The sequence below is a fragment of the Flavobacterium sp. CFS9 genome (assembly GCF_041154745.1).
Classification (GTDB): domain Bacteria; phylum Bacteroidota; class Bacteroidia; order Flavobacteriales; family Flavobacteriaceae; genus Flavobacterium.
The window spans coordinates 4669390-4900075 of the sequence record NZ_AP031573.1 but is presented as its reverse complement, the minus strand read 5'-3'; the positions used below and the strand labels follow the sequence as shown (position 1 = coordinate 4900075).

At 34.8% G+C, this 230686-nt stretch carries 132 protein-coding genes, 2 tRNA genes and 3 rRNA genes (1 of these 137 cut by a window edge); 84 read left to right on the top strand and 53 right to left on the bottom strand.

The window, feature by feature from the left end:
* Nucleotides 1–34 precede the first annotated feature (34 nt).
* The 7 genes from ACAM30_RS20350 (at nt 35) to ACAM30_RS20320 (ending at nt 5134) form a co-directional block, all read left to right on the top strand.
* On the top strand, nt 35–343 hold the full coding sequence (locus ACAM30_RS20350; protein WP_369616341.1) for a hypothetical protein: 309 nt from the start codon (nt 35–37) through the stop codon (nt 341–343).
* Nucleotides 344–354: 11 nt separating this feature from the next.
* Nucleotides 355–903 carry a hypothetical protein gene (locus ACAM30_RS20345; protein ID WP_369616340.1) on the top strand — a complete coding sequence of 183 codons (549 nt, stop codon included), beginning with the start codon at nt 355–357 and terminating at the stop codon, nt 901–903.
* Between the two features lie 12 nt (nt 904–915).
* Nucleotides 916–1617, top strand: a complete 702-nt coding sequence (locus ACAM30_RS20340; protein WP_369616339.1) for a M949_RS01915 family surface polysaccharide biosynthesis protein — start codon at nt 916–918, stop codon at nt 1615–1617.
* A gap of 56 nt (nt 1618–1673) precedes the next feature.
* Nucleotides 1674–2816: a hypothetical protein gene (locus ACAM30_RS20335; RefSeq protein ID WP_369616338.1), complete on the top strand. Its 1143-nt coding sequence runs from the start codon at nt 1674–1676 to the stop codon at nt 2814–2816.
* A gap of 119 nt (nt 2817–2935) precedes the next feature.
* Nucleotides 2936–3397: a hypothetical protein gene (locus ACAM30_RS20330; RefSeq protein WP_369616337.1), complete on the top strand. Its 462-nt coding sequence runs from the start codon at nt 2936–2938 to the stop codon at nt 3395–3397.
* Between the two features lie 231 nt (nt 3398–3628).
* A complete protein-coding gene (locus tag ACAM30_RS20325; RefSeq protein WP_369616336.1) occupies nt 3629–4591 on the top strand; it encodes a hypothetical protein in 963 nt (320 codons plus the stop codon).
* A gap of 330 nt (nt 4592–4921) precedes the next feature.
* Complete coding sequence (locus tag ACAM30_RS20320; protein WP_369616335.1) at nt 4922–5134, top strand: hypothetical protein; 213 nt, start codon at nt 4922–4924, stop codon at nt 5132–5134.
* Between the two features lie 94 nt (nt 5135–5228).
* Here ACAM30_RS20320 and ACAM30_RS20315 read toward each other — a convergent pair whose 3' ends face one another.
* Complete coding sequence (locus tag ACAM30_RS20315; RefSeq protein WP_369616334.1) at nt 5229–5402, bottom strand: hypothetical protein; 174 nt, start codon at nt 5400–5402, stop codon at nt 5229–5231.
* A 64-nt stretch (nt 5403–5466) separates the two neighbouring features.
* Here ACAM30_RS20315 and ACAM30_RS20310 point away from each other — a divergent pair, with 64 nt between their 5' ends.
* The 6 genes from ACAM30_RS20310 to ACAM30_RS20285 all read left to right on the top strand — a co-directional run bounded on the left by ACAM30_RS20310 (nt 5467) and on the right by ACAM30_RS20285 (nt 10707).
* The gene (locus ACAM30_RS20310; RefSeq protein ID WP_369616333.1) at nt 5467–6465 is read left to right on the top strand and encodes a hypothetical protein; all 999 of its coding nucleotides are present in this window, start codon (nt 5467–5469) and stop codon (nt 6463–6465) included.
* Between the two features lie 5 nt (nt 6466–6470).
* Nucleotides 6471–6920 carry a hypothetical protein gene (locus ACAM30_RS20305; RefSeq protein ID WP_369616332.1) on the top strand — a complete coding sequence of 150 codons (450 nt, stop codon included), beginning with the start codon at nt 6471–6473 and terminating at the stop codon, nt 6918–6920.
* 68 nt (nt 6921–6988) lie between these two features.
* On the top strand, nt 6989–8020 hold the full coding sequence (locus ACAM30_RS20300; RefSeq protein WP_369616331.1) for an oxidoreductase: 1032 nt from the start codon (nt 6989–6991) through the stop codon (nt 8018–8020).
* 132 nt (nt 8021–8152) lie between these two features.
* Nucleotides 8153–9082, top strand: coding sequence for a hypothetical protein (locus ACAM30_RS20295; RefSeq protein WP_369616330.1), 930 nt, complete (start codon nt 8153–8155; stop codon nt 9080–9082).
* A gap of 55 nt (nt 9083–9137) precedes the next feature.
* Entirely contained in the window at nt 9138–9899 is a 762-nt protein-coding gene (locus ACAM30_RS20290) for a hypothetical protein (RefSeq protein WP_369616329.1), read from the top strand.
* A gap of 58 nt (nt 9900–9957) precedes the next feature.
* A complete protein-coding gene (locus ACAM30_RS20285; RefSeq protein WP_369616328.1) occupies nt 9958–10707 on the top strand; it encodes a hypothetical protein in 750 nt (249 codons plus the stop codon).
* Between the two features lie 420 nt (nt 10708–11127).
* Here the strand turns inward: ACAM30_RS20285 and ACAM30_RS20280 are convergent, their stop codons facing one another.
* A complete protein-coding gene (locus tag ACAM30_RS20280; protein WP_369616327.1) occupies nt 11128–11487 on the bottom strand; it encodes a winged helix-turn-helix transcriptional regulator in 360 nt (119 codons plus the stop codon).
* A 123-nt stretch (nt 11488–11610) separates the two neighbouring features.
* Here ACAM30_RS20280 and ACAM30_RS20275 point away from each other — a divergent pair, with 123 nt between their 5' ends.
* Genes ACAM30_RS20275 through ACAM30_RS20260 form a run of 4 tightly spaced genes read left to right on the top strand, consistent with a single transcriptional unit; the run spans nt 11611 to nt 16347 of the window.
* Nucleotides 11611–12453, top strand: coding sequence for a DsbA family protein (locus tag ACAM30_RS20275; RefSeq protein ID WP_369616326.1), 843 nt, complete (start codon nt 11611–11613; stop codon nt 12451–12453).
* A gap of 44 nt (nt 12454–12497) precedes the next feature.
* The gene (locus ACAM30_RS20270) at nt 12498–13445 is read left to right on the top strand and encodes a VOC family protein (RefSeq protein WP_369616325.1); all 948 of its coding nucleotides are present in this window, start codon (nt 12498–12500) and stop codon (nt 13443–13445) included.
* On the top strand, nt 13438–15309 hold the full coding sequence (locus tag ACAM30_RS20265) for an FAD-binding protein (protein ID WP_369616324.1): 1872 nt from the start codon (nt 13438–13440) through the stop codon (nt 15307–15309). Before ACAM30_RS20270 ends, ACAM30_RS20265 begins: the two co-directional genes overlap by 8 nt.
* A gap of 18 nt (nt 15310–15327) precedes the next feature.
* Entirely contained in the window at nt 15328–16347 is a 1020-nt protein-coding gene (locus ACAM30_RS20260) for a histidinol-phosphate transaminase (protein WP_369616323.1), read from the top strand.
* A 238-nt stretch (nt 16348–16585) separates the two neighbouring features.
* Here the strand turns inward: ACAM30_RS20260 and ACAM30_RS20255 are convergent, their stop codons facing one another.
* A complete protein-coding gene (locus tag ACAM30_RS20255; RefSeq protein WP_369616322.1) occupies nt 16586–18481 on the bottom strand; it encodes an FAD-dependent oxidoreductase in 1896 nt (631 codons plus the stop codon).
* Between the two features lie 977 nt (nt 18482–19458).
* On the opposite strand from ACAM30_RS20255, the gene ACAM30_RS20250 reads away from it, so the two are divergent.
* The 10 genes from ACAM30_RS20250 (at nt 19459) to ACAM30_RS20205 (ending at nt 91941) form a co-directional block, all read left to right on the top strand.
* Entirely contained in the window at nt 19459–20085 is a 627-nt protein-coding gene (locus ACAM30_RS20250) for a 4'-phosphopantetheinyl transferase superfamily protein (RefSeq protein ID WP_369616321.1), read from the top strand.
* Between the two features lie 7 nt (nt 20086–20092).
* Nucleotides 20093–20830: a thioesterase II family protein gene (locus ACAM30_RS20245; protein WP_369616320.1), complete on the top strand. Its 738-nt coding sequence runs from the start codon at nt 20093–20095 to the stop codon at nt 20828–20830.
* A 561-nt stretch (nt 20831–21391) separates the two neighbouring features.
* A complete protein-coding gene (locus ACAM30_RS20240; protein ID WP_369616319.1) occupies nt 21392–22990 on the top strand; it encodes an MBL fold metallo-hydrolase in 1599 nt (532 codons plus the stop codon).
* Nucleotides 22991–23021: 31 nt separating this feature from the next.
* The gene (locus tag ACAM30_RS20235) at nt 23022–24797 is read left to right on the top strand and encodes a cyclic peptide export ABC transporter (RefSeq protein ID WP_369616318.1); all 1776 of its coding nucleotides are present in this window, start codon (nt 23022–23024) and stop codon (nt 24795–24797) included.
* Nucleotides 24798–24873: 76 nt separating this feature from the next.
* The gene (locus ACAM30_RS20230; RefSeq protein WP_369616317.1) at nt 24874–26268 is read left to right on the top strand and encodes an aspartate aminotransferase family protein; all 1395 of its coding nucleotides are present in this window, start codon (nt 24874–24876) and stop codon (nt 26266–26268) included.
* Between the two features lie 19 nt (nt 26269–26287).
* Nucleotides 26288–41422, top strand: a complete 15135-nt coding sequence (locus tag ACAM30_RS20225) for an amino acid adenylation domain-containing protein (protein ID WP_369616316.1) — start codon at nt 26288–26290, stop codon at nt 41420–41422.
* 13 nt (nt 41423–41435) lie between these two features.
* Nucleotides 41436–54302, top strand: a complete 12867-nt coding sequence (locus ACAM30_RS20220; protein ID WP_369616315.1) for an amino acid adenylation domain-containing protein — start codon at nt 41436–41438, stop codon at nt 54300–54302.
* Complete coding sequence (locus tag ACAM30_RS20215) at nt 54302–70351, top strand: non-ribosomal peptide synthase/polyketide synthase (protein ID WP_369616314.1); 16050 nt, start codon at nt 54302–54304, stop codon at nt 70349–70351. The genes ACAM30_RS20220 and ACAM30_RS20215 overlap by 1 nt, the downstream gene beginning before the upstream one ends.
* Before the next feature lie 9 nt (nt 70352–70360).
* Nucleotides 70361–90163, top strand: a complete 19803-nt coding sequence (locus tag ACAM30_RS20210; RefSeq protein WP_369616313.1) for a non-ribosomal peptide synthase/polyketide synthase — start codon at nt 70361–70363, stop codon at nt 90161–90163.
* A 791-nt stretch (nt 90164–90954) separates the two neighbouring features.
* Nucleotides 90955–91941, top strand: a complete 987-nt coding sequence (locus ACAM30_RS20205) for a phosphotransferase (RefSeq protein WP_369616312.1) — start codon at nt 90955–90957, stop codon at nt 91939–91941.
* Nucleotides 91942–92691: 750 nt separating this feature from the next.
* On the opposite strand, the gene ACAM30_RS20200 is transcribed toward ACAM30_RS20205, so the two are convergent.
* On the bottom strand, nt 92692–93657 hold the full coding sequence (locus ACAM30_RS20200; protein WP_369616311.1) for an alpha/beta fold hydrolase: 966 nt from the start codon (nt 93655–93657) through the stop codon (nt 92692–92694).
* An 824-nt stretch (nt 93658–94481) separates the two neighbouring features.
* Here ACAM30_RS20200 and ACAM30_RS20195 point away from each other — a divergent pair.
* From ACAM30_RS20195 to ACAM30_RS20185, 3 genes are all read left to right on the top strand, one after another.
* Complete coding sequence (locus ACAM30_RS20195; protein WP_369616310.1) at nt 94482–97310, top strand: response regulator; 2829 nt, start codon at nt 94482–94484, stop codon at nt 97308–97310.
* 425 nt (nt 97311–97735) lie between these two features.
* Entirely contained in the window at nt 97736–98125 is a 390-nt protein-coding gene (locus ACAM30_RS20190) for a hypothetical protein (RefSeq protein WP_369616309.1), read from the top strand.
* 21 nt (nt 98126–98146) lie between these two features.
* Nucleotides 98147–99250: a hypothetical protein gene (locus ACAM30_RS20185; RefSeq protein WP_369616308.1), complete on the top strand. Its 1104-nt coding sequence runs from the start codon at nt 98147–98149 to the stop codon at nt 99248–99250.
* Nucleotides 99251–99531: 281 nt separating this feature from the next.
* On the opposite strand, the gene ACAM30_RS20180 is transcribed toward ACAM30_RS20185, so the two are convergent.
* From ACAM30_RS20180 to ACAM30_RS20155, 6 genes are all read right to left on the bottom strand, one after another.
* Nucleotides 99532–100032: a hypothetical protein gene (locus ACAM30_RS20180; protein WP_369616307.1), complete on the bottom strand. Its 501-nt coding sequence runs from the start codon at nt 100030–100032 to the stop codon at nt 99532–99534.
* 11 nt (nt 100033–100043) lie between these two features.
* Nucleotides 100044–100763, bottom strand: a complete 720-nt coding sequence (locus tag ACAM30_RS20175; protein ID WP_369616306.1) for a DUF3667 domain-containing protein — start codon at nt 100761–100763, stop codon at nt 100044–100046.
* A gap of 111 nt (nt 100764–100874) precedes the next feature.
* Nucleotides 100875–101165, bottom strand: a complete 291-nt coding sequence (locus ACAM30_RS20170) for a transposase (protein ID WP_369616305.1) — start codon at nt 101163–101165, stop codon at nt 100875–100877.
* A 204-nt stretch (nt 101166–101369) separates the two neighbouring features.
* Nucleotides 101370–102683 (bottom strand): hypothetical protein, encoded by a 1314-nt coding sequence (locus ACAM30_RS20165; RefSeq protein WP_369616304.1) that lies wholly within the window; start codon nt 102681–102683, stop codon nt 101370–101372.
* A gap of 124 nt (nt 102684–102807) precedes the next feature.
* A complete protein-coding gene (locus ACAM30_RS20160; protein WP_369616303.1) occupies nt 102808–103704 on the bottom strand; it encodes a response regulator transcription factor in 897 nt (298 codons plus the stop codon).
* A 127-nt stretch (nt 103705–103831) separates the two neighbouring features.
* Complete coding sequence (locus ACAM30_RS20155; RefSeq protein WP_369616302.1) at nt 103832–105559, bottom strand: FG-GAP-like repeat-containing protein; 1728 nt, start codon at nt 105557–105559, stop codon at nt 103832–103834.
* A 195-nt stretch (nt 105560–105754) separates the two neighbouring features.
* Between ACAM30_RS20155 and ACAM30_RS20150 the strand changes: the two genes are divergently transcribed.
* Together ACAM30_RS20150 and ACAM30_RS20145 are read left to right on the top strand one after the other, a co-directional pair.
* Nucleotides 105755–106777: a sensor histidine kinase gene (locus ACAM30_RS20150; protein ID WP_369616301.1), complete on the top strand. Its 1023-nt coding sequence runs from the start codon at nt 105755–105757 to the stop codon at nt 106775–106777.
* Nucleotides 106774–107508: a LytR/AlgR family response regulator transcription factor gene (locus ACAM30_RS20145; protein WP_369616300.1), complete on the top strand. Its 735-nt coding sequence runs from the start codon at nt 106774–106776 to the stop codon at nt 107506–107508. Before ACAM30_RS20150 ends, ACAM30_RS20145 begins: the two co-directional genes overlap by 4 nt.
* Before the next feature lie 45 nt (nt 107509–107553).
* Here the strand turns inward: ACAM30_RS20145 and ACAM30_RS20140 are convergent, their stop codons facing one another.
* Entirely contained in the window at nt 107554–108249 is a 696-nt protein-coding gene (locus tag ACAM30_RS20140) for a LytR/AlgR family response regulator transcription factor (RefSeq protein ID WP_369616299.1), read from the bottom strand.
* A complete protein-coding gene (locus tag ACAM30_RS20135) occupies nt 108246–109052 on the bottom strand; it encodes a sensor histidine kinase (protein WP_369616298.1) in 807 nt (268 codons plus the stop codon). The genes ACAM30_RS20140 and ACAM30_RS20135 overlap by 4 nt, the downstream gene beginning before the upstream one ends.
* A gap of 304 nt (nt 109053–109356) precedes the next feature.
* Here ACAM30_RS20135 and ACAM30_RS20130 point away from each other — a divergent pair, with 304 nt between their 5' ends.
* Genes ACAM30_RS20130 through ACAM30_RS20115 form a run of 4 tightly spaced genes read left to right on the top strand, consistent with a single transcriptional unit; the run spans nt 109357 to nt 112178 of the window.
* On the top strand, nt 109357–109845 hold the full coding sequence (locus tag ACAM30_RS20130) for an RNA polymerase sigma factor (RefSeq protein WP_369616297.1): 489 nt from the start codon (nt 109357–109359) through the stop codon (nt 109843–109845).
* 4 nt (nt 109846–109849) lie between these two features.
* On the top strand, nt 109850–110470 hold the full coding sequence (locus ACAM30_RS20125; RefSeq protein ID WP_369616296.1) for a hypothetical protein: 621 nt from the start codon (nt 109850–109852) through the stop codon (nt 110468–110470).
* Between the two features lie 55 nt (nt 110471–110525).
* Nucleotides 110526–111698: a metallophosphoesterase gene (locus ACAM30_RS20120; protein WP_369616295.1), complete on the top strand. Its 1173-nt coding sequence runs from the start codon at nt 110526–110528 to the stop codon at nt 111696–111698.
* A 33-nt stretch (nt 111699–111731) separates the two neighbouring features.
* On the top strand, nt 111732–112178 hold the full coding sequence (locus ACAM30_RS20115; protein WP_369616294.1) for a DUF1572 family protein: 447 nt from the start codon (nt 111732–111734) through the stop codon (nt 112176–112178).
* 379 nt (nt 112179–112557) lie between these two features.
* Here the strand turns inward: ACAM30_RS20115 and map are convergent, their stop codons facing one another.
* Nucleotides 112558–113322, bottom strand: coding sequence for a type I methionyl aminopeptidase (gene map / locus ACAM30_RS20110; RefSeq protein ID WP_369616293.1), 765 nt, complete (start codon nt 113320–113322; stop codon nt 112558–112560).
* Nucleotides 113323–114038: 716 nt separating this feature from the next.
* Between map and ACAM30_RS20105 the strand changes: the two genes are divergently transcribed.
* Complete coding sequence (locus ACAM30_RS20105) at nt 114039–115823, top strand: T9SS type A sorting domain-containing protein (protein ID WP_369616292.1); 1785 nt, start codon at nt 114039–114041, stop codon at nt 115821–115823.
* Between the two features lie 51 nt (nt 115824–115874).
* Nucleotides 115875–117368: a hypothetical protein gene (locus tag ACAM30_RS20100; protein WP_369616291.1), complete on the top strand. Its 1494-nt coding sequence runs from the start codon at nt 115875–115877 to the stop codon at nt 117366–117368.
* A gap of 361 nt (nt 117369–117729) precedes the next feature.
* Here the strand turns inward: ACAM30_RS20100 and ACAM30_RS20095 are convergent, their stop codons facing one another.
* Both ACAM30_RS20095 and ACAM30_RS20090 read right to left on the bottom strand, forming a co-directional pair.
* Nucleotides 117730–118128, bottom strand: coding sequence for a hypothetical protein (locus ACAM30_RS20095; RefSeq protein WP_369616290.1), 399 nt, complete (start codon nt 118126–118128; stop codon nt 117730–117732).
* Between the two features lie 394 nt (nt 118129–118522).
* Nucleotides 118523–119515, bottom strand: a complete 993-nt coding sequence (locus ACAM30_RS20090) for a fumarylacetoacetate hydrolase family protein (protein WP_369616289.1) — start codon at nt 119513–119515, stop codon at nt 118523–118525.
* Between the two features lie 507 nt (nt 119516–120022).
* Here ACAM30_RS20090 and ACAM30_RS20085 point away from each other — a divergent pair.
* Both ACAM30_RS20085 and ACAM30_RS20080 read left to right on the top strand, forming a co-directional pair.
* Nucleotides 120023–121120 (top strand): IS3 family transposase, encoded by a 1098-nt coding sequence (locus ACAM30_RS20085; protein ID WP_369616288.1) that lies wholly within the window; start codon nt 120023–120025, stop codon nt 121118–121120.
* 24 nt (nt 121121–121144) lie between these two features.
* Nucleotides 121145–122320 carry an IS3 family transposase gene (locus tag ACAM30_RS20080; protein WP_369618669.1) on the top strand — a complete coding sequence of 392 codons (1176 nt, stop codon included), beginning with the start codon at nt 121145–121147 and terminating at the stop codon, nt 122318–122320.
* A gap of 874 nt (nt 122321–123194) precedes the next feature.
* On the opposite strand, the gene ACAM30_RS20075 is transcribed toward ACAM30_RS20080, so the two are convergent.
* The gene (locus tag ACAM30_RS20075) at nt 123195–123881 is read right to left on the bottom strand and encodes a hypothetical protein (RefSeq protein WP_369616287.1); all 687 of its coding nucleotides are present in this window, start codon (nt 123879–123881) and stop codon (nt 123195–123197) included.
* A gap of 312 nt (nt 123882–124193) precedes the next feature.
* On the opposite strand from ACAM30_RS20075, the gene ACAM30_RS20070 reads away from it, so the two are divergent.
* From ACAM30_RS20070 to ACAM30_RS20050, 5 genes are read left to right on the top strand one after another with little or no spacing between them, the layout of a single operon-like run.
* On the top strand, nt 124194–125858 hold the full coding sequence (locus tag ACAM30_RS20070) for a T9SS type A sorting domain-containing protein (protein ID WP_369616286.1): 1665 nt from the start codon (nt 124194–124196) through the stop codon (nt 125856–125858).
* 56 nt (nt 125859–125914) lie between these two features.
* Nucleotides 125915–131095: a DUF5977 domain-containing protein gene (locus tag ACAM30_RS20065; protein ID WP_369616285.1), complete on the top strand. Its 5181-nt coding sequence runs from the start codon at nt 125915–125917 to the stop codon at nt 131093–131095.
* Between the two features lie 48 nt (nt 131096–131143).
* Nucleotides 131144–134746: a DUF6443 domain-containing protein gene (locus ACAM30_RS20060; RefSeq protein ID WP_369616284.1), complete on the top strand. Its 3603-nt coding sequence runs from the start codon at nt 131144–131146 to the stop codon at nt 134744–134746.
* The gene (locus tag ACAM30_RS20055; protein WP_369616283.1) at nt 134743–135228 is read left to right on the top strand and encodes a hypothetical protein; all 486 of its coding nucleotides are present in this window, start codon (nt 134743–134745) and stop codon (nt 135226–135228) included. The genes ACAM30_RS20060 and ACAM30_RS20055 overlap by 4 nt, the downstream gene beginning before the upstream one ends.
* Nucleotides 135229–135256: 28 nt before the next feature.
* The gene (locus ACAM30_RS20050; RefSeq protein WP_369616282.1) at nt 135257–135631 is read left to right on the top strand and encodes a hypothetical protein; all 375 of its coding nucleotides are present in this window, start codon (nt 135257–135259) and stop codon (nt 135629–135631) included.
* Nucleotides 135632–135874: 243 nt separating this feature from the next.
* Here the strand turns inward: ACAM30_RS20050 and ACAM30_RS20045 are convergent, their stop codons facing one another.
* Nucleotides 135875–136399, bottom strand: a complete 525-nt coding sequence (locus tag ACAM30_RS20045; RefSeq protein WP_369616281.1) for a hypothetical protein — start codon at nt 136397–136399, stop codon at nt 135875–135877.
* 80 nt (nt 136400–136479) lie between these two features.
* On the opposite strand from ACAM30_RS20045, the gene ACAM30_RS20040 reads away from it, so the two are divergent.
* The 4 genes from ACAM30_RS20040 to ACAM30_RS20025 all read left to right on the top strand — a co-directional run bounded on the left by ACAM30_RS20040 (nt 136480) and on the right by ACAM30_RS20025 (nt 139166).
* Nucleotides 136480–137067: a hypothetical protein gene (locus ACAM30_RS20040; protein ID WP_369616280.1), complete on the top strand. Its 588-nt coding sequence runs from the start codon at nt 136480–136482 to the stop codon at nt 137065–137067.
* 284 nt (nt 137068–137351) lie between these two features.
* Entirely contained in the window at nt 137352–137807 is a 456-nt protein-coding gene (locus ACAM30_RS20035) for a hypothetical protein (RefSeq protein ID WP_369616279.1), read from the top strand.
* A gap of 225 nt (nt 137808–138032) precedes the next feature.
* The gene (locus ACAM30_RS20030) at nt 138033–138605 is read left to right on the top strand and encodes a hypothetical protein (protein WP_369616278.1); all 573 of its coding nucleotides are present in this window, start codon (nt 138033–138035) and stop codon (nt 138603–138605) included.
* A gap of 219 nt (nt 138606–138824) precedes the next feature.
* Complete coding sequence (locus ACAM30_RS20025; RefSeq protein ID WP_369616277.1) at nt 138825–139166, top strand: hypothetical protein; 342 nt, start codon at nt 138825–138827, stop codon at nt 139164–139166.
* 161 nt (nt 139167–139327) lie between these two features.
* Here the strand turns inward: ACAM30_RS20025 and ACAM30_RS20020 are convergent, their stop codons facing one another.
* The 3 genes from ACAM30_RS20020 to ACAM30_RS20010 are packed head-to-tail and all read right to left on the bottom strand — an operon-like array spanning nt 139328 to nt 142543.
* A complete protein-coding gene (locus tag ACAM30_RS20020) occupies nt 139328–140416 on the bottom strand; it encodes a hypothetical protein (protein WP_369616276.1) in 1089 nt (362 codons plus the stop codon).
* Nucleotides 140417–140426: 10 nt separating this feature from the next.
* Nucleotides 140427–140873, bottom strand: coding sequence for a hypothetical protein (locus ACAM30_RS20015; RefSeq protein ID WP_369616275.1), 447 nt, complete (start codon nt 140871–140873; stop codon nt 140427–140429).
* 8 nt (nt 140874–140881) lie between these two features.
* On the bottom strand, nt 140882–142543 hold the full coding sequence (locus ACAM30_RS20010) for a hypothetical protein (protein WP_369616274.1): 1662 nt from the start codon (nt 142541–142543) through the stop codon (nt 140882–140884).
* Nucleotides 142544–143476: 933 nt separating this feature from the next.
* On the opposite strand from ACAM30_RS20010, the gene ACAM30_RS20005 reads away from it, so the two are divergent.
* A complete protein-coding gene (locus tag ACAM30_RS20005; protein ID WP_369616273.1) occupies nt 143477–143944 on the top strand; it encodes a hypothetical protein in 468 nt (155 codons plus the stop codon).
* 152 nt (nt 143945–144096) lie between these two features.
* A complete protein-coding gene (locus ACAM30_RS20000; protein ID WP_369616272.1) occupies nt 144097–144342 on the top strand; it encodes a hypothetical protein in 246 nt (81 codons plus the stop codon).
* 107 nt (nt 144343–144449) lie between these two features.
* Here ACAM30_RS20000 and ACAM30_RS19995 read toward each other — a convergent pair whose 3' ends face one another.
* Genes ACAM30_RS19995 through ACAM30_RS19980 form a run of 4 tightly spaced genes read right to left on the bottom strand, consistent with a single transcriptional unit; the run spans nt 144450 to nt 146957 of the window.
* Nucleotides 144450–145754 carry a PcfJ domain-containing protein gene (locus ACAM30_RS19995; RefSeq protein ID WP_369616271.1) on the bottom strand — a complete coding sequence of 435 codons (1305 nt, stop codon included), beginning with the start codon at nt 145752–145754 and terminating at the stop codon, nt 144450–144452.
* Nucleotides 145751–146143, bottom strand: coding sequence for a PcfK-like family protein (locus tag ACAM30_RS19990; RefSeq protein ID WP_369616270.1), 393 nt, complete (start codon nt 146141–146143; stop codon nt 145751–145753). The genes ACAM30_RS19995 and ACAM30_RS19990 overlap by 4 nt, the downstream gene beginning before the upstream one ends.
* A 26-nt stretch (nt 146144–146169) precedes the next feature.
* Nucleotides 146170–146529, bottom strand: a complete 360-nt coding sequence (locus ACAM30_RS19985) for a hypothetical protein (protein WP_369616269.1) — start codon at nt 146527–146529, stop codon at nt 146170–146172.
* A 44-nt stretch (nt 146530–146573) separates the two neighbouring features.
* On the bottom strand, nt 146574–146957 hold the full coding sequence (locus ACAM30_RS19980) for a single-stranded DNA-binding protein (protein WP_369616268.1): 384 nt from the start codon (nt 146955–146957) through the stop codon (nt 146574–146576).
* Nucleotides 146958–147288: 331 nt separating this feature from the next.
* On the opposite strand from ACAM30_RS19980, the gene xseA reads away from it, so the two are divergent.
* The gene (xseA, locus tag ACAM30_RS19975; protein ID WP_369616267.1) at nt 147289–148725 is read left to right on the top strand and encodes an exodeoxyribonuclease VII large subunit; all 1437 of its coding nucleotides are present in this window, start codon (nt 147289–147291) and stop codon (nt 148723–148725) included.
* On the top strand, nt 148700–148909 hold the full coding sequence (xseB, locus tag ACAM30_RS19970) for an exodeoxyribonuclease VII small subunit (RefSeq protein WP_369616266.1): 210 nt from the start codon (nt 148700–148702) through the stop codon (nt 148907–148909). The genes xseA and xseB overlap by 26 nt, the downstream gene beginning before the upstream one ends.
* Before the next feature lie 560 nt (nt 148910–149469).
* Here the strand turns inward: xseB and ACAM30_RS19965 are convergent.
* Complete coding sequence (locus ACAM30_RS19965; RefSeq protein WP_369616265.1) at nt 149470–151308, bottom strand: hypothetical protein; 1839 nt, start codon at nt 151306–151308, stop codon at nt 149470–149472.
* A 376-nt stretch (nt 151309–151684) separates the two neighbouring features.
* On the opposite strand from ACAM30_RS19965, the gene ACAM30_RS19960 reads away from it, so the two are divergent.
* A complete protein-coding gene (locus tag ACAM30_RS19960; protein WP_369616264.1) occupies nt 151685–152479 on the top strand; it encodes a hypothetical protein in 795 nt (264 codons plus the stop codon).
* Nucleotides 152472–155597: a DEAD/DEAH box helicase gene (locus ACAM30_RS19955; protein ID WP_369616263.1), complete on the top strand. Its 3126-nt coding sequence runs from the start codon at nt 152472–152474 to the stop codon at nt 155595–155597. The genes ACAM30_RS19960 and ACAM30_RS19955 overlap by 8 nt, the downstream gene beginning before the upstream one ends.
* Nucleotides 155598–155713: 116 nt before the next feature.
* On the opposite strand, the gene ACAM30_RS19950 is transcribed toward ACAM30_RS19955, so the two are convergent.
* From ACAM30_RS19950 to ACAM30_RS19930, 5 genes are all read right to left on the bottom strand, one after another.
* Complete coding sequence (locus ACAM30_RS19950; RefSeq protein WP_369616262.1) at nt 155714–156415, bottom strand: hypothetical protein; 702 nt, start codon at nt 156413–156415, stop codon at nt 155714–155716.
* 154 nt (nt 156416–156569) lie between these two features.
* Nucleotides 156570–158072 carry a hypothetical protein gene (locus ACAM30_RS19945; protein ID WP_369616261.1) on the bottom strand — a complete coding sequence of 501 codons (1503 nt, stop codon included), beginning with the start codon at nt 158070–158072 and terminating at the stop codon, nt 156570–156572.
* A 4-nt stretch (nt 158073–158076) separates the two neighbouring features.
* Nucleotides 158077–159177, bottom strand: coding sequence for a YaaC family protein (locus ACAM30_RS19940; protein ID WP_369616260.1), 1101 nt, complete (start codon nt 159175–159177; stop codon nt 158077–158079).
* A 335-nt stretch (nt 159178–159512) separates the two neighbouring features.
* Nucleotides 159513–164069 carry an AAA family ATPase gene (locus tag ACAM30_RS19935; RefSeq protein WP_369616259.1) on the bottom strand — a complete coding sequence of 1519 codons (4557 nt, stop codon included), beginning with the start codon at nt 164067–164069 and terminating at the stop codon, nt 159513–159515.
* Between the two features lie 537 nt (nt 164070–164606).
* Nucleotides 164607–166454, bottom strand: a complete 1848-nt coding sequence (locus ACAM30_RS19930) for a tetratricopeptide repeat protein (protein WP_369616258.1) — start codon at nt 166452–166454, stop codon at nt 164607–164609.
* Nucleotides 166455–166733: 279 nt separating this feature from the next.
* On the opposite strand from ACAM30_RS19930, the gene ACAM30_RS19925 reads away from it, so the two are divergent.
* Nucleotides 166734–167168 carry a DUF1810 domain-containing protein gene (locus ACAM30_RS19925; protein ID WP_369616257.1) on the top strand — a complete coding sequence of 145 codons (435 nt, stop codon included), beginning with the start codon at nt 166734–166736 and terminating at the stop codon, nt 167166–167168.
* A 51-nt stretch (nt 167169–167219) separates the two neighbouring features.
* On the opposite strand, the gene ACAM30_RS19920 is transcribed toward ACAM30_RS19925, so the two are convergent.
* Complete coding sequence (locus ACAM30_RS19920; protein WP_369616256.1) at nt 167220–168071, bottom strand: TraM recognition domain-containing protein; 852 nt, start codon at nt 168069–168071, stop codon at nt 167220–167222.
* A 70-nt stretch (nt 168072–168141) separates the two neighbouring features.
* On the opposite strand from ACAM30_RS19920, the gene ACAM30_RS19915 reads away from it, so the two are divergent.
* The 3 genes from ACAM30_RS19915 (at nt 168142) to ACAM30_RS19905 (ending at nt 169369) form a co-directional block, all read left to right on the top strand.
* Entirely contained in the window at nt 168142–168522 is a 381-nt protein-coding gene (locus tag ACAM30_RS19915) for a hypothetical protein (protein ID WP_369616255.1), read from the top strand.
* A 191-nt stretch (nt 168523–168713) separates the two neighbouring features.
* On the top strand, nt 168714–169001 hold the full coding sequence (locus tag ACAM30_RS19910) for a hypothetical protein (protein WP_369616254.1): 288 nt from the start codon (nt 168714–168716) through the stop codon (nt 168999–169001).
* Nucleotides 169002–169036: 35 nt separating this feature from the next.
* Nucleotides 169037–169369 (top strand): helix-turn-helix domain-containing protein, encoded by a 333-nt coding sequence (locus tag ACAM30_RS19905; RefSeq protein ID WP_369616253.1) that lies wholly within the window; start codon nt 169037–169039, stop codon nt 169367–169369.
* Between the two features lie 46 nt (nt 169370–169415).
* On the opposite strand, the gene ACAM30_RS19900 is transcribed toward ACAM30_RS19905, so the two are convergent.
* The 3 genes from ACAM30_RS19900 to mnmE form a co-directional block, all read right to left on the bottom strand.
* Nucleotides 169416–170564: a tyrosine-type recombinase/integrase gene (locus ACAM30_RS19900; protein WP_369616252.1), complete on the bottom strand. Its 1149-nt coding sequence runs from the start codon at nt 170562–170564 to the stop codon at nt 169416–169418.
* Nucleotides 170551–171123 carry a helix-turn-helix domain-containing protein gene (locus ACAM30_RS19895; protein ID WP_369616251.1) on the bottom strand — a complete coding sequence of 191 codons (573 nt, stop codon included), beginning with the start codon at nt 171121–171123 and terminating at the stop codon, nt 170551–170553. Before ACAM30_RS19895 ends, ACAM30_RS19900 begins: the two co-directional genes overlap by 14 nt.
* 232 nt (nt 171124–171355) lie before the next feature.
* Complete coding sequence (gene mnmE / locus ACAM30_RS19890) at nt 171356–172756, bottom strand: tRNA uridine-5-carboxymethylaminomethyl(34) synthesis GTPase MnmE (protein ID WP_369616250.1); 1401 nt, start codon at nt 172754–172756, stop codon at nt 171356–171358.
* A gap of 181 nt (nt 172757–172937) precedes the next feature.
* On the opposite strand from mnmE, the gene ACAM30_RS19885 reads away from it, so the two are divergent.
* Both ACAM30_RS19885 and ACAM30_RS19880 read left to right on the top strand, forming a co-directional pair.
* On the top strand, nt 172938–173771 hold the full coding sequence (locus ACAM30_RS19885; RefSeq protein WP_369616249.1) for a universal stress protein: 834 nt from the start codon (nt 172938–172940) through the stop codon (nt 173769–173771).
* Nucleotides 173772–173839: 68 nt separating this feature from the next.
* Entirely contained in the window at nt 173840–175612 is a 1773-nt protein-coding gene (locus ACAM30_RS19880; RefSeq protein ID WP_369616248.1) for a DNA mismatch repair protein, read from the top strand.
* A 253-nt stretch (nt 175613–175865) separates the two neighbouring features.
* Here the strand turns inward: ACAM30_RS19880 and ACAM30_RS19875 are convergent, their stop codons facing one another.
* The 6 genes from ACAM30_RS19875 to ACAM30_RS19850 form a co-directional block, all read right to left on the bottom strand.
* A complete protein-coding gene (locus tag ACAM30_RS19875) occupies nt 175866–176495 on the bottom strand; it encodes a DsbA family protein (protein WP_369616247.1) in 630 nt (209 codons plus the stop codon).
* Between the two features lie 218 nt (nt 176496–176713).
* A complete protein-coding gene (dnaN, locus tag ACAM30_RS19870) occupies nt 176714–177832 on the bottom strand; it encodes a DNA polymerase III subunit beta (protein ID WP_026109975.1) in 1119 nt (372 codons plus the stop codon).
* A 107-nt stretch (nt 177833–177939) separates the two neighbouring features.
* On the bottom strand, nt 177940–179625 hold the full coding sequence (gldG, locus tag ACAM30_RS19865; RefSeq protein WP_369616246.1) for a gliding motility-associated ABC transporter substrate-binding protein GldG: 1686 nt from the start codon (nt 179623–179625) through the stop codon (nt 177940–177942).
* Nucleotides 179625–180353 carry a gliding motility-associated ABC transporter permease subunit GldF gene (gldF, locus tag ACAM30_RS19860; RefSeq protein ID WP_369616245.1) on the bottom strand — a complete coding sequence of 243 codons (729 nt, stop codon included), beginning with the start codon at nt 180351–180353 and terminating at the stop codon, nt 179625–179627. The genes gldG and gldF overlap by 1 nt, the downstream gene beginning before the upstream one ends.
* 102 nt (nt 180354–180455) lie before the next feature.
* Nucleotides 180456–180752, bottom strand: a complete 297-nt coding sequence (locus tag ACAM30_RS19855) for a putative quinol monooxygenase (RefSeq protein WP_369616244.1) — start codon at nt 180750–180752, stop codon at nt 180456–180458.
* Between the two features lie 163 nt (nt 180753–180915).
* Nucleotides 180916–181743: an S-adenosyl-l-methionine hydroxide adenosyltransferase family protein gene (locus tag ACAM30_RS19850; protein WP_369616243.1), complete on the bottom strand. Its 828-nt coding sequence runs from the start codon at nt 181741–181743 to the stop codon at nt 180916–180918.
* Between the two features lie 240 nt (nt 181744–181983).
* Here ACAM30_RS19850 and ACAM30_RS19845 point away from each other — a divergent pair, with 240 nt between their 5' ends.
* The 7 genes from ACAM30_RS19845 to ACAM30_RS19815 all read left to right on the top strand — a co-directional run bounded on the left by ACAM30_RS19845 (nt 181984) and on the right by ACAM30_RS19815 (nt 189162).
* The gene (locus tag ACAM30_RS19845) at nt 181984–182934 is read left to right on the top strand and encodes a PhoH family protein (protein ID WP_017496394.1); all 951 of its coding nucleotides are present in this window, start codon (nt 181984–181986) and stop codon (nt 182932–182934) included.
* A 142-nt stretch (nt 182935–183076) separates the two neighbouring features.
* Nucleotides 183077–183562: a hypothetical protein gene (locus tag ACAM30_RS19840; protein WP_369616242.1), complete on the top strand. Its 486-nt coding sequence runs from the start codon at nt 183077–183079 to the stop codon at nt 183560–183562.
* A complete protein-coding gene (locus ACAM30_RS19835) occupies nt 183559–183921 on the top strand; it encodes a DUF1801 domain-containing protein (protein ID WP_369616241.1) in 363 nt (120 codons plus the stop codon). The genes ACAM30_RS19840 and ACAM30_RS19835 overlap by 4 nt, the downstream gene beginning before the upstream one ends.
* Nucleotides 183922–184059: 138 nt before the next feature.
* A complete protein-coding gene (locus ACAM30_RS19830; protein WP_369616240.1) occupies nt 184060–184890 on the top strand; it encodes a Cof-type HAD-IIB family hydrolase in 831 nt (276 codons plus the stop codon).
* A 184-nt stretch (nt 184891–185074) separates the two neighbouring features.
* The gene (locus ACAM30_RS19825) at nt 185075–187420 is read left to right on the top strand and encodes a prolyl oligopeptidase family serine peptidase (RefSeq protein ID WP_369616239.1); all 2346 of its coding nucleotides are present in this window, start codon (nt 185075–185077) and stop codon (nt 187418–187420) included.
* A 206-nt stretch (nt 187421–187626) separates the two neighbouring features.
* Nucleotides 187627–188082, top strand: coding sequence for a GNAT family N-acetyltransferase (locus ACAM30_RS19820; protein ID WP_369616238.1), 456 nt, complete (start codon nt 187627–187629; stop codon nt 188080–188082).
* Nucleotides 188083–188208: 126 nt separating this feature from the next.
* Nucleotides 188209–189162: a phosphoribosylaminoimidazolesuccinocarboxamide synthase gene (locus ACAM30_RS19815; protein WP_369616237.1), complete on the top strand. Its 954-nt coding sequence runs from the start codon at nt 188209–188211 to the stop codon at nt 189160–189162.
* Between the two features lie 84 nt (nt 189163–189246).
* Here the strand turns inward: ACAM30_RS19815 and ACAM30_RS19810 are convergent, their stop codons facing one another.
* Nucleotides 189247–189786 (bottom strand): SRPBCC family protein, encoded by a 540-nt coding sequence (locus ACAM30_RS19810; protein WP_202703485.1) that lies wholly within the window; start codon nt 189784–189786, stop codon nt 189247–189249.
* 355 nt (nt 189787–190141) lie between these two features.
* Here ACAM30_RS19810 and ACAM30_RS19805 point away from each other — a divergent pair, with 355 nt between their 5' ends.
* Complete coding sequence (locus tag ACAM30_RS19805; protein WP_369616236.1) at nt 190142–190522, top strand: ankyrin repeat domain-containing protein; 381 nt, start codon at nt 190142–190144, stop codon at nt 190520–190522.
* 665 nt (nt 190523–191187) lie between these two features.
* On the opposite strand, the gene ACAM30_RS19800 is transcribed toward ACAM30_RS19805, so the two are convergent.
* The 7 genes from ACAM30_RS19800 to ACAM30_RS19770 all read right to left on the bottom strand — a co-directional run bounded on the left by ACAM30_RS19800 (nt 191188) and on the right by ACAM30_RS19770 (nt 201359).
* Nucleotides 191188–194286, bottom strand: a complete 3099-nt coding sequence (locus ACAM30_RS19800) for an efflux RND transporter permease subunit (protein ID WP_369616235.1) — start codon at nt 194284–194286, stop codon at nt 191188–191190.
* 76 nt (nt 194287–194362) lie between these two features.
* Complete coding sequence (locus tag ACAM30_RS19795) at nt 194363–195628, bottom strand: carbohydrate porin (protein ID WP_369616234.1); 1266 nt, start codon at nt 195626–195628, stop codon at nt 194363–194365.
* Nucleotides 195629–195632: 4 nt separating this feature from the next.
* Nucleotides 195633–196718, bottom strand: a complete 1086-nt coding sequence (locus ACAM30_RS19790) for an efflux RND transporter periplasmic adaptor subunit (protein ID WP_070905698.1) — start codon at nt 196716–196718, stop codon at nt 195633–195635.
* 11 nt (nt 196719–196729) lie between these two features.
* Nucleotides 196730–197974, bottom strand: a complete 1245-nt coding sequence (locus ACAM30_RS19785) for a TolC family protein (RefSeq protein ID WP_369616233.1) — start codon at nt 197972–197974, stop codon at nt 196730–196732.
* Nucleotides 197975–198058: 84 nt separating this feature from the next.
* On the bottom strand, nt 198059–199420 hold the full coding sequence (locus tag ACAM30_RS19780; protein WP_369616232.1) for an ATP-binding protein: 1362 nt from the start codon (nt 199418–199420) through the stop codon (nt 198059–198061).
* A complete protein-coding gene (locus ACAM30_RS19775) occupies nt 199417–200097 on the bottom strand; it encodes a response regulator transcription factor (RefSeq protein WP_369616231.1) in 681 nt (226 codons plus the stop codon). Before ACAM30_RS19775 ends, ACAM30_RS19780 begins: the two co-directional genes overlap by 4 nt.
* Before the next feature lie 173 nt (nt 200098–200270).
* Complete coding sequence (locus ACAM30_RS19770) at nt 200271–201359, bottom strand: M42 family metallopeptidase (protein WP_369616230.1); 1089 nt, start codon at nt 201357–201359, stop codon at nt 200271–200273.
* Between the two features lie 81 nt (nt 201360–201440).
* Between ACAM30_RS19770 and ACAM30_RS19765 the strand changes: the two genes are divergently transcribed.
* From ACAM30_RS19765 to ACAM30_RS19725, 9 genes are all read left to right on the top strand, one after another.
* Complete coding sequence (locus ACAM30_RS19765) at nt 201441–202124, top strand: DUF4294 domain-containing protein (protein ID WP_369616229.1); 684 nt, start codon at nt 201441–201443, stop codon at nt 202122–202124.
* A 307-nt stretch (nt 202125–202431) separates the two neighbouring features.
* A complete protein-coding gene (locus tag ACAM30_RS19760; protein ID WP_369616228.1) occupies nt 202432–209331 on the top strand; it encodes a S8 family serine peptidase in 6900 nt (2299 codons plus the stop codon).
* Nucleotides 209332–210181: 850 nt separating this feature from the next.
* Nucleotides 210182–211695, top strand: a 16S ribosomal RNA gene (locus tag ACAM30_RS19755).
* Between the two features lie 128 nt (nt 211696–211823).
* Nucleotides 211824–211897: transfer RNA gene (locus tag ACAM30_RS19750), tRNA-Ile, on the top strand.
* A gap of 142 nt (nt 211898–212039) precedes the next feature.
* Nucleotides 212040–212113: transfer RNA gene (locus ACAM30_RS19745), tRNA-Ala, on the top strand.
* A gap of 187 nt (nt 212114–212300) precedes the next feature.
* Nucleotides 212301–215182: ribosomal RNA gene (locus ACAM30_RS19740) — 23S ribosomal RNA — on the top strand.
* Nucleotides 215183–215357: 175 nt separating this feature from the next.
* A 5S ribosomal RNA gene (gene rrf / locus ACAM30_RS19735) occupies nt 215358–215467 on the top strand.
* The 16S, 23S and 5S rRNA genes sit together here with 2 tRNA genes alongside, the layout of an rRNA operon.
* A 476-nt stretch (nt 215468–215943) precedes the next feature.
* The gene (locus ACAM30_RS19730; RefSeq protein ID WP_369616227.1) at nt 215944–216396 is read left to right on the top strand and encodes a DUF1569 domain-containing protein; all 453 of its coding nucleotides are present in this window, start codon (nt 215944–215946) and stop codon (nt 216394–216396) included.
* A gap of 15 nt (nt 216397–216411) precedes the next feature.
* Nucleotides 216412–216846, top strand: a complete 435-nt coding sequence (locus ACAM30_RS19725) for a nuclear transport factor 2 family protein (RefSeq protein ID WP_369616226.1) — start codon at nt 216412–216414, stop codon at nt 216844–216846.
* A 7-nt stretch (nt 216847–216853) separates the two neighbouring features.
* Here ACAM30_RS19725 and nth read toward each other — a convergent pair whose 3' ends face one another.
* Together nth and ACAM30_RS19715 are read right to left on the bottom strand one after the other, a co-directional pair.
* Complete coding sequence (gene nth, locus ACAM30_RS19720; protein WP_369616225.1) at nt 216854–217498, bottom strand: endonuclease III; 645 nt, start codon at nt 217496–217498, stop codon at nt 216854–216856.
* 48 nt (nt 217499–217546) lie between these two features.
* Nucleotides 217547–218413 (bottom strand): alpha/beta hydrolase, encoded by an 867-nt coding sequence (locus tag ACAM30_RS19715; RefSeq protein ID WP_369616224.1) that lies wholly within the window; start codon nt 218411–218413, stop codon nt 217547–217549.
* A 139-nt stretch (nt 218414–218552) separates the two neighbouring features.
* On the opposite strand from ACAM30_RS19715, the gene ACAM30_RS19710 reads away from it, so the two are divergent.
* From ACAM30_RS19710 to ACAM30_RS19685, 6 genes are all read left to right on the top strand, one after another.
* Nucleotides 218553–219980 carry a glycogen synthase gene (locus ACAM30_RS19710; RefSeq protein ID WP_369616223.1) on the top strand — a complete coding sequence of 476 codons (1428 nt, stop codon included), beginning with the start codon at nt 218553–218555 and terminating at the stop codon, nt 219978–219980.
* Nucleotides 219970–221250, top strand: coding sequence for a glucose-1-phosphate adenylyltransferase (locus ACAM30_RS19705; protein ID WP_369616222.1), 1281 nt, complete (start codon nt 219970–219972; stop codon nt 221248–221250). Before ACAM30_RS19710 ends, ACAM30_RS19705 begins: the two co-directional genes overlap by 11 nt.
* Before the next feature lie 36 nt (nt 221251–221286).
* Nucleotides 221287–223191 (top strand): 1,4-alpha-glucan branching protein GlgB, encoded by a 1905-nt coding sequence (glgB, locus tag ACAM30_RS19700; RefSeq protein ID WP_369616221.1) that lies wholly within the window; start codon nt 221287–221289, stop codon nt 223189–223191.
* A gap of 433 nt (nt 223192–223624) precedes the next feature.
* Complete coding sequence (locus ACAM30_RS19695; RefSeq protein WP_369616220.1) at nt 223625–226024, top strand: glycoside hydrolase family 31 protein; 2400 nt, start codon at nt 223625–223627, stop codon at nt 226022–226024.
* 86 nt (nt 226025–226110) lie between these two features.
* Complete coding sequence (locus ACAM30_RS19690; protein ID WP_369616219.1) at nt 226111–226923, top strand: M48 family metallopeptidase; 813 nt, start codon at nt 226111–226113, stop codon at nt 226921–226923.
* A gap of 145 nt (nt 226924–227068) precedes the next feature.
* Nucleotides 227069–228388, top strand: coding sequence for an MFS transporter (locus ACAM30_RS19685; RefSeq protein WP_369616218.1), 1320 nt, complete (start codon nt 227069–227071; stop codon nt 228386–228388).
* Between the two features lie 397 nt (nt 228389–228785).
* Here the strand turns inward: ACAM30_RS19685 and ACAM30_RS19680 are convergent, their stop codons facing one another.
* The 3 genes in view from ACAM30_RS19680 to ACAM30_RS19670 are tightly spaced (at most 21 nt apart) and all read right to left on the bottom strand, a layout consistent with a single transcriptional unit that may run on beyond the window.
* Nucleotides 228786–229517, bottom strand: coding sequence for a head GIN domain-containing protein (locus ACAM30_RS19680; protein WP_369616217.1), 732 nt, complete (start codon nt 229515–229517; stop codon nt 228786–228788).
* Between the two features lie 21 nt (nt 229518–229538).
* Entirely contained in the window at nt 229539–230603 is a 1065-nt protein-coding gene (locus tag ACAM30_RS19675) for a hypothetical protein (RefSeq protein WP_369616216.1), read from the bottom strand.
* Nucleotides 230587–230686, bottom strand: the 3' portion of a protein-coding gene (locus ACAM30_RS19670) for an anti-sigma factor (protein ID WP_369616215.1). It continues 440 nt past the right edge of the window; only the last 100 of its 540 coding nucleotides appear in the window; its start codon lies beyond the right edge, outside the window — the gene reads right to left on this strand; it ends in the stop codon at nt 230587–230589. Before ACAM30_RS19670 ends, ACAM30_RS19675 begins: the two co-directional genes overlap by 17 nt.

Below are 230686 nucleotides of genomic sequence, written 5' to 3'. Positions count from 1 at the left end.
TTATGAAAAATCCGTAATTAACTAACAGATAGAGATGAAAACACACAAATTCATATTAATCAGAATTGCGACACTATTGGTGGCTCTCCTAATAATTTACAACGGAGCTTATTATACTTTACCAGAATACATACAAGAAGATAGCTTTAGTTTTATTGCTGAAATTGATAGGATTTTTGAATTAAGCTTGATTTTTTTAGTTCTATTTTTACTATTTCTTCTAATAGAAATTTACCTGTTCAACAAACGAAAGCAGGCTAATTTGCGTAGTGCAGCAATGATTTTTAGTCTATTTGTATTTATTTTGGTCATTACTTTATTTTATGCTAACGGAATTTTTTAATCCAATTGAAAATGAAAAAGCTAATTCCAATTTTAATCCTTGTTTTTGTCTTGCAATCCTGCGAGAATAAAACGAAAAAACAGGAAGGTACTGAAATACAAAAATCAGAACCGCAAAATACTGCCAAAATCAATGCAGATACGGTTCGAAATGTTGTGCAACCAGCAAAAAATAACGATTTGTTATTTGATATTGTGGGAAATTATACTTTTAAAGATGAGGCTACAGATTGTAAAATCATCCTTTCGCTTTTTTATGAAAACGAAATTTTAAAATACCAAATGAAAACCAATACAAGAGAACTTTCGGGTAATGCGAAAATCGACTTAAACGAAAAAAAGGACGGTTATTATATCACGTTTAAAAATATAGAATGGAGTGAATATTCAGGTGTAACAGATACAGAAGGAGAAACTTCTGATGAAGATCTGCCATTACCTCAAGATATACAAGGTGTTTTGTATAAAAATGAAATAACGATCCAGAACTCTGGAAATGCAATGAATTACTATGTAAAACTAGGCGAATGTGATGTGAAATATATTCAATTAATTAAATAACTTCGATAGTAAATGAAAAAACGAATTTTAATTTTGATATTATTGAGTGCAATTTTAATCAGTTGCAAACAAGAAACAAAACAGCTTAAAATAGGATCTGAAAACGAAAAAGCAATTGAGCCGAAAAACGAAGATTTACAGATAATGGATATTGATTCTTCACAATTTCCAAAATCATTAAAATATGAAGGATTCATAAAAGATGCCGTTCGATGGAAAGATAAATTGGGTGATAATATTGTAATTACCACAGAAACAGGAAATAGCAGAAATGAAAAATTTCAGCATGAATTTGACGAAAGTGGCGATGCCGAATTATTTGGGTACCATTTTTTAGTAAAAAACAATCAGGTAATTCAAACTTGGAAAGTATATGATTACATCGCTGATTGTCCGGTTGATATTGTGGCATCGTTTGTTAAAAATACCTTTAAAATTACGGATTTAAACCATAACGGAATTGCCGAAGTTTGGTTAATGTACAAAATTGTATGCCATGGCGATGTGAGTCCTTGCGAAATGAAAATTATCATGTATGAAGGAAAACAAAAATTTGCCATGCGCGGAGAAAGTAAGGTTCAGGTAGGAATTGACGATAACGGAGAAAAAACATTTGAAGGTGGCAATTATAAATTTGATTCCGCATTTGAAAAAAGCCCAAAAGTTTTTAGAAACTACGCATTAAACTTATGGAATAGAGGTATAATTAATTGATTTTGAATATTTTGATTAGCACTGATATTGATTTTTTTAACCTTTTTGCCTATTTTATGAAAAAACTTTTACTACTTGCCATTTTACCCTTTATGATTTCTTGTAATGGACAAAAGAAAATTGATTTGCTAAAATTAAATCTAAACGAACCAATAAAAAATGTGGTAGATTTTAATGATAATTTACTTATTGGCGTTGAAACTGTAGAATATCCGTTTTGTCTATTAATTGACGTAAAAAAATCAGAAAAATATAGTTTTGAAGGAATTGATCTGGACGGACAGAAAATCATCTTTCAAATTAACGCCGAGAAACTCAAAACAGACAGTATTTCAAGATTTGGCGGTGCTCATATTGATTTAAAACCAGTGAAAAATGAAAATGAATTAACGAACACTTTACAAAATTTTAATGCCGAAAATAAAATTTACGGACTTAGAATAGAAATGAAAAATCCGGGTTTAAAATCGCAAATTTTAAAGAAAATAGAGTTAAAATATGGCAGAGGCACAAAAAATCCAAATACAGATAATGGTTTATATTGGAACCTGAAAAAGGAAAACAAATATATTTTTTTCGCACCCGATTATGACAGACTCATTATTTTAAACAGTACCAATTTATCTAAAACTTGTTATTGGGACACTTTTAACGGACTTCTTGATTTTGGAGGTTGCGAGAACGAAAAATACACCCAAGAATTGATGAAGAGCACAACAAAACCCGAAAATACTAAAAATAAGCCCATCATAAAAATCGATAAAAACTGGAATGTAAATAATCTAATTATTGGAAAATCAACCGAATACGATTTTGTAGAATCTCAAACCAACAAAAATTTTGAACGAATGGTAGAAATTGATGGAAGTACCGGAAATATAAATGAAATGATGTATAAAAATGAATATCACGATTTCTATTTTTATTTGTCCGCAAGTAAAAAGAATCCTGAAAACAGGAAAGAAAACCAAATTATAGGGTATGCCATAAACGACTTTAGAAAAGTTGAAATTTCATTTGAAAACGGATTGAAAACAGGTATGAAATTCGAAGATGTTGTCAAATTATTCGACAAAAATTCAATAATTGATTATGAAGGTTTAAAATTCGCAAACTATATTGAAATAAAAAATGGGCCTTACAAAACAACGTTGAATTTTGACAAAAAAATGTTGTTTTCGGGAATGTTTGTAAAATAAAAACTTGAGATAAACCTTTGGTTGTTGTACTTTTTTAACTCAAAAAATAAAAGAAAATTATTCTGATGTCAGGAAAAGCATCAAAATGTTTGCGCAAACTTTAAACTTAACGTTTCAAAATGAAATATACCGTTCTTTTATTGAGTCTTATTTTTTGGCTATTTCCTTTCAAAGATTTCGAGATACAATGGGTCGAAAATCTGGATGGCGATTTTTCTTTTTCGCGAAAACACAGTTTAAAAAGTGAGGCTTGGTGTTACGAATACGCTGGCGCTACCGAAATAACAGCAAAACGATTGCATAAAGACACGATTGAGTGTTATACTATGACAAATGCGGCAACACATTGTTCGTTACGTTTTTATATTGTCAATAACGTCATCAGAAATCCAAGAATTGAATTGAATAGTATTGCTGACGGAAAACACCTCTATCAGTGTAATGAAGGCAATATAATAATAGACAAAAAAGCGATGCAAAAAGACATCTTAAAAGCCCGGTTTGACATGAAGTTTGACCATCCCGAAAATCCCGAAAAAGTAATGTTCTGGAAAGGAAAAATTTATGCTAAAATAAAATAATCGCGAAAATAATCATGTAAGTTACTATTCGGCCAAGCAGTTTTATTTCGCTGGACTTGGAGAGAACAGAATCAATGGAAAGAATGTGTATAACATCACAAACGAGTACAAAGGGGAGTACAAGAATTCAATTTATCCATTTAGGAGTTTGGTCTTGACTACAGTGAGTATGAGAATTTTACAGTCTAAAGACTTAACAGAAAAAAACTATTAAAAATGAACATAATGTTTATGAAAAACATTTTACTTTTTATGCTTTTAGCATCTGTAGTGAGATGTAATGCTCAGGAAAATCCAACTTCACTGGGGATTTCAGAAGTGCATTCCCCTTCAAAAAAAGAAAAACTTTCGACAATTGCATATGAAGTTTTCAGAACCAATAAGTTTTTAAATTTTAAGGGCAAAGATACTCTTATCGAAAAAATTGATGGTGTGGTTTACAAAAAAACGGATCTAAATAATTTTTTCTCCTATAGAAAAGATTGGGAAAAAAATCAGAAAGAAGATACGACTTCATACACAAAGAAAGAGCGTGCAAAATATGTGTATAAAGACAATACCATGATTGAAACCAATTTAGAATTTGGAAATTATGAGGTTAGGAAAGAAATAAAAACAGTTTATAACCCAAAATGTTTTGTGTTACTGTATGAAAAAAAATATTTTGTGGGTGAAAATTATAACCGTACTGAAAGCATTATTAACGAATATGATAACCAAAACAGAGTTGTCAAAATCATAAAACGAACAGAATACAGCAAGAAAGAGAATAATGAAGAATTAGTAATTAGGGTGAAATACGAAGACGGAATTGTAACTATTTCGAGCGAAAATGGAACGATTGTGTGCGAATTAATTAAAGATGAAAATTCGGTTGGTTTTATTTCTAAATTAAGTGCAAATGGTACCGCTGATTATTTTCGTTATGCAATGGCACAACAGGAAATTGAAACGGCAAAAGAATACTGTACGGAAAAAATGATAAAGAAAATCGAAAGAGATTTGGTTTTATATCAAAACATTGTTAATATAAAAGCTCTGGGGGGCAGTAGTAGTTTTGGAGAAAAAGTTACTATTAATGAAGATTGGGAAATTACTTTTAAAGACAAAGATGCAGAAAAATACAGTGCTGTTTTTACTTTGGTAAAACAAAAAAACGGCTGGAAAATTGATGATTTTCAGATTAACAGATAACAATGAAAAAAAGATTCTTCGTTCGGTTGGTTTACAGCTTTCCTTGTTAGGTTGTAAAAGTACCACTTACGAAAATGTTTCAAAAGAGAACTGAAGCTATTTTTTTGAAAAATTAAAAAGCAGTTACAGATGAAAAAACTAACCCAAAAGTTAATGTTTAGTGCAATAGTGATGATAGCATTTTTATCATTAGTCAGTTTTAAAAGTATAAATCAAACTGAAAATATATTTACAGATAATAGTGATCCTGAAATCACGGGTGTTTATGTTTTAACATCCTGCGAAAATTCGTGATTTAAGATAAAAATTGAGAAGAAAGCGGGAACATATATGTTTTTAATTTTTGACAAGAATAAAATAATTGCAAAAGGTAAACTTAAAAAGCAAAAAAGCGATAATGTTCTCTATCTTTCTTTTGGAAAAATGGGAGGACTGTACGGCGAAAATAAAATCCAAATCCAGAATTATGGAAACTCGATGAATGAATATGAACATTTTACACAATGCGACGAAAAATATTTATCGTTTATAAAATCAGAATAATGAAATTTTTATCTCTAAACGCAAATTAATCAATGAAAAGCAATCCCTTTATTACTGTTTTTCTACTGTTTTGTATAGAAATACTACTGTACATTTATATAGGATACACCAATTTGATAGTGCTATCGTCTGAATATGCAGGTTTGCTGATGCCCATAGTTTTCTTTACTGTACCTGTAATTTCACTTTTGCTTTTGCTTTTTGTGAAAGAGATGGCGTATAAAAAAGAGTTCCGGTATTTTTCGATATTTCTTTTCGTTGTTTCCATTATCCTATTTGTGGTATTATCTTTTTTAATGGCTTTAGGAGGAGCATATCAACACTAAAAGAGTATGAAAAAAACAAAATTAGATTATATCAACATTGTCTTAGCTGTAATTTTAGGAGTATTAATTATTCTCAATTTTGTCGTAAGATTTAGAAATAGGGAATATGATAAGTTGTTTTGGAAAGCTGAAATTCATGGTGCTGCAGAAGATTCTACATCAGAAAATTCAAATACCATCAAAATTATTGAAGCTGTTTTTTCAAATAATTTTAACGATTCTGAAAGCAGTATTGATTATGATTCAAAAGAACTAACAAGCGCTAAAAGCGAAAACTCTGTTGATTTTAAGATCTGGGAAAAAGAGCTTCTGCCTGATTCTTTAAACCTGAAGTACTTCTCTATCGATGAGCGTAAATTTTATCGGCTTATTACTCCGCTTCCTTATCAAAAAATGAAGGATTGGGTTAAAGAAAAGATGAATATTCCTGTCTTAATTTTAGAAATTCATCCAAAAGGTAAAATTCATCTGAAAATAATTAAAAATGAAGAAGAAAATGCCGAAGCCCAACTTGTGGAAACATTTAAAGCCAAAGAAACGACAGGAAATTTAGATATGCTGGTTTATGAAAAATCTTTAGGAGGGAAGTATAATAATTATGAAAGTATTGAGAGTATTTCCGATTTTTCAGACTTACTTCAAAATCAATACAAATGGTTTTTGAAGATTGAAATGGAAGAAAAAGAGGTGCTGACAAGTGTTTACGCCTATTCTTTTAAAGATGAAAAAATAGAAATCTCAACCGATAATGATACAGCCACATTTCGAAATATTCCAAGAACATTTTACATTTATTGGAAGGATAAAAATAAAAAAGAATATAATATTCAATATGAATTGTGTCCTATTGAAATTTTAAGCGCTTTCCGAGAACTAAATAAAAGGGATGTTTTAGAAGCGACTACTTTGACATTCAAACTCCATAAAAATGCCTATTCTCAATGCAAAATTTCTAAAAAAGCTATTGTCATTCCTTTAAAAGATTTATATCCTGAGAAACCATAAAATTAATGAAACAAATATCCCAAAATAAGATAATCCAGGTTTTAAAGAAAACGTTATTTATTGCGTTGGTAATTTTTGCAAGTACTTTTATAGAGATTTACTGGTCTATGGGTAAATTTTCTGAAAGAATGTCCAGCGGATGTCTGGATTGCTCTTTTATTGAAGATGTTTATGTAGTATCTCTACTAACAAGTGCTTTCTTAACAGTAGTGTTTCTGCTGCTTTCACTCATCAAAAAGATATATTTAAAAAGGACAATCGAGCTAACACTATTATCTTCGATCTGGGTTTTCTGGAATTACGGTATTTTTGTTGATCGCGAATCGTCATGGAGTACTTATACTTTTAAAGAAGAGTTTATCTATACTTTTTCTCTTTCTATCTTGCCTGTTTTAGTTTTATCTATTGCCGCAATATTCTCGATTAATTATATTTCAAGAATAGGTAAAACATGACAATCGAAGCATATCTCTAAACAGAACTTTTTATAAATTCCAGCTTAAAAAACAAAAAATAATTAAAAATGAAAATAATACACCTTCTGTCTGCAAGCTTAGTGCTTTTAATTTTTGCCTGTAATAGAAAAGAGGATGCTAAAAGTGTCCAATCGGGTTTAGCTGAAAATAATCAGGTTGAAAGCGATGCCATACAAAAAGAAGAAGAGGAAACTCCTAAAAAAGAAAGTATCAATTTGTTTACTTTAACGCCAAAAGACAGTAGTGATGTTGCTTTTGTTTCTCTTTCGGATATTTATCCTGTAAATGATGAAAAAGACACACTTGTTTTACCTAATATAGAAAAACTGGGAAAATATGATGCTCAGTATTTTATCTTTGATAAAAATTACAGAAGAAGATTTTTATCTAAAACTCATATATCCGAAACCGATTCTGTTTTTGTATTCGATTATGCGAAGAACAAAATGGCTTCTTTTGCTGTAAAAAAGCTAAAAACCGCTGCCATGTTAAATGCATACTCTTCGGGAGAAGATTGGCCTTATCGCAACTTCGATTTCATGATCGGATTTGAAATTAACAAGAAATATTTAAACGGATTTAGTGAATATTTTAGAGATGTATTAGTATATGTGGGTAAAGAAAATCCATTTTCGAAAGAAGGTTTAAAGCCTATCGTCTGGCAAAAAATTCAAGGCAAAGAATATCCGTCAAGACCAATGAAAAATGAAGATCGTGCTTTGTTAAAGAACAGGCTGGTTGGTTCTTCTTACTCGTTTAAAACAACGGATTATCACTATTTTTTACAAGAATATTTAGACGATAATAAAGCAATTTATGCCAGGCGTCTTTTGGTTACCGATTCTAAAACTAAAGATGTCATAATTGAAAAGCTTTACTCTCAAAGCGAAGGTACTTCTCCCGCTCCTTTGAATTACGAACCAGGGTACGATGGAATTAATCAATGGACAGGAAAGCTCTTTAAAAATAAACCATTTGTTGTTTTTGGTTTTGAATATATTTCTTTCGGATGTCCGTCAATTTCAGTTATTGACCAATCAAATGAGGAGATTTTTCTTCAATGTGACAATCGTCATTAACAATGTTATCGAGATGTCCGATAGAATGGAGCAGGTGATTATAGAAACCTTTATTATTTATTCGAAATAAAAAAGCAAAATTGAAATTACAAACGGAGTTTCGCAGATAAAAACATAGTATAAAGAAACCGTATGAATTTAAATGAAAAAACAATTACTAAGCTAGTAGGTATTTTTATACTATTATTTGGCTTAACAATAGTCTTTTTCTATTTCAAAAGCGGATATAGATCATTTGGTTTATACGTAATTCCTATTGTTTTTATTATCGTTTCATTATCATTTATTTTTAAAGAAAACATTTTGAAATGGGGTGATAGCGAAAAAATGATAAAATCAGGGAGATGGATGATGAAACATTCACGTTTAGTTTTTTTTATTTTTCCACTTTTAATGTTTTCAATAGTAGGACTGATAGTGCTGTTTTTAATCGTTACACTAAAATGGAATGTCGATTTATTTGGCTGGATAACAGTTTCTTTATTTGCTTTTTCACCATTAATTTTAATTTATGGTTTGTTGTTTGGATTCTCAATTTCTGAAAAACAACAAAGAGAAATAGAAAATAGGCAGGATAAACTGTTTTCTGATGATAAAGGAATTACTATAAAAACGCCACTATTTGACAAGGATTGTTTTATAAGTTGGCAATCTGTTGATGCTATTATCTATTATAATTACACTGTGAACAGTGATTTTACAGAACATTATGAAGGTTATAAGCTGTATTTGAATGCAGTTCCTATTTATATAAAACACGAAAAACAATGGTGGTTAAATAAACTATTTCCAAAAGATTCTCAAAGTAAAATAATTGATGTTAACAAGGAAACAAAATACTTTTTAGAAATACCCCAAATGGTAGAGAAGTATTTAAACACCAAAGCGGATATTAATTTTAGAGACCCTATGAAAGACAGATTAATTTCAAGTCAAACTTATATAAGCAAGGATAAAATGGTAACTATTGAAAAATGGAAACCAAGGAATGAAGTAGAGGAACAAATAGTTTTTGATCGATTCAATAGAAGTGTGGACGAGATTAAGAAAAATTACAGCTAAGCAGGGTTATTAGCTTCAGCTGTACTAATAAACAAAGTCAAAGAAAAAAAAGAATATGAAGAAATCAATACTTTCAATTTTGATATTTATAATCATCGTAACAAAAACTTATGCAGGCTGGTACGAATGTTTTAGCTACAAAGGTAAAATTGATAAATATCCTATTTCTCTTTCCTTCCAAATAAAGGAAGGCTATTTTGGAGCAAAAAACAAAAAACACTTGAATCTCATTGGAGTTTATAAATATGACAAACGTAACACCCCAATCAGACTTGAAGGTGTAATTGATTTTAAAAAGAATAAAATTTTATTGTATGAAATCAGTAATGAAAAATACACCGCTAGATTTGAATTTGAATTTTCTAAAGAGAAATGCGTTGGCGTTTGGACAAATCTTTCGACAAATCAGCATTTGTCATTAGAATTAATCAATACTTCTGTTTTAATTGATCAAACAGAAGAAAATGAATTTAATGATATTGAAATTTTGCAGGCGGGCTCCCTAACAGAATTCTATTTTATTGGTATATATTCCAAAAAGAAGAATAGCGATCAGACACAAATGGACAAATTGAAAATAATCAATAAAAATGACAATACTGTTTTTCAAACAATTGATTTTTCAAAAATAAAAACAGTAACAGGTAACATAAGAACTATTATTTTCGATAACGTTGAAGTAACTGGTAATAAGAAAAAAGAGTTGATTGTCTGGAACGATATAGGAAGAATGGGCGGTTATTTAACCATTAAATTTAATGTAAAAACCAATAAATTTAAATTAGATTCGAAGCCAATAATAGATGGGCCCAATTAATAAAGGTAGTAGTAAAACGGATTGACTTTAAGATTTTTAAACCTTCGATTTACGTAATATGACAAAAAAAATCACAATTATAGTATTATTGATTTTTATGCCTTTTGCAATGCTCTTTGTAATTAACAAAGTATCAATAATGTATTATAAAATACGCTATGATACGACGTACAAAAATTACCAAGAAGGCATTGTTGCTAAAAATTATGTTGTATTTCCGGTCTCAAAAGTTATTCCACAAGATTTAGTATCCGAAAATATAAATTTTGATACCATAAACTATAAATTCATTCTTCCATTGAAACATCAATATTATGATGAACAAAAAGGGGAAGCTATAATAAGCAATTGCACTTATGTATTTGATAAGAGTGGAGTTTTAGTTTCAAAAACGGAATCTGCAGAAGAAAAGGAACAACAAAAAGAATTTGAACATTGTATAAAATTAGAAGAAAATCTTCTCTACGATAATAAAATGGCCGATGTTCTATATTTTTCAAAAGAGAGATATTGTTACAGTTGGAATCCTTTTAGAGGATATGGTAGTCCCACCGGTACGGGCAGAAATATGACTTGGGAAGGAACTGCGTATATTGATTTGAAAATGAAAACAGAAATCTTAAAACTCAAAATAGAGGAAGTATTTGCTCAAAATTTTTTTTCGAATACCTATGGAAAATGGGATTATGAATTGAATACGAGTGTTTACCAACTGCCTGTGGAATTTCAAAAAATAGCAGACGTTGCTTTTTTTGTAAGACACAAAAGTTATGGCCCAAATGAGTTATATGTTATTAAAGCAAGATAAAAATTTAACAAATTTGATCTAAGCAAAATAAATATTTTAACTCGTTTACTTGTAGTTGTCTTGTGTTATTTTGTCATATTACTTCCTTATACAGAAATTAACAACCCAATATTTACTGGGATTTCAGACTTCGAGGCACAAGTTTAAAGCTAACTTTTAACAAATTATCGCAAACCAAAAACAAACAAAATTTCATTCAATTTTAATTGAAAAATGGCAGTTTACAGTAATATATTTTCTAAGAACACATGAGACCAATGGTTGAAACTTCAGGCTGCTTATTTTAAATTGAGATTTACATTGAGTTACAAGGATGTTGAAGAAATAATAAAAACGCGTGGAATACAAAATGCATCAGGTTTTAAAAGTTTTTAGTCTGCGAGACGAACATTAGGTGGAATTGAAATTATACTAAAGGGCTTAGTTATTTTTCTTAAATATATATTCTCGATGTTTTAGACCCCATTCAGTAATTTTATGAATTAAGGGCTCCATTTTTTCTCCATATGGAGTGATTTCGTATTCTACAGTTATAGGCTTAGTGTTCATTACTGTTCTTGTAATAAGTTTGTTTATTTCTAATTCTTCCAAATCTTTAGATAGTTTTTTAGCCCCAATGCCATTCGTTGTCTTCTTTAACTCCATGAATCGCATTTTGCCATGTATAAGCAGAGTGGCAATGATTTGGATCTTCCATTTTCCAGATAATACTTCCATAGTATCTGAAATGGCTCTTATTTCTCGATTACACTCTTGTGTTAGAATAATTTCTTTTTTCATTTTAGTAGGTTAATGTAGTTAGTTTCTTCTAATAAACCAGTTTCCTGTAGGAAACACATGCCAAAAATATACTATTTGTGTTTAACTTTGTGTAATCACATATAAAAATAAAATTAAAAAACAATGAAAGCGAGATTTTTTTTCTGGATTGTAGCCGGGTTTTGTGCTATGATTCTTAGTTGTTCGCTAATCAAAAATTACACTTCAAAAGCTATGGAAAATACTACTAATACTAAAAAAACAGATTACGATAACGGTTTTGCGTGTGATTTGAATACCGGAATGTGTACAATATCTTCCAATTCCAAAGACGAGATCGAATCTTCATTATCAGGTGTTAAAAGTGGGAAATTGATTTATGTGGGAGACCCAATATGTTCCACTTGTTTGGCATTTTCATCAGAAATTAAGGAGTTGAAAAAAGAGTTTGATGGAGTATTAGACTTTCAATTGGTATTAGGAGGGCTTAGACCTTATGGGACAGAGCCAATTACTAACATGAAAGATTATTTACTACCGCATTTTGATAACCTGGCTAAAGTGACCGGGCTCCCTATCAATAATAAGGTACTATATGATAATTCATTTATCCTTGATACAGAACCTCCTTCCAGAGCTGTAGTCGTAATGAGAGAGCTTGCTCCTGAAGTAGAAAATGAATTTTATGAGAGAGTGCAAAAAGCCTTTTATTTAGATAATAGTAATACAAATTATGTTGAAGCTTACTTAGATTTTGTAGAGGAATTTGGAATTAAAAAGGAAGTATTTAAAGAAAAATTTGAATCTAATGAAATAAAAGAGTTAGTGAAATCAGATTTTCAATTTGCTCGCAAAATGGGGGTTAGATCATTTCCTACGGTGTTGCTGGAGTCAAATGGTCAAATTTCAGTTATTTCCCAAGGGTTTTCAAAAAGTAAGATCATGATCGATAAAGTTAGGAGTCAGTTATATTCGAAACAAGAGTAAACTATTATAGAGAAGATTAAGATTAAATTCAAAACATACAACTAATGAATAAACAAAAATTAGATTTTCCAATTAAATGTTTTAATATAGATCATTATACTTTGATTGTACCTAATGCCAAAGTTGTTTCTGACTTTCATCAAAATGTGTTAGGGTACAAGTTAATAAACACAATTTTAGTTAATGCAGGTTCAGCTTCAGAAGGTAAACATGATATGCTGAACTATGTTCTTGGGTGGCCAAATAATGAAAAAGGAGTAATGGTGGTAACTGAAGGTTTAACTAAGGAGTCTATTTTTCATAAGTTCTATGAGAAGTTTGGACAAGGTATACACCATGTAGCTTTTGAAGTAGATGATATTGAAGATATTTTTGAGCTATTAGTAACTAAAGGAATAGAAATGACTTCAGATAAGATATTAAGAGATCCGTTATCAGGATTGAGACAATTTTTTATTTCAAATAAGTATACAGGTGTCTTCATTGAGTTGATAGAAAGAAAAAGTGAAACGGAGGATAAAACTTCTGAGAAACAAGGTTTCTTTACACATGATAATATGTCAGGATTAGCAAATACTATGAAGTCATATTTAGATGATCCTAACTTAAAAAACGATGATGATATTAAGTCTTTAGATAAAACAAATTATTTTGAAGTTAGTGAGTGTATTGAAGTGGATAGAATTGATAATATTCAAATTAACGTTGCCGAAGTTCAAAGTGCAAAAAACTTTTTAAACAGTGTTTTAGGGTTTAATATAGAAGGTGAAAAAATGATTAATCCTCATGAAAAGGATAAGTTTTTGAGATTAAGTGAAATTCAGGACTCTCAAAACGGAGTTATTCCGGTAGAATTAGCATTAAAAACATTCAATTTTGAGAAAAGCAAAAATATTCTTGAATCTTTGAATTTAGATTTTACAGTTCAGGGAGGAAGCATAAAGTTAGAGAAAGAATATGCCGGTTATCCGTTAACCTTGTTACATGACTAAAATTTTTAGCGTAGAAGTTTTAATTGAAAAAGTAAAATTAATAGAATTTTTAAAAAAGCCTATTAATCTTAAATATTGGACGATACATACCAATTTGGTTGTAATTGAAGATGTGTGCTATGAAATTACTAGCTCTACCGGAGAAAAAACAAAAATAAGTGTAACCAATAAGAATCATTATTTAGATGATTTTCTAGATTTTACATGGATTTTAGAAGGGGAAATTAAAAAACAATTTCGGTTTTTAATAAGAAATGGAATCAATGGTAAAGTGAGTGTGGAGGTATTTATTCCTTCCACTGCTTTAAGTAAAAAGTTATTAGCTCTTCAAAGTTTATTAAACGTTGAGTTTAAAATATTGGAACAATTTCTAAATGATGGAAAATACGAACTGACGGAATCTGAGAAAAAGATAATGAAAGAATACGTAATAAATAGGTTAATGACAGAGCAAGTGTTACCTAAATTCGAAGGAAAATTCAGTAACGAAGAAGATGTCTTAGAAAAGCTGAAAACAGATTTTGGACAAATGATTACTGTAAATTCTGTTGGGTGTTTGAACCCTAAATCAACAGAAGACGTACAAAAGATAATAAATTATTGTAATAAAAACGAAATTCCAGTTAACACAAGAGGGATGTCTCATTCGGCAAGTGGTCAGTGTCTAATAGATCTGGGTATAGTTATTAATATCAAGACCATGAATAAGATTCTTTCAATAGATTTTGATGGAAAAACGGGTTCTGTTGTTGTAGAAGGGGGTATTACCTGGGAAAAACTTGTAAGAGAAACGTTAAAACTAAATGCAACCCCACCCACGCTTACAGATTGGCAAAAATTGACTGTAGGAGGAACCATTTCAACTGGAGGATTGGGCTTTATGAGTCATAATTCTGGAATCCAGGCAGATAATGTTCTTGAGTTAGAAGTTGTTTCTGGCGATGGTGAAATTAGAATATGTTCGCGTACTGAGAATAGTGATCTTTTTAACCTTGTAAGGTCTGGATTGGGACAGTTTGGAGTAATTACAAAGGTTAAAATGAAATTAAATCATGCTCCAAAAATAATGCACGTTACAAAATTACTTATTGATAATGTTAAGGAGTTTCATGATTTAAGTACTCAACTGCTAAAAGAACCTGATTTTGAATGCATACATGCTTTTTTAATTCCCAATACAAGGGTGGAATTTGAAAAGAAAATGGGGCAAACCGTTGTTACAGAAAATCGCGGGTACTTTGCTGAAAAATGCAAAAACGAAGAGGAGTTTAGCTTTTTTGTAGAATTGGTACAGTATGAATATGAAGATCAATGTTTTTTAGAAAAGGAAATCCCTTTGAATGGTTTAAAACATAGTTATCAGGAAGATTTTTTTAGTTACGTAACAAAAGAACCACCCTTAATAATTACCGAAAAGGAGAAAGGGAAAACAGCTCATCCGGAGTTAGCTGCTTTTATACCGTTTTCACAGTTTTCTGGTTTTATGAATGAATTTCAATTGATGCATAAAGCTGCAGATATGAGTGATGGTCCTGTACTTTTTATTCCAATGAAATCGTCAAGCATTCAAACTCCTTTATTTGTAAAGCCTGAGGAGGATTTTTACTTTATTGGAATATTAAGAAATGCTTATCCAAATACAAAAGAGCGTGTAGAATATTTAAGTGAATTAAACAATGAATTGTATCAAATTGCTTTAAAATATGGAGGAAACAGATATCCTTGCGACAGTATTAATAAACCTGGAAACCCAGAAGAATGGGCGATACATTTTGGAAATCAATGGCCTGATATGACAGCCGGTAAAATAAAGTTCGACCCTAAAAATACCTTTCGCTCCATGTTAAATATATTTCATAAATAAAATAATTCAATTTAGATTATGATTTCTTTAGATAAAAACGAGTTCCCGTCTGATCTCCCAAAAAGTATCAAGGAAGAGGTAATTAGTAAGCTAATAATTTCTGACTGGAACAGATATCCAGTTGCTGAGCCACAAGAATTAATAGCTTTAATTGCTCAATTAAATAGTGTTCCTGCTGATTCATTGATTCTTGGGAATGGGTCTTCGGGCTTAATTATGAGATTCTTAGGGGAGCTTTCAAAGCACTATAATAGAATTGTTACACCAGATCCAAGTTTCGAACTATTTGATATTTGTCCAAAATTATTCGATCTAAATCATATAACTTGGGGTTTTAATAATGAATTGGATTACGATTATGTGGGGTTTCCCAGAGGTAAGAATTCAATTTATGTGTTTTGTACACCAAACAATCCAACAGGAACTTTAATTGATCCAATATTTGTAGAAACTGAAGTAGCTAACGATCCATCCAGTGTTTTTTTAATCGATGAGGCATACGCAGAATTTGCGAATGATTCATACGCACATTTGATTCAAAAATATAACAATGTCATTGTTTTGAAAACATTCTCGAAAGCTTTAGGAGCTGCAGCAATTAGATTAGGGTATGCTATTTGTTCAGATACGATCAAGAAACAATTGAAAAAAAATGATCTTCCTTATAAGTTCTCACCGTTTACTATTATTTCCGCCAAAGTGTTAATCAATAATTTTGAGAAAGTTATTCAACCTAGAATTGAAAGAATTATTGAAGCTCGTGAAGAAATGTTTCATACTTTAAATGAAATGCTTTTAGACAAGGATGTTAAGGTTTCTAAATCTCATGGAAATTTTATTCCGATTCGGTTTTACAATGAGAGCTTAAAGAATGAATTTACACAGCGATGTATTGATTCAGAGATAATAATTGGTAAAGTTAGAAATTATCCTGATTTTTTTCGAATAACAATCGGATCAAAAGAAGAGAATAATAAAATCATTCGAATTATAGAAGGTTTAGTTGCAAAGCCTATCTGTATAGGCGACGGAGTATAGTAGTTGATTAGAAAAGTAATTAAATTCTATTGAAATGGAAAGAGTAAGGGGGCTGTCGCATCTGCTAATAACTTTTATCTTTAGAATTTTAAATCCATCAAAAAATGAATATTAAAGGTTATTGTTCGTCAAAATCCATAATTCTGCAAGCAATATATTTTAAATTAATATTTACAGTATAAAAAAAAGCGACGCAGAATACCTTCCACGTCGTTTCATTCATTTCCATATAATTGATTTAGATACCTTCGACCATCAAACGAGTGTCCGGTAAATTTTTCAATGGCTGTATTTTAACCTCTGGTTTTGCCATTCTCGAAATTGCATTTAATGCGGCTGCAATAGCGCCTTCTTGCCAACCAGGAAGGGAGGAAATTTGATCACCAACAATAAAAAAGTTAGCATCGCTCGCATTTTTTGTTTTCGGATCTATAATCCCGGACCCCTGTGCAATAGCGTTAAATTGTTTCGTTGAGTAGTTCGCATCTCCAACGGCTTGCCAATAGGCCCAGCCTCCCTTAATATTTGGCATATTTTGCCAAGCTATAGCAACGCCTTCTCCTAAGCCTTCGGCAAATTTCTTACCGAACTTACTGGCATCATTTCGTGCTTTGGTAAGTCGCTCATCAACGGATAATTTTCCCCAATCGTATGCTACTTTATCAAAATTATAAGCGCCTGTGAGCACACCTTTTTCGTCTTGATATGCCGTAGATGGATACCAAATTTGTTGAATTTCATTGTCTGTCCAAGAGATTCCTCCAAAAATTGGTACAACTCCTACTTCGGATTTTTCAACTCCCATTGTTTTGGGATTTATTGGGCTTCCTTGCCATAAATATCGATTTGCTTGCCAGCCCACTTTGGAGGTACAGGCTAAAAAACGCGGAACGTATCCGTCTTTTCGCGGTTTATAACCTGGAGCTTGTGTTGGTTCAAATTGTGCCACAAAAACGGCTTCTAATGCATCTTTGAATTCAGGTTCAAGTCCCGATTTTAGGAGATCAGCATCTAGAATGTTTTTCAAAAAAGGCATCGCAAGGTTGCAAACACAATAATCAGCTTCGTAATAGATCGGTTCTTCTGTTCCAACTTGTCCAACCGAAATGATGTACTTTTCTTTAGTTGAGTCCCACTTTATTTTTTTTACAGGACTATTCAAAAGAATATTTCCCCCCAAAGCTGCGACTTGTTGAGCAAAAGCGTGTTGCACCTGATCCATTCCTCCAACAGGTTGAAATAAAGTAGGTTGCCAAAGAAAATCTATAGGTTGATAGAATTTCGTGCCTTCCCAAAATTTTGATTCAAGCAATTTATCAAAACTTAAAACATCGGCTACAATTCCAGCCGCAACACCAGGTAAAACTTCATATCCGGCGCGTGTTTTTCCATCCTCGAAGCCAGGTGATCCAGCCGTTGCGCTATAGGTTCCATCTACATCAAGCTCTCCGAAACTGATCATCAAACTTTGTAATTCTTCAACGCGTGCTTTAAGATTATTTTCACTAATTCCCACTTTTGAATTGCGAAGTAATTCTTCCGCATTTTGGTATACCATCTGCGCCAACCAACCTCTTGTATTATGATCCAAACGACGGTAAACCATTGGCTTACCTCCGAAACTTTCGTTCTTTTGAACCAAATTAGATTCAGAGTTCATCACATATATTTCAACGTCTACCGAAAAACGTTTTAAGTAAGAAAGGAGTCGTTTGTGACTGCTTGGAATACGACCAGGACCTGCATTAAGGTAAGGTTCTGAGTCTCCCACCGGGCGTTTAAACCGAACAACTTGTGGTTCTCCAGGTTTCGAATCGAACAAATCACTGTTGGCATCTTCGATGAGTGTATCCCCTGTGCGTAAGCTCATGCAGCGTCCTCCCGTTTTATGAGATGCTTCCAGAACGGTTACTTTTGCACCTGACTCTTGAGCGAGTAGTTCATACGCGGTGGTAAGTCCTCCAACACCAGACCCGATGATTATAACTTCCTTTCCTTCTAGTTGATTTGGACTAAGTTTAATCGCTTGATTGGTAATCGTGTTTTGCATTTTTGTTGCTTTAGCCAATGCGGCAAATGCAATTGATCTCGGATTGTTTTTTAAAAATTCCTGACGACTTTTGTACTGTCCCATTTCGTATAAATTTTATGTTAAAAAATAAAAAATTTGATTTATGGTAATTGTATTTTCTTTGGAATAATCTCGAAAACGCTTTCTGACTCAAGATTTTAATTTTCCGAAATGAAATTAATGATTGAAAATAAAAAAAATGAAAAAGATGTCGTTAATGAAGATTTTTCTGTCGTGAATGGATGTTTTTTTTGTTGTGAATAAAATTGATTTATTCCGCTAAAATAAATTGCTTAAGGTTATCGTATGAATACCGCTTTATAAAGAAGATTAAAATATAAGTAAAGCTTACAATTTAAAAGTTAAAGGTATTTAGTGTTATTTATTCCAGGCTGTGGATAATAAAAAAAAACGAGTTAAAATATTGATTATAAATATTTTAACTCGTTTGTTTGTTGTTGTTTTGCGTTATTTTGTCTCTCTATTTCCCAATACAGAAATTAACAACCCCATATTTACTGAGGTTTCAGGCTCCGAGGTACAAATTTGAAGTAAATTTTTAATAAACTATCTCAAAGCAAAACAAACAAAACTTCATTCAATTTTAATTGAAAAATAGCACTTTGCTAATTTGCAGTAATATATTTTCTAAGAACACATTAGACCAGTGGTTAGGACAAATCTATAAAATTTTACGATATGATCTTAGTTTTTATTTGTAAAGTACAGAGAAACAAAAGAATAAGGTTTAAGTGTGTTTATTATTAATCCTTAATGTAGAATTTTATGTAGGTAGAACAGAATTGGAACTTAAGCCCGCATTACTCTTGACTGTTGGTTGTTATAGATTTTTGTTTTTTAACGAAATTTATTTGATTAATAAAATTTTGTTATTAGGTTAATTACTGCTAAACTTGTAGAATCTTTATTATGAATCCAAAAAGTGAATAACAAAGTATAAAGTTAGTTGATTTATATTTTTTACGAAAATGATTTACATATATTATTCCTATATTTCTGAGAATAATCATAAAAAATTAATGCAAGAGTCTTTGCTAAAATTACCAATTGATTTTCAAAAAAAAGTAAAGAGCTATCGCAGATGGCAGGATGCTCAATTGTCATTATTAGGAAGGATATTACTTTATAAAGGGACTGATAATTTTGATAAAAAATATAGAGAAATCAATATAAAATATACCGAATATAATAAACCTTATTTTGGGGAAGAAAGAGGAGAAGTTTTTTTTAATATTTCTCATTCTGGAAAAATTGTTGTTTGTGCTGTGACTAATCTGTGTGAAATTGGAATAGATATTGAGTTAAAACGCGATATTCAGTTGGAAGATTTTCAACCTCAGATGACAGATGGGGAATGGATGAAAATTACCGGATCTTTTAATAAGATGGATTCATTTTATAATTATTGGACACAAAAAGAAGCTGTAATCAAAGGTTGTGGAAAAGGTTTAACCGTACCACTAAGATCTTTTGAAGTATTGAAAAATACAGCAATTGTTGATAATGAAAATTTTTTTCTAAAACAAATTTGGTTAGACGATCAATACAAATGCCATATAGCAACTAATAAATTAGTTAATGAATCAAGTATAAAGATTTCAGAATTTGATTCTTCAAAATTATCCCACAAATTAATTCAGATTTAAAAAATTAATGACAACGAATAATAAAATAATAGCTCTTCCATTTGCAGGAGGTAATAAATATAGCTTTAATAATATTGAAAAGTATATACCAAAAAAGATAGATTGGATTACCTTGGAGCTTCCAGGAAGAGGTAGTCGTTTTAAAGAGAAATTGTTTGACAACGTTGACCAGATGGTAAATGATCTATTTAATCAAATAATGCCACATATACAAGAAGGAAATTATATCATATATGGTCATAGTATGGGGACATTATTAGGATATGAATTGGCAAAGAAAATTACTGAAAAAAGAATGCATAAACCCATGGCTCTTTTTTTTACAGGACGCGGGGCGCCAGGATTTAGCCGCTTTAATAACAAAAAATCTATATTACCCAGTTCTCTTTTTTGGGAAGAAGTAGGTAAAATTGGAGGACTGCCAAAAGAAATTTTAGAATGTAATGAACTTTTGGATCTTTACTATCCAATTATGAAATCGGATTTTAAAGCTATAGAGGACTATAGCTATTTCCCGATGGAGATACCTTTTACTTTTCCTATTCATATTTTAATGGGTAAGGATGAAATAGGTTTTGGTGATGAAAAAACCCCTCTTACCGGTATGAAGGACTGGCAAAATGAGACTAGCAATAATTGTACATTTGAACTTTTAGAAGGAGATCATTTTTTTATTTTTAAACACGCTGAATCAATCGCAAAAAGGATATCTCAAATTGCTATTAACTCTGTTGTTATTTTTTAGATTTTATTTTAAGGTTTTGTTCGTGATAATCTGAAATGCTATTTTCTAATTTGCACTTACTAAATATATTATTGCGCAATAAATTAGCTGTAAAACATTCTTAGATACTTCATTGTGATGGAATTCTCTATCTCAACGTTTTGCCTTTTTGAAATAAAATAAGTTTAAAATTATTTTTAGTGCGATATGTAAGTTGCTATTTGTTAAAGCTTGTTTTTTTGTTATCATTTGTAATGCAGTAATATAAAAGTTAAAATAGCAGCATAAATTAAGTTGTAGTTTAACAGAATTTAAAAAAAACGTAAAGTTTTTTGAGAATCTTTTGTAATTACGGTTTCCCGTAAGGTTTAGTATCAAGAATACTATAAATTCGTGGCCTCTTGATTTTATTGGATGAATAATGTTATGTAGTTATCACTAATATTTGGAAGTTTAGGTATGTTAATCAACTTAAATCCATAAGATGAAAGAGGAATTTAATTTTTAGTTACAAACAGCTCTAAATTATCGCTCAAAAATATATAATGCCTTTGAAGGTAAATTAAGTACAAAACAATATTTATGAATACAGATCTAGTTTATTTAAAACCGAATTTAGTAATCGAACCACTTTTTGATAACTGGTATGCATGGAGTCATTTAATATCTCCGGCAACAGCAGCAATGAATATTGTGGGTAGACATTTGAAAATAATGGGATCCTATATTCAGGCTCCTACTGCCCATGCCGCTGCTGTGAAAAACCCAAAAATGTTAGGTGGACCTTTTATAGATTATGAAGGAAAACGAGTAGACGAAATAGAGCAGTTACGCAACAATACTTTAAAAAGTCAAAAAGATCTCATTGCTTTTAGTGAAGGGATTAAAGAGCTAGATTTAATGCTTAAAACAAAAGCAAAAGGATACTCTCTTGAACCACTATATGCAGAGGTTCCTGAGATATTAAAGGGCTATGTAGAATTGATTTATGATCTTAACAACCAGCCTTCATTTCGATTTTTTGAGACATTATTATATAATAGTGAATTTTACAAAGAAACTTCACAGAGTATTTTGTTATGGTTAACTGATAATGACGAAAGACCCTTTGTACTCAGTACGCCACGTTTAGAAGATAAGGATAAAATACATTTGAATATACCTTTTAATCATAGTGGGCTAGATGAGCTCAGTAAAATGAGAAGAATTCCAGGATCACTAAGTGAAATTAAAAAGAAATTGGATATACCTTCTGATATGGAGGCAGTTTTTGAATCTTTTTTTACAATTGAAGTTCCTAAGCCTTATGAAAAATATATGGGAGACAAAGTAAGAATGCGTTATTTTGGTCATGCCTGTATATTAGTAGAAACTAAGGATATTAGTATTCTTATAGATCCTATTATTAGTTATTATGGTTATCCTCAGGAAGTGGAGCGATTTTCAGATATGGATCTACCTGATACTATTGATTATGTCTTAATTACACATAATCATCAAGATCATATTTTATTCGAAACACTTATTCCTTTAAGACATAAAATAAAAAATATAGTTGTACCAAGATCTTCTAATGGTAGTTTGCAGGATCCTAGTTTGAAGTTGATGTTTAATTCGATTGGATTTAATAATGTAGTAGAAATTGATGAAATGGATACTATTAAATTTAACGATTGTTCTATTACAGGAATTCCATTTATAGGAGAGCATTCAGATTTAAATATTCAGGCTAAAATATGTCACCATGTGCGTGTTGGAGATTTTAAAATGCTTTTCGTTGCTGATTCCTGCAATGTAGAATCAAAAATCTACCAGAGAGTGCAATCTTTACTTGGAGATGTTGATGTTATCTTTTTAGGGATGGAATGTGACGGAGCGCCACTTTCATGGCTTTATGGTCCATTGCTAACAGAACCATTGGCAAGAGATAAGGATTCTTCCCGTAGATTGGCGGGCTCTAATTTTGAAAGAGGCAGGGGCTTAGTAGAAGCATTTAATCCAAAAGAAGTCTATGTGTATGCAATGGGGCAGGAGCCCTGGCTAGAATTTATCAGTAGTATAAAATATACAGCCGAATCTCATCCTATTGTTCAGTCTGACCTATTGATAAAGGATTGTCAGGCTAACAATATAATTGCTGAACGTTTGTTTGGAGAAAAAGAGATTATGTACTCAAAGTAGGTTGAATTTTTATTCCTTTTGATAATTGAAAATGCGTCAAAAGATATGGACAAGCAGATATTGTCGAGAGATTTTTCAAGGTATTTCAGATTTTTTTCAGGAAATAAAAATTACAATTACAACTAAATTAGCTAGAAAATTGGGAAAAGCAACATTGCTTAATTTATTAAGATTAAAACTAAAAGTAGCATTACCACTACTTGGATTTTTGGCTGTAATTAATGGTTTATGGAGTAGCAGTTTGTTAATGCTGGTAAGTCATAAAATATCTGGAACTCCATTACCCTTTTATAATGAGTTTGATTGGTTAATTTATTTAATTTTTGTTTTAGTCTCTTTTGTGCTTACCTACTATTTTAATGGCTACATGATAAAAGCGAGCCTAATCTTTGGTAAAGAAATGACTCTGCAAATAATTGATAAACTTCGACTATCAAATTATGAATCTTATTTGCAGATTGGTGAGGAAAGAGTAAGAACGATAATGGAAGATGTACGTACTTTAGAATCACTTCCCGGAGTTTTTATCACTTTTTTTAATTCTTTAGTAATGATAATTGCCGGAATGGGATACATGTTTTGGCTTTATCCTAAAGGAGCCTTAACGATAGTTTCCCTTATTATTATACTGGTTTTTATCTATGTATATCGAAATGGAATTATTGAAAAGGATATGGATGCCAAGAGAGATCTTGATGATGTATTTATGAGATTTTATAACGACTTTTTACATGGGTTCAATAAAGTTAAAATGAGTACTAAGAGAAGTGATTCTATATTTATTGGCCACATTACAGAGAACCGTGATAAAGCAATAAAGCTGAGTACCAAGGCAGGATTATCGTCTTTTGGCAATGAATTATTAGGAGGTTATTTTTTTTACTTTTTGATTGGTGCAATACTTTTTGTCTTACCTGTTGTTTTTAGTATTGATAAAACAGTCATTTCTGGTTTTATGATTACTCTTTTATTCTTAATGGGACCAATTGGTATTTTGATAAACCTTATGAAGAGTGTCATAGGGTATAATGTTGCATTTGCCAGAATTAATGAGTTTAACGATACTCTTACAGATAATTTGAATCATTCAGATGCCCTTCCGTTAACAGCTTCAAATGAAGAGTGGCCAGTTTTAGAAACTCTTTCAATCAATGAGATAACCTATCAGCATGTTGATGAAACAGGAAGTGTTACGTTTGAACTTAAACCAATCAACCTGAAATTTGGGAAAGGGGAAATTATTTTTATCTCCGGAAGCAATGGTAGTGGAAAAAGTACTTTTATTAATTTACTATCAGGATTATATATTCCGAAATCTGGAAACATTTTCCTTAATGATTTAATAATTACAGATGATAACAGAGCGCAATATAGAGATATGATATCATGTATTTTTTCCAATAATTATCTCTTTACGGAGAATTATGATAATTTCAATCTTCTTCCATCTAACAAGCATTTAGCGGAGCTTTTGAAAAAAATGAAACTGGATAAAGTTATTAGACAGGATGAAAATAACAGAATATTTCAAAATTTGTCCAGTGGCCAGCAGAAGCGCCTCGCATTGATATATACACTTTTAGAAAACAAAGATATTTTCATTTTTGATGAATGGGCTGCGGAGCAAGATCCGGAATTTCGAAAGTATTTTTATGAAAATATAATTCCTGATTTAAAAAATAAAGGAAAAACTGTAATTGCAATTACCCATGATGACGCGTATTACCAATACTGTGATCGATTAATAAAATTCAATTACGGTGGAATGCTAGTGCAAGAACAAATGGGTTTAGAAGTTGGTAGCTGATTTTCAGAGACCTCTTTAATTAAAGAGTTTAATTCTTCTAGATCTGTATTAATAAAATAAGTAAGAATAATTTACTATGGAGTTACTTAAAAAGTATCATTTATCTGAATGTGCAAAAATTGTTTCAGCTTCAATACCTGGTGAAAAATCGAAAGTATTGTTGAAGCTGCAAAGTGAAATTGAAGGAAGTGTTGTTTCATATCCTAAAAGTATGCCAATTGCAATAAAAAGAGCGAAAGGAAGTATTATTGAAGACGTGGACGGGAATCAGTTTATTGACTTTTTTGGAGGATGCGGAGTTCTGAATGTGGGACATGGTAACGAATATGTGCTAGATTATGTTAAAGAGCAACAAACAGAATTGATTCATGCATTAGATTTTCCAACTGAAAATAAGCTTGATTTAATTCAGCTAATATTAAAAAACTTGCCAACTGAGATTCAGGAGGAATACAAGGTGAGTTTTGGAGGACCTACGGGATCAGATGCTATAGAAGCAGCAATAAAACTGGCAAAAATTAAGACAGGACGTGATGGAATTATAGCTTTCACAGGAGGGTATCACGGAATGAGTTCCGGGGCTTTGGCAGTAACTTCAGATACATTTTTTCGTAATAAATTGACATCCCTAATTCCAAATGTAAGTTTTGCACCCTATAGTTATTGCTATCGTTGTCCTTTCAGTAAAAATAGTGATAGTTGTGAGTTCGAATGTGTAAGTCATTTCGAATGGATATTAAATACGGCACATTCAGGAATTGTAAAACCTGCTGCTATAATACTGGAACCTCTGCAAGGTGAAGGAGGTAATATCGCACCTAAAGAGGGGTACCTTGAACGTATAGTCGAAATAGCTCATAAACATGATGTTATTGTAATTTTTGATGAAGTTCAAAGTGGTTTTTTCAGAACAGGAAAGTTTTTAGAGTTTATGAATACAAAAGCGGTACCTGATATTGTAACATTTTCTAAAGGCTTTGGAGGAATAGGTTTTCCTATTTCCGGATTAATCTATAGAAAAAGTATAGAAGCCTGGAAGCCTGCGGATCATATAGGAACCTTTAGATCTAATCAGGTGAGTATCGCGGCAGCAAGAGGAGCTTTTGATTTTATTGATGAATATGAGATTGAAAAGTATACAGAGTCAATAGGATGCTATTTAATGGAAAAATTGAAGGAATTAGAAGCCGAAAATCCATTTATAGGAGATGTAAGAGGAAAGGGAATGATGTTGGGGGTAGAGTTTGTAAAAGATAAGATTACTAAGGAACCTTTTCCGGAATATCTTAAAGAGCTTAGAGAGGAATGCTTTCAGCGTGGGCTATTGTTTGAAGTAGGTGGTCATTATAAAAATGTAATGAGATTGATCCCTCCTTTAATCACAACTTCCAAAATTGTTGATGAAGCAATTGAAATTATGAAAGAGGCCATCAAAGTTAGAATGGAAAAATACTTGGAATCAGTTCTGTAAAAAATAAAACCACATAATAATGCCACTAATAAAATCGACTAATCTAGAAGAAGTAACTTCGAAAGAAACCTTAGTTAAAGTTTTAATTAATCATATTAATCAAGCTCCCAATAAGGTTATTTATAGATTTTTAGAAAATGGGGAAGAAGAAAGTGATCGCAGAACTTTTCAGGATTTATATGATAATGCAAAACGTATTGCGTCTCATATTTTAGAATATGCAAATCCCGGAGATCGTGTTTTACTTTTATATCCGTCAGGATTAGATTTTATAGATGCCTTTGTAGGCTGTTTAATGGCAGGAGTGATTGCAGTTCCAGCTTTTCCACCACAAGGGAAACGAAGAGTGGGGAGATTGGAAAATATTGCTGTAGATTGTAAAGCTACTCTCATTTTGACTATAGAGAGTATATACGTTAAAACAATTAGTTGGTTTGATAATGAAATTTTTGCAGATGTAAAATGGTTGCAAACGAACCTCTTAACTCATAGTTTGGACAAAGAGTTTCCTGTTGTATTACCAAGAGATACAGCTTTTCTTCAATATACTTCGGGATCAACAGGTGATCCAAAAGGAGTTATGGTCACACATTCTAATATTGTCCATAATAATAAATTGATGGAAAATTGTTTTCATCAAAATTTTAACTCAGTAGGAGTTAGCTGGTTACCTATTTATCATGATATGGGACTTGTAGGGAATATTCTTCAGGCTTTATATGTAGGCTTTGAAATGAATATTATGCCTCCAACTGCCTTTATACAAAAACCTCTTCGATGGTTAAAAATTATTTCAGATTATAAAGCGACTTTTAGTGGAGGACCTAATTTTTCATATGATTTGTGTGTTAATCAAATTAAGGAAGAGGATTTAAAAGGACTCGATTTAAGCAGTTGGTCAGTTGCCTATAATGGATCAGAACCAATTAGACCAGAAACCATAAATAATTTTACTACTAGTTTTAGTTTAGTTGGATTTAGCAGCACGCAGTTAATTCCATGCTATGGAATGGCGGAAACGACTCTTATCGTTAGTTGTTCTAATTTTAATTCAGTACCTAAAGTCTTATTATTAGATAAAGAAAATTTTCATTTAGGAAAAGTAAAACTTTTAAATAAAGAAAATAAAAATTCGAATACCATTGAATTTATAGGTAATGGACCAGTTTTAGAAGAATTGGCAATTAAGATTGTCAATCCCGATACTAAGATCTTATGTGAGGAAAATGAAATAGGTGAAATTTGGATTAGTGGGGAAAGCGTTGCAAAAGGTTATTGGCAAAGGGAAGAATTGACTAAAGATTTTTTTCAGGCACGAATTCAGAATTCGGATGTAAACTTTAGTGCAGACGAAACAGAGTATTTGCGAACAGGCGATATGGGGTTTTTAATGAATGAGCAACTTTTTATAACGGGTCGTTTAAAGGAGATGATGATCATTAATGGAGTAAATCATTTTCCACAAGATATAGAACGTGTTGTACAACAATCTCATATTGATTTGCAAGACAATGCAGGTGCAGCATTTTGTATAGAGGCAAATGGGAAAGATCAATTAGTTGTTGTTCAGGAAATTAAAAGAACGTCAATGAGGGGCTATGATTTTGATTTCATTGCTAAGCGCATAGTTGATAGTGTATTTGAGCAACATGAATTAGCTATATATGGAATTGTATTGGTTGAACCGGGAAAAGTTGAAAAAACGTCAAGTGGGAAAATTAAACGATTAGCCACAAAAAAATTATATGAGTCTGCTACTATTGATGGAGTAATGGATCAATGGGTTCGAGGACAAAGCATTAATAATGAACAGTTACAAGAGAACGAAATAGTAAAAGCACCAACGTTATCTAATGATGTAGAAACGTTTTTACGAGAAGCTGTAGCAACCGAATTAAACGTAGACATATTAGAAATTAATGCTCATACTTCGTTTTCAGAATTAGGTGTAGGTTCTTTAAACATCATAAGACTGATTGGGATAATACATAAAGAATACGGAGTAGAACCTCCAATTCGCAAGATGTTTGAAGATTTGACGAATATAGATGCAATTAGAAAATACATTACTCAGGAAAAGGGACAAACGGAAGCCATATCTGACAATCTGGTAGAGATTAATGAGCCATTTCATACGAATATTTCTTCTGGTTTGCCGACAAGTTCAAATGAAAAGATTCATACTGGCGCGGATTCTACAACCGATAGTACCGACTTTATTACAATCAGAGATCTGTTAGTGGAACAGAATCGTATTCTTGAACAACAAAATCAAATCATTTTGGAGTTTTTAAAGATTTTTAAAACTTCAGAGAATACCAATAAACAGGGAACAGGTGTAAGCGTCGCTGAGATTTCTGAAACTACAAACCTATTTGATAGTATAAAAAAAAAAATAATAACTAAAGAAGAAATCAGTCAGACGGGATCATTTGACGGTAAAGATTTTTTTTTAGAAAAATTACCAAAAAAACAGGAAGAACAGCAAGAATCAAATATTTCTAAGGTCAATTTGACTTTGACACAACAGAAGTTTAATCTTCTTCATCAAATTGACCCGGAAAGATCTTTAGCATATAATCAATCTTTCAGCTTACAGATGAAAGGTAAAATAGATGCGTCATTGCTGAAAATAGCAGTATATAATTTCGTAGATACACATAATATTTTAAGAACTCGGGTATCAGAAGACGGAGTACACTTAATTTTCGATTCCTCTATTACTTTACCAATAGAAGAAATAGATTTTTCAAAAGATGGATTAGATCAACAGGAAAAGGCATATAAAGCTTTAGTTGATGTAAACATGCATACTGCATTCTCATTTACAAAAGGGCCTCTTGTGCGACTACAGTTAGTAAGATTTTCTTCAGAAGAGACTGTTTTAGTTGTGACGATGCACCACATAATAGCAGATGGATGGTCCTGTGCTTTATTTATTAAAGGAATTACAAATAACTACAATTCGTTATTTCAGGGAAAGAAACTGGACTTATTACAGTCCGTTGGTTTTAATGAGTATACAAAATGGTTAGAAAATAAATTGAGTAGTGATGCCTGGAAGGTTCATGAAGAGTATTTTATAAATAAGTTTTCTAAAAAATCTTTTAATATAATACTTCCGTTTGATAACAGTGTATCTCAATACGGGAATGCAGGTAAGTCCGTTTCTTTACGTATTCCTGCGGAAGATATTCTTAGATACAAAAAATGGAGCAGCCAGCAAAATTTAACACTTTTTATGACATTTTTGTCGGCATTCGAACTCTTGTTATGCAAAATAACGGAGAAAAATGAGCTTATTATTGGTATTCCCACAGGTGGCAGAACAATGCCGGATATACAGGAGGCAATTGGAGATTTCTCTCATTTTATGCCTTTTTTAATATCCCATAATTCTAAGGATTCTTTAACAGAATATGTAAAGGATCTAAAAAATAGAATATATGAAACCTATGAGCATCAGGAATATCCTTATGCTAGTTTTATGGAATTGCTCCAAAAAGAGACTGATATAAAATATGATAACTGGGTAAATGTTGTTTTCAATTTTAATGTTAGTGTTTCTAATATTGATATGGAAAGTGTAGACTTACAGGTAGTGCATAATAAGCCAGTTTACAGTGATTTTGATTTAATGTTTAATGCCATTGAGGAATCGGGAGATTTAGTTCTTTCTCTGGATTACAGAGAATCTTTCTTAAGCAGTAAATTGGCAAAAGATATTTTAGACTGTTATCAATTTATTTTAAATCAAATCATTGAAAGCAATGGAGGCAGTATAGGAAATATACAATTGTTATCTGAAGATGAAGAAGAGCAACAACTAAAGCATTTTAATAATACAGAAGTATTATTTCCAAAAGATAAAACGATAGTTGATTTGTTTGAAGAACAAGTATTGCGAATGCCGGAAAGCATTGCAGTTGTTTTTGGAAAAAAAGAATTGACATATAAAGCGTTAGATGAAAAATCAAATCAGATAGCCCATTATTTGATAGGTAAAGGACTAAGTCCGGAAGATTTGGTAGGTATTTGTGTCAATCGTTCTTTTGATATGATTATAGCGGTGTTTGGGGTCTTAAAGGCAGGCGGAACTTACGTTCCTATAGATGCCGAGTATCCTGAAGAGCGCATTCATTATATAATTGAAGACAGTAACACCACTTTTTTCATAACAGATCATGCTCATGAATTTTTAGCTGCCGAAAACAAGAAAATACAAATTATTACAACAGATGATAATTGGAACTCAATAGGTAAACAACCGTTAAGCAAGGTTGATACTATTATCAATGGTGATCAGTCTGTTTATGTTATTTATACATCAGGTTCTACAGGCAGACCTAAAGGAGTTGTCATTAACCATACGAGTTTATTGAATATGGCTTTGTGTTGGGAGTCATCTTATCATTTGGATAGTGATACTTGCTTATTGCAAATGGCAAGTTTTTCTTTTGATGTGTTTTCCGGCGATTTATGCCGAAGTTTATTATTTGGAGGCAGAATGGTACTTTGTCCTTCAGATGCCAGGTTGGATCCGGCTAGACTTTATGATCTTATTTTAGAAAAGGGTATTACTATATTAGAAGGTACGCCAGGTTTAGTGATTCCATTGATGGATTATATCTACGAGCAAAGTTTAGATTATGCTTGGATGAAGCTCTTAATTTTGGGATCTGATGTATGTAATATTAATGACTTTAAAAGAGTATACAGCAGGTTTGGTCACGCTATGCGAATCATTAATAGTTATGGTACTACTGAAACAACTATTGATAGCTCTTATTTTGAAACTGATAATGTTGAGATTCTTGATGGTTTAGTGAATGTCCCTGTTGGTAAGCCTTTATGGAATAATAGTTTTTATATACTCAACACTTCTGAGTCATTAGTACCTATAGGAGTAATTGGTGAATTGTGTATTGGCGGAGCGGGAGTAGCCCGTGGCTATTTAAACAAGGAAGAATTAACCCGTGAAAAATTTGTAGCGAATCCTTTTAAAACAGGAGAGCGAATGTACAAAACGGGTGATTTAGCGCGTTGGTTACCTGATGGTAATTTGGAATTTATAGGCAGGAAAGACGATCAGGTTAAGATTCGTGGATATCGTATAGAATTAGGTGAGATTGAGAACGCATTATCATTGCTTCCCGAAGTTACACAATGTTGCGTATTGGCCAGGGAAGATGTAAATGGTGCAAAACGCTTAATAGGTTATGTAGTTTTAGAAGGAGCATTAGACAAAGAGCAATTACAAAACCAATTAAAACAAAGCCTGCCAGAATATATGATTCCTATGATCTGGATTGCATTAGATGCAATGCCATTAACCAGTAATGGAAAACTAGATAAAAAGGGATTGCCAGATCCGGATAGCTCAGAGTTATCAAGTAAAGAATATGCCGAACCAACTACAGATTTAGAATTACAACTAGTTAATTTATGGCAAGAGTTATTAGGTGTTGAAAGAGTTGGTATTCATGATGATTTCTTTGAACTGGGAGGTCATAGTTTATTAGCAACACGCTTAGTTTCTATAATTCGTAAAGAGTTGACAATAGAAGTTTCTATTCGGGAAATATTTATCCATACTACGGTTTCTAAGTTGGGAACTTTTGTGTCTGCTCAATCCGAAGGTGTAATCTTACCTACAATTACGGTACAGGATCGTCCAGCCCGTATTCCTTTATCCTTTAGTCAGGAGCGATTATGGTTTTTGGATAAGTTACAAAGCAGTACAGATTATCACATACCTGTAGTTCTTCATTTAGAGGGACCTTTAGATATATCCATATTAGAAAAAACTTTACAGCAAATTGTTTATCGTCATGAGGTATTACGAAGCGTACTTCTTTCAGAGCATGGAATTGGTTATCAGGAAATTATCAGTGCAGAAAACTGGTCATTGGATAGAGAAATTGTATCAGATGAAGTATTATTACAAAGTAATATAGCAGACTACCTGAAGAAACCTTTTGATTTATCTAAGGATTACATGCTAAGATGTTGCTTATATGATTGTGGGAACGAAAAACATGTACTGGCCAGTGTATTCCATCATATTGCCAGTGATGGTTGGTCCGGTGGGGTCTTAGTCAATGAGTTTATGAAGTTGTATAATATACTTCAATTAGATCGAACAGCAAGTCTTCCAAAATTGAGTTTGCAGTATGCAGACTATGCCATTTGGCAACGAAAATATGTAGTAGATACTGCTTTAGAAGAGCAATTATCTTATTGGGAAGAGAAGCTGCAAGACGTTAGCACTTTAGCATTGCCAATGGATTATGCACGCCCTTCAGTACATAGCACAATTGGAGCTTCTATATCTTCTGTATTAGATAAAACGTTAACAGCATCCTTAGATTTCTTATGCCGATCAGAAGGTGTTACGCTGTTTATGTTTTTATTATCAGCCTTCAAAGTTTTATTGTCTCGTTATAGTGGGCAGTCTGATATTTGTGTGGGAACACCAATTGCAAATCGTACGCAATTGGAGTTAGAAGACATGATTGGCTTTTTTGTAAACACTATTGCTCTTCGCAGTGATTTAAGTGGAAACCCAAGTTTTAGTAATTTATTAGCAAGGGTAAAACAGACAACCTTAGAGGGATATGACCATCAATTAGCTCCTTTTGAAAAGGTAGTAGATCGTGTGGTTACTACTCGTGACATGTCTATGAATCCTTTGTTTCAAGTACTTTTTGTGTTACAGAATACGCCTGATGCATCTCGAGAATTGAGTTTAGAGAATATTAAGATTTCAAATTATAAGTTTGATAACATTACCTCTCAATTTGATTTGATGTTAAATGTATTTGAGGATAATAATGGTATTTCATTGGACATGTCATATTGCACCGCTTTATTTGATAAGGCTACAATCGAGAGTATGCTGCTGCATTATCAGGAATTATTGCAAAGTATTGTAAGCAATATCAAACAACCGATAAGTACTCTGTCGATGCTTAGCCAGGCAGAAGAGCATCAATTATTGAATGTTTTCAATAACACTGAAGCTGCCTATCCATCAGATAAAACAATTGTTGATTTATTTACCGAGCAGGTTAAACAAACACCAACGGCTATTGCAGTTGTTTATGAAGATGCAAAACTAACCTACAAAGAATTAGACGAGCGCTCCAATCAGTTGGCACACTATTTACGCGAGCAGGGTGTAAAACCCGATACTCTTGTAGGGATCTGTCTGGAGCGCAGTTTAGAAATGCTAATTGGTATTTTGGGAATCTTAAAATCAGGAGGCGCTTATGTTCCTATTGATCCGGAGTATCCAACAGATCGTATCGCTTATATGCTTAAAGATGCTGGTATTGATTTGGTTTTAAGCAGTCAAACCAGTTGTAATGTTATAAACAGAGGTGAGGATATATCCGTTCTGTGTCTGGATAAAGATTGGGATCTTATCTCAGGTTATCCAACAGTAGAGCTTAGTACTGTGCTGACGGCCTCTAATTTAGCATATGTGATATATACCTCAGGAAGCACCGGTACACCTAAGGGAGTTTTGATAACGCATAAAAATGTAGTTCGATTATTTAAAAACGAATCCCCGTTATATGATTTTGGGTCCGGTGATGTCTGGACTTTGTTTCATTCCTTTTGTTTTGATTTCTCAGTATGGGAAATGTATGGCGCCTTATTGCATGGAGGCCGTTTAGTGGTTGTTCCTAAGGCCCTAACAAAAGATGCTGTTTCTTTTAAGGAATTATTAATAAAAGAAGGTGTAACAGTTTTAAACCAGACACCAGGTTCATTTTACGTACTTCAGGAAGAATTTTTATCCAAAAGCTCATCACATTCTCTGCGTTATGTAATTTTTGGAGGAGAGGCTCTGAATTCTACTTATTTGGAAAGATGGAAGCGTTCTTATGCAGATTGTAAACTAATCAACATGTATGGCATCACAGAAACAACTGTACATGTCACTTACAAAGAGATTACAGAGACAGATACACAGAGTCTGATCAGTAATATAGGTACTGCAATTCCAACATTAGGATGTTACATAGTGGATGCTCATTTAAATTTGGTTCCCATAGGAGTAGAAGGAGAATTGTGTATCTCGGGAGCAGGAGTAGCACGAGGTTATTTAAATAGAGAAGACTTAACCAATGAGAAGTTTATAGCGAATCCGTTTAGTGCGGATAAAACTTCCAGATTATACCGATCGGGTGATTTAGCACGCTGGCTTCCGGATGGTAACATAGAATATATCGGCAGAAAAGACGATCAGGTTAAAATTCGCGGCTATCGAATAGAATTAGGCGAGATCGAAAACGCCTTGTCTTCTTTAGCGGGTGTAAATCAATGTTGTGTTCTGGCTAAAGAAGATACAGCAGGTAATAAACGTCTGGTTGGTTATGTAGTTTTAGAAGGAGCATTGAACAAAGAGCAATTACAAAACCAATTAAAATTAAGTCTGCCACAATACATGGTTCCCCAATTATGGGTGGCATTAGATACAATGCCATTAACCGGTAACGGAAAGCTGGATAAAAAAGCATTACCGGATCCGGATGGTTCAGGGCTATCGAGTAAAGAATATGTAGCGCCCCGCAACGAAACAGAAACCCAATTAGCTGAAATCTGGCAAAATCTGTTAGGAGTAGAACGAGTAGGAATTCATGATAATTTCTTCGAACTCGGAGGTCATAGTTTACTGGTAGTTCAATTGATATCCCGTCTGCAGACGTTAGATTTTAATATCGCAGTTAAAGATATTTTTGCAGGCCCAACTATAGCTTCTATTGGTGATAAGCTATCTTCGATATCGTTTGTTTACACTGTTCCTGCTAATGGAATTTTAGCAACAAGTGATTGTATCACACCATTGATGGTTCCTTTACTTGATTTTGAGCAAAACGATTTAGATAAGATAGTGGCAATGGTTCCAGGTGGTTTTTCAAATATTGAAGACATCTATCCTTTATCTCCATTACAAGAAGGGATTTATTTTCACCATCTTATGAGCAATGCTGTTCAGGGAGATCCTTATATTCTTTCGGGTTTACTTTCATTTTCTGATTCAAAAAAGCGTACAGACTTTATTGAAGCCTTACAGTTTGTGGTGAATCGCCATGATATTTTGCGTACCTGTTTTTTAAGTGCTGATTTACCTGATGTTGTTCAGGTAGTATTGCGAGAAGCTGTTTTATCAGTAGAGTTATTAGAGAGTTCAAACTTGGATAATTCCAAAGCTATTTTACCACAGTTGAAAGTATTGGCAACTTCAGGCACTCATTGGATGGATACCTCTAAGGCTCCATTACTGGAATTGAAAGTAACAGATGATCCTGAGAACGAATCATATTATCTGGTAGTCTATTATCACCATTTAATAATGGACCATGTTGGTTTAGAGAAAATCATGGAAGAGGTAATGGTACACCTGTCAGGAGAAGGGGAAAATCTTTCAGTTCCTTTTTTATATCGGGATTTTATTGGGCATACTTTGCATGCACAATCAGTCAGCGATGGAGAGTCTTATTTTAGGTCATTATTGGGAGCAATTAATGAACCTACCTATCCATTTAATTTATCAAATGCCTTAGGAGATGGTACAAAAATTGAAGAGGCCACAGTTACCCTTTCTAAAGATTTAAGTACAGCATTGCGGACTACTTGTGTCCATTTAAGTATTAGTCCTGCTGTATTGTTTCATGCGGCTTTCGGATTGGTAATAGCAAGATGCAGTAATAAGCAGTATGCGGTGTTTGGCTCCTTATTTTCTGGACGTTTGCAAGGCTCTTTAGGTGCGGCAGATTCTTTAGGTTTGTTTATCAATACACTACCAGTTGCTTTGGAATTAAAAGGCAGTGTTATGGAGTATTTAGAGGAAGTTAAGTTAAGATTAGGAGAATTGTTATCTTATGAGCAAACTCCTTTACCTTACATTCAGGATTGGAGTGGTATTTCCAATCAAATGGCTCTTTTCAGTGCTTTATTAAATTACCGTCATTCTTCAGCAGTAGAAGAGGGTAATATGAAAAATTTGGGGATAACGCTAATTGATGATTATGAACGAACGAACTATCCTTTTAACTTTATTGTAGATGATTTTGGTATTGATTTTGGATTAACAGCACTTGTGGATGTGAACATTGGAGCAGGTCGTATACTTCAATTCATGGAACAATCATTAATTCAACTTATAGATGGCTTAACTTTTGAAAAAGAAGTAAGCATAAATACGTTGAATATCCTGTCTAATAAAGAAAAACACCAACTATTAGATGTTTTTAATGACACTGATGCTGTATATCCAGTAGATAAGACCATAATAGATTTATTTGTCGAACAGGTTAAACAAACACCAAATGCTATCGCAATTCTTTATAAGGACGTGGAACTAACTTATAAAGAATTAGATAAACACTCCAATCAATTGGCTCATTATTTATTATCAAATAATAGTATTATTGCAGATAGTCTAATAGGAGTAGTTTTAGAGCGCAGTGAATGGTTAATTATTTCATTTCTTGCGATATTGAAAACAGGTGCAGCTTATGTACCAATAGATTCCAATTTTCCGGAAGAAAGAAAAGAATACATAAAGAAAGATAGTAACTGTTCTATTGTTATAGATGATTTAGTACTGGAAACATTCAAAAAGAATTGCTCCGATTACTCTGGTGACTTACCTGAAATAAATATCAGCTCTGATAATTTGGCATACATTATTTACACTTCGGGTAGTACGGGTAAACCAAAAGGGGTAATGATTGAACATCGAAATATTGTCAATACAATACTATCTCAGATTTCTGCTTTTTCAATTACCAATAAGGATAGCTGTCTGCAATTTGCGAGTATTTCGTTTGATGCTTCTATTTGGGAGATAGGTATTTCTCTTTTGAGTGGCAGTCGCTTATGCATTATAAAAGAAGAAGCAAAATCAGATGTTACCTTTTTTAGAAACTTTATAGCAAATAATGCTATTACTTTTGCAACCTTGCCACCGGCTTTTTTACAATTATTAGCTGTTGACGATATAAAAAGTATTAAAACTCTGGTTACTGCAGGAGAGTCAATACCTTTAGAAGTAGCGAAGAGATTTTCTGAGCATTACAACTACATTAACGCTTACGGACCTACAGAAGCAAGTATTTGTTCTACGACTTTCCAGGGAGGTATAAAAAATAGGGTATCCATTGGGAAACCTATTGATAATACTCAGGTGTATGTGATGAATGAGGAACACAATCTTTTACCTGTTGGAGTAGTAGGTGAATTATGTGTGGGAGGAGCAGGAGTAGCACGAGGTTATTTAAATCTGGAACAATTAACCAAAGAAAAATTTATAAACAATCCTTTTATTGAAGGAGAGCGAATTTATAAAACAGGAGATTTGGCACGCTGGTTACCAGATGGCAACCTTGAATTTATAGGCAGAAAAGATGATCAGGTTAAAATTCGGGGCTATCGTATTGAATTAGGAGAGATTGAAAATGTATTATCATCATTATCAGGAGTTGCCCAGTGTTGCGTTTTAGCCAAAGAAGATCCAAATAACTCCAAACGTTTAGTTGGTTATGTGGTACCTGAGGGTGATTTTGATAAAGAAATAGTACAAAACCAATTAAAGCTAAGTTTACCTGAGTATATGGTTCCACAATTGTGGGTGACTTTAGAAGTAATGCCATTAACCACTAATGGTAAGCTGGATAAAAAAGCATTGCCAGATCCGGAAAACTCAGAGTTGTCAACCAGTAAATATATTGCTCCTCGAAACGAAATAGAGAATCAATTAGTAACGATTTGGCAGGGATTATTGGGTATAGAAAACATAGGGATTCATGATAATTTCTTTGAGCTTGGAGGGCATAGTTTATTAGCTACTCGTTTGGTTTCCATGATTCGAAAAAAGTTATGTATAGAAGTTACTATCAAGGAAATATTTGAACATACCACAATCACCGAATTAGCAGCTCATGTATCCGTCCAGTCAGAAGGAGTTTTATTGCCAAATATTATTGTAGAGGATCGTCCTGTTCGCATTCCTTTATCCTTTAGTCAGGAACGATTATGGTTTTTGGATCAGTTGCAAGGCAGTACAGAATATCACATCCCTATTGTTCTTCGTTTAGAAGGCGTATTAGAAGTATCGGTACTGAAGCAAACCTTGCAGGAGATTGTTTCCCGTCATGAGGTTTTACGCAGTATGCTTCTTTCAGAAGAAGGAATTGGTTATCAGGAAATTATCAGCGCTAAAAACTGGTCATTGGATCAATTGGAAATAAAAAACAGATCAATGTCCGAAAGCAGTCTTCGGGATTATCTGATGCGTCCTTTTGATTTATCGAAAGATTACAAGCTACGAGCATGTTTGTATGATCTTGGAGACAATCAATATGTCTTAGCAATTGTATTTCATCATATTGCCAGTGATGGCTGGTCAGGAGGAATCCTGACCAATGAGTTTATGGAATTGTACAATGCTCTGCAATTTGGTAAGACGGCCGCTTTACCAGAGCTTAGTTTACAGTACACAGATTATGCGATCTGGCAGCGCAAGTATTTAGAAGGAATTATTTTAGAGAACCAGTTGTTGTATTGGGAGGAGAAATTGAAAGGTGTTGGTACTTTATCGTTACCAACAGATCATATACGTCCTTCTGTGCAGAGTAGTGTGGGAGCGAGTGTTTCTTTTGTACTGGATAATGAACTAAGCGCTTCATTGGAGTCAGTATGCAAAGAAGAGGGAGTAACTTTGTTCATGTTGTTTTTGTCCATTTTTAAGGTTTTGTTGTTCCGATATACAGGACAGGAGGATGTTTGTGTAGGAACCCCTATAGCTAACCGTACACAATCGGAGTTAGAGGGCATGATAGGTTTTTTTGTCAATACGCTGGCACTTCGAAGTGATTTGAGCGGTGATCCTAGCTTCAGAGAGCTATTGACAATGGTCAAGCAGACTACTTTGGAGGGATACGACCATCAGTTAGTTCCTTTTGAGAAAGTAGTCGATCGTGTAGTTACTACCCGGGATATGAGCATGACCCCTTTGTTCCAAGTGATGTTTATAGTACAGAACGCATCAGTAACGAATAAAAAATTAGATTTAGAGGGGGTTGTGGTATCAGATTATGAGTTTGATATGGTTACTACACAGTTTGATTTGACATTGAATGTATCAGAAGGAGAGGAAGGAATTTCACTGAACATAAATTACAGTACTGCCTTGTTTGAAAAGACAACAATCGATCGAATGCTGTTGCATTATCAAGAGTTGTTAAAAAGCGTCGTAGCCGATACTTCCAAGTCTTTGGGCAATCTGTCAATGCTTACCAAAGAAGAAAAACATCAATTATTGGATGTTTTTAATAAAACTGATGTCGCATATCCAAAAGATAAGACTGTAATTGATTTATTCACTGAACAGGTTAAACGAACACCAGCTGCTATTGCAGTTGTTTATAATGGTGAGGAACTAAGTTATAAAGAATTAGACCAACGTTCGAATCAGTTGGGACATTATTTGCAAGAAAAAGGAGTTAAACGAGATGCTCTTGTTGGTATTTGTTTGGAACGTAGTTTAGAGATGTTTATTAGTATTCTGGGAATCTTAAAATCGGGAGGTGCTTATGTTCCAATCGATCCGGATTTCCCAAGAGATCGTATAAATTACATGCTTACAGATGCTGGTATTGATTTGGTGTTAAGCAGTGAGTTAAGCCGTACAGTTATAGATAAACGTGAAGGTTTATCAGTTTTATCTTTAGACAGTGATTGGGATCTTATCTCGAACTGCTCAAAAAGTGAATTGAGTTCTCTGTTATCGCCTTCTAATTTGGCATATGTTATTTACACTTCGGGAAGTACAGGTGTTCCTAAAGGAGTTCCTGTTGTTCATACCAGTTTAGTTAATTTCTTGTTGAGTATGATTAATGGTTTAAGAATGAGTGATTTAAATTCGTTTCTATCAGTGACAACATACACTTTTGATATTTTTTATTTAGAATTTTTCACTCCTTTATTATTAGGAGCTAAAGTTATCATGTTAGATAGCATTTCCATAAAAGATGCAGATAAACTTCAATCTTTTATAGCGGATTACCGCCCTGATTTTATGCAGGCGACACCATCAACCTGGCAAATGCTTATTGATAATAACTGGGACAATAAAGAAGGAGTTACAATTTTAACCGGAGGAGAAGCAATTAAGGAATCTTTAAAGGATAGCCTTACTACTATAAGCAATTTTGTTTGGAATCTATATGGTCCAACAGAGGCTACTATTTGGGTTACAGCGCAAAGATTAAATCGTTTTCAAAAAGTAAATATAGGAAGAGCGATTGATAATGTTAAGATATACATAGTAGATAATTATAATAAGATAGTGCCATTAGGAGTAATTGGAGAATTGTGTATAGGAGGCGTTCAGGTAGCAAGAGGGTATTTAAACCGAGAAGAATTAACAAATGAGAAGTTTATATCGAATTTGTATAAAGAGGGAGAACGAGTTTATAGAACAGGCGATTTGGCACGTTGGTTACCTGATGGTAATATTGAGCTTGTAGGAAGAAAAGACGACCAGGTTAAGATTAGAGGTTATCGTATAGAATTGGGCGAGATTGAAAACGTCTTGTCTTCTTTACCAGGAGTAGCACAATGTTGTGTATTGGCTAGGGAAGATTCAGGTGGTAGCAAGCGTCTAGTTGGTTATGTTATTCCTGAGGGAGATTTCGATAAAGAAGTATTACAAGAACAATTAAAGATAAGTTTGCCGGAATATATGGTTCCCCAATTGTGGGTGACTTTAGAGGCAATGCCATTAACCAGTAATGGAAAGCTGGATAAAAAGTCATTACCAAATCTGGATGAGTCAGAATTATCAAGTAAAGAATATGTAGCACCACGCAACGAAACGGAAGCGCAGTTAGCAGAAATCTGGCAAGAATTATTAGGGATTGATAAGGTAGGAATTCATGATAACTTTTTTGAATTGGGAGGGCATAGTTTATTGGCAACCCGCTTAGTGTCTATGATTCGTAGAGAACTGTTAATAGAAGTATCTATTCGAAACATTTTCAGATTTAATACTGTAGAAGAGTTGGCATCATATATCATCTATAAACTAGTCAACTCTACTGATACTAAAAATGATTATAGTATAAACATTGAATTATAATTTAATAATGCACATGGAATTTTCAAGTTTTTTTGAAAGATTAAATAAAGAAGGAATAAAATTAGTATTAAACGGTGATTTATTAAGTGTTAAATCTAATACCAACATAGATCCGGCCATACTTTTGGAGATCAAAACTAATAAGGAATTAATTATTCAATATCTAAAAAAGTATCAGGATGAAAATACAACAGAAGAATTATTAAAAAAGATTACTCCTTACAATAGGAATACTTTTACTAAAATTCCACTATCGTTTAGTCAGGAGCGTTTATGGTTTTTGGATCAGTTTGGCGGTAGTGCAGAATATAACATGCCCATTGTGCTGCATTTAGATGGAAGAGTAAGTATTTCAATTTTAGAAGAAGCATTACAGACCATTGTTTCGCGTCATGAGGTCTTACGCAGTATGCTTTTATCAGAAGAAGGCATTGCTTATCAGCAAATCATCAGTGCAGAAGGCTGGTCACTAGATACAGAGATTATATCGGATGAATTATTAAAAAATCAGATTGCCCACTATATCAACCAACCTTTTGATTTATCAAAAGATTACAAACTGCGAGCGTGTTTGTACACTTTAGGGAATCAGAAATATGTGTTGGTATGCGTGTTTCATCATATTGCCAGTGATGGCTGGTCAGAGGGAATTTTGGTGAATGAGTTTACACAATTATATAGTGCATTACAATCCAACAGCACACCTAATCTACCAACACTTCATTTACAATATGCTGATTATGCGATTTGGCAGCGCAACTATTTAGAAGGAGCAGTTTTAGAGGATCAGTTGTCGTACTGGGAATCCAAACTAAGTGGCGTAAGTACTTTGTCCTTACCAACAGATTATCCCCGTCCTTCGGTTCCGAGCAATGCGGGAGCAGCTGTCTCTTTAGTCTTAGATCAGAAGCTGAGCGCATCATTAAACACGATCTGTAAAGAGGAGGGAGTAACCTTGTTTATGCTTTTATTATCCGCTTTTAAGATCTTGTTGTCGCGTTACAGTGGTCAGGAAGATATTTGTGTTGGAACACCAATTGCAAATCGAACGCAAGCGGAATTAGAAGGAATGATTGGCTTTTTTGTCAACACCTTGGCGCTTCGCAGTGATTTGAGCGGCGATCCGAGTTTTAAGGATGTGTTGTCAAGAGTAAAACAAACCACTTTAGAAGGTTACGACCATCAGTTAACCCCATTTGAGAAGGTGGTAGATCGTGTGGTTACAAGCCGTGATAGGAGCATGAGTCCGCTGTTTCAGGTGATGTTTGTATTACAAAATGAGGGAGATAATCAAGTCCAAAAAGAGAACAAATTAAATAATATTATTATTTCTGAATATGAGTTTGATACGGTTAGTTCTAAGTTTGATTTGACATTTAGTGCATCAGAAAATAACAATGGTATTTCATTAGCGGTAAATTATTGCACAGCTTTATTTGATAAGGCTACAATCGAGAGTATGCTGCTGCATTATCAGGAATTATTGCAAAGTATTGTAAGCAGTACCAAACAACCAATCAGTACTCTGTCCATGCTTAGCCAGGCAGAAGAGCATCAATTATTGAATGTTTTCAATAACACTGAAGCTGCCTATCCATCAGATAAGACAATAGTTGATTTATTTACCGAGCAGGTTAAGCAAACACCAACGGCTATTGCAGTTGTTTATGAAGATGCAAAACTAACCTACAAAGAATTAGACGAGCGCTCCAATCAGTTGGCACACTATTTACGCGAGCAGGGTGTAAAACCCGATACTCTTGTAGGGATCTGTCTGGAGCGCAGTTTAGAAATGCTAATTGGTATTCTTGGGATCTTAAAATCAGGAGGCGCTTATGTTCCTATTGATCCGGAGTATCCAACAGATCGTATCGCTTATATGCTTAAAGATGCTGGTATTGATTTGGTTTTAAGCAGTCAAACCAGTTGTAATGTTATAAACAGAGGTGAGGATATATCCGTTCTGTGTCTGGATAAAGATTGGGAACTTATCTCAGGTTATCCAACAGTAGAGCTTAGGACTGTATTGACGGCCTCTAATTTAGCATATGTGATATATACCTCAGGAAGTACCGGTACACCTAAGGGAGTGATGAATGAACATAGTGGTATTGTGAATCGTCTATTATGGACACAATCCCATTATCAGCTTAAGAGTGATGATGCAATTCTACAGAAAACCTCTTTTAGTTTTGATGTGTCGGTATGGGAATTTTTATGGGCTATTAGCTGTGGAGCACGATTGGTTTTTGCCAAACCCGAAGGACACAAAGATGTTGAATATTTAAAGCATATTATAGAAAAGGAAAACATCACAACGATTCATTTTGTTCCTTCGATGTTGAGAGTTTTCTTAGAAGATATTAATTTAGGAGACTGTAAATCGTTAAAACAGGTTCTGTGTAGTGGAGAGGCTTTACAAGTAGATCAGGTACTCTTATTTAAAGAAAAATTCAGGAATGTTCGATTAGATAACTTATATGGTCCTACAGAAGCTGCAATTGATGTGAGTTCATGGGAAGTACCTCTGGAAGATGTTTTATCTCAGGTTTTAATTGGAAAACCGGTAGCCAATACCAGTTTATATGTTTTAGATCATCAAAATCAATTAGTACCAATAGGTGTAATTGGTGAATTGTGTATTGGAGGAGCTCAGGTAGCCAGAGGATATTTGAACAAGGAAGAATTAACAAAGGAAAAATTTATAGCAAATCCATTCAAAGAGGGAGAGCGAATTTATAAGACAGGTGATTTAGCGCGTTGGCTTCCGGATGGAAACATAGAATACATCGGCAGAAAAGACGATCAGGTTAAAATCCGCGGCTATCGAATAGAATTAGGCGAGATCGAAAACGCCTTGTCTTCTTTAGCGGGCGTAAACCAATGTTGTGTTTTGGCCAAAGAAGATACAGCAGGCAATAAACGTCTGGTAGGTTATGTAGTTTTAGAAGGAGCATTAGACAAAGAGCGACTACAAAACCAATTAAAGTTGAGCTTACCGGAATACATGGTTCCTCAATTGTGGGTGACTTTAGAAAAAATGCCGCTCACCAGTAACGGAAAGCTGGATAAAAAAGCATTGCCGGATCCGGATGGTTCAGACTTATCGAGTACCGAATACGTCGCTCCGCGTAATGAGACAGAAGAGCAGTTGGCAGCAATCTGGCAAAACCTGTTAGGTGTAGAACAAATAGGAATTTATGATAACTTTTTCGAGCTCGGAGGTCACAGTTTACTGGCTACACGTTTAGTTTCAATGATCCGTAAGGCTTTGATGATAGAAGTATCCATCCGCGAAGTATTTGAACATGCCACAATCTCAGACTTAGGAACCCATATAGCGGCACAGTCTGAAGTGGTTTTATTACCAGGTATTGTTGCAGAAGAACGTCCGGCTCGTATTCCTTTATCGTTTAGTCAGGAACGATTATGGTTTTTGGATCAACTTCAAGGCAGTACCGAATACCATATCCCTATAGTTTTGAGTTTAGAAGGGGCCTTGGATATATCGCTGCTGGAGCAAACTCTGCATGGTATTGTTTCGCGCCATGAAGTCTTACGCAGCATGCTTTTATCAGAAGAAGGTATCGGTTATCAGCAAATCATCAGTGCAGAAGGCTGGTCACTGGATACGGATACGGTATCGGATGAATTAGTATTAAAAAATCATATCGCCCACTATGCCCATAAACCTTTTGATTTATCTAAAGACTATAAACTGCGCGCGTGTTTATACACCTTAGAGAATCAGAAATATGTTTTGGCCTGTGTTTTCCATCATATCGCCAGTGATGCCTGGTCGGGGGAAATCTTGGTTCATGAATTTATGGAACTATACAGTTCCCTTGAATCCAACAGCACCCCTAATCTACCAACACTTCATTTACAATATGCCGATTATGCCATTTGGCAGCGTAAACATTTAGAAGGAGCAGTTCTGGAGAATCAGTTATCGTACTGGGAATCCAAACTAAAAGGAGTAAGCACTTTATCCTTACCAACAGATTATGCCCGTGCTTTGGTTCCAAGCAATGCAGGAGCAGCTGTTTCTTTAGAGATAGACCAAAAGCTGAGTGCATCATTAAACACGATCTGTAAAGAAGAAGGCGTAACGATGTTTATGCTATTATTATCGGCTTTTAAAGTTTTATTATCGCGTTACAGCGGTCAGGAAGACATTTGCGTAGGAACGTCAATCGCCAATAGAACTCAATCGGATTTAGAGGGCATGATCGGCTTTTTTGTCAACACTCTGGCCCTTCGCAGTGATTTAAGCGGCAATCCGAGTTTTAAGGACCTATTGTCAAGAGTAAAACAGACCACTTTAGAGAGCTACGACCATCAGTTAGCCCCATTTGAGAAAGTAGTAGATCGGGTAATTACAACCCGTGATAGAAACATGAGTCCATTGTTTCAGGTATTGTTTTCTTTACAGAATAATCAGGAAAGCAACCCTGTTGCTCTAAAAGGTCTCAGCTTATCCTCTTATGATACCCAAGTGGTAAATTCTCAGTTTGACTTATTGTTCAATATATCAGAAAACCAGGGAGGTATCTCATTGAACATGGTATACAGCACCGCTTTATTTGAAAAAACAACAATAGAGCGAATGCTATTGCATTATCAGGAACTGTTACAAAATATTGCAAAGAATATTACAGAGCCTGTAAAAAACCTGTCTCTGCTTACCCCGGCAGAAGAGCATCAACTACTCAATGTATTCAATCACACAACTGCAGCATATCCATTAGATAAAACAATAGTTGATTTATTTGCAGAGCAGGTAAAGAAAACCCCGGCTGCTATTGCAGTTGTTTGTGGAGACGAAACATTAAGCTATCAGGAATTAGATGCAAAATCCAATGACCTGGCGCTATACTTACGAAATCACTACCATGTCACCTCCAATGATATTGTAGGTCTCATGTTAGATCGCAGTATCTGGTCTATTATTTCAATAATTGGAACACTAAAAGCGGGTGCTTGTTACCTTCCGATCGATAAAGAATATCCAGAGAATCGCAAATCTTTTCTAGTCAAAGATGCTAATGTAAAATTACTGATTATAGAATCGGAAAGCTTATTTGATGTAATAGAATATGCAGTTCCTATTTTTTCTATCGACGTAGAATTTGATAGCGTATTAAGCCAGGCTTCATCATTCCCGGCTTTAAAAACCAACACCATCCAATTATCAGATTTGGTTTATGTCATTTATACCTCAGGAAGTACAGGAAATCCAAAAGGAGTAATGATCGAGCATAACAGTTTGGTGAACTACTTATCGTACAGTATCTCACGTTATGGAGACGGGGATAACGCTCAGAGTTTCCCCCTATTTAGCTCCTTATCCTTTGATTTAACCCAGACCAGTATCTATTTGACACTTTTAACAGGAGGACAACTGCACATCTACAAAGATAATGATGTTAGCTCCGTATTGAAGGCCATTGTTTCAAATGATGCTATTACCTCTATAAAATTAACCCCGTCACATTTGTCCTTTTTCAGAGACTTAGGTCATTCTCCATTAAAAAGATTCATCATCGGTGGCGAACAATTAACCCATTCCGATCTGTCTCATTTAGGAGAATTAGATCCATCGGTTAAACTGTTTAACGAATATGGACCTACTGAATCCACTATTGGCTGTAGTGTATTAGAGGTTACTCACTATGAATCCTTAGATCGCATCCATATAGGCCGTCCAGTGGGAAACACCCATATCTATATAGTAAACGAGGCTTTAGGATTATTACCAATAGGAGTAACAGGAGAATTGTGTGTAGGAGGTATTCAGGTAGCGCGAGGATATTTAAATAGAGAAGAACTAACCAATGAGAAATTTATCGACAGCCCCTTTTTAGAAGGCGAACGAATGTATAAGACAGGGGATTTAGCACGCTGGCTTCCGGATGGTAACATAGAATATATCGGCAGAAAAGACGATCAGGTTAAAATTCGCGGTTATCGAATAGAATTAGGGGAGATTGAAAACGCCTTGTCTTCTTTAGCGGGTGTAAATCAATGTTGTGTTCTGGCTAAAGAAGATACAGCAGGCAACAAACGTCTGGTAGGTTATGTAGTTTTAGAAGGAGCATTAGACAAAGAGCAATTACAAAACCAATTAAAATTAAGTTTGCCTGAATACATGATTCCTCAATTATGGGTGGCATTAGATACAATGCCATTAACCGGTAACGGAAAACTGGATAAAAAAGCATTACCAGATCCGGATGGTTCAGGACTATCGAGTAAAGAATATGTAGCTCCTCGTAATGATACAGAAACACAGCTAGCCGGGATCTGGCAAAACCTGTTAGGGGTAGAACGAGTAGGAATTCATGATGATTTCTTTGAACTTGGAGGTCACAGTTTGCTCGCTACGCGTTTAGTTTCGATGATCCGTAAAGAACTCTCTAAAGAGATTGAAATTGCGGATGTTTTTGCCTATACCACGATTTCAGACTTAGAAACTCATTTATCATCTCAGTCAGAAGGTATTTTACTTCCGGTTATTACAGGGGGAGAGCGTCCGGAGCGTATTCCCTTATCGTTTAGTCAGGAACGACTATGGTTTTTGGATCAGCTTCAGGGCAGTACTGAATACCACATTCCGATAGTTCTGAGTTTAGAAGGCGCTTTAGAGATATCGCTGTTGGAACAAACCCTGCATGGTATTGTTTCGCGTCATGAGGTCTTACGCAGTATGCTTTTATCAGAAGAAGGCATCGCTTATCAGCAAATCATCAGTGCGGAAGGCTGGTCACTGAATACGGAGGTGGTGTCGGATGAATTAGTATTAAAAAATCAGATCGCCCACTATATCAACCAACCTTTTGATTTATCAAAAGATTATAAACTGCGAGCGTGTTTATACACTTTAGGGAATCAGAAATATGTGTTGGTATGCGTGTTTCATCATATCGCCAGTGATGGCTGGTCGGAGGGAATTTTGGTGAATGAGTTTACACAATTATATAGTGCATTACAATCCAACAGCATACCTAATCTACCAACACTTCATTTACAATATGCCGATTATGCGATTTGGCAGCGCAACTATTTAGAAGGAGCAGTTTTAGAGGATCAGTTGTCGTATTGGGAATCCAAACTAAGTGGCGTAAGTACTTTGTCCTTACCAACAGATTATCCCCGTCCTTCGGTTCCGAGCAATGCGGGAGCAGCTGTCTCTTTAGCTTTAGACCAGAAGCTGAGCGCATCATTAAACACGATCTGTAAAGAAGAGGGAGTAACCTTGTTTATGCTTTTATTATCCGCTTTTAAGATCTTGTTGTCGCGCTACAGTGGTCAGGAAGACATTTGTGTTGGAACACCAATTGCAAATCGAACGCAAGCGGAATTAGAAGGAATGATTGGCTTTTTTGTCAACACCTTGGCGCTTCGCAGTGATTTGAGCGGCGATCCGAGTTTTAAGGATGTGTTGTCAAGAGTAAAACAAACCACTTTAGAAGGTTACGACCATCAGTTAACCCCATTTGAGAAGGTGGTAGATCGTGTGGTTACAAGCCGTGATAGGAGTATGAGTCCGTTGTTTCAGGTGATGTTTGTATTACAAAATGAGGGAGATAATCAAGTCCAAAAAGAGAACAAATTAAATAATATTATTATTTCTGAATATGAGTTTGATACGGTTAGTTCTAAGTTTGATTTGACATTTAGTGCATCAGAAAATAACAATGGTATTTCATTAGTCTTAAACTATTGCACCGCTTTATTTGATAAGGCTACAATCGAGAGTATGCTGCTGCATTATCAGGAATTATTGCAAAGTATTGTAAGCAGTACCAAACAACCAATCAGTACTCTGTCGATGCTTAGCCAGGCAGAAGAGCATCAATTATTGAATGTTTTCAATAACACTGAAGCTGCCTATCCATCAGATAAAACAATTGTTGATTTATTTACCGAGCAGGTTAAACAAACACCAACGGCTATTGCAGTTGTTTATGAAGATGAAAAACTAACCTACAAAGAATTAGACGAGCGCTCCAATCAGTTGGCACACTATTTACGCGAGCAGGGTGTAAAACCCGATACTCTTGTAGGGATCTGTCTGGAGCGCAGTTTAGAAATGCTAATTGGTATTTTGGGAATCTTAAAATCAGGAGGCGCTTATGTTCCTATTGATCCGGAGTATCCAACAGATCGTATCGCTTATATGCTTAAAGATGCTGGTATTGATTTGGTTTTAAGCAGTCAAACCAGTTGTAATGTTATAAACAGAGGTGAGGATATATCCGTTCTGTGTCTGGATAAAGATTGGGATCTTATCTCAGGTTATCCAACAGTAGAGCTTAGTACTGTATTGACGGCCTCTAATTTAGCATATGTGATATATACCTCAGGAAGCACCGGTACACCTAAGGGAGTTTTGATAACGCATAAAAATGTAGTTCGATTATTTAAAAACGAATCCCCGTTATATGATTTTGGGTCCGGTGATGTCTGGACTTTGTTTCATTCCTTTTGTTTTGATTTCTCAGTATGGGAAATGTATGGCGCCTTATTGCATGGAGGCCGTTTAGTGGTTGTTCCTAAGGCCCTAACAAAAGATGCTGTTTCTTTTAAGGAATTATTAATAAAAGAAGGTGTAACAGTTTTAAACCAGACACCAGGTTCATTTTACGTACTTCAGGAAGAATTTTTATCCAAAAGCTCATCACATTCTCTGCGTTATGTAATTTTTGGAGGAGAGGCTCTGAATTCTACTTATTTGGAAAGATGGAAGCGTTCTTATGCAGATTGTAAACTAATCAACATGTATGGCATCACAGAAACAACTGTACATGTCACTTACAAAGAGATTACAGAGACAGATACACAGAGTCTGATCAGTAATATAGGTACTGCAATTCCAACATTAGGATGTTACATAGTGGATGCTCATTTAAATTTGGTTCCCATAGGAGTAGAAGGAGAATTGTGTATCTCGGGAGCAGGAGTAGCACGAGGTTATTTAAATAGAGAAGACTTAACCAATGAGAAGTTTATAGCGAATCCGTTTAGTGCGGATAAAACTTCCAGATTATACCGATCGGGTGATTTAGCACGCTGGCTTCCGGATGGTAACATAGAATATATCGGCAGAAAAGACGATCAGGTTAAAATTCGCGGCTATCGAATAGAATTAGGCGAGATCGAAAACGCCTTGTCTTCTTTAGCGGGTGTAAATCAATGTTGTGTTCTGGCTAAAGAAGATACAGCAGGTAATAAACGTCTGGTTGGTTATGTAGTTTTAGAAGGAGCATTGAACAAAGAGCAATTACAAAACCAATTAAAATTAAGTCTGCCACAATACATGGTTCCCCAATTATGGGTGGCATTAGATACAATGCCATTAACCGGTAACGGAAAGCTGGATAAAAAAGCATTACCGGATCCGGATGGTTCAGGACTATCGAGTAAAGAATATGTAGCGCCCCGCAACGAAACAGAGACCCAATTAGCTGAAATCTGGCAAAACCTGTTAGGGGTAGAACGAGCAGGAATTCATGATGATTTCTTTGAACTCGGAGGTCACAGTTTGCTCGCTACGCGTTTAGTTTCGATGATTCGTAAGGATTTAAAAAGAGAAGTTTCTATCCGTGAAGTATTTGAACATACTACAATCTCAGACTTAGAAACTCATTTATCATCTCAGTCAGAAGGTATTTTACTTCCGGTTATTACAGGGGGAGAGCGTCCGGAGCGTATTCCCTTATCGTTTAGTCAGGAACGACTATGGTTTTTGGATCAGCTTCAGGGCAGTACTGAATACCATATTCCGATAGTTTTGAGTTTAGAAGGCGCTTTAGAGATGTCGCTGTTGGAACAAACCCTGCATGGTATTGTTTCGCGTCATGAGATCTTACGCAGCATGCTTTTATCAGAAGAAGGTATCGCTTATCAGCAAATCATCAGTGCAGAAGGCTGGTCACTGGATACAGAGATCATATCGGATGAATTCGTATTAAAAAATCAGATCGCCGACTATGCCCATAAACCTTTTGATTTATCGAAAGATTACAAACTGCGTGCGTGTTTATACACTTTAGGGAATCAGAAATATGTGTTGGTATGCGTGTTTCATCATATCGCCAGTGATGGCTGGTCAGAGGGAATTTTGGTGAATGAGTTTACACAATTATATAGTGCATTACAATCCAACAGCACACCTAATCTACCAACACTTCATTTACAATATGCTGATTATGCGATTTGGCAGCGCAACTATTTAGAAGGAGCAGTTTTAGAGGATCAGTTGTCGTACTGGGAATCCAAACTAAGTGGCGTAAGTACTTTGTCCTTACCAATAGATTATCCCCGTCCTTCGGTTCCGAGCAATGCGGGAGCAGCTGTCTCTTTAGTCTTAGATCAGAAGCTGAGCGCATCATTAAACACGATCTGTAAAGAGGAGGGAGTAACCTTGTTTATGCTTTTATTATCCGCTTTTAAGATCTTGTTGTCGCGTTACAGCGGTCAGGAAGATATTTGTGTTGGAACACCAATTGCAAATCGAACCCAAGCGGAATTAGAAGGAATGATTGGCTTTTTTGTCAACACCTTGGCGCTTCGCAGTGATTTGAGCGGCGATCCGAGTTTTAAGGATGTGTTGTCAAGAGTAAAACAAACCACTTTAGAAGGTTACGACCATCAGTTAACCCCATTTGAGAAGGTGGTAGATCGTGTGGTTACAAGCCGTGATAGGAGCATGAGTCCGCTGTTTCAGGTGATGTTTGTATTACAAAATGAGGGAGATAATCAAGTCCAAAAAGAGAACAAATTAAATAATATTATTATTTCTGAATATGAGTTTGATACGGTTAGTTCTAAGTTTGATTTGACATTTAGTGCATCAGAAAATAACAATGGTATTTCATTAGCGGTAAATTATTGCACAGCTTTATTTGATAAGGCTACAATCGAGAGTATGCTGCTGCATTATCAGGAATTATTGCAAAGTATTGTAAGCAGTACCAAACAACCAATCAGTACTCTGTCCATGCTTAGCCAGGCAGAAGAGCATCAATTATTGAATGTTTTCAATAACACTGAAGCTGCCTATCCATCAGATAAGACAATAGTTGATTTATTTACCGAGCAGGTTAAGCAAACACCAACGGCTATTGCAGTTGTTTATGAAGATGCAAAACTAACCTACAAAGAATTAGACGAGCGCTCCAATCAGTTGGCACACTATTTACGCGAGCAGGGTGTAAAACCCGATACTCTTGTAGGGATCTGTCTGGAGCGCAGTTTAGAAATGCTAATTGGTATTCTTGGGATCTTAAAATCAGGAGGCGCTTATGTTCCTATTGATCCGGAGTATCCAACAGATCGTATCGCTTATATGCTTAAAGATGCTGGTATTGATTTGGTTTTAAGCAGTCAAACCAGTTGTAATGTTATAAACAGAGGTGAGGATATATCCGTTCTGTGTCTGGATAAAGATTGGGATCTTATCTCAGGTTATCCAACAGTAGAGCTTAGTACTGTGCTGACGGCCTCTAATTTAGCATATGTGATATATACCTCAGGAAGTACCGGTACACCTAAGGGAGTGATGAATGAACATAGTGGTATTGTGAATCGTCTATTATGGACACAATCCCATTATCAGCTTAAGAGTGATGATGCAATTCTACAGAAAACCTCTTTTAGTTTTGATGTGTCGGTATGGGAATTTTTATGGGCTATTAGCTGTGGAGCACGATTGGTTTTTGCCAAACCCGAAGGACATAAAGATGTTGAATATTTAAAGCATATTATAGAAAAGGAAAACATCACAACGATTCATTTTGTTCCTTCGATGTTGAGAGTTTTCTTAGAAGATATTAATTTAGGAGACTGTAAATCGTTAAAACAGGTTCTGTGTAGTGGAGAGGCTTTACAAGTAGATCAGGTACTCTTATTTAAAGAAAAATTCAGGAATGTTCGATTAGATAACTTATATGGTCCTACAGAAGCTGCAATTGATGTGAGTTCATGGGAAGTACCTCTGGAAGATGTTTTATCTCAGGTTTTAATTGGAAAACCGGTAGCCAATACCAGTTTATATGTTTTAGATCATCAAAATCAATTAGTACCAATAGGTGTAATTGGCGAATTGTGTATTGGAGGAGCTCAGGTAGCCAGAGGATATTTGAACAAGGAAGAATTAACAAAGGAAAAATTTATAGCAAATCCATTCAAAGAGGGAGAGCGAATTTATAAGACAGGTGATTTAGCGCGTTGGCTTCCGGATGGAAACATAGAATACATCGGCAGAAAAGACGATCAGGTTAAAATCCGCGGCTATCGAATAGAATTAGGCGAGATCGAAAACGCCTTGTCTTCTTTAGTGGGCGTAAACCAATGTTGTGTTTTGGCCAAAGAAGATACAGCAGGCAATAAACGTCTGGTAGGTTATGTAGTTTTAGAAGGAGCATTAGACAAAGAGCGACTACAAAACCAATTAAAGTTGAGCTTACCGGAATACATGGTTCCTCAATTGTGGGTGACTTTAGAAAAAATGCCGCTCACCAGTAACGGAAAGCTGGATAAAAAAGTATTGCCGGATCCGGATGGTTCAGACTTATCGAGTACCGAATACGTCGCTCCGCGTAATGAGACAGAAGAGCAGTTGGCAGCAATCTGGCAAAACCTGTTAGGTGTAGAACAAATAGGGATTCATGATAACTTTTTTGAGCTCGGAGGTCATAGTTTACTGGCTACACGTTTAGTTTCGATGATCCGTAAGGAATTTGAGATTGAAATTACAATCAAAGATATATTTGAATTCACAAGAATAGAAGAATTAGGGACCTATTTGAGGCACAAAGAAATTAAAGAAAAAGAAAGCCAAGACATCACTTATAAAAAAATAATAACAATATAATGGACAAAATATTAAATCTTTTAAAAAGAGCTCAAGATGAGGGGGTGAGGTTAGAGTTAGAAGGCGGTAACTTGGTTTTGAAATCAGAAAACGAGAATATTAATGATACATTGTTATCAGATGTAAAAAATAATAAAGATCTTATTATTAAACATCTTGAAAAATTTGAAGTAAATAGAAATAACAATAAGGGATTAGGAAAGCATACTGTAAAGCCATTTGATAGAAGTCTTCTCAAACAAATTCCTTTATCTTATAGTCAGGAGCGTTTATGGTTTCTGGATCAATTGGGCGGTAACGGAGAATATAATATGCCTCTAGTGTTACGTTTAGGTGGAGTATTAAATATTTCAATTTTAGAAGAATCATTACAGACTATTGTTTCGCGTCATGAAGTATTACGCACGAATCTTTTATCAGAAGATGGGATTGGGTATCAGGAGGTTGTTGAGGCAGGGGATTGGTTTTTGGAACAAGAGGCAGTATCAGATGAAGAAATGCTGGAGAAGCACTTACATAAATATCTAAATACTCCATTTAATCTGTCAAATGATTATAAATTAAGAGCATGTTTATATATATTAGGAGATGAGAAATATGTTTTAGCTTGTGTTTTCCACCATATTGCAAGTGATGGCTGGTCGGGGGGAATTTTGGTTAATGAATTTGTGGAGCTGTACAGCGCTCTGAAATCGAACAGCACTCCTGATTTACCTGAGCTTCATTTACAATATGCTGATTATGCGATTTGGCAGCGTAATTATTTAGAAGGTGAGGTTTTAGATAATCAGTTATCGTACTGGGAAGCAAAACTAAGCAATGTAAGCACTTTGTCCTTACCGACGGATCATGTACGACCTTCTGTACAGAGCAGTGCAGGAGGAAGTATTTCCTTAGAATTGGATAAAAAAATAAGCACTTCACTAAGTTCTATATGCCAAGAAGAAGGTGTAACGCTGTTTATGTTATTGCTATCAGCTTTTAAGATTTTGTTATCGCGCTACAGCGGACAGGATGATATTTGCGTAGGAACACCAATAGCCAATAGAACCCAGTCTGATTTAGAAGGAATGATCGGTTTTTTTGTCAATACTTTGGCACTTCGCAGTGATTTAAGCGGAGATCCGAGTTTTAAGGATTTGTTGTCGAGAGTAAAACAGACCACTCTGGAGGGGTATGATCATCAGTTAACTCCATTTGAGAAGGTTGTTGATCGTGTGGTTACAAGCCGTGATATGAGCATGAGTCCATTGTTTCAGGTTATGTTTGTATTGCAAAATGAAGTTGATAGTCAGGGAGAAAAAGACAGGGGATTACATGATATTATTATTTCGGAATACGAGTTTGACACGGTAACTTCCAAGTTTGATTTAACCCTTGGTGTAGCAGAAAACAGCAATGGTATTTTACTAACAGTAAATTACTGTACGGCTTTATTTGACAAGATTACGATCGATCGAATGCTTTTGCATTACCAGGAGTTATTGAAGAATATTATTAGAGATATCAATAAACCAATAGGTAAATTATCAATATTACCTCAGGAAGAAGAACATCAATTACTGAATGTTTTTAATGCTACTTCTATTGATTATCCTAAGGACAAGACAATTGTAGATTTGTTTTCAGAACAGGTGTCTGAAAGACCAAAAGCGACAGCGGTTATTTTTAATAATCAGGAACTGACTTATGAGGATTTGGATGTGAAATCCAATCAGTTCGCAAGGTTTTTGATAAATAAAGGAGTAGGAAAAGAAGATCTGATAGGTATTTGTATTAATCGTTCTTTCGAGATGCTTATTGGTATTTTAGGGATATTGAAATCAGGAGGTGCTTATGTTCCAATCGATCCGGAGTACCCGGCAGACCGTATAGCTTATATGTTAGAGGATTCAGGTGTGAAATTTTTACTTAGTGATAGTAAGAGCTTAGTTGCATTTCCAGATAAAGCGAATTTAGATATTATTTTATTAGACCGCGACTGGGATGTAATAGCTCGTGAATCAACGGAATCAATCCACAGAATCTCAGCTGGGGAGAATTTGGCTTATATAATTTATACATCCGGAAGTACCGGACAGCCAAAAGGCGTAGAAATTAGTAATAGATCACTGGCATCCCGCTTACAGTTTTATAAACTATATTATGCCATGACGGCTGAGGATAAGGTTTTATTTTATCGTTCATTTAGCTTTGATGGTGCTATTGAAGAGTATCTGATGCCTTTTACAATTGGAGGCTGCTGTGTTATGGCGTCAGTAAATTTCAAAGATGATTTATTTCAGAACATTATTGACACTATCCAAAAATATGAGATAACAAAGGTGAATATGCCGCCTTTATTGTTACAAAATATATTGGATTACATATCGGATACTGATCTCAAGAAATTGCAAAGTTTGCGTCATGTGGTATCAGGCGGTGATAAAATAAATACCAAAGTAGTCAATACTTTTAACAGCAGACTTGGCAGCAGATATTTAATAGCACTGTACAATTCATATGGACCAACTGAGAATACGATTGATTCAACTATTTATCGATTTGCGAACGATGTAGAATATACTATCATACCTATTGGCGGGCCTGTAGGCAATTCTGAGGTTTATATTTTGGATGAAGCAGACTCTTTGGTTGCCATAGGTTTGTTAGGAGAAATTTGTGTATCCGGAGATGGTATTGCCCGAGGTTATTTAAATAAACCATTACAAACGATAGAGAAGTTTATCGAACATCCTTTTAAATCTGGCGAAAAGTTATATAAAACCGGAGATATAGGAAGATGGTTACCTGATGGAACAGTAGAGTTTATGGGAAGAAAAGATGATCAGGTTAAAATTAGTGGTCATCGTATAGAATTGGGCGAAATAGAATATGCACTACTAAAACTAGAGGAAGTTAGAAAAGCAGTAGTACTTGTAAAAGCAGATCAAAACTCAAATAAACGTTTAGTCGCTTTTTTAGAACTTACAGAAGAAATAAATACTGGGAATTTAAGAACACAATTGTCCAAAGTGCTTCCTAAGTTTATGATTCCGAATCAATTTATTCAACTCGAAGCAATACCTTTTACCAGTAATGGTAAGGTAGATAAAAATGCATTGCCTGACCCGGATGGTTCAGAACTATCGAGTAAAGAATATGTAGCGCCCCGCAACGAAACAGAGACCCAATTAGCTGAAATCTGGCAAAACCTGTTAGGGGTAGAACAAGTAGGAATTTATGACAACTTCTTTGAACTCGGAGGTCACAGTTTACTCGCTACGCGTTTAGTTTCGATGATTCGTAAGGATTTAAAAAGAGAAGTTTCTATCCGTGAAGTATTTGAACATACTACAATCTCAGAATTAGGAACTCATTTATCATCTCAGTCAGAAGGTGTTTTACTTCCGGTTATTACAGGGGGAGAGCGTCCGGAGCGTATTCCCTTATCGTTTAGTCAGGAACGACTATGGTTTTTGGATCAGCTTCAGGGCAGTACTGAATACCACATTCCGATAGTTCTGAGTTTAGAAGGCGCTTTAGAGATGTCGCTGTTGGAACAAACCCTGCATGGTATTGTTTCGCGTCATGAGATCTTACGCAGCATGCTTTTATCAGAAGAAGGTATCGCTTATCAGCAAATCATCAGTGCAGAAGGCTGGTCACTGGATACAGAGATCATATCGGATGAATTCGTATTAAAAAATCAGATCGCCGACTATGTCAACCAATCTTTTGATTTATCAAAAGACTATAAACTGCGAGCGTGTTTATACACTTTAGGGAATCAGAAATATGTGTTGGTATGCGTGTTTCATCATATTGCCAGTGATGGCTGGTCAGAGGGAATTTTGGTGAATGAGTTTACACAATTATATAGTGCATTACAATCCAACAGCACACCTAATCTACCAACACTTCATTTACAATATGCCGATTATGCGATTTGGCAGCGCAACTATTTAGAAGGAGCAGTTTTAGAGGATCAGTTGTCGTACTGGGAATCCAAACTAAGTGGCGTAAGTACTTTGTCCTTACCAACAGATTATCCCCGTCCTTCGGTTCCGAGCAATGCGGGAGCAGCTGTCTCTTTAGTCTTAGATCAGAAGCTGAGCGCATCATTAAACACGATCTGTAAAGAGGAGGGAGTAACCTTGTTTATGCTTTTATTATCCGCTTTTAAGATCTTGTTGTCGCGTTACAGTGGTCAGGAAGATATTTGTGTTGGAACACCAATTGCAAATCGAACGCAAGCGGAATTAGAAGGAATGATTGGCTTTTTTGTCAACACCTTGGCGCTTCGCAGTGATTTGAGCGGCGATCCGAGTTTTAAGGATGTGTTGTCAAGAGTAAAACAAACCACTTTAGAAGGTTACGACCATCAGTTAACCCCATTTGAGAAGGTGGTAGATCGTGTGGTTACAAGCCGTGATAGGAGCATGAGTCCGCTGTTTCAGGTGATGTTTGTATTACAAAATGAAGGAGATAATCAAGTCCCAAAAGAGAACGAATTAAATGATATCATTATTTCCGGATATGAGTTTGATACGGTTAGTTCTAAGTTTGATTTGACATTTAGTGCATCAGAAAATAACAATGGTATTTCATTAGTCTTAAACTATTGCACCGCTTTATTTGATAAGGCTACAATCGAGAGTATGCTGCTGCATTATCAGGAATTATTGCAAAGTATTGTAAGCAGTACCAAACAACCAATCAGTACTCTGTCGATGCTTAGCCAGGCAGAAGAGCATCAATTATTGAATGTTTTCAATAACACTGAAGCTGCCTATCCATCAGATAAAACAATTGTTGATTTATTTACCGAGCAGGTTAAACAAACACCAACGGCTATTGCAGTTGTTTATGAAGATGAAAAACTAACCTACAAAGAATTAGACGAGCGCTCCAATCAGTTGGCACACTATTTACGCGAGCAGGGTGTAAAACCCGATACTCTTGTAGGGATCTGTCTGGAGCGCAGTTTAGAAATGCTAATTGGTATTTTGGGAATCTTAAAATCAGGAGGCGCTTATGTTCCTATTGATCCGGAGTATCCAACAGATCGTATCGCTTATATGCTTAAAGATGCTGGTATTGATTTGGTTTTAAGCAGTCAAACCAGTTGTAATGTTATAAACAGAGGTGAGGATATATCCGTTCTGTGTCTGGATAAAGATTGGGATCTTATCTCAGGTTATCCAACAGTAGAGCTTAGTACTGTGCTGACGGCCTCTAATTTAGCATATGTGATATATACCTCAGGAAGCACCGGTACACCTAAGGGAGTTTTGATAACGCATAAAAATGTAGTTCGATTATTTAAAAACGAATCCCCGTTATATGATTTTGGGTCCGGTGATGTCTGGACTTTGTTTCATTCCTTTTGTTTTGATTTCTCAGTATGGGAAATGTATGGCGCCTTATTGCATGGAGGCCGTTTAGTGGTTGTTCCTAAGGCCCTAACAAAAGATGCTGTTTCTTTTAAGGAATTATTAATAAAAGAAGGTGTAACAGTTTTAAACCAGACACCAGGTTCATTTTACGTACTTCAGGAAGAATTTTTATCCAAAAGCTCATCACATTCTCTGCGTTATGTAATTTTTGGAGGAGAGGCTCTGAATTCTACTTATTTGGAAAGATGGAAGCGTTCTTATGCAGATTGTAAACTAATCAACATGTATGGCATCACAGAAACAACTGTACATGTCACTTACAAAGAGATTACAGAGACAGATACACAGAGTCTGATCAGTAATATAGGTACTGCAATTCCAACATTAGGATGTTACATAGTGGATGCTCATTTAAATTTGGTTCCCATAGGAGTAGAAGGAGAATTGTGTATCTCGGGAGCAGGAGTAGCACGAGGTTATTTAAATAGAGAAGACTTAACCAATGAGAAGTTTATAGCGAATCCGTTTAGTGCGGATAAAACTTCCAGATTATACCGATCGGGTGATTTAGCACGCTGGCTTCCGGATGGTAACATAGAATATATCGGCAGAAAAGACGATCAGGTTAAAATTCGCGGTTATCGAATAGAATTAGGGGAGATTGAAAACGCCTTGTCTTCTTTAGCGGGTGTAAATCAATGTTGTGTTCTGGCTAAAGAAGATACAGCAGGCAACAAACGTCTGGTAGGTTATGTAGTTTTAGAAGGAGCATTAGACAAAGAGCAATTACAAAACCAATTAAAATTAAGTTTGCCTGAATACATGATTCCTCAATTATGGGTGGCATTAGATACAATGCCATTAACCGGTAACGGAAAACTGGATAAAAAAGCATTACCAGATCCGGATGGTTCAGGACTATCGAGTAAAGAATATGTAGCTCCTCGTAATGATACAGAAACACAGCTAGCCGGGATCTGGCAAAACCTGTTAGGGGTAGAACGAGCAGGAATTCATGATGATTTCTTTGAACTTGGAGGTCACAGTTTGCTCGCTACGCGTTTAGTTTCGATGATCCGTAAAGAACTCTCTAAAGAGATTGAAATTGCGGATGTTTTTGCCTATACCACGATTTCAGACTTAGAAACTCATTTATCATCTCAGTCAGAAGGTATTTTACTTCCGGTTATTACAGGGGGAGAGCGTCCGGAGCGTATTCCCTTATCGTTTAGTCAGGAACGACTATGGTTTTTGGATCAGCTTCAGGGCAGTACTGAATACCATATTCCGATAGTTTTGAGTTTAGAAGGCGCTTTAGAGATGTCGCTGTTGGAACAAACCCTGCATGGTATTGTTTCGCGTCATGAGATCTTACGCAGCATGCTTTTATCAGAAGAAGGTATCGCTTATCAGCAAATCATCAGTGCAGAAGGCTGGTCACTGGATACAGAGATCATATCGGATGAATTCGTATTAAAAAATCAGATCGCCGACTATGCCCATAAACCTTTTGATTTATCAAAAGACTATAAACTGCGAGCGTGTTTATACACTTTAGGGAATCAGAAATATGTGTTGGTATGCGTGTTTCATCATATTGCCAGTGATGGCTGGTCAGAGGGAATTTTGGTGAATGAGTTTACACAATTATATAGTGCATTACAATCCAACAGCATACCTAATCTACCAACACTTCATTTACAATATGCCGATTATGCGATTTGGCAGCGCAACTATTTAGAAGGAGCAGTTTTAGAGGATCAGTTGTCGTACTGGGAATCCAAACTAAGTGGCGTAAGTACTTTGTCCTTACCAACAGATTATCCCCGTCCTTCGGTTCCGAGCAATGCGGGAGCAGCTGTCTCTTTAGCTTTAGACCAGAAGCTTAAAACTTCATTAAATGCTATCTGTAAAGAGGAGGGAGTAACCTTGTTTATGCTTTTATTATCCGCTTTTAAGATCTTGTTGTCGCGTTACAGCGGTCAGGAAGATATTTGTGTTGGAACACCAATTGCAAATCGAACCCAAGCGGAATTAGAAGGAATGATTGGCTTTTTTGTCAACACCTTGGCGCTTCGCAGTGATTTGAGCGGCGATCCGAGTTTTAAGGATGTGTTGTCAAGAGTAAAACAAACCACTTTAGAAGGTTACGACCATCAGTTAACCCCATTTGAGAAGGTGGTAGATCGTGTGGTTACAAGCCGTGATAGGAGCATGAGTCCGCTGTTTCAGGTGATGTTTGTATTACAAAATGAGGGAGATAATCAAGTCCAAAAAGAGAACAAATTAAATAATATTATTATTTCTGAATATGAGTTTGATACGGTTAGTTCTAAGTTTGATTTGACATTTAGTGCATCAGAAAATAACAATGGTATTTCATTAGCGGTAAATTATTGCACAGCTTTATTTGATAAGGCTACAATCGAGAGTATGCTGCTGCATTATCAGGAATTATTGCAAAGTATTGTAAGCAGTACCAAACAACCAATCAGTACTCTGTCCATGCTTAGCCAGGCAGAAGAGCATCAATTATTGAATGTTTTCAATAACACTGAAGCTGCCTATCCATCAGATAAGACAATAGTTGATTTATTTACCGAGCAGGTTAAGCAAACACCAACGGCTATTGCAGTTGTTTATGAAGATGCAAAACTAACCTACAAAGAATTAGACGAGCGCTCCAATCAGTTGGCACACTATTTACGCGAGCAGGGTGTAAAACCCGATACTCTTGTAGGGATCTGTCTGGAGCGCAGTTTAGAAATGCTAATTGGTATTCTTGGGATCTTAAAATCAGGAGGCGCTTATGTTCCTATTGATCCGGAGTATCCAACAGATCGTATCGCTTATATGCTTAAAGATGCTGGTATTGATTTGGTTTTAAGCAGTCAAACCAGTTGTAATGTTATAAACAGAGGTGAGGATATATCCGTTCTGTGTCTGGATAAAGATTGGGAACTTATCTCAGGTTATCCAACAGTAGAGCTTAGGACTGTATTGACGGCCTCTAATTTAGCATATGTGATATATACCTCAGGAAGTACCGGTACACCTAAGGGAGTGATGAATCAACATAGCGGTATTGTGAATCGTCTATTATGGGGACAATCCCATTATCAGCTTAAGAGTGATGATGCAATTCTACAGAAAACCTCTTTTAGTTTTGATGTGTCGGTATGGGAATTTTTATGGGCTATTAGCTGTGGAGCACGATTGGTTTTTGCCAAACCCGAAGGACACAAAGATGTTGAATATTTAAAGCATATTATAGAAAAGGAAAACATCACAACGATTCATTTTGTTCCTTCGATGTTGAGAGTTTTCTTAGAAGATATTAACTTAGGAGACTGTAAATCGTTAAAACAGGTTCTGTGTAGTGGAGAGGCTTTACAAGTAGATCAGGTACTCTTATTTAAAGAAAAATTCAGGAATGTTCGATTAGATAACTTATACGGTCCTACAGAAGCTGCAATTGAAGTGAGTTCATGGGAAGTACCTCTGAAAGATGTTTTATCTCAGGTTTTAATTGGAAAACCGGTAGCCAATACCAGCTTATATGTTTTAGATCATCAAAATCAATTAGTACCAATAGGCGTAATTGGCGAATTGTGTATAGGAGGAGTTCAGGTAGCCAGAGGATATTTGAACAAGGAAGAATTAACAAAGGAAAAATTTATAGCAAATCCATTCAAAGAGGGAGAGCGAATTTATAAGACAGGCGATTTAGCACGTTGGCTTCCGGATGGAAACATAGAATGCATTGGCAGAAAAGACGATCAGGTTAAAATTCGCGGCTATCGAATAGAATTAGGCGAGATCGAAAACGCCTTGTCTTCTTTAGTGGGCGTAAACCAATGTTGTGTTTTGGCCAAAGAAGATACAGCAGGCAACAAACGTCTGGTAGGTTATGTAGTTTTAGAAGGAGCATTAGACAAAGAGCGACTACAAAATCAATTAAAGTTGAGCTTACCGGAATACATGGTTCCTCAATTGTGGGTGGCATTAGATACAATGCCATTATCCGGTAGCGGAAAGCTGGATAAAAAGTCATTACCAAATCCTGATTTTTCAGGCTTATCCAGTAAAGAATTTGTCGCTCCGCGTAATGAGACAGAAATCCAATTAGCAGCAATCTGGCAAAACCTGTTAGGCGTAGAACAAATAGGGATTTATGATAACTTTTTCGAACTCGGAGGTCACAGTTTACTGGCTACACGTTTAGTTTCGATGATCCGTAAGGCTTTGATGATAGAAGTATCCATCCGCGAAGTATTTGAACATGCCACAATCTCAGACTTAGGAACCCATATAGCGGCACAGTCTGAAGTGGTTTTATTACCAGGTATTGTTGCAGAAGAACGTCCGGCTCGTATTCCTTTATCGTTTAGTCAGGAACGATTATGGTTTTTGGATCAACTTCAAGGCAGTACAGAATATCACGTACCTATTGTTCTTCGTTTAGAGGGCGCATTAGACGTATCGATACTGGAACAAACCTTGCATTGTATAGTTTCGCGCCATGAAGTCTTACGCAGTATGCTTTTATCAGAAGAAGGTATCGGTTATCAGCAAATCATCAGTGCAGAAGGCTGGTCTTTGGATCAGCTTGCAATATCTGATGTAACTTTACTAGAAAACAGTCTGGATCGTTATCTGGCCCAGCCCTTTAATTTATCGAAGGATTATAAGTTAAGAAGTTGCCTGTATGACTTGGGTAACGAGCAGTATGTCTTAGCATGTGTGTTGCATCATATTGCCAGTGACGGTTGGTCAGAGGGTATTTTGGTAAATGAGTTTATAGAACTGTACAATGCCATGACTCAAGGCAGGAATCCAAATTTACCTACGTTACCAATCCAGTATGCGGATTATGCTATTTGGCAGCGTAAATATATTTCAGGGGAAGTTTTGGAGACCCAGTTGAGTTATTGGGATGATCAATTGCAAGGAGTATTACCATTATTGCTACCTACAGACTATGTGCGACCATCGATTCAGAGTAGATCAGGAGCGAGTATGTCATTTCATATAAATCAAGAAGAAAAAGTTGCATTAGACTCAATTTGCAGATCGGAAGGGGTTACGATGTTTATGCTGTTATTATCGGCTTTCAAAGTGTTGTTATATAAATATAGCGGGCAAGAGGATATTTGCGTTGGTACGCCTATAGCCAATAGAACACAGGCTGAATTAGAAGGAGTAATAGGATTTTTTATTAATAATCTAACGATTCGCACTAGGATAGATTCCCAAAGTTCCTTTAAGGATTTATTAGTTCAGGTTAAAGAAACTACTTTAAGTGCTTATAATAACCAGAGTGCTCCATTTGAAAAAATTGTAGACAGGGTGATGACAACTCGGGATACGAGTATGAGCCCTTTGTTCCAGGTAAAATTTTTATTAGATAATACTCCAAGATCAACAGAAGCATTTTTAGATCAAATAACGATAGACAGCTATGAAAGAGATCATATAAGTTCTATATTGGATATTTCATTTAATGCTGTAGAGACAGAAAAAGAGATTTTATTCAATATTGAATATTGTACAGATTTGTTCAAAAGTGATACTATTCAATCTATGATCATTCATTTTGAAGAAATCATCAGTAGTATAATTAAAAATTTAAATGAACCAATAAATAAGCTTGAGATGTTATCTATTGAAGAAAAACATCAAATACTCTATGAATTTAATAACACCCAAGTTGCTTATCCAAAAGACAAGACTCTAGTTGATTTATTCGAAGAACAGGTTAAGAGAACCCCAAATAATATTGCTGTCGCGTTTGAAAATGAAGTATTAACTTATAAAGAACTAAATGAACAATCAGATTGTTTGGCGTATTATTTAAAGAATACAGGTCAGTTAGAATCAGAAGATATAGTAGGAGTAATGATAGATCGTAATATATGGTCAATTGTTTCTATGTTAGGTATTATGAAATCAGGGGCTTGTTATTTACCAATTGACAAAGATTATCCAGATACACGTAAGTCATTTATTATAGAAGATGCCAATGTAAAATTATTAATTATAGATTCAGAAAGCTTATTTGAAGTGATGGACTATAATACAAAGATATTTTCAATAGACATCGAGTTTGAAAAAATATCGAAAGAGGTTACAGAAGTAGATTCAAAAACTAGTAATGTTAAATCTTCAGATTTAGCTTATGTAATTTATACTTCCGGAAGTACAGGCAATCCAAAAGGAGTTATGATCGAGCATGGTAGTATTGTCAATACAATAGTATCACAAATAAAAACTTTTTCAGTAACCGAAGTTGATAGTTGTTTACAATTTGCAAGTCATTCTTTCGATGCTTCCATATCAGAGATTTTTATATCGTTATTATCAGGATCACAATTATATATAATAGAAGAAGGGAATAAACTTGATGTGAGTTATTTTGTCGATTATGTTGCAAAAAATCAAATATCCATAGCCACATTACCTCCTGCTTTTTTAACATTATTAGATTGTAATCAAATATCTGGCATAAAAACATTGATAACAGCAGGAGAACAAGCACCATTAAAACAGGCAAAGTTATTTGCAAAAACAGGAAAATACATCAATGCTTATGGCCCCACAGAAGCCAGTATTTGCGCCACTATCTTTAGTGGTGATATGGGTACAACGGTTCCTATAGGAACACCAATAGCCAACACCCAAATTTATATACTTGATGATAGTCAAAATACAGTTCCCATCGGAGTAATTGGAGAATTATGCATATCAGGAGCTGGTATAGCTCGTGGCTATTTGAATAGAGATGACTTAACGAGAGAGAAGTTTATAAGGAATCCTTTTATTGAAGGGGAACGACTATACAAAACAGGTGATCTGGCCCAATGGTTACCTGATGGAAATATAGAATATATTGGCAGAAAAGATGATCAGGTTAAAATACGCGGATATCGAATAGAGTTAGGCGAGATCGAAAATGTATTGTTTTCTTTAGCAGGAATTACACAGTGTTGTGTATTGGCCAGGGAAGGAGCAAATGATAGCAAGCGTCTGGTAGGTTATGTTGTATCTGAAGATGATTTTGATAAGCAATCGATACAAGAATCACTAAAATCGAAATTACCGGACTATATGGTACCTCAGTTGTGGGTAGTATTAGATAGTTTTCCATTAACCACTAATGGTAAAGTTGATAAAAAGGTATTACCTGATCCGGATAGCTCAGATTTATCCGGTAAAGAATATATAGCGCCACGTAATGAAACAGAAGCGCAATTAGCAGAAATCTGGCAGAATTTGTTAGACGTAGAACGAGTAGGAGTTTATGATAATTTCTTTGAGTTGGGCGGTCATAGTTTACTGGCCATTAGAATGATATCGATGATACGTAAAGTGTTTGAAGTTGAAATGTCAATCTATGAGGTTTTTGAATATCAAAGTATCTTTGAGATCTCAGTGCTCTTGTTGTCAAGAGATAAACAGCTTTTACTACCAACTATTGTTGCTCAAGAAAGAGGAGTTCGAATTCCCTTATCGTTTAGTCAGGAACGACTATGGTTTTTGGATCAGCTTCAGGGCAGTACCGAATACCATATCCCTATAGTTTTGAGCTTAGAAGGAGCCTTAGAGATGTCGCTGTTGGAACAAACCCTGCATGGTATTGTTTCGCGTCATGAGGTCTTACGCAGTATGCTTTTATCAGAAGAAGGCATCGCTTATCAGCAAATCATCAGTGCAGAAGGCTGGTCACTGGATACGGAGGTGGTGTCGGATGAATTCGTATTAAAAAATCAGATCGCCGACTATGCCCATAAACCTTTTGATTTATCGAAAGATTACAAACTGCGTGCGTGTTTATACACTTTAGGGAATCAGAAATATGTGTTGGTATGCGTGTTTCATCATATCGCCAGTGATGGCTGGTCAGAGGGAATTTTGGTGAATGAGTTTACACAATTATATAGTGCATTACAATCCAACAGCATACCTAATCTACCAACACTTCATTTACAATATGCCGATTATGCGATTTGGCAGCGCAACTATTTAGAAGGAGCAGTTTTAGAGGATCAGTTGTCGTATTGGGAATCCAAACTAAGTGGCGTAAGTACTTTGTCCTTACCAATAGATTATCCCCGTCCTTCGGTTCCGAGCAATGCGGGAGCAGCTGTCTCTTTAGTCTTAGATCAGAAGCTGAGCGCATCATTAAACACGATCTGTAAAGAGGAGGGAGTAACCTTGTTTATGCTTTTATTATCCGCTTTTAAGATCTTGTTGTCGCGTTACAGCGGTCAGGAAGATATTTGTGTTGGAACACCAATTGCAAATCGAACCCAAGCGGAATTAGAAGGAATGATTGGCTTTTTTGTCAACACCTTGGCGCTTCGCAGTGATTTGAGCGGCGATCCGAGTTTTAAGGATGTGTTGTCAAGAGTAAAACAAACCACTTTAGAAGGTTACGACCATCAGTTAACCCCATTTGAGAAGGTGGTAGATCGTGTGGTTACAAGCCGTGATAGGAGCATGAGTCCGCTGTTTCAGGTGATGTTTGTATTACAAAATGAGGGAGATAATCAAGTCCAAAAAGAGAACAAATTAAATAATATTATTATTTCTGAATATGAGTTTGATACGGTTAGTTCTAAGTTTGATTTGACATTTAGTGCATCAGAAAATAACAATGGTATTTCATTAGCGGTAAATTATTGCACAGCTTTATTTGATAAGGCTACAATCGAGAGTATGCTGCTGCATTATCAGGAATTATTGCAAAGTATTGTAAGCAGTACCAAACAACCAATCAGTACTCTGTCCATGCTTAGCCAGGCAGAAGAGCATCAATTATTGAATGTTTTCAATAACACTGAAGCTGCCTATCCATCAGATAAGACAATAGTTGATTTATTTACCGAGCAGGTTAAGCAAACACCAACGGCTATTGCAGTTGTTTATGAAGATGCAAAACTAACCTACAAAGAATTAGACGAGCGCTCCAATCAGTTGGCACACTATTTACGCGAGCAGGGTGTAAAACCCGATACTCTTGTAGGGATCTGTCTGGAGCGCAGTTTAGAAATGCTAATTGGTATTCTTGGGATCTTAAAATCAGGAGGCGCTTATGTTCCTATTGATCCGGAGTATCCAACAGATCGTATCGCTTATATGCTTAAAGATGCTGGTATTGATTTGGTTTTAAGCAGTCAAACCAGTTGTAATGTTATAAACAGAGGTGAGGATATATCCGTTCTGTGTCTGGATAAAGATTGGGATCTTATCTCAGGTTATCCAACAGTAGAGCTTAGTACTGTGCTGACGGCCTCTAATTTAGCATATGTGATATATACCTCAGGAAGTACCGGTACACCTAAGGGAGTGATGAATGAACATAGTGGTATTGTGAATCGTCTATTATGGACACAATCCCATTATCAGCTTAAGAGTGATGATGCAATTCTACAGAAAACCTCTTTTAGTTTTGATGTGTCGGTATGGGAATTTTTATGGGCTATTAGCTGTGGAGCACGATTGGTTTTTGCCAAACCCGAAGGACATAAAGATGTTGAATATTTAAAGCATATTATAGAAAAGGAAAACATCACAACGATTCATTTTGTTCCTTCGATGTTGAGAGTTTTCTTAGAAGATATTAATTTAGGAGACTGTAAATCGTTAAAACAGGTTCTGTGTAGTGGAGAGGCTTTACAAGTAGATCAGGTACTCTTATTTAAAGAAAAATTCAGGAATGTTCGATTAGATAACTTATATGGTCCTACAGAAGCTGCAATTGATGTGAGTTCATGGGAAGTACCTCTGGAAGATGTTTTATCTCAGGTTTTAATTGGAAAACCGGTAGCCAATACCAGTTTATATGTTTTAGATCATCAAAATCAATTAGTACCAATAGGTGTAATTGGCGAATTGTGTATTGGAGGAGCTCAGGTAGCCAGAGGATATTTGAACAAGGAAGAATTAACAAAGGAAAAATTTATAGCAAATCCATTCAAAGAGGGAGAGCGAATTTATAAGACAGGCGATTTAGCACGTTGGCTTCCGGATGGAAACATAGAATACATCGGCAGAAAAGACGATCAGGTTAAAATCCGCGGCTATCGAATAGAATTAGGCGAGATCGAAAACGCCTTGTCTTCTTTAGTGGGCGTAAACCAATGTTGTGTTTTGGCCAAAGAAGATACAGCAGGCAATAAACGTCTGGTAGGTTATGTAGTTTTAGAAGGAGCATTAGACAAAGAGCGACTACAAAACCAATTAAAGTTGAGCTTACCGGAATACATGGTTCCTCAATTGTGGGTGACTTTAGAAAAAATGCCGCTCACCAGTAACGGAAAGCTGGATAAAAAAGTATTGCCGGATCCGGATGGTTCAGACTTATCGAGTACCGAATACGTCGCTCCGCGTAATGAGACAGAAGAGCAGTTGGCAGCAATCTGGCAAAACCTGTTAGGTGTAGAACAAATAGGAATTTATGATAACTTTTTCGAGCTCGGAGGTCACAGTTTACTGGCTACACGTTTAGTTTCAATGATCCGTAAGGCTTTGATGATAGAAGTATCCATCCGCGAAGTATTTGAACATGCAACAATTGTAGAGTTGGCATCGCTTATTGAATTTTTTGAACAAGATTTTAATGAGGATCATGAAGACAGTGAAAACTACAATGTAACTATAGAAATATAATTTTAAAACATGAATATAGAAATTTTAAGTATTTTAAAAGAAGCTCATAACAAAAAAGTAAGAATAGAAGTAAACAAGGGAAACTTAACAGTAAAATCAGTGGCTTCTATTGATACCGATTTATTACAAAAAATAAAAGATAATAAAGTTCAAATAGTTAAATATATTGAGGAAGGTCAAATAAAAAGCAGAAAAAAAACGTTACCTAAAGTTACTCCTTACGATCGAGATTCCATCAAGCAGATTCCTTTATCGTTTAGCCAGGAACGTTTATGGTTTTTGGATCAGTTGCAAGGCAGTATCGAATATCATATTCCTACAGTTCTTTGTTTAGAGGGAGCATTAGATCTATCGATATTGAAACAAACCCTGCATGAGATTGTTTCGCGTCATGAAGTCTTACGCAGCATGCTTTTATCAGAAAACGGAATCGGTTATCAGGAAATTATCAGCACAGAGGGCTGGTCGCTTGATCAGTTGGAAATGAAGGATGCATCAATGCTTGAAAGCAGTCTGCAGGATTATCTGAATAAACCTTTTGATTTATCTAAAGATTACAAATTAAGATCATGTTTGTATGATCTGGGAAACAAGCAATATGTTTTAGCAATTGTTTTTCATCATATTGCAAGTGATGGCTGGTCACAGGGAATTTTGACAAATGAATTTATAGAATTATACAATGCTTTGCACTCGGGTCGCCCGGCAATTTTACCAGAGCTTAGTTTGCAATATGCCGATTATGCTATTTGGCAGCGCAAATATTTAGAAGGTGCTGTTTTAGAGGATCAGTTATCGTATTGGGAAAGAAAACTTAGCGATGTAAGTACATTATCCTTGCCAACAGATTATGTTCGTCCTTCGATACAGAGTAATGCAGGAGCCAGTGTTTCTTTAGAATTAACTAAAGAGTTGAGTGATTCATTAAATTTGATCTGTCAAAAAGAAGGGGTTACCTTGTTTATGTTCTTGTTAACAGCTTTTAAAGTATTGTTATCTCGATATAGTGGTCAAAAAGATATTTGTGTAGGAACGCCAATAGCCAATCGAACTCAGTCAGAGTTAGAAGGTATGATCGGCTTTTTTGTTAATACCTTAGCCCTTCGTAGTGATTTAAGTGGTGACCCAAGTTTCAGGGAGGTATTGGTAAAAGTGAGGCAGACAACTTTGGAAGGATACGATCATCAACTCACACCATTTGAAAAAGTAGTCGATCGGGTGATTACGACTCGGGATATGAGTATGACACCATTGTTTCAGGTATTATTTGCATTACAGAACGCATCTAATGCATCTGAAGAAGATGGAGAAGCTTTAGAAAGAGTTACGTTATCAAGATATGAGTTTGATACAATTACTTCTAAATTTGATTTAGCATTAAATGCTTCTGAAAGTGATAATTGTGTTTCATTCGATATGGTATATTGTACGGCTTTATTTGAGAAGTCTACAATAAATCGAATGCTACTGCATTATCAGGAATTATTGGTAAATATTGCAGATAATATCGCGCAACCAATAAGCAGTCTCTCTATGCTTACAACCAAGGAGGAGAATCAATTATTATATGAATTTAATAATACAAATGCCACATACCCCAAAGATAAAACACTAACAGATTTATTTGCTGAACAAGTTAAAAAATCTCAAGATGATATTGCAGTAGTTTATGAAGAGGAGAGAATAAGTTATAAAGAATTGGATAAACGCTCCAATCAGTTGGCTCATTATTTATTATCTAGTAATGACGCAAATAAGGGTAGTCAAATTGGAGTTGTTTTAGACCGTAGTGATTGGTTAATTGTTTCATTTTTAGCAATATTAAAAATTGGCGCAACTTATGTTCCGATAGATCCGAATCATCCTGAGGAAAGAAAAGAATACATAAAGAAAGACAGTAACTGTTCTATTGTTATAGATGATTTAGTACTGGAAACATTCAAAAAGAATTGCTCCGATTACTCTGATGACTTACCTGAAATAAATACCAGCCCTGATAATTTGGCATACATTATTTACACTTCGGGTAGTACGGGTAAACCAAAAGGGGTAATGATTGAACATCGAAATATTGTCAATACAATACTATCTCAGATTTCTGCTTTTTCAATTACCAATAAGGATAGCTGTCTGCAATTTGCAAGTATTTCGTTTGATGCTTCTATTTGGGAGATAGGTATTTCTCTTTTGAGTGGCAGTCGCTTAAGCATTATAAAAGAAGAAGCAAAATCAGATGTTACCTTTTTTAGAAACTTTATAGCAAATAATGCTATTACTTTTGCAACCTTGCCACCGGCTTTTTTACAATTATTAGCTGTTGACGATATAAAAAGTATTAAAACTCTGGTTACTGCAGGAGAGTCAATACCTTTAGAAGTAGCGAAGAGATTTTCTGAGCATTACAACTACATTAACGCTTACGGACCTACAGAAGCAAGTATTTGTTCTACAACTTTCCGGGGAGGTATAAAAAATAGGGTATCCATTGGGAAACCTATTGATAATACTCAGGTGTATGTGATGAATGAGGAACACAACCTTTTACCTGTTGGAGTAGTAGGTGAATTATGTGTGGGAGGAGCAGGAGTAGCACGAGGTTATTTAAATCTGGAACAATTAACCAAAGAAAAATTTATAAACAATCCTTTTATTGAAGGAGAGCGAATTTATAAAACAGGAGATTTGGCACGCTGGTTACCAGATGGCAACCTTGAATTTATAGGCAGAAAAGATGATCAGGTTAAAATTCGGGGCTATCGTATTGAATTAGGAGAGATTGAAAATGTATTATCATCATTATCAGGAGTTGCCCAGTGTTGCGTTTTAGCCAAAGAAGATCCAAATAACTCCAAACGTTTAGTTGGTTATGTGGTACCTGAGGGTGATTTTGATAAAGAAATAGTACAAAACCAATTAAAGCTAAGTTTACCTGAGTATATGGTTCCACAATTGTGGGTGACCTTAGAAGTAATGCCATTAACCACTAATGGTAAGCTGGATAAAAAAGCATTGCCAGACCCGGAAAACTCAGAGTTGTCAACCAGTAAATATATTGCTCCTCGAAACGAAACAGAGAATCAATTAGTAACGATTTGGCAGGGATTATTGGGTATAGAAAACATAGGGATTCATGATAATTTCTTTGAGCTTGGAGGGCATAGTTTATTAGCTGTTCAGTTAATATCCCGCTTGCAAGCGTTGGATTTTCATATAAAAGTAAAAGATATTTTTGCTGGTCCTACGATAGCGTCCATCAGCGATAAGTTATCTTCTATATCTTTAGTTTATAGTGTTCCTCCTAATGGAATTAAAATTACAAGTGACCGTATTATTCCATCAATGGTACCCTTATTAAGTGATTTTAGTCAGGATGATTTAGATAAATTAGTAACAATGGTTCCAGGTGGTGTTTCAAATATTGAAGACATCTATCCATTATCTCCCTTACAGGCAGGAATTCATTTTCATAATTTGATGAGCGATCCTAATCAGGGAGACCTCTACATTGTTCCAAGTTTGCTTTCCTTTTCTGATTCGGCAAAGAGAGCGGCTTTTATCAAGGCATTGCAATTTGTAGTGAACCGTCATGATGTTTTACGTACTTGCTTTTTGAGTGATGACCTGCCAAATGCTGTTCAGGTAGTATTGCGAGAAGCAAAATTAGTAGTAGATGATTTAGATTTAGATAAGTCCAAAGCTATTTTACCACAATTGGAACTACTTATCACTTCTGGTAGTCACTGGATGGACATCTCAAAAGCTCCATTATTAGAATTGAAATCGGCTGATGATCCAATTAATGAATGTTACTATTTAATAGTGTATCAACATCATTTGATAATGGATCATGTTGGTTTAGAGGTTATTACTCAGGAAATAATGTTGTATCTGTCAGGAGAAGGAACAAATCTTCCAACTCCGGTTTTATACCGTGATTTTATTGGCCACACATTATATGCACAAGCAATCAATGATGGTGAATCCTATTTTAAATCTTTATTTGAAGGAATAGAAGAACCAACGTATCCATTTAATTTATCCAATGTTTTAGGCGATGGTAGTCTGGAGCAGTCCATTAGTTTCCTTTCTCGTGATGTCAGTATATCATTGCGTAATACCTGTTTTAAACTTGGTATTAGTCCTGCAATATTATTTCATGCCGCTTTTGGTTTAGTTACAGCTAAATGCAGTAATAGAGAATATGCTGTCTTTGGTTCTTTATTTTCGGGGCGTTTGCAAGGCTCTTTGGGGGCCGCGGATTCTTTAGGTTTGTTTATCAACACCCTTCCGGTTATTTTGAAAATAAAAGGGACTGTTAAAGAATATTTAGAGGAAGTAAAGATAAAATTGGAAGAATTGTTATCCTATGAGCAAACTCCTTTATCCGAAATCCATCATTGGAGTAGTATCTCAAACGAGACAGCTTTATTTAGTGCTCTGTTAAATTACCGTCATTCTTCATCATCTTTATCAGAAGAAAATAATACTGGAGACATAGATTTAGGTATTACGGTTATTGGAAGCCATGAAAAAACAAATTATCCATTTAATTTAAGTGTAGATGATTTTGGTGTTGATTTTGGATTAAAAGTATTAGTCGATGAAAGTATAAGTGCTGATCGCATACTTGCTTATATGGAAGAAGCATTGAATCAGCTTATGGAAGCAGCTACAAATGAAAAAGTAGCTGTTGAAACTCTAAGTATATTAAGCAAAGAAGAAAAATATCAAGTATTAGATATTTTTAATACTACACAAGTAGCATATCCTTTAGACAAATCGCTAGTAAATTTGTTCGAAAAACAAGTTGAGCAGACTCCAGATGCCATAGCTATAGTTTATAAAGATAAAAAAATAAACTATAAGGAGTTAAGTGAAATTTCAAATCAATTAGCACATTACTTTTTAGGACATATTAAAAGCAATGAGGATAATTTTATTGGAGTAACTTTAGAGCGTAGTGACTGGTCAATTATATCGTTTTTAGCAATATTAAAAACGGGATCGGCTTATGTACCAATAGATGCTAATTATCCGGCAGAAAGAAAAGAATATATTGAAAAAGATAGTAACTGTTGTATTATCATAGATGAGTTATTCCTGGATTTGTTTAAAAAAGAAAGGTCTAATTATCCGAATCATTTACCTGAAATTGTTATAAAAGCAGATGATTTAGCTTATGTTATTTACACATCAGGGACAACAGGAAAGCCTAAAGGAGTAATGGTAGAGCATCGCTCGGTTATAAACTTATGCTTTAATATAATTAATACTTTTCAAACTAATAAGTTTACGGTATTTTCCCAACTAATTTCTTTATCATTTGATGCGTCAGTTTCTGAAATCTACCCATCGCTAATTTCAGGGAGCGTGTTGCATATAATTGATGATGAAATTAAAAAAGAGGGCACACTTGTCGATTATATTAAAATAAATGAAATAAACCATCTGACTATACCTTCAGATTTATTTGGACAATTAGCATGGGAAGAATTACCAGCTTTGAAAAGCGTTCATATTGGAGGTGGTGTTTCTTCTTACAATACGCTAAATGAATGGAGTGAGACAGGAACACTGGTTAATGGATACGGACCTACAGAGTGTACTGTATGTGCTACAATGCACAACTTTAAGGAAGGAGATTTGAATACTAATATTGGGAAGCCTCTGGATAATACGAAGATCTATATTCTTGATGCTTCAAATATTTTAGTACCAATAGGCGTAATTGGTGAATTGTGTATTGGAGGAGCTCAGGTAGCCAGAGGATATTTGAACAAGGAAGAATTAACAAAGGAAAAATTTATAGCAAATCCATTCAAAGAGGGAGAGCGAATTTATAAGACAGGTGATTTAGCGCGTTGGCTTCCGGATGGAAACATAGAATACATCGGCAGAAAAGACGATCAGGTTAAAATCCGCGGCTATCGAATAGAATTAGGCGAGATCGAAAACGCCTTGTCTTCTTTAGCGGGCGTAAACCAATGTTGTGTTTTGGCCAAAGAAGATACAGCAGGCAACAAACGTCTGGTAGGTTATGTAGTTTTAGAAGGAGCATTAGACAAAGAGCGACTACAAAACCAATTAAAGTTGAGCTTACCGGAATACATGGTTCCTCAATTGTGGGTGACTTTAGAAAAAATGCCGCTCACCAGTAACGGAAAGCTGGATAAAAAAGCATTGCCGGATCCGGATGGTTCAGACTTATCGAGTACCGAATACGTCGCTCCGCGTAATGAGACAGAAGAGCAGTTGGCAGCAATCTGGCAAAACCTGTTAGGTGTAGAACAAATAGGAATTTATGATAACTTTTTCGAGCTCGGAGGTCACAGTTTACTGGCTACACGTTTAGTTTCAATGATCCGTAAGGCTTTGATGATAGAAGTATCCATCCGCGAAGTATTTGAACATGCCACAATCTCAGACTTAGGAACCCATATAGCGGCACAGTCTGAAGTGGTTTTATTACCAGGTATTGTTGCAGAAGAACGTCCGGCTCGTATTCCTTTATCGTTTAGTCAGGAACGATTATGGTTTTTGGATCAACTTCAAGGCAGTACCGAATACCATATCCCTATAGTTTTGAGTTTAGAAGGGGCCTTGGATATATCGCTGCTGGAGCAAACTCTGCATGGTATTGTTTCGCGCCATGAAGTCTTACGCAGCATGCTTTTATCAGAAGAAGGTATCGGTTATCAGCAAATCATCAGTGCAGAAGGCTGGTCACTGGATACGGATACGGTATCGGATGAATTAGTATTAAAAAATCATATCGCCCACTATGCCCATAAACCTTTTGATTTATCTAAAGACTATAAACTGCGCGCGTGTTTATACACCTTAGAGAATCAGAAATATGTTTTGGCCTGTGTTTTCCATCATATCGCCAGTGATGCCTGGTCGGGGGAAATCTTGGTTCATGAATTTATGGAACTATACAGTTCCCTTGAATCCAACAGCACCCCTAATCTACCAACACTTTATTTACAATATGCCGATTATGCCATTTGGCAGCGTAAACATTTAGAAGGAGCAGTTCTGGAGAATCAGTTATCGTACTGGGAATCCAAACTAAAAGGAGTAAGCACTTTATCCTTACCAACAGATTATGCCCGTGCTTTGGTTCCAAGCAATGCAGGAGCAGCTGTTTCTTTAGAGATAGACCAAAAGCTGAGTGCATCATTAAACACGATCTGTAAAGAAGAAGGCGTAACGATGTTTATGCTATTATTATCGGCTTTTAAAGTTTTATTATCGCGTTACAGCGGTCAGGAAGACATTTGCGTAGGAACGTCAATCGCCAATAGAACTCAATCGGATTTAGAGGGCATGATCGGCTTTTTTGTCAACACTCTGGCCCTTCGCAGTGATTTAAGCGGCAATCCGAGTTTTAAGGACCTATTGTCAAGAGTAAAACAGACCACTTTAGAGAGCTACGACCATCAGTTAGCCCCATTTGAGAAAGTAGTAGATCGGGTAATTACAACCCGTGATAGAAACATGAGTCCATTGTTTCAGGTATTGTTTTCTTTACAGAATAATCAGGAAAGCAACCCTGTTGCTCTAAAAGGTCTCAGCTTATCCTCTTATGATACCCAAGTGGTAAATTCTCAGTTTGACTTATTGTTCAATATATCAGAAAACCAGGGAGGTATCTCATTGAACATGGTATACAGCACCGCTTTATTTGAAAAAACAACAATAGAGCGAATGCTATTGCATTATCAGGAACTGTTACAAAATATTGCAAAGAATATTACAGAGCCTGTAAAAAACCTGTCTCTGCTTACCCCGGCAGAAGAGCATCAACTACTCAATGTATTCAATCACACAACTGCAGCATATCCATTAGATAAAACAATAGTTGATTTATTTGCAGAGCAGGTAAAGAAAACCCCGGCTGCTATTGCAGTTGTTTGTGGAGACGAAACATTAAGCTATCAGGAATTAGATGCAAAATCCAATGACCTGGCGCTATACTTACGAAATCACTACCATGTCACCTCCAATGATATTGTAGGTCTCATGTTAGATCGCAGTATCTGGTCTATTATTTCAATAATTGGAACACTAAAAGCGGGTGCTTGTTACCTTCCGATCGATAAAGAATATCCAGAGAATCGCAAATCTTTTCTAGTCAAAGATGCTAATGTAAAATTACTGATTATAGAATCGGAAAGCTTATTTGATGTAATAGAATATGCAGTTCCTATTTTTTCTATCGACGTAGAATTTGATAGCGTATTAAGCCAGGCTTCATCATTCCCGGCTTTAAAAACCAACACCATCCAATTATCAGATTTGGTTTATGTCATTTATACCTCAGGAAGTACAGGAAATCCAAAAGGAGTAATGATCGAGCATAACAGTTTGGTGAACTACTTATCGTACAGTATCTCACGTTATGGAGACGGGGATAACGCTCAGAGTTTCCCCCTATTTAGCTCCTTATCCTTTGATTTAACCCAGACCAGTATCTATTTGACACTTTTAACAGGAGGACAACTGCACATCTACAAAGATAATGATGTTAGCTCCGTATTGAAGGCCATTGTTTCAAATGATGCTATTACCTCTATAAAATTAACCCCGTCACATTTGTCCTTTTTCAGAGACTTAGGTCATTCTCCATTAAAAAGATTCATCATCGGTGGCGAACAATTAACCCATTCCGATCTGTCTCATTTAGGAGAATTAGATCCATCGGTTAAACTGTTTAACGAATATGGACCTACTGAATCCACTATTGGCTGTAGTGTATTAGAGGTTACTCACTATGAATCCTTAGATCGCATCCATATAGGCCGTCCAGTGGGAAACACCCATATCTATATAGTAAACGAGGCTTTAGGATTATTACCAATAGGAGTAACAGGAGAATTGTGTGTAGGAGGTATTCAGGTAGCGCGAGGATATTTAAATAGAGAAGAACTAACCAATGAGAAATTTATCGACAGCCCCTTTTTAGAAGGCGAACGAATGTATAAGACAGGGGATTTAGCACGCTGGCTTCCGGATGGTAACATAGAATATATCGGCAGAAAAGACGATCAGGTTAAAATTCGCGGTTATCGAATAGAATTAGGGGAGATTGAAAACGCCTTGTCTTCTTTAGCGGGTGTAAATCAATGTTGTGTTCTGGCTAAAGAAGATACAGCAGGCAACAAACGTCTGGTAGGTTATGTAGTTTTAGAAGGAGCATTAGACAAAGAGCAATTACAAAACCAATTAAAATTAAGTTTGCCTGAATACATGATTCCTCAATTATGGGTGGCATTAGATACAATGCCATTAACCGGTAACGGAAAACTGGATAAAAAAGCATTACCAGATCCGGATGGTTCAGGACTATCGAGTAAAGAATATGTAGCTCCTCGTAATGATACAGAAACACAGCTAGCCGGGATCTGGCAAAACCTGTTAGGGGTAGAACGAGTAGGAATTCATGATGATTTCTTTGAACTTGGAGGTCACAGTTTGCTCGCTACGCGTTTAGTTTCGATGATCCGTAAAGAACTCTCTAAAGAGATTGAAATTGCGGATGTTTTTGCCTATACCACGATTTCAGACTTAGAAACTCATTTATCATCTCAGTCAGAAGGTATTTTACTTCCGGTTATTACAGGGGGAGAGCGTCCGGAGCGTATTCCCTTATCGTTTAGTCAGGAACGACTATGGTTTTTGGATCAGCTTCAGGGCAGTACTGAATACCACATTCCGATAGTTCTGAGTTTAGAAGGCGCTTTAGAGATATCGCTGTTGGAACAAACCCTGCATGGTATTGTTTCGCGTCATGAGGTCTTACGCAGTATGCTTTTATCAGAAGAAGGCATCGCTTATCAGCAAATCATCAGTGCGGAAGGCTGGTCACTGAATACGGAGGTGGTGTCGGATGAATTAGTATTAAAAAATCAGATCGCCCACTATATCAACCAACCTTTTGATTTATCAAAAGATTATAAACTGCGAGCGTGTTTATACACTTTAGGGAATCAGAAATATGTGTTGGTATGCGTGTTTCATCATATCGCCAGTGATGGCTGGTCGGAGGGAATTTTGGTGAATGAGTTTACACAATTATATAGTGCATTACAATCCAACAGCATACCTAATCTACCAACACTTCATTTACAATATGCCGATTATGCGATTTGGCAGCGCAACTATTTAGAAGGAGCAGTTTTAGAGGATCAGTTGTCGTATTGGGAATCCAAACTAAGTGGCGTAAGTACTTTGTCCTTACCAATAGATTATCCCCGTCCTTCGGTTCCGAGCAATGCGGGAGCAGCTGTCTCTTTAGTCTTAGATCAGAAGCTGAGCGCATCATTAAACACGATCTGTAAAGAGGAGGGAGTAACCTTGTTTATGCTTTTATTATCCGCTTTTAAGATCTTGTTGTCGCGTTACAGCGGTCAGGAAGATATTTGTGTTGGAACACCAATTGCAAATCGAACCCAAGCGGAATTAGAAGGAATGATTGGCTTTTTTGTCAACACCTTGGCGCTTCGCAGTGATTTGAGCGGCGATCCGAGTTTTAAGGATGTGTTGTCAAGAGTAAAACAAACCACTTTAGAAGGTTACGACCATCAGTTAACCCCATTTGAGAAGGTGGTAGATCGTGTGGTTACAAGCCGTGATAGGAGTATGAGTCCGTTGTTTCAGGTGATGTTTGATTTTCATAATGTGGAATCAAAATCAGGAGATATTGGAGAACAGGAAAAAGGCATACAAGGAGTTGCGCTTTCAGGTTATCCTTTTGATATTGCTACAGCTCAGTTTGATTTATCTTTCAGTGTATCCGAGAGCAGCACTGGTATTTCATTAGCCCTAAATTATGGTACAGCTTTATTTGATGATGCTACAATCAACCGTATGTTGCTGCATTATCAGGAATTATTACAAAGTATTACTGAAAATATCACTGAGCCAATCAGTACTCTGTCGATGCTTAGCCAGGCAGAAGAACATCAATTATTGAATGTTTTCAATAACACGGCTGTTGCATATCCTCTAGATAAGACTGCAGTAGATTTATTCGAAGAGCAGGTTAAACAAACACCCAATGCTGTTGCAGTTGTTTATGGAGATGAAGAGCTAACTTATAAAGAATTAGACCAACGTTCTAATCAGTTGGGGCATTATTTGCGTGAGCAGGGTGTAAAACCCGATGATCTGGTAGGAATCTGTCTGGAACGAGGATTTGAGATGCTGATAGGTATTCTTGGAATCTTAAAATCAGGTGGTGCTTATGTTCCAATTAAGCCAGATTATCCAACAACCCGTATCTCTTATATTGTTAAAGATATAGGATGTAGTTTGTTGCTTACTGATAGTTTTACAAAGAATATTTTGAACTCTTTAACATTAGATGTCACTACCATAGTATTAGGAGGTTCTACTGCTGTATATAATAACTATTCAGTTGATTCATTAGATTTATCTTATTCATCTAAATCTTTGAGTTATGTGATTTATACTTCAGGTAGTACTGGAGTTCCTAAAGGAGCAATGATTGATCATTGTGGTTTATTAAATCACCTTTTGGTAATGGTAGATGAGTTAGAAATGGACAATAATAGTGTTGTAGCTTTTACAGCACCATTCACCTTTGATATTTCGGTATGGCAATTATTAAGTGGTTTACTTTGTGGAGCTCGCATAGCTATTTATAGTGAACGCATGATCTTGGATATATCTGATTTTCAAGACGCTTTAGCAATATATCAAGTTACACATCTTCAATTAGTTCCTTCTTACTTGTTAAGTTTATTAGAGACAGGTTCAAGAAAAGGATTGGAAGATTTACATTATTTTTTAATTACCGGAGAGGCAGCTACTACATCACTATTACAGTTATGGTTTTCTGTGTACCCTTCTATTCCTGTAGTAAATGCTTATGGTCCGGCAGAGGCATCGGATGACGTAAGTCTTCATATCATGAAAGAAGCTCCAAAAAGTACTATTGTTCCTGTTGGGAAACCAGTAGCCAATATGTCTCTATATGTAGTAGATATTTTTGAGAATTTGTGCCCAATAGGTATAATAGGAGAATTATGGGTTAGCGGAGTAGGAGTAGGTCGTGGTTATCTGAATCAGCCTGAGCTTACATCTGAAAAATTCATAAGTAATCCATTTAAGGAAGGTGAACGAATTTATAAGACAGGTGATTTAGTACGTTGGTTACCCGATGGAAATATTGAGTTTATTGGCAGAAAGGACGATCAGGTTAAAATTCGCGGCTATCGAATAGAATTAGGTGAGATTGAAAACATCTTATCTTCTTTAGAAGGAGTTTCACAATGTTGTGTTCTGGCCAAAGAAGATACAACAGGCAATAAACGTTTGGTTGGTTATGTAGTTTTAGAAGGAAAATTGAACAAAGAGCAATTACAAAACCAATTAAAATTAAGTCTGCCACAATACATGGTTCCTCAATTATGGGTGGCATTAGATACAATGCCATTAACCGGTAACGGAAAACTGGATAAAAAAGCATTACCAGATCCGGATGGTTCAGAACTATCGAGTAAAGAATATGTAGCGCCCCGCAACGAAACAGAGACCCAATTAGCTGAAATCTGGCAAAACCTGTTAGGGGTAGAACAAGTAGGAATTTATGACAACTTCTTTGAACTCGGAGGTCACAGTTTACTCGCTACGCGTTTAGTTTCGATGATTCGTAAGGATTTAAAAAGAGAAGTTTCTATCCGTGAAGTATTTGAACATACTACAATCTCAGAATTAGGAACTCATTTATCATCTCAGTCAGAAGGTATTTTACTTCCGGTTATTACAGGGGGAGAGCGTCCGGAGCGTATTCCCTTATCGTTTAGTCAGGAACGACTATGGTTTTTGGATCAGCTTCAGGGCAGTACTGAATACCACATTCCGATAGTTCTGAGTTTAGAAGGCGCTTTAGAGATATCGCTGTTGGAACAAACCCTGCATGGTATTGTTTCGCGTCATGAGGTCTTACGCAGTATGCTTTTATCAGAAGAAGGCATCGCTTATCAGCAAATCATCAGTGCGGAAGGCTGGTCACTGAATACGGAGGTGGTGTCGGATGAATTAGTATTAAAAAATCAGATCGCCCACTATATCAACCAACCTTTTGATTTATCAAAAGATTATAAACTGCGAGCGTGTTTATACACTTTAGGGAATCAGAAATATGTGTTGGTATGCGTGTTTCATCATATCGCCAGTGATGGCTGGTCGGAGGGAATTTTGGTGAATGAGTTTACACAATTATATAGTGCATTACAATCCAACAGCATACCTAATCTACCAACACTTCATTTACAATATGCCGATTATGCGATTTGGCAGCGCAACTATTTAGAAGGAGCAGTTTTAGAGGATCAGTTGTCGTATTGGGAATCCAAACTAAGTGGCGTAAGTACTTTGTCCTTACCAATAGATTATCCCCGTCCTTCGGTTCCGAGCAATGCGGGAGCAGCTGTCTCTTTAGCTTTAGACCAGAAGCTGAGCGCATCATTAAACACGATCTGTAAAGAAGAGGGAGTAACCTTGTTTATGCTTTTATTATCCGCTTTTAAGATCTTGTTGTCGCGCTACAGTGGTCAGGAAGACATTTGTGTTGGAACACCAATTGCAAATCGAACGCAAGCAGAATTAGAGGGTATGATTGGTTTTTTTGTCAACACCTTGGCACTTCGCAGTGATTTGAGCGGCGATCCGAGTTTTAAGGATGTGTTGTCAAGAGTAAAACAAACCACTTTAGAAGGTTACGACCATCAGTTAACCCCATTTGAGAAGGTGGTAGATCGTGTGGTTACAAGCCGTGATAGGAGTATGAGTCCGTTGTTTCAGGTGATGTTTGTATTACAAAATGAGGGAGATAATCAAGTCCAAAAAGAGAACAAATTAAATAATATTATTATTTCTGAATATGAGTTTGATACGGTTAGTTCTAAGTTTGATTTGACATTTAGTGCATCAGAAAATAACAATGGTATTTCATTAGCGGTAAATTATTGCACAGCTTTATTTGATAAGGCTACAATCGAGAGTATGCTGCTGCATTATCAGGAATTATTGCAAAGTATTGTAAGCAGTATCAAACAACCAATCAGTACTCTGTCGATGCTTAGCCAGGCAGAAGAGCATCAATTATTGAATGTTTTCAATAACACTGAAGCTGCCTATCCATCAGATAAAACAATTGTTGATTTATTCGAAGAGCAGGTTAAGCAAACACCTAATGCTGTTGCAGTTGTTTATGAAGATGAAAAGCTAACCTACAAAGAATTAGATCAGCGCTCCAATCAGTTGGCACACTATTTATTATCGAATAATAACATTAGTCAGGATAGTTTAATTGGAGTAGTTTTAGATCGCAGTGATTGGTTAATTATTTCACTTCTAGCGATATTGAAAACGGGATCGGCTTATGTTCCCATCGATCCTAATTTTCCTGAAGAAAGAAAAATGTATATAAAGAATGACAGTAATTGCGCTATTGTTGTAGATAATTTGTTATTAGATACTTTCAAAGAAGTTATTGCTTCGTATTCTGTTGATTTACCTGAAATAATTACAACTCCTGCTGGCTTGGCATATGTTATTTATACTTCGGGTAGTACGGGTAAACCTAAGGGAGTTATGGTTGAGCATAGAAACTTGGTTCATTTATGTTTTTGGCATCAATCTGCATATTCTGTAACTGCTCAAAGTAGAGGTACTCTATTCTCAGGGGTTGGTTTTGATGCTAGTGTTTGGGAAATATATCCATATTTGCTTTCTGGAGCCAGTTTATATCCTATTTCAGAAAAATATCGTTACGATTTGGATAAGCTTTTTACTTTTTTAACCCAACATGCTATTACACATACTTACATACCTACATTAGTATGTGAGAGTTTTGTAGACAAAGAAATATCTTTACCTAATATTATTGTTTTAACAGGTGGAGATGTACTACACTTAAGTAAATCAAGTGATATTGCTATTTATAATAATTACGGACCAACAGAAACTACTGTAGTTGCTACTAATTATAAAGTATTAAATACTCCAATAACTAAGATTCCTATTGGTAAGCCTATTAATAATACTCAAGTTTATATTTTGGATAATCACGATCAGCTTTTACCTGTAGGAGTCATCGGAGAGTTATGTATTGGTGGAGCAGGGGTTACCAGAGGTTATTTAAATCAGGGAGATTTAACAAAGGAAAAATTTATAGCGAATCCGTTTAAAGAAGACGATCGAATTTATAAGACAGGTGATTTGGTACGTTGGTTGCCAGATGGTAATATAGAATTTATAGGCAGGAAAGACGATCAGGTTAAAATTCGTGGTTATCGCATCGAGCTTGGAGAGATTGAAAATGTACTGTCCTCTTTAACAGGCGTAAGTCAGTGTTGTGTTCTGGCCAAAGAAGATATAGCAGGCATTAAGCGTTTGATAGGTTATGTGGTATTGGAAGAGGCATTAGATAAAGAGAAATTACAAAAACAATTAAAGTTAAGTTTACCAGAATACATGGTTCCCCAATTATGGGTTGCTTTAGAAGAAATGCCGCTAACCAGTAATGGAAAGCTGGATAAAAAGTCATTACCGGATCCTGATGTTTCAGATTTATCCAGTACAGTATATGTAGCTCCACGCAATGAAACAGAATTACAGTTAGCTGAAATCTGGCAAAACCTGTTAGGCATAGAGCAAGTAGGAATTCATGACAACTTCTTCGAACTGGGTGGTCACAGTTTACTGGCCACACGTTTAGTTTCGATGATCCGTAAGGAATTGATAACAGAAGTTTCTATTCGTGAAATATTTGAATATGCCACAATCTCAGAACTAGGGATACATTTGTCATCTCAGTCAGATGTTGTTTTACTTCCCGGTATTACAGGTGGAGACCGTCCAGAATGTATTCCATTATCTTTTAGTCAGGAACGACTATGGTTTTTGGATCAGCTTCACGGCAGTACCGAATACCATATCCCTATCGTTCTTGGTTTAGAGGGAGCCCTAAATGTATCGATACTAAAACAAACCTTTCATGGGATTGTTTCGCGCCATGAGATCTTACGCAGTATGATTTTATCAGAAGAAGGTATCGGTTATCAGGAAATTATAAGTGCAGATCACTGGTCATTGGATGTGGAGATTGTATCGGATGAACTATCATTAAAAAATCATATAGCAGACTATGCCAATAAACCTTTTGATTTATCTAAAGACTATAAACTGCGAGCATGTTTGTATACCTTAGGCAATGAGAAGTATGTTCTGGTATGTGTGTTTCATCATATCGCCAGTGATGGTTGGTCAGAGGGGATTCTGGTCAATGACTTTATGGAATTATACAGTTCCTTTGAATCTGGTCGTGAAGCAATTTTACCTCAGCTTAGTTTACAATATGCCGATTATGCTATTTGGCAGCGCAAATATTTAGAGGGGACTGTTTTAGAGGATCAGTTATCATACTGGGAATCCAAACTAAAAGGAGTAAGCACTTTGTCATTGCCTACAGATTATACCCGTCCTTCTATGCAGAGCAATGCAGGGGCAGTTACTTTCTTAATGCTAAATCAGGATATAAGGACTTCATTAGAGCAACTATGTAAAGAAGAAGGCGTAACACTGTTTATGCTTTTACTATCCGCTTTTAAAGCTTTGTTGTCTCGTTACAGTGGTCAGGAAGACATTTGTGTAGGAACACCAATAGCCAATAGAACGCAATCGGATTTAGAGGGTATGATCGGTTTTTTTGTGAATACCTTGGCGCTTCGCAGTGACTTAAGTGGGAATCCGAGTTTTAAGGATGTAGTGGCAAGAGTAAAACAGACCACTCTTGAAGGGTATGATCATCAGTTAGCCCCTTTTGAGAAAGTTGTAGATCGTGTGGTTACGACCCGTGATAAGAGTATGAGTCCTTTGTTTCAAGTGATGTTTGATTTTAAAAAGATGGAATCAAAATCTGAAGAAGCTGTACAAGAAGAGTTAGGTATTCAGGGAGTTAAGTTATCAACTTACCCTTCTGAACTTACTACAGCTCAATTTGATTTAATATTTAATGCATCCGAAAACAGCGAGGGTATCTCATTAGGAGTAAATTACAACACTACTCTGTTTGATCAATCGACAATAGATCGAATGCTATCGCATTATCAGGAGTTGTTGATTAGTATTACAGAGAATATTACCCAGCCAATAAGTAATCTGTCGATGCTCACCAAAGAAGAATCATACCAATTATTAAGTATTTTCAACGATACTGATACAGCTTATCCAAAAGAGAAAACTATAGTAGATCTATTAGAAGAACAAACGAAGCGTACTCCGGATAATGTTGCATTAGTTTGTGGAAATAATACGATGACTTATAAAGAATTAGAGGAACGTTCCAATCAATTAGTTCATTATTTGAAATCGAATGGTGTGGTTAAAGATTCGCGAGTAGCCATATTGTTTGATAGGGGTTTTGATATGATCATTAGTATGCTTGGTATTCTCAAGTCAGAATGTACTTATGTTCCATTAGATGCCTCATTGCCATCTAATCGCTTATCCTATATAATTGAAGATTCAAACGTGAGCTTTCTTCTTTACAGTGAAGAATCGTTACTGTCTAAACTATCCGTTTCAGAATTTATTTTTCTTTTAGATGTTACAGAATCCTATACTTACGAATCTTCAGCTATTTCATGTAAAATAGCACCAGCTTCAACAGCTTATATAATGTATACATCAGGAACCACAGGAAATCCAAAAGGAGTGATGGTTGCACACGGTAATATTGTTAGTCTTTGTACAAGTTGTGATTATACTGCTTTAAATTCAGATACAGTTTGGCTGTCCACTGGATCTGTTGCTTTTGATGCGACAACTTTGGAATTTTGGGGTACTTTATTAAATGGAGGTCAGTTGGTATTAGCAGATACAAATTCTTTATTAGAGATCAAAAGTTTAAAAGACCTTATAATTAGACATAAAGTTACTACTATGTGGATGACCGCTTCCTGGTTTCATCAGGTAGTTGAAGAAGATGCATCTGTTTTTGCACCTCTTATTTCTTTATTGGTTGGAGGAGATGTAGTCTTATTTACCTATACCAATAAGTTAAAAGAACTATATCCGTCTCTTCAGATTATAAACGGGTATGGCCCTACAGAGAATACTACATTTTCAACAACTTATACTATTGAGGGAGCAAGAGTAAAGGCTCTTCCTATCGGAAAACCGATAAAAAACAGCCACGTATATGTTACGGATTCTGAATTAAACTTAGTACCCATAGGAGTTGTTGGAGAGTTATGCGTTGGAGGAAGTGGAGTTGCATTAGGTTATTTAAACCAGGAAGAATTAACCAGCGATAAATTTATAAATGATCCGTTTAAAGTAGGCGAAAGAATATATAAAACAGGAGATTTGGCACGCTGGTTGCCAGATGGTACTATTGAGTTTATCGGAAGAAAAGATGATCAGGTTAAGATTCGTGGCTATCGAATAGAATTAGGCGAAATTGAGAATGTATTGTCATCTTTAGCAGGAGTAACGCAGTGTTGTGTATTGGCTAAAGCTGATGCAAATGGCACTAAGAATTTAGTGGGTTATGTTGTATTGGAAGATGCATTAGACAAAGAGTCTTTACAGCAAGCGTTAAGACTAAATTTGCCTGAGTATATGATTCCTATGATCTGGGTCGTGTTAGATGTAATGCCATTAACCAGTAATGGGAAGCTGGATAAGAAATTATTACCAGATCCAGCTGGTTCAGAATTATTAAGTAAAGAATACGTAGCACCCCGTAATGAAACGGAAGAACAACTAGCTGTAATCTGGCAGGAGACTTTAGGAATTGATAAGGTAGGAATACAGGACAACTTCTTTGAATTGGGGGGACATAGTTTACTAGTTATAAAATTAGTAGCTCTTATTAATGAGGTATTCTCTACAGATTTCAGCATCAATACCGTTTTTGAGCATGCAACTATTGCTGAGTTTGTTGCTAACATCCATTCAGAGGATCATTTCAAAAATAGCGTTATGGTTCCTTTACAGGAAAAAGGAAGTCGAAAAGCTATATTTCTAACGCCGCCGGGGAGTGGAACAGTGAATTGTTTTATTGAACTGACAAAACTATTAGGAAAAGATCAGCCTGTTTATGCATTTCAATGTCCGGGATTATATGGAGAATCACCAATTTCAGAATCTATTGAAGAAATGGCTTCCGGATTTATTACAGAAATGCAAAAAAAGGATCCATATGGCCCTTATCGACTCGGAGGATATTCATTTGGAGCGACTGTCGCTTATGAAATGGCACTGCAATTGCGAAATAATGGATTTCATGTAGAAGAATTATTAATTTTCGATGGAAGAATTTTAAATGAAGATAATAGCGAAATCAATGAAGATGAATCATTTAGAGAATTTTTAAAAGAACAAACAGCAATATTTGGGGAAGATTTTGATTTTTCAATTTTAGCTCTTGAAGATAAATCGAAAGAAGAACAACTCGAATCTTTGAGTAAATTGTTAAGAGAGTCGGAATTTAAAATAAGTGATCAGGAGTTAAGAGGACGTCTGGAAGTTAGTTTTTACAATGAAAATTATTCATATTTAAATAAAGTAGAAGAAAAACTGGATGTAAAAATTATCTTGTTTAAATCAGCATATGTGGAAAAGTATGGAGAAATATTCTTTAATGATAATGATGACTATGGATGGAATGAATATACGAATAAAGAAATAATAGTACATTCAATATCTACCACCCATGGTGCACTTTTAAATAAAGAGAATGTTGAGCAAATTTGTATGCATCTAAAACAGTAATTTAGAATTTATATTAATGAAACAGCTGTAATACTTTTTGCAGCTGTTTTTTATTCTTATAATCAAGATTTAATTAATTTTCTTTTATTTAAAGCAATTACTAAGGACATCTTTTTTTTGATTTTTTTTCATGCTTTTTAATTTAATAGAAATGTTAGTCAGTATTTAGAATTGTAATAATGTCAATTTCATAACTGACACTTTGTTAGAAAATCTATAAACGTCAAATTTGAAAATGCTATATAAGAAAATGCAAATCATTAGATTTGCTAGTGTTGATGATGATTTTGCTAGAACAGACTAGAATTGGAATAGTAATTTTGATCTATCTGCTATGATTTTAGACAGGCTTAGTGAATTAGAAATGGTAGTCTTAATTTTTAAACTCATAATTAATGTGTCTATATGTGTCTCATTGTGTCATAGTTTTGCCCAAAAAAAAAAACAGTTAAAACGCTATTTTATAGTATTTTAACTGGGATTCTTTGTTTTGTTTTGTGAAGTCTACTTGCCATTGCAGAAATTTACTGTAGTTATTTATACAAAAAAAGGAGTGTATTCTACTTTTAAAGATGTAGATAATTATGATAAATCACTAGCAACTAATTTATTTTCAGATAAATAGAAAATGCTATAAATGCCTGCATATAATAACTATTACAACGGATCTTGGCAATGGGTCTAATGGAAAGTTGGTTTTGTATTGGGTATGATTTGGCAAATCCGAAAATAGAGCTTAATTTAGTTCCAAACCAGTTGTAGTATCCACAATTAAACCAGAACGAAACCGAATGACAACTTTCCCAGTAATTGCTTCTACATTATCAGAAAAGGATTTAGGTAACTTTATAATAGAAAAATACGATCTAAATAGCAATTTTGAATGTAAATTATTTAGAACAGGAGTAAATCACACTTATTTCATCTCAGATTCAAGTACAATATATGTTGTCAGAGTTTACTGCTATAATTGGCGAAGTATAAATGAAATTAAGGAAGAATTAGAGCTCCTAAAAACACTAAAAAATAACAATCTTTCTGTTTCATTTCCAATTTCTGATAAAAACGATGAATTAATTCAAGAAGTTAATGCTCCTGAAGGAATTCGTTATGTTGTGCTTTTTTCATTTGCAAATGGTGAAAAAAAACGATTTATGACAGATGAAAATTGCTTTACGATTGGTTCTGTTATTGCCAAAATTCATAATATAACAGCAAACAAAAAAATCGATAGAGTGAATTATGATTCTGAAATACTTTTAAAAAAATCATATAATTATTTAAAACCATTTTTCACTGAAGATTTGAATGAAATGAAATTCTTAAAAGAAATTGGTGAAAAAATATCAAAAACCTTTCAAGAAAGCAATTTGAAAGATAACCAAAAGGGAATTGTTCATCTTGATATTTGGTATGACAATTTCAGTATAAATGGAGAAAATGAAATAACAATATTCGACTTTGATAATTGTGGAAATGGATTACTTATTTTAGATCTTGGGTATTTCTGCAAACAATTATTTTTCATCGAACAAGACAAAAATCAATACGAATTAAAAGTTAAAAGTTTTATTGAAGGTTACAAGGAACTAAGAAAATTATCAGATAAAGAGATAAGCTTAATCCCAGAAACTGGCGCGTCAATTTTTATTTTTTATCTTGGTCTTCAAGCTCAAAGATTTGATTGGTCCAATATATTTCTAACAGAAAACTATCTTAAAATGTTTGTAGGAAGAATAAAAGACTGGTGTACTTATTATAAAATCGATAAGAATTAACTGTGGCTAGCAAACTTAATATGTAAAAGGAAGTTTTCAAAATTCTTCTTTTCTCAGAGCAGTTTTCCTCTGTCTTCCTGATAGAATCTGTTGCTTCCAATTATAGTAGCTGCTTGGGCTGGTAATATATCAGATTATGTGTTTTTACCTGTTTACTTTTTCAGCAGTCCGTATGGTGCCGTAATATCTATTGCTAAGTTCTACGGCCTTTTGTTTGAATTCTAACGTGTACTTTTGCCTTGGTTTTTGCATTTCCTTTGTTTTAAAACCAAAGGTCTTGTGTTTCTGTATCCATTTTATAGTATGAACTCCAAGTACAAGAAAAGTACAAATCTGAACCAAATAAAACGAAACAAAAACATACAAACCTTTCAATCGAATGACCGTATTTTGTTCATTTGTAGAACTGCATTTTTAAGAACACACATTAATCCAGAGGTTAGTATAAAGTTATAGAATATATTTGGAAGAAGAATAATTTTATTTATATTTTATTGAGAGTTGAGCAGGATTCGAACCTAGGCGTCTAAACTTCTGCTTATACTACATTTGTTGAATTTTTTAATTACTGTACCAAATTTTGCCATGAAACATGGAATAATCAATTTCTGAAAATATTATTTGGTTTAAATTAGTGATGTAATTTTATGTTGTACCAAAAATTTGGAATTCCTTTTGATTAATGAGAAAAATTAAGAACCGTAGTTTTTTTGTAGCAAAATAGGAGGCACCTCCCAAAAAAGATTAACTTTATTTTTGTAATGCCATATCCAGTTCTTTTTTAAAAATTTCCGGCTGATCTATCCAGACATTATGTCCAGCTGATTTAATCAATCTGAAATTAACTTTCTTATGGCTCTTTATCAACTCCTGATGTACTTCACCATTAAAATCCAGGAAGTCATGATCACCGAAAATGATGGTAGTCTTACCATTATCATTGAGCGATTTTCTGTAATCATATTTCCAGTTCACAGTCTCTGACATTACAGAAGCATCTTCTTTATAATAATGAAAACCGCCGCGCATAAGTTTATATCGATCGATTCTATATATATTAGAAGCGGCAAAAGCCATCCTGTTAAAATCTGTTCTTTCCATATCGCTGGTAAATTTACCCTTTAATTCTTTATATCTTTTATAGATTGGTAAAGCTTTGACCTCAGGTCTGGAGCTCAGAAATTTCACCTGTTCATTTTGTCGTTTTGAAAAAACACTAGCGATACTATCTGATTTAGCAAGAATAGCTCCCACCAAAACCAGGTTTGATACCTTCTCAGGATGCTGCTGTAGATACTCCATTGCAACCAATGTTCCCATGGAATGAGCCATAATTTTGGTTTTCTTATTCCCAAGCTGTGTGATTAGCAAATCTAAATCGTTCACATTTTTCTGGAAGGTAAGCTTCTCTTTTGGGCCAGGAGAAAGTAAGGAACCTCTTTGATCATAGAGTACAAAATGATATTTTTTTTCCAACCCATCAATTGCATCCAACATGTAATCATGATTAGCGCCAAAACCGCCATGAATCACAACGACAGTATCTTTTCCTGTCCCTAATTCGCGTACATAAATATCTTGGTTATAGATGTCAAGGCTGTCTGGAGTTCTTAAATACCATTCAGTATAATCTTTACTCTGGCTAAAGGCCTGATTGCAAAAAGTGACAAAGCAAAGAACTGCCAATCTTATTAAAGAGAATGCTTCTTGTTTCATAAAGTTATATTAAAAACCGTTTTTAAACTGATCAGTAGATGGGAAACCTCTGTTTTCCACATTCGGCATGCAAATATATTAAAATTGGTTTAAGGATAAAGATGGATTTTAAAGTAGCAGATAACAATGGCAAATTTGTGCGCAAAGAATATCATGAAAAAAATCTTGAGTATGACATTTTTTGTAAAATTCAATAATAGTACTTTTATTTAAGATCTTATTATTCGTAAATGTATTCTATAATTTATTTGGTATTAAAATCCTGCTTATAAACTTAACAATATAAAATTTAATTATATTGTGGGAAATTTTGTATTTTCAGAAGCTTTAATATACCTTAACCTATACCTCTTAGACTTTAGTTCTACTGAATTTTTTGTTAAAAAAAACATACCGTACCACGATTTTGGCATGATGGGAATTAGAAAGTAGAGCAAGATTATAAATAATTACTTCATCAACTTCTTGTGGCAAAATAGAAAGCAACTCCAACCGATAGGCACTAATTCTGGAGGTGGTGAAGCGATTTTAAAAGAACAAAAATGGCTCAAAAACATACCTATGAGATCCCAATTTTTTAAAATAAAGCCAATTTGAAGTTAAATTTATCTTTGAAATAATTGAACAAACATTTTTGTCAAGAGCCCAAATTAGTTTAAAGATATGTAGCTGTATACTAGACTATGTATTTAAATTATATCGTTTTTTCATTAATTTTAATCCTATTTTACTTAAATAAAATGTTATTTTTGACGGAAAACTATAATTGACTATACTCACAATCGATTAAATATAAAGTTCTTGAGGACTAAAAAGTAATAAAAATGATAAAGTCTGCATTTTTAAATAGAATTTATTTTGTCATATTATTTTCTGCAGTTTCAAACCAAATTCACGCACAATCAATAAATCTAAAAGAAGACCAAAAATACCCGTACAATTTAACTAATTTTGTATCAGTCTTTAAAGATTCAACAGCCAATCTAAGTTTAAGTGAAGTTCAAAAGCAGATTTTCACTAAGAACAAAAAGGAATATCTTAGTTTTCCTTTTTCTAATGCTGTTTATTGGATAGAATTTAAAATTAAGAACAATTCAACACAGAAACAAGAATTATTCTTGCAATGGACCAATCCATTAGTAGAACAGCTTGATTTTTATATATCTAATTCTTCTCAAAAAGAATATATCCATAAGATACAAAAAACTATTACTTCTGAGAGAGAGAAAATATTGATAGACGAATACCCCAAATTCGCAATTACATTAGAACCTAACCAATCCAAAAATGTTTTTATAAAAGTTAGCAGCAAACGCGGGCATTTTGCGATGATTCGGCTTTATTCACAACAGACTTATTATCGTTCTCGTATTGATAATTGTACTACTCAGGGCTTGTTAAATGGGTTAATCATTTTTAGACTTTTTTTAATTTTTACTCTTAGTTTCTTTGTAATTAGAGAGCTGGATTTTAGGTTGTATTCAGTAATTGTTGTTTTTAAAACTTTAGCTTATTGGGGTTATACTAATATAGCAGGTCCTTTGTGTACCAATAATCCGGAACTGGCGATAAAAATAAATTTTTTGTGTTACAGTAATTTTACCACTGGAGTTGCCATTTTCTTATTATATGTTGTCGATATCAAACAAATATCAAGTATGATGAAACGGTGTATTTTAATTTCAATTTTCGTTTCGCTATTTCTCAATATTATGACTTTTTTTGATTATCAATGGTATTGGCTCAAAGGTGGAATTTATAATGTCATTTTATCGTGTATTTTTTTTCTTGTTTTAATTATCTATTGTCTGTACAAAAAAATGCTGATTGATATTTATTATGCAATACCAATCATTTTAGGATTAATTGGTACCACTTTATTGTATTTTCCACTTACTGGATGGATAGACTATTTTCCTTTTTACGGCTTGTCATATGCTATTTTCATCAATGAGATTATTGTTTTTATATTTTTCTTAGGTAGAATTATTAAAAAGTCAGAACAGAAAAAAGTATTTTCGGAAAAACAATTACAACTAAAACAATTACAAAACAAACAGCTTAAAGAACTAAATGACTTAAAAACAAGATTTTTTACTAATATTTCTCATGAATTCCGCACACCACTTACCTTATTAATAAGTCCTGTTGATGATTTACAAAAAAAATACCCTAGTGAAAGTATTCTCAAAATTATGCAACGTAACTTGAGTAGATTGCAAAACCTGATCAATCAAATACTCGAAATCTCAAAACTCGAAGCAGGAGAGATGGGAATTCAAAGAGAAGAAGCAGATGTAGTTTTATTTTTGCAACAACTAATAGGATCTTTTGAATCGTTAGCACAAGATAAAAGTATTGTTTTTAATTTATCCATAAATAAAAGAACGGAGTTTGGTTATTTTGATTTGGATAAATTAGAAAAAGTAATTGTAAATGTACTATCAAATGCTTTTAAATTTACACCAATAAACGGAAGAATTTCAGTACAAATTTTGTTTGATACTTTTGGAATTCCATCAATAAGCAAACACAAAACCGAGCATAGTCTGGAGATAATCATAGAAGACTCAGGAATTGGAATAGCTCAGGAAAGATTACCCTATATCTTTAATAGATTTTATCAAATTGATGATTCGAGTCAGCGTTTACATGAAGGAACGGGCATTGGTCTGGCACTTGTAAAGGAACTGGTAGATGTATTAAAAGGGACTATAAAAGTAGAAAGCCAATTGAACATAGGTACGCGTTTTTCTCTAAACTTGCCCTACGAACATTTAGACGTATCAACGAATTATGTCCATAATTACAAAGTAAATGATAGTTTACTAAACTTTTTTGAAAAAAGTAAAGCAGATTTAGAAAGTCAAAATAGTAATAACGCGGAAATTATGCTCATAATAGAGGATAATCCGGATTTACGTTTTTATATAGCCTCTATTTTTGAAAATCAATATCAACTTATAATGGCAGCTGATGGGGAGGAAGGATTGATAAAAGCAATTGAATTTGTGCCGGACATTATAATTTCTGATTTGATGATGCCAAAATTAGACGGATTAGGTTTTTGTTATAAACTTAAAAATGATGAAAGAATTAGTCATATTCCTGTAATTGTACTTACGGCAAAAGCCACCATAGATGATAAATTAGCAGGATTAAAGCAGGGTGCCGACGACTATTTATCTAAGCCCTTTAACAAAGAAGAACTGGTTTTGCGAGTTGTGAACTTGATTCAGCAAAGACAAGTATTGAGAGAGAAATATACAACCAAAACTATTGCCAGTACAGCAGAAAAAGCGCTTGAAACAACTATAATAATAGAACCATCGCTAGATGATTTATTTATAGAAAAAGCTAAATTAATTATCGATAAATATCTAGACAAGAGTGAGTTTGATGTTGAGACTTTTGCCCAGGAAATGAAGTTGTCTGCAATACAACTTCGTCGAAAACTAAAAGCCATAACCAATCAAAACAGTACCGAGTTTGTGCGTAATTATCGTATAGAAAAAGCTTCTGAAATGCTCAGGAAAGGAGATAAAACGGTTTCACAAGTGGCGTACGAAGTGGGATTCGAAAGCTTGCCATATTTCTCGAAAGTATTTCAAAAAAAGTTTGGAAAAACAGCTTCGGAGTGGCGGTGGTTATAGTCCAGGCAATTGATAATTTGGGTCTTTGCAAGGAGATACAATGTAGCTAAAAGCGGCTAACAAGATATTGTGGTTTTTGTTTTCTGTAAATTAGAATGTTTAGTATTTTTTAAGGAAAAGTATTAAATTATAAAGAATCTAAAGTAATAAGTGTGTTACATAATAAAAACTAGTAATTAGTGCGAAAAGTTTTGGAGAAGATAAAAAGTCCAAAACGAGGAACGAAATAAGAATTATTAAAAAAAAATGCGGTTGTTTCAACATGAAACAACCGCATTTTTTGTCAAAATGAGGAATAGAAAGTACTTTTTGAGTAATAGTATTGATGGGATTTTATTTGAAGTTTGTAAAGGTATTTGTGATTAATGATCGATTGATTACAAATCTAATTAGACAATTTAATTAATAATTAAAACCACTGACAAATGAAAAAACATTCTATTACAATCGACAAAATTATATGTAATTCTGATTCAGAAATTGGTCATGATGAAGTCTACTTAAAATGCCAAAGTGATGGGGGACTTACTTTTAGACTGCCCAGGAATAGATCCGAATCAGAATCAATGAGTAATGGAGATACTTGGGTGCCAATGATCACGGGTGCTAATGGAATTAAAAAACCACTAAAACTGTATTTTTATTATGAGGTGCTTGTAACCTTGTGGGATAAGGATGAAACTAGATTACCAGGTAATGACACGTATTTGCAAAGTTATGATTTTCGGCCTGGATCTGGATCTGGTCGGGTTACATTAAGCAATCTTAATGGGCAAAAATACACTATTGAATATACTTATAACAAAAAAAATTAACAATCTAAAAAAAACTATCTAATGAAAGAACAATTAATAGCCGATTTGGCTCCCTATTTAGAAAATTACGACAGAATAAAAGAGCCCTTAACTCAAGTGTTTAGGCAAAATAATACATTGTCTACAACTGAAAAAGAGATATTTGAAGAAGCTTCCAGGGCTTGGGAAGCTTATCTTGTATCAACCGATGGTCAGGAGTTGAAGTTTTTAATTAGTGAATCTGACTTGCCGGGGATCCAACAAAAACTAAAGTCAATATTTGATAGTAAAGTGTTTGAGATACTTAAAATATTATTAGAAAAAACAGGGCTGGATGCAGGAAGTTTTTCTATTGGTCTTAATATCGAAGCAGAGTTTTTTTTGGGTTTTACAGTAACAATAGGTTTAGCACTAGGGGTAGGAATTAACAAAGGAGTATCTTCGTGCGAGTTTTTATCGGTTGGACTAACTGAAGGAATAGATGAAGGAGTTCTTGTGGGAGTACAATTCGGGCTTTGGTCTAATGCTCCTGCTGATTTAGGAGGTTTCTCCCTTGCCACAGAAGTTGATCTGGGACTTGGGGTAGAGATTGCTACAAAAGTAGTTTATGAAGCAAAAGGTTCTAGTAAGATATTAGGCGTTACAGCAGAAATAGGTGTTGGTGAAGAAGATGGAGTGAATGAACAAGAAATTTACACTTTTGTTTTTGGTACTCAGGATTTAGGAGGGTTCTTTAGAAAAACCTACCAAACAGAGAGAAGCAATTTACTTATTATAGAATCCATAAAATGTATTCATCCAAAAAATGATGGTACTGGAGATGAGAATGAGATTTTCTTCACATTCAGAGCTGATAATATCACTAATCCGTATTACTATCCAACATACGACTATATGTCTATGAAAGAAGGTTATACCTGGAATTGTGGAAGATCCATTTGGTTTGATGAAACTATAGAGATTTTCTTGTATGACGATGATGGTAATGGAGTGAGAGATAGTGATATAATAACCGAAGATCCTATTAGAATTAATGTTTTAGATTTTAAATCAACCCCTTCTAAAGTTTATAAGATTGATTATAAGGATGGTTTAGATAATATTGAATACGAAATTACTGCTACCTTAATTGCAAATCATAAATAATTGGTTTGACCTATTGTTTAATTAATGAATTCATAAAAAAATAGATTTGGCACTTTCTTATAAGATGTCAAATCTATTTTCAAAAACCAATAAGTTTTATAAAAAGACTATGAATTAGGGATACTGAACCATTGACTTATAAAACAGGAGATTATTCTAATTTTGCCGATTTTTTTATGTTGTATTGGGGTAATATCTCATTAACTTACACAGTTGGTGAGATACTACTTTTTTTCAATATCGTTGTTGAAAAGTTTAGTTTTATTATCTTCTGTAATTTATTAAATTTTTCGAAGTAATACATCGGGTGTTTCACCTTGAGGAACTATAAAAATTGCATTGTTATTTACACTGTCTCCTGGATCTAAATAATAACCAGCAATGACAGGAAGTACACCACTTACATATTTGCCTTCTTTATTATAGTACCAGTAGGTAGCGTTTAGATTATGTGCTTTTAATTTTAATTCCATTTTTTTGGAAGTTAATTTTGCTCCTGTTGCATTAATACAGTCTAATTCGACAAGATTAGTATTAGAGGCTACCTGAGGAGACGCATTTAATCTGATATTGAAGCTTTTTTCGGAATTATTGACAAGATTTGCGCTTACTTTATAGCGATCAAAATTTTTACCACCCACAGTCACGGATTCTTTGTTGGTGATATTAAATGTTACGGACAGCCCATTTAGGCTAACCGTTTCGCCGTCTTTAATTTTCTGGGCACTAACATTTGAAAAAGTTAAAGTAAGAAGGATAAGTAAGATTGTTATGTTTTTCATGTTCTTTGTTTTTAAGATGTTATAAGTAAAATAGAAGTGAGAATTATCAGTAAGCTTACTATCATGATCAGGTGGCTGCAAATAGAGCGCAGCAGAACCTGCCAAAAGTTTAGTTTGTAAAAAAATTGAAAATTGGTCCAATAAATTAAAAACAAATCAACAATATAGTAGATATAAATTAAGGTTTTTAAGGAAGCTTTATCATTAAAATACAGTAATATTGGAAAGGTAATAATATGAAGCATCAACCTTTGGGAAGCTTTAAATGTATTTAAAACCAAGTATTCAAAATAATTATACTTCTGACTTTTAAAACAGATATAAGTACCCAGAGTATATAAAGGTATAGTTGCAAGTGTATACCATGAATAATGATTAGCTATCCAATGATTTATGCTAGGAGTAAGTTCTTTAGTGCCTTCAGCCTCAGATATAAAAATATTTATGTTATAATGATGATAAAGAAGCCCGTATATTGTTGCTAGGAGAATTATCATAGAGACAGGTTTAAAGTGTTTTACTCTTCTGCCCTCAATAAATTCCCTGATGGTATGCCCGGGTCTTGTATATAATTCTTTTAGAGAATAAAAAACACCTTTGTCAAAATGAAACAAACCATGCTGTATATCATGCCAGATAAAGTGAAGGTTTATCTGATGAGTATCAGCTGGTTGTCCGCAATTATTGCAAAATTTGCCATTAAACGAGCTGCTACAATTTTTACAATTCATTATTATCAATCAATTTATCTTAACTTCTTTTAAAATGACTCACTCAAAACTAGAAAATATATTTTAAATTTAAAAGAGGATTTACAAACAAAAAGTAGAGAAAAAGTTAAGCTATATTTTATGATTAGTTAATTTATTAAACTTCTGTTTTGTTAGTTTTAGTAAATAGTTGAAGAGTATTTGTTTTGGATTTGTAATATTGTGATACAGATATGTAGCAAGAGCTTTACGGATTTCTAAACTTTCTATATATCCATCTGGAAGCCGGACTTTCCATCGTCTGATATTCACTGGACTTGTATTTACTTCTTCAGCTGCCCGTATGGTGCTGTAATATCTATTGCTGAGATTTACGGCCTTTTGTTTGAATTCTATTGTATACTTCTGTCTTGGTTTTTCCATTTCCTTTGTTTTAAAACTAAAGGTCTTGTGTTTCTGTGTCCATTTTATGGTATGAACTCCAGTTGAGAAAGAATCAGATGATTGAACTTGGGAGAACTATGTATAAATCATTCTGTAAATTGGGGAGCTAACTTTTAAATCGCTTAAATTCTTATATTTGATTCTGACAGATGCGACAGAACCTACAATTTAAAAGTTGAACGTTTATCTTTGATTTGGAGATTTGCTGTTTGCTTTTTTTTTTAATCTTTCCGGATAAAAAACAATTTGAATCAAATTATACTCCAATTGTTTAAAACTAAAATTTTGACCATTTACATCAAATTTTGAAAATGGATACCATCTTAAGTTGGTTCTCAAAATCAATGCTTCATCGGTTTTACCCGGAACAATGTCCCAACCAAATGTTAGACCGGGTTCTAACTTTCCTTTAAATTTGATAGTACTGGTAATGTCATCGGTTTTTAGCCTGTAACTTAGTTTATCATAAGCGAGGTTAATTCCAAAGTAGGGAGCAAAGCCAGTATAATCTGTTAGGAATTTATTTAGTTCCAAAGCTAAAGAAGTTTTTTTAATTGTTTGTTCGGTATCATATCCTTTGGTTTGAAATTCAGGATTTCTGAATGAAAGAGCTGTAAAAAAATTTGCTTTGTTAAATTGATATCCTACAGCAATATCAAAATAATTTTTAGAGACCAATCTGTCTTTTAGGTAGGGAAGATTCATCTGATTGTAATCGGATTTGCTAAGAGAAAAAGATAATGAAGGGCCAACACCAATAAAGAAATCACCATATTTTGTAGCATGGTCTGATAATTTTCCAAGAGTAGGATAACTATTCCATTTGTTAGCTTCTTCTTTAGAAGTCTCCTTTGATGAGTCAAAAGAATATAGTAAACCTAAAGAAGCACTTACAGCAGGGGTTTTAATTTTTACTTTTTGTAATTTGTCTAAAGGATATTCCCATTGATTATCAGTATTGTAATGTATTGCAAATCGTAACCCGAAGTTTTTATAGTTATATAAGAGACCGGTTTCGACGTTTAATAAAAAATCCTTAGCCAACTGAGGACTACTTTCATCAGAATTACTAACCTGTTTAAAGTCTAATCCTCCCCAGCTAATTCCTACGAATGGTCTTAATTTTCCCTCCTGTATTGCCCATGGATATACTCTTGCTCCGGTAACAACTGATTGTTCCAGTTTGTAGCTGTCTTTAGCTTTACTGTCTAGTAATAATTGATTGAGAGGAAAATTTACATAAAATTCAGCGTGATCCCAAAAGTGGAATCCTCCCCAGGTAAGATACTGATTGAAAGATGCGGAATGATCAAACGTTGTGATTGCATTGCCCTGAAATTTTTTCCCTTTAAAGGAAGCTATATAAGTACCTCCAACTTCAAAATAGGTTTTTGCGAAATTTAGTCGCTGTCTGGCGCTGTTTGTTGGAATAGAATCTTGTGCTAATACATTTGAAGTAGAGGATAGCAGTAAACTGAATAGGATTTTTTTTAACATACTTTTGCTTTTATCTTTGATTGTTCATGGCAAAAGTACAGGCCTAAGAACAGAGATGAAATCAGTAATGTGTATGAAAACGGAAGAGATTTTCAAAATCATACAAAAGTATTAGTGTTGATTATTAGTAGAATACAATTTTCATGAGTTCGTATTTGCTTTTTACATTACATTTTCGGTATATATTACCGGTATGTGTTTTGACAGTTGGTATGGAGATAAATAGCAGTTCAGAAATAGATTGATAACTATGTCCCTGGGATAATAACTTTGCTACTTCTGTTTCACGGTCACTGAGTCCATAAGCAATGAGATTGGATTGAAAATTTTCTGTATTAATTTTTAGAATAGATAATCGATTAATATCATCTGTTATTTTGTTAATTGCGATTAATGAAAATAAGAAAGGAAGTAAAAAACCTATTGGTGGATTATCACAATACTCACAAAATTGAAATTGTAAAACTAAGTATACAGGTACAATGACCAAAAATGCTATTACAAATAACCTGTCAGAGTCTGTTTTTTTTATTTTAATCTTAATTTTTGGTTCTGTTGTTCTAATGATAATCGCTGAAAAGACAATAGAAAGCATTAAATATCCCGAAGAAAACCATTGAGCATATTTAGTCATATTAAAGAAGGAAATAAGGTGAACGGTAAAAAATAGTATGATACCCAATCCTAAATAAATCTTTTTGAACATATTCTGAAGTTTGTGTTGACGCTCTTTTAAGGTGTTTAAGAGTGTAGCAGCACCAACAAAAATCATAGATGAGATTGTAAAAAGGTTTGAGAAAAAACTATGTCCCGAATTTTTTAGTATCGGAGTAAATGATATTGAAATGATGAGTATTAGTAAAGAGATAATAAGGACAAGTGTCTCTTGTGTTTCCAGATTACGTTTATAGCATATAAATGCAAATGTCAAAGAGACTACTAAGGTAGTATAGGCTATTATAAATAAAATAATTTCTAATTCAAGCATAGTGGGGTTGGAATAAATTAATGTTATTTTCAAAGATATTTAGAGAAAATATAGCTATTGAGGCATAAAAACTAAAAGCCTCAAAAAAAGGAGGCTTTTATTGGGAATTGAGTTATTGATTGACAATTTTATTTCTAAGAAGCGTGAATCTTCTGATGATTTAATTTTTTATGATTTTTCCCGAACTTATTACTTTTTTAGTTTCGAATAAGCGGTAAAAATAGGTTCCTGTAGGGAGACTGGAAATATTGATTGTATGATTTTTATTCTCTCCATCTATTTTAATTTCTTTTACAGTTTGCCCTTGAGTATTCGTAATGGTAAGATGATAAATACCGCTTTCAGATGATTCTATATGAAATATATCTTTTACAGGATTAGGATAGATTCTAAATTTTGTGTCATTTATTTCTTTAATAGACAAGGTTCCGGAACCTTCGGTTATAGTATGCGCTTTATTGATTTCGTATCCAATAAAATTTTCTATTAACCCTGATGGCCATTTTATTTCTATAGATTCTATTTCTGCGGCATTGCCAAGGCCAAAATGGGTCGTTAGTGAGTTTTGAGAAGCATATCCTGAGGCAGCTTCTACTTTACGGGTTTGTGTTACTGTATTCCCATTAATTACAGATGTGATTTTTACAATAGTTCCAATTGCTGACCTGTTTGAATCGGTTCCTATACATTTTATTTTTATCCAATTATTTCCTGTACCGGTGTTTTTATAAACATCGTTAACCTGACTTTCATTTTGATTATTAGCCAGGATAATATCCAGCCAGCCATCATTATTGTAATCTCCAAAAGCTGCGCCATAGGTCCAACCTATTTGAGTAGCTAATGCACTTGTGTGGTCCTGAGTAAAATTTCCATTTCCGTCATTTATAAAAACAGAATTGTTTAAATGTGTTTCCGAGTAAGAATTTCCAATAAACAAATCCAGATCACCATCATTGTCAATATCTCCAAAAGTTGATCCAAAAGAAATAACAGTTTCAAGAGCAATTGCAGAATTGGTCATTTCTGTAAAAACACCATTATTATTAATAAATAATTGATTACCCTGTTCCCAATTCGTTACCAGTAAATCAAAGTCACCATCGTTGTCAATATCCGCCCAAGAACTACCCAAAGAATCTTTAAGGTCTTGTACAATCGTAAGATCATTTATTTGTGTGAAGTTGTTCGGTCCGTCATTTCGGTAGAGCGTATTTTTATTATTCATCTCATTTGTAATAAACAAATCATTGTCTCCATCATTATCATAGTCAACCCAATCAACAGATCGTGAAGGTTTTGCTTCATTTGTGATAGTCAGATCGGTACGCTGCAAAAATGTATCGTTACCTTGATTTTCGAAATATAGATTTTGCAGAGATTGTGCACTATTGGTGATATAAAGATCAAGTAATTGATCGTTATTAGCGTCTATCCAGTTTGCTGTTTCAGAATAGGTCGGATTTGGTGCAACCTCAGGGTCAAAGAAGAAGGTACCGTTGCCATTATTTCTGTAAAAATAGTTTCGTTTTGCTATTCCTCCCGAACCCCATGTGACAACATAACCATCTAAATCACCATCATTATCTGTATCTGCGAAACTTGCACCAACGGCTCTAATATTATGTTCTACAATGTCGTCATCCGTTACAGTTGTAAAAGTGCCATCGGTATTATTGATGTATAACATATTTTTTTCTCCTGATGAAAGTCCGTTAGAAAAGAAAATGTCATCCCATCCGTCATTATTTACATCTATAAAATTAGCACTTCTTGAAGAAGACAAAGTTGTAGTAATGTCCGGAAAATGCATTCTTTCAAACGATTGAGCGTTTAAGATAAAAGAGGGAATAATTAGTACTGTAATAAAATGTAATGATGTTTTCATAATCGTGATTTAGGGATTTAATGATAAAATTCCGTAATAATTGATTACCATTTTTTTTATTGATATGAACCTTTGGAATTTTGATACAGTAACTACTTTTTTTGAGTATAAATTGACGTTGATGTTAGCTTCTTTAGATTGTTTTTTGAATCTGATTAAAGAAATATTGATTTTCTTTGTTTAAAATTATTGGATATGAAGCGCATTCATTTGATTTTGGTTTTATGGTTTTTACTTGCAGTTTCTACTTGGTTTCAAATGTTTGTTTTTGAATATTTCGGCAGATATGAATACAAATGGATTGATTATCTTGTAAGACCGCTTGCTAGCACCATTACAGGCGTTGGACTGTTTTTTTTAATCATTTTACCTATTTTTGATAGAACTTCACGATGGAATACACTCACTCGATTTTTAATATTGGGTATTCTCGGTATCTTTTATGCAATAGTTTTCATTTTAATTCTTCATCTTTTTCCAATTCTCTTTTATGAAAAATCTTCTGATTATAAAGAAAGCATCTTTGCTTTTTTTGTAGCTGATTTTCATAATGTTCTTAAAAATTATCTTTTTCAGATAGCAGTTTTATTTGTTTTTGAGTACATACTCAAAGAGACAAATTCGATAAAAAAACAAAAGAATCTTGAAATTGAACTGAATCAGACCAAATTACAATTGTTAAAAAGTCAATTGCAACCACATTTTTTGTTTAATGCATTAAATAGCGTAGTAGCGGAGATTGATACCAGACCAGATAAGGCTCAGGATATGCTTATTGATATTAGTGATATTCTAAGAATAACTCTTGAAAGTGATTTTATGGAACCGGTTACTTTAGAAGAAGAATTATACATTATTGAAAAGTATCTTTCTATAGAAAAGAACAGGTACGAAGATCAGTTGATCTATGAAATAAATGTTTCGGATGGGACAATGGGCTTAAAGGTTCCAAAATTGATTTTACAGGCTATTGTAGAGAATTCTATTAAACATGGGTTTAGGGGAATAGAGAAAAGCCTTACTGTAAGAATAGAGGCTTGTACTGAACAAAAGGTTGTTTATATAAAAAATAATGGTGCTAAACTAAATCAAAAGTCAACTTATAGAACCGGTTTGACTAATGTTATGGAGAGATTAAAGATATTTACAGGACAAGAGAATGCATTTAAAATTTACCAGGATGACCAATGGGTAGTTAATAAAATCAGCTTAAAATGAAATTTATAAATGTTTTAGCAATTGATGATGAAATGCCGGCATTAAGGAGGTTGGTAAGTATGGTTGAGAGTCATCCAAATCTTTCGTTAGCCGGAACAGCAAGAAGCTTTGCTGAAGCTAAGGAGAAGATTATGCAAATCAATGCAGATTTACTTTTGTTAGACATAGAATTAAAGGATGCAACAGCTTTTGACCTGCTGAGCAGTATAAAAGATGTTTTTAAAGGAGATATTATTTTTAGTACAGCGTTTGACAAGTATGCCTTAAAGGCTTTTGATTTCCATGCTATCGATTATTTGTTAAAGCCTTATTCGCAAGAACGTTTTAATACCGCTATTGAGCGAATTGTCAAAAAGGAACAAAGAACGGATTTGAGTCAATTTATTGAGTTATTAAAGAAATCTGAAAACAGTACAAGAACATTGATAGTTCCTGATGGAAACAAAAACTATTTTCTTGATAGTGATAAATTGTATTACATCGTTGCCGAGGGGTATTATGCTAATTTCATGTTGGAAAATGAAAAGAAAATGATTAGAATCTCTCTTAAAAAGCTTGAAGAATTATTGCCTGATAACTTCATCAGAATTAATAAATCAGTCATTATCAATAAAAAATTCATTGCGGAATTGATCGTTCACAAAGTAACTTCGAGAATCAAAATGCATGACAAGAATGAATTTCTTGTATCTGCAAAAACAGTAGAAAAGCTAAAATTAAAGTTCCAGTAGAATGAATTCAACTATTTTTAATTAGGTTTTACTCTGTAATAAAGATTATTTCAATAATTTATTGAGATTAATTTTGTAGGTTTTGCCAATCGGGATTTTATAAGCCGCTATAAATATGATATTTCCTTCGATACTCTTGATATGTTTGGGGACAACAGCAAAAGATTTATGAACCTGTATCAGACAATTTTGTAAATAATTCTCCAGAAATGTAGAAAATTTTTCACGAAGGGTAATAGTTTCGGTTGTTGTTACTATCTTAATATAATTTCCTGTAGCTTCGACATACAAAACATTTTCTGCTTCCAATTGAATATATTTTTTATTATTGAGAACAAAAAATCTATTTGAAACAGAAGTGTTTTCAGTAAGAAAAGATTTTTGAGAAGAACTACTACCAGATACTTTATTGATAGCTTTTAAAAAACGTTCAAAACTGAAAGGTTTTAGCAAATAATCTACAATATTATGTTCATACCCTTCCAGGGCAAACTCCTGATAAGCTGTAGTTATGATCACTTTTGGTGGATTTTGTAAGGTTTTTAGAAAATCAAAGCCCTTTAATACTGGCATATTCAAATCTAAAAATAGTAAATCAACTTCATTTTTATTCAGATATTCAAATGCTTCTAAAGCATCAAAACAATTTTTCATTAACTGCATTTCTGGCAGTAAATCGCAATAGCTTTTTATGATTTCATGAGCCATGTACTCATCATCCACAATTAAATATTTAATCATAGTTCTATTAAAATTAATTCGGCCTTATAGATATTTTTCGTTATTGAAAAAGTCAATTTATGACGATTTGGATAAGTTAATTCTAATCTTCTTTTGAGATTTTTTAAACCTATTCCTGGTCTATTCTGAGTCTTTTCGTAATTGTTTTCAATTTGAAAATTGATTTGATTTTTATAATGGGTTAGACTCATTTTTATAAAAGCATTTTCTCTAAGTTTTTCTACACCATGCTTAAAAGCATTTTCTAAAAGTGTAATTAGTAATAAAGGAATGATTTTTTGATTCCCCTCAATATCATTAATAAAAACAATATCGATAGGTTTATGATATCTCATTTTATGGAGCTCTATAAAGTTTTTCAAAAAGCTGATTTCGTCTGCTACTGCAACAGTTTCTTTTTCGCCTTCATAAATGCTGTAACGCATCATATCCGATAGTTTCAATATCATTTCTTGCGCTCTTTCAGGATCTTTTCTAGTCCAGCCATATAAATTGTTGAGCATATTAAAAAAGAAATGTGGATTGACCTGACTCTTCAGAAGCATTAATTCGGCTTTTAATTTTTCATTTTTCAGTCTGGCCGCAAAAATAAGTTGTTTAACCAGCCAAAATAAACCCAATCCCATTAAAAAAATATAATAACAAATTACAATAAAGACTAGCTTTTGAGGATAATTTCCCAAAAACAAGACTGATCTGTCTTTAGTAAAAATTACTTCATAAGTCATAATGATTACAGGTACCAGTGCTGCAATCAAAAGAGCAGTCACAATCCATCTTGTATTTCGTTTTAGAAAATTCATAATGCAATTATACAATTATATGCATTCTTCCGCAAAGCTCTTGACAAATGATGGTTAAGTGATTTTGAAATGGCAGTATTGAGTGATGAAATTACTTTGATTATTTCAAGACATCTTTAATATACAATTTGGAGACGTTTATCCCAATTTCTTTTAAATGAATACAGTTCCTTATATGTTTGTCATTACCGTATAAAGTAAAGGAATTGGTTGAGCAGCGTATGTTTTTAGAAAAATAATTTAAAAGTATATGTGATAATTAAGCGGCTCAGCCGAATAATATGGTAAATGTAAAATTTAATAGATGAACAAAGAGCAATTTATAGAAGTAATACGGGAACATAAAAACATTATCTATAAGATTTGTCATACTTATTGTTCAAATAAAGAAAACCATAAAGATCTGGAGCAGGATATCATATTACAATTATGGAAATCAATGGATAGGTATAATGGCAGTGTAAAAATGAGCACATGGCTATACAGGATTGCTTTAAATACGGCTATTTCTTTTTACAGGAAAGAAGGAAAACGCAAACACATTTCTGATCAGTCAATATTATTGATAAGTGATGATAGCTACGATACACGTTTAGAAGAACAGACAGCCTTACTCCATGAATTCATTGCAAAATTGAATAGTCTGGATAAAGCCCTGATGGTATTATATCTTGATGACACCCGATACAGGGACATTGCGGTAATTCTAGGTATTAGTGAAAGTAATATAGCAACCAAAATAAACCGAATAAAAAGTAAACTAAAAGATTTTTTTAACCAACAAAATTTATAAAACTATGGATATCACAAATTTAAAAGAAGTATGGAAACAGTATGATAACAAGCTAGCCAAAAGTATCAGGCTTAATGAAATCGTACTTAGAAAAGCGAATCTGAACGCTTCTAAAAAAGAAATGACTAAACCTCTTAAGTATGAGTTGTGGAGTGCAATCTTTTTTCTATCTATGATTTTCTTAGCCACTTATTGGATTATGAAATACAAAGATAACTTGCCATTGCTGTTTTGTAGTATTATGTTACTATCAGCTTTACTATATAATATGGTTTTATCTGTAAAGAAGCTGAGATTTTTTTATAGTATAGATTACTACAACGCCGATGTTATAAGCTTGCAAACAAAGGTCTTATCAGTCAAACGAAGCATTTTGAAATACAGAAAAACGGAGTTGATTCTTCTCCCGATTACTTTTATTACCTCTATGGTGCTTTTTACTAAACAATTACATCATATTGATTTTTGGACATATAAAAGTATACTAGTACCAGTTATGACAATTGGTCTTTTAATTTCATTTTTGGGGACATTTTTAGTCAATAGGTTTATATACGACAAAAAGATAATGAAGACAGAAAATCTTTTACAGGAACTGAGAAACTATCAATCGGAAGTATTATAGCTTAAATCTAAAGCAATATTTAATCAAACCAGAAAACCAAGCAATTTAAAAAAGTATGAAAAAAAGAATTTTGAGATACATAAAACATGTGGTTACCACTTTTATAATTGTAGCATTTATTGCTGTTTCCTTTGGACTTTATCATGGTGCAAGTTTTCGTTATGCCGAAGACCCTTTAATGATGCATTGGGATAAAGATGGTCCTTATGTTTTTAAAAAAAATGACAGTACATTTACTGTAAATTATATTAAAGGTAATCAGGATGATGGATTTTATCTCGATCAGAAAGATTATTCATCCGGAACAAAAATTCCGGTTTATTGTTATTTTCCTTTAGATTCATCCCGTTTTGAGTTTACGATTGATAATGATATAAAAGTTCCTGAGAATACTTATAAAGGTAATTTTAAGATTTTAGCGGTCTCAGATATCGAAAGCGGATTTAAGACCTTTCGTGATTTTTTGATAAATGCTAAAGTAATTGATGAAAAATCAAATTGGACATTTGGAAATGGCCATTTAGTTTTGCTTGGTGATTTTGTTGACAGAGATTTTTCAACCACACAAGTACTTTGGTTCATTTATAAGTTAGAACAAGAAGCAAGAGAAAATAGTGGACGGGTTCATTATATTTTAGGGAATCATGAATTAAAAAATATGCAGGGGAATTTTGAATCAACATCACCTAAGTATTATCATGTAGCCTCTATTTTACAAAGAAAACAAACGGATTTGTATAGCTCGGATTCGTTTTTGGGAAAATGGATGTCAAGCAAAAATTCAATAGAACAGATTAACGGAATTTTATTTGCACACGGTGGGATACATCCCGACCTTGCTAATTACAAAACAAATTTAAACGAAGTCAATCGAATTATCCGAAGCAATTATTATAAATCATATTATCCGAAAGCAGAGAAAAGTTTAGAACAGTTATTGATTTCTTCGCATAATGGTATAAATTGGTACAGAGGGTATTTCAAAGAAGATTTAAAACAGGAAGATATAGAACGGGGGCTTAAGATCTTTAATGCAGAGTCGATAGTAGTGGGACATACTTTGCAATCAGAAGTTAACAAACAATTCGAAGGTAAGGTGATTGGTATTGATGTAAAGCACCCCAAAGATTATTCTAAAAGTATTCCTGATCAAAAATCACAGGGTCTGCTAATAGAAGAAGGCAAATATTACAGGCTTTTTCATGACGGAGAAAAAGAAGAGCTATAAGACAATTTCAATTCAAACATAAAATTAACACAGATGACTACAGAAGAACTAATATCATTTTTTGAAAGAGACTTAGATAAACTAATCTCCGAAATTGAACTCTACAAAGAAGAAGAGAATATTTGGAAAGTTGAAAGATCTATCTCTAACCCGGCAGGAAATCTGGCTCTTCACTTGGTGGGAAATTTAAACGAATTTATTGGGAAGTACATTGGGCATACAAATTATATTCGGGACAGAGATCTTGAATTTGCTCAAAAGAATGTTGCAAGAACAAAAATAATTGAAATGATAAAAGATACCCAAAAGATGATAAGAACGTCAATTAGCATGCTTTCAAAGGAAGAATTAGAAAAAGACTATCCAATTTTAAAGTTCTCAGAATCATGTACGACAGAGTATTTGCTGGTACATTTGATGACACATTTGACTTATCACTTAGGACAGATAAATTATCATAGGCGATTAATAGAGAAATGAGAACCTGAATTTGATCAGAAAATAAGATGTTGATATAAATATTGAAAAACAAACCTCTACTTAAATTAAAAGAGGTTTGTTTTACAATTAGTTTCTTAAATTTTGAGATACTATTGTATTGAATCAATAGCATTTTGTTAAGTTTTTCAAAACAATACATCAGACGTCTTACCTTGAGGAGCTATAAAAATTGTATTGTTATTTATGCTGTCTCCCGGATCTAAACTTATTTTTTATCACTTTTAAAATTATAGCTTCAAAAAAATGAATCAGTTTAAAACTGCTTTGTCCATTTTAGCAGTAAAATCAAAGAAACGCTATTTTTAATTAATTGAAAAACTACACAATTTTGATAAGTTGCTTATGTATGAAAATTACTTTAGTTAAAAATTCCGTTTTTTTCTGTTAGTATTATCGGTTTTCCGTCCGTTACAACAATTGTGTGCTCGTGTTGTGCCATAAAACCACCATTGTTCCCAACCATTGTCCAGCCGTCATTTAATTCTATAGCATATGTTGAATTAGTTGAAATAAAAGTTTCAATTGCTACTACGGCATTCTTCTTAAATCGTCTTTGATCAAAACGATTTCTATAATTCAAAATTTCATCAGGTTGTTCGTGTAAACTTTTTCCAATTCCGTGCCCGCCTAGATTTTTAATGACTTTAAAACCTCTTCTTTTTGCTTCCGTTTCGATTATATAGCCAATATCTGAAATTTTAACACCGCCCTTTATATTGTTAATTGCTTTTTCTAAGATTTCTCTTGAAGCATTAACTAATTTTTGATGTTGGTGAATGTCTTTTCCTAAAACGAATGAAGCCCCATTATCTGCCCAAAATCCGTCAAGTTCTGCTGAAACGTCAATGTTTATTAGATCGCCTTCTTTTAGAATTCTTTTGACAGAAGGAATTCCATGACAAAATTCATTACCAACACTTATGCAGCTCCAACCCGGAAAGCCATAAGTCAAATGTGGTGCAGACTTTGCTCCAAAATCAGATAAAATTTTTGCTCCGTATTGGTCGAGCTCGTTTGTACTCATTCCAGGCTGAGCGTAATCTATCATTGCTTTGAGAGTATAGGCAACAGCATCACTTGCTTTTTGCATTCCTAATAACTCTGATTCTTTTGTTATTGACATAGTTTTTTATTTTTGATGCATTATCGTTTAGTACTTTCTGTTAGTTACAAATATGTCTAATTACCTATTTTTATTAGTTCTTCAGCAATATTTGTTTTTGTAAAAAAAAACAAGTGAAATGCGTTGTTGTAGGTGTTTATTCTGAGTATAGTTTACTGACTGAACTTTTTGTAGCAAAACAGAAGACAACTCCAGTTTACTTTTCAGTATGCTACATGGTATTTTTTTATACAAAAATAGTGACGAGATATTACTTTGTGACCTTTTAAAGATAATATTTTCGGCGGTAATCCTACTACATAAATAATTCATACAAAATTATTCTTTTTTGATTTTTATTTTGTAAGATTTTTTATATCTTCATATCAGTAAATTACCTAAATTATTGTTGTTATACCAAAAATAGAATAATAAAAAAATTACAATTTAATCAATTTCGCAACTCTTAATTCTAAGTAATATGAAAGTTAAATCGTTAAAATTGGTAGTAATTCTTCTTTTTATTTCATCTAATAACATAGCTGCGCCATCGCCCCCAGTACCACAACCGCAATCTATACCTCCACCAGTTGGAGATCCTGTACCAATAGACAACGAAATTTCGATATTATTTCTAAGTGGAATAATACTTGGAGCTTTTTTTTTTAATTAAAAAAAGAAAAACATCCAATATATAGTTTTTGTAAATAAACGCTATTAATCTTAAAGTTAAAGTAATGAAGATCATAATTCTATTTATTTTCCTGTTGATTAATTCAAAATGTATCTCACAAATTTATTTCAGTCCAAATACGAACATGTATGTAAAGAATGAAGTGGTATTTGTTCAACAGGATATCAACTTAAGTTTGAATTCTAATCTGTATCTGCGTAATAATTCACAATTGTTACAGGGAACAACAGGGAATTCAACTAATTCGGGATTGGGTACATTGTCAGTTTATCAAAGGGGAACTTCGGATAATTTCGATTATAATTATTGGTGTTCTCCAGTTGGAAACGCCACGAATTCATCCGGAAATGGAAACTTTGGCATTACAATGCTGAGTAGACCTACCACGGCAATTGCTTCAGGGGCATCAACAATTCTACCCATAAGTAATTCCGATGGAACCTCTAACCCTCTGGCAATAGCATCAAAATGGGTTTATAAACTCATAAATGCCAATAATTATTCACAATGGATTTTTGTTGGGGGATCTACCATTTTAGCACCTGGGGAAGGTTTTTCAATGAAAGGAACCAGCGGAACTGATTCGACAGATCCTGAGGGAACCGGCGTTACCAATAATCCCGGCGGAGCCCAAAGGTATGATTTTAGAGGAAAACCAAATGATGGCAATATTACTATTTCCTTAGGGGCTAATAATGCCACTTTAACCGGAAATCCATATCCTTCAGCTTTACATTTAAATGCTTTTCTTTTAGATCCTTCTAACGCAAATACTGGAGGTATTGCCTACTTCTGGGAGCAGGATAAGACCGTAAATACACATACCTTAGTGAATTACAGAGGAGGATATGGCGCATATTCTCCAATCAGTTTGGGGTCTAATGGTGTATATGTACCAGCCACTTTCAATACCTATAACGCGGATGGCTCAGTAAACAATACGGGATTGTCTTCCGGGCTTGTAATACAAAGAAAATATTCTCCAATTGGTCAGGGATTTGTAATTAATGCCACCGCTAGCGGAACTGCGACGTTTAAAAATACCCAGAGGGCATTTTACAAACAAGGAAGTGGTTTGTCACAGTTTGAAAAACATATTCCTAAAGAAAAAAGCGACAAAGGAATGGAAGCTACCGAGGAGATTTCATACCTTAAATTGAATGTTATAATTAATAATGAATTTACCAGACAATTAGCCCTTGTATTTGTCTCTCGCGCAACAGATGGAGTTGATATTGGTATTGATGCGCTTGGTATGGACGAACTTCCCAATGATGTGAGTTTTTTAATTGAAAACAATAATTATATCATTCAGGGTGTAAATTTCGATCCTGAAAAAAAAATCCCCATAATCGTAAAGGCAACTACCAATACTACTTTTAAATTTAAGATTCCTGAAGTAATAAGTTGGGAAGCTTCGCAAATGATTTACCTCTATGATGCACTGAATAATTCTTTTCATGACATAAAAAATGGAATGTATGAGGTAAATCTTGAAAAGGGAGTTTACACAGATCGTTTTAAAATTACATTCAAAGACGATAAAACACTTAATACCAGTGACAAAAACTATAATCCGTTTTTCATTAATCAGGATAATATCAATAATAGTTTAAAAGTATCGAATCCCAAAAACCTTTCCTTAAGAACGTTCAAGCTTTATGAAATAACCGGGAAAGTTATTCTGCATAAAGAAAATCTGGGAACAGAACAAAATTATACTTTTTCAACCAATGGATTAAGCAGCGGAATTTATGTAGCTGAATTTTTAACTCTGAATAATGAAAGATTCACGGAGAAAATTATCGTTTTAAACTCTAAAAATTAACTGTCATTACTCAAAATAAACAACAGGAAAAAATAACTAAAATCAAAAATTATGATCAACAAACCTGCTCTTAGAAATCATAAAACATTCTTAGTGTTTCTCTTTCTTCTTTTTGGATTTATAGCTAATGCGCAAGTCGGAATTGGGACAATAACGCCAAATTCCAGTTCAATACTAGATCTTACCTCTACTACACAAGGATTACTTACGCCCAGAATGACAACTGCTCAAAGAACTGCGATCACAACTCCGGCTGATGGTCTTATAGTCTATGATACGGATTTGAAAGTTTTTTACTATTATTCAGCAGGCAGCACTTCATGGATGCCGTTAAGCAGCGGAGTGCAGGGAAGGATCAATTTTAAACGTATAAAATCTACGGATAATTTAGCCAATATTTTAGCTGATGAACTTGCCGCCGGAGGAGGCTCTAAATATCTTCTGAATTCCAGTACATTATATGAAATTAACGGTAATGTTACTTTTAATTTTCCTATTGACCTAAATAATGCTTATTTACAGGGAGTGGATTCCAATCAAGATGTTATTATCAGATCATCAGGAAATATTTTTGAAGGTGCCAACGGAGGAACTATAAAAGGTCTAACTCTTCTTGCTACAGCCGGAAACGTATTTAATCTTAGTGGAGCAGCGACTCAAAACTTAATATTCAGAGACTGCATAGTAGCTAATTCTAACTCTGTAGGAAGTATATCAGGCTTTGGATTGGTTTTTTTAAGTATCATTCAGTTCTCGGGAAATACAAATGGAATAACATACAACAATATCACGCAATTATTACTTAGTAATTTGGGGTGGTTCAGCAACAATTCAGGTACTTATGAAAAACTAACCGGAACTTTTACTCTTGTAGAAAAACAAGGCGGCTTCAGTCAGGTCAATGGTACTGCTATTGGATTTGATGTATCTTCAAATCCAACAATATCAGGAGATGCTGTCTTAGAAACAGTTGTTTTTACCGGTACCAACACTAGCGGATATGTAAAGCCCTATACTGCCGGTACGTATAGCGGATACAACTTTACCAATAGCTGGAACGTACGATGTTCTGGAATCCCTACCGAAACCGACGCCAGTGCTGTAGCCGATTTCACTATGGATTATCCTGTTGGCTCCGGTGCTTCTACAACCTTTAATACATCGAATCCAAGTAATATTGTTAAAGTTAATGGGAATTCAACATCCTATAATTTATTTAGATTTTCCTTAGATGCACCAACAAATAATAATAACAGATTGAGATATATGGGAAAAAAGAAACGAATTTTTCAGGTTACAGGCTCTATTTCCTTTCAAGTATCCGCAGTAGGAACCTATATAATCTATATTGCAAAGAATGGAACAGCTTTAACACAGAATAAAATTTATGGAAGAGGAGTAGCAATAAATGATATTATCGTCCTTCCTTTAAATGCTTCTGTTGAACTATTAACAAATGATTATCTTGAAGTTTATGCCCAACGATTCACAGGAGGAATAACTGACGCTATAATTGTTCCTAATATGACATTAACTGTTAAATAATTTTTTTAATTTGAATTAGTGTCATGTTTTCATAACAATTTATAATAGATGAATATGCAAATAAAAAGTAATGGATAAGTAGAGTTGTCTCTAATTCAATTTAACGAAATTAAAGAGATAAATACTATGTCTACCAAAAGAGATAACAGTCTGACTATGAATATAGTGTATGCGAAATTAATATCAGTTAAAATGTAATTTTATTTAGAAGAAGTCTATGAGATATGAAATATCTCATAGACTTCTGGTATTACAGGGCATTTGAACTATAGTTAAGCCATTATTGGATTTACGCCTGTGCGATAGCGAATAGACGTAGTAAATTATTCTGAATGCATGGTAATTGTTAGCTGTTGTTTTTTTATAAGTTGCATACCTCTCTCGCTACGATATCCATAAAAGATTCAGGATAGATTTCTTCCAATCTTATTACAGCGTTTTCTGATTTTTCGATCTTTCCTTTTTTGTCATAAGTGATTACCTTAATTAAATCATAGGTTTTCTCCAAACATTTTAATTCGACCAGCATCAATTCACGATTTCCGCCAAAGAAGAGTTCCTTTAATTCGGCATTTTTAATTGGCCGTATGGGAACAGTATGACTTATCCAGAATTTTAAATAATCACTATCTTTTTCAGGAGATGTGATATAGATTTTCTCGCCGTCGTTGTCCTTGGCAATAAATTTAAAGTCCTTGTCAGATTGACAAAAACAAATTAACGGTAAAAGAAAAGTAATGACCAAAGGAAAGTTCTTCATATAAATATGCTTTTATAAAATAACTGCTAGCTTTCTTGTTCTTGACAAGGTTGAAGAATAACTATGCGGTTTTTTCGGTTTTATACAATTTTCTTAAATACAAAAGTAATTTTCCATTAAGGCAATTGCCAAAATTCTTTCTAGCAGCTGTTGACGATAGTGTTCTTTTGTTTGTTTATGCTTTCCGGCTATAAGTACAATTGTTTTTGTTTATTTTTTGGAAACGCACCTCAATTATTACAGATATCGAAGAGTTCATTCACGTACTTTCCATAAAAACTCTATTGTCGGGCTCAGTTGATTTTCATTGCAATAGAAAAGATTCGCCTGAATGCATAGGCCCTATCTGAACAAATCAAATAGGGCTCGTTGATCGTATAGAAGTAAGGGGAAATTATTTCTTTTCGTATTTTTTTACTCTTTGATTAATTTTACCAAATAGGGAATCACCGACTGCATTTTTCATTTCAATTTCAATTTTGTCTCCAAATTTCAAAAATGGAGTGGAAGGTTTTCCGTCTTTTATGGTTTCCAGACATCTGATCTCAGCAATACAGCTGGATCCCGTTGGACTTCCCTGATTGGCCACCGTGCCTGAACCAATAACTGTGCCGGCCATTAATGAACGGGTTTTTGCAGCATGGGCAATTAATTCGCCAAAATTAAAGGTCATGTCGACGCCTGCATTGGGAGTCCCTACAATTTCATCATTTAATATTGATATCAATGGTAAGTGCAGTTTACCGTTAATAAATTCGTCTTTTAATTCATCTACAGAAATGATAACAGGAGCAAAAGAAGTCCAAGGTTTGGATTGATAGAATCCGAATTGTTTAGAGAGTTCATTGGGAATTAGGTTTCTGAGTGAAACATCGTTTATTATTGTTACAAATTTAATATGATTTAAGGCATCTTGAGCACTTACACCAGCAGGAACATCATCAGTGATTACAGCAACTTCAGATTCAAAATCAATTCCCCACTCTTCATTTTCAATCTCTATGGCATCATAAGCTCCAATAAAAGCATCCGAGGCCCCCATATACATTAGAGGATCTGTCCAAAAAGATTCAGGAAGCTCTGCGTTTCTTGCTTTTCGAACAAGTTCGACATGAGTAACATAGGCGCTTGCATCTGCCCAGTGATAAGCTCTTGGAATTGGAGCTAGAACACGCACGCTTGTAAAATCAAAACTACCGATTGTTAATTTGCCAGAGTTTAGTTGCTGGTAAATATCTTGAAGTTTCTTTTCATTGATTGGCCAGTTATCGATTGCCTGTTGCATGGTTACGGCAATTTCAGTAACCCGGATGGCTTTTGTCAGTTCTTTATTTACAACAACCAATTCTCCATCTCTGGTGTTATTATCTATTGATGCTAGTTTCATTATAATACTTCGTTTAGTTTTTTTATTCGTTTTAAGTTTAACTGATTCAATATTAGTTGTCAAAAGTATTTGACGAAGTTTTTGATGTTTAGAACGAATATATGAAATAAAGATACATTTACAGCTACTCCATAATAAATTCAATTTTTATAAAATAATAGCTATTCTTGGATTGAGCCCAATATAAAAAAGAGAACAATGTAATTACCGGTTCTGTCGCATTCTGGAATAACTTTTATCTGAATAAAGATGGATTCTAATACAACAGATAGTAGCGGCAGATTTAAACATAAAGATTATAATCAAAATTGGTACACTGAGGATATTATTATGAAATTTGTAGGAGGAAATATAGATAGGCAGCAAAAATCAATTTTTAAATTTAAAAAATGGGGTTTTCTAATAAAAGATTGCAATATTTCATTATGCTAATTTTTACTTATTTTATTCATCCACGTCATTTTATTTCTTAAATTCATGGTAGTCATATATTCTTAATATTAAGAAATGAAAAAAACTAAAATTTATGACCGTAATTTTAGAATAAATATTGTAAAACTAGGGCTCGAAACAAATTTTTCTAAAGTTGCAAAAGAATTTGGCATAGCAGCTACAAACATCTATAGATGGAAAAATGAGTTCCAGAAATATGGTGAAGAAAGTTTTTGTAGACGTGGTCATTCTAGAACCCCTGAACAAAAAAGATTTTCCGAACTTAAAAGAACATTTAAACAAAAACTTAAGAATACAGAAATTGAAATTGAAATTTTTAAGAATGCAAGCAAATATATCTTTGAAGGAAAACCTATGATTTTTCATTTTATTGAAAACAATTTAGACACATATTCGCTTCGGAGAATGTGCAAAGTTTTAGGTATAGGAGAGAATACGTATCATAGATGGAAAAATCAAATAATATCTCCAAGGCAACGTCAAACAATCCTATTGCAAGAAGAAATAACTTCTATATTTAATGAATATAATGGGATATATGGTAATGTAAAGATTTCAGCAGAATTACAAAGTAGAGGTTTCAAATTATCACGTGCTCAGGTTACTCTCTACATGAAAAAACTAGGTCTTTCTAGCAAGGTTAGAAGAAGAGATAAAGCGACATCGAGTAAATTTTATAATCCTTGCGTTTTTCCCAATGTTCTCAATCGACAATTTATAGCTGAAGAGCCTTCTCAGATTTGGGTTTCGGGAATAACCAACATAGAAACAATGACTGGATTTTTGTTCCTAACAATTGTTATGGATTTATTTGACAAAAAAATTATAGGATGGAATCTGAGTGATGGACTAACAATAATAGAAACTTCTATACCCTCCTGGGAAATGGCGGTTCATAATCGAAAAATAAAGAAGGGGTTAATATTTCATTCTGATCGATCTCCTCAATACGCTAATAAATTGTTTACTGATAAATTAAAATCTTGTAAAAAAATCAGACAAAGCATGAGCCGAACAAGGAATCATTTAGATAATGTGATCCCTATAAGTTTTTTTACTTCCCTTAAATCTGAATTAGCCGCTTTACATACGCTTCTGACTAAAAAACAAATGGAAGAAAAAATACTTGAATATATTGAAAATCCGCATTAAAAAAGAAGCCGTTTTTCACGAATAATTAAACTTCAGAATATGAAAAAATACGAACGTTCTTTTAAAGTATATGCGGTTAAATTAAGTTATGGCAGAGGAAAGGGGCAAATTGAAAATCTTGAAAAAGAGCTGGGGATAACTCGAGGTTGTTTAAATAGATGGCGGAAAGACTTTAAAAAATTTGGAAAAGGAAGTTTTTGTGGAGGTGGTTACTTAAAATTAACTCCTGAACAAGCCTTAATTACTAATCTTGAAAAAAAGCTCAAAGAGTCACAGCATACACTGGAAATTTTAAAAAGTGGAAGTAAATACGTTTCTCAAGGAAAAGCAATGATTAAACAATTCATTGAAAACAATAAATCTAAATTCTCAATTTTAAAGATATGTACCGTCTTAGAAGTGTCGAGGAGTACATATTACAGAAGAAAAAAACAAGAACATACAAACACAGAAATTCGGGTAAATTTATTAAAAGAGCAAATTACAGCTATATTTTATGAATTTAAACATACATATGGTTGTATAAAAATTACTAAAGAACTTGAAAAGAGAGGATTTACAATACATAGCTCGCGAGTATCACTATATATGAAAATGCTGGGACTTCGAAGAAAAGTCAAAAGAAAGTATAAGGTCACAACTGATTCAACTCATAATCATTATGTGTCTCCAAATGTATTAAATAGAGAATTTAGAGTTAATGAACCTTCTAAAGCTTGGGTTTCCGATATTACACACATACAAACAACGAACGGCTTTCTATACCTAACCATTGTTATGGATTTATTTGACAGGAAAATCATTGGATGGAGTTTAGGCGATCGATTGAGCACTAAACAAACTACCTTGCCTGCTTGGGAAATGGCGATTAAAAACAGGAAAATTGCTAAAGACTTAATTTTCCATTCTGATAGAGGTGTTCAATATGCCAATAAAATTTTCACCAGTACATTAGACTCCTATAAATGTGTTCGGCGTAGTATGAGTCGGAGACAAAGTCATTATGATAATGCCGTTTCTGAAAGTTTTTTCAATTCTTTTAAAGCTGAGTTAATCAATGGAAATAAACTCCTACCGAGGAACCAAATGAAAATGAAAGTATATGAATACATTGAAAATTGGTACAATAAAAAAAGAAGACATTCATTCTTAGGTTACAAGACGATCGAAGAGTTTGATAAAATTAATAATTTAATCTAAAAGTTCCAGATCAATTATTCGTTAAGTATTAAAGATCTCTTACTTATTAGTTTCAGTTCCATTAGATTGTAAAAGAACTGAACTAGCAAGTTGCTTTGTAATTTGTAACCACACAGATTTTAAATTCCAAAGAGCCCTTTTTTCTAGTTGTCTGTTTAGTTTCAAATTTTTAAAGAGTTGAATTATTTTACCCTCGTTTCTTTAATAATTTATGTAACTAAAAAAACAATCTCGTATTTTTTTTAACCTCTTTAGCTTTTGTGGTAAAGATGGAGGTAACTCCAATACCAATGTGCCGCGATTTTGCCACAAAACTCAAAACATGTCTTTTGTGGTTAGTAATGATGTATGAATTTGTATCTTATATGTACTTCAAAAGCATTTTAATTTACTCAATAGTACAAAACTAATTTCTGGGAGTGAAATTAGCAAAACATTTTAAATCTAATTCTTTAAAAATAATCAATCAATTTCCAATCATTATTTTTCGATACTCAATAATATTCAGATTATTAAGGTGTTTATACCTTCCATAGATGTTGTAAAATTTTTCAATGTAGTCTAAAATTACGAATTCAGCTTAATGTTTGTTTCTAAAACGATTTTGGTAAATCAGTTCTATTTTCAATGTCTTGAAGAAACTTTCTGTCACAGCATTGTCTTTGCAGTTTAATATATTCGAACCTCGGCTTCTTTGAGCCTTATTTGGTTGGATTTCTAGTTTTCAAGAACATCATATGCCATGATTTTGTCCTGATGGATATTACAAAGTAAAGCAAGATTATAAATAATTTGCTGCCTTAACTTTTCCTGATAATATAGAAGGCAATTCTAATAGTATGATTAAATGTTTATTATGGGCGTTTGAACGAATTTAGCGAATTTGATCCCTTTCTATTTTTTTTATTTGATGGGTTCGGGGGGTATATATTAGGATATATTTTGATGTGCTGGTTACGTAGTAACATTCTGTATCACTTTTTTTTAAAACGAAGGAACCATCTTTTAGCTGTATGTCTTTTTTTCTTGCTGCTTTTTGATAATACTTAGCATCTGCGCTGGCGGCACATATTAAAAATATACCTGAGAAGACTACAAAAAGATATTGAGCATGCTTTGTAAAAAATAGATAAGCTATTGTAATACATATAGAAATAATCATTAGTATAATCGTCTGGGTATGGTTAAAATGACTGATATTACATAAAATATATGTAAGAAGACAGACCAACCCTGTTGTTACGAATTGAAGATGAAATTTCCAAAAATGTAACGCTGTTGCGGAGATTACAGCAGATAGCATTAAGACAGTAAGAGTATACCAGAGTACCGTTCCTTTATAATAAAGGATATAGTAAACGTCGTCAAAAGTGTAGCAAAACTCAAAATAATCGGTATTGAATTTTTCCAAGAGAATTCTCCAATAAGTAAAAGCAGAAAGCGGTAAGACAACAGCAAATGACGCTAACAGATTCGTAATCTCTGCTCTTTGTATTTCTGTGCGACGCCGTTCAGATAATCTTTGTGCCTTTCTACTGAGTGACCACAATTGTTTTTTCATTATTCTTTGAAGGTATTTCAATTTAGTGAAGGTATTCATTTATGCTGTATTGATTTTATGTTGATACTCTAAACCTGTACAATAAGCCTTTCTCAAAGGTACTTAGGAAGCGAGTACTATTGTTAGCTGCATACAATTATAATGATATAAATTGTGATAAGCAGCTAAATCTTTAGTAAGAATAAAATTATCTAAAAAACAGGTATAAATACCTGTTTTTTAGATAAAAGCATGGCTAATACGGAAACACGTAAGGACATGGGAGTTCAATCTCATAGTTTTGCGCGCAAAAAAAATGAAATGATTATGCTTATGAAAAAATGTTACTTGTTGCTCTTTTTTATTTTACCTTTTTTTATCTATTCTCAGGACATTCTCTGGGAAAAATCATATGGGGGGCAGCATGCTGATTATTTGTTTGATGCCCAGCCTACGGCCGATTACGGATTTATTCTCACGGGCAGCTCTTTGTCAAATAAAACCGGAAATAAAGACGATGATAATCATGGGGATCTGGATTACTGGATCTGGAAAATGAGTGAAAAAGGAGATCTGGTCTGGCAAAAAAGCATAGGCGGAAGCGGATTTGATTTGCTGCAGAGCATTAAAAACACCAGAGACGGAGGTTTTATCCTGGCAGGAACTTCAGATTCGGGGAGAGGTTTTCAAAAGAATGAAAAATGCAAAGGACTTACTGACTTTTGGGTCATCAAATTAGATGCTTCAGGCAGCGAACAATGGCAACGAACCATTGGCGGTAAAGGAAAAGACGAACTCTTGTGTGCTTTTCAAACCAAAGACGGAGGTTATATGTTAGGAGGCTCTTCGAGTTCTGATTATTCAGGGAATGTACTTACCGGAACAAACGGAACTCCTCAGGCGACCAAAAAAGCAGATCAGTTTAACAAATCAGAGAAATGCCGTGGTAACATGGACTACTGGATTGTTAAACTGGACAAACAGGGTGATGTGGAATGGCAAAAGACTTACGGAGGAGCCTATACCGATGTACTGAGGAGTATGGAACAAACTACAGATAACGGATACATACTGGCAGGTTATTCCAATTCGCCCATTTCAGGTGATAAAACTGCGAACAATAAAGGAGTAGGAGATTTTTGGGTTCTTAAAATAAAGGATACAGGTGAAATTCAATGGCAAAGTACTTATGGAGCCGAAGGAGACGATCAGCCTTATGTTATTCACCAGACAGCTGATGGCGGTTATATTGCAGGCGGAAATTCCAACAGTAAAAATGCTCTGACCACCATAGGCGGTATAGTCGGAAACGGAACCGATTACTGGATACTCAAACTCGATAAAGACGGAGGGGTGGTATGGAGCAAAACGTATGACTTTGGAAAAACAGACATCCTGACCTCTCTGGTAGAAAATAAAGATCAAAGTTATCTCATAGGTGGTTATGCGCAAAGTGAAAGCAGACGCCCGCGTGAAGGGATCGTTGCCAAAGCGCTTAACTCCGTCAGCAAAGAAAAGGAAGGAATTAACGATTATATCGCGATGAAAATTGACGATAAAGGAGAAGAAATCTGGAACAAAACGGTAGGCAGTGCCGGAGAAGATATCCTCAGAAAGTTAATCGAAACCAGAGATGGAGGGTATCTGATGGCAGGAACCTCCAATTCGGCTGCGTCGAGAGATAAAAACGGCAGTATGGGAGGCAATGATTTTTGGGTGGTGAAACTCAAAGACAAAACCAAAGTGGATAAAGTAAAGTCCAGTATCGAAGCCATTCCGAATCCTGCATCCACTTATACCAATGTGATTATAGGGTATGATTTTAAAGAAGGTACAGCCACTGTGATCGACATTACCGGACGTACCTTACAAGAATTTGACATCAATAGCAGAACCGTACCGGTTAATTTGAGCGGATACTCAGAAGGAATCTATATCATCAAAGTGAGAACAGATGTTAAGACAGAATCTGTTAAAGTGATTAAATCTGTTCATTAGAAAATACGAGGAAATAATTTGTTTAACTGCGAGTGTCAGTTTAATAGTTTAAAAATATGAAGAATATAATATCCCGATTTTTATTAATTTTTGTTTTTTGGAATGCTGCCTTTAGTCAGCAAAGTACTTTAAATCCTGATTTGTTAACCTTTCCGGTTTCTCCTGAAGCGGCACGATTGGGAACTTTTGGAGAGATTCCTGTAAATCTATTTTATGGAAGATTAGAAAAGAATATTGAACTTTTTACCGGAAATGTAGGAGAACTTAGTCTGCCCATTCAATTGAGCTACAATTATAGCGGAAACCGATTAGAAGAAACACCATCGATAATGGGATTGGGGTGGCAATTAAGTGTGGGAGGTGTCGTGAGCAGAGAAGTAAGAGGTTTACCGGACGAACACCCAAGAGGATTTAATAATGCAGCTGTTAAAGGAATTGTAAACAACTATATTGCTACTAGTGGTACCATTACAGATAATGATGCTAATAAACTGGCTTCCGGATTCTATGATGGTGAGGCAGATAAATACAACGTAAGTGTAAACGGGATTCGTTTTTCTTTTAAAATTGGCACAGACGGAACCCCGGCTTTTTTATCCAAACATGAAAATAAAATTCAGATACTAAGAAATGGAAACAACAATGAAATTATTGAAGGCTTCATTTTAACAGATGCCAGTGCAAATCAGTATTTTTTTGAACAGAAGGAGATCAATACCCCTTTTCAGGGATACAGTTCTTTTTTTGAGGAAGGTTTTCCGACTTATACTTCGAGCTGGCAATTATCAAAGATTATTGTAAACAATGGCGAACAAATCAACTTTGTTTACGATGACAATGACTTTAAGACCTACAATTTTTATGCAAGTCTTCAAATAAGACATAATGCCTCTGGTGTGGGAGATGTAATCAATCAGGGATGTACAAATGATATTATAAAAAGGAAGATTTTAAAATCGATCGACTCTAAAAATTTCAAGATTAGTTTCAATTATATAAAATTGAACAATTATGAAGTTTACAATAAGATCATTGTTAAAGATATGAATGATAAAACGGTAAGCTCTTATAGTTTTAGTTATTCAGGCAGGAGAAATGTACTGGACAATATCATTAAAAATAACATATTCTTCTATGGTTTTGACTACTATGATGCAGATTTACCGGATTTTGCCAATTCTGTTTACGATTATCCTAACAATCTGGATTATTGGGGATTTTCCAACGGAACAAATAACACTACTCCTTTTTTAGTGGAAGGAACTAATTATAATGCCGATAAGAAACCCAATTTTTTCGAAACTCAAAAAGGAGCCTTAAAAACGATTTATTATGCAACAGGAGGAAAAACAGAGATAAAATACGAACAAAATTTGGCTGTTAAAAATGGTAGTTCCAATAACGAGCCCAATGTTGGTATTCAGCTAAAATTTAAATCCGATTTTTCAGAAAATGCCAATCCTGTTAAAGAAAGTGTTTTTACTAAAACCTTTGATAGTGATGTTGTGGCAACCTTAAGTCATTATATTGGTAATGTAAATTTTATCGATATGAACATTCGTCGGATTTCCGGAGATTCCCCGGTAGGTTTTGACCCCACTACACCTTATTATACATTAGTTCCCAGAGCGCGCGCGCAGGATGGAATAGATATTCCTAAAATATCTTTGCAATTAAGCGAAATGGCACAAATTGACAGCAATTGTTCAAGCTTTAATAATTGCGCGATAACTAAGGACAGTAGTGGTAAGTTTATTATTCCGGCAGGTACCTATGAATTTAAAATTCGAACAGATTACAACAGAACACAAAATCTGGAGGCTCAAATAGATTTAGCTTTTTTTGATGCTGCCGCTGCACAGCATACCAGCGATGGTGGTACTGTTCCTGTAGGAGGAATAAGAGTGAATTCAACAACAGATCACCCAGCAATTGGTGAATCCATAACAAAATACTATGATTACACAGATGCTTCCGGATTTGGCAGTGGAATTCAGTTCAACGGAAGTGTTGATTTATATAGTAATTATTTATCAAAAGAAACAGTAGTCAATGGATCTGGTCATCAACTTCCATACGCTGTTATACCTCATGACTACAATGTTTTAAATATAAGTTCAAAGCCGTATAATCTTGGAATGAATAACAGCTCTCCGGTGGGATACCTTGCCGTAAAAGAGTGCGTACTCAGAAGCGAAATTTTGGTATCTGAAAAGTTTTTATGCGGCAATTGCGGTGGCAATTTCGGATCATCTGCAAACAATACTGTTTCCTATACCTATTTACCTGGATCGGAAAAGTATGGAGTTAAGAAAATGGTGTATCCCGAAGGTTACAAAATGACACAATTTAATAAACCGTCCTTAACATTGGCTACTTTTCCCTCTCAGCCGGCAGGACAGGATTTGTCTGTGGGTTCTGAAAAAAGTAAATTAATTTATTCTAATAATAAGGTTAATACAGTTGGTAAAAAACTTTCTGAAGAAACCAATCTCTATTTTGATACCGACGATTCAGACCATGTGCCAATGACCATTATAAACAATCCTAATTATCCTAAAAGTTTAAAAATCGATTATAAGGTTGTAAGGAGCTTTGCACAGGAGATAGGTCCACTCAATACCGTTAAAGACTTTTATTATTTTAATGTTTATAAAGAGTTTGATAGTGATAAATTCATCTATAACAAAAAAACGACAGAATATTTCAAAGAGGAACCTGTAGACCGAACGGTTGAAATAGAGTATAATGACCATTACAAACAAAAAAAGGTCACTACTACATATGATACTAAGACTAAAGTAGTAAATGAAATCTTCTATCCATATGATTTTACTGATGCTGTTGCTCAGGCTATGGTCAATAAAAATTTTGTTTCACCGGTAGTACAAATCATAAACAAGAAAAACGGAGAAGTAAGCGACTCTTATAAATATGAATTTAAGTCAGTTTTAAGTAATTTATTTAAGCCTGTATCTTTTTCAAAAGGGATCAACGTCAATCCTGTAGAAAAGAGAAAATTTTATGGTTATGACTTAAGTGGAAATGTGAATTTTATAGGGTCCGTAACTACAGACAACGCGACTCCCGCTTTGATGACGACAGATGCCAATATAACGGTAGTATGGGGGTATAACAGAAGCCAGGTGGTGGCAAAAATAGAGAGTGTCAAACCTGTTGTCATTCCTGCCAATTTAATTACAGCCATAGAAAATGCATCCTCTAAGACAGGAAATGAAGCTTCTTTAATAACAGCACTAAGTGCATTGCGTAATGATTCGGCACTGGACAATAGTATGGTAACGACCTACACTTATATACCTTTAATAGGAATAAGCAGCATGACCGATCCAAAGGGATTGGTAAGTTATTATGAGTATGATGAGCTTAACAGATTAAAATCGGTCAGGGATAAGGATAAAAGCATTTTACAAGTGTATCGTTATAACTATAAAGGGCAGATTATCTATGAAAACACAAGACAGAGTCAGGTATTTACAAAAAATGACTGTCCAGTTGGAGGTAGTAGTTCACCAATAGAATATGTAGTATCTGCGGGAGTATATACTTCAACAATTTCACAGGAAGAGGCCAATGGAAAAGCGCTGGCTGATATAAGAGCTAACGGACAGGCCAATGCTAATAGCAAAGGAGAGTGCACGTATAGAAGTATTGCCCGAAGCGGTTTGTTCAGAAAAACTAATTGCGCCGGTGCTGGTATAGGATCAGATGTGTTTTTTAGTCAGGCTGAAGGCGCCGAAACCTCAACAATTTCTCAGGCCCATGCCGATTCAAAAGGACTAGGCTTATTCAATACAAACGGTCAGATCAATGCCAATGCTAAAGGATATTGTACATTTAAAAGTATTGCTCTAAGCGGATCCTTTACCAAAGATAATTGTGATGCGGGTGGAGTAGGATCAACTGTACCTTTTAGTCAGGTGGCAGGAGCGGAGACTTCAGATATTTCTCAGGCTCATGCCGATTCAAAAGGACTAGCCTTATTCAATACAAACGGTCAGATCAATGCCAATAGTAAAGGAGAGTGTACGTACAGAAGTATTGCTTTAAGCGGTTCATTTACCAGAATTAATTGTGATACCGGTGGAGTAGGATCAAGTGTACCCTATAGTCAGGTTGAAGGTGCTAAAACTTCAACAGTTTCACAAGCTGATGCAGATGCAAAAGGATTGGCTTTATTCAACGCAAAAGGTGAGGTTTATGCTAATACGAATGGGTATTGTACATTCAGCAGTATCGCCTTTAGCGGTTCCTTTACTAAGGATAATTGTGCTCCCGGTGGAGTAGGATCAAGCGTATTTTTTAGTCAGATCGCAGGTGCCGAAACTTCAACAGATTCACAAGCTCATGCTGATTCAAAAGGATTGACTTTATTTAATGCAAATGGTAGGACCAATGCCAATACTAATGGGTATTGTACTTTCGCCAATACTGAAAAAAGCGGTTCCTTCACCAAAAATAATTGTCCGCCGGGTGGAGAGGGTTCAACAGAGATCTACATCGTTCCTGCTGGAAGACACTTCTCGAGAGAGTCACAGGCAGCTGCAGATGATTTGGCACAACAGGATGTTAACAATAATGGACTGGCCAATGCTAATGCTAAAGGGTATTGCACCTTTTACAGTGCAGCCATTACTAAATCATATACTAAAGACGATTGCCCTGCAGGCAGCGTGGGGTCTTCTTCAGATTATTCACTTCCGGCGGGACGAATTACATCGAGAGAGTCGCAGTTTGATGCAGATTACAGGGCTAATCAAAGATGTGATGTATTTGGTCAGGCCCATGCCAATAATAATGGGACTTGTCGTTTTTACAATACAGCCACCAGTGGCATTTTTACAAAAAATAATTGTCCCGCAGGTCAATGGGGTTCGGCTGTTACCTATACCGTGGCTGCTGGTACTCATTGGTCAGAATCATCACAGGCAGATGCCAATATGAAAGCCCAGAATGATGTGGCTCAAAACGGACAGAATTATGCCAATGCCAATGGGGTCTGTGGTTTTTATAATGAACAAAGAAGTGAGGATTTTATCCGAAACAATTGTGGAACAGGATCTATAGGATCAACAGTAACCTATACAGTTCCTTTTGGTACATACTTCTCTACTGCGAGCCAGAGGAATGCTAATTTTATGGCGTCTAGTGATATAAATACTAACGGTCAGAATTACGCCAATACCCATGGAACCTGTACGTATGACAATCACTAATGTAAAGTGAATATTTAGATTTATTTTTTAATGAGAAATTACAACCTAATGAAAAAATATATACCGCTGTTAATTTTAGTATTCCTTATCGGTTTTGGCGCAAAAGCCCAGACTTTTAGTGATGATAACTATATTTATACAGTAACGCCAAAGAAACCGGTTCAGACTGCAGGTCTAAATGCGCTGACCAAAGACGAGAAAAATCAAAGCATAACCTATTTTGACGGACTCGGACGTCCGGTACAAACCATTGCTATTGGTCAGGGAGAAGGTGGAAAAGATATCATTACTCCTGTGGAGTATGATGTTTTTGGAAGACAAGTCAAAGAATATTTGCCTTATGCTTCCCAGAACGGAGGGGATAATTATACCCGAATAGATCCTGCTGTTGCTATCAATGCGTTAACAGGTTTTTACGGTACCCAGACGTATGATAATACAGCTAATCCATTTTCTCAGAAAAAACTGGAAGCCTCTCCTCTGAACAGAGTATTAAGACAAGCAGCTCCAGGGGATGCTTGGGCTATGGATAGCGGACACGAAATCAAAATGGATTATCAGACCAACACTGCTGATGAAGTAAGATTATTTACAGCCACTGCAACCTGGGATGCGGGATTGGGACTGTTTAGCACTGCTTTTTCAGATGAGGGCAATTATGCAGCCAATCAATTGTATAAAACCATAACCTATGATGAAAATACAACAGCAAATCCAAGTGAATCATCAGGCTCCACAGTAGAATTTAAAAACAAAGAAGGGCAGGTCATCCTTAAAAGAACTTACAATTCAGGTGATAAACATGACACTTACTATGTTTATGACAGGTATGGCAATCTGAGCTATGTACTGCCGCCAAAAGTAACAGGTGTTGTTAGCAATGATGTTTTAAACGGCTTGTGTTATCAGTACAAATACGATCATCGCAATCGTCTGGTGGAAAAAAAACTACCCGGAAAACAATGGGAGTATATTGTCTATGACAAACTCGATCGTCCCGTCGCGACGGGGCCGGCTTTTTCGCCTTTTAAAGATGAAACCGCTGAAGGCTGGCTCATTACCAAATACGATGGTTTTGGCAGACCTGTTTATACAGGTTGGAGCGGTGTACCTCCGGGATCCGCCAATAGAAAATCGTTGCAGGATGAACAGAATACGGCTACTGTTCTGTATGAAAGCAGAGGCTATATAGGAACTATAGGCGACAATATAACGATATACTATAGCAATAATAATGCTCCGGTAAATTTTAAACTTTTAACGGTTACTTATTACGATGACTATGATTATCCTAATGCTCCGGTTAGACCTGCTTCTGTCGAAGATCAGGCTGTTTTAGATAATACCAAAGGTTTAGTGACCGGAAGCTGGACAAGAGCCCTGACTACCTCCTCAGAAACATTAGGAGAAACCACTACCACCTTTTACGATACCAAAGCCCGAGCTATAAGCACCCGAATTCAGAATCATCTGAGCGGTTACACTACTACCGATAGTAAACTTGATTTTACAGGAAAGTCGCTTTATACCATTACCAAGCACAAACGCACGTCTGGAGATACGGAGCTGACAGTAAGGGAAGAATTTACCTATTCACCTCAGGACCGCTTAGTGACCCATACCCATCAGATCAATGGCGGAACCGTTGAAGTTTTAGCAAACAATAGTTATGATGATCTGGGGCAATTGATCGTTAAAAATGTAGGGAACAATGCATCAAATCCTTTACAGAAAGTACATTACAGTTACAATATTAGAGGCTGGCTTACCGGAATCAACAATGTCGAAGAGCTACAGCAGGACACAGATCCTAAAGATCTGTTCGCTTTTAAAATAAATTATGACAAACAGCCGGGCAACTCACAGGTTCAAGCCTTGTATAACGGAAATATTTCAGAAACTACCTGGAAGACCAATACCGATGTGACCAAGCGCTCCTATGGGTATCAGTACGACAATCTGAACCGTTTGACCAGTGCCATTTATAGCAAACCCAATGATGCGATTCCGGCATCGGGCGCCTATAATGAAAGTTTGAGTTACGACAAAAACGGAAACATTACCTCCCTGCAGCGTTATGGGGCTAGTGATGCACCTTCGATAGTTTTCCAAATTGATGATTTGACTTATGGTTATTTGGATCAAAACTCGAATCAGTTAACGAAAGTAACCGACAGTCCAGCCGGAAATGACAACGAAGGTTTTAAGGACGGAAACAAAACCGGTGATGATTTTACTTATGATGCCAATGGCAATATGATTACCGATAAAAACAAAAGCATCACTGAGATTCAATACAATCAACTCAATTTACCTAAGAAAATTACATTTGGAACAACTCAGACAATTGAGTATATTTACAACGCGATGGGTCAAAAGTTAGAAAAAAGAGTAGATGAATATGGCTTTTTTACTACGACAAATTATCTTACTGGTTTTCAGTATGTTTATTATGATAATGGCGGTCCGGCACCTGAAGATCCGGGAGACACTGATCCTCCTATTGATGGTGAGGATCCCGCTCCAAATGATCCACCGGCAGAAGCAAATCGTTCAAGTCTGGCAGGAGGACAGCAGCCAGGAGGAAGTCAGAATGTTGCATCGCGGCCAATCTTACAATTTTTCCCTATAGCAGAAGGGTATTATGATGACATATATAAAAAGTATGTCTACCAGTATAAAGATCATTTGGGGAATGTACGATTGAGTTATGCTAAAAATCCAGCGACCCAAGTTCTTGAAATTATTGAAGAGAATAATTATTATCCTTTTGGGTTAAAACATAAGGCGTATAATGATTATGTAGCTAGTAATAATAAGTATAAGTACAACGGAAAAGAATTGCAAGACGAGCTGGGACTTAACATGTACGACTATGGAGCGAGAAATTATGACCCTGCTCTTGGTCGCTGGATGAATATTGACCCATTGGCTGAAAAGTTCATTAGTGAATCGCCATATGCGTATGTTAATAACGACCCACTTGGATATGCTGATTTTGATGGGAAGGACTATCTCATAGATATAGTTAGAGATAAAAAAGGAAATATCACAGGAATAAATATTAGCGGTACTATTTATATTCAAGGACAGGGAGCAAGTAAAAAAAGAGCTGGAGAATTAAATTCATTTGCTAAGAAAAATTTAGAATCTAAAACTGTTGACGGTATAACTATTGGTGTTAGTATGACCTATGCATACGATGAAAGTAAAAATGAAAAGAATTTAGAAAGTGGTGAAAATATATTAAGTTTTGATTCTGCTCCAGAAGATAGCGATAATATTTCTCATGTAAATGCTGGAGAGCAAAGAAATAAAAAGGGTAATCTTATGTTTTTAACTGGTAAAACGGGGACGGTATTCGATGGTGGTAAAGATAATAATACCGTATTTCATGAAACATTACATCTTCTAGGCTTAAGTGATAGATATCAAGATGATAGAAACAAAAAATTCATACCAGAAGAATTAAGAGGAACAACACCTCATAAAGGATATGAGAAAAATGTTATGGGAGATGCGACATATGTTAACCTGAATAAAGCACAATATAGAGCATGGATGCAACATGCACTTACAAGAGCTAAGCCTAGTACCAATAGAGTTATAGGAACTTTACAAGCAGATAAATCATTAAAAACAGGATTATGAGACTAGTTATATTTTTTTTAGCAATTAGTATGGTACTAACAGGATGTTCGAATAAAAAAGAATCGAAAGATGTTACAAGTTTAGTAGAAAAATATAGTGGTTATGGAGTCATTCGGTTTACTCCCAATTCAACAGGTTCGATAAGATATTTGGAATTTTATCCCATACTAATTGAAAGTAATAACACTGATTTTAAGGATATAAAAAAGTTTAATATTAAATATGGACTTGTTTTGAGACATACAAATAAATCAGCGCTATGGCAAAGTTTAATAATGAATAAAAATATTAAATTGGACAGTGAAGGTTATGGGTTAGCAGTGATTTCAATCAAATATCGAAAAAGAAATAATGATAATAAATTTATAAATGAATATGATAATTATTTGGTTTTAAAAAATCGTAATATTAAAGTAAAAATGTTTGACCCTGAATCTAACAAAATTGAGATTGATGATTTTAGAATAATTCAAGGAATATAAATATAAAAGCCATTCCATACAAAAAAAGATGATGAAAAATACACTAATATTTTTATTTGTTGGTTTATTTGTTGGTTGTTCACCTATAAAAACAAATACTTATTTTAGCACTTGTGTACTTTATGGAGCTCCAGAAGTTAGTTTGAAACTCAATTTAGATAAAAGTTTTATTTATAATTTTAGATATTCAGAAAGAGCAATAGTAGGAAAATGGAAGGTGAACTCCGATACTTTAATTTTGACTTGTGACCTTTGGACTGAATCTATAGATAGTTTAAGTCCAAAAAATAAAACTTCTGATATGTATGGGGTAGATAAATATTTAGTAAAAGGCAGTAAACTTTTTATTATAAATAAGAATGGACGAAGCAAGAATTGTTATTTAAAAAGTATGAATAGGTAATAACAATAGACAGATTTTATAAAAGCTAATCCAGACGCTTCACCTTGTCAGATATTTTAGGGTAATGTTTCAGATGTGTTGGTGGTTAATTTTTGTATGAAACATTTACAGATTATTAATGATTTATATTGATATCGCATAAAAATTAAAAGAGGATGAGGGCGATGGTAATGAAGGAGGAGAAGATTCTCCAAGGTAAAGAAATACTTATCCAAATGTTCACATGTGGTAAATGATTATAATTCATAAATAACTTTGCATTTCTTGTTTATGGCTAAGATTTACTATTTTCTCTTCATTCCAATCTATTAAAATCATATCATATTTGTTTCCAAGTAAAAATAAAGCGTTTAATAAGTTTGAATATGAATGAAAAGGTAATTTCAGTTTTGGGTTGAAAACCATCCAAATATTTTTTACGGTTTCTTTTTCAAAGTCAAATAATATAGCGTAATCTTCGAAACCAAATGAGATTGTGTTTTTTTTTAGAATTGGATTTGAGCTATAACCATGATAAACGTTATTGAATTCAATAAGAGAGTACTCTTTTAAATGTGCTTTTAATTCATTTGGTTTTATCTTTAAAGAAGATGTGGGTATTTTCTTTTTATGTCTAAAATTAATGTTTGAAAAACCATATTCTGAAAAATTATATTCTAAATCATCTAAAGATTTTTGTTGTTCAAAAATATTGCTTTTTGATATTATCTCGACTTGTAAATAATCATCTTCGTGATAAAACAAGTTTTCATGTTTATTCTTTAGCATATTATATATGTGTTATGTAATGTTTTCAAAATTAGTAATTAAAATTAATATGCAAATAATAACTTTTTACCTAAACAATAATGAGATTTAATAAACTATATTTAGCTATCTTGTTTTTTTGTATAAATGCATTTTCTCAAGAACAAAAGATTAATTGTCAAAAAATCAAGGGAGATTACCAATATTTTCAAATTACAATTTTTATTGATAGTCTAGAGCCATCATATATAAATGTGATTGGTAATGAAATAAATTTTGATAGTTTATCCAAGGAATCATTAAGTAAATTTATGTATGATCTTTATACTAAAAATAATTTTGTCCCCTCGTTTATTACTGATAGAAATTTTTATTTCAAAGAATGTAATCCTACCGATATTGATAAAACAAGCGATTTAAAATTTACTAGTAAATTTAATGGTGAAGTGGAGAATCTTTGTAAAAAAAATAAAAAATACTACGATTTAAAAACAGGTGAAAAGATTTTGGTAAAAGGGGTTCGAATAAAAGGTACATTTTTACAATTCGATAAACTGGGCTTTAATTTTCAAAAAATTTCGTTTTATCCAAATGATTTGTATGAATGTTCAAAAATTGGAAATTATATAATTCCATTAGAAATTGAGAAATTTTGTAAAATTAAGATATATAACAAGACTAAATCTTAGTTTTAAATCATTTTCAATGACAGAACGACAATTGTAAATAAGGTGTAATCTTAATCATAAAAAATACTTTAAAAAGGTATGGATCTAAATAAAAATCCAACAACTGGATGAAAATAGGGTGTTAGATTTTTTTTTGCATGATTTATCTTTTTAAATAGTTAATCATGAAGAAAACTTTACTAACGGGATTACTGAGGGTTTACTAGCCATTCTTTTGGAGATAGTGTAACTGTCCACATTGTCAGGATGTGCTTACAAAACAGCAACAATAATTAACTAGACAGATGAGAAATAAATTTTTTGGAATTATAATAATTATAATATTCGTTGCTTGTAAACCCCAAGAAAGAACAGCTAAAAGCAGATCTTGTTCAGGTGAAGTAACAATTCAATATGATAAAGTACAACAGAGTGATAAATCAAAGCTGATTGCTAATAAGAGCCTAAACTCTTTTACTGTTTATTTTTTATCGAATTATCGAGATACTATTCAAGGTTATGTAAATGATAAAAAAAAGTTTGAAAAATTTGTTGATCTTGATGATAATTCAGATAGTATGAAAGAAAAATTTATTTATGATTATTCTCAAGATAAGGAGATACCTGCACTAAAAATAATATCTAAAACGACAAAGAACTGTTTTGATATTCTTATTGATAAAAAGTATAAGATTATTTATGTTTTTAAAAATAATGATAAATGGATTGTACGATTTTCCAATATTTATTATGTTAATTAATGCGAAATACCTCTTAAATATTAATAGTTTTCAGATTAGGTATTTTTTGATAGTGTAACAATTGTGTAGTTTTTATTCTATGAAACTAAAAGATATTGATAGTCTGTATTTATTCAATAAATTTCAATTAAGCTAATAATTTGACTTTTAGGGATGGTGCTGGTATTAAACTACAATGGCTTAGTAAGAAAATTATACTAAATCAAGAATTTCTAAACCTTCAAAATGAAAATAATAAAAACAGTCCAAATAATAATTTGTTTAAGCTATTCAACATTTTTTTATTCTCAGAATGGAAATTACCAAAACGGGAATGACATTAATAGAACATTTGCTTTAAATTTTTTAAATGAAAATGTTTTAATTATAAAAAATATTGCTGAATCTCATAAAATTTATAATCCTGACATTGTTAAAATTGAGGTAGAATTGTTGGGTAATTATAACTCAAATATATCTTTTTATAAATTTGAGTTAGGAAAAAACAAAATAATTCCTCTTGATAAAAAAATAGATATTACTTTACAAATGTCCTCTTGTCAAGAATATGTTATTGCTTTTAATATTGAAAATCATAAAAGTTATAGAATAAAAGGATTTGACACGAATGATTTGTTGTTTCTAATTAGAGATGTAGATAAATCATTATATAAAGGAAAAAAAGTGAAAACTATTTTAAAGGAACTAAATGATTTACCAACTGAAGTTGACTTTATCTGTATCTATAATTCACTGAAAAAAATGAATTTTGATTCAGAGTGTCTAAAAGATTGTATAGATGGCAAGAAATCTCATTAATTCGTTTCAATAACGTTTAGGAGTGTACCAGTATTAAGTAAGAAAGGGACAGTTAAATATTTTATTAGTAGAAAAAAAGTTTATGTATTAGATTATGACGAACTAATTAAAAAGTATGTTAAGAATGACGATAGATATTATGATAGGGATAATGCAAAACTCACAATCAATCGCTAATAAATATAGAATTGGAACAACAACATATAAACCATAATAACCATGAAAAAAATAATCCTATTCATAGGGTTTTTGACAATATTCACTTCTTGCAATAAAAATATTTTTGGAAAGTATAATACCAATTATTCAAAAGATAAAAGTGCATTTTTTCAAATAATTTTGAATTCCAATAATACTGTTGAAAAGACAGAGGTCCATACAATAAGTAATTCTGCGAGTGGTAAATTTGTATTAAAGAATAATAAGGTAATTTGTTATTTAGATTTAACAAAACTTGGATATCCAGCAGATACTCTAATGTTTAAAGTCATAGGTAATAGACTTTATCCTATAAAGAAGGGAATTGTTAGTTCAAAATTTTATCTAAAAAAAGATAATTAATGTTTTAGTAATGCAATGCCAATTAGTAATATCTAATGTAGCTGACTGAAAATAGTATAAGTTAAATTATTGTATACAAGAAGAGGCGATCTATTAATCGTCTCTTTTGCTTTTTAATGATCTTTAAATGCTTTTACAAATACTTTTTCTTAATTCTAAGACTAGTTATTCAGAATAAAACTCCTATAAATCTCTTGATTACTATCATTTCTCGTTGTTACTTTAATTATTATAGGCTCTGTAAAGTTTATATCTCCTGTATCAGGTACAAATTTAACAGATGTAATTTGACCATTATCATCTGTATAAGCACTAGCTAAACCTGTAAATCTACCAATCTCAACTTGATTATTGTTACTGTCTAATTGGAATGCCTTATATTGAGCTGTACTTCCAGTACTTACATATCCAATGTTTCTTGTAAGATAAGTATTGATTGATACTAAATCATCAGATGAATCAATAGACAGTCTATTAGGTTCGAGAATGATATTATCTGCAAATGCTCTTGTTAGTTGTAGAGTACCATTTTTAAATATGTTAGCATTAGTTGCCGCTTCACCTCGAATATAAATGTTTCCCACAGTTTTTGGAACTTTCAATTGAATAGTTGCAATTTTATCGTTTATTGCTACCGTACTATTAGCATTATTAATTCCTAAAAAACTGCCTCCGGAAGTTATAAATTTGATAGAGCCTATGGCGTTAGAATTGTAATTTACAGTTGCTTTTATAGTAAGGATTGTATTTCCGTCTGCTTTAACTTCATTACCTATAGGATTACCATTATGGTCTAAAATTTTTAAATCAATTATTTCACCCACGTTAAGGAGTGTTATTTGTTGTTCAGAGACATATCTGTCAGAATCTTTTCCAATTTCAGCAGAAAGAAACAATGGCCCATGTGCAAGAGGAACTTTTAAGTAAGCCTCAGCCATTCCATCGGCATTCACGGTTTTCTCATATACTACACTATTGGTTGATGAGAAGAATTGACCATTTGATGCTCTAAAAGTAACTTTTCTATATTTATCATCAGCATCAGCTGGTATTCTTGCCTGCAATTTTAATAGTGTTTCGCCATCACCTGGTATTTCTGCTATTGATGAATCGTTTTGATTCATAACAGTTAAATGTATTATTGCATCATTGGAAGCCTTGTCATCATCTTTACTATCACAGGAGAAGCATACTAATACTGCGAAACAAAGTGCAATATAGATAGGATGTTTTTTTATATATGTATTCATTTTTATTGATTTAAGCAATTTTCCAGGTAATAAAGTCGCTCTTTTTTATATCATTTGAACTGCAATCATAAACAGTTATTATTATAGGTATAGGCGATGCAAATGCCCTAATATCATCTTGAAGTTTTTGAAGTTGTTTAGGATTTTTAAAAGAGTCAACAGATTTTAATCGGAATTTAAATGTGTCAGTTTTGCCGCTTCCTACCTTGCCATAATATCTGTATATTTCGTGTTTATTTGAGTTTACTGTATTGGGATCCATTGTAAAATTGCTTTGACGTGTTTTATCAATAGAGACCCGCAATGCGCAATCCATTTCTACCCCATTAGTAAATGTGACTTCAATGGTTAATTGACATGTTTGACTAACCAGTTTATTTCCTATAGCTCCAAATGTGAGTTGGCCTACTGGCAATTGATCTGTAATTTTTGGTCTATCTAATATTATTTCTGACATAGTAGAGATTATTTATTGACCCCATTAAAGATACCACCAACAAGCCCTAATGCCGACGAAAGTGCAGAATTGATGGTAATGGTAAATGAAAATGAGCCTTTGGTTATTTTATCAGTTATTATTGGATTGTTATTATCTTCTCTGTATACTATCATTCCGGCACTTACTCTTAGGATTCTATTGACTCTGAATCCCAAACCTATATATGGAGTTCCTAAGTCTCCAGTTAAAAAGTTATGATATGATTCGTCAGTAGGTCCCAATCGCTGAGCCAAGCCAATTTGAAAACAAGCTTGTTTAAAAAACTTATCCCATCCTTGTAATTTCGAAAAAATTGCATTTCTGTTGACTGGTAAAAGATGAAAATTGACCGTCTGAAGTGCAAATACGTCTTGTAATTTACTGGCATAGAGTAGGCCTAAATCCAGGTTTATGTAAGGTGTAGCTTTACTTTCAACATCAGTAATGGCCATGTAATCATTCCTGAATGCAGTCTGTGAATATTTATTTAGCAATATATTTGGTGTATTGGCATTGAGCTCCGAAATTTTATTCCGATTATCATTAATTGTATTTTCTTCTGCTATAATTTTATCTAATCGAGTGTTAATGGAATTATTAATATCCCCTTGAAAATACAGTTGATTATCACTTTTCGTTTTTAGCTTGTTCATTAGTATTATTGACGATTTAAATAACTCTAGTGACTCAATGTTTTTATATCTCTCCTCCTTTGAAAGGGTCTGTAATTCTAGTTTATTGTTAAATTTATTTTTTCCGTTTAGTATGGATGATGAATATGCAAAATCCCTGTTACAATTAAGTTTGTAAAAATTAATCATTTCCTGAAGAGTTACATTGTTATACTCATCTATCAATAGATTCATTGGTTCGGTAAATATGCCTGAATTAGCTAAATCTTTGGAATCAATATTCTCAATTAGAGTACAGAAATTAGCACCAAAATTAGAGGGTTTAATTCCTTTTGCGTCACTCTCATTATTTTCGATTGCAGTTTTAATAGCAGTTTTGGCAATTGTTAGCTCACTTATGTAATATGCTAAATCTGATGAGAACAAATTTGAAACTGTTAAACGATGACCATTCTTATCATATAAATCACTCACGTGTTTTTGTACTATTAAATTAAATTGATCGGTAATCTCTTTTGAATTTGGTAGGATGTCAGTATCTAAATAAAGTTTATTGATAAACTTTTGTACATCCGCTTTTAATAAATTTGCGGCATTATCTGTAGCATTTACTTTTTCATAGATATAAAATTCGAAAATGTATGGAGTATTTGGGTGAAGTGGACCAATACCTCCGATGGAGAAATTTAGAGAAGAAACATTCCTTAAATCCGAAACTATAAATCCTGTTGTATCAGCATTTTCTTGAAAATAATACTTTTTTCGGAACTTCTCATCTATTGGTTCATTTTGGTCAATCTTATATTTGACTTGTATTAAAGATATAGATTTAGTGGATTTAAACTTAATTTTAAAGCTTTCATCAAACGGCAAAATGTTCTCAACAAACTCACGTTTGTCAATGTCATAAGTAACAACTGTTTCCTTTGATTGCGAGTAAGCAATATTTGAATTTAGAGTTAATAATATGATAATTACTACAACTCCAATCTTTTCTTTGAATGACTGTAGAGACATTAGCAAATGGATAAGTTAATAAAACGATTGAAACAAAGACATTTAATTTCAACTTGCACATAACATCTTATTTGCAAGCTTGTGTTATTTGTAGGTATAAATTTACAATTAATTTAATTAGCTGCAGTACGTATAAATACCTAATTTTTTAAAAATAAAACCCAAGATTGCAAAATATACAGATTGTGATATATTATGAATACGTATGCATTTTCATTGTAGATCTATTTTAGAATGTAATAATTAATTTGGGAGGTAGCGGATTATTTTAACTCTACTACAATAACTTCTAATGAAGGTTATTCTTCAGAATGATCTGATTTCGAATTTTTGCGAGAAATATATTCTTGTTTTTTCAGCTTTTAAAAGTTCTTTTATATTGGTTACTGAACAATTTTACTCTCTTGTGTATCCATATGTAAAATCGCGGAATACCAATATACAAACTAAACATTTTCCAATGCAAAAGAGATTAATGGAAAAGATATTTTAACTTATTCAGATTCAAAGAAACTTATTTATTAACCATCTTCCAAGTGGATATTAGATAATAAGTTAGGGAATGAAATAGCTGAACTAAAGAAAATTTTGGATCAGAAACCTTTAATTTTATTAGATTATGAAACAAGTGAAGATATCTTTTCGTTCAAACCAGTTTCCCATGCTTTTTTAGTTAAGTTATTTTTAGAGAATAATTATCCTATTTAAAAAATCGCTTGATAACGAACATCTTGTTTGTGAGTATTAATAAACGTGATAAAGAATAGAGTAAGAAAAAAACTGACTTCGTATTGAGGTGGTTTTTTGTTTATAGTTGTAATCTAATTATATTTCAGGTCTAAAAGTAAATGTGTTTTGCTTAAAATAGATTTACCAGGAAATAGGAGTAGTATAAAACCAACTCTAGTTCTGTGTTATTAAAAAGTTTGAAGTATGAAAAATAGAACCATATTGGAACATTGGTCAAACGAAGAATTGATTGGAATAGATTCTTTGCAAAAAAACAATGGTGAAATTATAATTTTAAATAGTTTTAATGTGAGTAATACAGATAATATTTCCTATTATTCATCGCCTCTTTGTTTAACAACTGTAGAAAGTTTGGAAAAGTTTAATTCTGATATTTGGACAAGTTTTGAAGTTTTTTCAAATAGATTAGAGATTAAGGATGAATATGTTGTTTTTGGAGGTGAAGGAGGAATGGGAAATGAAGGTTTTATAGCTTGCACTGATAAGTCTAATGATTTTTTATGGGCTCTTTTTTTTACAGATTCAAATCCATTTTATAAAATCGAATTTGATCATAATGAAATTCATGCATACTCGTCAAGTAATTTGAAATATAGAGTCAATTTAATTAATCCCGAGATTATTGTAATTGAACAAAAAGATTGGGAATAACAGAAGAGTAATCAGTTTACAGATAAAACTTTAAAACCAAAGATAAAAGTCTAGGTGCTGTAAATGCTGCAAAGTGTTATTCTTAATTAGACAATTAAAAATTCGGAGTATATTTGATATGCCATAGAACATAAACGAATGAATCTTTCACAATGGAAAAAGTGATACAATTAAAGGTGAGAAAAGATTTGGATGCCCAACTACAGCACACCATTATTAAACTCAAAGGAAGGTTGATTTCAAAAGGATATACTCAAATAATTCATATTGTGGATCAGGACGAGGACTTTCATATCAATACGTTTGAAACCGAACTGGAGAAACGAGGTGAAGTAAGGCAGTACATTGCCGCTTTTATAGAGCAGGAAAACCTAGCCGAAGCCATTACCTTTAAGTAAATCCAACTTCCAAGTATATTTACTGACCGAGCCCGCCGGCTGTCAAGCCGGCGGGCTTTTGGGTATTATTCGAGCACAAAAAAAGCCGATACCTTATCGGCTTTGGTTTATAATTGCTTTTTTTTCTTTTTCATGCGCTCCTTGATTTGATAAAGGTTTTGATTCAATAAACGCAGGATTTGGGAATGATGTCCGGAGGGTTCGTTCTTCATACCTCTGCACTGGAGCACCTCCATTCGGTTTAGTGATACTTCAATGGTCTCGACAGACTTCCCACAGATCTTAGCGGAAAGAATAAGGGAGTCTTTTTTATCATAATATTCGTTGGTAAATACGCAATGGTTTAAATCGTCGCCCTCCTGCATGAAATCCTGGACGTTTTCAATGACGGAGATACGGAGTTCCTTTTCCTTGAAAAGAAGCCCGAAAAAGCGTTTTTTATCGCTCGTGTATCGATCTTGCGTCTTTTCGATTTCAAGGCGCAGATCTTGAAGCTTTTTCTTTCTTAGCAGTTCTCTTTTTCTGCGTACCAAAAGGTCGTGCGCTTGGTTAAGATTAGCAGGGCAGATGTACAGGGGATTGTCCAAGTCTTTTTTGAAATACTGCAATAATTCGATATAGTCTTCCCAAATAGTAATGTCACTTATTACATAGCCGTTTTTGATAACCGTTTTAACTGCCTGCCAGTTGCGTCTGATGTTTTGGCGCGATGCGCCGAGATAATACTGCAAAAGTGAAAACTGTTTGGCTTTTAAGAGGGTTTCAGCGATGGAATCCTTTAAAAGAGCGGTAAAGAGAATTTGAGGAGCAATGGAATGCACTGAAGTTTTAAATCCGTTTCTTTTCAGGATCGGGAGCACTTTTATATTCGGATATACTTTGTAGGGATTGATGCGGTATTTGGCATTATGGCTGAAATCCTTTGGACGGATTTCGAGCGAGGAATACAATTTCCAAGCATCGCAGGCATGTGCAAATACGTTGACACTCATTGAGAGCGTGCGCACTTCTCCCTTGGGGTTGATCCAATGTTGCATGACTTCACTATGAGAGTAGGTGGGGGCGCAGTTCTTTTTCATGTGTTTTTGCGAGCAGATGATGCGCACCACCTGAAATCCTCCATAGGTCTGTAATACAGCGAAGTATTCCAATTCTTTGAAATACACCTGATTATGAGGTTGTATTTTAAGTTTTGCTTTACAGGCGGTGCAGGCTGTAAATTCAGAGCAGGTATTTGGATCTGTGGGTTTCCAAACGTGGGCGCACTCCAAACAATAGAATTTGGAGCGTGATAAAACGCCCCATTTCAAGAAAATGTTTTTTTCTGCCCAAGTGTAAACTTCGGGTTTTATTTTCGGCAGAGAGATGCTTAAAGCAGTAAGCTGTTTCTCAAGATTGGTTTTGGGTATCATAGGTCAAAAAGAGCTAAGGTGGTCTGTACGGGTTTTACATTTTGTTTTGCGGGAGCAGGAGCAGGGACGGCATACTGCACAGGAGGAGTGGGGATTTCAGGCTGTGAGAACAGATCTGTTTCTGCGGGCTTGTCAACGACTGCTTTACAGGTAATAGGAGCAGGCGTGCCGATAGTATCATCGGTGTAGTATTTTACCGCCATGTCGTAGATTTCCTGATTGTCAAAGGCGCAGAGACCTGTTTTTTTGACCTCTGCGAAAATGTAGTGCAGACAGCTTTCTATATTTTTAGATGCTTTGGCGAGGTTTGGCGCAAAGACAGCATCGCTTTGCGCCAAAGTACTGAGATAATTTTCGATAGCGGATTTGAATTGTTCTGAAGCTTTCATAACAAGTGATTTAAGATTGAAGACGGTTATTCAAATACTCTAGTGTAGAGATTAAAGCAGTATTCCTCGAAACATAGCCAGCACATAAAGGTGTAGTGCGGGTTTTGGAAACGGTTCCCGATCGGCTCTCCGATGGCTTCTTCGAGTTCGGAGCGAATGCCCTCCAGGTCATCGATATATTCGATGTAAAAGGCTTTGCAGTCGGCGTGGTAAATGAACTCGGAAATCATCCCGCTGATACAGCCACCTTTCTGCAAGTCAAGCAAGAAAGCTTTGAGTTGTGCTTTAGGTTTTCCATTGTAAGAACTTATATTTCTGCGGATTATTTTATTAAAAGTATCGCTGACACGATACTGAGAGTACGCGGATTGTTTAAAGGCTTTCATGATGTTTTATTTAGGCGTGTAAAAAAATTAGAGGTAAAAAAGAATTAAAAAGGCAGGTCATCGGGATTTTCATCCGCAGACTGTTTAGGAGCAGGAGCGGGCTTTGCATTTTCGCTCCCCACAAACACCAGTATCTTAATATCAGAGGTATGAAAGGTAAGGCTACCAAGGGCTTTGCCCTCCCTGTTCTGATAGACATTCATCCCGATGCGCCCAAAGAGCTGAACGAGTGTGCCTTTGCGAAGCCACTGCGCCAGTCCAGAACTGAGCCAATAAGAGCAGTCGATGTAGGTTACGATTTTTTTGACTTCGTTGCTTCCTTTAGGTTTATAACTGTCGTTAACTGCTATAGAGAACTTTACCACTTCACGGTTTTCTTTTACTTTGAAAACTGTGGCATCCTTTACGATTCTTCCTGTGATTTCCATGACATAAATTTTTAAATGAATATTTATTTGAAATCCTCTTCCCCCGTAATCCGCAACGCAAATTTTTCAAAAGAAAAAACGGGAAAAAAGAAAGCAAAGAATCAGTGTCCGGATACCGAGCCGGAGTGCTATAAGTCCCGAAGGGCGGCCCGGGGCCGTTATGCGCATGCAGGAGAGGGCGGGCACTACTTTGGCTGCCCTTTTAACCCGTTTTGAATTGGAAAACAGTTCTCTTTTTTTGTGTTTTTGAGATTCCGCATGAGAATAGCTATCTTAGCGGTGAAGAAGAAAACAAGAACAAGAACAACAACAGCAGCACCCTAAAAACAATATGGGATCAGACCAGTATATCAGACTCTCACAGCTGAGCGACCAGATCCAGGACACGATCAATTCCCGCTTTAAGGGACAGACGTACTGGGTAGTGGCTGATATCACTAATCATTCCTTCAAGGCAGACAAAAAGATCCATTACTTTGAACTGGTGGAAAAATCAGAGACAAGCAGTGTGATCACAGCCAAGATACTGGGTAAGAGTTGGGGAGCAGGTGCGCTGAGAATTCTTGATTTTGAAATCACAACCGGGCAACGCTTCACTAACAACCTGCATGTGCTGGTGCAGTTGAGTGTGGACTACCATCCGCTCTACGGACTTTCGGTAAACCTTCTGGATATCGACAGCAATTTTATGCTCGGTATCCTGGAACAACAGCGCAATGCCACGCTTGCCAGACTAGTAAGGGAGAATGATTTCATACATAAAGAGGGTGAGGGGTACTCCACGCTAAACAGCCGTCTTAAACTTCCTGTGGTAATCCAAAGGGTTGCAGTTATCTCTTCGAGCAGTTCTGCCGGAAATGAGGATTTCCGTCATACTATGCAACACAATGATTTTGGATATGTTTTCCAGATCGATGACTACCATACTGTTGTCCAGGGCGACAATAATGCCAAACTGTTCCTCAGCAAGCTCATTGAGGTCTACAATACGGGTATTCCTTATGATGCTATTGTCATTACAAGGGGAGGCGGGTCGCAGTCTGACTTCCTGATTTTTGACAATTACAATATCGGTAGGGCTGTCGCCAAATTCCCCATCCCAGTAATAACGGGAATCGGCCACCAGAAAAACGTGAGCATTACCGACCTAATGGTTCATACCCACACCAAAACCCCGACCAAGGCGGCGGAGTTCATCATAGCGCACAACCGCAGTTTTGAGCAGCATATACTTGATCTGCAAAGGAGAATAGCCATCAAATCGCAGCAGCTTTTTCTGAGGCATTACAAAGAACTCAGTGAGCTTAAAAGTCTGGTCACCCATAATGCAAGGGAATTGATTTCCATGCAGAAGGAAGAACTGATACTGAAGAAGCAGCATATTTCCCAGGAAAGCCGAAACCTGCTAGCAAAAGAAAAGCAGATTCTTCTGCTGACTGCCCAAAAAACGTTTCAGCGGCCGCAGAGCATCATCCAACAAAAAAACAACGATCTGCAGCATTTAAAAGCAAACCTGAAAATCTTCACCAATCAATATCTGCGCAGCCGCAAACTTGAATTGGAGGACTACCAGAAAACGATAAAACTACTGTCCCCACAGCATGTGCTGAGCAGAGGATATGCCGTGATACGGAAAAACAACCAAATTGTAAACGGAGCTGAGAACATACAAGAAGGAGAGGAAATAGAAATACTATTAAAAGATGCCGTACTGAAAAGTACGGTCAATGAAAAAATAGATTATGATGGAAAGGACACTCACTTATGAGGCTGCAGCTAAAGAGCTGGCCCTAATCGCAAAAGAAATGGAAGACGAGACCATCTCTGTGGACGAGCTTGCGGCAAAAGTAAAAAGGGCAGCTGAACTCATTGAGTTCTGTCAGGCAAAACTTAAATCCACAGAGGCTGAAGTGGCCAAGATCATCAACGGAATGGAGAATCCAAAGGATTAAAAACAGTCAAGCATACAAAAATTGCGTATTTGTCCTGTGATCGTATACAGTTTCGAACCTAAAGCAGTGAAGCCTTGATTTAACTATGCTTATCGTGTGCTAAAACTGCAAATGCCACGATTCTGCCACAAAAAATAAAATGGCAGATTTTGGTTACTTCGTCTTAGCTTTTGTGGCAGAAATGGTATCAAGTCCATTCTAAATTTTTAAGAATTTTACCTTTGTTAGATTTTTTTTTTTCTTAAATTATTTATTTCTTGTTGTGCGATTAGTTAATTCTCTTTGAATATTACTTTATATCTTGTTTTTTGTAATTTCAGTTAAGAATAAATTTATAGTTTCTGAATTTCCGAATTCAGCTAAACGTTCAAGGTTTTTATTTTTAAAAAAGTTATTAGATATAAAAAGTTCAGTATCAATAAAATGTTTCTTGTTTTTTACATTTTTTATTTAAATTTTTGAATGGGTTACAAATATTCTTAGGTACAAGCTACCTAAATAAACATAGTGAGATTTACACTTAATAAATCATCTGTAATAGAACAAATGATATATAATGTTTACAAATCAATAAAATCTGCTCCCTTTACGATGTCAAATTTCCATGTTTTTTGATACTTAGGTACCTTTCGATGTCGTTTGATTTCCATATCAAATTCATTGTCAAAGCCTAAACCATTTTTATATTCTGCATCAAATAATTCAGACATTTTTGGATCTGCATTAAAAGTATTATCAAGAATAGAAAATTTTTCAAAATCTTTTGGTGAGTTAATGAAGAAACCACATAATTCTAATTCATCACTGCATAATAAATGCTCGTTATATGCTTCTCTGTGTGTGAGATAGTTTATGAACTGTGTCTTTGCTAAGCCTTTTTTTAGTTTTATTAGAGCAAGTGTAAAAGCTTCTAAATCATCAACACAGACTGACCACGGATATACTGCATCTGTATCCCTGTTTAGAAGATTTTCTAGATTTGTTTGAATGTTCCCATATTTGAATTGAGTAACTATTATTGAAAAATAATTTTTAACTCTTCTTGGAACTACTTCAAATAAATGCTTATTTGTTCTGCTATCGAAAAATTTGAATTGCTTTTGCTCTTCAAATTTTTGTTCTACTCTCAAGCACTGCTCATATGCCTTTTGAATAGATTTTTTAAAATCGGTATTTATTTTATCAAAAGCTTTAAGAGGATCTCGCATAGGAGCTCTGAATAGAGTATCCTTTATTTCTATTATAAGATAAAATCCCTTGTATATTACCAATATGTCTTGTTCAGATTTTTTATTATCAACGTAATATGATTTAAAAATTATAGCATCTTTACCAAACAACTTTCTAAAGATCTCTTCAACTTTCGTTTCCAATATCTGATTTCTAAATTGTGTATATTTTTCTTTTTTTATTTCAGATAATTTTAAATTAATTCTGTTATAAAAGCTTTCAATTAAGTATTTAAATGGTGGGCATAAATATTCGGCATTATTTAGTTTTATAAGTGGTGTATCAAAAAAAAGATTTTTATCAGCATAGTAAACAATTTCTCCCTTTTTCTTGTTTTCATCATACAATAAAAAATTTATTAAATTAGTTATTGTTTCGGCTGGTAAGTTAATTGCTGATATATCATGTATGTCTTGGATAAATATAAATCCTGGTAAAAGACGATAGTTCTTTAATAATGTTAACTCGGGCTGATCCCACCAATCTTTAGGATTAGTTACTCCTCTATCTATAAATATTTCTGTTAATTTCGGCCATTCTTCTTGATTAAGTAAGTAATAATGACACGAAGTATATTTTTCGTTTATTAGTTTTTTTATATGATTAGAAAATAAAATGCAATCTGAAACTGAAAATCCGAATATATTTTTTATTTCACTATCAAATGGCATACAATGTCTCGTTAGTCTTTCCATAGTTTGTTCATCGTATGAAAGCTGTGCATTGCCAAAATATATAAGAAATGTTTGTAGTGATACAGATATTTTGTCAAGATCGGGGTGTTTGGTCATATTTTCATGATAGAAGCCAATATCTGCAAAATATGTCATCTCAACTTCATTTAAAAGTGATGTGATTTTTTGCCATTCTTCTTTTGAAAAATTATCTTCTTGACCATCAACTTGTATACGCAAAAAGAGATTTGTTAGATATGCAAATTGTTTCATCGGCGACATCAAATTTTTAAAGACCTCTGAAGTTTCACGTTGATCAATATGCGTTGTCATCTGAGTTAGAAAAGGTAAAAAAAAATCTTTTTTTAAAAATTTAATTAAGTTTGATAGCTCATTAACTATTTCTTCTTGAGTTCTTCTAGATTCTTTAATGGCCATTATCTCTTTCCATCGATTTTTTAATTCATTGATGGTTTCTAAATTTAAATGATTCATTATAATATTCCTTTTTGTAAAATTATTTAGATTTGATGAAATGATGTTGATATAAATATCAAAGTAGACTATAGATGTTTAAGATCATATTTGTTCTTTGACATATTTTAATTTATGCCCTATATTTTATAAATGAATTTAAATCAACAATTTTATTTGTAATTTTTAGTCATAGGAAAACTATCAACTATATTCATTTCGCGTTTTAATTTATAAAGAGTTTAAAATTAAAAATAAACCGATTATATTATATATATTTATTTAAAATCAGGTATTTTTACCCATAAATATTTTGTTGATAAGTTGGATGTTTGTATTAAAAGGTTAAGGAATAGTTTTGTATTAAAGGCTTTTTAAAATTAGTAATTCATATTTTATGCACATATTTGAGAAACATGACATAATTATTACAGAAGATGTAATTAATAATTACGCAGACAACTACATTGAACTTAGAAGTAAGATTGCTTATGATTACGATGTTGATAACGATCCTAAATTTAAAAACTTAGGCTTTTCTACCGAACAACTAAAAAAAATAATAAAAAAAAATACTATTCCAATTCGAAACTCGACACTTCCAATGAGTGATATTTATCGTAGTGATTTAGGTGAGATGATACTTACTACATATTTCGATAAAGAAAACGAAGAATTTGGAGAATCATTCATTATTCCTTTAAAAAATATATGGGATAGAGAGCACAACGACTTGCCTGGTAGAGGTATTGATGTTACTGGTTATAAGTATAATAGTGATAAAATTGAGATTTTAATTGGAGAAGCAAAGGTATCTGAAGAAATGAAAAACCCTCCGCAAGCTTCAAAGGAAATTTTTAATGAACAAAAAAAGTACACTGAAAATAAGGAATATTTTAAGAGAAGGATTTCAAATTATTCAAAAAAATTATCTCCTGAGCATGCGAAAAATTTTATGCTTGTTATAGTTGCTTTGGAATGTGAAGCAGAGGATGTTTATGATATTTTGTATGGCTGTTGCTTAGTTAGAGATAGTTCATGTTATGATGACGCTGACTACGGCAAAATGAAAATTAATTCTAATAATTTTGACCCTAATAAAATACATTTTGTAATTCCTACTTTTGATAAGTCAATTAAAGATACAATAGATCTGTTTTATAATAAAGTGGCAGAAAAAATAAATGAATAATCAAGAATTTAATATAGATAATCTATTATTAACAAACCCTGTCTTTGAAAATATATTTGAAGATAGTAAGTATAACTATGTAGAAAATTTAATCACAAAGGCCCAGTTTCCTTCTCATAGTCAGCATAAAGCAATTCGTTATTCTTTTCTCCTTTTTAATAATGAGCTTTCAAAAATAGATTCTACTTGGTCTGATAGAGTTGTACTTTTTGAAAAAGTATACTACCTATTACGAGCTATAGATATTGAGAATAATAATGACTCCTTTGATGAAATTTGGGGAATAGAAAATATAAAAACAAAACCACTTTATTATTTTTATCTGGCTGCGACAGGACTTTTATCCGAGAATAATATCAAAGTGCAGATAGATTTAAGAGAGTATTCTTTAAAGCCGACTATTAATGAATCGTGGGAGAGTAAAATTCTGAATCAAATTTTTGATTGCTTAACTTTACTAATTAGAAAAGAGTCTTTAAATGATATTCAATATTCGCTTGATCAGATTGAAATTCTTAAAAGGGAACAAGTGAAATATGAAGAAGCATATCTAAATAATCTACCTAATAGGGCTCAAACAAATAAAGCTATTAATCTGGTTGGTTATTATCATTTATGTAAGATTTTAACAGAAACAGCATCTTATTTGATTCAAGGTTATAACTACAAAGAAAATCTCCAAAAGATTATTCAAAGACATACACGCTATGCTTACGATTCTTTTGAAAATTTACCTAGGATTCAAAGTTTATGTTCTATAATTTTTTTAGTATGTAATAGATTGTATAGTAATTGTATTTGGACTCAAACAATTGGATTAAGTACAAATATTCAAAAGCTATGTGAAACTTTAAATAAAAAAAATTTTGTAGACCTTATGCCTTCTCAGCAAAGTGCTATTAAGAATCACTTTCTTGACCCAGCATCTAGCGCTACTATTTTGCAAATGCCTACTAGCGCTGGAAAAACACTTCTTGCGGAATTCGCTATACTACAGACTAAAGCATTAATACCTAACGCAAAAGTTATTTATTTAGTTCCAACGCGAGCTTTAACCAATCAGGTTGTTAGCGATCTACGAAATGATTTTGTTAATATTGGACTGTCAATTGAAAAAAGTACAGGGGCAAACGAGCTTGATCCTTCCGAAGATTTATTTCTAAATTCAAAAATAGATGTTTTAGTCGCAACGCCCGAAAAATTTGACCTATTAATTAGAAAAGATCATCCCGTTACACATAATATATCTTTAATAGTTGTTGATGAAGCTCATAATATTAATGATCGTGGAAGAGGAGCCCGACTTGAATTACTACTTTCAATTTTGAAAAGAGAAAGACCAAATTTGCGATATTTGTTGTTAACACCATTTATTCCTCGTAGGGAGAATGGTGAACTTGTAAAAGAGTGGCTTTCGGGCGGAAAAAACGCAATTCCTCCAATTTTAGTTGATTGGAAGCCATCTGATAAAATATTTATCGGATTGAAAGAGTTTACTCATAGATTTGAAGCTAGTTTAATTCGTAATCCATATGGCTGGCATATAAAAGATGGAAAATTCGATATTGAAAAACTGACACTTAAATCAACTACAGTAAAGGATAAATTATTTGAATTTACTGCAAAGCATTTTGGTTCTGGTGATAAAAGTACTTTATTCCTCTGTCAAGGGAAAGGTACTTGTGATAAAAGGGCAGAAATGTTATATAATACACTTAATTTACCAGATAAAAATTCTGATGTACTTGATTTAGTAAGCAGATATATTGAAGAAGTGATAGGAGAAAAAACAATACTGTCAAAAGTATTAAAGAAAGGCATCGCGGTACATCATGCTGGTTTAACAGATGAAACTAAAAGATTAATTGAGTATTTAATTAAAGTAAAAGAAATTAATTATATCTGTGCTACGACGACTGTAGCTCAAGGAATTAATTTTCCTATATCAACTGTATATTTTGATGATACTCGTAAGGGAGCTCACGATCATCTTACTGTAAGTGAATTTAGGAATATTGCAGGTAGGGCAGGTAGGACTTTAATAGACAATGTTGGAAAAATAATTTTTCCATTTAATACGAAAGACAACGCAGATAAAGCGAAAAAATATTTATCTGCAGAATCAGAAGAGATTTCAAGTGCACTTGTTGATCTCATTTTAGCTTCAGAGGAAATTATTAATGCCTTCTCCGATAATGAAAATAGTTCTGAAAGAGGAAAACTTTTTAGTAATAATGAAGCCTTATCTTCACTTACTCAATATTTGATTCATTTATTAAATGTTTCCAAAGAAAATATGTATGCTGATGAATTAGAAGATTTATTTAAAGATAGTCTTGGATATTATATGCTCGATGTTGAAAAACGAAAAAAGTTTATTGAAATATGTAACACCCTCTATTTTCACTTTAAAAATAGAACATCCAAAGGAGTTTTAAAATACGCAGATAAGACAGGTTTCAGTGTTCCATCTGTATTATCTATTATGCAAAGTAAAAGTGAAAATCCAGAAATTAAAAATGTAGAATCATGGAAACCGGAGAATCTATTTAATCCTCTAGATTATTCCTCAATGACAGAGAAAATAAATGTTATTGCGCACTTGAAAGAAGTTAAATTAGGTACTGATTCTACGGCATCACCTTTTAACCCAGAGGTCGTTGCGGAAATTCTTGTGGAATGGGTAAATGGCGCAAATATTAGTAAACTTTCAAAGATTCACCCCTTTTATAAAAATAAAGAGGAAAATCGAATAAATGAATTTATAAACTATTTAACTACAGCTACTTTTAAAACTTCTTGGGGATTGAGTGCGTTAGAAGGTATTGTTAAGTCCAATAATGATGATATAGAAGATATAAATTCTTATATTCCTTCAATGGTCTACTACGGAGTAAAAAATAAAGAAGCTATAGCATTGCGTATGTTGGGAGTTCCAAGACTTGTGGCAGAAAATATGGCACCAAATATTTTTGAAAAAAAAGAACCAAAATCTTATGATGATGTTCGCGAAACTATTAAGAATTTGTCTTTAGAACAATGGAAGTCAATTACACCAAGCTCTTCTTCATTGAATAGTAACGAATGGAAAAAAATAACTAATATTTTACTTGACTAGTTTATATATTTTTAAATCTTGATGAAGACGATTATTTTATAACTCCCGTTATAAGACTCCCAATAAACTAATGTTCCTGTTATTCGTTAAAATTATTTTGAAAAAATAATTTAATTTCACTCATTCTTTATAATATCGTAAATCTTGTGAAATATTACACTTGTGTCGCCACATCCTACATTTGACATATCCCAATAACCTGTGTGAAGGACGTAGCAGCCAGTTCTTTGGGCTCGGATAAGAAGCGCTTCCAATTCTTTTGGACTAATATTTAGGACTTTATCAACTTCCTTGAAAAAGTCATTCCAGTATGAAGTTGTTATTTGAAAAGGGTTTTTCATTTTTTTGTCTTCAGAAATTATTTCAATTGGATTTATTGTATTTTCAAAATCTCTTTTTATACATAAAATAATAAATTCCCTTTCTGTTAATTCGTCGAATATTGAACTATAATCTTCAAATTGCTGCACATTTATATCTTGTTTATATAAACTTTTAATAATTTTTGCAAATTTGCTAGCTTTTTCGTTGCTTTTTGATCTTATAACATAATTTACTACAGAAAAATAAGAATGGAGAAAATCATCATTTTCAAGTAATGTTTCATCCAATTGAATGTCTCCATTGTTTAATTCATCGTAAAAGCTGCGCATTCTATTGGCAGCAGTTTCCTTTGCCTTTATGCCAATTAATGTATCAAAAACAACACTAGAAATTGGAAAACCTAATGCACTCCCAATTAGTTCTACAAATAGTCTAATTATTGGTTCATTTTGATACTGGTCGTGCAATATTTCTCTTAGAGATTTATTTTGCATTATAATTGTTTCTTTGAGTTTATAAGAAATGAGAAGTTTAATCTAATAAAGAATAGTGAAAAAATTTTGTTAGTGGATATAAAGATAATATCATATTGTTTTCATTAAAAGAAATAATACTATACAAAAATCAATATAAAATGATTGGCAGCTCTTATATATTAAAGTACCTCCATAATCCATAGTGTAAGCACATTCTCTTATTGAAATCTATTTCAACGCGATCGTGCCTATGCTTCCATGTATGTCGTATTTTATTGCCAGTATGGACATAATTTCCGATAATGCTAAAATCAAATAAAATCTTAAGGGCTTCTTCAATTTTCAAACCTGTTAAAATTTTTGAAGAGGTTGCAAATCGTTTTATTTCTTCATACTTGAAGTCAAATTTTCCAAATTTAATCATTAAGTCAATTACTTCTTTTATTTGTTTATCAGTAAGATGGCCATTCATTTCGTTTTCTATTTCTTTTAGAAAATATTCCGAATATCTAAGCTGTACATCAAGAAACATTTCGGGAGTAAATTGTGGAGAATCATGGTACTTAGTTGTTATTAGAGTTAAATAACTAATAACATCTCTAGGTCGAAACAAGGTTCGGCCAAGCAAAAATTTATCAGTTGGAATGTTTCTGTCAGATTGCTTTATAGTTTTTGGAAAAAACATTTTTATTATATCACTTCTGTTTCTATCTTTTAATTCAGGTATTGATGCTGTTATCTTTTGTACAATTAAATCAAAAAGGGGGGAGTTATATTTTGCAGCGTCTCCCCAATCAATTCTTACCGAATTAGAACTTTCTCTTTTATTTAAATCAGTGTCATTTAAAAGAGCAAAAATATCGCTCCTTAGTAATACAGTAACTTTAGCTTTTATCCTTTTTCGTAATACATTTTTATTGAAATTATCTACAGCTTTTATTAAACTTATAACCGAATTCTTATATAGATCTGTATTAGTAAAACGATCATCAATTTTGTCAAGAATTAGATTGTACGAAAACTCAGGATTGTTACTTACAGCATCAAGTACTATTTTTTCAAGAACAGGAATAAATGAGATGTAATTACTTTGTAATTGATCTTTATTATCGTCAGATACTATGTCAGCTAACCAATCCGAGTTTTCCTTTACGGATTTTAATTTCGCAATATCGGTCTCCGCATTTTGCGTCAGAATTAATTTGATGTAATTTTTGTCAATAAATTTTTTTAGCTTTTTGTAATTTTCATCTTCCTTTAGTTGTTCATTCTGCAATAGTACTTTTGAAATTTCAATGAGAATTACATATGTCCAAATTGGAATGTATTCATTTGGTGCTGTGTCTTCAGTACTTAGTTCTCTCAATGAATGAATTCTAAATTCATTAAATGATACGATATTACAGAAACTTTTTACTGTATTATTTAATTTGTAATTAAGATATTCGCCTAAAATTGTTTTTCCTGCTCCTTTTTTTCCTAATACTAAATACGTAAGAGGTTTAGATGCCTTATCGACAATATTATCATAATTATAAAAGAAGTTTTTAAATTCGTCTTGTCTATCGATAAAGTTTAATGCCTCATCTTCTCCATCTGCTGTTCCGAAATATATGTCTCCTATTTTATAATTACTATTTCCGTAATTATTTTTTTTATAATTTTTGTATGTCATCGTATTAAATTTTATAGAAGTTACTATCTAGTTCCATAAGGAAGTATAAAGGCATTTTTATATAAGAACTTTCGCATAATATAGATGGAATTGTATTTAGACCATGCATTGAATCATCTATTATATATCGCCATAAAAAGGGCTTATAGCGAGACAAAGAGCCAAGAATAAAAAATGTAGCATAATATAATAAAATATCGCTTGCAACTATATTATTATCAATATCAGATGTTAAGTATTGGTTGCCAATGATGTCTCTTTTGGTGAGTGGTGTAAATTTTCTATATTCATTCTTTTCTAGTTTAAAGAAAAAATTATTATTGCTTTCTGCTAATTCCGCATTCGCAGTAAATCTAAAATTCCGTTTCAGCTCCTCTATAGTAACTAATTCTTTTGAAATTCTGCAGGTGATTGTCTCATTATTCAATAACGCTTCGCCTAGATAAATTTTCGACTCTTTTTTTAAAGATAGTCGAGTTTCCTTCCAGATTTCAGGTATATTAGTAAATAGTGTTAATAAATCTAATTCTTTTATATTTGGATTTGATTGTGAAAAATTTAAGCTTTGATATAAATCCCTGCTTGTATTAAGGTTGTCAGAATTTTTAATAGGTAAAATAAAATATTCTTGAAGATCCAAATGAAGTAATTCAGTAAATGTACCACTTTCTTGAAATTCAGCACTAATTTTAAGTATGTCTGATCTATTAATTTGAAGATTGCTACTTTTTAAGTTGTCAGGTATCTTATCTTTTAAACCATGAGCCTCCCTCATACTATTGAGTGATTTTTCCCTTTTCTTTAGGATTATAAGTGCTGCCGCTAAATTTATTATAGCGTAATAAATAAGGGTGGGTTTAATAGAGATTGATGCAACTTTTGAAGATTTAAAGTATTCGTGTGCTTGTTTAATACAATACTGTATATCGAGAGCTTTTTGTCTTGCATAGTCATCCGTCATTGGTTGCTGACTAATTTTTGACTGTGTCTTAATTTTCTCTTTTAAAATTCGGATATCGGAAAGTGTAAAGATTTCTCTCCATGCCTGTTTTTCTAAGTCAACATAGCGTAATTCAGAACTTTTTGTTTCACTGGGGATTATCATATTTTGTTTGTCTCTATTTATCTTACATTTTATTGTTAATATGCAGCAAAACAAAAAAGTTTAATTGAATCTGTTTTATTAGCCCTTTTTGTACTAATTGTTGATACATAATTATTTGAAAATCAGTAAAAGTCCAAAAGTAAGTTTATGTTGTCGATCTTTTGTAAGTATAAATACTTGATTTGATATTTGAGTAATAATTATCGGTACCATCTTTGTGTTGTATCTTATTACTTATTAATTGAATATGCCCCTCACATTGTTATTTGCGTGACAACAAATCTTTTTTAAAACCGCATTAGCAAGCACCTTTAATTTTATACTGCTGGTGCTTACTAGATTAATTCTTCAAGCACTTTTTCAGATGTTTTTCTGGAACTGTAATCCCTGAGGAGTTTATCAAATGACAGCAGCAATTGTTTTTTGAGCTTCCTGCTTTGTTTACTGGAGTCTTTTAAGGAGCTAAAGGCTCCAATAATAAATCGTGTTGTTTCATTATCCCTTTGATAGCCCCTGTCACGATGCAGGTTAGGGGTATCTGATTCTACTGCCTTATTAAAAAGATTGATGCAGAGAGCCGGATTGTAGCTGCATTGTTGGGTTAGGTATCTGACAAGAGAACCTGAAAACCGGAATTTTTTGGAATTAATGTACTGCGCCAAAAACTCTGCAATATCATCTAGTTTAAGTGTTTCAAATTCTGAATAGAAGATCTGCAGTTTTTCATCCGGATCCGCATCAACTGACCCTATAATCTGCTGAAGCACTTTATTAGATCTTTCTGGAGAGTCTTCCTTTAAATAGAAATGTTCAAATATAAAATTAAGAGATGAGCTGCCTGAAGAAGAATTTACTTCGATAAAGTCAAAAAGCAGTTCTTCCGCGCCTTCTTTTTGCAGAAGGTAAGAAATAAAAAGAATGGAAAATAGCCATTTTGAGTCTTCCTTTCCTAATGATCTGCATGAAATAAGTCTGCGGTATATTGGAATTAATTTTTTAAAATCATGATTGCTCATATACTGCATAGACCATATTGCCGATGCCAGCACATAAACATTATCTTCCTGCTGGAGATGCTCAATAAAAATTTTGAATGACTTTTCACGGTTGATTTTGTTTAAGTATGCAAAATAATGGACTATAACGGCTTTCTGTTCATCTGGACCATTTTGAAGCATATACTCAACTGCAGGAAAAATAAGATCTTCGTACTTATCAATCTGAAGAAAAATAAGGTTCTTTGCAGCGCGCCCGTAAATTGTATTTATGCCGGAAGTTAAAAGTCCCCCGATGGATGTTTCTGCGTATTTTGAATTGTCTGTTTTTTTTCCTTCATATGTTTTTGCTGTTAGAATTAGATAATCCAATAACTGGGCATCTTCTATGCTGGATTTTAGAAGGTAATAAGCAATATCTAAAAAAGAATATTTATCCATGAAAGTTTGCCTGAATGGAAAAATCTTTTTGAACAAATGATGGATTTTTTCAGCATCGAACTCGGCTTCACATAATCCTTTAAGTCCATTAAGGGCATATTCAAGATTTATTTGGCCATCTTGGATTACTTTTTCAATAATCTCCGCTTTATCTGCGCCCGGATATTTTTTAGTAAAATCTTTAAAAGCCCCGGCGTGTTCATAAAGCCCTCCCTTTCTTGAATTGCCCTGAAAAGGATCTCTTTGGGAGTTATATTTCTTAAATGATTTCAGCCACTGCTTTACCGACATTCTCTGGTAGGCAGTATCTGACAGAGGCCTGTGTACGACTCCGGCCAACAGATTACGAGATCGATATGTTTCTTTGTATGGCTTAAATTTACGGTTTAATTCAAGTCTGAGATTTCTGAGATCTTTATTTTGGAGTATCATGGCATCAGAAAAACGCTGTAGAAGTACATGCTGGGTATGGCCGATATTCAGATAAAAGGTTCGATTGCTGAATACTGCTGTCTCACCTGGAATTTTAAGATTGATGATCATTGTCGTGATTTCCTTCAACTGCAACTGGCTGAAGAAAGGAAGGCTTTTTTGAAACAGGTCCCGGTATTCCACACCCAGATCACTTGAGGTCATGAATCTTTTATTATCGTAAAAATGCTGAAAGAGGTTAAAAGTTTCCTGTACATAGTTCTTTTCGGACCCATTTACAGCATGAACTAAAAGCCGCAGTAAAGCCTCAAATTCCGAATTTCGATGCTCCTGAACAAATTTTAGGAATATTTGATCATGCTTTTGCGCCGACTGGCGCAGACAGCGTGCCAAAAGCAAATAGTAGTACCCTTTATCATGCGACTCATTAGCTGTTGAAAGGTTTACATCAGCATAAAAATAATCATCGTACAATTCAGTATACGAGCCCTTATTTGCCACTAATTCGGCAATGAGCTTTGGAAGCAGCAAATCAATAATTTTTTCCGGGATATGTTTTGTGAGGGTTTCAAATACTTTTTTTTCCTGATGATCGGTATGTCTTGCTCTTTCCATCCATTCTTTGGCAAGGAATCTTTCCTTTAGAGTATTCAGGCAGTATTCAGGATTAGTTTCAGCGATTTTTTCTAAGGCAAGAAAATATCCGAAGGGATCATTTTGATAAAAATCCACGCATTGCTCCAGAAGAGCAAAAGCATTCTGGTCTTTCCAGCTGTTTAACCTGGAAAGGATAGTTTCTTTGATATATAGGTTATCTAGTCCCAATATATATGACCACGCATCACCATTACTTTTTTCCATATAGTACTGCAGAAAATCTGAAACATAATGAAGAAAGACTTTGTTTCTATCTGCATTGACCTGTGTAGAGTCTGTCAGCTTGAGAGCATTTAAAAAACTGTTTATTAGTTTTTTTTCCAAAGCATATTCCAGCCATTTATCTGACCGTGCTCGTTCGAAGAATAAAAGTTCAAAATCTATACTTTCAAGCAATACCACTGAGGCCATTTTTTTTTCTTCGGCGGTAGGATCCTCCACAAAAAGCAGCAGAGAGAAGCAAAGCTGCTTGATATGAAAGAGGATCTTCTTATCGGTAAAAATCTTTCGAAGTTCCTCTATAAAGGTTTCCGGTGTATACTGTCTTAGATAGGTAAATATCATATTTACGGCAGATCTGATAAAAATTGACTGATCTTCTTTATGAATATATGCATATAAGCTCAATGATTTTTCCACAAATCGCTTAGCGAAAATAAAATCATAAAACGTCTGGTGGAAAAACTGTATCTGTGCCTGCTCTATTTTGATCAGCCTCTCGCTTTCAAGATAATTTAGTTCTTTTTTATAATCCTCAAAGGGAAGTTCACTTATGTTAATGCTTTGGCTGTCGAACATTTTTGAGGTGATTTTAAAAAGCACTTTTTTTAATTCGGCCGGCTGCACAGGTGCTGCTGCATCAACGGTAAGTACCTTTAGTTTGTAAAGTTCTGTATAGAGATCCTGCAGGTTTCTAATCGAGTTTGATGATTTTACCGCTGAAGGCAGTCGTGTAAAGATATTGATATGGTTTGGGGTTCTCAAAAGCTGCAAGAGCTTAGGAGCTAGTTTGTTGTGTGCAATACCTGCCTTCTCCAGCAGTCCGGCGACCTGCTCTTCCGTAAAAGGTTCAGTATGGATCGTTTTCAAACTTTTATAGATTCTCAGCGAAGGGTCATAATGAAGATCAAAAAGTCTGACCGATATTATTATCCGTACATTGGCATCGTAGGTGTAAGAGTCAATTATACTTTTAAAAACCCTAAGATAATTGCGGTCTGCAGACATTGCCTGGGAAAGTGCATCAATCTGATCGATAAGAATTACAGTTTTCGGGTATTTTTCTTTGCACTGTTCAATAAAATCCAGCACTGGAACAGTAAGACCGATTTTATGCTGCAACTCAACAATACTGGTACTTACCAGCCTGTCAGCTTTTAGGCCCATAACAGGAATTTCCAATTCAGTAAGCCGATCATATAAATCTTTTAAAATGACTGTTTTGCCCATTCCCGCATTTCCGGCAAGAAGGCAGATATTTAAAGGTCTGCCTTTACTGTCCCTGTCGCTTTTTTCTGTTATCCAATCCATAAGGAACTGTGTTTCATTTCTTTCAATATGGGAATCGGCAATCTCCTCCAGATGGTTTTTTTCCAAAGATAAAGCTGCAGAACTTTTTTTCAGCGCTGCTTTTATTTTTGGTTCATCAAGTGTATTGTCAAGGTAATTTATAATCTTTTGCGAAGCCTGCTGGTTTATTACGGTACGCACATCAAAGAAAGAATCTATTAGGTGGGTGCATGAAGGTAGTGTTAGCAGTGCATCCAGGTCAGACGGGCCAATTTTCTTAACCTTTATTCTGGAAAAAATATCAAGCAGAGTGCCAAGCAGGGAATCTTGCTGAAGTTTTAGATCCTTCAGTGTCGGCTTTTTTAAGTTTCCTGCGATCCACTTTTGAAGCTCCTGCTTTTCCTGTATGATGTTTTGATGGAAATTATCAATGAAATCACTGCAATCCGACACAAAGCCTGTGGATACGGCGATGTAATAAGTAAAATTGTCCGGGTCGGCAATAAGTTTTGGTTCCAGTAAGCTGTAAAGCACAAATTTTGTTATCTCCTCCCCAAATGAGGCGATGGAAAGATTAGTGCCATGTTTTTTGCACTGGATAAGTCCGGTGCTCTTTCCCGATGTAAACAAAGCGCAGTCACGTCCTTTCTCGCTAACTCCTGACATCAGGCTAACGGAGTCAAACTGTTCAAAGCTGTTTTCTGCGATCCTTATACTGTAAATGGAGTACAATAGTTGTTCAAAACGGCGTGGATCGGCTATCTGATTATAGGGAAAAGATTTATTTGCAGCAGCCATAGGTTTATTCTCTGCAGACAGGATCGTAACAATTGGCTGTTCATAGTTAACTAAAGACATAGATTTTTTTTTTTAAAGATCATCTCCAATGAGTTTTTTCTCTTTATTTTTAACGAATTGCGGGATAACGGTAACAAAAAAAAATTGCCAGAAGACACGATCTATCCAAATATAGCATTTTTTATTTCGAATACTCAGGCTAGATAAGCGGCTTTTCTAAATTTTTCCATAGTTATTTTTGAAGCCCTGTATCAATTACAAACGATCATTGCAATAACTTCAACACTTTATATAAAAATAAAGACAAAATTAACTCCGATCCGTTTTTTATTAAATCAGTTTTTATGGATTTCCACCAAAATCTGAAGCAATTGGTACTGAAAGTATTTTTAAAGCTGGTTTATTTTGCATTCTATCATTCCGGAGAGGCTTCTTTGGATAAACTTGCCACTGGTAAAGGCGCTTTAATATTAGCTTGCTGCAGATGCAAAGTTTTATCTTCTGCTTCAAAATCTGATATTTCAATTTTTCAATTTTTTAAAATTGTATGCGGGTTGGGTGAGTATCTGGACTGTTTGAAATCTTGTTTAGGTCACATTATATTTTTTTAAGTTCCTGTTGAATTTCATTATAAATATATAATGAGGTTGAGTTATTATTTATAAACGGCTTCATCTTTTGTTTTACTCTAACTAAGAGATTTTTCTTTTGATCCCTATTATCGGTAAGCCTGCATTTCAAAAGTGATAAAGAGGCATATTTCGAAATGGTATCAGAGTCATTGAACTGTGAATTCTCAAAATAAAGCAGTGCTTTATCAACCTGTTCGGATGCCATTTTAGAATCCCCTGAAATTATGTAAAAACTAGCTCTACGAATGTATATTTCTGAGAGAAGAAATTCAAATCCCTTCTGGTGAAGCTCGACAAACTGCTGTGAAATAATTTCAGATACGGCAAGGTGATGGTGAAACTCTTCAATATGATTAAGGGCAAAACTGAACTCCGCTTTTTTGCAGTGTGATGCTACTAGTTTTTCAACAAACTGAAGGGGATTTTTTTCATAAAGGGCGGTGAAAATGGAGATGGTTTGATCAACAATCTCAACGAATGCCTTATTGTCTGTCGAATTTGACAGATTAAAGAGACTGCAGAAATTTATATAGATGGTAGCCAGTAATTCCCCTTCATCGTTAATTTTTTCTTTTGCAATTTTTACTGCTAGGTGTACATATTGCTCAGCTTCCACGTAATTTTGATTTAAAATATAAATGCGAGCGATTGTGTTATACAGTGCCGCCAACTCATAAAATACTATTTCTTTATCTTCAAGGGGGATTTTTCCAGAGATGAAAATTGTTAATGATTCTTCACATGCCGAAAGAGCTGCAACCAGATTATTATTGTTTTTATAAGAGGCGCCCAAATAATTTAGAAATCCTGCTTTTAAGGTATAATAGTGAGGGTCATGTTCAATCTTCTGGTCGATTAAATTTATAGCAGTCTTATAATATTTTTCGGCTAGGTCTGGATTTATTTTGCTGTAGATGGTTCCAAGCTGTCCGTTTAGTGCTATCCTGTCTTCAATATTAAGACCTGTTTCAAGAATTTCTATCATAAATTCTGCTAAAGAATTAAAATTGCGGATATCGTCCAGGTAACGGATATAGAATTTGGCAACATTAAAGCTTTGATGGACTGCATATGCCTTGCGGTAGTATTGAGCTGCTTCCTTTTTATTTTGAAGCTTAAAAATATCTGCTTTTAAGATGTACTGCCTCGCTAATTTCTTTTCTTCCTTCTCAAGTTTATCGTCAGATAAATACTCTAAAGCACGTTCCAGATTATTTTCTTCGAAGACTAGCCTGTATATTTCGTCAAACTGATCCGCCTGCTCAATGTTGATTAGAATAGAATTGTAGTCTTCCCAAAGTTTTTCTTTCTGCTGAATTAAATTCTGGATCTTCATGCGAAGATCGGTAATTTCAATTTGAAAAATCTTGTCACTCTGCTGGAGCAATTTTTCTTTATCTTTAATTTTTTGATTGAGCTTTATTATTTCTGCATTAAGTTCATCAATTTTTGTAAATGAACTTTTGCTGTAGCGGCCGTTTCGTATTCTTTGATAATGTTCTGCCCGTATTTTATGCAGTTTATCAATGGTGAAAAAAATCTCATCCTGATCTATTGTAGTATGGCAGTTACTGCAAAGCCAGATACCATTGGTATGATTTTTCCTGTCTTCATTAGTCAGATTTTCAATAAATCTGAGGTCCGATGATTTCCTTGCTCCGGATATATGCGCCGCTTCACCTATCCGCACATAGTTCGAATCAGAAGAATTTGGAATACTGGTAATTTCTTCACATAAACAGCAGCGCTCACTAGCCATTTTTGCTAATATTTTCTTTGTTTTTTCGGTAAAGTCGGGAGAAATGGCATCCATGTGTTAATGTGTATTAATTTCTAAAATACTAAAAGCAAAAAAAGGATTTGATGTAATTAGAGCCCAAAGAGCAAACTGATTAAATAAAAAAACAGACATTATACCACAGTAGGTTTCAGGAGCAAATAAAATTTTACATTCTTAATGTTTTTCCAACTCATGAAAATGTCTTTGTAAATATTAGTGGTAAATTTATAAGATAAAAATACTGAAAAAATGCAATAGAGATTGTACTGATAGAGTATAGTAAGATAAAAAAAAGTAATTAAAAAACCTTCAATGGAAAAGCAATATGATCTGGACCGTTTTTTGGAAGCGCAGCAGCAATCCTATAACAATGCACTGCTGGAAATCAGAGCAGGAAGAAAACAGACCCACTGGATGTGGTTTATATTCCCGCAGCTAAGAGGGCTGGGCTTCACGGATTACAATATCTTTTACGGCATTGAAAACCTGAAGGAGGCTTCAAAGTATTTCAATCATCCGATTCTGGGCAGACGGCTTGATGAAATTACATGTGCAATGCTCCAAATCGAGAACAAAACGGCACTGGAAATCCTTGGGAGGCCAGATGAAAGAAAGCTAAAATCCTGCATGACGCTGTTCAGCCTTCTGCCTGATACGTCTGAATGTTTCAGGCAGGTGTTTGACAAATATTACAATGGAGAGCTGGACGAAAAGACACTGCAGATTATAAAAGAATCGGGCAGTTAAAAAATATTTTTCTTTAATCTGCTTCAAGAAAATAATTAAAGCAGCGAGTGATTATTTTTTCTTTTTGATAACTAAATGAGACAGAGCAGGGTCATGGATAAGGCGCTCCATTTCTGAATTTACAATTTCGGATATATCTTCTTTTATCTGAAGATAATTGCGTTCAATAATTACGTTGTTTATAATACGAACAGAGCTAATTCCCTGATAGGAGCGTTCTTCTATTTTAAGCTGCTCGTGATCATTGATTATTTCCGAATGAAATGTTTTGAGTTCTATTTTACAGTTGGGATTATCGGCTGTTATGCCTATAAATTCACCGGAACTCAAACTGGAAATTTTAGAAGCAGGCAATGCAGCTTCCAACTGTTTTGATCTGCTGATTGAGGTATCCGAGCTGTTTATGGAAATACTCTCGCGGTCCTGCATTATTTTTCCAAAACGTTCGGAGAGCTGTTTGGCCGTGTCTCCGCTGACCTGTCCTGAAACAATATTTCCAACTATGTTAACAATTACATCCGCCTGTTCGCGGCCGTAATCCTTGCGCAGCTGGCTGAAGTCTTGAATCCCCAAACAGGTGCTTACTTTATTGCTTCTTGCCGTGGCGATCAGGCTGTCCATATTATTGAGATAGATGGTCGGGAATTCATCAAATATGAGACTGCTTTTAATCCTGTCTTTCTGGTTTACCTGCTTAATGAGCCTGCTCACATAAAGCGAGAGAACAGCGCCATAGGTTTGAATTTTAAGCGGGTTGTTTCCCATGCAGACAATCTTGGGCTCTTCAGGATTATTAATGTCAAGTGTGAAGTCATTTCCAGAGAGCACATAGTAAAGCTGTGCACTGGAAAGCCTTGCCATAGATATCTTAGTAGATGCTATCTGTCCCTCCAGCTGCTCCATGACATTCTGAAGATAGGCACGGTTAAAATTAGATTTTAAACAAACCGAAGACGGTACCGGTAATTTTAAGTTGAATCAATATCATCAGAATTACGGTTATGATCTTGAAGCGGCTCTGGCCAAGCACTCTATTAAAGAGTTGGGAACTCCTCAATACAAAGAAGATCTTTTGAACTCTTTGAAAAAGGGAAATATTCAATCTGTTACATTTATGAAACAAGGTACAGAAGTGAAGCAGTTTATTGAGGCCAATCCTCATTTTAAAACGATTAATATCTACGATGCAAATTTGATGAGAATTAACCATCGAGTAGATAAGGATCAGAAACAGTCAGAATCCAATGAAAAGGTGATCGCAAAAAATTCTAAACAACAGGATTCTGATACAGAACCTGAGCGCGCAGAAAAGAAGGAGAATACGCGAAGGAGAAAAGTGAGTAGATCCGTTTAGTCTATAGTGTAATATTAAGAATTAAGTAATGAACACCTTTGATAGTAGCGATAGGGTAGAAGCAGAAGTTAAAAACTGATATACTCGTGAGGTAGATTAATTTTTTTACGATGAGAATCCTAAAAATGAATTCTGCTTAATAATTCAGTAAAAAGCAAGTATCTAATCGCAAAAGAATATAAACTAAGATTATGGAGACTTTAAAACCTTTGACAGATTTCTTCTCAGCCATTGAAAAGGATTTCCGGATTGGTACAACTCATATTGCCATATATGCAGCTCTGCTTCAATTTCGAACGGGCAAGGGATTTATAAATCCTATTGAAGCATCTAGATATGAGATTACATCAATAGCAAAAATTTCGTCACCATATACTTATTATAAGTGTATTGGGGAATTGAGCAAATACGGATACATAAAATATGAGCCTTCTTTTAAGAAGACAAAGGCTAGTAAAATATATTTTTTGGAAGAATAGATGATACTTAAAAATAACTTTTAATTCTATTAGCGATGGATGAGTTTACGTTCGAAAATTTACCTGTTGTAGTTGGTAAGTTATATCTAAAAGTTGATAAGATAGAGCAGCTGCTTCAGGAGTTAAGCCATTCCCATTTCAATAAATCAGAAGAGCTTCTTACTATAGAGGCAGCCGCTAAATTTTTAAAACTATCAGTAGCTACAATTTACTCAAAAGTATGCAGGAATGAAATACCTGCAAATAAGCAAGGTAAAAGGCTTTATTTTTATCGAACTGAATTGTTGGAATGGATTAGTGCAGGTAGAATAAAAACTAAAACAGAGATACAAAATGAGCTAAGACGCGATCATACTAAAATTTTTTAAAGCTTATAAAGTCATCACAACAGTATGTGATGGCTTTTTTTTATATCTATTTTAGAGTAATTCTTTCTGCAGCTTCTCTCTTTTTCTCATCAATAATTTTTGTGTAGATCTGCGTTGTTTTTACACTTTTATGCCCTAGCATTTTAGAGACGGTGAAAATATCTGTACCCGAAGAAACTTGTAAAGTTGCATAAGTATGACGAAAACAGTGAAAGGTAATGTGTTTGTTAATGCCGGCATCTGCTATCCATATAGGCAAAACTCTGTCTACTTCCCATTTTTTTAGATTTTTAAAGACTCTCTCATCTTTGTTTTCGCCACCTGTTTTGCCTAGAATATAAAAAGCTTCATCAGAAATAGGGATTGTTTGAAGTCCTTCGGTTTTCTTTTGTTTAAATCGGATGTAATGTCCGTCATTTTCAATAAATTGGAGTTCGGACCAGTTTAATTTCGCAATGTCCGAGTATCTAAGTCCTGTCAGAGTAGAAAACATTGCGATATTGCGTACAATATCACTTGAACATGGTGTTTGAAATAATTTTTTAGCTTCGCTCATCGTTAAAAAATTTCGTTGGGATTCTTTTTCTTTTATGGAATCAATTCCTGCATTAATATCAGTCCTGAGTTTACCTTCTCTGTAGGCCCTTTTTAATGTGGTTTTAAGTTTATTGTGATAGGATAGCGCCGTATTTTGCGCTAATGTTTTATCGCTTTCTCTTCTGCTTTTTGCCCGCAGTAAATATTCTTTATAGTCTTCCATTAAAGTAACCGTGACATCTTTAAATAGAATATCATGTCCATTTAAAAAATTCTCAAAATGGGCAATGGCAGTAGTCCATATTTGATAATTTTTGCCTATTTTTTTTTCACTTAGATTTTTAAAATATTCTAAGAACGAGCCTTGTCCTATTTTTTGTATTTCCAACTGCTCCAGTTCGAAGACTGAGTATATCTCATCTTTACGAAGTTCAGTCAGTTTGCGGATTTTAATTTGCTCTGCTATATGAAGGCTTTCAATGTTAGAACGTTTTTGAAATTGATTAGAAGGTTTGGCAAATAGATACAGTTTAAGAAATTCCCTTCTTGTAAGTTGGCCGGTTTCTGTGTTTAGAATTGGCGGATAATAATCCAGATAAAGAGATATCTTTCCATTTGATATTGACTTCTCTCTTAGTTGTACATTAATCTTTTTCATCTTCCCTTGCATTAAATATTATATTAATGTCGCGTTTAGCAACGTAATTAAATTTCCCTACTGAATATTTTGTTATTCCTCGGCGCTGTATAAGCATGTACAGTGCTCCTGGTGAGATTCCAAATTTTTGCTGAATCTGTGTTATGGTATAGCAATTTTCTAATCCAGGAAATTCCTGAACAGGCCGAAGCATTGATTCCTCTAAAGGAATAGAGAAAAAGGCATCCAGATCACATCTTCGCAGAACGGTTCGGGTTCCGAACTTAGCAATATCAAGCTCGCCACGCTCGATGAGCCTGTATATGGTCCTTCTGCTTATACCGAGCAAATTACTGGCCATTTTAACATCGATATAATCTTTGGTCTTTATGACCTCCAAATTTGGATTTTTAGCCTTTTCTGTCTCCTTGTTGCTCTGATCAATTTTAGATTGTCTAGTCCTTGATTTATAAGCCCTGGAGCTACATTTTAGAGAGCAGTAAAGTGTTTTTGTTGTGCGCGCTGTGAACTCATTTTTACAGCATTCGCAGATTCTGGTAATCTCGATTTTTGAACTCATAGAATTTGTGACTTTAAGTGTCCCACTGTGTCTATGTGTGTCTCTGTGTGCCATCATTTGGCCAAAAAAAAATATTTATCTGTAACTCGAATTTCGAGGTACAAATGAGGTACAAATTTAAACAAAACATCGCATAATATCCAAAGTAAAATTGAAATAAAAACGAGTTAAAATATTGATTATCAATATTTTAACTGATTTGTTTGTTGTTGTTTTGTGATATTTTGTCTCTCTATTTTCCAATACAGAAATTAGCAAAAATATTCCCTAGTAATTCATCATTAGAAACCTGACCGGTAATAAGGCCAAATTGGTATAAAGCTTCGCGAATATCAAGTGCAATAAGGTCGCTTGAAAGATTCGTTTCAAGACCAAATTTTACTTTCTGAATTTCATCCAGTGCTTTAAGTAGAGAATCGTAATGTCTTGTATTGGTTACAATAGTTTCATTATTACGAAGTGCTCCGGTATTGACATAAGAAAGCAGTTGGTTCTTTAATTCTTCCACTCCAATATTTTCTTTAGCCGAAATTTTTAGAAGTTTTAAGTTTAAAGTTTCAAGTTTTTGATTAATGTTCTCAATTTCATTTTCACTCAATAAATCAACCTTATTGACGACAACTAATATAGGCTTAAGAGGGTATTTGTTTTTTACTTTTTCGATTTCTACAATATAGTCAGAACCTGAAACCTGAAACCTGAAACCATCAAATAAAAAGACCACAAGCTGAGCCTGGTCAATTTTTTCAAATGTTTTTTTGATTCCGATGCTTTCGACTACATCTTTAGTTTCGCGGATTCCTGCTGTATCAATAAATCTGAAACCAATTCCGCCAATCACTAGTTCATCTTCGATCGTGTCGCGTGTTGTCCCCGCAATGTCAGAAACAATAGCGCGCTCTTCGTTCAATAAGGCATTTAGTAAAGTAGATTTACCCACATTGGGTTCGCCTACGATAGCCACCGGAATTCCGTTTTTAATAACGTTACCAACGGCAAACGAGTCAATAAGACGTTTTAGAACAAATTCAATTCTATTCAGTAAATCATGAAACTGCGTTCGGTCGGCAAATTCTACATCCTCTTCAGCAAAATCCAGCTCTAATTCGATTAAAGAAGCAAAGTTTAGTAACTCTTCACGAAGTTTGGCAATTTCATTGCTAAAACCACCGCGCATTTGCTGCATAGCGATTTGATGTGACGCTTCATTATCTGATGAAATCAAGTCAGCAACCGCTTCTGCCTGCGATAAATCAAGTTTTCCATTTAGAAAAGCTCTAAGGGTAAATTCTCCTGCATCGGCCATTCGGCATCCTTTTCTGAGCAATAATTGAATAATTTGCTGTTGAATATAAGTCGAGCCATGACATGAAATTTCGATCGTATTTTCTCCTGTATAAGAGTTCGGTCCTTTAAAAACGGAAACTAATACTTCGTCAAGTGTTTTAGAATCATCCACAATATGACCTAGATGCAAAGTATGGGTTTTCTGTAGTGTTAAGTCTTTGTTTTTGATGGATTTAAAAACCGAATTCCCAATGGTAATAGCATCGGAACCTGAAATACGAATGATCGCAATAGCTCCAGCCCCGGATGGGGTAGCCAATGCAACTATAGAGTCTTGATTTATCATGTGGCAAAGGTATAAAAAAAGCCATAAAGTTGCGAATTCAAAGTAGAGTTGAAAATGAGACTTGTAGTCTCTTAAATATCAATTTTAGTAATTTTTTAAATGTTAAAATACTGATAATTATCAGTTTGATTTGAAATTAGAATGTTTAAATTTGAGAAACAAACCTTTAATCTCAAGCAAAATGAAAAAGATATTATTTCCCACAGATTTTTCAGAAGCGGCGACAAATGCTTTTGTCCATGCCTTAGAATTTGCCAAAATTGTAAACGCCGAATTAGTTTTGTTACACACTTTTGAGATTCCGGTTTACGATAGTCAGTTTTTCCCTGAAAATTATGCTTCCATTTACAGCTCAATCGAACTGGCAAAGTTTGAAATGTTTAAAGATGAGATTCCGAAGCTTAGAACTATTGCTGCAGAACGAAAATTAGATCATATTGTGATTAAACATCGTCTAATGGATGGTGATTTGATTTTTAATCTGAAAAATGCAGTAGAAGAGGATCATATCGATTTTGTGATAATGGGAACTTCAGGTGTTTCAGACTGGACAAAATTCTTTCTGGGGTCAAATACAAGTTCTGTAATTTCAGAAGTTAAAGTACCCGTTTTGTGTATCCCTGCAGATGCAAAATTCAAAAAAATAAAAACAATTGGTTTTACAACCCGCTACCGTGAGAAAGACAAGGCTGAGCTTCGAAAAGTTTTGGAAATAGCAAAAAAAACAAATGCTAAAGTAAAAAGTTTATACGTTAGAGCATCAAATACAGATGTTTCTGATGCCACAATTAAAGAATGGGATAAAGAATTTGCTCATGAAAATGTAGAGTTCCTGGTACTGCCAAGCGATGAAGTAAAAGAGACGATACTTGATTTTGTCCTCTATAAAGATGTGGACGTTCTGACGGTTATTACACATAAAAAAACTTTTTTTGAAAGTATTTTCGAATCCAGTTTCAGTAAAAAAATAACCAAGGAAGTTTCGATACCGGTTTTGGTTATGCATGAAACCTAAATTCAGAGACTAATTAGTATTAGAATGTAAGTGTAAAAGCTATATTTGTGTTTCATTAATTTATAAGAATGGAAGCCTATCACAATAAAGTTGAATACTATACAGTACTCTTTAATAAAATCAACAAAAAACACAATAGCATCAGTATGCTGCGCCTTTTAAGCGTATTTCTGTGTTTGTTTTTATTGTTTTACTACATAAAAACGAATGAAATACTTTACGTAGCTTTTGCTTTTCTGTCTTTTGTTGGTTTTCTTTTTTTAATGCGTGTTCATTCGCATTTATCTTTTAAGAGAGAACATACTAAGGCAGTTCTAAAACTAAATCAGAACGAAATTGCTTATCTGAAAAGAGAAAAACTTCCTTTTGAGAACGGAATAGAATTCAATGACTTCAATCATCCGTATGCGTACGATCTCGATATTTTTGGAGAACATTCTTTGTTTCAAAATCTTAACAGAACCGCCACTTATATCGGAAAAAAAACACTGGCAAATCGATTACTTAATTTGTATTCCAATGAAACTATTCTCGAAAATCAGGAAGCAATCAACGAATTGAAAACTAAAATGGATTGGCGTCAGGATTTTTTGGCCCTGGCAATGATTAGTTATGACACAAAGAATACTTATGATGCTTTAATTTATTGGAAATCATTTAAAAATAATAAATTACCTAAAGTTTTAATTGCATTATCAGTTATTCTTCCAGTCTTATTTTTTGGCTTTCTAACAGCTTATTTCATTACTTCAAAAATAATTTTATTATCTTATCTGTCGTATATTTTTATTGCGAATATGATTGTTTTAGGTAGTTCTTTTAAACGAATTCAGTCAGAGATAGCAAAGGCTGATAATGTGGATAAAATGATTAAGCAATATAGTTTACTGGTTCAGAAAATTGAAACGGAAACTTTTCAGTCAAAAAGATTGATTGCGTTACAGCAGGAGCTTATTTTTAAGAATGCAACGGCGAGCAAACATTTAAAAGATCTTTCAGAGTTGTTTTCGAGAATGGATACGATCAATAATTTTGTGACGGCTACGGTTTTTAATGGTATGTTTTTATTCAATCTGCATGTTTTACAAGCGCTTTTAAAGTGGAAAGATAACTATTCTGAAAAGCTGGAGCAATGGATTAATATAGTTGGTGAATTTGAAGCTCTGAACAGTTTAGCCAACCTATCCTATAATAATCCTGATTTTGTGTTTCCTGAAATTAATTCCGAGTATCAAATTGGATTTTCAAATTTGAGTCATCCTTTGTTGAATCCAACAACAAGAGTAGGGAATGATACTCACTTTTATCCTGAATCTTTCATGATTCTAACGGGTTCAAATATGTCGGGTAAAAGTACTTTTTTGAGAAGTTTAGGAATTAATATGGTTTTAGGTGGAATTGGTTCAGTTGTTTGTGCTTCAAAAGCTAATATACATCCACTTCCTGTTTTAGTTTCAATGCGATTGTCCGATTCGTTAGCCGATAGTGAATCGTACTTCTTTGCCGAAATTAAACGATTAAAGCAAATTATGGATGCTTTAGAAGATCGTCCGGCTTTTGTTTTGTTAGATGAGATTCTGAGAGGAACAAACTCCGATGATAAACGAAACGGAACAATCGAAGTCGTTAAAAAAGTAATCGCGAAAAAGGCAATTGGTGCGATTGCGACACACGATATTGAGGTGTGTTTGACAACAAATGAATCCCCTGAGGTTTTAACCAATCAGTGTTTTGAAGTCGAAATTAAAGATAACGAACTTCACTTTGATTACAAGTTGCGTGATGGAATCTGTAAAAATAAGAGCGCAACCTTTTTAATGAAGAAAATGGGAGTGATATGATTGTAAGATGTAAGAGGTAAAATATAGATTGTAAAGTTGTCCCTCTGAGCGAAGTCGAAGAGTGGGACAACTTTACATAAAGTAACTACAAGGAGAAAAAATGTGAAATGTAGATTGTAAGTTGTCCCTCTGAGCGAAGCCGAAGAGTGAGACAACTTTACATAAAGCAACCACAAGGGAAAAAATGTAAAATGTAGATTGTAAGTTGTCCCTCTGAGCGAAGTCGAAGAGCTGACCAACTTACAATCTAAAATCACTTCTGTACTTCTTTGATCGTATTTACGAAAGCCTCAACAGGCTGAGCTCCTGAAACCGCATATTTTCGATCAAAAACAAAAAACGGAACTCCTTGTATACCCATATTCTGCGCTTGAATAAGATCGGTGTGGACGTCGCTAATGTAAAGTCTTTCATTTTCAACTGTCTCTTTGACTTCCTCGGGACTTAAACCTGCTTTTACACCAAGTTCAATCAGAGTGTCCGGATCGTTCAGGTCTCTTCCTTCTGTAAAATAAGCCTTAAAGAAAATTTCCTCCATTTCATCAGCAAGATTTTTGGCTTTGGCCAAATGGATAATGCGATGTGCTGACAGGGAGTTTGAAACTATCGCTTTGTCAAAATGATAGTCTAAACCGACACTTTTAGCGTGTTCTACAACTCCTTTATGTATTTCGATGGATTGTTCAACAGAGATGTCTTTTCGTTCAGCAAGAAACGTATAAACGTCTTTACCTGTTTGTGGTTCGATAGTAGGATCAAGTTGGAAACTTTTCCATTCAATTTCAAACTCGTTATTAGGAAATTCAGCTAAAGCCGTTTCCAATTGTCTTTTTCCGATATAACAAAACGGACACATGATGTCCGACCAAATTTCTATTTTCATAAATCAAAAATAAGGAAAAAAAGTTTTCGATTAGCAAACCCGACAGGTTTTAGAAACCTGTCGGGTTTAGTAGAATAAAAAACCGCAACTCTTTTTGGGAATTGCGGTTTCTAGGTATAAAAAATGGTTGGTTAATAGCGATGTTGTATTTTTTTTACAATGATATGTCTTTAATTTGAAACTAAAAAAGATCTCTGTAACAAAAAGAAGTTTTGATGTTAACTATTTAACATTACCGGCATTACTAACATCGTAACAGTTTCTCCTTCTTCTAAACCGTCAACCGGAGTTAGGATTCCTGCTCTGTTAGGTAATGACATTTCCAGCATAATCATATCTGATTGTAAGTTTGTCAGCATTTCAGTTAAAAAACGGGAGTTGAAACCAATTTGAAGATCATCTCCCTGATAATCACAAGTTAGTCTTTCTTCTGCTTTATTAGAGTAATCGATATCTTCTGCAGAGACGTTTAATTCAGCTCCGGCAATTTTTAATCGAATTTGGTGTGTCGTTTTGTTAGAGAAAATGGCCACACGTTTCACCGAGCTTAAAAATAAAGAACGGTCAATCATTAGTTTGTTTGGATTTTCTTTTGGAATTACCGCTTCATAGTTAGGGTATTTTCCGTCAATCAAACGACAGGTTAAAATATAATTGTCAAATGAGAAAGTCGCATTTGAATCGTTGTATTCAATTTTTACTTCAGCATCTGAAGTTCCTAAAATACTTTTTAAAATATTCAAAGGTTTTTTAGGCATGATAAAATCAGCTACCTGAGATGCTTTTACATCTGTACGGGCATATTTTACCAATTTATGAGCATCTGTTGCTACGAAAGTTAATCCTTCTGGTGAGAATTGGAAGAAAACTCCCGACATTACCGGACGTAAATCATCATTTCCGGCAGCGAAAATAGTTTTACTTACAGCAGTTGCCAAAACATCAGCAGGAACAAGCGTTACAGATGGTTCTTCAAGACTTACTGATTTTGGAAATTCTTCTCCCGCAGCATATGCAAGAGCATATTTTCCTGAGTTTGAACTAATTTCAACAGTATTGTTTTCCTCAACAGTAAAAGTTAAAGGCTGCTCCGGGAACGTTTTTAAAATTTCAAGCAAAAGTTTAGCAGGTACGGCAACGCTGCCTTTACTTGTAGAATCGATTGACAACGTAGCAGACATGGTAGTTTCAAGATCTGAAGCCGAAACGGTCAGTTCGCTGTTGTTTAGTTCAAATAAAAAGTTGTCTAAAATTGGCAACGTATTGTTACTGTTAATTACACTACCTAAAACTTGTAATTGTTTTAATAAGTACGAACTCGATACTATAAATTTCATCTCTATTGTTTTATTTTTTTGCTCTTTTCTTTAGTCTTTTTCAACTAAGATAGGTTTTACAAATATATCGTAAACAATCTTAATTTGTGCATTTTTTTTATTAACATCTATTTACTGTATTTTCTTTTTCGGAGGTAAGTAAATGCCAGTCCGAAAATCAATAAAATTAGAATTGGAAGTCCGATAGTTATGAATTGCGTGAGGGTGTAATTTTCATAAACTTTCTCTTTGTCTAATAAAGGCAGGCTGACATCTTTACTTCTAATGTTAATAAGTCCTGTATCATCCAGCAAATAATTAATACAGTTCATCATAAAATCTTTGTTGTCGTAGAGGTTTCCGGTACGCTGATCGTAGCCCAGTTCAACCGGCATCATATTTTTGTCCAGTTGATTTCTGGCAAGATCTCCATCAGCGATCACGATCATTTTGTTTGGTTTTCCTTTTGCTAAGAACGAATCTTCTTTAAAAGGTAAAACACGATTTTCAAAAGCGGAGTGGAAGGATCCTTCTAGTAGAACCGAAAGCGGAACATTTCCTTTGTTTGGATAATCCTGTGGCGTCGTTTTTTCAGTTACACTATTTAAAGTAATAGGAGCAGGAGTTCCGATTGCTTTTGAATAAGGAGACGATTGCAGTAAAACTGTTTTTTTAATTCCGTTTTTTAAAGTATCAATCGGGCTGGCGAAATCAAATTTGATTCCTCCCAGATTTTTAACGATTGGATGTTGACTGCCTGGCTGTACCAGAGGAGCGTATTTCCATATGAAATCCTGGTATTGTGTGGCGCTTCCTTGCTCGCCGGTAGCCAGTTTTAGCGGGCTTCCTTGTTCGTCTTTGATCAGATCAGGATTGATTCGGATTCCGTATTTGAAAAACATATCGTTAAGGTTCAGGTCTCTCGGATAAGCCAGAGTTGCTCCCGCCTGATTGTACAAGCTGTCCATATCAGCGGCAACCTGATCAATTAGCCATAAAGTTTTGCCTCCGTTCATGATGAATTGATCTAAAACCTGTTTTTCCTCATCCGAGAAAGTTTCGGTTGGCTTTGAGATGATGGCTAAATCGTATTTTTTAAGTGCCGCCAAAGTCCCCGTTGGATTTTGGGCTACAGAATCTAATGTAAACGGACCAATATAATAGCTTTCGCGAATTTGCTGTAGCATTTTGGCAATGTGAATTTCGTTCAACTCTCCATTTCCTTTTATAATAGCTACCTTTTTCTGTCTGTCTCTGCTGATTTTATTGATCGCATCTGCAATCGAGTATTCTAAATGCTGAATCGATCCGATTACTTTTTGTGTGGTTGAAGCTCCCATGATGTTTTTCAACAATGGAATATTAACTTCTTTATTGTTGTAAACCGCAACAGCCCATGGAAATACCATTGCCTGGGATTGTTTTCCTTTATCGTCAACCGTAATGTTTATTGGTGTAAGACCTTTTTGATACAAGGATTTAATAACGTCCATGCTTTCGTCTTCGTTTTCCAGTGGATTAACGAATTCAAAAACAATATTGCTGTTGTAGGCCTGAAATTCTTCCAGTAACTGGCGGGTTTCCTGCTGAAGACGTCTAAAGTCAGCCGGAAGCTCTCCCTGCATATAAATTTTAATTGATAGGGGATTCTTTACCTGTTTTACGATTTGTAGAGAAGTTTCAGATAAAGTATATCGTTTGTCTTTGGTTAAATCGAATCGGTGAAAAAACAAGCTTCCCAATACATTTAAAGCGATTAAAACAAAAACGGTGATGCCTAATGTCTTAATATTTTGTTGAGTAGATGACTTCATTACGCTTTAAATGATTTTAATTGATAAACAGTAAACGAGAGAAACAATACAGTGATGCTTAAGAAATAAATTACATCACGAGTATCGATTACACCGCGGCTCATACTCTTAAAATGATCCTGCATTCCAAAGACAGAAACAATAGCAGAAAAAGATCCCGGAATCAGTGATGCGAGTCCTTCAAAACCAAAATAAAGAATAAAGCACAGAAAAACGGCTATGATAAAAGCCACAATCTGATTTTCGGACAGGGTAGAAGTAAAGATCCCGATTGCGGAGTAAGCAGCAATCAAAAATAATAGTCCAAAATAAGAACCGATAGTACTTCCCATATCGATATTTCCTTCCGGAGCACCTAAATTTGAAATGACTTTCACATAGATAAGTGTTGGAACGATGGCTAAAACAATTAATAAGAAAGAGCCCAGAAATTTTCCGTTAACAATTTCCCAGATCGATAAAGGTTTGGTTAATAGTAATTCCAGTGTTCCCTGTTTTTTTTCATCAGAAAAACTTCTCATGGTGACAGCCGGAATCAGAAAAATCAGAATCCACGGAGCCAGGGTGAAAAAGGGTGTTAAATCGGCATAACCTGTATTTAAAATGTTGTAGTCGCCTTCAAATACCCATAAGAATAGTCCATTGCTGATTAAGAAGATTGCAATGACCAAATAACCTATAGGAGAGCCAAAAAAAGATTTTATTTCTCTTAAAATGATTGATTTCATGTATAACGTTTATTTGTTTAATCGTTTATTTTGTTTCAGGTTTCAGGTTTCAAGTTGTGCTGTTTTGCGCAGTATGCGAAACTTGAAACCTGAAACCTGAAACTAATTTAAGCTTACCAATTTATCCACGCTCCAGGCTTCGGGTTTGGCATTGAAAAGTTTTTTGGTGAAACTCCAAACCGTATTAAAAAGTTCGGATTGTCTGTAATTTTCTAAATCCTGTTCGGTTTCCCAGTAGCTGTAAGTGAAAAATATGCATTTATTATTTTTATCCTGATACAACTCTAAAAAACGATTTCCATTCGCTTCCCGTATTTTATTTTTCACACTTTCGAAATTCTCCAGAAAATCAGGGATTTTCTCTTCATGAAAACTCATTTTTACTATTCGAACAAACATATTGCAATTTTAGATTTCTTATTTTAGATTTTAGATTATGGATATCTCAAAAACTAAAGGTGCGCAAAAATACCAAAATTGATTGTTCTTTTGATGAAAAAAAATAAATTCGAAATTTTGTGTATTTTAAGTTTGAAATTTCAGATCTGAAATCCAAAAAATATTATAAAAATTTAATCGTAATAACATCTCTGTAATTTAAACCTAAAAGACTATTCGCAGAACCCACTTTAGACGGATTGCTCCTGAAAATGGCAATTTCAAGGAATCCGGCTTCGTTAAAAATAGCCAGTTTCTCTCCTTCATATGTTTTTATGGGATATTTTTCCGAGCTCGCAATGGCGGAGTAATTGGGTAAAATGGTTTTGATACTTTTGGGTTTCATGACAATTTCATAAGCCCGTCCTTTTGCCACTTCTGTAAACTGTCTTTTCGAAATATTGGTTACCACGTTCCCGAAATGATCGATGTAAATCACATAACCTTTTATGGAGTTGTTGTCGCCGGCAACTACAGGCTGTAATTCTGTGATTTGCTTGATTTCTTTGATTTCTTTGCCAATAACATTAAGCAAGCCGCCTTTAGAAATGTGACAGGCGACCTTAATGAAAATATCCAAATCGCTAAATTCGCTGGGAAAGCGGTCATGTATATTGATGGCAACAATTTTTTGCGGAACAATTTTCTGCGTAAGCATGCTCAGTATACCATTATCAGCACAAATAAAGTAATGATCGTTCCATTGCATAGCAATATGCTGATTTTCTTTATTGCGTTCGATATCTACCCCAATTAAGTGAACGGTTCCTTTTGGGAAACTCAAATACGATGCACCAATGACGTAACTCGCTTCGGCTGTGTTAAATGGGTCAATGTCATGCGAAATGTCAACAAGCGTAACCTCCGGATACTCCGATAGTATTTTACCCTTTAGTGAACCAACAAAGTGGTCCTTTAAGCCGTAATCGGTAGTGAGGGTAATTATTGACATAATTTTGTTTATAACTATTGGTAGTATTTAAATCTAATTTTCATTAAATTTGAGAAATGCAAAGCTAGTAATAGTAATTGCAAAAATGAAGAAATGAAAAGACAAATTGCAATTATTGGCCAGAGTTTTCAGTCTCGGTCACACCAGCCGAAAACTCCCGTCGAAACTGCGACTAAAAAAAGACCCGACAACTACTGATTTATAAAAAACTGATTTATTTTTAATTTAAAACTATCTCATTTGAACGAAAGAATTATTGAGCTCATAGACATCGCTCCAAAAGACTTTTGGGGTGCTCAGGATACGCATCTTGAAATCATTAAAAAGTATTACCCAAAGCTTAAAATAGTAGCGAGAGGGACCACTTTGAAGGCATTTGGCGAGAAAGAAGTTTTAGATGAATTCGAAAAAAGATTCCAGAGGCTTATGCTTCATTTTACCCGATACAATAACATTGATGATAATGTGATCGAAAGGGTAATTATGAGTGATGGACAAGATGAAAAAAAAGCATACGATCATGACAAAATATTAGTTCATGGTGTTGGCGGTAAAATCATTAAAGCCATGACGCCTAACCAGCAGTTACTGGTAGATACCATCAAAAAAAATGATATGGTATTTGCCGTTGGACCTGCCGGAACCGGAAAAACGTACACGGGTGTTGCCATGGCGGTAAAAGCGCTTAAAGACAAAGAAGTAAAAAGGATCATATTGACCCGACCGGCGGTAGAAGCAGGTGAAAACCTGGGATTTTTACCCGGCGATATGAAAGAAAAACTCGATCCTTACATGCAGCCTCTTTATGATGCCTTGCGCGACATGCTTCCTAACGAAAAACTAGAGGATTACATTTTAAAAGGAATTATTCAGATTGCACCATTAGCCTTTATGCGTGGACGCACACTTGATAATGCCTTTGTAATTTTAGATGAGGCGCAGAATACGACACATTCGCAAATGAAAATGTTCCTGACCCGTATGGGTAAAAACGCCAAATTTATGATTACGGGTGATCCCGGACAGGTCGATTTGCCACGCAGAACTATTTCCGGTCTGAAAGAAGCGCTTTTGGTACTGAAAGACATTGAAGGTATCGGAATTATTTATCTCGATGATAAGGATATTGTACGCCACCGATTAGTCAAAAAAGTAATTGACGCTTACAAGCAGATCGAAAATCACGACTAAGTTTAATTATAGCGAAATGTTAAATGTAAATCGTAAAATGTGTTTTAACATTTATTAATATTCGTTTTATACCTAATAATCTTTAAGGAGAGAGGTGTAAAACGAATATTTTTTTTGAGTTAGAAGTTTAAAAGTAAAATTAATGAAATTTGGAATTAGCACAATTTTAGTTCTTGTTAGTTTGATTTCGTGCAAAAAATCAGAAAGCTCGCTAAATAAATTTGGTGGAACTTGGTATGATACTGAATATATAATTCCAAACAGGTCAACCTTAAAAATTAATATAGACGGTACTTTTAAATATGCAAGTGCAGGGTGTGATTGGAGGGTAGTTTCTAAAGGGAATTGGAAAAGATTTGGTGATACGATAGAATTAAATAGTACAAGTAGTGACACTTGTTATAGGATGTTTCCATTTGTAGAATGCATTTCTTATGGGGAATATGATCGAAAAAATATTTTGACAATACCTAACTGTGAACCTACGAATAATAAATCATTCGCAATATTTACTAAAGAAAAATTTTACCTTAAAAATGATTCTTTAGTTTATAAATTAAAGCAAAATTCCGGTTGTCCGGATACTTTAAAAATTATTTTTGCAAAAACTGAAAAAATAAGGAGATGAAACAACTAGATGATTTCTACCTAAAACAAGAGGAACCTGGGAAAGGAGTCTTTTTGGCCTTAAAAGAGATTATCTTAAGACAGGACAAAGAGATTACTCATGTTTTAAAATACGGGATGCCTTTCTTCTGTTATAAAGGGAAAATGTTCTGTTATTTGTGGATGCATAAAAAATACAAAAAGCCCTATATTGGAATGGTAGAAGGAAAACACTTTGATGAACCTTTTTTACTTCAGGAAGCCCGATCGAGAATGAAAATTATGCTTTTTGAGCCTGAAAAAGATTTACCCGTAGAAAGAATCGAACAAATTATAGAACAAGCTCTCCATTTATACAAAACCGGAATTATTAAAGTTTGAATATTTAAAATGGAATAGTTAACGTAATAGTTAAATATATAATAAACTTGCTGTTTTTGAAGCTTTCGAAGGGGGTAATTTTTGCTCTTCTGCAAGCAAAGCCGTAATTTTGTCATTCATAAATACCTGAATTTTAATATGACAAAGCTTAAAAATATAAAAGTTGTAGTAACCGATTTAGACGGAACCTTACTCAACCCTCAACACAGAATATCAGATTATACCAAATCCATTTTTCAGGAACTCCACCATCAAAATTATCTTATTATCGTAGCTACAGGCCGTCATCATCTGGATGCTATGGCTATTATTGAAACGCTTGAAGTTCCGGTTTATCTCGTGAGCTCAAACGGAGCAAGAATTCATTCTCCTAAAAAAGAAGAGCTTTTTGCGTTCGATTTAAAAAGCGATGTGGTAAAAGCGGCATTAAATGTCGAGATTGATCCTGAAATCACAGTGGTTCTGTTCAAAGAAAACGTTTGGCAGACCAATAGAGTTAATGAACGATTAAATGCTTTTCAAGCCGAATTAAAATACCGTCCTGAATTGGTAGATTATAAAACCCTGGAAGATTTTGCAGCCATTAAAATTTTCTTCTCGCATGAGAATCACGAAAAACTGGTAGCCCTAAAAGAGGCGATTTTGGCAAATTCATCCAGTGATTTACACCATGCATTTAGCTTGCCAACCTGTTTGGAATTCATGGACAAATCGGTTGATAAAGCCGTAGCGATTCAACGTGTTTTAGAAAAAGAGGGATTTTCTTTGGAAGAAGCAGTTTCTTTTGGTGACGGTTTCAATGATGTACAAATGTTAGAATCAACAGGGAAAGGTTTGATTATGGGGAATGCTCCGGCCTTACTAAAAGAAACTTTACCAAATCTGGAAGTAATTAAAACCAATGCAGAAGACGGTGTTGCCAATTACATCGCTTCTAAGATTTTGAATAAAGAATTCGTAATGGATTAAAAATAAGAATTTGTTGTATCGCTTTAAACTGTAAACCGTTTTACAATCAAAGAATCTGAAAGTCTTCAAAATATGTTTTTGAAGACTTTTTTTTATCTCTTTGACAGATTGGCTGTCTGAAGTTGTAAAAACATTTTTTTAGTAAGTTTCAAAGTGTATTTTTGTTTTATCTAAAAACTATACCATGACAAAAAACATTTTTATTCTTGCCTTTTTTATGCTATCGGTTTCGGGCAGTAGCCAAACTCTGAAATTAGAAGAAATAATGAAAGGAGAGGGCTTTACTGGAAATCAACCGACTTACGGACGCTGGTCTTTAGACGGTAAAAAAGTATATTTCGAATGGAACCCAACCAATGAACTAGGCGCAAATACCTATTCCTGGCAAAAAGGAGCAGCAAAACCAACTTTGGTCGAGCCAAAAGAAGCCGCTTTTTCTAAACTGGATTTTAAAAGAAAACCAACTTCAGACGTAGTGTATTACAGCGACAAAGGAGGTTTGTATTCGTATACCATCAGTACAAAAACAGTTAAGAAAATTATTCAGCAAAGTACCCCGGTTTCAAATGTTGAACTAGGCGCAGTTACAGGAGTTGTATTCTTCGAACAGAATGATAATATTTTTAAATACAATGCAAAAGAAGGAACCGTTTTGCAGTTAACCAACTTTAAAAAAGGAGTAAAAAAAGAAAAAACTCCTGATAAAGAATCCTTTTTAAAGACACAGCAAAAAGAATTGTTTCAGTTTGTGAGAGATGCTGCAGCCAAAAAGCAATGGAATCTTGCCAAAAGTAAAGCTGTTAAATCTGATTTTGCAAAAGAATATTTTTATGGAAAAGACAACTTTTACAATTTAAAAGCAGATCCGAACGGAAATTTTGCCACTTTTAGTTTGGCTGAAGAATCAGACAATAAAAAAGAAAAAATGGAGGTTTTTATAACAGATGACGGTTATAATCAAACTCCTGATACCAAAGAGAAAGTTTCGACAGCCAATCTGGTAAAGACTAAATTCGGAATTTACTCTGTTGCTAAAGACACCGTTTATTATGTTAATTTCTCGACTTTAAGTCATATTCAGGACAATCCGAAGTATTATGAAACGTACGATAATTTAAAAAATAAAGCCAAAGAAGATCGTTTAATTGCAGCTCAGGCTCCTGTGTATAACGAAAATGGTTCTGCAGCAATTGTTGAAATCAGAAGTCAGGACAACAAAGACAGATGGCTGGTGAATCTGAATCTTGAGAATGGGACGTTTAAAGAAATCGAACATCAGCATGACGATGCGTGGATCGCGGGGCCCGGAATTCCATCGTATTCATTTGATTCCGGAGTTTTAGGTTTTTTAGCAGACAATGAAACTATTTATTTCCAGTCTGAGGCAACTGGTTATTCACATTTGTATACTTATAATCTGAAGTCAGGTAAAAAGACTCAATTGACTACCGGAAATTGGGAAGTTCGCGATGTAGCTTTGTCTAATGATAAAAAGACATTTTATTTAACAACCAATACAACACATCCGGGAAACCGAAATTTCTATAAATTGCTTGCAGCAGGTGGTACTTTGGAACCAGTTTTAATCAAAGACGGCGCGCATGAAGTAGTCGTTTCTCCGGACGAGAAATCACTTTTAGTACGTTATTCGTATAAAAATATTCCATGGGATTTTTATATTGCTGACAATAAAAAGAATGCAAGTTTACAGCAAATATCCTCTTCAGTTTCCGAAAACTTTAAAGCATACAAATGGAGAGAACCGGAAGTAATCACTTTCAAAGCTCAGGACGGAACTCCGGTAAATGCCAGATTATATACTCCAAAAACAGAAAACGCCAACAAAGCGGCAATCATTTTTGTTCACGGAGCAGGTTATCTGCAAAATGCCCACAATTACTGGAGCAATTATCACAGAGAGTATATGTTTCATAATTTATTGACTGATTTGGGATATACTGTTTTGGATATAGATTACAGAGGAAGTGATGGTTATGGTCGTGATTTCAGAACCGGAATTTATCGTTTTATGGGAGGAAAAGATTTGTCGGATCATTTAGACGGGAAAAAATATTTGGTTGAGAAATATGGTATTGATGCTAACAGAGTGGGTATTTATGGAGGATCTTACGGCGGTTTCATCACTTTAATGGGAATGTTGACTGCTCCGGGTGAATTTGCCTCTGGTGCTGCCTTACGTTCTGTAACGGATTGGGCGCATTACAATCACGGATATACCGGAAACATTTTAAATTTTCCTGAAACAGATCCGGAAGCTTTCAAGAAAAGTTCTCCTATTTATTATGCCGATAATTTAAAAGGAAATTTAGTAATGTTACACGGAATGGTAGACGATAATGTGGAGTACAAAGACATTGTTCGTTTGTCTCAGCGTTTTATAGAACTTCAGAAAAAGAACTGGAGCTTGGCTTCATTTCCTGTGGAAGCACATGGATTTAAAGAAACTTATTCCTGGATTGACGAATACAGCAGAATCTTAAACTTGTTTAATTCGACATTGCTGAAATAGGAGTTTTCAGCCTCAGTATACAGTTCTCAGTTTGCAGTGCGAAGACTGCGATTGAAAACTTCGACTGAAAAACTAACTAAAAAAATGTACGTTAGCAGTTATAAAGTCCCCATTTATGTATCATGAAAGGGGACTTTGTATTTTATAGCTGGATTGAAGCGAATTATTAGGATTAAAAGAAAGAAGTAACTTGTAATAAAGATAAAATGATTGATAAAGTAGAAATTAGTGAGTACAAAGATTTGATGAATGTTTGGCAATCTTCTGTCAAAGCAACACATTTTTTTTTAAAAGATGAAGATTTTGAATTTTACAAAACAATAATTCCTGGTTTTTTTGATCATGTAACATTGCATTGTATTAAGAATAGTGCAAAGGAGATTGTTGGGTTTATGGGCACGAGTGATGAAAATCTGGAAATGTTGTTTGTTTCGGCAAATGAGATTGGAAAAGGGATTGGAAAAACTCTTTTAAAGTATGCAATTGAGCATTTAAGTGTAATAAAAGTTGATGTTAACAAAGACAATGTTGAAGCTTTGAATTTCTACAAACATTTTGGTTTTGAAGTAAAATCGATGTCTGATTTAGACGGTTGCGGTAAACCGTATCCTATTTTACATTTGGAATTAACCAATAGCGAAGTGAACGGGAATACAATTTAATTACAATAAATTAGAACTGTAACTGAAAACTGCGATTGAGACACAAAAAAGAATCTGAATAGGTTCTTTTTTTCCTTTAATTAGTTTTAAATTTGCATTCATAAAAAAACAACACAACACTAGACAATGAGTAATACAATCACAACTACAAACTTCAATTTCCCAAATCAGAAATCGGTTTATCGCGGAAAAGTAAGAGAGGTTTACAACATCAATGACGATCTTTTAGTAATGGTAGCAACCGACAGACTTTCGGCTTTTGATGTGGTTTTACCGAAGGGAATTCCATATAAAGGACAAATTCTGAATCAGATTGCGACAAAGTTCATGGAGTTAACTCAGGATATTGTACCAAACTGGCTGGTTGCAACTCCGGACCCAAATGTAGCTGTGGGACATTTATGTGAGCCTTTTAAAGTAGAAATGGTGATTCGTGGTTATGTTTCAGGACACGCTGCACGTGAATACGCAGCCGGAAGGAGACAGATTTGCGGAGTTACTATGGCAGAAGGTTTAAAAGAGAACGATAAGTTTCCGGAACCTATTATTACACCAACTACAAAAGCAGATAACGGTTCTCATGATGAAGATATTTCACGCGAAGACATTTTGGCAAAAGGAATTGTTTCTGAAGAAGATTATCTTGTTTTAGAAAAATATACTCGTGCTCTGTTTCAAAGAGGTACTGAAATTGCAGCAAGCCGCGGTTTAATTTTAGTAGATACTAAATATGAATTCGGAAAAACAAAAGAAGGTGTAATCGTTTTAATTGATGAAATTCATACACCAGACTCTTCCCGTTACTTTTATGCCGATGGATATCAGGAAAGACAGGAAAAAGGAGAGGAGCAAAAGCAATTGTCCAAAGAATTTGTGCGTCGCTGGTTGATCGAGAACGGTTTTCAAGGGCAGGAAGGACAGCAAATTCCGGATATGTCAGACGAATACATTCAATCTGTTTCTGAAAGATATATTGAATTGTATGAAAATATTTTAGGCGAAAAATTCGTAAAGGCTGATATTGACAATATTGACCAGCGTATCAATAAAAATGTATTAGAATACCTTTCAGTAAAATAATTTTTTGGTGCGGTTTTTAGCACGTCATATATATAAAGCCCTGCTATCTCATTGAGGATAACAGGGCTTTTTGAGTATAATTTTTTATTCTTCCATTTTGGCTTTTAAGTTCTCCAGACCTTTCTGCAGGTCATTGCCAATCATTTGATCCATTTTCATCATCGGCAGCATAATATTCATTGGATATGGAATGACACCGCTGATTCCCCATTTTACTTTTGTTTGATTTCCCGGTGCAGTTTCTGTCGACATAAAACCTACAGCCGTATCGTCCATTGGTTTTTTGAAACGTAAAGCAAAGTCAATGCGTTTTCCTTCCGTAATTTTTGTGATTTCCTGTTCTCCTTCACCAACTTCTTTTACTGTGCTTTCCCAGGCAGAAACTGAACCTACATCTCCATCGGTTCCTTTATAAGTAGATTTCATTTTGGGATCAAGATTGGCCCAGACACTAAATTCATTTTGATTTTTTAGAGATCTGACATATTTGAAGACACTGTCAACAGGTTTGTTAATGGTGATTTCTCTTTCTATGGCATAAGTTTTAGGCATAAAATTGGCCGCAATCAGAACAATAGCGACGATCAGGATTAAAACAATTAGAATTCTTTTTAGGATCTTCATAGTTTGTGGTTTTAGGTTGTTAGTTTTTTCTTTTCTGCAATTAAAAGTGTTAACACCTTTGTTTGCAGAGTTTTTTGTTCCGTAAAGTTAGAAAAGTTACGCTTCGTATTTAATACAATGAAAAAAAATAATAAGATTTTTTATATTTTTTTACTGTAAACTGTAACAAATCGAATCTTCTGGCGTCTATTAAGAAAGCTAACAATTAACATTCAAATTACTTTATTCAGTTTATATTAATTGAATGTTAAGAATTAGTTAAAACATGGTACTTTGTTATACATAATACATAAAAACAAATTACCTTTACAAAGAATTTAAAAATCATCATCAATCAATTAAAAAATCAATCATTATGAAAAATTCAATCGTTTATTTAGGAGTAGCTTTAGTAGCATTTGCAAATGTTTCAATGGCATCAAATCACACAACAGTTGTGAAACCACAATTAGAGGTCGTAAACAGCTTTTCAACACCGCTAAATGTAGCAGTTAGTAAAGGAGATTTAGATTTCGTTAAAAAATTATTAGAATATGGAGCTGACGTAAACGAAATGTCAGAAGGTTTATCACCTTTAATGATCGCTGCACGTTATAACAAAGTAGATATTTTGAAAGTATTGTTGGCAAAAGGAGCAGATGCATCTGCTAGAAATGAGAAAGGTTTTACCGCTTTGAAATATGCAGAATTATCGAATGCAACAGAAGCAATAGCAATTTTAAAAGGTTTAAAATAAGAGTTTAGAAGTTTAAATCTAGTTTTGAGTTAGTATATGAAACGACCTTCCTTGAGCAGAAGGTCGTTTTTCATTTTATATAGATGATTATTTCACAGAGTCTCACAAAACTGCACAGAGATTCACAGAGATTCACAGAGTTTCTAAAAAAGGGGCATACATGAAACTGGGATTTGCTCTGAAAGAGCTCTGGCAATAACATGGTGTTTTTGAAATATGCAGAATTATCGAGTACGACAGAAATAATAGCCATTTTAAAAGATTTTAAAAGTTTAAATCTAGTTTTGAGTTAGTATATGAAACGACCTTCCTTGAGCAGAAGGTCGTTTTTTATTTTAAATAGATGACTATTTCACAGAGTCTCAAAAAAAATACACAGAGATTCACAGAGTTTCTAAAAAAGGGTATACATGAAATTGGAATTTGCTCTGAAAGAGCTCTGGCAATAACATGGTGCGAAGCTCTATGTATAATGATAACAATTGTGGATTACGCCCTGAAAGGGCAAAAGTCTGTTCACAAAGAAAAGTTTACGGCATATTTTGTATGAGATCGGTTTCACCCAGATATAAGAATATATAAAAAAGCACCATTAAATATAATGATGCTTTTTTCGCTAAAACTTAATCAAATTAATTTAACCAATTAATCTATCTTCAATGCTTTTATTCAATTGGAACGTGTTTTTTGCGGTTGAATACCCAGAAAATTATCGGAAATACTAAAAGGGTTAGAATCGTTGCTGTAATTAAACCTCCAATGATTACAATTGCCAATGGTTTTTGTGATTCAGAACCAATTCCGGTAGAAATAGCAGCCGGCATTAAACCTATCGAAGCCATCAACGCAGTCATCACAACAGCTCTTGTTCGGGCTTTTACTCCCATAAAAATAGATTCTTCAAGAGAAAACTTCGCTTTTAGATTATGATGAAATTCTGAGATCAGAATTACACCATTCTGGATACAGATTCCTAATAGTGCAATGAAACCAACTCCTGCAGAGATTCCAAAATTCATTCGGGTAAGGTGAAGAGCGATGATTCCGCCTATAACCGCAAAAGGAACATTGGCTAAAACCAAAAGTGAATCTTTAATATTTCCAAACAGAATGAATAAGAGCACAAATATCCCAATTAAACTGATCGGTACCACCTGAGCCAATCGGGCACTGGCACGAACCTGATTTTCAAATTCCCCTGTCCAACCCACAGTGTAACCTGTTGGAAGTTTTAGTTTAGCTACTTTTGCCTGTGCTTCGGCAATCGTACTTCCCAGATCTCGATCACGGACTGAGAATTTGACTCCAATAAAACGCTTTGTATTATCTCGATAAATAAAAGCGGGACCAGTTATGGTTTTTAAATCTGATATTTCTTTTAATGGAATTTTAATTCCGCTGATAGTTGGAACTTTAAGTTCGGCAATATCATTCTCATCTTTACGATATTCTTTTGAAAAACGGACTCTCACATCAAATTTTTTGTCATCTTCATATTTTTGAGTAGCCGTTTTTCCTCCAAAAGCTAATTCTAAAACGGCCTGTGCATCGCTCAGGGTCACACCATAAGCAGCCATTTTATCTCTGTCAAGGACAACACTAATTTCAGGTTGTCCAACGTTTCTAAGAATCCCGGCATCTTTAATACCCGGGATGTTTTTGATCTGTGCCAGAACTTCATTCGATAGTTCATCCAATTTGTCAAGATCATCACCATATATTTTTACGGCATTCGAGGCTTTAAACCCGGCAACAGATTCGGCAACGTTATCAATTACAGGCTGTGAGTAGTTATACGTAATTCCCTGATGAACTCTAAGTTTATCGTCCATTTCGTTAATTAACTCGTCCATTGTAATTTTTCGTTTCCATTCTGATTTGGGTTTTAGATCAACCTGAAGCTGTATAAATCCAAAGCCATTCGGGTCGGTTCCGTCATTACTTCTTCCGGTTTGCGACAAAACATTTTTAACTTCGGGAAAACTTTCCAAATCTTTTCGGATCATCGCGGCAGTTTTAACACTTTCAGGCAATGATGTACTCATTGGTAATTCAGCTGTTACCCATAAAGCACCTTCATTTAGCTGTGGCAAGAATTCAGTTCCTAAAAAGGTTGCTGAGAAGAAAACTGCTACTAAAAGCGCAATAGATCCTACAAGTGCTTTTACCTTGTGTTTGAAAGTCCATGCAAAACCTTTGCTTACGATTCGGTCCCAGAAATTAACAAACGGATTGTTTTTTTCTTTTACATTCTTATTCAATAAAATATGTGATAGAACGGGGACTAATGTCAGCGTGAATAATAATGCTCCCATTAAAGCAAAACCAAGGGTATACGCCAAAGGTGAAAACATTTTTCCTTCTACTTTCTGGAATGAGAATATAGGGAGTAAGGCTGTGATAATAATTAACTTAGAAAAGAATATGGCTTTACCCATTTCTGCTCCGGTTTTTTTGATCAGACTTCCTTTTGCTATTTTATTGTAGGCCGTCATTCCCAGTTGATGTGCCCGATGATCTAAGACGACGAATAATCCTTCGACCATAACTACTGCACCATCAATAATAATTCCGAAATCGACTGCACCTAAACTTAATAAGTTGGCACTCATTCCCATCATTTTAAGGCATAAAAAGGCAAATAATAAGGAAAGTGGAATAACAATCGAAACGGTGAAAGTGGTTCTCCAATCAGCCATAAAGAGGAATACTACGCAGGTAACCAGAATGATCCCTTCAAATAAGTTGTGCATAACGGTTTCCGTCGTGAAGTTCATTAAATTATCACGATCGTAGAAGGTCACCAGTTTAATATCTTTTGGAAGAACATTATCGTTCAGATCTTGTATTTTAGCTTTAATTAGAGCCAGGGTTTCCTGAGGGTTTTCGCCTTTACGCATTACGATAATACCTTCAACAACATCATCGTTCTTCGCTAAACCGGTTTGTCCCACTCTTGGCATTGCACTTTCATAAACAGTAGCTAAGTTCTTGACTAAAATAGGATTTCCGTTAGCATCGTCTACAATTATATTTTCGAGATCCTGAATTGATTTTAAAAGACCAACTCCACGAACAACAAAGGCCTGACCATTTTTTTCGATGATATCACCGCCAACATTCAGGTTGCCTCCATTTACAGCATTATAAACCTGAAGCGGTGTAATGTTGTATTTGGCTAATTTTATTGGATCAACTCCAACTTCGTAGGTTTTGGTTTGTCCTCCAAAAACGTTTAGATCGGCAACACCCGGAACAGAACGCAACTGTTTGTCTATTACCCAGTTTTGGTAGGTTAACAATTCTCTACTGTCTCTGCTGTCACTTTTTACGATATATCTGAAAATCTCACCCGTTGGACCATAAGGCGGCTGAACATCCGGTTCTACATCATCCGGAAGGGAAACATTTTTTAATAAATTATTGACCTGAAGACGTGCAAAAGTATCATCAACTCCATCGTCAAAAATAATTTTGATTACCGATAGACCAAACATTGTAATACTGCGAACGCTGGTTTTCTTTTGTACCGAGTTCATCGAGATCTCGATAGGAGAGGTTACAAAACGTTCTACTTCTTCGGCACTTTTCCCGTTCCATTGTGTAATGATAATAATTTGAGTGTTGGTTACGTCCGGAAAAGCATCGATAGGCATATTCTTGAAAGAAATGAATCCTGCTACGGCCAATAATCCCACCCAGAAAAAGGTAAATGCCTTATTTTTTAAGGAGAAAGCTATAATGTTTCTTATGAATTTGTTCATTTTAAAAAGTATTTTTAAGGATGAATTTTTATTTATGATGCTTCTTTGGAAAGCATTTTATATGATATATTTCCGATTAGAACTCTGTGTGAAAGCGCAAAGCGAAAAATTGTACCGGACCTCTGTCTTTATTATAAGCGGGATTAATAGCAAATTGGTAATCAGGTGAAAGGGTGATATGAGTGTTGGGTATTAAGAACGAATAGAAAACTTCAGCAATTTGTTCTATACCGTAGTTTAAAGTACTATCACCGATCATGAAACCATCTCCTCCCAATTTTTGATATTGCTTATGCGAATTGGATAATCCGTTAGCCACTATGGCAATACCAGCAAAATCCTTATTTCGGTTCCACATCTTTCCATTCAAATGCATTCCTAACTGTGCCGATCGGTCAATTTCGGTAAAGGCCCAGGTTTCATTTCTACCATCATTATAACTCATTCGCGCAAACAATCCCCAGGTATCTCCGTGGGTATAATCCATGTTTAAACCAATGCCATATTTAGTGCGTCCGTTTTGTCTGGTACTTTTTATATCAGGTATTGTTATAAAATTGGAGTTGGCTTCGTCGTAATTTCCCATTCCTGCAACATTTCGAAAGCCTAATAGTTTGAAATTGGCCGTATCATTATTTTTAAAAGTGATTTGTTTTTCAATTTCGATATTTATTGCGTTTGAATTTTTAAAACCGAATTCGACATTTGGCCCGTTCGCATAAGTAGGCAAAGCAGTCACTGAAGCTCTTATTTGCCAGGAATCAAACTGATAATTGGCATATAAACCATCTGTATACCCGCGAGTGTTTGCAGCATAATCCCAAGATCCATGTGTCATCAATGCCCAATTTAAGAACTGTGTTCTGGGATCATGTGAATAGGAGTTATTGTCAAAATAATCGGCTAACCCAAATTTTCCGAAAACCAATTGTAATGACTGGTTATTTTTGAATTGAAACTTTTGTTCTAAAAGCATTCTTGCCACATAAACTACTGGTTTAGTATCTCCAATTCTAAAAGTTTCCCCATTTGGAAAGCCACCCAATCCTCTTGCCTGAGATAAACCTTCACCTCCTGACATTTCAGGGTTAAAAGTCAAAGTAGCTCCTTTCCAAAGTGGAACATCAAGGTATAAGGTTGATGTTAAGGACAAAGCGCCTTCTTCTTTTGGAGACATACTATTTACACCGGAATAATTAGCACGAAAGGCTGGATGGTATTGGTATATCGATGTCATTTGAAACCCCAGACTATATTTTCGTATCGAATCTGTTTCCTGCGAAAAGGATAGTGTTGAAATAAACAGTGTGGCAAAACTCAATATTTTTACAGATTTCTCCATATACTTATTCGTTTAGAGCGCGATAGATAAATAACTGATTATTGGTAATTACTTTTTCATTGTCTTTTAAGCCTTTAGAAATATAAGTAACATCGCCAACGACTCTGTACACATCTACTTGTCTGGTTTCAATGTTGTTGCGGTCTTTGAAAATCATGACAAAGTTTTTACTCTTATCGAAAACAATCGCTTTACTAGGTACGGCTATCATAGAGTCACTTTCGCTATACGATAGTTTAATATTAGCGTTCATGTCAGGTTTTAGCATGTATCCGGGATTTTCCAATTTTATACGTGCCTGCATGGCTTTGGTTTCCGGATCAATTACATTGAAGATTTTATCTACTTTTCCTTTGAAAACTTTATCAGGATAACTTAGTGTAGTTACATCAGCATCGATACCCAGTTTTACTTTGTTAATATCAATTTCGTTGATGTTGGCTAACGCCCAAACTTCACTGATTTCGGCGATATCAAAGATGTTTTCAGAGCGGTCATTTCGCAATAACATATCCTGATTGATGCTTTTTTGAATGATGAAACCACTAATTGGAGCAGTTACTTCGTAGATGGAACCTGCTTTGATATTGTAAATTTTATAGGTTTCCTGAACTTTACTCAATTGCGATTGCGCTTTGTTTACTTCTGATTTTGCCTGAAGTACATCGCTTTCAGAGTTTAATTTTCCGTCAAATAATTCCTGAGCGACTTTCAGATGATTTTTGGCAACCAATAAATCATTTTTAGCATCGATAGATTGTTTTTCAAAATCGGCAATGTCTGTACTTTTTATGGTGGCCAGAACCTGACCTTTACGCACATAATCTCCCAGTTCGACATTTACTTTGATCACGTTTCCGCCAACGAGAGGATAAACATCAATCATTTTGTTATTATCGGCTGTGATTTTTCCGTAAAAACTCAGTACATTTTTTACCGGTTGTGTTTTCGCTTCTGCTGTGGTAGTTGTTTTTAGCATCGATTCGCTTAAAGCAAAAGAAGTATTAGTGCTTGGGTTTTCAACTTCTTTTTTGCAGCTTAGGACTGATAAACTTACGAGAACAATTCCTATTAGTAGTTTATATTTCATTTTATTTAGTTTTAGAATAAGTCTTTGTTGATGGTACTATTTAGTTCTTCGCCCGAAAGGATCACTTTTTTCTTGAGTTCATTTACCTGAACGGAAGCCTGATTGTAACTTTCCATAAAATCGGTAAATTCTAACAGACTGATATTTCGTTTTTGAAAATTGGTTAAGATCCCTTTATAAACTGCTTCAAAGTCTGAGTTAACAGTAGGTTTTATGATCACATAGTTTTTACGGGATTCTTCCCATTTGTTCCAGGCAGTTGTAATTTCGGTTTGCAATTGAAGATCAAAATTCTGCTTTTCAATTTTTGACTGTTCGAGAATCGTTTTTGCATACTTAATATTTCCTTTGTTTTTGTTCCAAAGGGGTAATGGAATCCCAAGGGTTAAATTAGCTTCTCTGTTAAAAGCCCCACTGCGTTGATCGTAATTGGCACCAACGGTGATATCAGGAACAGATAATGCTTTTTGCCATTTTACATTGATTTCGTTTGCCTCAATATCTTTTTGTTTGGCTAAATAATCCGGACGATTTGCAATGGCTTCATCCTGAAATGTTTTAAGATCAAAAGGAATTGTTTTGATATACTTATTAAATTCTTCTTTTGTAACTTCCGGAATAACATTTTCGGATGAATTGAGCAGTAATTTTAAGTTAGCTTGTTCCTCGATATTTTCATTAACCACCTCCATACGCTCATTTTTGAAGTTTAAGTAAAGTGATTGCAGACGAACAAGATCTCTTAGTGGGATATTGCCTTTTTCAACCTGTATAGAGTAGGAGCTTATCAAATCTTCAATATGAGCCAGCTGATTGTCAGTAACTTCAAGACTTTTTTTGTTGTAGTATACGGTATAAAAGCTTTTTCTTAATTGCAGTTTTAAAGTTCGAAGTAAATCATTGAACTGTAATTCGGCTAATTGTTCGTTGGTTTGTGCCAGTTTTATTTCGTTGCGTTTTTTTCCACCCAAATAAATTAACTGTTCGATACCAAATGCTTTTTGCCCTTGTTTTCCAATATCAAAATACTGATTTCTTTCGGGGTTGTAAGCATTCAGTTCTGCTGTTACTGAGGGATTATCCCAAATTCGGGCCTGAATGGTTAATGCTTTTGACGCATCAATATTGTATTGTGATGCCAACAAAAAGAGGTTGTTTTTAAGGAATTGGCTTTCACAGTCCTGAAGGCTGACCGTTTTTTGAGCCAAAACTACCGGACCGATAAGTACAAGTAGGAATGCACATAGTTTTTTCATTGTATCAATTTTAATTTATACAAATATGCTATCACGGGACTTTAAGAGACCTTAAAATCTACCTTAAAAATAACTTAAAATAAATTACAAATGAAAAAATAACTGAAATAAATTCGTGTTAATATGTGGAACACTGTAGGTTATAGATGCGTTGTGAAGTGTTAGAATGCGATGAACAATCCTTAATCCAAGACCAAAGCCACTAGTGCCTTTCGAGTTTTTACCACGCATAAAAGGCTGAAAAAGATTTTTTTGTTCTTCTTCATTTAAGGTTTGCCCAGTGTTTGAAATCGAAAGGACTAATTGATCATTCTGAGTACTTATAATTACTTTGGCTTGTTTGTTATCAGAGTAAACGCAGGCATTTTTTAGGATATTGGTTATGGCAATTTCCAATAAGTTCTTATTGCCATTTATTTCTAAAGCGGTATCGAGATTGTTGCTTTCTTCGATTTCAAATAAAATTAGAAATTCCGGATAACTTTTGTTTAGATTTTCAATAGCCGAAAACAAAATTTCATCCATACGATGAACTTCTTTATTTTCATTTTTCTTATTGTCTATTTTAGAGAGGATCAATAGCGAATTAATTAATTCGGTCAATTGATTGATGTCGGACAAAATCGTTTTTAGAAAGCTTTTTCCTTTGTCGGATGTTGTTGGATCTGCTATGGTGTTTTCAATCTGCGAGGTAATTCTGGATAGGGGAGTTCTCAACTCATGTGAGGCATGGGCTGTAAATTCTTTTTGTTTTTGATAGGAAACTTCAATTCGGTCCATCATGAAATTAAATTCATTGGCGATCAGATCAATTTCATTTTTGTTGTTTTTGGAAGCAACACGGGTATCGAGATTGTTCTCGTTGATATTCTTTATTTTTTGATGAAAAACATTGAGTGGACTCATTGCTTTTTCTACTGTTAAAGAGGTTAGAGCCAAGCATATACCGGTAAAAAAGATATAGGAAAGAATTAATGTATACCTCAGGAAAAATAGTTTTCTTTTGCCATATTCGTCAGTGGCGGATATTAGAGCATAAAAATCCCTGTCTTTTGTATCGTAAAAAACACCATATACTTCGTAATCCCCCTGTTGTTTAAAGAATGTTTTATGTTTTCTAAGATATTTCAGATCTTCAACAGACCAATTGATTTTGGCATCGTCTATACTGCTGTAGATGAGTTTAAAGTTAGAATCAAAGACCAGTGTTTTTTCATCGTACAATTGATTAATAGAGTTCTGATCAATAATTTTCAGAAGCTGCTCATCAACTTCTTTGACGTTAACTAGAAGCTTAATGTTTGAAAGCGCCTTAATTTCCAGACGATCACGAAATTCTTCTTTCCTGAAATTAGAGTATAAAACAAATATCAAAGTAGAAGCCAATCCGAAAAGGATTGTAAACAACAAGCTTACTAAAAGTGATATTCGGTTTTTTAAAGTCATTCCTGATCGCTTAAATAATATCCGTAACCCACTTTGGTGCGAATAAGTTTAACAGTATGGTCTTTGTCGATTTTCTTTCTTAAAAAGTTAATATAAACCTCTATGGTATTCTGATTGGTTTCGATGTGATAATCCCAGAGTTTTTCGGCAATAAATTGTTTCGATAAGACTTTACCTTTGGCATGGGCCAAGATTAAAATGAGTTTGAATTCTTTAGGAGTAAGTTTGATTTCTTCATTAGATCGAAATACCTTCATATCGCTTTCCAGAATTTCCAGATCAGCAATCGTTATTTTAGTTTCTACTTGTTGCGGAATTTCTTTTCGACGTAACAAAGAAGTGCTTCTGGCATACAGTTCCTTGAAATGAAAAGGCTTGACGAGATAATCATCGGCACCATTATCAAAAGATGCTAATTTATCTTCAATTTCGCTAAAAGCAGTGAGCATTATAATCGGAGTCTTTTTATCGACTTCGCGAATGCCTTTACAGACTTCAATTCCATTACTTCCGGGCACATTAATATCCAGAATAATTAAATCATATTCATAAGGAAAATACTTCTTCAACAATAACGAGCCATCATAATAAGAAAAACACTCAAATCCATTTGAAGTAAAGAATGCAGTGATTTCTTTAGATAGCGTAAAATCGTCTTCAAGAAGGAGTATTTTCATAATGTTCTGTTTGCGAGGTGTGAGATGTGAGATGTGAGATGTGAGATGTAAAATGTAAAATGTAAAATGTAAAATGTAAAAGCAACATACTAATCACTCTTAATATACACAACTCACATTTTACATCTTACTTTTCACAAAAGATCAGGGACTAATTACTAATCACTAGGAACTTATTTAAAATAAGAAAAAGTCTCGTTGTTTTCAATTTTTAAAAGGGATTCGTAAATCAATTGAATCACATTTTCAACATCTTCTCTTTGTACCATTTCTACAGTAGTATGCATATAACGCAAAGGCAATGAAATTAACGCTGAAGCCACACCGCCATTGCTGTAAGCAAAAGCATCAGTGTCTGTTCCGGTAGCACGGGATGTTGCATGACGCTGAAACGGAATTTGTTTCTCTTCAGCTGTATCTACGATAAGATCACGCAGTTTATTTTGTACGGCAGGTGCGTAGGCAATAACCGGTCCTTTCCCCATTTTTAAATCTCCTTCTACTTTTTTATCAATCATCGGAGTAGTAGTATCATGACAGACATCAGTGACAATAGCCACATTAGGTTTGATCGTTTGTGCGATCATTTCGGCTCCGCGAAGACCGATTTCTTCCTGAACAGAGTTTACGATATACAAACCAAACGGAAGTGTTTTATTATTTTCTTTTAGTAAACGAGCTACTTCGGCAATCATAAAGCCACCCATTCTGTTATCGATAGCACGGCATACAAATTTATTCTCATTTAAAATCATAAATTCATCCGGATACGTAATCACACATCCTACATGAACACCCAATGCCTCAACCTGCTCTTTGGTTTCACAGCCTAAATCGATGAAAATATTACTGATTTTTGGAGTTTCTTCCTTGTCACGCAAACGGGTATGAATGGCAGGCCATCCGAAAACACCCTTAACGATTCCTTTTTTAGTATGTATGTGTACTCTTTTTGATGGTGCAATCAGATGATCAGAACCTCCATTTCTGATTACGTACAACAAACCGTCGTCAGTAATATAATTAACATACCATGAAATTTCATCGGCATGACCTTCAATGACTACTTTAAACGGAGCGTCAGGGTTGATAACTCCTACAGCAGTCCCGTATGTATCCGTGATAAAAGTGTCTACATAAGGTTTCAGATAATTCATCCAAAGTTTTTGCCCTTCGCTTTCGTAGCCTGTAGGGGAGGCATTATTGAGATAGCTTTCCAGGAAAGCAATTGAGGTGTCATTTAAGATTGATTTTGTGCTCATAAAAATATTTTTTTGCTAATTTATAAATTTGGTATCAGAGTTGTATATAAATATATAATTTTACATTTAAATTATGACTCGATGAGATTTACTGCCCCTATTTTATTTTTTATATTGATTTCGTTAACAAGTCAGGCTCAGGTGAAACCGAAAGAGAATGAGCAAATGGGTTACATATTGACGGAACAGGATTCGATTTTGAATGACACGATTGAATTACCCGAAATTATCATTTCAAAGGAAAAACTGGATCCCGAAGCGCAAAAGCAATTCATGATTCTCCAAAACCGTGTTTATAAAGTATATCCGTATGCAAGACTTGCAGCTGACCGATTGACGGCATTAAATAACGGAATGGCGCGTTTGAAAACCAACCGTGAAAAGAAAAAATATTTTAAAATTGTAGAAGATTATCTCAATAACGAATTTGAAGCAAGACTTAAAAAACTTTCCCGTAAACAAGGACAGATTTTAGTCAAACTCGTTCACAGACAGACCGGAATAACGACTTATGAGTTGATTAGAACCTTAAAAAGCGGTTTTAAAGCTTTTGTATCTAATACGACAGCCAATTTGTTTGATATAAGTTTAAAAATGGAATACAAACCATTTGAATCCAATGAGGATTATTTGATTGAAACGATTCTGGTCAGGGCATTTGATTCCGGAAAACTAGTGAATCAAAAAGCAGCAAATCCTGTAAATTATGATGATTTGATGAGTCATTGGGAAGCAAAAGCAAAAGAAACAAAAGCTGAAAAATAGAGTTATTTTATTGAAAGCATATTTTACAAAAACCTACAGATAATCCTGTAGGTTTTTTTTTATTGTTTTAGGTTTTGGATTACAAGGTTAACTTAGATTTAAGAGAATATACTTACTTATTTTTAAGAACTGCGATTTGTCTCTGATTGCCCGTAAATTCAGCGTTTTTTGTTATATATTTTGTAGTTAAACGGCATTTACTTTGTTTTTTTAACAAATTAACTAGGAATATAATTTGTTAATTATAGTTTAATTTGTAGGTTTACGATCTTAACAACCACTAAGTTAACCAAAAACCAATTTATTTATGAGATTAAAACTACTTACACTATTGGTGTTATTAGTGGCCATTCCCATTTGGTCACAGAAGACATCAGAAAGTGATTTTGTAATTTCTTTAAATGGAAATAAAATCACAACCACTTCCAATTTTAAACAGCAGTTTAAAGACAAAAAAAGTACAGCAAAGCAGAGCCTGAAAACAGAGTATACTTTGCTGCAGTTTACAAAAATTCCTTCTGTGGAAGAACAACAAAAGTTGAAAGCACAAGGAATAACTTTACTTAGTTATTTATCGAATAACGCTTATTATGTAGAAATTGCTCCTGAGTTTTATAACAAAAGCAGTGTTTCTGATAACATAAGAGCGGTGATTGCAGTCGATCCGAAATATAAACTGGATCCCATGATTGTGGATAACGCTATCCCGGATTATGCTGCAACAGGTGGTAACGGAATTAAAGTTGTTGTAAGCTATTTTAAAGGCGTTGATCGTAAGCGTGTTGAACAAGATTTAGCAAGCTTGTTTTTAAAAAACAGTAATAACGACGCAACGTTTAATGAAGTTTATATCCAGGCCTCTAAAGAAAAATTAGAAGAGTTGGCAAAATTCAATTGGGTACAAAACATTGAGTTGGTTGCCCCACCGGTAGAAAGCGATAATAAGCCGGGTGTAACTTCACATAAAGCGAATGTTTTGGGGTCTACTATTCCTGGTCTTGGTTACGGATTAACCGGTAAAGGAGTGAAAATTGGTGTTTGGGATGGAAACCTTGAGCCTCACAAAGATCACACTGGCAGAGTTATCAATAGAGAATACGAATCAAATTCTTCACATGGTGATCACGTTGCGGGTACTATTGGCGGTGCCGGTTTATTGGATCCTAAGGCAAGAGGTATGGCTCCGGAAGTACAAATGTACGGCTGGAACTTTAACACTCAGTCTAACGGTTTAAGCGTTCAGCAAGAAAGAGTGAAAGCTGCAAATGAAGATGGTATTGAATTAACGTCAAATTCGTATGGAGTAAATTTAACTTCAGGTTATAATACCAGAAGATATGATACCGGAGATCGTGGTGACGACAATGTTACCGTAACATTTCCTTATCTTTTGAATATTTATTCGAATGGAAATGCGCAAACAGCATACCCTGGCGGATTCAACACATCGACAAAAAATTCAAAAAATGCATTGCACGTAGCGGCAAATAATCCTGATGATTTAATCAGTTCTTATAGTAGTTTTGGACCAACTATCGATGGACGTTTGGTTCCTCAAATTGCGGCTGTAGGTACAAATGTATATTCATTAGACTACAGCAATTCGTATCAGATCATGAGTGGTACTTCTATGGCTACTCCCGGAACTACAGGTACAGTTGCTTTATTGTATGAAAGATACAAGAATATTTACGGTACAAAACCATTAGCATCTTTAATGAAGGCTTTAGTGACAGGTACTTCTAAAGATGTTGGAAACCCTGGTCCTGACTATAAATATGGTTTCGGAAACCTGAATGGTCTTAGAGCTGTTAGAGCTTTAGATAATAAAACGTTCTATTCTAATACAGTATCTAATGGTCAAAGTTATGAGAAAGAAATTGTTGTACCGGCAGGTTTAGTTACATTGAAAGTATTACTTGCTTACACAGATTTGCAGGGAACACCGGGAGCGTCTTCTGTTTTGGTAAATGATTTGGATGTTAAAATTGTAAAAGACGGTGTAACTACTTTACCATGGGTTTTAAATGCCACAACACCAAATGCAAATGCAGTTCGCGGCGTGGATAATTTGAATAATATTGAACAAATCACTTTGGATAATCCTGCTGCAGGAACTTATAAAATTATCGTTAGCGGTACAAGAGTGCCTATTGGTACACAAGAATTTTCTGTGGTGTATGATCTTGTCGCTCCTGAATTAGTTTTAACTTATCCTATCGGTGGAGAAAAATTCGATACAGATAGTACGGAATACATTCGTTGGGATTATGAAGGGGAAGCAAAACCTTTTACAATCGAATATTCTGTTGATGGAGGAATCAACTATCAGGTCATAGCGAAAGATATTCCATCTGCTGCCAGAAATTTTGCATGGAAAGTTCCTGCGGGAGTTGTGGCTAATGCAAAAATAAGAATAATTGCAGGTTCTAAAGTGGATACTTCAAGAGAGGTATTTAATATTATTACAGAACCTAGAAATTTAGTAATAGCGCCTTCAGCATGTGGTGTGTCCTCTTATAAGATGGATTGGACTCCAATTCCGGGAGCAAAGTACGAAGTGCTAAAAATGAACGGGTACAAGTTTGATGTTGTAGCAACAGTGACTGATCCTACTTACACTTTTACAGTTTCTGTTGGAGATGATAACTGGTTTTCAGTTAGATCTATAGATATTGCTACAGGAATTGTTTCCGAAAGAGTAAGAGCGGTAAACGTTGAGCCGGTTTCTAAGGCCGTTGTAAGTGCTGCAACTCTTCCTTTTGAGGAGAACTTTAATTCCAGAAAAGCGACTAATTATGTGTTCTCTAAAGGAACAACAGGTTTAGTAAAGTATGAGTATATCAATGCAGATTTTGTAGACGGAGCAAAAATGGCCGGATCAGGTGATGTATCAGCTTCTCCTTGGACAGCAAGTACAGCTGCTAATGCTTTTGCTAACAACCAAAACTTCATTAAGAAAGTTTCATTTTGCGATATTGATGCTACAAGTTTAACAGGTAAAACAATCGGACTTAAATTTAATGTAATTTGGACTACAGTTGGTGCTTCACCGCTGCCAAACAAAAACTTCTTTAGACTTGTTGTAAATGGTACTCCGGTAAATAGTTACGAAAATGTAGGCGTTTATGGTGGAACAGCCACGTCTGGTAATAGAGAGTTGTTATACGATTTATCGGCTTATGCAGGAACTGTCTTTAGTGTGGCTTTTGAATCGGTTATGGATAATGATGTTCAAGTGATAGCTAATGATAATGTTTACAACTCTGTTTTTATTGACAATGTTTCTATTTTTGAGGCAGCAGCAACGGATGTTGAATTAACTTCATTGACTCCAAATGCAGGACTTACAGCTAGTGAAACTGTAAAAGTAAAAGTATTCAATCACTCTCCTGTTGCGGTTAGCAATGTACCTGTTTCTTATAAAATTGATAATGGAGCAGAAGTGATTGAAACTATTCCGGGACCAATTAACCCTTTTACTGAAACATCTTATGATTTTGCACAAAAAGCTGATTTTTCAACACCAAAACTATATAAAGTAGTTGGAAATGTAAATTATACAGGTGATACAGTTGCAGATAATAATACGTTAGTAGGAAGTGTACGTAATATCGGAACTGATATTTTAATAGGCTCAGCCTCTCCGGTATCTACTTGTGCTGCAACATTTACAGATAGTGGTTCGCGTTATGCAAATTATGGAGATAATCTTTCGCAAACTATTACTTTTAAACCGGAAACAGCTGGAAATAGTATAAAAGTGACTTTTACTGCTTTTAATGTTGAGCAGGATTATGATTACTTGTATGTGTATAATGGAACAACTACATCTGCTCCTTTATTAGGGACCTTTACAGGAAATACTTTACCTCCTTCATTAACGTCAACAGCTACAGGAGGAGAGTTGACTTTTAGATTTACTTCAGACAGTAATACAAATGAATTAGGATGGATTGCTGATATAGAATGTGTGGCGAAACCAACAGTAACAGACGTATCTGTAGTTTCAATCACTACACCTGAAGTTTTAGGGAAGAAGACGAGTACACATAATGTGACTATCAGGGTAAGTAATTTAGGAACGACTGCTTTGACCAATCACCCGGTATTTTATCAGGTAAACGGAGGAGCGAAAGTTACAGAAACTGTTCCAAGTATAGGAGCTAATACTACTGTAAATTTCACTTTTGCGACTAAAGCAGATTTGTCAGTTGTAGATGCTACTTATACGATCAAAGCGGGAGCTGATTTGCCGGATGCAAATGCAGCTAATGATGCAGTCGAAAAAGTAGTGTACAATAAAAACGAATTACCGGTTCACACCAATACAAATGGATACGCAATTTCGCGCTTCAAATGGAATGATGTGGTAAATAATTCAGGGACTACAGCGTATTCAGATTTTAAAAATATAAAAATTCCGGTTTATGCTGGTTTTACTTATCAGCCGGAAGTAACCATTACAAAAACCGAAACACCAATAACCAGAGACTTGTCAGCAACAGCAACAGGAGTTTTCACAATGATTGTGATCGATTTGAACGGAGATGGTAATTTGACAGATGAATTTTATGCAGGGAATTTTTGGGTAAATACCACTCCAACCTCTGCGGCACCTGCGATACCATCAACAACAAGTACACATTATTTCAGAAATATGGCTACATTGGCAGGAGGATTTACCATTCCGGCAAACACAACTTCAGGTGAAAAATTAATGCGTGTTCTACACATGTTCCGTTCACCTTCAGAATATTTCAATGTGAATCTTGGGCCAACTTTTGATGGATTAACAAGTTCGAGAAGTGATTTTGAAGTAGAGGAATACACTATTAACGTACTACCTTTTACAGCTGCCGATGCCAGTATTGATGCAATTTCAGCACCAATTAAACCAGGTAATGCTCCTGTGACAGTTTCAGCTGTAATTCGTAATTATTCAACAGTAGCTATTAATAATTTTCCGGTTGCTTACAAGATTAATGGAGGAGCTGAAGTAGTTCAAAATCAGATAACTTCAATTCCGGCAGGAGCAACAGCTCCTATTGTATTTACTACTAAAGCAGATTTAGGAGCGCCTGGTGATTATACAATTCAGGTTTATACCAAACTGCCTGCGGATACAGATCCTTTAAATGATTCTAAATCAATAAGTCTTTCGCATGCTGCAAATCATCCTGTAAATGTGACTGGAACTTTTGATGGAATAAATGACTTTATCAAAACAGACGCTGCACCGGCATTGAATCTTACTAATAATTATACTTATGAGCTTTGGGTAAATCAAAAACAACCTACAACTTTTGCAAGACTTTTAGATAAGAGCACTGCGTTAGCGTTTATTCATACTAATAACAGTTTGAGTTTATATAAGGAAAATAGTTTAGTGATCTCTATTACTACTGCTGCAGGATCATACGTTATTAATACAGGAGTAAATACCATTAAACAAAATACATGGCACCACATCGCTTATACGGTAAGTGCTGCTAACGTGTACACAGTTTATATTGATGGAGTTTCAGTTCCTTATACCAGTACAGGTACTGCTGGGGCAGCAAGTACAAATGCTAGTGCACCTGCTTATATTGGTAATAATGCGGGATTAGCTCGTGGTTTAAATGGTAACATTGATGAAGTTCGTATTTGGGCAGGAGTTCGTAATCAAGCAACAATTGCTGCAAATTCAACGACGAAATACGTTGGAAACGAACCAGGATTATTAGCGTATTACAGTTTTTCAGAAGGCGACAAACCGTTCGTTTTTGATAGTACAATAAGTGACAACACTGCTGTTGTAACCAATGCTGATACTAATGGTTTAGGCGATGGTAAATTCTGGAATGTACCAGTTCTATTGCAAAAAATAGATTTTGTAAATCAATTATCTACAAGTTATGATGCACCTACCAAAACGTTTACTGTAATATTAAACAATGGATCAGATGTTACAAATGCAATTGCCAACTATACTTTAGGAATGAAAAGTATTGCAAAAATTGGAGGTGTGACACAAGTGAATGGAGTGACGCCAAACGATTATACCAATCCAATTACTTTAACAGTAGAAGGCGTTGGCTTTAATACCGGAATTTCTGAAACATACACTATTAAAGTTGTCACTGGTTTAAGCAATGAAAGCAAATTACTTTCTTATGACTTTAAAACAGTTTCAAATCCAGGTTTACCACAGGAAATTTACACAGATATCGTGGGGAATAATGCTACTAAAACAGTACCGTTCGGTTATAATGTTTCAAACCTGGTTGCAGATTTTACAGTTTCGCCAGGCGCTGAGCTTTATGTTGACGGTGTAAAACAGCTTAATTCTAAAGTAACTGCTTCAGATTACCGCAATAGTTTCTTAGTAACAGTTGTTTCAGAGAATAAGCAGTCTCAAACTAACTATACGGTAGATATTAATGCAAAAAATACTAAAGCAAGTATCTTGTCTTATTCAGTAGCTAATCAGGTAGGAACAAGCGTTATTGATCCTGTAGCTAAAACGGTTAAAGTTAAGGTAAATAATAATGCTAATTTAAGTGCTTTAGTGCCTAATACTCAGGTTTCTGATTTCGCTACATTGCGTATTGGTACTTATATTCAGACTAGCGGAGTGACAACACTAAACTATACCGGACCGGTAACTTATAATGTATTGGCACAAAACGGCACTATCGAGTATTGGACATTGACGATAGAGTTGGCTAAACCTACAATTACACTTTTAGGTAATGCAGTCATTTCTATTGATAAAGGTTGTGTGTACACAGATCCGGGTTATACGGCAGTAGATAATACAAATGCAGATATTACTTCTTCGGTTATTGTTTCAGGTACTGTTGATGTAAATACTCCGGGACAATATGTAATAACATATACGGTAAAAGATGCATTACAAAATCAAGCTACAGTAACACGTACAGTAAATGTTTCAAGCACGACATGTACATTGGGAGTGCCAACTAATGCTATTGAAGGTTTTGTATTATATCCTAATCCGGTTATCGAAGGTAAGGTTCATATACAATCAGCTTCAAGTAGTCCTAAAAACATTGTGATATCTGATATGACAGGAAAGAAAATACTTTCTGTTCAAACAGAAAAAACAGAGTTGAATGTTTTAGGCTTGCCAAGCGGTGTGTATCTAATAAGAGTAGAACAGGATGGGAATACATTTATAGAAAAATTAATCATTAGATAATTTCACAGACTAGTTCTAGGTAATTAGCAATTTACAACCCGACAGTTTTTCAGAACCTGTCGGGTTTGCTTTTTCATCTATTCTATATATAAGAGTAGTTTTTGTCTAATAGAGACAAATGCCCGGCTGAGACGAATGTCCGGCTGAGCGAAGTCGAAGCCTTTGGGTTTGTAATTTAAGTATTGGGGAGCTTTATCCCGCTATCCGTTTGTATCTTTTGTGTCGAACCCCGCCACAAAAGGATGCCCACTTCTATCGGGGCTAGGAGGTGAGGTTGTGATAAAGAGTCAAACCCGACAGGTTTTTAGAACCTGTGGGGTTTACTATTTACAACAACAAAAAAAAGATTGTTTGTAAAAAACGCCAAACCAGCCATTTAAGAAAAACTTCAAAAATAAGTGTAGAAAAAGCTTGTGAAAGCGAATAAAGTGACTACTTTTGCACCCGCAACAGCGATAAACGTTCACAGAGATACTGATAAGCAAAACGAATCAAAACGAAAATTTATTTTCAAAAAAAGATTCCAAAAAGCTTGCGAGATTTAAAAACGGGTATTACATTTGCACCCCGCAAAACATGGGAAGTTCATTGAAAAATTGGTAAGGATAGAGGTTGAAAAGGAAAAGAAATTTTCTAAAAAAACTTCAAAAATCTTTTGCCAGTTTGAAATAAGTTTTCTACTTTTGCACCCGCTTTGAGAAACAAGCGATAATAAGAAAAAAGAATACGTTCGTAGACATATTGAATTGACAGCCGTCCCGATTAATCGGGACAAAAGAATAAGAGTAATAGAGTCGTAAGATTCGAAAAGAACCGATAGATATTCGTCGCGATATAATATAAAAAATATACGATGAAGAGTTTGATCCTGGCTCAGGATGAACGCTAGCGGCAGGCTTAACACATGCAAGTCGAGGGGTATATGTCTTCGGATATAGAGACCGGCGCACGGGTGCGTAACGCGTATGCAATCTACCTTTTACAGAGGGATAGCCCAGAGAAATTTGGATTAATACCTCATAGTATAACACAATCGCATGATTGAGTTATTAAAGTCACAACGGTAAAAGATGAGCATGCGTCCCATTAGCTAGTTGGTAAGGTAACGGCTTACCAAGGCTACGATGGGTAGGGGTCCTGAGAGGGAGATCCCCCACACTGGTACTGAGACACGGACCAGACTCCTACGGGAGGCAGCAGTGAGGAATATTGGACAATGGGCGCAAGCCTGATCCAGCCATGCCGCGTGCAGGATGACGGTCCTATGGATTGTAAACTGCTTTTGTACGAGAAGAAACACCTCTACGTGTAGAGGCTTGACGGTATCGTAAGAATAAGGATCGGCTAACTCCGTGCCAGCAGCCGCGGTAATACGGAGGATCCAAGCGTTATCCGGAATCATTGGGTTTAAAGGGTCCGTAGGCGGTTTAGTAAGTCAGTGGTGAAAGCCCATCGCTCAACGGTGGAACGGCCATTGATACTGCTGAACTTGAATTATTAGGAAGTAACTAGAATATGTAGTGTAGCGGTGAAATGCTTAGAGATTACATGGAATACCAATTGCGAAGGCAGGTTACTACTAATGGATTGACGCTGATGGACGAAAGCGTGGGTAGCGAACAGGATTAGATACCCTGGTAGTCCACGCCGTAAACGATGGATACTAGCTGTTGGGAGCAATTTCAGTGGCTAAGCGAAAGTGATAAGTATCCCACCTGGGGAGTACGTTCGCAAGAATGAAACTCAAAGGAATTGACGGGGGCCCGCACAAGCGGTGGAGCATGTGGTTTAATTCGATGATACGCGAGGAACCTTACCAAGGCTTAAATGTAGTTTGACCGATTTGGAAACAGATCTTTCGCAAGACAAATTACAAGGTGCTGCATGGTTGTCGTCAGCTCGTGCCGTGAGGTGTCAGGTTAAGTCCTATAACGAGCGCAACCCCTGTTGTTAGTTGCCAGCGAGTAGTGTCGGGAACTCTAACAAGACTGCCAGTGCAAACTGTGAGGAAGGTGGGGATGACGTCAAATCATCACGGCCCTTACGCCTTGGGCTACACACGTGCTACAATGGCCGGTACAGAGAGCAGCCACTGTGTGAGCAGGAGCGAATCTATAAAGCCGGTCACAGTTCGGATCGGAGTCTGCAACTCGACTCCGTGAAGCTGGAATCGCTAGTAATCGGATATCAGCCATGATCCGGTGAATACGTTCCCGGGCCTTGTACACACCGCCCGTCAAGCCATGGAAGCTGGGGGTGCCTGAAGTCGGTGACCGCAAGGAGCTGCCTAGGGTAAAACTGGTAACTAGGGCTAAGTCGTAACAAGGTAGCCGTACCGGAAGGTGCGGCTGGAACACCTCCTTTCTAGAGCCTTAGTGTTAGTTTTCGGACACGCTAAGGAAAAAAGATGATTATTTATAGGATTCTGAATTGGAGATTGTATTACTCTTGCTGTTAATTTAAAAAATGAAAAAAGAATTAAGTAAAAACAGAGTCTCGTAGCTCAGCTGGTTAGAGTACTACACTGATAATGTAGGGGTCGGCAGTTCGAGTCTGCCCGGGACTACTTTTTTAAAGAGTTATAAGTTATGAATTATAAGTTATAAGTTTAAAAAGGCTGAAAAACTTGATTTAAAAGGAAATTTTAGAGGTTGAGTAACCGTTTTAAGTAGTGTTAACTGAAAACTGTTAACTGACAACTAAAAAATGGGGGATTAGCTCAGCTGGCTAGAGCGCCTGCCTTGCACGCAGGAGGTCAACGGTTCGACTCCGTTATTCTCCACAAGGCCTAAAGCTTTAAGCTATAGGCAAAGGCTAAGAAAGCTTAAAGTGTATTGCTTAAAGCCTAAAGCGAAACAAAGTTCATTGACATATTGAGATAAGAAAATAATAAGAAAGTAGAAAGCGTTTTTTATTAGCAATAATAAGAAACAAAAAAAACGGTCTTGTTTTAAATAACAAGATTGGTACAATAAGCAAAATAAGGGCGTATGGGGGATGCCTAGGCTCTCAGAGGCGAAGAAGGACGTGATAAGCTGCGAAAAGCTACGGGGACGAGCACACATCGATTGATCCGTAGATATCCGAATGGGGCAACCCACTATGTTGAAGACATAGTACACCGATAGGTGGGCAAACCCGCTGAACTGAAACATCTAAGTAGGCGGAGGAGAAGAAAACAAAAGTGATTCCGTAAGTAGTGGCGAGCGAACGCGGATTAGCCCAAACCAATGATGTTACGGCATTGTTGGGGTTGTAGGACCACGACATTTCATGTACAAGGAACCGGAATTGACTGGAAAGTCGAGCCATAGAGAGTGATAGCCTCGTATGGGTAACAAGTATAATGGATAGTGGTATCCTGAGTAGGGCGGGGCACGTGAAACCCTGTCTGAATTTGGCGGGACCATCCGCTAAGGCTAAATACTCCTGAGAGACCGATAGTGAACCAGTACCGTGAGGGAAAGGTGAAAAGAACCGTGAATAACGGAGTGAAATAGATCCTGAAACCATACGCTTACAAGCGGTCGGAGCCCTTTAGTGGGGTGACGGCGTGCCTTTTGCATAATGAGCCTACGAGTTAACGTTGCTGGCAAGGTTAAGTGATTAAGTCACGGATCCGTAGCGAAAGCGAGTCTGAATAGGGCGCTTTAGTCAGTAGTGTTAGACGCGAAACCGTGTGATCTACCCATGGGCAGGATGAAGCGCTGGTAACACAGTGTGGAGGTCCGAACCGGTTGACGTTGAAAAGTCTTCGGATGACCTGTGGGTAGGGGTGAAAGGCCAATCAAACTCGGAAATAGCTCGTACTCCCCGAAATGCATTTAGGTGCAGCGCTGATAATAGTTATATAGAGGTAGAGCTACTGATTGGATGCGGGGGCTTCACCGCCTACCAATTCCTGACAAACTCCGAATGCTATATAATGTTTTACAGCAGTGAGGGCTTGGGTGCTAAGGTCCAAGTCCGAGAGGGAAAGAACCCAGACCATCAGCTAAGGTCCCCAAATATATGCTAAGTTGAAAGAACGAGGTTTGTCTGCCCAGACAGCTAGGATGTTGGCTTGGAAGCAGCCATTCATTTAAAGAGTGCGTAACAGCTCACTAGTCGAGCGGACGAGCATGGATAATAATCGGGCATAAGCATATTACCGAAGCTATGGATTTTGCAGCAATGCAAAGTGGTAGGGGAGCATTCCAGCAGGGTTGAAGGTGTATCGTAAGGTATGCTGGACTGGCTGGAAAAGAAAATGTAGGCATAAGTAACGATAATGCGGGCGAGAAACCCGCACACCGAAAAACTAAGGTTTCCACAGCTATGCTAATCAGCTGTGGGTTAGTCTGGTCCTAAGGCGAACCCGAAAGGGACAGTCGATGGCCAACGGGTTAATATTCCCGTACTACTAATTACTGTGATGGGGTGACGGAGTGATGAAAGCGCCGCGAACTGACGGAATAGTTCGTTGAAGTACCTAGCTATATTCTCTATAGGCAAATCCGTAGAGAATGGTGAAATACGATAGTACTCGGAGTCTTCGGACAAAGAGATAGTGCGCCTAAGGGCTTCCAAGAAAAACCTCTAAACTTCAGGTAATTAGTACCAGTACCGTAAACCGACACAGGTAGTTGAGGAGAGAATCCTAAGGTGCTCGAGAGATTCATGGCTAAGGAATTAGGCAAAATAGACCTGTAACTTCGGGAGAAAGGTCGCCCCGAGCAATCGGGGCCGCAGTGAAGAGGTCCAGGCGACTGTTTATCAAAAACACAGGGCTCTGCAAAATCGTAAGATGACGTATAGGGCCTGACACCTGCCCGGTGCTGGAAGGTTAAGAGGAGATGTTATCTTCGGAGAAGCATTGAATTGAAGCCCCAGTAAACGGCGGCCGTAACTATAACGGTCCTAAGGTAGCGAAATTCCTTGTCGGGTAAGTTCCGACCTGCACGAATGGTGTAACGATCTGGACACTGTCTCAGCCATGAGCTCGGTGAAATTGTAGTAACGGTGAAGATGCCGTTTACCCGCAGTGGGACGAAAAGACCCTGTGCACCTTTACTATAGCTTAGTATTGACCTTGGATAAATGATGTGTAGGATAGGTTGGAGACTGTGAAGTGGCGTCGCCAGGCGTTGTGGAGTCATTGTTGAAATACAACCCTTTGTTTATCTGAGGCCTAACCCCGTGTTGCGGGGGACAGTGCTTGGTGGGTAGTTTGACTGGGGTGGTCGCCTCCAAAAGAGTAACGGAGGCTTCTAAAGGTTCCCTCAGTACGCTTGGTAACCGTGCGTAGAGTGCAATGGCATAAGGGAGCTTGACTGAGAGACATACAGGTCGATCAGGTACGAAAGTAGAGCATAGTGATCCGGTGGTTCCGCATGGAAGGGCCATCGCTCAAAGGATAAAAGGTACGCCGGGGATAACAGGCTGATCTCCCCCAAGAGCTCATATCGACGGGGGGGTTTGGCACCTCGATGTCGGCTCGTCACATCCTGGGGCTGGAGAAGGTCCCAAGGGTTGGGCTGTTCGCCCATTAAAGTGGCACGCGAGCTGGGTTCAGAACGTCGTGAGACAGTTCGGTCTCTATCTACTGTGGGCGTTAGAAATTTGAGTGGATCTGATTCTAGTACGAGAGGACCGAATTGGACAAACCTCTAGTGTATCTGTTGTCCCGCCAGGGGCACCGCAGAGTAGCTACGTTTGGAAGGGATAAGCGCTGAAAGCATATAAGCGCGAAACCCACCACAAGATGAGATTTCTTTTAAGGATCGTGGAAGATGACCACGTTGATAGGCTATAGATGTAAAGGCAGTAATGTCATAGTCGAGTAGTACTAATAATCCGTAAGCTTATGTACGCACTTTTCCCTCCGAGCAATCGGAGGGAGGAAACTTTCTAAAACTTAAAATACTTATTTGTTTCTTTATCTCAGTATGTTAAAATATTTGCAGCGAAGCTGCAGTTGAAAGTTGAAGGTTGGTAGTTGATGGAAACACCAACAACCATAAACCAACAACCGCCAACAATAATCTTAAGGTGGTTATTGCGGCGGGGCTCACCTCTTCCCATCCCGAACAGAGAAGTTAAGCCCGCCTGCGCAGATGGTACTGCAGTTATGTGGGAGAGTATGTCGTCGCCTTTCTTTTGAAAACCCTATCCAAATCGGATAGGGTTTTTTGTTTTATTCCTTTTTGAAATCCTCGCGCTCGTCGCGGTTAGAAATAGTCCACAGATCAAACGGTTTTTTTTTGATTTACAGGAGTGAGAATGGCTTTTGCCCTTTCAGGGCGATTTGTCACCGGGTATCGTAAGTCATAGTGCTTCGCACCATGCTGTTGCTTTAGGGCTTTCAGCCCTTTTTTGAATGTCTTTGAATTGATTTTTTTCTTGTAATTTTCTTTTTATCAAAGGCCGCGTTAGGGATGGAAGCGGTATCCTTTTGCGATAACCGTGCTCTTAAAAATTCCCCTGAAGCTTCTATCGCAAAAGATTTAGCGGACAGCCCGACCCAGAGGGGAACGCCATAATTATGATTACAAGTTAAAATCAAAGATTGTAATTTCAGATAAAAATCATATTTTTACTTTAGTGTTTAATTTATTTAAAAATCGGAATACGATGAAAAATGTCTTTTATAAAGGAGATTGTGATGAGTTTGTGAAACGTATTAATTTGCTTCAACCGGATTCGAAGGGGCTCTGGGGTAAAATGGATGTGGCACAAATGTTGGCACACTGCAATGTTTCCTATGAGATGGTTTACGATGATATTCATCCAAAACCAGGTTTCTTTTTGAAGTTTATTTTAAAGACTTTGGTTAAAAATAAGGTGGTGAGTGAGACACCATATAAACATAATAATCCGACGGCACCACAGTTTATTATAAATAGCAGCCGCGATTTTAATCTTGAGAGAGAAAGACTGATTGCTTACATTAATAAAACGCAATTGTTGGGTGAAAAAGATTTTGACGGTAAAGAATCGCATTCTTTTGGTAAATTAACCGCTACAGAATGGAATAATATGTTTGCTAAACATCTGGAGCATCATCTGAGTCAATTTGGGGTTTAACTTTATGCTTTGCTTATGAGAATGTTCTGTATTATCAGCTCATTATTTTTGGGATTAACTGTAAACGCTCAGCAACAGGAAGTCCAGAAGAGTATAGAAACCTTTTTTGAAGGTTTTCATCAGAGAGATACCGTAAGAATGAAATCTGTTTGTGCGGATAGAATAGTATTACAATCTATTAGTGAGAGTTTAGTTAAAGGAAACAAACTTACAGAGGAGAACGCGGGTAAATTCTATAAATCAATTGCTACAATACCTTCTAACATTGAATTTTCTGAAAAAATCCTGAGCTACAACATTCAAATTGACGGAACAATAGCACATGTTTGGGCGCCTTATCAGTTTTACGTGAATGATAAGCTGAGTCACTCGGGGGTGAATACTTTTACTTTGTTTAAAGAAAAAGACAACTGGAAAATTATTTATCTGATCGATACCAGAAGAAAGTAATGTTTTTCTATGCTATTTCGGTAGCAAAGTAATTACAGTAGTCCACAATTTTACACTCCTCACATTTAGGTTTAGGTCTGCAGGTTTCTCTTCCCAAAAAAGAAATTGCCATCCCAATTTCAGACCAAATGGTTTTAGGTAGGGCCTGCATTAGGTCTTTTTCGGTTTTAATTCCGTCTTTACTCTCTTTGATAATACCAATTCTTGGCGCTACACGTATAACGTGTAAATCGGCAATAATTCCTTCTGCCGGCTGATGAGTTTCTCGCAATATTACATTGGCTGATTTTCTTCCAATACCTTTTAAAGCTGTTAATTCTTTCATGGTTAATGGAATGTCTTCATCATTTTGAACAGTTTGCGCAATTTCCAAAAGCCATTGCGCTTTTGTGGGATAATTGCGGACTTTGCTTATGTATGGAATGAAAGTTTCTGCATCGGTTTGCGAAAGACTTTTTAGTGTGGGATATTTTTCAAATAGTGCCGGTGCAATTTTATTGATGTTGGCGTCAGAATCCTGAGCAGACAGAACCACCATTACCAGCAATTGATACGTATTTTGATAGTCTAAAGGATGTTTTCTTCCTTTATATTTACTCAGGATGGGTTCCAGTTTTGTTTCCCAATTTGTTGTTTCTCCAAATAAGTCCATCTTTAGTTTCTTTAGAATTGAACAATAGAAAATATAACTATCACAAAATTAAGAGGTTTTGATGAAATCCAGCGTTTTTTTAATGACATTGTGATTCCCAAGAATTTTCCGATGTCCTAAACCTTCTGTTAGATACAAAGTTCCATTTTCCAGCTGTTTATGAATATGGATTCCTGCTTTCACGGAAACTTCAGGATCATCTTGATCATGAATTACAAGGACTGGTATTTTAATTTCCTGAGCTGCTTTGTAGGCTGAAAAGTCATCCATTTTTACTTGGTACTTCTTTTCAAAATGGTCGCGTAAACGCTCACTGATTTCTGGTTTTAGCTCCAATTTTTTAACAAAATCATCCAATATATCCTGTACAATATCTCCACTTCCAATTACGATCGCCTTTTTTACCTTTAATCCGTTTTTGATTGCATTTAAGACAGACATTCCGCCTAAGGAATGACCGATAGCAAATTCAAAAGGGCCAAATTGTTTTTCAAGTTCTAAAATCGAAGCAATAAATTCGGACATGATCGTACTTTTTCCTTCAGATTTTCCATGTGCAGGAGCATCAAAACTTACTGTTGAAAATCCATTTTTTAAAAGTTCATCGGCTATTTTGAATAATTGGGTTCCTCTTCCGGCCCAGCCGTGTACCAGCAAAATTTTGCGGTCACTTTTATCGTATTCATACGTAACCACACTTTTATTAATTAGCGGAACATAAATGGTTTTTTTAATACTTTTTTGCTCCATCTCCAGTTCGCGTTTTGGAACCTTATGTTTTACGGGAGTTGTGAAAAGTTTTGCGGCATAAGTGGTAACCAGTTTTGTCGAAAAAAAGGCACAAATTTTAGCGGATGCAATAATAAACTTGGGAATTTTTAGGGATTTAGTAGGATTATTTTCCTTTTTTGACATATCAATAAATTTTTTTTGAGGGCTGGATTCTGTTTATTTTTTCCTAAATTTAAAAAAAGATAAAAGTAACACATTAATAGATGTTTACTGAAAAAAATAATTCGAAAAATAGTATTTAGTACGCATATAAATTTTAAGAATGGAGATATTTCACATCAGTGCAGAGTGTTATCCAATGGCAAAGGTGGGCGGTTTGGCCGATGTGGTTGGCGCACTGCCTAAATATCAGACCAAAGCAGGTCACGATGTTCGTGTTGTGGTTCCTTGTTATGATACCAAATTTAGAAAAGAGAACGATTTTGAATGTGTTCATTGGGGAAATGTGAAGTTGGGGAATTTTAATTTTCCTTTTAACGTTTTAAAAGAAACAACAGATCAATTAGGATATGAACTGTATCTGATTGAAATCAAAGAATTGTTCGATCGGCCAAATGTTTATGGATATGAGGATGATATTGAAAGATTTGTATCCTTTCAGATCGCAACCTTAGATTGGATTACGGCACGAAATAAGGTTCCTGATGTTTTAAATTGCCACGACCACCATACCGGATTGATTCCGTTTTTAGTTCAATATGCTTACAAATATGAAAGTCTTAGTAAAGTAAGATCGGTAATTACGATACACAATGGTTTGTATCAGGGCTGGTTTGGTTTTGATAAGCTGTTTTATTTACCTGAGTTTGATTTGAAACATGTTGGTTTTTTAGAATGGGATCATTGTATCAACTCATTGGCAGTAGGAATCAAGTGTGCTCATGCTGTGACTACCGTTTCTCCAAGTTATCTCGATGAAATTAACAATGCTGCAAATGGTTTAGAAGCCCTTTTTAAATCGGTTCGATACAAATCAAAGGGGATTTTAAACGGAATTGATTTTGAAGTCTGGGATCCTGCCAAAGATCAAATGATTGAGAGTAATTACTCGATAGATACTTTTGAAATAGGAAAACAGAAGAACAAAGAAAAATTATGTGAAGAGTTTGAACTTGATTCAACAAAACCATTATTCAGTTTTATTGGGCGCTTGTTTGAGGAGAAAGGTGGGGATTTGCTTCCACAGGCTTCAGCACTGGCTTTATCTGAAAATTTTGAAAATATTAATATACTGATTCTGGGATCAGGAAATTCGTTGATTGAAGAACAGTTGGTGCAATTGCGAAATGATTATAAAGGGAATTACAACGTTTTTATAGGTTATAATGAAGCATTAGCACATTTAATTTATGCAGGGGCAGATTTTATTTTAATGCCATCCCGGGTTGAACCTTGTGGTTTAAACCAAATGTATGCGTTGCGTTATGGAACGGTTCCGATCGTAAGAAGAACCGGAGGCTTGAGAGATACGGTAATTGATTTTGGAGACGATGGCAACGGAGTGTGTCATGATCAGGCTTCGGTAGGAGATATTTGTTATTCGATCAATCGTGCCGTAAAATTATATGAGGATAAAATTAATTTTAAAAATATTAGAGCGAAAGGAATGGGGACAGATCATTCCTGGGAGCGTGCATGCCAAGAATACATCGAGATATACAACCTAATAATTGAGAAAAATGAAATTTAAGAAGAAGAATGTAGTTGCCATTATTTTAGGAGGAGGACAAGGATCGCGCTTGTTCCCATTAACCGAAACCCGATCTAAGCCCGCAGTTCCAATTGGTGGAAAATACCGATTGGTGGATATTCCAATTTCCAATTGTATTAATTCTGATATTTTTAAAATATTTGTTCTGACACAGTTCAACTCGGCGTCCCTAAACGCACATATTAAGAATACTTTTAACTTTAGCATCTTTAGTCAGTCCTTTGTAGATATTCTGGCAGCAGAACAAACTCCCGATAATCCAACCTGGTTCCAGGGAACGGCCGATGCCGTCAGACAATGTATGTCACATTTTTTGAAGCACGAATTTGACCATGCCTTGATTTTATCCGGAGATCAATTGTATCAAATGGATTTTAATGAGATGTTGGAAGCTCACATTGCTGCTGATGCTGCGATTTCGATTGCTACATTACCCGTAAATGCGAAAGATGCACCTGAATTTGGAATTTTGAAAACCAATCATGAAAGTTTTATCGAAGCTTTTATCGAAAAACCTCATGCTTCACTGTTACCGGAATGGGAATCTGACGTAAGCGAGCATATGAAGGAGAAAGGTAAAAAGTATCTTGCTTCTATGGGAATCTATATTTTCAACCGTGAATTATTGGTAGAGCTGATGGCCGATCAGGAAACAAAGGATTTTGGAAAAGAAATCATTCCGCAGGCGGTAGGCAAACATAAAATTTTGAGTTACCAATACGAAGGGTATTGGACCGATATCGGAAATATTGAATCTTTCTTTGAAGCTAATATTGGTCTGACGGCCGATATTCCTGAATTTAATTTGTTTGATAACGACAATAAAATTTTTACCAGACCTCGTTTATTACCACCGTCTAAATTTAGAAATTCTACCATCAATCAATCGTTGATTTCGGAAGGATGTATTATTAACGCCAAAGAAATTAAAAGTTCAGTCATTGGAATTCGTTCCAGAATTGGAGAAGGAACCATATTGGAGAATTGTTATGTGATGGGGAACGATTTTTATCAGGATCTGGACGAACTAAATCGTGAAGCCGCAATTAATAAAATTCATGTGGGTATTGGTGAAAACTGTTTCATACAAAATGCTCTGATTGATAAGAATGTGAGAATTGGAAATAATGTTCACATCAGTGGTGGAAAACACCTGAATAATTTTACAAATGAGTTGTACAGTATCAAAGATGGTATTGTTGTGATTAAAAAAGGAGCTGTTCTGTCTGATAATTTTAGAATTGAATAAAAAGCTTAGAATTAATTATTGCCTTAAAAACCAAATATGTCTAAAGTAATTACGCATTCTCTCTTTACCGAGTTTGATATTAACTTATTTAAAGCAGGAAAACACTATCAGTTATACGAAAAATTAGGAGCGCATTTAGTTGAAGTTGATGGCGTAAAAGGAGTGTATTTTGCCGTGTGGGCTCCAACAGCGCAATCAGTTTCGGTGGTGGGTGATTTTAATTATTGGGTACAGGGTGAACATGTTTTACAGGTACGTTGGGATTCGTCGGGAATTTGGGAAGGATTCATTCCGGAGCTTTCAAAAGGAGCGTTGTACAAATATAAAATTCAATCGAATATTGGCGGAATCGTTACCGAAAAAGCAGATCCTTTTGCTTTGTATTGCGAAAAACCGCCTCATACTGCTTCTGTGGTTTGGGATCTGGACTATAGCTGGAAAGATGAAAAATGGATGCAATCGCGTCAGGAGCATAATGCATTAGACAAGCCTCATTCGGTTTACGAAGTGCATTTGGGATCCTGGAAACGCGGAGAACATAATCGCTTTCTAACCTATTTAGAATTAGCAGATGATTTGGTTGCCTATGTAAAGGAAACCGGTTTTACACACGTAGAATTTATGCCTGTTATGGAATATCCTTATGATCCTTCATGGGGATATCAGCTCACGGGATATTTCGCACCTACTTCACGTTTTGGAAAACCACAGGATTTTATGGTTTTGATAGACAAACTGCATCAGGCCGGAATAGGTGTGATTTTAGATTGGGTGCCGTCGCATTTTCCTGAGGATGCACATGGTCTAGGATTCTTTGATGGATCGCATTTGTACGAACATCCGGACCGCCGAAAAGGGTATCATCCGGATTGGAAAAGTTTGGTTTTTAATTACGGACGTAATGAAGTTCGTGCTTTCCTCATCAGCAATGCCGTTTTCTGGTTGAAGCATTACCATGCCGATGGTTTGCGTGTAGATGCCGTAGCGTCTATGTTGTATCTCGATTATTCGAGAAACGAAGGAGAGTGGGAACCGAATATTTACGGAGGAAGAGAAAATCTCGATACCATAAGTTTTCTTAAAGAGTTTAATGAAGTAATTTATGCTAATTTTGATGGGGTTCAAACTATTGCTGAAGAAAGTACATCGTTTCCAATGGTTTCCAGACCAACATTTACAGGAGGTTTAGGCTTCGGAATGAAATGGATGATGGGTTGGATGCACGATACTTTAAAATACTTTCAGAAAGAAACCGTTTACCGAAAATACCATCAGAACGAGTTAACTTTTTCGATGACCTATGCTTTTACCGAGAATTTCATGCTGCCATTTTCCCATGATGAAGTCGTGTACGGGAAAAAATCAATTGCCAATAAAATGCCGGGCGATGAATGGCAGAAATTTGCCAATTTAAGATTACTGTACGGGTATATGTTCACACATCCCGGAGCTAAGTTATTGTTTATGGGATCTGAATTCGGACAAAGTGATGAATGGAATTTTGAAAAAAGTCTGGATTGGCATTTACTGCAATACGAGTACCATACCGGAATTCGAAAAGTAATTACAGATTTGAATCAATTGTACAAAAGCTGCCCCGCGCTTTACGAAAAACAATTCTCAGGAGAAGGTTTTGAATGGATCAATTATTCCGATCATCAGAATGCGGTTTTATCGTACATCCGAAAAGGAAATAATCCGAAAGAAAATCTGATTATCGTTGGCAATTTTACACAGGTTGTTCGTGAAAATTACAGAATTGGAGTTTCGGAAAAAGGCAGACTTCAGGAAATTTTTAATAGCGACGCTGTTGTTTATGGAGGAAGCGGTGTAGGAAACCCTCAGGCAGTAGTAATAGAAGCATCACCTTACGATGGCAGAGATTATTCGGTAGCTTTAAATTTACCGCCTTTAAGCGTTACCGTTTATTCTTTTGTGTAAACAGGGGAAATAGTTGTATATGACTGTTTGTTGCTTGGAGTCATTTTGAAAATGGCACACAGATGTTACTGATTTAGACCGATAAGTACGGATTTTATATTTTAATTCTTTCAATCTGTGACAGATAAATTTGCGATAATTTGTGCAATTCGTGACGATCGAAAGTAATTTATATTGATGTCAATTAAAATCCATCAAATCCATTTCATCTATTAGCATTAGTGAGTTGTTTGCCCGCTTAGCGAACAGTCATATATTATTTTATCAGTTTCAAGTTCTTAAATTATCGATTTGTTGAATTTTTAAGAGGATTACTAATACTCATTCAGAAAAAACGTTTTCGTGAATAATCCTTTTATTTATAGAGGGTTATCTGGTTTTTTTGTATGTTTGAAAGGGAGACTAACGTTATATAATTAATACAGAAATCGACATGATTACAAATACGGCATTAGAATACAAGGGCGATTTATATCCATCAAAAATTATCTCGCATCAGCATGAAGGGGATTCTGTTTTTTTTCATACTGACAATAAAGTAATCTTAAAAGTCACTATTCTTAGAGACAGTTTGATTCGCTTTCGCTTTACCACAAAAGGGTATTTTAGTAATGATTTTTCGTATGCCGTTGATAAAACACAGCTTCATGGCTACAATTTTTTAGAGCTTACTGAAGAAGAAACTTATTTTCAGATCAAAACCAGTAAAGTAAAATGTAAAATTCAAAAAAGAGATTTGCGTCTCGCCATTTACGATTTAAACGATTTTCTTATTCTGGAAGACGAATTGGGTTTTCATTGGGAAGAAAGTTACGAATACGGAGGAAATATCGTAAAAATGAGTAAATCCTCTAAAGATGGAGAATGTTTTTACGGTCTGGGAGACAAAGCCACTCAGATGAACTTAAAAGGCAAGAGACTTGAGAATTTTGCCACTGATCAATACGCTTATCAAAAAGAACAGGATCCGTTATACAAAGTAGTCCCGTTTTATATTGGGTTGCACAATAAAGTATCTTACGGAGTCTTTTTTGACAATACTTTCAGAACCTTCTTTGATTTTTGTCAGGAAAGAAGAAATGTTACCAGTTTTTGGGCAGAAGGCGGAGAAATGAATTATTATTTCATCTATGGGCCTCAAATGCAGGACGTAGTGACCACTTATACCGATTTGACCGGAAAACCGGAACTGCCGCCGCTTTGGGTTTTAGGTTACCACCAATGCAAATGGAGTTATTATCCCGAAAGTAAAGTAAAAGAAATCACTTCAAAATTCAGAGAACTCAAAATTCCATGTGATGCCATCTATCTCGATATCGATTATATGGAAGGATTTCGATGTTTTACCTGGAACAAAAACTATTTCCCCGATCCTAAAAAAATGGTAGCCGAATTGGCCGAAGACGGTTTTAAAACAGTGGTGATCATTGATCCGGGAATTAAAATCGACAAAGATTACTGGGTGTATCAGGAAGCCTTAGAAAAAGATTACTTCTGTAAAAGAGCCGATGGTCCTTATATGAAAGGGAAAGTCTGGCCAGGCGAATGTAATTTTCCCGATTATACAAATCCCGTTGTAAGAGAATGGTGGGCCGGTTTATTTAAAGAATTAATTTCAGATATTGGCGTAAAAGGAGTCTGGAACGATATGAACGAACCGGCTGTAATGGAAGTTCCGAACAAAACATTTCCCACAGATGTACGTCACCTATACGACGGAAATCCATGCAGTCATAGAAAAGCACATAATATTTACGGAACACAAATGGCCAGAGCCACTTACCATGGGGTGAAACGTTTTGTTTATCCAAAACGACCTTTTGTGATTACCCGATCGGCTTATTCAGGAGCACAGCGTTATACTTCTTCGTGGACAGGTGACAATGTCGCGACTTGGGAGCATTTATGGATTGCCAATATTCAGGTACAGAGAATGAGTATTTCCGGAATGGGATTTACCGGTTCTGACATTGGAGGTTTTGCTGAACAGCCTACCGGAGAATTGTATGCCCGCTGGATTCAGTTAGGAGTATTTCATCCGTTTTGCCGTACACATTCTTCCGGAGATCATGGTAATCAGGAACCTTGGGCCTTTGATGAAGAAGTCATAAACATTACCCGAAAGTTTGTGAGTTTGCGCTATCAGTTACTCCCTTATTTATATACCATGTTTTGGCAGTATATCGAAGAAGGAGTTCCGATGTTAAAACCATTAGTATATTACGATCAGGAAGATACCCAGACCCATTATCGTAATGATGAATTCATTTTTGGAAATCAAATTTTAGTATGTCCAATATTAGAGCCCAATGCTGTTGGAAGACGAATGTACATTCCAAGAGGAGAGTGGTACAATTACTGGACCAACGAATTTGCCACAGGAGGCAGGGAAGTTTGGATTGATACTAAATTTGATGAAATTCCGGTTTTTGTAAAAGCAGGCGCTGTTATTCCAAAATATCCTGTACAGCAATATGTTGGCGAATTGGAATTTGATGAATTAACACTTGATTTATACTTCAAACTTGGAAAAGAAAAGTCAGTCGTTTACGAAGATGCGCAGGATGGATATGATTACAAAAAAGGACGTTATAGTTTTTTATCCTTCAGTACTATTGGAAAAGAAAAGGAGTTGATTGTTCAATTGCACAAAGAAGGAAAGTATATAACACCTTATAATAAGTATAAAATCAATTTAATCGGACTGCCTTTTAAAGTGACTGAAATTGAAATTGATAATGAGAAAGTAGCCTTTGACAAGGAAGGTTTTGAACTCAATGGCTTTCTAATCGTTGATAAAGAGTTTAACGAACTCCACATCATTGGCGAATAGTATAATCCTGATATTTTTTTTGAGAATTATATAAAAGTGGAAAAATTAATAATCGTACTTTTGTATGTTGTTAAAATACCACCATCATGAGAAAACATTTAGCATCAGGCTTACTGGCCGTCGTTTTAGCGGCTGGTTGTGCGACCAATCCTATTACAGGAAAACAAAATTTGAATTTTGTTTCAAACAGTGAACTATTTCCATCTTCATTTCAGCAGTATAATACTTTTATATCCGAAAACAAGGTAATTACGGGAACTGCAGATGCGAAGAAAGTAGAATTGGTAGGAGGAAGAATAAAGGCAGCAGCTGAAAAATACTTGATTTATTTAGGGCAATCGCAGTATTTGAAAGATTATCGTTGGGAATACAAACTTGTAGACAATAAAGAGGTCAATGCCTGGTGTATGCCCGGAGGAAAAATTGTGGTGTACTCCGGAATTTTACCGGTAACTCAGAATGATTCCGGTTTAGCGACTGTTATGGGACATGAAGTTTCGCATGCTTTGGCCAATCATGGAGCACAAAGAATGAGTGCTGCACAATTACAGCAAATAGGAAGTGTTGCTTTAGGAGCGGCCACAAGCGGTAAAACTCAGCAAACACAAGAGTTATTTGCACAGGCTTATGGTCTGGGTACTCAGGTGGGAGTAATGTTACCGTTCAGCAGAAGTAATGAAACTGAGGCGGATAAAATTGGACTAACGTTAATGGCCATCGCAGGTTACAATCCGGATGATGCTATTGCGTTCTGGAGCAGAATGTCAGCCAAATCAGGAGGCTCGGGTACACCGGAGTTTATGAGTACGCACCCTTCTGATGCTACAAGGATTGCCAATATAAGAGCTTTAATACCGGAAGCAAGAGCAACAGCACTTAAAGTAGGAATCATTAAATAGAATTTTTACGATAAAATAGACAAAGCTATCCTTTTTAGGGTAGCTTTTTTTATGCTGATAATTTATTAATACATGAATTACCGAAAATTGATTTGATTGTAATAAAAAAGAAATAAATTCGTAGCCTGTTAACAAAACCATTACTATGAAGAACCTACCAAAAGGAGATAAGAAATTATTGAATGCCTGGGCATTTTACGACTGGGCTAATTCGGTTTATACATTAACGATTGCTTCGGCAGTATTTCCCATATTTTATGAAGCTTTATTTACAGATCGCGACCATTATATTGATGTATTTGGAATGCATCTTAAAAATTCAGCTTTAATTAGTTTTATTACCGCAGCAGCCTTTTTGGTAGTATCTTTTATTTCACCTTTATTATCCGGAATTGCCGATTATGTGGGGAACAAAAAAGCCTTCATGAAATTCTTTTGTTATATGGGAGCCTTATCCTGTATGGGATTGTATTGGTTTGATCTCGATAATATTTATACAGGATTAGCCTTTTATTTTTTAGGATTATTGGGATATTGGGGAAGTTTAGTTTTTTATAACTCTTACCTGCCGGATATTGCTTTTGAAGAGCAGCAGGATAAAATTAGTGCCAAAGGATATTCGATGGGGTACATTGGTAGCGTATTGTTGCTGATTATCAATTTAGCAATGATTATGAAACCAAGACTTTTTGGTATTACCGGAACCGATGGTGAAGCTGCAATGAAAGCAATGCGTTACTCTTTTATAATGGTGGGAGTCTGGTGGATTCTATTCAGCCAGTATACCTACTATTATCTGCCAAAAGGAAGCAAAGCGAGTGGGCAGAAATTAACTAGTTCAGTTGTTTTTAATGGCTTCAAAGAGTTAAAAAAGGTTTGGGCTTTGCTAAAAGATAACATTGCTTTAAGAAGATATTTGAGCGGATTTTTTGTTTCAAGTATGGCGGTGCAAACGGTAATGCTTGTAGCAACTTATTTTGGAGCGCAGGAAATTGAGTGGGCAACCAAAGAAGACAGTACCATTGGATTGATAAAATGTATTTTGATTATCCAGTTGGTAGCAGTTGTTGGAGCAGTCTTAACCTCAAGAGCTTCGGCTAAGTTTGGAAACATTCCTACTTTAATTTTTATCAATGGTATTTGGGCTGTATTTTGTGCTTTGGCGTACTTTATAGTATTACCGATGCACTTTTATGTAATGGCTACGATTGCCGGATTTGTGATGGGGGGAATTCAGGCATTGTCCCGTTCTACTTATTCAAAATTACTGCCAGAAACAGAAGATACTGCTTCCTTCTTTAGTTTTTATGATGTAGCGGAGAAAATAGGAATTGTAATTGGAATGTGTGTCTACGGAATCATCGATCAGATCACCGGAAGTCCGCGTGCGGCAATTGTGATTTTAGCCATCTTTTTCGTTACTGCCATTTTTCTTTTAAGAAGAGTACCTAAAAAGGAACTTTAAAAAGTTAGTGTGTAAACACAAGTATAAAAAAAACACGAATTCCACGAATCGTCATTAAACAGAGGTTCGTCTTTTAGAATTTGTGCAAATTCGTGGAATTCGTGTTTAGACTGTAGCTTTAAAAGCACTTTTACTTCAATATTATTTAGATTTAAGTTGCGTATCTATTTTTATAAGTATTTGCGGCTTTTTTACTTTTGGGATGGGAATGGTTTTAATATGAGTAAGATATTGATGTTCACTGTGATTAAGAGTGAGAGTCTGAATTCTGAGGGATTGGTAAATACGATATCGTACCGCTTTTAAAGTATAAAGCCCAATAATAAAAGAAAAGTAAACTGTTTGTTCTTTGATTTGATGATGATGAAATTCTTTTATTATTGAGCTTTTTATAGAATTAGGCTTTTGAAATACTTCCTGATCCCGAAACTTTTACGCTGCGTTTTTCTGGATTTCCAATGTATTTAACATCACCGGATCCTGACACTTTTGCACTTATAGTTTCAACGCAGTTTACACGAACGTCTCCTGATCCTGAAATGGTAACATCGGTATTTTTTGTTTTAAGATTTGCAGCATCAATATCTCCGGAACCTGATAATATGGTGGAAAAATTATCAGCATTTCCTTTTAATTTTACATCTCCTGATCCGCTTAAAGTCAATTGAAGATCGTTGTTGTCTAAAGCCAGATTAAAGTTTCCTGAACCGGATAATCTTGCCTGAAATTTGTCACTTTTAATTGGACTTTTTGTACGGATATCTCCTGAGCCCGCCAAACTCAACTGAGATATGGTTTCAAAAGGTATTGTCATTTCAATTTTTTTTCCAAGACTTGGCGAAAGATTAACGCCTTTCTCAACATAAACTTTTAAAATGTTGTTCTCTACTTCAACTTTTATGGCGGCCAGTAAATTTTGCTCACCATCTAGTATAATTTTTCCTTCTTTCCCGGCTACTAAATCCACATCAAAAAAACCGGAAATTTTAATACCGTGATAATCAGAGGTGGTTCTGGTTTCAGAAACGACGTTACCATTTCCTTTTATTTTTTTATTTGACCATTGAGCATTCGCAATAAAACTGAATAAAAATGCACTGCAAACGAATAATTTAACTGATGTTTTCATTGTTTTGATTGTTTTTGATTGTTATTTTTTGATTAATGCTGCATTACCATAGCTGGTAGTTACTGTTATTTTGCTTTGTCCTTTTTTCTTATTGTAACCACTTATTTTTTTAGCACTGCCTTTGCTTTCTGCCACCGATGTTTCTAATGAACTGTCGTACTTGATACTCCCGTATCGGGTGTTAATGTCAAAATCAAAAGCAAGATCAGCGCTGTAGCCCAGTGATACATTAGTGTAGCTGCTCGCAACATTCACATTTTTCTTTTTCTCATTTAGAGTGTCCACATTTATCTTTGAATAGGCCGTATCAATATTTAAATTACCGGAAAGTTCTCCAACAGAAACACTTAAGTAATTTCCTGAACCCGTCAGCGAACTGATTTTCTGAAGTTTAAAAGTAGAGTAATTACTATCGTATTTGATATTCTGACCTTCATCAAGCAAATATAAATCAGTGTAATTGGCATCTATGTTTAAGTTTCCGGATTGGGTGATTTTCAGGTTAGAATAACGTGCTTCAATATCACCGTTTTTGATAGATTCAATGGTCGAGTTCTGGCAATAGCCAATTTCAATTCGATTACTCGTACCATTTAGTTTTCCTAACGTAATTTTTCCGTATTTACAAGTGATATCAGTGGTCGATTCTAAACTTAATGTCGTGATATCTCCATACTTATTATTCAGTTTTACCGAACCGTTTTTCGGGATTTTAATCACATAGTTAATTTCGAAGAAATCGGCACTTCCTTTACTTCTTAGTGAAGAATTTCCAAGGTTTGTCACCGCGGTAACCATCGATTTAAGGGCAGTAATATCGACATCAATACTGTTCAGCCTCTCGTTTACCCAACTTTCACTTTTGCTGGTTGCTTTAATGGTAATGTCGATGTCAATTTTATCTTCATTCCAGGTACTAACCGTGATGTCTCCGTATTTGTTGTCAATATCAATACCGGCGTTCGAATTCACGATATAGGTTTTTTTAATGTTCTTTTGCTTAGTCAGGTAACTATTCTCATCGTTTGAGAATCCTAAAAAAGGAAGCAAAAGGAATAAGATGAGTATTTTATAATGTCTTTTCATGTGTAGTGTTAGTTTTAAAATTTTCATTTTCTTCAATGCGTTTCAATACCGTTTGTAAAAAGGAAATACGTGTTTCCAGATTA

Bases quoted from the DNA above. Each gene is read 5' to 3' on its own strand.
- nth (WP_369616225.1), bottom strand. From the start codon at position 217,498: ATGGACTTATTTGGAGAAACAACAAATTGGGAAACAAAACTGGAACCC.
- ACAM30_RS19825 (WP_369616239.1), top strand. From the start codon at position 185,075: ATGACAAAAAACATTTTTATTCTTGCCTTTTTTATGCTATCGGTTTCG.
- ACAM30_RS20145 (WP_369616300.1), top strand. From the start codon at position 106,774: ATGAAATTTATAAATGTTTTAGCAATTGATGATGAAATGCCGGCATTA.
- ACAM30_RS20245 (WP_369616320.1), top strand. From the start codon at position 20,093: ATGACAACGAATAATAAAATAATAGCTCTTCCATTTGCAGGAGGTAAT.
- ACAM30_RS19730 (WP_369616227.1), top strand. From the start codon at position 215,944: ATGAAAAATGTCTTTTATAAAGGAGATTGTGATGAGTTTGTGAAACGT.
- ACAM30_RS19850 (WP_369616243.1), bottom strand. From the start codon at position 181,743: ATGTCAATAATTACCCTCACTACCGATTACGGCTTAAAGGACCACTTT.
- ACAM30_RS19820 (WP_369616238.1), top strand. From the start codon at position 187,627: ATGATTGATAAAGTAGAAATTAGTGAGTACAAAGATTTGATGAATGTT.
- ACAM30_RS20275 (WP_369616326.1), top strand. From the start codon at position 11,611: ATGAAAGCGAGATTTTTTTTCTGGATTGTAGCCGGGTTTTGTGCTATG.
- ACAM30_RS20000 (WP_369616272.1), top strand. From the start codon at position 144,097: ATGGAAAAAGTGATACAATTAAAGGTGAGAAAAGATTTGGATGCCCAA.
- ACAM30_RS20295 (WP_369616330.1), top strand. From the start codon at position 8,153: ATGAATTTAAATGAAAAAACAATTACTAAGCTAGTAGGTATTTTTATA.
- ACAM30_RS20115 (WP_369616294.1), top strand. From the start codon at position 111,732: ATGACTACAGAAGAACTAATATCATTTTTTGAAAGAGACTTAGATAAA.
- ACAM30_RS20210 (WP_369616313.1), top strand. From the start codon at position 70,361: ATGAATATAGAAATTTTAAGTATTTTAAAAGAAGCTCATAACAAAAAA.
- ACAM30_RS19935 (WP_369616259.1), bottom strand. From the start codon at position 164,069: ATGTCTTTAGTTAACTATGAACAGCCAATTGTTACGATCCTGTCTGCA.
- ACAM30_RS19785 (WP_369616233.1), bottom strand. From the start codon at position 197,974: ATGAAAAAACTATGTGCATTCCTACTTGTACTTATCGGTCCGGTAGTT.
- ACAM30_RS19680 (WP_369616217.1), bottom strand. From the start codon at position 229,517: ATGAAAACATCAGTTAAATTATTCGTTTGCAGTGCATTTTTATTCAGT.
- ACAM30_RS19775 (WP_369616231.1), bottom strand. From the start codon at position 200,097: ATGAAAATACTCCTTCTTGAAGACGATTTTACGCTATCTAAAGAAATC.
- ACAM30_RS20125 (WP_369616296.1), top strand. From the start codon at position 109,850: ATGGATATCACAAATTTAAAAGAAGTATGGAAACAGTATGATAACAAG.
- ACAM30_RS20135 (WP_369616298.1), bottom strand. From the start codon at position 109,052: ATGAATTTTCTAAAACGAAATACAAGATGGATTGTGACTGCTCTTTTG.
- ACAM30_RS20285 (WP_369616328.1), top strand. From the start codon at position 9,958: ATGACAAAAAAAATCACAATTATAGTATTATTGATTTTTATGCCTTTT.
- ACAM30_RS20075 (WP_369616287.1), bottom strand. From the start codon at position 123,881: ATGAAAAAACAATTGTGGTCACTCAGTAGAAAGGCACAAAGATTATCT.
- ACAM30_RS20045 (WP_369616281.1), bottom strand. From the start codon at position 136,399: ATGCTAAAGAATAAACATGAAAACTTGTTTTATCACGAAGATGATTAT.
- ACAM30_RS19920 (WP_369616256.1), bottom strand. From the start codon at position 168,071: ATGGAGCAGCTGGAGGGACAGATAGCATCTACTAAGATATCTATGGCA.
- ACAM30_RS20185 (WP_369616308.1), top strand. From the start codon at position 98,147: ATGAAAGAACAATTAATAGCCGATTTGGCTCCCTATTTAGAAAATTAC.
- ACAM30_RS19810 (WP_202703485.1), bottom strand. From the start codon at position 189,786: ATGAAGATCCTAAAAAGAATTCTAATTGTTTTAATCCTGATCGTCGCT.
- ACAM30_RS19800 (WP_369616235.1), bottom strand. From the start codon at position 194,286: ATGAACAAATTCATAAGAAACATTATAGCTTTCTCCTTAAAAAATAAG.
- ACAM30_RS20085 (WP_369616288.1), top strand. From the start codon at position 120,023: ATGAAAAAAACTAAAATTTATGACCGTAATTTTAGAATAAATATTGTA.
- ACAM30_RS19910 (WP_369616254.1), top strand. From the start codon at position 168,714: ATGGAGACTTTAAAACCTTTGACAGATTTCTTCTCAGCCATTGAAAAG.
- ACAM30_RS19855 (WP_369616244.1), bottom strand. From the start codon at position 180,752: ATGTTTGTTCGAATAGTAAAAATGAGTTTTCATGAAGAGAAAATCCCT.
- ACAM30_RS20220 (WP_369616315.1), top strand. From the start codon at position 41,436: ATGGAATTTTCAAGTTTTTTTGAAAGATTAAATAAAGAAGGAATAAAA.
- ACAM30_RS20265 (WP_369616324.1), top strand. From the start codon at position 13,438: ATGACTAAAATTTTTAGCGTAGAAGTTTTAATTGAAAAAGTAAAATTA.
- ACAM30_RS19925 (WP_369616257.1), top strand. From the start codon at position 166,734: ATGGAAAAGCAATATGATCTGGACCGTTTTTTGGAAGCGCAGCAGCAA.
- ACAM30_RS20065 (WP_369616285.1), top strand. From the start codon at position 125,915: ATGAAGAATATAATATCCCGATTTTTATTAATTTTTGTTTTTTGGAAT.
- glgB (WP_369616221.1), top strand. From the start codon at position 221,287: ATGTCTAAAGTAATTACGCATTCTCTCTTTACCGAGTTTGATATTAAC.
- ACAM30_RS19715 (WP_369616224.1), bottom strand. From the start codon at position 218,413: ATGTCAAAAAAGGAAAATAATCCTACTAAATCCCTAAAAATTCCCAAG.
- ACAM30_RS20200 (WP_369616311.1), bottom strand. From the start codon at position 93,657: ATGAAACAAGAAGCATTCTCTTTAATAAGATTGGCAGTTCTTTGCTTT.
- ACAM30_RS20350 (WP_369616341.1), top strand. From the start codon at position 35: ATGAAAACACACAAATTCATATTAATCAGAATTGCGACACTATTGGTG.
- gldF (WP_369616245.1), bottom strand. From the start codon at position 180,353: ATGAAATCAATCATTTTAAGAGAAATAAAATCTTTTTTTGGCTCTCCT.
- ACAM30_RS19885 (WP_369616249.1), top strand. From the start codon at position 172,938: ATGAAAAAGATATTATTTCCCACAGATTTTTCAGAAGCGGCGACAAAT.
- ACAM30_RS20015 (WP_369616275.1), bottom strand. From the start codon at position 140,873: ATGTCAGAAATAATATTAGATAGACCAAAAATTACAGATCAATTGCCA.
- ACAM30_RS19805 (WP_369616236.1), top strand. From the start codon at position 190,142: ATGAAAAATTCAATCGTTTATTTAGGAGTAGCTTTAGTAGCATTTGCA.
- ACAM30_RS20255 (WP_369616322.1), bottom strand. From the start codon at position 18,481: ATGGGACAGTACAAAAGTCGTCAGGAATTTTTAAAAAACAATCCGAGA.
- ACAM30_RS20060 (WP_369616284.1), top strand. From the start codon at position 131,144: ATGAAAAAATATATACCGCTGTTAATTTTAGTATTCCTTATCGGTTTT.
- ACAM30_RS19940 (WP_369616260.1), bottom strand. From the start codon at position 159,177: ATGATAATCCCCAGTGAAACAAAAAGTTCTGAATTACGCTATGTTGAC.
- ACAM30_RS20320 (WP_369616335.1), top strand. From the start codon at position 4,922: ATGTTTTTAATTTTTGACAAGAATAAAATAATTGCAAAAGGTAAACTT.
- mnmE (WP_369616250.1), bottom strand. From the start codon at position 172,756: ATGATAAATCAAGACTCTATAGTTGCATTGGCTACCCCATCCGGGGCT.
- ACAM30_RS19690 (WP_369616219.1), top strand. From the start codon at position 226,111: ATGAGAAAACATTTAGCATCAGGCTTACTGGCCGTCGTTTTAGCGGCT.
- ACAM30_RS19985 (WP_369616269.1), bottom strand. From the start codon at position 146,529: ATGAAAGCCTTTAAACAATCCGCGTACTCTCAGTATCGTGTCAGCGAT.
- ACAM30_RS20230 (WP_369616317.1), top strand. From the start codon at position 24,874: ATGGAGTTACTTAAAAAGTATCATTTATCTGAATGTGCAAAAATTGTT.
- ACAM30_RS20105 (WP_369616292.1), top strand. From the start codon at position 114,039: ATGAAGATCATAATTCTATTTATTTTCCTGTTGATTAATTCAAAATGT.
- ACAM30_RS20195 (WP_369616310.1), top strand. From the start codon at position 94,482: ATGATAAAGTCTGCATTTTTAAATAGAATTTATTTTGTCATATTATTT.
- ACAM30_RS20050 (WP_369616282.1), top strand. From the start codon at position 135,257: ATGATGAAAAATACACTAATATTTTTATTTGTTGGTTTATTTGTTGGT.
- ACAM30_RS19705 (WP_369616222.1), top strand. From the start codon at position 219,970: ATGAAATTTAAGAAGAAGAATGTAGTTGCCATTATTTTAGGAGGAGGA.
- ACAM30_RS19830 (WP_369616240.1), top strand. From the start codon at position 184,060: ATGACAAAGCTTAAAAATATAAAAGTTGTAGTAACCGATTTAGACGGA.
- ACAM30_RS20190 (WP_369616309.1), top strand. From the start codon at position 97,736: ATGAAAAAACATTCTATTACAATCGACAAAATTATATGTAATTCTGAT.
- ACAM30_RS20205 (WP_369616312.1), top strand. From the start codon at position 90,955: ATGACAACTTTCCCAGTAATTGCTTCTACATTATCAGAAAAGGATTTA.
- ACAM30_RS19875 (WP_369616247.1), bottom strand. From the start codon at position 176,495: ATGAAAATAGAAATTTGGTCGGACATCATGTGTCCGTTTTGTTATATC.
- ACAM30_RS20020 (WP_369616276.1), bottom strand. From the start codon at position 140,416: ATGAATACATATATAAAAAAACATCCTATCTATATTGCACTTTGTTTC.
- ACAM30_RS19710 (WP_369616223.1), top strand. From the start codon at position 218,553: ATGGAGATATTTCACATCAGTGCAGAGTGTTATCCAATGGCAAAGGTG.
- ACAM30_RS20325 (WP_369616336.1), top strand. From the start codon at position 3,629: ATGAAAAACATTTTACTTTTTATGCTTTTAGCATCTGTAGTGAGATGT.
- ACAM30_RS19955 (WP_369616263.1), top strand. From the start codon at position 152,472: ATGAATAATCAAGAATTTAATATAGATAATCTATTATTAACAAACCCT.
- ACAM30_RS20055 (WP_369616283.1), top strand. From the start codon at position 134,743: ATGAGACTAGTTATATTTTTTTTAGCAATTAGTATGGTACTAACAGGA.
- ACAM30_RS20250 (WP_369616321.1), top strand. From the start codon at position 19,459: ATGCAAGAGTCTTTGCTAAAATTACCAATTGATTTTCAAAAAAAAGTA.
- ACAM30_RS20315 (WP_369616334.1), bottom strand. From the start codon at position 5,402: ATGGAAACAACGAAAAGAAATATCGAAAAATACCGGAACTCTTTTTTA.
- ACAM30_RS20270 (WP_369616325.1), top strand. From the start codon at position 12,498: ATGAATAAACAAAAATTAGATTTTCCAATTAAATGTTTTAATATAGAT.
- ACAM30_RS20260 (WP_369616323.1), top strand. From the start codon at position 15,328: ATGATTTCTTTAGATAAAAACGAGTTCCCGTCTGATCTCCCAAAAAGT.
- ACAM30_RS20150 (WP_369616301.1), top strand. From the start codon at position 105,755: ATGAAGCGCATTCATTTGATTTTGGTTTTATGGTTTTTACTTGCAGTT.
- xseB (WP_369616266.1), top strand. From the start codon at position 148,700: ATGATGGAAAGGACACTCACTTATGAGGCTGCAGCTAAAGAGCTGGCC.
- ACAM30_RS20215 (WP_369616314.1), top strand. From the start codon at position 54,302: ATGGACAAAATATTAAATCTTTTAAAAAGAGCTCAAGATGAGGGGGTG.
- ACAM30_RS19815 (WP_369616237.1), top strand. From the start codon at position 188,209: ATGAGTAATACAATCACAACTACAAACTTCAATTTCCCAAATCAGAAA.
- ACAM30_RS20070 (WP_369616286.1), top strand. From the start codon at position 124,194: ATGAAAAAATGTTACTTGTTGCTCTTTTTTATTTTACCTTTTTTTATC.
- ACAM30_RS19880 (WP_369616248.1), top strand. From the start codon at position 173,840: ATGGAAGCCTATCACAATAAAGTTGAATACTATACAGTACTCTTTAAT.
- ACAM30_RS20010 (WP_369616274.1), bottom strand. From the start codon at position 142,543: ATGTCTCTACAGTCATTCAAAGAAAAGATTGGAGTTGTAGTAATTATC.
- ACAM30_RS20025 (WP_369616277.1), top strand. From the start codon at position 138,825: ATGAAAAAAATAATCCTATTCATAGGGTTTTTGACAATATTCACTTCT.
- ACAM30_RS20310 (WP_369616333.1), top strand. From the start codon at position 5,467: ATGAAAAAAACAAAATTAGATTATATCAACATTGTCTTAGCTGTAATT.
- ACAM30_RS20090 (WP_369616289.1), bottom strand. From the start codon at position 119,515: ATGAAACTAGCATCAATAGATAATAACACCAGAGATGGAGAATTGGTT.
- ACAM30_RS19725 (WP_369616226.1), top strand. From the start codon at position 216,412: ATGAGAATGTTCTGTATTATCAGCTCATTATTTTTGGGATTAACTGTA.
- ACAM30_RS20180 (WP_369616307.1), bottom strand. From the start codon at position 100,032: ATGAAAAACATAACAATCTTACTTATCCTTCTTACTTTAACTTTTTCA.
- ACAM30_RS20140 (WP_369616299.1), bottom strand. From the start codon at position 108,249: ATGATTAAATATTTAATTGTGGATGATGAGTACATGGCTCATGAAATC.
- ACAM30_RS20175 (WP_369616306.1), bottom strand. From the start codon at position 100,763: ATGAATTGTAAAAATTGTAGCAGCTCGTTTAATGGCAAATTTTGCAAT.
- dnaN (WP_026109975.1), bottom strand. From the start codon at position 177,832: ATGAAATTTATAGTATCGAGTTCGTACTTATTAAAACAATTACAAGTT.
- ACAM30_RS20120 (WP_369616295.1), top strand. From the start codon at position 110,526: ATGAAAAAAAGAATTTTGAGATACATAAAACATGTGGTTACCACTTTT.
- ACAM30_RS20040 (WP_369616280.1), top strand. From the start codon at position 136,480: ATGAGATTTAATAAACTATATTTAGCTATCTTGTTTTTTTGTATAAAT.
- ACAM30_RS20005 (WP_369616273.1), top strand. From the start codon at position 143,477: ATGAAAAATAGAACCATATTGGAACATTGGTCAAACGAAGAATTGATT.
- ACAM30_RS19995 (WP_369616271.1), bottom strand. From the start codon at position 145,754: ATGATACCCAAAACCAATCTTGAGAAACAGCTTACTGCTTTAAGCATC.
- ACAM30_RS20345 (WP_369616340.1), top strand. From the start codon at position 355: ATGAAAAAGCTAATTCCAATTTTAATCCTTGTTTTTGTCTTGCAATCC.
- ACAM30_RS19770 (WP_369616230.1), bottom strand. From the start codon at position 201,359: ATGAGCACAAAATCAATCTTAAATGACACCTCAATTGCTTTCCTGGAA.
- ACAM30_RS19980 (WP_369616268.1), bottom strand. From the start codon at position 146,957: ATGGAAATCACAGGAAGAATCGTAAAGGATGCCACAGTTTTCAAAGTA.
- ACAM30_RS20130 (WP_369616297.1), top strand. From the start codon at position 109,357: ATGAACAAAGAGCAATTTATAGAAGTAATACGGGAACATAAAAACATT.
- ACAM30_RS20170 (WP_369616305.1), bottom strand. From the start codon at position 101,165: ATGGAAAAACCAAGACAGAAGTATACAATAGAATTCAAACAAAAGGCC.
- ACAM30_RS19760 (WP_369616228.1), top strand. From the start codon at position 202,432: ATGAGATTAAAACTACTTACACTATTGGTGTTATTAGTGGCCATTCCC.
- ACAM30_RS19840 (WP_369616242.1), top strand. From the start codon at position 183,077: ATGAAATTTGGAATTAGCACAATTTTAGTTCTTGTTAGTTTGATTTCG.
- ACAM30_RS20305 (WP_369616332.1), top strand. From the start codon at position 6,471: ATGAAACAAATATCCCAAAATAAGATAATCCAGGTTTTAAAGAAAACG.
- gldG (WP_369616246.1), bottom strand. From the start codon at position 179,625: ATGAAGTCATCTACTCAACAAAATATTAAGACATTAGGCATCACCGTT.
- ACAM30_RS19945 (WP_369616261.1), bottom strand. From the start codon at position 158,072: ATGACATACAAAAATTATAAAAAAAATAATTACGGAAATAGTAATTAT.
- ACAM30_RS20100 (WP_369616291.1), top strand. From the start codon at position 115,875: ATGATCAACAAACCTGCTCTTAGAAATCATAAAACATTCTTAGTGTTT.
- xseA (WP_369616267.1), top strand. From the start codon at position 147,289: ATGGGATCAGACCAGTATATCAGACTCTCACAGCTGAGCGACCAGATC.
- ACAM30_RS20155 (WP_369616302.1), bottom strand. From the start codon at position 105,559: ATGAAAACATCATTACATTTTATTACAGTACTAATTATTCCCTCTTTT.
- ACAM30_RS19675 (WP_369616216.1), bottom strand. From the start codon at position 230,603: ATGAAAAGACATTATAAAATACTCATCTTATTCCTTTTGCTTCCTTTT.
- ACAM30_RS19960 (WP_369616264.1), top strand. From the start codon at position 151,685: ATGCACATATTTGAGAAACATGACATAATTATTACAGAAGATGTAATT.
- ACAM30_RS19990 (WP_369616270.1), bottom strand. From the start codon at position 146,143: ATGAAAGCTTCAGAACAATTCAAATCCGCTATCGAAAATTATCTCAGT.
- ACAM30_RS19895 (WP_369616251.1), bottom strand. From the start codon at position 171,123: ATGAGTTCAAAAATCGAGATTACCAGAATCTGCGAATGCTGTAAAAAT.
- ACAM30_RS19965 (WP_369616265.1), bottom strand. From the start codon at position 151,308: ATGAATCATTTAAATTTAGAAACCATCAATGAATTAAAAAATCGATGG.
- ACAM30_RS20330 (WP_369616337.1), top strand. From the start codon at position 2,936: ATGAAATATACCGTTCTTTTATTGAGTCTTATTTTTTGGCTATTTCCT.
- ACAM30_RS19930 (WP_369616258.1), bottom strand. From the start codon at position 166,454: ATGGATGCCATTTCTCCCGACTTTACCGAAAAAACAAAGAAAATATTA.
- ACAM30_RS20235 (WP_369616318.1), top strand. From the start codon at position 23,022: ATGCGTCAAAAGATATGGACAAGCAGATATTGTCGAGAGATTTTTCAA.
- ACAM30_RS20035 (WP_369616279.1), top strand. From the start codon at position 137,352: ATGAGAAATAAATTTTTTGGAATTATAATAATTATAATATTCGTTGCT.
- ACAM30_RS20340 (WP_369616339.1), top strand. From the start codon at position 916: ATGAAAAAACGAATTTTAATTTTGATATTATTGAGTGCAATTTTAATC.
- ACAM30_RS20165 (WP_369616304.1), bottom strand. From the start codon at position 102,683: ATGTTAAAAAAAATCCTATTCAGTTTACTGCTATCCTCTACTTCAAAT.
- ACAM30_RS19780 (WP_369616232.1), bottom strand. From the start codon at position 199,420: ATGACTTTAAAAAACCGAATATCACTTTTAGTAAGCTTGTTGTTTACA.
- map (WP_369616293.1), bottom strand. From the start codon at position 113,322: ATGTCAATAACAAAAGAATCAGAGTTATTAGGAATGCAAAAAGCAAGT.
- ACAM30_RS19950 (WP_369616262.1), bottom strand. From the start codon at position 156,415: ATGCAAAATAAATCTCTAAGAGAAATATTGCACGACCAGTATCAAAAT.
- ACAM30_RS20095 (WP_369616290.1), bottom strand. From the start codon at position 118,128: ATGAAGAACTTTCCTTTGGTCATTACTTTTCTTTTACCGTTAATTTGT.
- ACAM30_RS19900 (WP_369616252.1), bottom strand. From the start codon at position 170,564: ATGAAAAAGATTAATGTACAACTAAGAGAGAAGTCAATATCAAATGGA.
- ACAM30_RS20290 (WP_369616329.1), top strand. From the start codon at position 9,138: ATGAAGAAATCAATACTTTCAATTTTGATATTTATAATCATCGTAACA.
- ACAM30_RS20300 (WP_369616331.1), top strand. From the start codon at position 6,989: ATGAAAATAATACACCTTCTGTCTGCAAGCTTAGTGCTTTTAATTTTT.
- ACAM30_RS20280 (WP_369616327.1), bottom strand. From the start codon at position 11,487: ATGAAAAAAGAAATTATTCTAACACAAGAGTGTAATCGAGAAATAAGA.
- ACAM30_RS19765 (WP_369616229.1), top strand. From the start codon at position 201,441: ATGAGATTTACTGCCCCTATTTTATTTTTTATATTGATTTCGTTAACA.
- ACAM30_RS19685 (WP_369616218.1), top strand. From the start codon at position 227,069: ATGAAGAACCTACCAAAAGGAGATAAGAAATTATTGAATGCCTGGGCA.
- ACAM30_RS19905 (WP_369616253.1), top strand. From the start codon at position 169,037: ATGGATGAGTTTACGTTCGAAAATTTACCTGTTGTAGTTGGTAAGTTA.
- ACAM30_RS19835 (WP_369616241.1), top strand. From the start codon at position 183,559: ATGAAACAACTAGATGATTTCTACCTAAAACAAGAGGAACCTGGGAAA.
- ACAM30_RS20240 (WP_369616319.1), top strand. From the start codon at position 21,392: ATGAATACAGATCTAGTTTATTTAAAACCGAATTTAGTAATCGAACCA.
- ACAM30_RS19695 (WP_369616220.1), top strand. From the start codon at position 223,625: ATGATTACAAATACGGCATTAGAATACAAGGGCGATTTATATCCATCA.
- ACAM30_RS20030 (WP_369616278.1), top strand. From the start codon at position 138,033: ATGAAAATAATAAAAACAGTCCAAATAATAATTTGTTTAAGCTATTCA.
- ACAM30_RS20225 (WP_369616316.1), top strand. From the start codon at position 26,288: ATGCCACTAATAAAATCGACTAATCTAGAAGAAGTAACTTCGAAAGAA.
- ACAM30_RS20335 (WP_369616338.1), top strand. From the start codon at position 1,674: ATGAAAAAACTTTTACTACTTGCCATTTTACCCTTTATGATTTCTTGT.
- ACAM30_RS19795 (WP_369616234.1), bottom strand. From the start codon at position 195,628: ATGGAGAAATCTGTAAAAATATTGAGTTTTGCCACACTGTTTATTTCA.
- ACAM30_RS19790 (WP_070905698.1), bottom strand. From the start codon at position 196,718: ATGAAATATAAACTACTAATAGGAATTGTTCTCGTAAGTTTATCAGTC.